We start from the raw sequence: 230,686 nt of genomic DNA, 5'->3' as shown, positions 1-230,686 counted from the left end.
CGACGGCATCGAAGCCGAACGTGCAAGCGGCGGCTCGATCACCGAATACGATGCCCGTGAGGCCTATTTGAATGACGTTGCCGCGAAAGTAAGGCTCGATACGATCGCCGACGCAGGCGGCTCGTACGCATACGACCCGCTATGGGGAACCGGACGCGGTTATCTCGATAAGGAACTGCGTGACCGCGGCCTTACCGTTGAGACAATTCACGATTGGCGCGATGTTACATTCGGCGGCCGTGCCCCCGAACCCGGCGGCGACCATTTGGATGAGCTTCGCGCGGAAGTCGCAAAGAATGGGGCAAAGCTCGGCCTCGCGACCGACGGTGACTCTGACCGGTTCGGCGTGATCGACAGTAACGGCGATTTTATTACGCCGAATCGGCTGATCGCATTATTGACGGATTATTTGGCCGAAAGCCGCGGTTGGACGAACGGTGTTGCCCGCAGCGTTGCAACGTCGCATCAGGTAGATCGCGTTGCGGCCGCACGAGGCTTGAAATTGTACCAAACGCCGGTCGGCTTCAAGTACATCGGCGAATTGATAAATAAGGATGAGATCATCCTTGGCGGCGAGGAATCCGCGGGCCTGTCGATACGCGGCCATTATCCTGAAAAGGACGGCATTCTGGCGTGCCTTTTAGCGGCTGAGGCTGTCGCGGCACGGCAAGCAAGCCTTACCGAGCAGTTGGAAGAGCTTTTCCGCCGCGACGGCAAACTCGAGTCCGGCAGGATCGGCGTCAAGCTGACCGATGACGTAGCAGCGGCACTCCACAAAAAACTTGCTCTCGAGCCGAGCGACATCGGCGGAAGACGGGTCGATCAGATCGACCGCACGGACGGCGTGAAGTTCTTGTTTGATAACAGTGCGTGGATACTTATGAGGCCTTCGGGTACGGAACCGCTGGTCAGGATCTACGCAGAAAGTGAAAGTAAAGATGATGTCGAGGCTTTGCTCGACGCCGGAAAGAAGTATTTGTTGGGCTAGCAGATGCGATCGAATCGAAGCAAAAGTAAGAGAACATCGAGCGTCAGACGCTCACCTGCGTGGGCGGCAATATTGATCGCAACAGCGATCACAGTGATGCTCAGCCTGACGATCAACTATAAAGCGTATTCCCGAATGAGGCGGGAATTGACCGAGAACGACCAATTATCGCAGCGTCTCGAAGCATTAAAGGACGAGAATTTGCAGCTTCAGGATGAGATACATGAATTGAGAACGAACCCGAAGGTGATAGAACGCCAAGCCGCAAAGCTCGGCATCGACCTTGGGATAAGAAAAGTTCCCGTACCGGCTAATTGATATAGCGGAGACGTCAGTAAGACGGTACACACCACGCCAATGAAATAACTGCCTTTTGCCTACTACTCCGCGTGGCCTACAGCAAATCCTATCTGTTGATCGCGGCTGTGAGTTTCCAGAACTCACAGCCGCACTTCCCTTTTTGGGGTAAAATCAAATATCTGCCGATCGCTGCAGCCTTCCGAACATTAGTCCGAATATGAGTTTATCGACCGCACAAAAATCCAACTGGCCGATCGTTGCTCTCGCAACCTTCTCACTGATCGTAAGCAACGGCCTCGCCATCGGCGGGCTTCCGCCCTTTTATAAGCCGATGCGCGATGAGCTGACAGCAGCCGGCGTGATCGCCGCGGCCGGTGCGGAAAGCTTTATAGCTAATTGTGCGAACATAACATTTATTACGTCGGGCGTGTTTTCACTGCTCGGCGGTTGGCTGTCGCTCCGATTTCGCCTGCGCCCGCTGATGGCCGCAGGCTGTGTGCTGTTGGGCGGCGGTATGCTGCTCCACGCTTGGGCCGCGGCGCCCTTTGCCATTTATTCGGCAAGGGCTTTGATGGGGGCATCGCTCGGCTTTATCGGTGTCGCTCCTTGTGTGGTGCTGATCTCGCGTTGGTTCGACAGCGGACGAGGCACGGCTCTCGGTGTGGCATTGATGGGTACGAGCATCGGCGGAACGGTGATACCGCCGCTCGCTTCACCGCTGATAGCAAATTTCGGCTGGCGTATTGCCCTCGCGGGCTTGAGTATCGTGATCTGGCTCGTATTGCTGCCGCTGATCTTACTTGTCGTACGAGAGCCGGAACGTGATCACACTGAACCAAAAACGCACGGCTCGCAGGATGGAATGACGTTGGCCGAAGCCTTGCGAAAGCCGACAGCGTGGGTCTTCGGCCTTTGCGCGGCGCTTGTTTTTTACCCTATTTTTGTTACGAGCCAGCAGTTCATTTTGTATCTTCAGACACCGCAGATCGGTGTGAGTGCGGCGGCCGCATCGTGGACACAATCGCTCCTGTTCGCCGTCAGCATCGGCGGCAAGGTGCTCGCGGGCCTGACAAGTGACCGTACGGCTCCTTCTAAAGTGATGGCCGTATGCGCGGCGATAATGTTTGCGGCATCGCTTGTGCTTCTGCAATTGAATTCTGCCAACTTCTTGTTCTTTTTGGTACCGTTCGCTCTCGGATACGGCGGGACCTTCGTGCTTCTTCAAAGGCTCGGCAGTGAGCTTTTCGGCAAGCGCGACATCGGCCGCATACTCGGAGCGGTAACTCTCGTTGAGGTGTTCGGGGCGGCTGTCGGCGGGCGTGTTACAGGCTACCTTGCTGACAAGAACGGCGGAGATTACACCTTTGCGTTTTACGGCGTAACGGTGGCGGCGGGCCTTGCATTTGTCTGTGCACTTATAATTGCAATGGCAGACCGACGCTCTGCCGCTGCTTAACGCTGCAAATATTCAGCTGGAAGCTATTTCTTCAGAAGCTCGAGAGTTTTTTTCGCCGTCTCGATATCCTTTATATCGGGGTATTTATCAACCACGATGGATAGATACGCGACGGCGTCGGAGCGCAGCTTCTCCGGTGCGTATTTTTTCTTTTCTCGCTCCGACCTCAGATCGACCTTTTGTTTGCCTTTATTCTCGGAGAGATAGTAGCTGCTCATACCCGCCATATAAATGAACTCGCCGATGCCTGAAAACTCAGGATAGGTAGCGTATGTTTCTTCAAAGCGCAGCAGCACCTGCTTGTAAGCCTGCTTGGCGGGAGTGAAAGCCTGACGCGCGACATCGAGATTATGTTTGGCATCTGCCTCCATCGCAGCGTCGAGGGTCGGCGTAATATTACGCTGAGCCGATGCGGACGCCGCAAAGACGCAGGCCATCAACACAAATTGTACGATCAAAAACCTCATCATTGCTTTTGATGCAGAACCGCAATGCATCGTTTTCCGCCGAACTTCAATGTCCTAACGGTACTTTCCGATTATCGCATCGAGCCGCGCCGCTGTTTCCGCAGGCCAGCTTTCCGGCGGCGTAAAGACAGCGTTTTTGATGGCATCGGCAAATTGGTTCGGTGTTTGTTTCTCTGCGACACGCTTTACGGCATCCTTGAGCACAAGTTGTGCATTGCGGACATTCTTGCCGAGCGTCTCTATGACCATTTCGGCAGTAACGTCGTCGTGGCCCTCGTACCAGCAATCGTAATCAGTAACGAGCGCAAGCGTCGCGTAGGCGATCTCAGCCTCTCGGGCAAGTTTGGCTTCCTGCAGGTTTGTCATCCCGATTATGTCCATTCCCCACAGGCGATAGACGTTCGACTCGGCCTTGGTCGAGAACGCAGGGCCTTCCATACAGAGATAAGTGCCGCCGCGGTGTGTTTTGACACCGGCCTGTTTGCAGGAAGCTTCGAGAATATCGCCAAGCTCACCGCATACGGGATGAGCGAAAGTAACATGGCCGACAATGCCATCGCCAAAGAATGTTGACTCGCGCCCGCGCGAACGGGTCCGGTCAAAGAATTGGTCAGGAATAACAAAATCCGTCGGAGCATATTGCTCCTGCAGGCTGCCTACCGCTGAGACCGATAAGATGTACTCAACGCCGAGCAGCTTCATCGCATAGATATTCGCCCGGAAGGGCAACTCGGAGGGCGTCAGTCGGTGGCCTCGTCCATGCCTTGGCAGAAACGCCACCGTGACGCCGTTGAGTTCACCGAATATGAAAGCATCAGACGGCGCGCCGAACGGCGTTTCGATGAACTGTTCGCGGACATTTTCGAGCTCCGGCATTTGGTAAAGCCCGCTGCCGCCGATGATGCCTATCTTTGCTGTTTCCATGTGTCTAAAGGTGTCTAAAGAGAAAAATAAAGGGCGGTTGCCCGCCCTTTCCAGATCTAAGAACTATTTTTTCTTCGGGGCTTCCGGCTTCTTTACCTCAGGCTTCGCATTCGCGGCTGGTTTGGCCGCGGGCTTGTCCTTCTGATCCGGGCCGCCGGGAGCGTTCTGCGGCATTTGCTGCGGCTGTTGCTGCTGCTTACGGATCTGATCGAGTTCTTCCTGCGTCAGTTCCGGCACCGTAAAGTCGTCCGGCACATGAACGCCGTTCGAGGCAACTATATCGTCGATAAGTTTCTCTTGCTTTTCGCCCTCAAGCTTGCCAAGTACATACTGTTTTACCGGCATCTCGCGGCCTGTCGGATCACTCGGATCCTTATAGCCGGTCGATATCAGTATATGCCGCACATCGTAGCTCTCATTCTTATCCTTTGACGAGGGATCGACGCTGAGCTTCCGTTCCAGCTTTACAATATGATAGCCGAAGTCGGTCTCAACGAGGTCCGGTGCGATCTGGCCTTCCTGAAGCGCGAGGGCCGCCGCTTCGAACGGAGCGACCATCCTTCCCTTCTGCACATCTTTATAAAGGCCGCCCTGTCCTTTGCCGTCGGGGCCTTTATTGCCGGGATCTTCGCTGAACTCATTTGCAAGCTCGGCGAAATCCTCGCCCGCTTTAGCCCGGTCAAGGATACTCTGGGCTTTCGCTTTTTTCTCGGAAGGATTCAGCTCAGGATGCGCATCGATATATGACTGAACCTCGTCATCGGAAACCTTGAGCTTGTCCTCAAGTGTCTCCGAATATTGCCGTGCAAGGAACTGAGCCTGCTGAAGCTTTACTTGCAGCGCCGTGGTCGCAACAAAGTTCTTATCGAGTTCGCCCGCAGCGGCCTTTGTTTCGAATTCGTTCCGATAGATGCGGATCTTTGCAAAAAGGTCTTTCGCCTGGCTCTTTTCATCATCCGAAATGACCCTGTCGGCCATGTCCGGATTGCCTTTCTTCAGCATATCGATCTTTGCGTTGAGAAAGTCGTTGAACTCGTCCTCGTGCGAACGTGTTTCGCGGTCAGGAGATCCGCCGCCTAGCTTTTCTTTCAGGGTCGCAAAAAATCCTTTGGGAGCATCGGCCGGAGCACCTTCCTCCCAATACTGGCGGATCTGATCTTCCGTGATAAAGCCGAACGGCGGCATCGGGCCTTTGTCCTTATTGATCTCACGATCATAGCTGACCGCTTCGATCTCGGCCTTAATGCTCAAAAGCTCCTGCCGATTCGTACCGGTATCCGCCATGCCTTCTTTCTTCGCCTGGCTCGCGAACGCGAACAACTGGCGGAAGCTGTCAAGCTGCTGCTTTTTCAGCTCAGGTTCCTGTGTGAAACGCTGCAATATCTGCGGATTGGTCTTTGCGGCATTCGCAAGCAGGAGTTCGATCTCTTCCTTGGAAATGCCATTGAACATCTCGGTCGAATGGCCTGCAATGGTCTTCTTCCAAACGGTGAGGCCGAGGCCGACCACGAGTATCGCGGCTACCAAAATGAGGCCTTTTGTTAAATTACTCAAAGCACTGAGTCCTCTCTACTAAAATATCTGCCTTTTCGACAAACGGTAATCATACCGTAAAACGATCGACAGTTCCTAATCAATTTGACCGATACCGGCTATTTATTCTTTGTCTGAACAAGCTCAAGCAGGACACCGTTCGCAGCCGACGGATGGACAAACGCCACGAGGCAGCCTTCCGCGCCGATCCGAGGCTCGTTATCGATAAGCCTCATGCCCTTGGCTCTGAGCTTTGCGAGAACTTCTTTGATATCTTCAACCGCAACCGCAATGTGATGAAGCCCACCGCCGCGTTTTTCAAGAAATTTGGATATCGGCGAATCGTCGCTCGTCGGTTCCAGCAACTCCACTCGGCTCTCGCCGATGGGCAGCATTGCAACGCGCACCTTTTGATCCTCAACGATCTCGGTATGAGTATTCTCAAGTCCGAGAGCTCCTTCCCAAAACCGTAGTGCGTCCTCGATACCTTTTGTTGCAATACCTAAATGATCGATCTTCATCTTTGTGAACCTAAATTAGCCGCTCCGCTTCGCCAAAAGTTCCTCGACCGCCGTATAAGGATCGGTCTCTCGGGCAGCAACGCTTTTCGACAGGAGGCCGAGGGCATCTTCGGCGCCATTCTGTGCCAGCAGATCCGTCAAAAGACGTTCACGCAGCAATTCGAGCAGGCGCCAACGGGCGACCGCCTCTTTACGGCCGGCGGAACCGTCGTTGTGTGCCGTCGCCGCGAATTCAACATACTTAGCAGCAGCAGCAGCAAGCTCTTCGATACCTTCGCCCTGAGTGGCAACTGTGCGGACTATCGGCGGTTTCCATTTGTCGGGACGGTGAGCGATGGCAAGTAATGCCTCAAGTTCCTTCTGCGTGCGGACGACGCCGTCACGATCCGCCTTGTTGATTACAAAAACGTCGCCGATCTCCATTATTCCGGCCTTTATAGCCTGTATGTCGTCACCCATACCCGGAACAAGCACGACCACCGAAACATCCGCAGTCTTTACGATCTCAACCTCGTCCTGGCCGACGCCGACCGTCTCGACAATGATCTTCTGGTAGCCGGCGGCATCAAGTATAGCGACGGCATCGACCGTTGAACGCGAAAGACCGCCGAGGTTGCCGCGCGTCGCCATCGAACGGATAAAAATATTCTTATCCAAGCCGAGAGCACTCATGCGTATGCGGTCGCCGAGTATCGCACCGCCCGAAAACGGACTCGACGGATCGATACAAACGATGCCGACCCTCTCACCGCGATCTTTATAAAAAAGTGCAAGTTTATCGACAAGCGACGACTTCCCGGCACCCGGCGAGCCGGTGATACCGATGATACGAGCCTTTCCGGTGTGCGGAAAGACCTGTTTCATCAACTCTCCGGCATCAGGACCTCCGTTCTCGACGACCGAGACAGCGCGCGCGGTCGTCAATACATCGCCTGCGAGGAGTTTTTTAATGTCGATCTCTCTGCTCATCGTCAAACGCCGATTTTCGCATTTATTCGCGGGAAAGCAAAAAGAGGCCGCCTTACGCGGGCAGCCTCCGATCTATCGATCAACGAATATGCCTATTTGCCGGGATCGTCTGCCGATGGGCCGTACATCGACGGCACAGGGATATCGTTAAGCCGCAAATACACCGACAATTGCCCGCGATGATGGATGATGTGATTCATCACGAGAGTCCTAACCACGGCGACCTTTGGCAGCGTGAGATAGACCTCTTCGCCATTTCGCATCGTCCAATTGGTCAGAAATGTCTCGTCGGAGGTTTCGGCAATAATTGATCTGGCATTTGCGATATGATCGTCAAAGAACGTAAGCAGTTCTTCGTTTGTTTTCGGCTCGAACGGTGTTAGATCCATAGTTGCAAAATCGAGAACATCGCTCTTGCACACTTCTTTGGTCCAGCCGAACATCTCGGCAACGTGAACCGCCAAACGCCCCATTGTCATCGACTTTTCATGCGGTTTCCAATCAAACTTCTCGGCAGGGACACGTTCCAGAACAGCTCTTGTTACTTTCGCCTCATTCTCTAATTCGCCTAAGAAGGCAGTCGCCAGACGCCCCCTACTCATTTCCGCTGAACTCATAAGATATTTCTCCTCAACCCAAAATTAGAATCGAAGCATAGCACGGCCGTTGCAACGATGCAACGCATTTCTCGGTTCAAATCGTACACATAAACGAAGTGCAAAATGGCTTGCATATCGGCACGAACTTTTGACCATCAACTTATAAAACGGCTTTTAGCAGATTCTTCGCGATCACGATTCGTTGGATCTCGGACGTGCCTTCGCCGATGGTGCATAGCTTTGCGTCGCGCCAATATTTTTCCGCCGGATAATCCTTTGTATAGCCGTAGCCGCCGTGTATCTGAACCGATTCCTCGGCGACCCGAACGGCAGTTTCCGAGGCGTAAAGTTTTGCCATCGCGGACCTTTGCGTAACAGGCTGCTTGGCATCCTTGGTCGCAGCGGCTTGCAGCGTTAACAGCCGTGCACACTCGATCTGCGTCGCCATGTCGGCGAGCTTGAATTGGATCGCCTGGAACTCCGCGATCGCCTTGCCGAACTGCTGCCGTTCCTTTGCATATCTGACAGCCGCTTCGTATGCACCCTGTGCGATGCCGACCGACAGAGCCGCTATCGAGATGCGGCCGCCGTCGAGCACCTGCATCGCCTGCTTAAAGCCTTCGCCCTCGTTACCCAACAAATTGTCCTCAGGGACAAGACAATCCTCGAAAACTACCGACGCAGTTTCCGAGGCACGCATCCCGAGCTTGTTCTCTTTCTTATCACCGCGAAAGCCCACCATCGAACGGTCAAATATGAACGCCGAAATACCGTGATTTCCCTTTTCCTTGTCAGTAACGGCGACCGCAACCAGCGTGCTGCACGAAAGGGCGTGCGTAATGAAATTCTTTGAGCCGTTGACCAGCCATCCGTTGTCAGTACGGAGTGCGGTCGTGCGTGTGCCGGCCGAGTCCGAGCCGGCCTGCGATTCGGTCAGGCCCCATGCGCCAAAGCTTTCACCGCGAGCGAGCGGTACGAGGTACTTCTGCTTCTGCTCCTCGCTGCCGAACATATAAATGTGATTCGTGCAAAGCGAGTTGTGGGCGGCGACCGATAAGCCGACCGAACCGCAGACGCGGCCGATCTCTTCGATGATCGTCGCGTACTCGACATAGCCCATGCCCGCACCGCCGTATTCTTCGGGTACAACGACGCCAAGCAGCCCGAGATCTGCAAGGCCGGGCCGCAGTTCCATCGGAAAATGCTGGGCCTCATCCCATTCCATCACATGCGGTTTGATCTCACTTTCCGCAAATTCACGTACGCTGTATTTTATCTGCCGTTGTTCGTCCGAAAGCTCAAAATTCATATCATTCTCAATAATGCGTAGTTATATTAGCATAACTAAGAGTTTTGAGCCTAGTTTTGTTGTACAATGTCGGTATGAACGCGAACTTCCTTACCACAGATGACCAGGTGAGAGACCTGCTTTCAAACTCAAAGACCATCGCTGTCCTCGGCATCAAGCCTGACTCGCACGAAGCACAGCCGGCAAACTATGTTCCGAAGTATATGATGGATCACGGTTACGAGATCGTGCCTGTGCCTGTTTACTACCCGGAAGTAAGCGAGATACTCGGCAAAAAGGTCTATCGCGACCTGAACGACATCCCCGGCGAGATCGATATACTGAACGTCTTCCGCCGCAGCGATGACATCACTAAACACACGCTCGATATCCTTTCGAAAAAGCCGAAAGCTGTTTGGTTCCAGTTGGGAATACGAAATGACGACGTGGCCGAGCGTCTGGCAGATGCCGGGATCAAGGTCGTACAGGACCTCTGCATCATGGTCGAACACAAGGCTTTGATTGGTCTTGTTTAGGCGTGGCTGACAGTTAACCTGATCTAGCCAATTAACGGTTCTCGGAAATACAACAGAAAGCAAAGAGTTGCTGATGCCAAGAGTGTCGGGAGTGTATCCTACGTGCCTTTTCCGGGATGACACTGCGGAAACCCACAGCAGCAAGCGTCCCAAATGCCGTGCCGGGTAGAGCCTATTATTTTCGAGAGCGGGAAGAGGGATTCGGCGCACCAGCAAAAACGGACGCGACCTCGATGTCTGAAAGTTGTCTCGAACCGCCTACGACAATGCCGTCAAGCGTCAAAGGGCCGATGGCGATCCGTTTGAGTTTGACGACAGAGTGCCCGACCGCATCGAACATCTTTCGTATCTGCTGGTTATGGCCCTCATAAAGCGTAACCTCGTACCAGCCGTTCTTTTCAGTGGAGTTAAGTTCGCGGATCTCGGCCGGTGCGGTCTTAAAGCCATCCTCGAGGAGGATGCCGCGACGCAATTTGTTTATCGCATTACTGTTCGGCAGGCCCTTTACCTTGACCTCGTAGATCTTCGGAATTGTCCGCGAAGATGCGACGCGGTCAGTGAATGCACCATCGTTCGTCAAAATGATCAGGCCTTCAGAATTGAAGTCGAGCCGCCCGACCGGATGGAGCTTTCCCTTCCCTTTTACCAGATCCGTGACCAACGTGCGGCCTTCGGGGTCGCGTACACTCGAAAGCACACCTTTCGGCTTATTCAAAAGAACGTAGATATTCCTTTTTGCCGCAAGCCTTGAGTTAATAAGACGCCCCCGAACCTTTATGTGATCGGCTGCCGGATCGGCCTTGGTACCGAGTTCAGTGATCGTGTTGCCGTTGACGGTCACGAGGCCTTCGAGAATAAGTTTCTCGGCCGCGCGCCGCGAAGCAACGCCGGCCTGCGAGATCAGTTTCTGCAAACGCTCTTTCATCGTACGCCTCGGCTCTATTCTTCGTCGTCGGTGGAGTTGTCTTCTATGATCGCCGCTTCAAGCTCATCGTAATCTGCCGTGCCGGCCTCCGGTTCTTCCGCCGGTGTTACCTCGACCGAGGCTCCCGCAAAGTCTTCGAAGTCCTCGATATTCGGCAGTTCGCTCAGATCCTTCAGACCGAACTGGATCAGAAAGTCTTTCGATGTTCCATACTGTATCGGCTTTCCGACCGTCTCCTTTCGCCCTTTTGCAACGATCAAGCGTTTGTCGAGCAAGGTCTTTATCGCCGATGCCGATTGCACACCGCGTATCTCAAGTATCTCGGGCACTGTTACCGGCTGTTTGTAGGCGATAACCGCAAGCGTTTCGAGCGATGCCATAGAGAGTTTGGCGCTTGGCCTTGTCTTTAAGAAAAGTCGGACATCCTCATGCAGTTCGGTTCTGGTTGCGATCTGATAGCCGCCGGCGATCTCGCGTATTTGAAGGCCGCTGCCGCGTTCCGCAAGGTCGGCTGCCAATTGTTCAACGGCAGCTCGGATCGCATCCCTTTCTTCGCCGAGGACCTCAGCCAGCAGCTTTGCCGTTACCGGCTCGTCCGCAACGAATATCAGCGCTTCGACAACGGCCACGAGATCGGAGGTCGAGCGTGAGGTTTTCTGTTCTGCGGCTTGTTCCATAGAAAATTGATCTGGCCCCGCTGGCACGCTATGCGGCGGGCGAGACTTTTTGCAGGATGATATCACCAAAGGTCGCCGTTTGCGTAAGCCTAACATCCTCAGTTCGCACTATCTCAAGCACAGCGACAAATGCGGTCACAAGCTCACGGTGAGTCGGCATCTCTTCAAAGAATGAGAGCAGGCTGATCTCACCAAGCTCGAATATTCGCCGCTTGAGGGTCTTGATCATTTCAGACAGCGAGATCTCTTCACGTTCGATCTCCATTTGCACAGCCTCAGCGTGCCGTGCAGCGATCTTTTGAAAGACGGTCAGGAGGTCGAAGACAGTCGCGCTGATCTCGGCATTATTCTCGTCCTCGTCGATCTGGCCGCGTGTGAACGTCGCCTGCTCAATGGTCGAGCGTTCATGCAGCATACCGGCGGCCGTCTTGAACTTTTCATACTCAAGCAGACGGTCAACGAGTTCCTTTCGCGGATCGTCGAACTCTTCATCATCCGGATCGGCCTTGGGGTCGCGCGGCAGAAGCATCTTCGACTTGATCTCGATGAGCGTGGCGGCCATCACGAGGAAGTCAGCCGCGACCGCAATATCGAAACGCTTCATGAGCTGTATGAACTCAAGATACTTCCGCGTTATCCGTGCGATCGGTATATCAAAGATATTCGCCTGCTCCTGTTTTATCAGATACAAAAGCAGATCGAGCGGCCCCGCAAAGCCGCCGATCTTCAGCTTAAGCTGGTCACTGCCGCTGCGGACGATCTCGGGCGATTCCTTAAAGAAATCAAAGCTGAATTGTGTAAGTTCTTCGCTCAAGTCGTCGTAATTTTCGCACCGTTCAGCGCTGAAACCAACCAATTTCCCGCACGGTTCACGGCCGTTCCGGTCATCATTTGATGATCTCGAGTGCCTTTTCCAATGGCCGAGCAACGACAGCCTTGTTGCCGACCTCGACGATCGGCCGCTGAATAAGATTCGGGTCGGCCGCCATTGCCTTGATCACATCACCATCCGGCGTCTCATTTGAAAGACCCGCCGCTGACGCTCCGCGCACCATTTCGATCGGGCGCATACCGGTCTTCTTTATAAGCGCCGCAAGCCCCGCTTCGGTAAATGGTTCATTAAAATAATTGACCTTCTCGTAATCAATGCCGTTTTCACGAAACAGCGTCGCAAGATTGCGGCAAGTCGTTCACGTAGGCTTTTCGTAAACCGTAATTCTCGTTTCCATATTCGAAATTTCCTTTGATCCGCTGAGCTGATGTGTCGCTGAACCGTTCACTTCATCGGTCTTAAGATCGGTATCGCTCGCACGAACGCCTTTGAGTGTATCAAATACCGCGCAAAGATAGTAAAATCATCTCAATTGATGTCGAAGGCCGCCCATCGAGCCGGTGTTCGACGTTATGCGCGGGTTATATGTTAAAGATCCATAACTCTTTGACAGAACAGATCGAAGAATTTCGCCCCATCGGCACGGGCGGCGAGGTCAAAATGTACACCTGCGGCCCGACCGTCTGGAACTACGCCCATATCGGGAACTTTCGAACATTCGTATTTGGTGACGTGCTGCGGCGCTATCTGAGGTATAAAGGCTTTCGTTTGACGCACGTCATGAACCTGACCGATGTGAACGACCGTATCGTATCCGAAGCGGAGGTTCGCGGAATACCTCTGAACGAGCTGACAGATCGTTTTATTGAGGTTTTTTGGGAAGATATGCACTCGCTCCATTGCGAGATCCCTGAGTTTGCACCGCGTGCTACTGACCACATTGATGACATTGTCGAGCTGATCGAACGCCTCATCGCCAATGGCCACGCATACGAATCACAAGGCTCGGTTTACTATCGCGTCTCGTCATTTGAAGGCTACGGGCGGCTGACGAGGGTTCGAGTTCACGATCCCGCGGACTGCGAACGCCTCGACAAGGACCGCTATCGAAAGGAGCATGCGTGCGATTTCGTCCTTTGGAAATCTGTTGATAAGGACGACCCTGTCGGCTGGGAATCGCGTTTTGGCAGAGGCCGTCCGGGCTGGCACATCGAATGCTCGGCGATGGCAATGAAGTATCTGGGAACAAGCTTCGACATTCACGTCGGCGGTGTTGACCTTAAATTTCCGCATCACGAGAATGAGATCGCACAGAGCGAAGGTGCTACAGGCCGGCCATTCGTAAAATACTGGCTGCACGGCGAGGTGTTGAACATCAATGACGAGCGGATGTCGAAAAGCTCGAACAATGTTTTTACGCTGCGTGACCTCACGCGGCTTAATTACGATCCGCTGGCGGTGCGTTATCTTCTGCTTTCGGTTCCTTTTGACAAGCCGCTTAATTTCACGCCGGACAACCTGAATGGTGCCCAGAGTACCGTTGCGCGCATACACGATTTCTTTCATCGGATGCGCGAGGGCGAGTTCGAGCCGGGCGGATGCCCGATTTTTCAAGAGAAGGTCCGCAAGTTCCTCGCTGCATTCGAAGATGCGATGGACGACAATCTGAACACTGCTGCCGCTCTTTCGGCCCTGCACGGATTGATCCGCGAAGTAAATATCTCATTGTCCGATTCGTCGCTTCTTTCTGACGATCGGGACGCAGTTCTGGCGGCTGTCGCAAAGTTCGACTCGGTTTTAGCGATCTTCTGCAGCGGCCGTAAAGAAATGCTCCCTGCCGAGATAGAGGAACTTATAGCACAGCGTAATATCGCGCGGCGCGATCGTGACTTTGCACGGGCAGACGAGATCCGCGACATGCTCCTCGCCCGCGAGATCGTCCTCGAAGACACGCCCTCCGGTGTGAATTGGAAGAGAAAGAAGGGGCCGGAAAAGTGCCTGTGTGAAGTCGCCTTCAACGGCTAAGCTTACGCCTTGTAAAGTGCTATTACGTACGCTTCTTTTAATATAATATTCGCTTATTTTTGCGTATAAAATGTAAAGATTTGTCAAGCATTCCCCAAACTCTTGACACTCGCTTGCAAAAAGGTATTTCTCTGTGTTCTATTATGCTTTAACCACTAAAATCACGTTTACGTAAAGTAGGTCGATTGGAGCTAAGGGAACAACACAAGCATTTCGCAAGGCAGCATCAACAGGGAACGTCGTGGACTGTTGCCGCGATGAATGTGTTATTTACCCGCCCGATCGAACGCGTCATACCGAGCGTGATCAGCTTACGCAATGCATTGATCGCATTCCGGCGGCAGGCTCCCTGAACAATTTGTTGGTGCGGAACTTGTACGCACCATTTTTAGGACGGTTTCGACCGGGCTGATAATTCTCGACACCATTGGTATGTGACAAGAAGATCTCAGCAATTTGCAGTTGAAAACAAATTGGCGATACGCCATTCAGCGGCCGGCACCGAGATATTCCATCGGCACAGCCGCGAATGCTCGTATCGATTTCAGGCAGGCTTTGCCGCTTCGGCGTGACCTTACAAGGGTCCAAGCTCGAAAGCACAAGCAATTTATTTTTATTAGCGTAGTTCAGCTCGCCTTTATTTGGGCTTAACTACTTTGACCCAAAAACCATAAGTAAAGGAAGTCTCATCAATATGAATCAAATACGAGCCGCGATGAAAATCGCTTTGTACACGCTGTTGATCTGTGCTTTCTCGTTAATGGTCGTCCAGAATGCTCCTGCTCAATCGCAGGCGCTGAACGGCCAGATCGAGGGTACGATCACTGACAATTCAGGCGGCGCAGTTCCTAATGCAACAGTTGTCATCAAGAACACGCAAACCGGCACAACACGAACCGTAACGACGGATAACAGTGGCGTCTATCGAGCACCGCTGCTTCCGCTCGGAACATATCAGGTCACGGTGGAGGCACCGAACTATAAGCGTCTGGTTCGCGAAGGCATCACTTTGACGACCGGCCAAACAGCATCGGTGAACGGTGTCCTTGAGGTCGGCGATGTTTCAGCGACGGTTACCGTGAACGCTGACGCTCCGATCGCGGATTCAGCAAAGATCGACGTTGGGCGTGTAATGAACGCAAGAGAGGTTGAGAATCTGCCGCTTGTTTCACGTAACCCTTATAACTTCGCACTGCTGCAGGCAAACGTTACGGGCCGGCCGAATATCGAGTTCGGCGTTCCGCGTATCAACGCGAACGGCTACACGCGTCGTACGAACTATCAGCTTGACGGAAACAACAACACGCAACAGGATCGCGGCGGCATTCGCCTCATGCCGATCTCTGACACCTTTATCAGTGAAGTTCAACTCGTAACGAACGGGTTTGCACCTGAGTTCGGCAACACGCCGGGACTGATCATGAACGCGATCACTCCGTCAGGCACGAACTCACTTCACGGTGAGGCAAGTTATCGTTTTCGCAGGACGCCGATGTCATCGCGACCCTTTAACACCTCGCCCACATCGCTAAAGCCGAAGACCAAGGTTGATGATATTACGGTTGGGCTTGGCGGACCGATCATCAAGGACCGCTGGCACTTTTACACCGGTTATGAATGGGTACAGCGCGACCTCGGCGGCGAGCCGCAGCGTGTTATTACGATCACACCTGCGAATCAACAGGCCTTGATAGCTGCGGGCGTCTCGGCATCTGCCTTCCCGACCGCGATCCCTGCGGCGCAAAAGGTGAATTTCTTCATTGTCAGAACTGACGCACAGTTGACCGAGAACCATCGCCTGACAGGTCGGTTCAATTATTTTAAGAACATTTCTCCGGATAACATTGGCGGCGGTTTGACAACACTCGAACGAAGTATCGACTTCCTCGACAAGTCCTATTCATTAGGCCTTCAACTCGTTTCGACCTTCGGGCCGCACTTCCTCAACGAGCTGCGATATCAGTATGCAAAACGCGATTCGCGAAACGTAGCGAACGGTCATTCCGGCACGGGCCCGAGCATCGTGATCACGGGCATTGCGAACTTCGGAGCTCCTGAGAATGCCGACACTATCGCGCCGCTTGAGATCACTAACCAGATGCAGGACAACCTCACCTGGACGAATGGCGATCATGTGGTAAAGGTCGGATTCGGCTTCAATCACATCGCGGACACACGCCGCTCGAACTCTTTTGTCCGCTACACATTCTCGAGCATTGCCAACTATGTCAGTGCAAAAAACGGCAGCAATCCTTTCTCCTATACGCGTTTCGATCAGATATTCGGCGACACGAATATCAAATTCAACAGCACGTTCTATAACTTCTTTGCTCAAGATGACTGGAAGATCACGCGGAAACTGAAACTTAATTACGGCGTTCGCTATGATCTTTATGACATTCCGAAGGCAGACGAATCGGCAGTATATGAGCCGTCTCGACATTTTAATGTTGATAAGAACAACTTTGCACCTAGACTGGGTTTGGTCTATGGAGTGAGGGACGGCAACCATCCGACAGTAATTCGTGCGAGCGCGGGTATTTACTTTGATACGGTCTATCTGGATATGTATCAGAGGGCTCTTCAGGGTAACGGCAGTCCGAAATCGTTTACGATCTCATTCACAAACCCGACACTGCCCGGAGCACCGGGATTTCCGGGCAATGTTTCGACCGGCACTCCGCCGCGACAGAACATCACCGGCATTGCATCTGACTTCGAAAACATGTATGCAATTCACGCGAACGTTCAGGTCGAGCAGGCATTGACGCAAGACCTCTCGTTCACCGTCGGCTATATTCATTCGAGCGGACGGCACATCCCGATCTATAGGAGCATCAACCGTATAAATCCTGTCGGCACCCTTGCTGACGGTCGCCCGATCTTTAGCGACACGATCAGCGCCGCGACAAGAATGGATACGCGCTTCAACGACATCCTTATTGCAGAAGCCTCAGGCAACTCGAATTACAACGCCTTTACGGCTCAGTTGAATAAGCGTTTCTCACGAGGATATCAGTTCAGCGCGAACTACACGCTCTCGAAGTCAATGGACGATGCACCCGAGCAGAACCTTGTGGCAACACAAGCGGGCGGGCTTGTTCAGCAGGATCCGACCAACCGTAGGCGTGACTACGGCCCGTCGCTTGCTGACCAGCGTCACACATTCGTACTGAGCTTCGTCGGCCGTCCGGACTTCCACTTTGAGAGTAAGGCATGGAACTATGTGCTGAACAATAATCAGTTCGGTATCATTGCGACAGCCAACAGCGGCGAGCGCTTTAACATCATTGCCGCTACGGACATCAATAAAGACGGATTCAGCGGCACCGACAACCCGGTCGGGATCATCCGCAATTCAGGCGTAACCCCGAAGCAGTTCAACATTGATCTACGCTATTCGCGGTTCATCCCGTTCACCGAGCGGTTCAAGCTTGAAGTTCTCGGAGAATTCCTCAACGTCTTTAACATCAACAGCATCTATCAGATCAACAGCCTCACGGTAACGACAGATGCACTCGGAAACCCGACCGGTCCTCTGCCCGACACGACCAATCGTCCGGTAACCTCACTTGATTCCCGTCAATTCCAGATCGGTTTCAAGTTCCACTTCTAACGAAGTGAACCACTCGCCGGAGCTTTGTCATGAACAGAGCTCCGGCGAATTTATTTGACCCTTTCCACACTGGTGACGATGCATACTACTAAGCCTGAAGAACCGCCGATCGAGAAGCCCGATGAATGGTGGTACAAAATATATTTTGCTGTCATGATCACGACGATCGTCGTCATCTCAGCTCTCTACGCCTTTACACATTACTTTTCGAGCTAGAAACAAATGCAATTCTTAGATTGGGCGGTTGTCGTCGGATATTTGGTGTATGTGATTTGGGACGGCATCCGAATGACCAAGCACAGCGGCAACGTCGAGGGTTATTTCCTTGCTAATCGCAGCCTGCCGTGGTGGGCCGTGGGGCTTTCTGTCATGGCGACGCAGCTTTCGGCCATCACGCTTGTCGGAACGACCGGTCAGGCGTATTCCGACGGCATGCGCTTCATTCAGTTCTACTATGGCCTGCCGCTGGCAATGGTGATCCTGTGCGTAACGGCAGTGCCGTTTTTCTATCGCGCAAAGATATTCACTGCCTACGAATACCTCGAGAAACGCTTTGATGCCAAAACGCGGAGCCTTACGAGCTTCTGCTTTTTGCTGTCACGCGGCCTGGGCGTAGGCGTGATCATCGCGGCACCATCCGTTATCCTTTCGATCGTGCTCGGCTGGCATGAGGTAACGACGATCTTCGTGATCGGACTCTCAACGACAATTTACACCATGATCGGCGGTGTGCAGGCGGTAACGTGGACGGACGTCAAGCAGATGTTCGTCATTTTTTTCGGCTTGTTCGTTTGTATTTATGTCATAGTTTCACAATTTCCGCAGAACATCTCACTTTCCGACGGACTTTTCCTTGCGGGTGCAACGGGTAAATTGACGACCGTTGTAACAGACTTTGACCTTAAGGAAAAGTACACGCTTTGGTCGGGATTGATCGGCGGATTGTTCTTGTTCCTCTCATATTTTGGCTGCGACCAGAGCCAAGTTCAGCGGTTTTTGACCGCCAAATCTGTATCGGAGGGCCGCACGTCATTATTGATGAGTGCGTTCCTTAAGATACCGATGCAGTTCATGATCCTTCTAGTCGGTATCCTTGTTTTTGTTTTCTATCAATTCACGGCGCCCCCGATGGTCTTCAACCAAGTTGAAACAGAAAAGGTGGCGAATACGGCACAGTACAAAGTGCTTGAAGAACAATTCGATGCGGCACACGCACGACGCGCGGAAGCAGCGACCAATTTTGTACAAAGCAAGTCCGATACAGCGCGGCAGCAATATATCGATGCCGACAAGGCTTTTAATGATTCGCGCAAGAATGTCGTCAACTATGTAAGAGATTCGACGGGAAATAAGAGCTTCAACGACGTCAACTATGTATTTCCCACGTTCGTCGTCCAAAACATGCCGATGGGCGTCATCGGCTTGATAATCGCCGCGATCTTTGCGGCAGCAATGTCGTCGATATCAGCGGAACTTAACGCTCTGGCGACGGCTACGACCATCGATTTTTATCGACGCCACTTCAACACTAGCGGCACTGACAAACAATATGTGCGTTTTGGCAGATTGGCGACCATGGCATGGGGCCTCTTCGCCTGCGTGGTGGCAACATATGCCACCAGCCTCGGTTCTTTGATCGAGGTGGTCAATAAATTCGGTTCCTTCTTCTACGGTTCGCTTCTCGGAGTATTCGTGCTTGCATTCATAGTTAAACGTGCACGTGCCCGCGGAGCATTTTTTGGCTTGATGCTCGGCATAGCTTCGGTCTGGATCGCCAGCCTGTTTACCGACATCGAGTTCTTGTGGTTCAACGTGATCGGCTGCCTTGTCACAGTGTTGACCGGGTATTTGATCAGCTTAACAGTTAAAGGAGAAAATAATGCGATCAATGCTTAATAAATTTACGGCTTTTTTTCTATTGCTCCTACTGATCTGTCTCAACATTTCCGGCCTTTTTGCACAGGTTCGCCCGGTCTATGACATGGGCGCGATCGGCCTCGGCCAGCAGTTAAAAAGGTTACAGACCACGGCAAGTGCGATGCATACCGGTGCGCACCCGGACGATGAGGACTCAAACCTGATCGCATATCTTGCCCGCGGTAAGAACGCACGCACAGTGTACCTTGCACTGAATCGCGGCGAAGGCGGCCAGAATGTTATCGGGCCGGAGCTTTTCGAACCGCTCGGCGTTATCCGCACCGAAGAACTTCTTCAGGCTCGTCGTCTCGACGGCGGCCAGCAGATGTTCACCAACGTCATGGACTACGGCTTTTCTAAGAAGCGCTCTGAAGCCGCCCGCATTTGGGGCGAGCAGCCGACGCTTGCTGAAATGGTCCGCGCGGTGCGTACATTCAGGCCGCTCGTCATCATTTCTCGATTTACCGGCACACCATCGGACGGACACGGACAACATCAACTCGCAGGTTATCTTACGCCGCTTGCATATAAAGCCGCAGCCGATCCGAATCAGTTCCCGGAACAGATCCGCGAGGGCCTTCTGCCGTGGCAGGCAAAGAAACTATACGTCGGACAGAGCTTTAACGCTCCCGATAGTGAGCCGACATCCGTGCGTCTGAGCACCGGCGAATATGACCCGCTTATCGGCCGCTCCTACGCCGAGATCGCTTCGGAAGGACGTAGCCAGCATAAGACACAGCAGATGGGCACGATAGAACGCCGCGGCGCACAGTTCTCCGGCGAAAAGCTGCTCGAATCAACAGTAACGGGCAATTCCAAGACCGACATTTTTGACGGTATCGACACATCGATCAAGGGAATTGCATCCATCACAAATGACAATGAGAGTGGGCTTGCCGATCGCCTCGCGGCACTTCAGGAAACAGCCGAAACGGCACTGCGCGACTATGACGCGTATGCTCCGTCAAAGCTCGTGCCCGTTCTTGCAAAGGGTGTAACGCAGGCACGCGCGGCAAAGGAAGCGACAAAGAATCCTTATGCCAAGGCATTGCTCGAAGAAAAGGAGCAGGAATTTTCACATGCTCTGCAGACCGCTGCCGGTATCGTCGTCGATGCATTGAGCGATACGGATACGATCGTGGCGGGAGATTCCACACAAGTAACGGTCAACGTTTTCGGTGCAAATGCAAAGGTCGGGAAGATCACTTTGAGCACCCCTGAAGGCTGGAGCGTTGCCGACTCTACGGCTCCGAAAACGGGGGGCAACAATTTCTTCTTTCGCCCCGAGACGGCCGATCACTCCACATATCTGAAACTGACAGCGGCGGCAAATGCCTCGCCGACACAGCCGTATTGGCTTGAAAAGCCGCGAACGAATTTTACGTTCGATTGGTCGGCCCCCGACGCAGTAAAGAACGCTCCGTTCCAGCATCAACTCGTTACAGCGAGTGTTCCGCTTAATATCGGCGGCGTCGATATCACGGTGGCTCAGCCGCTGCAATATCGCTATGCAGATGGTGTGCGCGGCGAGATCAGGCGTGACTTGAACGTGGTTCCGCTTGTAACACTTGAACCGGACACCAATCTCATGGTCGTTCCGACCGGTGCTCAAAAGCAGACGAAACGTGTGGTCGTCTCGCTTACAAATAATGCCCCGCGTCAAACCGCCGGCACGATCGATCTGAGTTTGCCGGCGGGATGGACCGCGGTACCGGCATCCGCAAACTTCGACCTCGCGACAAAGGGCTTGAAGACAGCGGTTGCATTTGACGTGACGATACCCGCAGGTACAAAGGCCGGCAAATATGACGTTACTGCGGAGGCGAAGGTCGGCGGAAGCACCTACGACCGTTCGATGCAAGAGATAGAATATCCGCATATTCAGACGCACAGGCGTTACCTGAAAGCAACGGTAACGACGCAGGTCCTCGATCTGAAGGTCGCACCCGTTAAGGTTGGTTATGTGATGGGCAGCGGTGATTCGGTACCGGCTGCGATAGCACGCATGGGAATACCGGTCACTATGCTTGAAGAGAAAGATCTTGCGAGCGGCGACCTTTCCAAATTTGACGTAATTGTTGTCGGAATTCGTGCGTCTGAAACACGGCCGGACTTTGTCGCTAACAACGGACGGCTGATCGACTTTATGCGCAATGGCGGGACGCTGATCGTACAGTATCAGCAGAGCGTCTATACGCAGAAGAATATGCTTCCGTTCGACGCAAAAACTGAATCTGCAATTAACGGTGTGCAGCGGATCTCGAACGTACGCGTTGTTGATGAGAACGCACCGGTAAAGATACTCGTTCCCGACAATCCGATCTTCAACTATCCGAACAAGATCGTTAACAGCGATTGGGATAATTGGGTTCAGGAGCGAAACCTATACACGCTCAGCCAGCTCGATGCCAACTACGTGGCGCTGACCGAAACGGCTGACGAAGGTGAAGCACCGGTTACCGGCGGCCTCGTCTATGCAAAGGTCGGAAAAGGATTGTACGTTTACAACGCATATTCGTTCTTCCGACAGCTTCCCGCGGGAGTTCCCGGTGCCTACCGGCTCTTCGCAAACATGCTAAGCCTGCCGAAAGCTCCTAGAAAGTAGCAGGCCGACTTAAAAATAACGGGCCGTAAGGGCGGGCGTTGATCGTCCTTACCCTTACGGCCTAAACACAAATGATCGGAGAATTACCAACAGTGTCATCTGAGAATATCGAGAAATTTCCTGCCGCCAGCTATACCGAGAACGTACTGGCGGATTGTTTTGAGGATGCGAAACGCTATTTCCTCGACGCCCTGATACAGGTCGATCGTGCCCACGGCGTAATGCTCGCACGGCAGGGCATCATCACCCGCGATGAGGCAAAGATGCTGATGGAAGCGGTCAAAAAGATCGACCTCGATGCTGTTCGCGCGGCAAAATACGACGGCACATACGAGGATCTCTTCTTTTTGCTTCAACGCGAATTAGCGGCGAACTGCGAAGATAAAGAGGTTGCCGGCAAGCTGCATACGGCACGAAGCCGCAACGATATAGACGTTACGATCTACCGCCTGCATTTGCGCAAGGCTGCGTTAAAACTGCTGAACGATACGATGGATCTTCGCCGCGTCATGCTCGACCTCGCCTCGCAGCATCATGAAACGCTGATACCGGCGTACACGCATACACAGCCGGCACAGCCTTCGACCCTCGCACATTTTCTGCTTGCTATCGCCGAGAACCTCGGGCGTGACATAAAGCGGCTGCAGCGTGCCTTCGAAAATATGAACAACGGCCCGCTCGGAGCATGTGCTATCACAACGACCGGTTTTCCGATAGATCGTGATATAACGTCCGATCTGCTCGGCTTTCAGCGGCCGACCGTCAATTCCTATGCATCGATCGCATCTATCGACTACTTCACCGAATTACTCGGTGCGGTCAGTGCTCTTCTTGTAAATGTCGGCAAGTTCGCGCAGGAATTCTTGCTGATGGCAATGCAGGAATTTGACGTTATCGTTCTCACCGACGGCTATGTGCAGGGTTCCTCGATAATGCCGCAGAAGCGAAATCCCGTGGCGCTCGAACATATCCGCGCAATAGCGAGCAAAGGCCTCGGACAGGCGCTCGGTGTACTGACGGCAGTTCACAACACACCTTTCGGAGATATTAACGATTCCGAGGACGACATACAGCCGCTGATCGCAAGCGCCGTCCGTGACGCCTCGCGGTCGGTGTCGCTGTTTGCGAACAGCCTCAGATCGGCAACATTCAACCTCGACACGCTGCGAAAACGCGCGGAGGCTAACTTTATCACCGTTACAGAACTGGCTGACACGATCGTGCGCGAGGAGAACCTGTCATTCAAGGTCGCTCACAAGATCGTCGGGAGCGCAGTAAGAGCGGCCATTGCGGCGGGCGGTGATGCGATCACGCCCGATATCTTGCAGACCTCGGCTCAAGAGGTTCTGGGCCGAAGGCTTACACTCAGCGATGAAGACATCGCACGCTCGCTGACCGCAGAGAATTTCGTCAATATCCGGACGATCTTCGGCGGAACTGCGCCGAAGGAAACGAAACGTGCGTTGGGCGTTGAGCGTGATGCAGAGGCTGCTGATGACAAATGGTTCGCCGAAACGACAACGCATCTGAAAGAGGCGGCCCGACGGCTTGACGATGCGGTCAATGAGCTTATCGGCTGAGGCGGCCTGCTCGCGTGGATCCGGCGGCGTGAGGCAATGCCTTTCGCCGCTTATCTGTAACTAAGCCCCGTAACCTCGTAAGCCCGCATCAGCGTCTCGTGAGCTGTTACGCGGGCTTTTTCTGCTCCGCTTTCGAGAATGGCTTTCAATTCTGCATCGGTGAAAGAGTGCATTCGTGCCTGGAAAGGCCGCAGAAACTCGATCGTCGCATCGGCAAGTTCAGACTTGAATTGGCCATAACCTTTGCCGTCGAAGTCCGTCTCGCACTCCTGAGCGGTCTTACCGGTAACAAGCTGATAGATGGTCAGAAGATTTGTGATAGCGGGCCGCGACTCGTCAAAGCGTATCTCGGTTCCGCTGTCAGTTACCGCACGCTTGAACTTCTTAACGATAGTATCCGCATCGTCCGTCAAAAAGATCGCTCCCGCTGCGTTGTCATCCGATTTCGACATCTTTTTTGCCGGGTCTTGCAGCGATTTGATACTCGCTCCGGCTTTGGGGATATATGGTTCGGGAACGGTAAAAACCTCGCCGAAGTCGCGGTTGAATCGTATCGCGAGGTCGCGGCTTAATTCTAAGTGCTGCTTTTGATCTTGCCCGACCGGCACAAGATCGGTCCTATACAGCAGAATATCTGAGGCCATCAAGATCGGATACGTAAAAAGCCCGACTCCTGAGCGTTCTCGTCCGCCTTTCTGCGACTTATCCTTGAACTGCGTCATTCGCTCAAGTTCGCCCATTCGCGCGACGCAAGAGAGCACCCATGTCATTTCAGCGTGCTCCGAGACGTCAGATTGGATGAATATCGTCGAACGCTGAGGGTCGATGCCGGCAGCTATGTAGATACGTGCAAGATCGAGCGTCTTTTGCCGCAATTTCGCCGGCTCCTGCGGCAGCGTTATCGCGTGAAGATTGACGATGCAAAAGAGCGAATCATAATCATCCTGCAGAACGGCCCAATTCTTCAATGCGCCCAAATAATTACCGATATGAAGCTCGCCCGTCGGCTGAGCACCGGAGAAGATACGTTTTCGTGCCATCAGAGTCCAAGCAGATAGAAGATCAGGCCGAACAGCGGCTGGACGATCCGGTTTATGACCCCTATCTGGAGAAGTATGAGAAGTATAAGGAACCCGTAGGTTTCCAATATATTGAAGATCGGCTCAAAACTTGAGGGCAACAGCGACTGCAGGGCCTTGCTGCCGTCAAGCGGCGGAAAGGGCAGCAGATTGAAGATCGCAAGGCCGATATTCAGAACGATCATTCCGTAAATGAACTGGACAAGGATCTGCATTCCGCTGTCCTGAAGATTTGCCCGCGTTATTACGCCTCCGTAGATCAAGCCCTTCAAAACAAGTGTCGCCGCGATGGCGATCAAAAGATTTACCGTTATGCCCGCAAGCGATACGCAGACGTTCGCCAGATCCTTTTTGCGCCATTTAAGCGGATTGACTGGCGTCGGCTTTCCCCACATTATCAGCGGAACGCCGACCGCGCCGCTGTAAAACCCTATCGCATAGCCGATTATCGGCAGCAGCAGCGTACCGATCGGGTCTATATGCGGTATCGGGTTGAGCGTTACACGCCCGAGCAGATATGCCGTATCGTCCTCGAACTTCCACGACGTCCACGCATGCGCTGCCTCATGGGCAGAAACTGAGAACAGCCAGATGACCATATAGATCACTAGGCCCGAAATAAATTGAACTGCTGTTGATTCCACTACTTAAAAACAGATTGTCTAAACTCATAAATTGTGCCATTCTTTTATTTCAAAATAAAATGCCTGTTATGAATAGTTTGCGGAACAACAGGCACTCCCTGGGGATCGGCCTATGGCAAAGCATATAGTGATCATCGCGAGTGATTTCAAGGGCGTTGAGTTCATCGAAGAGTGCCATTACGCCGGTTGGCACGTAACGCTGGTCACCCGCCGCAAATTGTTCGATTCGCCATGGCCATGGACGGCGATCAACGATACAAAGATGGTCGATGACGAGGCTTTGCCGGTCGATTATGTGCGGGCGGCAACGAATGTGTGCGGTGAACATGCGGTCGATAAGGTGGTCGGGCTGGACGAATTTGACGTGATCACGGCCGCGATGACACGCGAGCATCTGCAGATACCGGGACTGACAAGCTCTTATTTAAGGCGTTTTCGCGACAAACTCTCAATGCGGAACCTTGCGGCAAATAGCGGCATACCTTGCCCCGAGTATATCGGCGTATTCAATTCTTCCGAGATCGCAGACTTCCTTGAGAAAGTGCCGGCTCCTTGGATCGTCAAGCCGCGGCACGAGGTTTCGGCTTTCGGCATTCGAAAATGCACGACCTCGGGCGAGGTGTGGGATGTCCTGAACGAGCTTGACGCAAGAAACACATGGCGCGACCATCCGTCGCAATTTTTGATCGAACGATTTGTCGAAGGGCGTGTTTATCACGTCGATTCGGTCGTCGATAAAGGAAAGGTCGTGGCCGCGGGCGTCAGCCAGTACGGAACGACGCCGTTCAACGTATCGCACCACGGCGGCGTCTTTACGTCATTTATCGTCCCGTACCGCGCAAAGGAACGCAAAGAACTTGAAACACTGAACCGAGCCCTTCTGATGGCTTTTGAATACGAGCGGGGCGTTTCGCACGCCGAATTCCTGCAAAGCAGCGAGACGGGCGAGTTCTTTTTGCTCGAGGTTGCCTGCCGCGTCGGCGGTGCGTATATCGCGAACGTGCTTGAGATCGCCTGCAACTTCAACCTTTGGCGTGAGTGGGCAAAGCTTGAGATCGCTGATGCCGATCATCCTTACAAGCTGCCGAAACAGCGGCGGGATTTCGCGGGCGTCGCACTCGCGCTTGCAAATACCGAATGGCCCGACACCTCGCATTACACCGATGAAGAGATCGCCTACCGCATCACAAAGGAACGCCACGTCGGAATGATCTTTCACTCGACGAAAGCAAAACGCATCGAAGAACTGTTGGAGCAGTATTCGCAGCGCATCGGCGAAGACTTCCTCGAAATAGCCCCGGTAAAGGAACGCCACGACGATTGACCCCGTAATTTCCGCATGTATGCCGCCAACTGAATGTAACTTTGCGACCGGCCTTTCGGTCCTCGATCACGATCTAAAGGTACACTTTCCGGAGCTTCTGAAGTTCGATTCTACCGCCGAGATGGAGGCATCTGAACTTTGGCCGCAGATCCGTGAGGATACCGAGCGCGTGCTGAACGCCGTTGTTGTCGGAACCGAATATGCAAAACCGCGTGAATATGAGGCCGGAAGCGCGATCGCGGCCCTCGCATGGAATCTTGAACGCGGCAATGTGTTCGAAGGCATCGCGGATGCACTGGAGAACCACGACGATCTTAAGAACAAGGACGTGCTTTTGCTCAGCGAACTCGATCACGGCATGGCACGCAGCGGCAACCGATTTGTCGCCCGCGAATTGGCAGAGCGCCTCGGGCTGAACTACGCATTCGCGACCGTTTATCTCGCACTTCAAAAAGGCAGCGGCGTCGAGTCTGAGGTTGAGGGCGAGAATACGGTCTCGGTACACGGCCTGGCGATGATGTCGCCGTGGCCGCTTATGAATGTCCACGCGATCCCGCTCCCGAACGGCAAGGACAAGATGTGGGGCAAAGAGAAGCGCCTCGGGCGGCTTCAGGCGTTGATCGCAGATATTGATCATCCGGCCGGGATATTTCGTGCGGTGTCGATACACTTGGATGCACATTGTTCGCGTGCGCATCGCCGCTTACAAATGCAGATCATTCTGGATCACCTCGATACGCTGCCCGAAATGCCGACGCTGCTCGGCGGCGACTGGAACACGACCGGCTTTAACTCGCAAAGCTCGACGCGAGCGATCATGGGCTATTGGCGGCGTGTGATGATGGGCCCGAAGAATGTTGCCCTGAACCACCTGCCGCACCCGGAACGATTCTTCGAGCGGGCTCTTTTCGAGGGCCTGGAACAGCGCGGCTATCACTTTCGCGATCTGAATAATATCGGCGTAGGTACGCTGCACTATGACGTCGGCAGTATCGAAAAGAACACGAATCTGCGTGATTGGGTGCCGGAATGGTGCTTCCCATTTATCTTTTGGGCCGCCGGCCGTGTCGGCGGAAAGGTCTCGGCTCGCCTGGATTGGTTCGCAGGAAAACGCATTGCTCCCTCAAATGAAAATCCGCCGCGGACGATCGGCAGCCTTGCGAACAATGACGGAACACCGCTTTCCGACCACGATGCGATAACGCTCGACTTCGTACTCGAATGATCAACGCTTACAGCTTCGCTGCCGCGTGCGGTTCTTTCGACGCCGCGAACTGCGCGACGTCGAACAAAATGGTATAGTTATTTGTCATGGAAGTTACTTTTGTTCAGACGCTTTGTTTTAACACAGATACTTTTGATTACGAGGTGGTAACGTCAGCAAACGGCAATGCAACGGTGATCAAATTTCCGGTCGATGAGAAGAAGGTAAGTCCCGGCGATGTCATCGTTGTTGTCTCGGGCGATGATGTCAGTTTTCACGGGATGATCGGGAAGATCGAGGATGGGTACGCATTTGCCAGCGACTATAAAGGCTCGATCCTGCCGGCACACGTTCAGTAGGCTTGCGCTTTTTGAATTTTCCTTTTAATTTCTAAATACCATGGGGATGTAGCTCAGCTGGGAGAGCGCAGCGTTCGCAATGCTGAGGTCAGGGGTTCGATCCCCCTCATCTCCACCAGATCCTTAGGCTGTCTGTGAGGGCAGCCTCTTTCTTCTGTGATCAACAGGCCGCAGCGGCTTTGCAGCCGTTGCGTCGCCAACCTCGGGGCCTCTCGATCTTTCTTTTCCGAAACCAATAGAAACTGCAAAGCACACGAAGGATCGGACGCAAAGTACGCTAAGAAACCACAAACGACCGCAGCGGCTCGGCTCGCCTTCCGAAATGCCGCTTCCATTTTCCGTCAAAATGCTCGACCGGCACGGTTTCCATGCAGGCTTTTCAGGCGTTATCTACATCTTACGTTATAATATTAAATACTCATCTTTTCAATAGATATTTTTATGGCACGTAAATCGATCCTCGTCGTTGATGACGAGAAGAATCAGCGAGAAATATTAGAGACGATATTGTCGGGCGAAGGTTATGACGTAACGACGGCTTCGTCGGGCGAGGCGGCGATGAAGTTCGTCGCTGACAGGCACTTTGACCTCGTGTTGACCGACCTTAAGATGACGGGCATGAGCGGCCTCGATCTGCTGCGCTTGCTTACTGATTTTGACCGCTCGATAATCGTCATTTTGCTGACAGCGCACGGCTCGGTCGATTCTGCTGTTGACGCAATGCGGCTCGGTGCGTTCGAATACCTGCAAAAGCCGTATGACAGCGACAAGCTGCTCGAGACTGTCGCACGCGCGCTCAAAAAGCTTACCGTGCTTGATGCCGAGATCATCTCGGTCTCGCCAGAGATGGACAAGGTCAAAAAGCTCATCCTAAAGATCGCAAAGTCTAATTCGACCGTGCTGATCCGGGGCGAGAGCGGTACGGGCAAGGAGCTTATCGCACGCTCGATACATACGAACAGCCCGCGTGCGAACGGCATCTTCCAGGCCGTTAACTGTGCGGCGATCAATGAGAATTTGCTTGAAAGCGAACTTTTCGGCCACGAAAAAGGCTCATTCACGGGAGCGGTCGCCGAGAAAAAAGGGTTATTTGAGATCGCTCATAACGGCACGCTCTTCCTCGATGAGATCGGCGAACTCGACATTGCCCTGCAAGCGAAACTGCTGCGTGCATTGCAGGAAAAGCAGATCAGACGCGTCGGCGGCACAAAGGAGATCGATGTTGACGTGCGTGTAGTTGCCGCAACGAACCGCGACCTGCTCCACATGGTCGAGGAAAAGCGCTTTCGCGAAGACCTCTACTACCGGCTCAACGTGCTTTCGATCGAGCTTCCGGCACTTCGCGAGCGCCGCAGCGATATTCCGGTGCTCATAGATTACTTTGTCGCCAAACACACGCGCGGAACGAAACGCAGCATTACGATCGACGCGGCGGCACGCGAGACGATGGAGAATTATTCATATCCCGGCAATGTGCGGCAACTGGAATCCGCCATAGAAAGGGCGATATTGCTTTGCGAAGACGATACCGTTACCCGCGATGACCTTCCGCCCGAGATGACCGAGCGCAGCGGAAGCGCGGCGGCGGCGAGCGTTCAGGCACAATCCGCCGCGTCTTTCGTACTGCCTGAGGACGGAGTGAATTTCGAAGATGTCGAACGCAGCCTGATAATGCAGGCAATGGAACGTACGGACAGCAACATCACAAAGGCCGCGAAGCTCTTGGGGCTGACCTTTCGCACGCTCCAGTATCGACTCGAAAAATTTGGATACAAAAAAGACGGTGACGAGGGGCAAGCGGCGAGGGATGAGGGCTGATCGACCATGTCGGATGGCGGTTATAAAGACCTTATCGTTTGGCAGAAGAGCATTCTGCTCGTAAAGGATATCTACGCACTGACCGGTCAATTCCCTAATGATGAAAGATTCGGCCTGATCTCACAGATGCGTAGAGCCGCGGCCTCAATTCCCTCAAATATTGCTGAAGGGCAGGCGAGACGTACAACTCCTGACTATGTTCGATTCGTTTCGAATGCTCAAGGCTCACTTGCGGAGATGGAAACGCAGCTTATAATTTCGGCTGAGTTGGGTTATTGTAGATCGGGAACAGCGAAGGATATATTTTCGTTAATGGTAGAGGTGCGGAAGATGCTGAACGCACTACGACGCACTTTGTTAGAAAAGGTCGATCGCGACGGCAGGAGATAGTCGAGAGGAAGAAAGCCCTTGGCACTCGTCCCTCGCCTCTAAAAAGATGGATTGGTTCTCAACACTAAGTCTGGCTCTTGGTTCCGCTTGGACGAGCGGGATAAATCTGTACGCCACCGTTACGGTGCTTGGACTTCTGCAAAAATTCGGTGCGACGAAGCTGCCCGGCGGGCTCGATGTACTCGATAACTGGTGGATCATCGGCATTGCCGGCGGACTGTACCTTGTCGAATTCTTTGCCGACAAGATACCCTACGTCGATTCGGTATGGGATGTGGTTCACACCTTTATACGCGTGCCGGCCGGAGCGGTTGTGGCATATGCGGCAACCGATCAGCTTGATCCGAGCATTTACATTCCGGCGACGCTTCTCGGCGGCGGGCTTGCGGTTGCGTCTCACGGGACAAAGGCGTCGCTGCGCATCGGCGCCAACCTTTCGCCCGAACCTGTATCAAATTGGGTGCTGTCCATCGTCGAGGATGCAATAGCATTTATCGGCACGCTGCTCGCCGTTTTCGCGCCGATCATCATTGCTGCGATACTCGGCATCTTTATACTGCTCTTCCTTTGGTTCTTCCCGAAGATCTATCGTGCCATCCGACGGATGTTTTCTGCGATCGTCGGTTTTGTCAGGGGCGAACCGTTCAAAAAAGTTGCCAAGGAGGCAGGCTAAGCACGAAATTTACGGCGTCGAAGATGCCAATTTGTTAAGTGGAACTGTTATTCCGGATCATCGCGGTCGTCCTTTTCGCAGCGGCCTTTTACTTTTACCGGGCCGGCAATACCGACCTTGCATTCGCGTCTGCCGTGGTGGGCATCTGCGGTCTGTTCCTCGGATATCGCTTTCGGATCAAACGTGAGATCGACGAGGCGAAAGCCGACAGGCACCACACCTGAGCATCACCTGAGCATCATTGGTATTATGCCCGCCTCAAGGTAATATAAAGCAATGGAGAGCATAAGGCGCCTGCTCGGCAACAATCGGGAATGGTCGCGTTCGCTGGTCACCGATGACCCGAGTTTCTTTACCGAACTTGCACGTCAGCAAAGCCCTGAGTTCTTTTGGATAGGCTGCTCCGATAGCCGAGTTTCGGCAAATACTGTGGTCGGGCTGGCACCGGGCGAGGTCTTTGTTCACAGAAATGTAGCGAACTTGGTCAACCATTCCGACATGAATTGCCTCTCAGTGATACAGTTCGCCGTCGACGTGCTGCGCGTGAAGCACATCATCGTTTGCGGGCATTATGGCTGCGGAGGCGTAAAAGCCGCGATCGAAAACGAGCGGCATGGGCTGATCGACAATTGGCTGCGGCCCATCCGCAACATCTCCTTTCTTTACGCCCGCGAGCTTGACGCCATTGCTAACGCCGATGAGCAGCATGCCCGTCTGTGCGAGCTGAACGTTCTTCGGCAGGTGCTGAACGTATGCGAGACGACCATTGTCGAGGATGCGTGGAAACGCGGCCAGTCGGTTACCGTCCACGGCTGGATGTACGGACTCAAGGACGGGTTGATACGCGAACTTGGCGTCGCGATCAACGCGAGCGAAAGTGCGGCACGATTTCGCGAGAAATTCCTCGCCGCAGAGTGTACGAATTCAGCCATCGCATAAACCCGCAGTATGTTCCGACACTTTAGATCAGCCAACATTTTTCTTTTCGTTGTTGTATTGGGCCTTGCGTCCGCCGCGTTCCCGCAGATGTCGCGAAAACCGACGCCTACGCGCGAACCCAAAGGCGCAATGCCGTCAAAGCCGGCGTCGAATGTCAATTCCCTGCCGAAGATCTCTTCGCGTGCCGACTTTGATAAAGTAGCCCGCGTCTATCATCGCGGCACGCCGTACGCGCTCCCGCATGTGATGTTCGTCATCGACCGCCGTTCGAATAACAAGATCTATTTCATTAACAGCCAACGCTTCCGTTTTCACAAGGACTTCCTGCTGGCGACCTATCTGATACCGCGCGGCTCTGAGATATTCAAGCCGGTTTACGTGGACGAAGGCCGCCGCTTCATAGTCGGAACCGTTGCGTGGCAGCAGCCCGTCGAAAAGTTCACTTGGGAGCTTTGGGAAGGCGACCTCGCAACCGCTGAACTGATCAAGATCGCTGATGCGGCGATAAACAAGGCATTCTTCGAAAAAGTTTTCTACAAACCCAATTCCATCCGGCAGGAAGATGTTTCGTCCAATATCGGTATCGACCGCATACTTCAGGACGAACTCAACCGCAACCAAGCCTATCTGGCACTTAATACGGGCAAGGCCATCGGCCGGCTCCACATAATCGACAAACTCGATGACACGGTCGAGATCGGCGATAATGAGATACTCGTGCTCCGCGAACTGCCAGCGAGCCTTCCGCCGGTTCGCGGCATCATTGTCGCAAAGCCGTCATCGCCGCTCTCGCACATCAACATATTGGCAAAAGGCTGGGGCATACCGAACGTTTATATCAAAGATGCCGATAAGCTCTTCCGCTCGCTCGACACATATTGGGTCAAGCTGAACGCGAACCTGACCGATTACAGCTTTGATCGGGTCGCGGCGAATGAACCGCCGCCGACCTCGCCCGATGAAGTGATCCCGCCGGCCGACCTTAAGGCAACGGCCTTGATGCCCTTGGGACAAATGCGAAAAGCGGACAGCATCCGCTACGGTTCAAAATCAGCGAATCTCGGCGAGATGATGGCGAAACGCATTCGCGGCGTAACGATACCCGACGGCTTTACCGTACCGTACTATTGGTACGACAAGTTCATGAAGGATAACGGCTTCGATAAGGTGATGCTCGATCTGATGGACGACAATGATTTCGTGCACAATCCGCGCGTCCGCCGTCAAAAGCTCGACGAATTTCGTGCGGCGATGATAGCCGCGAAGTTCGACGACACGCTGCGGTCGCAAGTGATCGAAAGATGGAGGACGCAGCTTGGCGGTAAGCCGGTTTTCGTACGCAGTTCATCCAACAGCGAAGACCTGCCGAACTTCAGCGGCGCAGGGCTTTATTCGAGCGTTCCGAACGTCGTTGATGAAGAAAAACTCATTCAAGCCGTCAAAAAGGTGTGGGCATCAACGTGGAATTTTCAGGCGTATGAGGCCCGAGTCCGCAATTATGTCAGCCAATCGGATGTCTATATGTCGGCGCTTATCCAACTCGGCGTCAATATGGAAAAGGGCGGCGTCATGATCACAAAGGACCCGTTCGACGAACGCAATAAGGACGCCGTTTATATCAGTGCCGTATGCGGCCATAACTCAAAGGTCGTCGATAATGACGGCATCCCTGAGCAGGTTCTCTTTAATCCGCGATCGAATGCCGTCATAGTTATGACTCTGTCTCAGCAGGAGAACTCGCTTGAGTTCGACCCGAACGGCGACCTCAAGAAAACGAGCGATAAATGCGCCGACAGCCGCAAACGCGTCCTTACCGATGCTCAAGCACGCGCCCTTGCGGCGGCGGCGATAAGCATCCGGACCGCTTTCGGCGGCAAACAGCAGCAGGATATTGAATGGGGCATACTAAAAGGCCGCATCTACATCGTGCAGGCGCGGCCCTATATCGATAACAAATTACCTTTATGAAACACTTGACGATACTTGCATTTGCGGCATTTGCCGCTGCGTGCTCAAACTCGGCGGCTCCTATACGGCAGGACACCAACGCCGCTTCCGCTCCGCCGGCGAATACACGAACCGAGTCTGTCATCGCACACTCGAACGAAGGCCCGCCCGCGGGAACCGATGCACCGACGGCCAAGGGAAAATGGACGCAAAGCGGCACGCCGATCGACACAAAGGCCTTTGATTCGGCGATCGCGGCCGCAGACAAGGAGCTAAAAGCAAAGCCCGCGGACGAGGCATTGAAGAAGAAAGCGTCAAAGGCATATTTCGACCGTGCGATGGCATTGACCCAGGCACGGCAGTACGCATCGGCGCTCGGCGATTACCGCAGGGCGTATAAGATCGATGCGGCGAATGAAGAGGCAAAGACGTGGATCGACGAGATCATAAAGATCTACGGCACCATCAACAAAGAATATCCCAAGGAGGGCGAAGAGCCGCCGCCGCTGCCATTTAACGGCGAACAAAAGCAATGAGAACTATCAAGCATTTAATGATCGGCGCTGCAGCGATGTTCATCATCGCTGCAGGCACAGCAGCGGTGCCGGCACAAAAGCCAACCCGCATCACATTCACGCGCGGCAAATCGGCAAAGGTCATTACGGGCACGTTGTCGTCCTACAAGCAGAAGCGCGTTTTCGTGATAAGGGTCAAGGCAGGCCAAGAGATGCGGATCGAGAATGTCGGCAAGAACTACATTTCGATATGGGTCGAAGGCCCGCCTCACTCAGGCTACGAGCAGGATATGGCGGCTGACTGCCACGCGAATAACGAGATATCGCCGACGGCGGAAGGCGATTACACGTTGACCGTTCAGGAATGTCAAAAGGCTGATCCGTGGCGCGGCACTTTCCGGTTCAAGGTAACGGTCAGGTAAGGGAGCGTGCGGCCGCTCGCAAAGTGCGCGGCTATTGTTTGACTTAGCGGTTCCTCTGCCCTAGACTCGTAGATTGACTTAACGGGGCGTGGCTCAGCCTGGTAGAGCGCACGGTTCGGGACCGTGAGGTCGGAGGTTCAAATCCTCTCGCCCCGACCATTTACAGAAAAGCAGCGGGTGAACGCCCGCTGCCTTTTTTATTTCAACAATTTAGCGCAAAAGCTCATATCATTCGTCCACTTGATAAGTCGCTACGCTCGTCGGCGTCTCATAACATCGAACCTTGTAAACCGAGACGCGCTCATCTGATATCCGCGTATTCAGATACTCGAGAAAGTAGCGCGCGAGGTTCTCGGCCGAAGGATTCAACTCCTCATCGAACGGGGGAAGCTCATTTATGTTCCGATGGTCGAGGTATTTTACGATCTCGTCCGCGGCTGCCTTCAGGTCGCCGAAATCAATGAGCAGGCCGATGTTGTTCAGCTCCTCGCCCTTAGCAAATATCTCGACCTTGTAATTGTGCCCGTGCAGGTTCTCACACTTGCCCTTGTAGCCGCGCAGTTGGTGAGCGGATGAAAAGTTCCGCTCGATCATCACTTCAAAAAAAGCCGCCATAACCGCCATATTTTAACGTGAGTATCAACAAAACTCCGAGTAGGATACCTTTAATATTTCATTTTTTTCGCCCGGCACTCGGTGGAGGCTTGATGCCGGTCAGTGGTGTCGTTACGGATGTGAACGGCAGGGCGGTTTCAAAGGCATCGGTCGTGATGACCGATGCGGCAGGCAACAGCCTGCGTACGATCACAGGCCCGTTCGGGTATTTTCGTTTCGACGAGGTTGAGTCGGGCCAAACATACGTCATCACGGCCACTGCAAAGCGATACACGTTCCAACCGCAAACAGTCGCTGTTACCGATGAGGTTACCGACCTGAGGATCACCGCCGACCAGTAAGCGAAAGCCTGCGGTCGCTGTTTAGAGGCCGTCTGCAAAGACGGCCATTTTTCTCTTCACTTACCTTCGTCGAGCATCGCCGCTACGGCCGATAGGTCGTTCGTTATGCGCATACGCGGCAGGCTCGAGAGAAATATCTTACCGTAGGGCTTTGTACGCAGCCGCTGGTCAAGGATGACGATGACGCCGCGGTCAGCCTTGCTGCGGATAAGCCGGCCGACCCCTTGCTTTAGCGTGATGATCGCCTGCGGAATGCTGTAATCGGTAAAGGATCGGCCGCCGTTCTCGTCGATATATTTTGACCGTGCGGCAACGAGCGGATCGGTCGGCACGGCGAACGGCAGCTTATCGATTATCACGCACGACAGCTGCTCACCGCGTACGTCCACGCCCTGCCAAAAACTCTGCGTCGCGAACAGAACCGCTCCCTTTGTCTCGCGGAACTGCTCGATCAACCCGCTTTTTGACATCGTTCCCTGCAAAAGGCATGGGTGGCCGATACGGCCCGAAACAGCGTCGTGAAGCGATATCATCGAGGCGTTGCTAGTACACAGCACGAATGCTCGTCCGCGCGTTACTTGAAGTATCTTGACGATCTCGTCCGCCGCCGCGTGTATAAAATCCTGTGATCGCGGGTCGGGCATCGCTTTCGGCAAATAGACCAGCGCCTGCGATTCGTAGTCGAATGACGATCCGGCGATCAGCGTATCGGCCTTCGCCGCCGGAATGCCGAGCCGGTCGCGGATGAAGCGGAAATCAGTATTTGCGGACATCGTCGCCGATGTAAGAATACAGCTGCGAACCCTGTCAAACAGCTTCTCGCTCAAGAGGCCCGAAACATCGATCGGCGACGCTTGCAGGTAGATGCCGCGGTTGCGGCGCTCGATCCAATAGACAAAGTTGCCGTCGTCCTGTTTTATAACAAAGGCGAGGCTGAACCGCATTTGTCTGATCCGCCATACCAAGTTCTCGGCGTCGGGCAGTTTGCCGGCATGAAAGTCGATCTTCAACTCAAGCTCATTGAGTGCGGCGTCGAGAGCCGAATGTGCCTCGCTCACCTCCTCCTGACGGCCGTCAAGGGGAAATCGCCCTTCGGCAGCCGCGACGCGGCGGAACTTGTTCCAAAAGATATCCGCGATGCCAATGATCTTCGCTCCGATCCGCAAGATCGCGGCGGTAGCGTTTGCATCCGTGATCTCAAGCTTGTCGGCATCGCGGACCATCTCTTCGATCTGGTAATTCGAAGCTTGAAACCCGAAGTAATCCGCCGCGATGTCCTCGATCAGATGTGCCTCGTCAAATATCACCGCATCATAATCCGGCAGCACGCGTCCGAAATTATTGTTCCGCACGTTCAGGTCGGCAAAGAAAAGATGATGGTTCACCACAACGATCTCCGCCGCCTCCGCACGCGAACGCATCTTTGTGATAAAGCACGTTTCGAACTCAGGGCATTTCTGGCCGATACAAGTATCGCTCTTTGCATTGATCCTGTTCCAAAACGTCAGATTTTCGGGCAGATGGGTCAGCTCGGCACGATCGCCGAATACTGTTGTTCGCGCCCACTGATGCACTTCGCGGAAATGATCCACGTCGGCGATGCCGTCAAGCAAAGGCTGGTGCTCGGATCGTGCCATCCGATAAAGGCAAAGATAATTCGCCCTGCCTTTCATCAGGGCGTACGATCCCTTGTATCGCTCATCCATTACGCCTTGAAGGAACGGGATATCCTTTTCGATAAGCTGTTCCTGAAGATTCTTTGTGCCGGTCGATATGATTATCCGCTTGCCCGACTCGACGGCATGGCAGATCGCAGGCACCAGATACGCAAGCGTCTTGCCCGTACCTGTACCCGCTTCAATGATCGCATGGCGGCCGGCCTCCAGTGCATTCGCGACCGCATTTGCCATCTGGATCTGGCCCTCGCGATATTCAAAAGAATCGTGAAAGCGCGACACCAGGCCGCCCACGCCGAGTATCTCTTCAATCAGACTTTTACGCTGTTCAGCTTGACCGTCGTTCATCGCAACCCTTTGATTGCAGTGCCCATTCTGCTAAAATCGCCTTCAATAAAGTGCCAACGAACCACTGAATAGCGGGCATGAGCCTTTGTATATTCATTTTAACTTTCGGCACTGCTTCTTACTAACCAATGCGAATGAAGTATCGCCGCACCACACGCCGTCACGCCCTTTTACTAATCGCAGGGCTTTGTATCACAAATGCTCTGATGATCGGGGCCAACTGGAAGAGTTCCGCCTCCGCTGGCCGAACCGTTCTGCCGGTCTATTACGACATTCGCACCGACCCGGCCGCCGGCCCCGCATTGACAGGCTACCGTAACGCAGCACAGATCTCTGCCGCTGAGATCGCGGACATTCGCGACGGTTTTGTGCGGGGCGAGAAAGCCCTATCAAAACGAGTGAAAGAGCTGAAGGTCGAGTACAACGGCGACCTGCGTATTCCCGAGGTGATCGGTTCCGATGTGATAAAAGGACGAGCGTTCCTTACTCAGGCATCGCAACAGAAGCGTTCTGAGATACTTCGCGGTTTCCTCAGAGAAAATCACACCCTTATCGGCCTTGATCCGTTACAGATCGACGGACTGCGAATGTTTGCGGACTATACGAATCCGGACGGCAACCTGTCCTTTGCTGAATTTGAGCAAGAGATCAACGGCGTGCCGGTATTTCGAGGAACCGTAAAAGCAGGTTTTACGAAACGCGGCGAGATGATCCGCGTGATCAATAACCTCGCACCCGTTTCCGCAGCGGGCGTTCCGACTGATTTCGGCGATCCGCTTAAAGCGGTTGAGTACGCGGCGATCTCCCTCTCGATCGACCCGAAAGATCTCGGCTCGGGCGCTGAGATGCACACCGCCGGAACAATTTCCGCCTTCGGCACAGGCGACTTTGCACCAACAGTCGAAAAGATCTACTTCCCGACCGAACCCGGCGTTGTTGTCCCTGCATACAGGGTGCTTATCTGGCTGCCTAAGGGGGCGTATTACGTGATCGTTGATGCGAATTCGGGAACAAAATTGTGGATCAAAGACCTTGCTGACGAGCAGACCCAGCAGGCGACCTACGGCATTTATGCGAATTCGGCCGCAATAATGAACGTCGCTGAAAATCCATTTCCGTTCACACCCGGCCCGACATCTCCGAACGGGCTGCAAGGTTCGGGAATAAACCGAACGCAGATCACGCTCATCGGCAACGAACCGCCACACACATTCAACAATCTTGGCTGGATCACGGACGGCGGCAACGAGACTGACGGCAACAATCTCGAAGCAGGCCTCGACCGGGATACGATAAACGGTGTAGATACAACAAACGGACGTGCGGTGGGTACGAATCGGGTATTTTCGTTCAGCTATTTGCCAGGTGATCCGAATACGAATTCGGGCGACTCGCCGGTGCCCGCAGGCGAGCCCATTTCACCTTGTGATCAGATACCGCAGCCGCATGGATTCTCCGAGTATCAAAAAGGCGTCGTAACGCAGCTATTCTACACGATGAACCGCTATCACGACGAGCTTTACCGTCTTGGGTTTACCGAACAAGCGCGTAATTTTCAAAACGATAATTTCGGCCGCGGCGGCAGTGGCGGCGATCGGATATCGGCGGAAGCACAGGACTGCAACGGAACGGGCAACGCGAATTTTTCGACGCCGGCCGACGGCTCTCGCGGCCGGATGCAGATGTATATCTTTACAGGGCCTGACCCTGACTTCGACGGTGATCTTGACAGCCATGTTGTGGTCCACGAAGCAACGCACGGACTCTCGAATCGGCTGCACGGCAACGCTTCGGGGCTGACGCTGAATATGTCACGCGGAATGGGCGAAGGCTGGTCTGATTTTTATGCCCAAAGTCTCCTCAGCCAACCGACCGATCCGATAAACGGCGTTTATGCAACGGGCGGATACATCACATATCTTGCTACACCCTCCTACACGGCAAATTATTATTATGGAATACGGCGCTTCCCGATGGCGGTTCGCTCATTCACGGGCGGCCCCGGCAACTTGCCTCACAATCCGTTGACGTTCGCGGATGCCGATCAGACACAAATGAACCTAAGCGACGGCGCGTTCCAACGCGGGCCTTATGGTTCGGGCACAGCCGATGCCGTTCACAATCTGGGCGAGATCTGGAGTGCGGCTCTTTGGGAGATCCGCGCTCGAATGGTGCAGCGGCTTGGCTGGGAAGTGGGCAATCGACGCGCTTTGCAGCTTGTTACCGACGGTATGAAGCTCGCACCGCTGGCACCGACATTTCTCACTGAGCGCGATGCGATCGTCGCCGCGGCACAGACAGGCTCGTCAGACGCAGCCGCGGACGTGCAGGACGTTTGGGCAGGTTTCGCGATCCGCGGCATCGGCATCAGCGCAAAGATCATAAATAACGGCTCGGGAGCCGGCGACACCCGCGTTACAGAGGCATTCGACTCGCCGAATCTTTTCCAGCAGCCGGCCATTTCCATTAACGACTCAACGGGCAATAATAGCGGCTATCCGGACCCGGGCGAAGCGATCCTACTGAACATACCGCTCACAAATTCGACCGGCCACACTGCGCAGAATGTAACACTATCACTCGTCGGCGGCGGAACCGCGAGCTACGGAAACCTCGCTAATGGGGCGACGGTCAGCCGCGAGATCGCCTTTACCGTTCCGGCCGATACGGCATGCGGAGCGACGATCAGCATTACATTAAACGTCGAAAGCAGCCTTGGGCCGACATCGTTCTCAAGGCCGCTGACAACAGGACAGCCGATCGCCACCGCCGCGCAGAACTTTGATTCCGTTACTGCTCCGACCATACCGAACGGATGGTTCTCAACCTCGACTGGCGGGCCTTCGAGCTTTGTTACCGTGTCCGGTGATGCCCAGTCGCTTCCGAATTCAGCGTTCGCACCGGACCCGGCAAGCGTGGGCGGCGGCACCGATCTTACATCGGAGGTGTTCACGATCGACACGCCGTCAGGAATGGTGTCATTTAGGCACAAGTACAATACAGAGGCCGGATGGGACGGCGGCCTCCTCGAGATCAGCATCGACTCGGGTGATTGGCAAGACATCATTACCGCAGGCGGCACCTTCAGGCAAGGCGGTTATGACACGATATTGGGCAACGGAACGAATAATCCGATCGCGAACCGTCCTGCGTGGAGCGGCACATCGAATGGTTACATCACTACCGTAGCTGCACTGCCGCCAATCAATGCGGGACGGCCGTTCCGCTTGCGATGGCGTTTCGGGGCTGATAACAACACGGCGCCGACCGGCGGCGGCTGGAACATCGACGATATTCATATCATTGGCAGTTATGTTTGCTCAGTCTCAAACGGCAGAAGGGCGCGAGCGGATTTTGACGGCGACGGTAAGACGGATATCTCTGTTTTCAGGCCGAGCGAAGGAAATTGGTATCTGAACCGATCAAGTGCCGGGTTCTTTGCTTCGCATTTCGGAATTTTGACCGATGTTCCCGTACCGGGCGACTATGACGGCGACGGCAAGGCCGACATCGCGGTCTTTCGTCCTGACAGCGGCGATTGGTATGTGTTTGAGAGCGGAACGGGCGCAGTCTATATGATCCATTTTGGCATGTCCGGCGACATCGCCAAACCCGCAGACGTTGACGGCGACGGAAAGAGCGATCTGCTCGTATTTCGGCCTTTGACGGGTGATTGGTATTCAAGAAGGTCGTCGGATGGTGCCGTAAGGATCCAGCACTTTGGCCTCAGCGGCGACATGCCGGTTTCGGATGATTATGACGGTGACGGCAAAGCGGATATTGCCGTTTGGCGTCCTTCGACAGGCGTTTGGTATCGGATCGACAGTTCCTCGGAAACAGTGAACATCCAAACCTTCGGGATGAATGGTGATCTGCCTGTCGAAGCAGATCATGACGGCGACGGCAAAGCAGATATTGCGGTATTCAGGCCGTCAGACGGCCGTTGGTATAGGCTGAACAGTTCTGACGGAGCTTATGTTGTTACACACTTTGGGATGAGTGGCGATGTGCCGGTTCCGGGAGATTATGACGGCGACGGCAGATCGGATGAGGCTGTTTACCGCAACGGGATTTGGTATTTGAACCGTTCTACTGCCGGCTATCTCGCATATTCCTTCGGTTTGGCAGGCGACCTCGCAATCCCGCGGTCATATTTGCCCTAAACCAACACTCGAAAGGGCCGCCTGAAATTTTTATAGGCTCAGTTACTTTTCATTGACGATTTGACCGAAATCTGTTAAAACTGAGTTGTTTTCTAACCAAGAACTAGTTCGATTTGGAGATCTTGCTATTTTCCAGATTCGGCGATTGCGTTTTTTGCAGCGGACATCATGTTTGGTTCAACACCTTCGGCAATAACCCGAAAGGAAGGTAGCCGCAATAGAACAAAAGCTTTTAGGAGGGCTTTAAGATGCAGAGAAATTTCTCTAAAGAAAGGCGTAGCGGCCTCTTGCTGTGCCTGTTGATACTCGGTATTTTCGCGGCGTTGGCCGTGCTGCCGAGTTATTTTCGCTCATCCGCGGGATCACGCGTAGGCTTGTTCCATCGGACATCGAGTTTGGATGAGGGTATCCCGAAGATGTGGGATATCCGGCAGTCAAAGGAGGATCAGAATAAACTCGTTGAGCTTCGACAAAGAGCGGGTACGAGTGATGCACTGGTCTCCGATGTACGTGCTCGCTTTAAGGACGGTGAGAGTGCCCTGCGCCAGCGGATGCCCACTGTAAAGGTCGAGTACAACGAAGATATACGCATTCCAGAGGTGATATCGCCTGATGTGTATCGCGATCGTATCGAGTGGCTTTCTGCGCCGTCGAACGCAAAAGGCGCTGATATCCTTCGCAACTTCGTTAAAGAGAACAATAACCTGATCGGCGTTACATCTCAGCAGGTTGATGAGCTTGTAACGACGGCTGATTACACGAATCCTGACGGTAATCTTTCGTTCGCCAACCTTGAGCAGCGGATCAACAATATCCCGGTCTTCCGTGGTGAGGTCAAAGCGGGCTTTACCCGGGACGGACGGATTATCCGTGTTATCAACAATTTGGCACCGGGCATCAACTACGGTTCCGTTTCGACCGATTTCGGTGATCCGGCAGTAGCCGTTCAAAATGCGGCACAGCACATTCGGCACGAGCTTCGCCCCGATGAAAAGGTGATGAATGCCGACGCATCGAGCGCAAATAAGGTCGTCTTCGGCGAAGGCGATTGGGCGACGACAGCCGAAAAGATGTACTTCCCGACAGAGCCGGGCGTTGCCGTTCCTTCATGGCGTGTGCTTATTTGGCAGCCGGTCAACGCTTACTATGTGATCGTTGATGCGAATACCAATACCGTGCTCTGGCACAAGAATATCACCGATGACGATGGCACGGTCCCCGCAACGTATGAGGTTTACAATCAGCCGAATACGTGGGCTAAGATCGCCAGTTCCGCCGCACCGCTCAGCCCGGGCCCAAATGATCCGGCTCTCGGTACGCAAGGAACGATCACAGCACGAAATACGATCAGCGTTATCGGAAATGAGAACGGTCAGACGTTCAACCAGAAGGGCTGGATCAATGACGCCGACAATAAGACCGACGGCAACAACCTTGAAGCTGGTATCGACCGCGACGGCTCGAACGGCGTTGATGCCCCACAGATCGGAAGCCCGAACCGTGTATTTACATCAACATGGAACCCGCCGCCGGGAAATCCGGCACCGGGCGACGCCCCGCTTACGACGGAAGCGCAGCGCGGAGCGGTCATTCAGATGTTCTACGTTATGAACCGTTATCACGATGAGCTTTACAAGCTCGGCTTTAACGAGGCGGCGCGTAACTTCCAGAATGACAATTTCGGCAACGGCGGCCTCGGAAACGACCGTGTCTCGGCAGAAGGCCAGGATTCGTCAGGTACAAACAATGCGAACTTTTCGACTCCGGGAGACGGTAGTCGCGGCCGTATGCAGATGTATCTTTGGGATTATCCGACGCCAGATCGTGACGGCACGGGCGACGCTGATATCATCATCCACGAGGTAACACACGGCACGTCGAACCGTATTCACGGCAACGGCAGCGGCCTTGGAAACCAGGGCGGCATGATGGGTGAAGGATGGGGCGACTGGTACGCTCACGTTATGACCTCAACGCCGACCGACCCGATCAACGGCGTCTATACAGAAGGCGGCTATGCCACATATCAGCTTGGCGGCAGCTTTACTGCAAATTACTTCTACGGAATTCGCCGCTTCCCGACCGCCGTTATGGCATTCACGGGCGGCCCGAACAATAAGCCGTATAATCCGCTGACCTTTGGTCACATCAACTCGAACTGCGATACCACGCTCGGAACGCCGTCAAATGCGGTTTCCAGCGCATATCCCCGCAGCCCGGTCATCGCCACATCAGGCAGCTGTTCGCAGGTGCATAATGCGGGCGAGATCTGGAAGATAGCTCTTTGGGAAGTTCGTGCACGCTTTGTACAGCGTCGCGGCTTTGACGACGGCAACCGGGCGGTTCTTCAGGCCGTTACTGACGGTATGAAGCTTTCCCCGCTCAATCCTACATTCCTTCAGGAGCGTGACGCTATCATCGCCGCTGCAGCCGCTCTGCCGTACGCAAACCTTGCGTCAGCAGATGCATCCGATGTAAGAGAAGGATTCCGTATCCGCGGTATGGGCTGGTCGGCAAGTGTTCAGACAGCTTCGTCCGTTACAGAGGCATTCGACTCGCCGAACGCGGCTCTCGATACCTTCAGCGTTTCGGACTCCACAGGCAACGGCAACGGCTTCCCCGAACCGGGCGAGAATGTTGTCCTTGCGATCGGTGTCAAGAATCCGAATACCGGCGCCCCGATCACCAACGTTACAGTGACGATCGACGGCGGCTCGCCGATCAACTACGGAACGATCAATGACGGTCAGACCGTAACGCAGAACATTCCGTACACGGTCGATCCCAATGCGGCATGCGGCAGCACGGTAAGTCTCTCAATAGTTGTGTCAAGCACACTCGGAGCACAGCCCGCTGCTATTCGCAGCTTTGTGTTGGGTAACCCGAATGGCGTCCTCGAGAACTTTGACGGCGTTACTGCCCCTGCGCTTCCGGCAGGCTGGACGATGACGCAGGACAATGGAACGGGCATCACGTGGACGACCAGTGCAACCGGAGCGAATACGGCTCCGAACTCCGCATTTGCGAACGACCCGTCGGGTGTCAATATGGCATCGCTTGTGTCACCGAGCACCAACGTGACCTCCGCAAGCGCCAAACTGAAATTCAAGAACAAGTACGCCACTGAGAACACTTATGATGGTGCGGTTCTTGAGATCAAGATAGGTGCAGGCACATGGCAGGATATACTTGCTGCGGGCGGCACTTTCGTATCCGGCGGTTATAACGGAACGCTCAGCACTTCGTTCCAAAATCCGCTTGGCGGAAGGCAGGCTTGGACCGGCACCTCAGCGGGCTATCTAAGCACTGAGGTCAATCTGCCGGCAGCGGCAAATGGCCAGAGCGTACAGTTCCGCTGGAGGATGGCATCCGACTCGTCGGTCGGGGCGACCGGCATCAACATTGATGATGTTGAATTCATCAACGGCTATACCTGCGGCGCGGTCGCAACGCGTGCACGCGGCGACTTTGACGGAGACGGCAAGACCGATCTTGCAGTGTTCCGCCCGTCAGAAGGCAACTGGTATGTGCAGGGCTCGACTAACGGCTTCTCGGCAACGCATTGGGGCCTCGCAACGGACACGATCGCACCGGGCGACTATGACGGTGACGGCAAGACCGATTTTGCAGTGTTCCGTCCGGATGCTAACCCGGCGAACAACGATTACTTTGTTCTTATGAGCAACGGTAACGTGTTCAGGGCAACCTCGTGGGGCCTGCCTGACGACGTCCCTGTCTCAGGCGACTACGATGCCGACGGCAAGACCGACCTGGCGGTCTTCAGGCCATCGACCGGTGTTTGGTATGTGCTCAACAGCAGCAACAACTCGAACACTGTTGAACCGTTCGGACTTACGGGTGACAAGCCTCTTGCTATCGACCCTGAAGGCGACGGCAAGACCAATCTGGCCGTTTATCGTCCGTCTGAGAACCGGTGGTACATAGCTAAACCTACGGGATCGCCCGCAACCAACTTCTACGTCTATGACTTCGGTGCGACCGGCGACCAACCGGCACCGGCGGATTATGACGGCGACAGCAAGGAAGATGTTGCAGTGTTCCGCCCGTCGGACGGCACATGGTATATCCGCAAGAGCAGTGACGGATCGGTCATCTACACCGCGTTCGGCCAGAACGGCGATATCGCAGTTCCGGGCGACTACGATGGTGACGGCACGGCCGATGTCGCTGTCTATCGCGGAGGCACATGGTACGTCAACGGCTCGACAGCAGGTACCTTCCAGTCGAACTTCGGTGTGGCAACTGACATACCGGTTCCGTACAAGTTCCTGCCGGATATGAGCGGTGGCGGCGGCGGCGGCTCTGTGACCGTAAGCTACACCGGCCCGGATGTCCCTTTCCCGGATAACAACCCCGCCGGTGTGAACATCAACGTCCCCGTCTCGGGCGTCGGTACGATCTCCGATCTGAACTTCAGCATCGATCAGGTCTCCGGCGGTACATGTGACGGAACGTCCGGTAACGTCAACTGTGGGATCAGTCACACGTGGGTCGGCGATATCATCATCAAGGTGACGTCACTGGGCGGTACGACCGTGGCTGTTTACGATCGACCGGGCGTTCCCGTACCGACTTCGGTTGGCTGCAGCAACAACAACCTCGCCAACATCCTTCTGAATGATGAAGGCGGGCTACCTGCGGTCGAAACGGCGTGTAATACTGCAGGCGGTACGAGCGCTGTGTTCCCTTCGGGTAACTACTCACCGAACAATCCGATGTCTGCCTTTGACGGCGAAAACGCGGATGGAACGTGGGTCGTTAACATCTCGGACAACGCCGGTGGCGACACCGGCACTGCCCGAGCATTCTCGCTCATCTTTAACTCGGGTAACTAACCCGGCACGCTTTGCAGCGGCATCGTCGAAGCGACGGTGCCGTTGCGAACATCAAACCACAAAAGGGCAGAGCCGTTCGCGGCACTGTCCTTTTTTTGCCGAACGATCACATAAAAAGGCCCGTCCGATGCTCTATCGGACGGGCTTTTCGGAAGAAACACGCTTGCTGAGGCCTACGGTTTGCCGGGGCCTTGCACCGCGTCCGGACGCGCGACCACAGGCGTTTGAACGTTCGGCAGCGGCGTCTCAGGATTCCGTGTCGAGTTTGAAGGCGGATTGCCTAGCGGCACGGGCTGAAGGATTGGAGCCGGCTTTGTCTGCTTCGAGCTCTGATCGGCCGGTGACTGCGGATGCGTGATGCGCGGCGTAATGAAGAACAAAATTTCGTTCGTATTACGCTGGACACCCTTTCGCTTGAAAAGATTGCCGAGAATCGGTATCCGCGACAGGCCCGGTGTGCGGTCCTGGCTTTCACGCTCGTCGTCAAAAAGAACGCCGCCGACAACCGTCGTACCGCCATCGGGCACCGTTACCTGTGTGGTCATGCTCTGCGTATTGATCGCCGGAGCCGCCCCGCCGACAATGGTCGCTGTCGAGCTGTTCTCTGCGACAACATTGAGTATGACGGTGCCGAGGTCGGTGATCTGAGGTGTTATCGCTAGACGTAATGGGACATCCACATAAGTTGTAGTTTGGATAACCGGGCCACCATCTGCTCCCCCCGGCTGGACGGTTGTAATTGGAATTTTGGTACCGCTCTTGATCTCCGCGGGGCGGTTGTTAAGAGCCGTAACACGAGGTGTTGCGATGACCTTCGCCTCGCCTTTCTGCTCACCTGCCGTGATCAAGGCACTCAACTGTGCCGTGCCGAATACGCCGGTCGTCAAGCCGATCGCGGTATTGGCGATCTTTGACACGAGGTCGTTATTGATGTGCGGCACCGGATATCCTCCGGGAACCGGAATGGTGGTCGTAGCGTTCGGCAATGTACCGCCGCCGTAAGCACTGCCGCGCGGCCCGGCGACGAATGCACCGAGCTGAACGCCAATATCACGGCTGAAATTGCGGGTAGCGACAACTATGCGGGCCTCGATCTCGACCTGCGGCTCAGGCTGATCGAGATAGGCGACCAACTGGCGGATCGCATCAAGGTTTTGGCGAACGTCGGTTATGATAAGCGTGTTGCTGCGGCCGTCAACCTCTACGGTTCCGCGGCGCGACAAACGCTTCTGGACGATCCCAAGGATACCTTGGTCGGCCCCTCCGCCGCTCGTTGCGGCACCGGATCCCGAAGGGGCTGATGCCATTGCACCGCCGCCGCCCATCGACGACGTACCGGTGGTCATCTGGTTGCTCGCGCCCGCTGCACCGCTCAACGTGCCCGAGGCTCGGGCGTAGTTCAGCCGCAGGAATTCGGTGTAGAGCGGCGATCCGTCGATCGCGCCGTCACGAAGTTTTGCTTGAACGTCGATCTCGTCCGAGAGTGTCTTGGAATCGACGATACGAAGGATGTTCCCGTTGACCTGTGCACTCAGAGCTTGCGACTGAAGCACCGAATCGAGGGCCACGTTCCAGGGCACATCGTTAAGTTTGACAGTAACCGGCACTTCTTTCACTGACTTATCAATGACGAAGTTTATTCCGTACTGATCGGTAATGTAGCTGAGGATGTCGCGAATGTCGGCATTGACGACACTAAGATTGATAGGTTCGCCGCGAAATCCGGCGTCCCCGTAATGAAGCCCCTGCGATCGCGGGTCAACTGTTTGAGAAAATGCTGAGACGGCAACGACGAGTGCGATCATTATGACGGCAGCCGATCGTTTGACGATCTCGCGTAAATGGGTAAGAGAATTCATGTTTCCTCCGTTAAAGACTGTGCCGATATGTAGGTCGGCATCTTAAAATGCGACCGGCCGCGGCCGGCTGTCTGCATGCGGCAGTATCACCGCAAAACTATTTATTGCTCTTTGCGACCTTTGCCGGCTTTTTCGAGGCCTTCTTGTCAGCAGCCTTACCGGTATCTGCCGGTGCCCTGTTCATCTCATCAAGGAACGAAACGATCGGGCCTGAGTGTGCCGGAACGACTGCGGACGGCTGCCGATCGACTTGCTGTTCCGCATTAGCCCCCGCAGGAGCAGCGGCGGATGCTGTCTGCACATCCTTGTCGGAAGGTTGGTTCGCAGGTGCCGTGCCCTGTATCTGCGATCTCATATTGAACTGCTGGAGAGCCTTGTTCTCGACCGACGCGACGAACTTATTCGGCCCCGTCTTTGTGATCTTTCGGAAAACAAGCCTGTTCTCTTCAACCGCTACGAGTTGCCCGTCAAAGAACTTTTCGCCCGGATAGATCGTGTACGAGAGCTTGATCGGCGTTGCTTCGACGATCGCAGCATATCCGCGCGGCGTTTTGAAGATGCCGCTGACGGCAAGCTCGTTAAGTGTCAGCACACTCGTTACCTTGGGCAGGGGCTGGCCGTTCGCGGCGGCCTGTTCGCGAACCCGCTTGTAGTAGTCGATGCGTGCCTCTATCGCCGGTGCGCCGTAAAAAGCCGGACCGCTTTGGCCGGGCTTGGCCGACTTAGCCGTACCGGAATTTCCTGAAGGCTTGTCCGTCCTTTGCCTTTGATAGCTCGGCGTCAGGAACGGGTCGCGCTGTGCGTTCGCTTCAAAGTAGCTTCCGCTCAGGAGTATAACGCTGATCGCGAAGGCCCAAACTGCGGTTTTTCTGAGATTTAGGATGTTGTTCGTCATGGCTTTTTTTCCGAAACGATGGTCTATTGAGGTTATTTTGCGGCGGGCGGAGCGACCGGCGGTGCGGCAGGTGCAGGCGTTCCGTTCGCAGGTGCTCCTGCGGGTGCGGTTCCCGGAGCGGCAGTGCCCGTGGGTGCCCCGCCTTTCAGATCTGTCGGAGCCGCATAGTATGCTGTCAGCACGAATCGCGCGTGAAGGGTTTTCTCGGCAGTTTGCTTGGGAAGCTGACTCAACTGAAAATCCGTGATCGAAACGATACGCGGCAGCTTCGCCATTGCTTCAAAGAATCCGCGGACGTTGTTGAAGTTGCTGTCAACCTCGACCTCGACCGGCTTTGCCATGATCGAGTCTTGCTGCACGTCATCACGCGGGCTGAAACGCATCACACTCAGGCGGCTGCTGTTCGCCGTATCCTGAAGGCCCTGCAGTACGTTCGTGATCTCACGCTGCTCGGGAAGCAGCACTTTCAACTCGTCATACTCAGCCGACTTGGTCTCGAAAAGCGATCGAAACTCACTGATGCGGGCGGTGGCGAGACGTGCCGTCTCATTCTTCTGCTGAAGTTGGGCGACCTCGTCGGTCAGCTTGGCAACTTCTTCACGGGTTCCGCTGGTCACGAAGTACCAGACGCCACCGTACAGCAGGCAGGCAACACCAACCATTATCGCCAGTTGATAGTGCCATTTCAGGTTCTTTATCTTCTCCAACATGATCGTTTCCTCGTCTTTTCGCTAATTCTTTGCTATCTGCTGCTGCGTCTGCCCTTGGCCCTGGGCCGGAGCTGATGCCGTGGTCGGAACACTGTTATTCGCGCCTGCCGCCTTTGTGGGCGTATATGCACACTTGATCGTGAAGTTGACAACACCGATCTTCGGTGCTTCGCCCGTCGCATTCACTTTTTGCGGAGCTGCGTTGTTGACTACCTCGGCCCGGCTCGTTTCGATATTCAGATTTGAGAATAGACCGTTCGAGAACTCCAGGCTGCGGCCGAACTGCGTTACCTGTGACTCATCCGGAGAACTTCCGGTAAAGGTCATCTGGTCGCCTGTCTGTTCAACGGTTTGCAGATAAAGGCCCGGAACCATCGCAATACGCTCGCGCAACGCCTCAAGCACGGCGCTCGGGCCGGCCTGCGATGCTCTGAGCTTCTTGATGGCCTCGATACGCACGTCGATATTCTGGATCTTTTGTTCGAGGTCCTTTTGCTCGGCGATCACCGTTGCAAGCTCCTGTTCGATCTGCTTCTGCTCGGCTAGCTGGCGTTCGGCTTCTGATTTCGCCATTTGACTGCTTATCACATCCCAACCGATCACGGCCACGGTCAGGAAAGCCACGACCAGCGACAGCACCAAGAGTCTTGCTCCCGGGCTTGCGATCTTTCGATCGACGGCTGTAACGGTACCGCTTTGGCGTTCGGTAACGGAATTGAGTAGATTGATCTTGATCATTTCTTTACACTCCCCTGATCGCCAAGCCGACAGCTACCGCCATCTCGGGCATGATCTCATTCAAATATTCGGGATCGAATTTCTTTGTATCCACGTTGATCTTTCGGAATGGATCAAGCATTTCGACCTGCAGTTCGAGTCGCTGCGACAACTCACCGGCAAGGCCGGCCAACTTTGAGCCGCCGCCTGAGATCAGGATCTTTTGCACCTGGGTCTCGTTGTCGTCGGTTGTCGCCCGATAGAAATCGAAGGTCTTCTGTATCTCCATAGCGACGATCTCAGTCACATTGCTCATGAGCGGCTCGATCGACTTTTCTTCGACCGTATCAACGGCGTCGTTCACGCCGCGCTTCAGCGCTTCAGCCTGTTGAAAGTTCAACCCGAGGCTCCGCTGAAGCACATCTGTGAACTGGCTGCCGCCGACCGTGATATCACGCGAGAATAGTGAGCGTGTGCCCTTGACGATGTTGATATTCATCGTCGAGGCACCTATATTCAGTAGCGTTACGACATCGTCTTCCGTTGGGTCGTAGTTCGCTTCATAGCAGTTCTGCAGCGCAAATGTGTCAACGTCGATCACGACGGGCTGCTTGCCGGCAAGCTGTATCGCCTGTTTTATATTGTCGATGCGATCACGCTTACACGCTGCGATCAAAACGTGCGTCGAGTCCGCGGTCTCGGCCGTAACCTGATAATCGAGGCTTACGTCTGCCAGATCGTATGGGATATGTTCCTCCGCGTGCCAATCGATCGACTCTTCTAATTCCTCCGAGCTCATCGCCGGCAGGACGATATTCTTGATGATGACCGAGTGGCCGCTCACGCCTGTAACGACTTGATCCGCTTTGACCTGATTATTAACGCAAACGCTGCTGATAACGTCCGAAACGACGTTCATCTCCATTATTTGACCGTCAATGATCGTGTCGCCGGGCAGATTCTCGAACCCGAGGCTTACGAGGTTAAGGCTGTTTGGCTTGCCGTCAAGTTCGATCATCTTTATCGAACTCGACCCGATGTCCAAACCGGCAACGCTTTTTTTCTTACCGAACATTGTTTGCTCCTTTTAGGACTTTCACGTGATCTTCTTTCCGGCGAAAAGTTTTCTTGTTTTCCGACGGCCTCTGCAAATGACGATTCTGAGGTTATTTGGTGCCACCTTCTGAATTTACGCGGCGTCTGATCGACACTTATGAAAGGACGATTCTAAAGGACGGAGTCAAAGGCAGTCTGCCGGCCGGATGATCTGAGGCGTTTTTCAACTGCCCAAGATCGTTGTTATCAAGAAAACTTTGTCGCATACGGCGGCGAAGGGTGCTCGGCTTAACAGCCGATACAATAAAAAGTTACCGTATTGAACAAGATGTGTCAACAGTTTTTTACGCTGTTTAATCCATAATGAATAAATTCCTGTCAGAATGACAGAAACGAGATGCCAAAAAGACTTGATCGAATACTAAAGGACGAGCTGTCGGCAATCGATATCGATACGGCGGCCGAACTTCTGCGCGACGCCTTCGAGCCGTCCGGCATCGCGAAATCCGAAATGTTCATGCAGACGCGCGGCGGCATCGTTCGGCATAGCCACCAGTGCTATCAGCGTTTTGAAACCGCGAGACCTCATCCGCTCGATAAGCGATGTGTAAAGAGCGGTGCCGACACCTTGTTCGAGGAGGCCCGGCCGTACGCAGACCCTTATCTCGGCAGTCGGGTCAAACGCAGGGTCTCGAAGGAATGGTTGTGCGTAGGCAAATCCTGCGAGGTGCTCATTCTTTTGTGCCGCAAGGAAAGGCATCCCTTCTGCTCCCGCGAGGATGATGCGGCGTTGGATCTCATCTGAATCCACCGGTTCGGATTCGAAGACGGCATGCGACGTCGCGATATAGTGATTGTATATGTAAGCGATCTCGGCGGCATCGTCGAGTACCGCATCACGGACGTCCATTTTTATATTGAACACACGGGCAACGGCCCGCAGGCTACTTCTCCTTGGCAAGCGTTCACGAAGCTTCGGTCCTCTCGCGCCAACTTTGCGAAGAACTGCCGGCATCTCGTCGTTCCATCGTAATGGCGCCGGGCGAAGGACAGACGAGGTAGCAGAGATTACAGCCGACGCACTCTTCCTCGATCACGCGGGGATAGCGAAGTCCGTTCGATTCGACGAACTCAAAGCTCTGATGAGCACCGTCCTCACAGGCAACATAGCAAAGATTGCAGCGGATGCAGTGCTCTTCGTTAACGTGCGCCTTTACAACATAATTAAGATCGAGGTCGCCCCAATTAGTAACGCGCGGAACAGACTTGCCTATGATCTCACTGACCGAGGCAAAGCCTTTGGAATCGAGATAGGCGTTCAACCCGTCGATCATGTCCTCGACGATGCGATAGCCATAGTGCATCACAGCCGTGCAAACCTGAACGCTCCCGGCACCGAGCAGCATGAATTCGACCGCATCACGCCAGTTCGAAACGCCGCCGATCCCGCTTATTGGGATATTGAATTCGCCGTCGCGCGCAAGCTCGCTGACCATATTAAGGGCGATCGGTTTGACCGCAGGCCCGCAATAGCCGCCGTGGGCGGCCATGCCGTTCACATTCGGATGCGGGACCAGCGTATTGACATCAACGCCCATCATCGAATTGATCGTGTTGATCAGCGAAACGGCATCCGCACCGCCGTTCTGTGCCGCACGGCCTGGCGGCAGAATGCTCGTCACGTTTGGCGTGAGCTTTACGATCACCGGAAGTTCCGACACCTCTTTCACCCACTCCGTGACCATGCAGGTGTATTCGGGCACCTGGCCCATTGCCGCGCCCATTCCGCGTTCGCTCATACCGTGCGGGCAGCCGAAGTTCAGCTCGAAGCCGTCGGCTCCCGTATCCTGCGAACGCTTTACGATCTCGTGCCACGCTTCGCGTTTTGACTCGACCATCAGCGAGACGATCACGGCATTGTTCGGATACTTCTTCTTGCACTCGTAGATCTCTTTCAGATTAACCTCAAGCGGCCTGTCCGTGATCAATTCGATGTTGTTCAGCCCGACCAGCCGGTTCGTGCCAAAGTCGAGTCCGGCAAGACGTGACGAGACATTCGTGATCGGCTCGCCCAACGTCTTCCAAACCGCACCGCCCCATCCCGCGTCGAATGCCCGCTCGATCATCGAACCCATATTCGTCGGCGGCGCACTCGCCAGCCAAAACGGATTCGGGGACTTTATCCCTGCAAAATTGATATTAAGATTTGCCATAGAAATTGATACCTGAGGATTACAGGTTACTTTTTGTTTTCTCTCAAAGACTGTTTTATTAGACTTAAAATGTATTCCAAATTTTCGTCGGAGTGAATGTTTATTTCATAATCGCCGTTTCCCCAGTGGCCGGTGTGTGTTACATCGCGACAAATTCCCTTGGGATCATCAAGTTTGCCCTGCCGTACGTTCAACCAAATTTTCAAAGCGTTTCGCTGAATGCGAACATCAAGCACGTTTCGATTAGCCACAAAAGCTATGTACAGTTTTTTAGGTTTAACTTCCAAATTATCAAGGTTCAGAATCGCCAGTTTGAGTTTTTCGTATAGCTCCTTGATTTCATCAGACGCATTGTCAAGGTGTTCCTGCTCGGTAAACACTTTAATTTCTTTCGCAACCTTTGCAATTGCTTCGTTTTGCCTGCTAATTGTTTTGACGCTTTCTTGTGACCCAGAAGTCTTAACTTGGCTGTAACTAATAGTCTTGTTGTTATATCGATTTATTTCCCAAAGCTCAATTGGCAGATCCTTAAAGTTGATGGCTTCTTTTTGGTAGGCAGTAAAATTTGGCGAAATGAAAATTACTCTTGATTGCGACCAATCAATGTCGCCACGTTTCAACGTATCCTTACAATTTTCGTTATATTCGAGTATGAAATCGGCTTTGTTATTAAGCATCAGCGACAAATAGGCATAGCCTTGATCAATCACGCTAAAGTTCTTGTCCCGTTTGTACTCAATGATCACGAAGCTCGATGCGTCTTTGTCAAAAGCTAATGTATCAATACGAAAATTATTGAGTGCAAACTCGGAACGAACAAAATTAAGGCCAAAAATTGTCGTAAGGTTTTGCTCCGTCAATTCCTGAATTTCCTTCTCGAGCTTGAAAGGCAATTCTCTTATTTGCTCAAGTTTGTTGACAATGTCGATATTAAAGAGCGGCATACCAGATTTTGACGTTCCTAGTTTAATAAATAGAAAATTTCATACTTGCGCGGTTTATACAGCTTCGAGTTTTTTCTTCAGCGCCTTTAGAAACTTCTTGTTGTTCAAAATATCGCTCTCAACACTGTCCGCAGTGCCGTTTTCCATTACCTTCCGCAGTTCGTTATTGATCTGGGTTTGATACGGGGCGGCATTGGGCTGTTCGGCTCGGGCGCGAAAGTAACTGATAACATCACCGTCAAGATAGATCGTCACCTTTACCTTGCCGGCTTTTTTAATTTTTTCTGCCCAAGGCGAACGGCGAACCTTATATGTACCGGGTTTCATCACTTCGTCTTCGGATAGGCCGCTAGCGAGTTCCGCTTGATATTCTTCTTCTGTAACAGTGTACGCCGGCAATTTATCTTTTTTGGTCATTGTAATACCTCGCCTGTTTCGCATTAGCCTTTCGAGCTGTAATGATCCGAATGCTCTCGCCACGCACCGTGTAGCCGACAAAAAGAAGTCGGATACTTGAAATACCAACCAATTGAAATCTCACTTCGTCTTCGGAATGGCCGTCATCATAAAGCTCAACGGCGTTTTCGTCAAAGAAAGCTTCAGCCGCTTCATAAAAAGATACGCCATGCTTTCTAAAATTTTCTGTCGCCTTGCTCGGATCCCATTCAAACTCCATAACCATTATACCGACATATATGGATATATCAAGATATTTATCATTCTCGGAGCGTGGTAAACCTAACGCGGATTGGGATCGACAGGTGCTTTTGGCGGGTCGCGTAGGAACGCTCCGGCGAATTCTACTTTCTCGCCGGTAAGAGTCTCATGGATCCCGATCGCGGCGAGTTTTCCCATTTGCGCGGCCTCGACAGCCTCGCCGCCGCCATTGACGCAATCGCCGCCGGCGAAGATGCCGGGCTTTGACGTCTGCATTGAAGCGTTGACGACAGGACGGCCTATCTCATCTGTCTTAACGCCTGCGATCTCGGTAAAGAAGTTCACAAGTTTCGTCTGACCGATAGCCTTGATGACCATATCGCACTCGATATCGCGTTCGCTGCCCGCAGCGTCGAGCACGCGGATCCCGCGTACGCTTTCGTCACCAAGTATCGCCAGCGGAGTTGTTTGCCAAACGAACTCGACCTCATCCTTGTGTGCGAGTTCCATCTCGTAATCATACGCCGGAGCTTCCATTTCGGTACGGCGATAGACAAGCCGAACACGCTTTGCACCGAGCCGCTTCGACTGGGTCGCCGCATCGATCGCAGTGTTGCCGGCGCCAAGCACGATCACACTATCGCCGATCGTAATGCCTTTCCAATCTCGGGTTTTTATCTGATCGATGAGGTCAAGTGCATCGATCACGCCATCCAGAGCCTCACCCGGAATATTCAGCTTGTTGGTTGCACCGAGACCGACCGCAAGGAACAAAGCGTCGTGAGCCGTTTCGAGTTCGCCGAATTGAATGTCGCGGCCGATCTCGACGTTCTGGCGAAATTCGACGCCAAGATCGGCGACCGGCTCGATCTCGGCCAGCGACACTGCCTGTGTCATCTTGTATTCGGCCATACCGTAGGTGTCGAGCCCGCCCGGCTTTTCACGGCGGTCGTAGATCGTTACGCTGTAGCCGAGCCGTGCGAGATACGTTGCGCACGAAAGCCCCGCCGGCCCCGAGCCGATAATTCCTATCGTGCGTCCGTTCGATTCGCCTTTCTTGAAGATGCGAATGCCGTTCGACAGAGCATGGTCGGTAGCGTAACGCTGGAGTCGCCCTATCTCGATCGGTTTATTTACCAAGGTCTTTTCAACGCAGGCTCCTTCGCAAAGCACCTCGACCGGACAGACGCGTGCACAGGTCGCCCCAACAGGGTTCGCGTCGAATATCACACGCGCCGAACCGGTCAGGTTCTCGTTCGCGATCTTTTTGATAAAGCCCGGTATGTCAATATGCGTCGGGCACGCGTGCATGCACGGAGCGTCGAAGCAAAAGAGGCAGCGGTTCGCCTCGATCGCCGCTTCGCTGTCGGTCATCGCAGGATAAAGATCGGCAAAGTTTTCTTCTATCTGTTCAATGGGAAGATTTGACATAGGCTACCCTCACTTACTATTTCGACGCCGACAAAGGGAGGATATCGACCTTGAGTAATATTCTGATGCCGCAGAATTTCTATGCACGGCACTTACGCCGTTCAGTCTGCAACGATCGCGCCGTAGGTGTCAGGCCGCCTGTCGCGGAAGAATTGCCAAGTGTTTCGCACCTCGCGGATCTTTTCCATATCAAGATCGGCGACGACGAGTTCGTCCTGATCGCGTGTTCCGACCGCAAGCATTTGCCCTCGCGGGTCGCAGAAATAGCTCTGGCCGTAGAACTCGCCAATATTCCACGGTGCTTCAGTTCCGACGCGATTGATCGCGCCGACAAAATAGCCGTTCGCAACGGCGTGTGCCGGCTGTTCCAACTTCCAAAGGTACTCGCTCAGGCCCGCGACCGTCGCCGATGGATTGAAAATGATCTCGGCTCCGTTCAACCCGAGGCATCTGGCGCCTTCGGGAAAGTGCCGGTCGTAACAGATGTACACGCCGATGCGGCCGACCGCCGTATCAAAGCACGGGTAGCCCAAATTGCCCGGACGAAAATAGAATTTCTCCCAAAAGCCCGGTGCAACATGCGGAATATGATTCTTGCGATACTTGCCGAGGTATTTGCCGTCAGCATCGATAACGGCCGCGGTGTTGTAGTAAATGCCGGTCTGCTCTTCCTCATAGATCGGCACGACGAGAACCATACCGAACTGTTTGGCAACATCCTGCATCTGCCTCACAGTAGGGCCGTCCGGCACGCGTTCGACCGCTTCGTACCAACGCGTCTGCTGTTCGGCGCAAAAATACGGCGTCGTAAAGATCTCTTGGAAACAAAGTATCTGCACTCCTTGCTTTGCGGCATCTTCGACAAATTTGAGTTGATGGCTGATATTCCCTTTCTTGATCTCGTCGATCGGTGCGTTCGGATCCCCAACGTTATGAGCCTGAATCAGCCCTGCTTTGATAACTCGTGACATCTCATCTCCTCCTCGCTCAAGACTTCGGCATCGCAAAAACATCATCTGCGACCGGCACATTCACCTTTACCGCAGTAACTTTCCGCGTCCAACTAATATTTGGCATCGCGTATTTCACGACCGTCGGGATCTGCACACCCCCAAACGTTTTGTAGTCGCTGTAATCGACCTGATAGACGAAACCGCCGAGAACTGTCTGCGTAACCGCGACACGCCGAACGAGCAGGCCGGTCTGTTCATCAAAACTTAGGCGTTCGCGCAGGCCGTCGGCCGTTGTTGCATTCAGCACCAGAACTTTACGTCCGTCGATCTCATCCGTGAATCGATATTCGAACTTCGAGTATGCCGAGCCGATCGCCGCCGGAAACAAAAGCTGCGACTCGCGTTTGATCTGCTCAGCCTCATCGGCATGAAGCCGGTGCGGCCCCTCGGCACTGAACTTTGCGGCCGCCTCGCCATTCCAAATATCCGTGACCCATTCTTTATCGTAAACGGTCTTTGAACTATACTTGCCGGCCTTGTAATTGATGGTCTCGGGCTCGGTAGTCTTTCCGTCCGGCTCAACTCGTGTTGCGGTGATGATCGCGCTGTCGATCTTCTTATCGCCGCCGACCGCCGCGACGAATTTTGCGATCACGTCGGCGGCATCAGGTTTTACTTTGGGCGGTTCGGGACGCGGCGTGTGCCCTGCGGAATGCTCCGTCGGCACGAGGCTCGGCCCGCTCCGCGGATGCATTCGTCCATTGTGGCAGGTGTTGCAGGACACTTCGGCCTCGCCGCCGAAATTATCTCTATTGATCGCGAATGTCATCGCGATCATCTTACGGGCGGTGTCTTTTTCCTCTTTGCCGTCCTTCGAAAAATCGTCGGTGTAATGACAAAAACTGCAATTCACATTTAGCGATGCCGAAAAGATATTCATCACCTTGCCAAGCTGATCGGCGGGCATATCGCCAAGTACTTTTAAGTTCTTGAATTTATTCTTCGCGAGTACGACCTGCTCACCTTTCTTCTGGGCGTGGCCGTAGGACGTCGTCATCCCCAAAACAGCGGTTGCGATGGCCAACAGCAGCACTGCAAATTTAGTTTTTCTTATCATCGCACCTTCTCCTGTTGTGGGGTTCGAAAACTGAATGCCAAATGCGAAAGGAATGCGATGGCGAATCCGACGAACCATGCGTAGTCATAGAGCACGCTGAGAGTTGGAATTATCAACCCTATCCACGCAAAAAAGCAACCTAACAGCGTGGCAGCGACGGCCCGCCAGTTCCAGCCGCGATATTCGCCGTCCTTGCGATAAAGGTCGGCGAGCCGCAAATTCTTTCTCCGCACGATCCAATAATCCGCGATAAGGACCCCTGCGATCGAGCCAAGCCCGCCGGAGTAACCGACAAGCCAACCGAAGATGTAGCCGCTCGGATCGGCAAGCAGCTTCCACGGCTGCATCAATATACCGATAATGCCGGTGATCAGGCCGCCGGTTCTAAAAGAAATGAGCTTCGGAAAAGCGTTGGCGAAATCATTCGCGGGCGACACGACATTCGCAGCGATGTTCACGGAAAGCGTCGCAACAACGACCGTGAACATCGAGATCGCGACCACCATAGGCTGAGAGAATTGTCCGACCAGCTTCACCGGATCCCAAGCATCCGCTTGGTTCATATGCGGAAATACAACGACCGCTGCGGACGTTATCAAAACGCCCATTGCGGCAAAAAGTGTCATCGTCGTCGGCAATGCCGCGACCTGGCCGACAGCTTGTTCACGCTGACTTTTACCGAAGCGCGTAAAATCCGGCATATTGAGCGAGAGAGTTGCCCAAAAGCCGATCATTGCCGTGAGGCTCGGTACAAAGATCGGCCAGAATTCACCGAACGTCCGGAACTTCCCCGGCTCGTGCAGCAAGAAGCCCATACCGCCCGCTTGATAAAGTATCCAGGCGAGCAGGATCGCGGTCATCACCAGAACGTAAGGTGCGGCCCAGTTCTCAACGATCCGCAGCAGATCCATTCCCTTGTAAATGATAGCGATATTCATCGCCCAAAATATAAGGAACGAGAGCCACACCGTTGGTGTATGGCCGCCGATCGGGCCGCCGAGCAGCGTCTCCCAGTCCGGGATGAACGCCTTAAAGAACGTGTGCAGAGCCTCACCGCCGATCCACGCCTGTATGCCGAACCATCCGCACGCAACCAACGCACGCATCAACGCGGGCAAGTTCGACCCTGCCGTTCCATACGCGGCGCGCGCAAACACCGGGAACGGAATTCCATATTTTGTTCCCGGATGTGAATTGAGCAATATTGGTGCCAGCACTATGATGTTGCCGAGCAGAATGGTCAGCAACGCCTGCCACCAATTCATCCCCGCAGAGATCAAGCCTGACGCCATCATATACGTCGGTATGCAGTGCGCCATCGAGATCCAAAGAGCTGCGTAGTTATAGGTCGTCCATGTACGCTTCGCGACCGGCACAGGTGCAAGGTCGTCGTTATAAAGCGACGACGAGCGAATGCTCTCTTCGGCATCGGCATTTAACTCAACGCGTCCGTCGATGTGCAAGATGGTTTCAGTCATATAAGTTTTCAGACAGATTCAGGGCCGATCTTTCGGCGGTGTTCTCAACCGCCAAACATTGCAGCGGGTTGTCGCCAGTATGACCCGATCAAAATACCGGACGTCGCTTCACACCGGATCACTCGATAAAACCGGCTCTTCGCAGCAGCTCTTTGAATCGCGGATCGGAGCGCATCCCGCTGAACTTATGATCGACCTTAATAAAAGGTATCCAGATCGCTCGTTCTTCGAGTGCCTTTTCCAGCGAAGCAAAGACCTCGTCCCGATCGCCAAGCCCCGCATAGATCTGCGCATGATTGAGCGCCGGTACATATTCATGACTCGATCGATCGGCAAAATCCTTCAGGATCTTTCGCGCCATTTCACGATTGCCTGCTCTTGCATAAATATACCCCATAGTTGACAGCGCCTGCGGGTCCATCGTTTCCGGAGGCGTCCTTTCAATGGTCGCAACGGCGGCAGCAATATCACCCTTTTGGTCGTAAGCCTCAGCAAGAAAGGTGTTTGAGATCGGATAATCGGGGATCAATTCAAGCACGTCGTGAAACTGTTCGATCGCTTCGTCCGTTCTTCCTGACCAAAGCAACACCACACCGATCGCGTTGTTATTCGGAGCGGACAATGGATCCAGCTCGTGAGCATGACGCAGCTCGAATAGGCTTTCGTCAAAGCGCGCCATAAGGCCCAAGTACCATCCATACCACATACGCACAATGGAACTGCGCGGATTCAGAGAGATCGCTCTTTTGAACTCATCCTCTGCCGACGCATACTCCCAGTCGAAGTATAATTTTATGAGTGCAAGCGAATTGTGAGCTTCGGCGAGGCTGTCGTCAAGATGCAATGCCGTTTTGGCGGCATCGGTCGCCTTTTGTCTCGCGTCGATCGGCGAGAACGAGAAGAACGACAGCTCCGTGTAAGCATCGGCAAGTCCGGCGTAAGCGGACGCGTAGCCGGGATCGGCCGCGATCGCACGTTCAAAATTCTCAATAGCTTTCCGGAAGTCTAAGGGTGTCCACCGATAAAAATGCGATTGTCCACGAAGATAATATTCATAAGCTTCCGGATCTCCGGTATGCCGCTTAAGCAATGCGGCTTTTTCCTCGCCGAGAAGCTTGATCTTCAACGCATCGACCACAGCCACCGCGATCTCATCCTGCACATCGAATATATCCTTTAACTCGCGGTCATATCGCTCGGACCACAAATGATAGCCGTCCGCCGTATTTATCAGCTGCGCCGTGATCCGCAGGCGGCCGTTCGACTTCCGTACACTGCCCTCAAGAACCGTGTCCACATTCAATGCCGTCGCAATCTCGCTGACGTTGGTGTTTCGCCCTTTGAACGAGAATGCAGATGTCCTCGCCGCGACCTTAAGCTTATCTATATGGGCTAGCGCGTTCAGTATCTCTTCGGCCAAACCGTCGCAAAAGTATTCGTTATCCTCATCCGCACTCATGTTGGCGAACGGCAGCACAGCGATCGACCTCACGCTTTCTGACGGTTCAGACTTCGGCAACTGATCGTTGTCGTGCGCCTTTGCTAAGCCGTTACTGAGTGCGAGTGTCGGCGACTCGTCAAAGTAGGAAGGCACCGCCTTCTCGTGAAAGATCGCGGTCTGCGGATCGACGTCGCCGGATCTAAGCCCGGAGTCTCGTTCTGGCCTGGTTGCCGGCCCCTCAAGCAGCCCATTCCCGTCATCAAGACAAAACATCAGAGTGTCGTCATAATAATCTCGTCTGCATACAGGACAGCGTTTCATAAGCAAGCTCAAGGACGCAGGTATTATACAAACACTTTGGACTCCATAGAAGAAGAAAATCCAGTATGTCTGTGTTAGACTTTCAGCGTCTTTTTGATCTAATTAACGACGGAGGAAATATACAATGAGTGACGAGATCGTTCTTATAGCTCGACTAAAGGTAAAGGAAGATGCGGTCGAGGCCGCCAAAGTGGCCGCTATGGCGATCGCGGCTGATTCGCGTGCCGAGGAGGGCAACATCAATTACGACATCCATCAGGCCATTGACGACCCGACGGTTTTCGTCTGGCATGAAACTTGGAAGTCCAAGGCTGCGATCGATGAACACTTTGCGACGCCGTTCTTTCAGAACTTCTTCACTGAGGTCCAGACGCTCGCTGCCGAACCGCCTCAAATAACGCTTACTAAAATGATCACGCCTCGATAGCGCGATCCTGCACAATGCCGACCCGCAAGGGCGTGTCGGCCTCGGCTCATTCACCGAATATCCGGCATCGGCGATCCGAGCGCAACAACCAAACGATCCAAATTTCCGAACTTGATCTACAGATCACCGGAAAAAGTGTCGGCGTCCTGATCTATGTATCGCTTCGGCGTTGCTCTTCGCGTTCCGGCGCGGGCGTTTCGACCATCGTCTTTATTTCACGATCAAATTCGGCACGCTCTTCCGGCTCACGAATCTTCGAACGCTCACGGTCATCCCGATAACGCACGCTCTTGATAGCAGAATTTTCCAGCGACTCGATCCAGCCGTTCATTTGTCTCGATATGCTCTCTTCGCACAATATCAAATTTGAAATTTCAGATCTTCACCGGCAGCAGGATCGCAAATCGGAAGTTCCACGCGCGAAAGCATCGCCGCTCCTACACCCTGACACACTCGCCGCGTTTGAGGAATTGGCCGTCGCCCTGTTTGCCGGTGTGTTCGCCGTTCTCGATGACGATCATTCCGGCAAGGCTAATCGTTTTAATCTGTCGATCAAATGTTTAAGATAATCTCTTAATTCCGAAACGGTTACTTCACCTTGCGGTTGCAGATCATCGCCAAGTTGTATCTGGCTCAAAACCCAGGCAAGCATGGCAGGAGTCAGCCCTGAATCTTTTTTTTCGGCAACTTTGAGAGCTTTGTCCAAACTAAATCCGGCTTTTTCAAGTTCACGTACATCGATCAGATCGCGAATTTCCGAGCGTGAGAGCAACGCACAAAATTTATTTGCCAATATCTCTTCAGGCGGATCTACACGAATTCCGTTAATAAGGCTCTTTTCGGGTGAGACTTGAAAAACGTATTCACGAACCAGATCAATAATTATCGATTCATCTCCTCGCTTGAGTAAAATGCGGCGAAAATCGGGCGATGTTTGAATTGATTCGACTATCGCGTTCAAATCATTAGCAGCCTCAGTAACTAACCGAAAACCGTTTTCTATCTCATTTTCCGTCGTGAATAGATCGAGATCGTGCGTCTCTCTATGTCCAAAATAAAATCCGGCCAAGGCTGCGCCGCCGGAAAGAAAAAAACGATTCTCACGGGCAAAAAATGCCTGTAGAAAATCGTTTTGTAATTCGCTTAGAGTTGACTTAACCAATCAAACCTTCCTTTTCCCAATAGTCCAGCAAAAATCTCCAAAACTTGCGCCGACGGCCAAGGTGAGGCGATAGTTTATCCCAATCTTGCAAAACCTCTTTAGGCGAAGTGAACTTCCATACGTCGGTATCCCGTGCTTCACGCAAGATTTTCCCTAAAAGCCGATTGCGTTCCTCGACCGAAGCCGAGATCAATTTTTGCCGCAATTCCGCATTCGTCATCGGTTCGTCCCATAAAAAATAAGGGACGGCAGAAAGATCATCGCTTGTCGAAAGATTGACGCTCACAAAATTAAATCTTCACGCACTCGCCGCGTTTGATGAATTGCCCGTCGCCCTGTTTGCCGGTGTGTTCGCCGTTCTCGATAACGACGCGGCCGCGCGAAAGGACCGTTTCAACGCGGCCTTTCACCGTCCAGCCTTCGTACGAAGAATAATCGACGTTCATGTGTTCGTGTTCGACGCCGAATTTCGTTTCGCCTTCGGGGTCAAAGATAACGATGTCAGCGTCGGAGCCAACGGCGATCGTTCCCTTTTTCGGGAACAGGCCGAACATCTTTGCGGCAGCGGTAGAGGTCAGTTCGACAAAGCGATTGAGCGAAATGCGGTTCTCGACCACGCCGCCGTTGTAAATAAGCGACATTCGGTTCTCGACGCCCGGCGCGCCGTTCGGTATCTTTGAGAAATCATCTTGGCCAAGTTCCTTTTGCTCCTTCATACAGAACGGGCAGTGATCGGTCGAGATCACCTGCAGATCGTCCATCTTCAGGCCTTTCCAAAGCTCGGCGTGATTGTGCTTCTCACGCAGCGGCGGCGTCATCACGTATTTCGCACCATCCCAGCCGTCTCCGTAATCTTCTATCGAATGGAACAGATATTGCGGACACGTTTCGGCGAACGCGGGAATACCGCGGTCTCTCGCCTGCCGCACTTGGTTGAGCGCGTCCGTGCACGAGAGGTGCACGATATAGACGGGCGACTCTGCCATCTCGGCGATCGCGATCGCACGATGCACGCCTTCGGCCTCGGCGATGGTCGGACGCGTCAGGGCGTGAAACTTCGGCGCGGTGCGGCCTTCGGCAAGAAAGCGTTTGATTATCTCGTTGATGACGATGCCGTTCTCGGCATGCATACAGACGAGGCCGCCGCGTTGTCCCGCCGCACTCATCGCACGAAAGATCGTAGCGTCATCCGCCAGAAAGACTCCCGGATAGGCCATAAACAGCTTGAACGACGAGATGCCTTCATCGATCAGCCGCCACATCTCCTTTTCGCTGCCGTCCTCAAAATCGGTCGTGATGAGATGAAAGCCGTAGTCGATGCACGTCTTCCCTTCCGCCTTTTTGTGCCACGCATCGACGCCCGCCGTCATCGATTCGCCTTTCGTCTGCACCGCAAAATCAATGATCGTCGTCGTCCCGCCGTGCGCTGCCGCACGCGTACCCGTAAAGAAATCATCGCTCGACGAAGTCCCGCCAAACGGGAGTTCCATATGCGTATGCGGATCGATCCCGCCGGGAATGACCAGCTTCCCTGCCGCGTCGATCACCGTTTCCGCCTCAATATCCAGCGTCTTCCCGATGGTCGTTACCGTCTCGCCATCGATAAAGATATCCGCAACATAGTCGTCCACCGCCGCCACGACCCTTCCGTTTTTTATAAGTGTTCTCATATATCTATGTTAATATAAGATCGCAATATTATGGCACATTTAACCTATGAAAAGGCTATAGAACGAAACCCCGCAAAGCTCAGCGGCAAGTGGGTGTTTCGAAATACTCGAGTGCCGATCTCTGCTCTGTTCGAAAATTTGAAAGACGGCGTTTCTATTGACGAATTCCTTGAATGGTTTCCAGGCGTAAAACGCGAGCAGATCATCGCCGTACTGGATCATGAGATCGATGAGTTCAAAAAGGCAGCATGAAAATTCTGTTCGATCAGGGAACACCGGTTCCGCTCAGAAACTTCCTGCCTAAACACTCCATCATTACCGCTTACGAACTAGGCTGGCAAAAACTTGAGAACGGCAACCTTATCGCAGCCGCTGAAGACGAAGGCTTTGAAGCCATTATCACGACCGATCAAAACTTGAAATATCAGCAAAATCTGGCCTGCCGGACAATTTCCATTCTTGTTCTAACCTCAACCTCATGGCCGAGAATCCATGAAAATGCCGCCGTAATAATAGATGCTCTCGACAACATAAAACCAACCTCATTTATCGAGGTTAAGATCAAATGATTTAACGGCACAGTCAGAACCAACCGCCGCGGCCCGCGTGCCGGTAATGAAATCGTCACTCGAATACGTACCGCCGAACGGCAATTCCATATGCGTATGCGGATCGATCCCGCCGGGAATGACCAGCTTCCCTGCCGCGTCGATCACCGTTTCCGCCTCAATATCCAGCGTCTTCCCGATGGTCGTTACCGTCTCGCCATCGATAAAAATATCAGCAACATAGTCGTCAACCGCGGTAATAACTCATCCGTTTTTGATCAATGTTCTCATAGCATTTTATTCAAGTTAGTCGCCTTCGTCGGCAGTCGCCTCTTTTATCGCCTCCAAGTACTTTAGTCCGGGAATGTCCTTTTCACGGCCGGCCGCCGTTTTTGCGGCGATCAGCCCATCAATTGAAAGAACATTTACGTCGAAACCCCAAAGTTCAAACTTTTCAGAGGCAGCAAACACATCGGCGAAATCGCCGAGGCCTTTTACCTCAGATAACAGATCGATATCGCCAATTGACGTATCCAGAGTGAAAACCGAGCCGTTCGAAAGTGTCGCTGCGTCCCATATGAACGGCAGCTGTTTTGGAAAGCCCCGCGGCCTTGGCTCATACGGAGCGAGAGCTTTGACGATCCTTACCAAATTTTCATTCGATCTCGAATATGCAAAATCGATATCGAAAGTTATGTACGCCGTCGCATGTATCGAGAGGGCGATACCGCCGATGACCACGAAATCCACATTGTTCGAAGCCATCGCGACTATTGCCTTTTCGATATCGATCATTTTTTACCCATCCGCTGCTTAGCCTTCGCCGCCGCCACGGCCAGACGCAGCTTCTCAGAACTGTCCATGGCTCCCTGAAGTCGTTCTAAACGCTGCTGAGGCGTTCGTCTTAGATTTTCAACAACAAGCGTCAGATCGAGACCGTATCTGACGGCCTCGGCGATCTTGCTTCCGGGACGCGGGTTGAGCAGTTTTTCTTCGGGCGTTCTCACACCAATATTCTAACTCAAGATCGCATCAATGAGACCGGGAACTGCGCCGATCATGTCGCTGAGACAGCAGAACATCGTGTAGTCGTAATAATCCCGCCTGCACTCAGGATAGCGTTTCATAGCGATCTATGCCGAAACCGACCGTTTTTTGCGGTTATCGCTGATCCAGAAAGCCGAGTACGACGTCCTGGAATTTTCTATAATTTTTCTCGAGCAGGATCGCATGCCCGCCGTCGGGCAGTGCCGCGTAGCTTTTGTATTTTGTGCCAAGCCTTGAGAAGAACTCGAGCGTGGCGGCTTCGGTTGCGACAAAATCCTTTTCGGGGTGGATAATGAGCGTCGGTACTTTGATCTCCTCGGGTGTGAGTATCGTGAGCTTGGTCATGCCATCAACTCGCACGCCGTTCGGCGACTTGGGAGCCTCGGCCAGTGCCTCTTTTACGTAAAGTGCAACGACGTCTTCTTCGTATTGACCCGCAATAAAATCCGACCGAGCAGCCTTCTCGTCGTTTATGCGATATTGTTCCTTTGGCAACTGCGGCGAAGACGGCAGAGACTTTCGCCCCCACGGCATCGCGAACAAGATCAGCTTCTCGACCTTTTCGGGATGCTTCATCGTGAACAGGCCGGTGGTCTGCGTTCCCCACGACCAGCCGAGTATCGATATTTTGTCAACACCGCGGAGTTTTGAAACGTAATCGACGGCCGCGTTGATGTCGCCCGACGCCGATTCAGTATCGGACCAATCCTTGTCCGTCTTTTCCGAACGGCCGTAGCCGTGAATGTCGATCGCCCAAACGTCGTAACCGTTCTTCGCAAGAAAATCCATCAGCGAATAGTCGCGTATCTGCAGGTCAAAATCCGGCCGTCCCGTCCACGTCGCACCGTGTACTAGCAGAACGATCTTCTTATTCTTTGCGAACGTCTTTTCAAAGCCACGAGGATATTTCTCCCATAGATAGATCTTCAGCCCATTACTGACGGTCCAATGATCTTTTCCGACAATCTTCTTCGCCGCAGGCGCACCCTGAGCGTATGAAACGCCGGCAACAAGAAGTGAGAAAACTACGCAGGCAACAATCCTTTTCATAAACTCTCCTGTTACAAAACCAGAGATCAAATAAACAGATCATCTATCCACGCCGGCCTGTTTTACTTCCCGATCGGTTAGCTTAATAAGTTTTGCAACCGGGCTACATCGTTCCGTCAGAATCACTGTCTCGCCGTGTTTCACCTTCGCAAGATAAAAACTGATCCGCCTCCTGAATTCAGTTATGCTAACGACGAGCTTCATCTCGACTTTACTTGCACAATGCAAAGCCCGCGTCGAGGGCCGATATGAGCTGGTCGACGGAGTCTTTTGTCGTATTGAGCATCATGCCGGTGCGTATGACGTTGCCGTAGAGGCCGCCTTTGCCGATCAAGACGCCGTGCCGCTTTGTTTCTTCGAAGACCTTAAGGACGGCCTCGGGGTTAGGCTCTTTTGTCGTGCGGTCTTTTACAAGCTCGATACCCTGCATAAGGCCCATGCCGCGCACGTCGCCGACGATAGGATACTTTTCTTTCAACTCTTCGAGCCGATCGTGGAAATATTCGCCGACGACGCGTGCGTTCGTGCGCAGGTCGTTCTCTTCGATGTACTTGATCACGGCCAGCCCGACAGCCATCGAGACGGGATTGCCGCCGAATGTAGCAAATGTCAGCCCGGGGAATTTGTCGGCGACCTCGGCCGTGGCTATCGTCCAGCCGATCGGCACGCCGTTGCCCATGCCCTTAGCCGACGTGATGATATCGGGCTTTACATTATGATGCTCGATGCCGAACCACTTATCGCCCGTGCGGCCCCACGCTGTTTGCACTTCGTCGGCGATAAACAGGCCGCCGTGCTTGCGCGTGATCTCCTCGACACGCTCAAAGTAGCCTTTCGGCGGCACGATAAAGCCGCCGACGCCCATTATCGGCTCTGCCATGAAGGCAGCGATCTCGCCTGTGGTCGTCGTCTCGATAACATCCCGGACATCCTCGGCACAAGCGGCGCCGCAGTTATCGGGCGTCATCCCCCAAGGACAACGGTAGCAGTACGGCGCGCGCGCGTGCACGATGCCCGCAACCTGCGAAGGCAGCGGCCGCCACGACGAGTGCCCGACGCTCGAAAGCGCCGTTGCCGAACGTCCGGAATAGCTGTGCCGCAGCACGACGATCTCGCCTCGGCCGGTGGCGAGCTTGGCCGTCATTATCGCCGTGTCGTCGGCCTCAGTGCCGCTCGACGTAAAGAATGATTTTTTAAGATCGCCCGGCGTTATCTCGGCGAGCTTTTCTGCAAGGTCGCTTTGCGGCTGATTCGCATAGAGCGTAGATGTGTGAGCGACCGCATTGACCTGATCGATCCACGCCTTGTTCACGTCGGGATTAGCGTGGCCTACGCTCACGGTCAATACGCCTCCGAATGCGTCCAGATACTCGTTGCCTTGATCGTCCCAGACCTTTTCGCCCTCGCCCTTGACTATGGCGATCGGTTCTTTGTAATACATTGTCGCAGCCGGAAACAGGAATTCACGATGTTTTTCGATGGCTGAAGAGAGTTTTGAAGGTTTTTCTGTTGACATAAGTTGACCTGCCGTTAGCAATAGTTTCGACCGTTAGGATACTCCATTTTTTTGTTATCTACCACGCTCTTCGCGGCTCTTTTTGCTTTTGAAATACGCAGCTACCTACGGCATAAAGCGGCCGGCTTTGACAAGCGAGGTTCCTGTTCTGCAAAAATCCGGGAACGGTTACCGGCGCAAACGCGGCGGAATCCGAACTCTTCTGAAAGAAAGGCGAACATTCTAATTAATAATATTTCAATATTTCATTCCTCAGTGATTGACCTCGGTATCATCCTCGGCTACTATTCTGCTTGAAAAATAATTTTTGTAATCATTAAAAGTGATCAAGACTGTCAACGCTCCCTTTGTTTTTATAAAGGTCGAATTCGGCTCAAGGGCTGAATAGTTGCGACCGCGAAACTTGAAGACGGCCGGTTAGAGATCGAACTGGGACTGCGCTTTAACATTCCGGCCACCAGCGGAACGGCGATGTGTGCAGCCCGTCGAAGTGCATTCGAAAACATCGCAACCGGCCTTTGACAGCCGGATCGGGCGGGCACTAAGAAGCTACGCGACGAGGGAAAAGCGCGATTTTACGAGGTCTTTGATGCAGGACTTGAAATACAACACAATCATCCCGGATATTGAGTTTTGGAAGCAGATGATCCCGTGTCAGGTGGCTTGCCCTGTCAAGACCGACGCAGGCCGCTACGTTCAGTTGGTCGCGAAAGGCGACTACAAAGAGGCTTTTTTAGTTGCCCGTTCGCCTAACACGCTGGCATCGGTATGCGGCCGCGTGTGTGCAGCACCATGCGAGGACGCCTGCCGCCGCGGACGGATCGACAAACCTGTCAGTATTCGTGCGCTCAAGCGTTTTGTTACCGAAAAGTACGGCGTCGAATCGCGCGAGCCTGAGACGCTGAATGAACTCTTCGAGGGCGGCACAGAAGCCGGAAACAAATGGCGCTGGCACCTTCCGATCCTTGAGAACAGCAAGCGAATATCAAAGCGCGATGAGAAGGTCGCGGTGATCGGTGCGGGGCCTGCGGGACTGGGCTGTGCCCATGACCTCGCATTGATGGGCTATCAAGTTACCGTCTTTGAAGCATCGGATATTCCGGGCGGAATGATGTTCCACGGCATTCCGGAGTTTCGCCTGCCGCGCGACATCATCGATAGAGAAGTTCAGACGATCCGTGAGCTTGGCGCCGAATTCAGATTCAATACGCCGCTCAACGAGAATTTCGGGCTTAAACATCTTCGCGAGCAGGGCTATAAGTCGGTGTTTCTGAGCGTCGGCGTTCAAAAGGGACGCGACCTTGTCATTGAAGGCTCGGAGCTCGACGGCGTCGTCAAAGCGGTTGATTACCTGCTCAACGTCAACAATGGCTACAAGGTCGAGCTTGGCGACAAGGTCGTCGTCATCGGCGGCGGATTCGTCGCATTTGATGCCGCCCGTATGGCGCTTCGCACCGGCGTTACCGGGACGGTCGAGGTCGATAGTGCGGAGTTGAGCGGAGGCGAGGTAAAGACCGCGTTCGACGCCGCGCGCACCGCTCTTCGCTCGGGCGCGCACGACGTCCGCATCGTGAGCCTCGAGGCCATCGACCAACTGCCTGTCGTGCGGACCACGCAAGGTAAAGAAGAATTTGAAGAAGCTCAAAAGGAAGGGGTCGTCTTTCATCCTTCGCGTTCGGCTCGTCGATTCATCGGCGAGAACGGGCGTCTCAAGGCGGTCGAACTCCGCGGCGTTACCAGCGTATTCGATGATGACGGCAAGTTCGCGCCGCAGTTCGATGATTCGGTCACCGAAACATTCGAGGCAGACACGGTTATCCTTGCCATCGGACAGCAGGCCGATCTTTCATTCATAACGCCGGAAGATAATGTCGAGCTTACACCGAGCGGGACGATCAAGGTCGATCCGCAAACGCTTGCAACCTCATCGCCGGGCCTCTTTGCAGGCGGCGACGTTGCATTCGGCCCGCGGCTGCTGATCGATGCTATCGCAAACGGCAAGCAGGCAGCTCTTTCCATCGACGATCATCTGCGCGGCACCGCAAATCAGTCGCACGTCGACCTTCGCGTCGAAAAGATACCGACGTACACATATCGAATGCCTGACGACTACGAAAAGTGCGATCGTGAGGCACCTCCGACGGTTTCACTCGACAGGCGCACCGGTATTTCGGAGGTCGAGTCAGGCTATGACGAAGAAGAGGCACAGCACCAAGCAGAACGCTGTCTGGCGTGCCACATACAAACGGTCTATGACCCGCAGAAGTGCGTGCTCTGCAACCGCTGCGTCGATGTTTGTCCCGAATCGTGCCTTAAACTTGTCCCGGTTGATGACCTTGACCTGCCCGAAGAGGTGAAGGCCCAAGCTATTGCAGCAGGCGGTTTTACAAATGAGACCGTCCTGTCGGCGATGTTAAAAGATGACGAAAAATGTATCCGCTGCGGGCTTTGCGCGATCCGCTGCCCGACCGACGCCATGACAATGGAGGTCTTTTATTATGAAGAATCAGAAAGGGTTTAAGGATGCGGTCGCCCGGATAATGGACGACCAGGACGAAGAGGAAAAGAAGGAAAAAGCGGCGGCTGAGATACAAGCGGTCAATGAACGCACCGGTAACGTCGAATTGATCGACCCGCGATCGTCGAGACGCGGCTTTTTGAAGTCATTCGGCATCGGTGCGGTGCTGGTTGCGCTCGGCGGGCAGGCCTATGCGATGCTGCGTTCGCTTTTCCCGAATGTGCTGTACGAACCGCCGCAAAAGTTCTCTGTCGGCAATCTCGACAAGTACAACGAAGGCGGCAGCTTTCTTGAAGACAAGCAGTTATTCATATTTCGTGAAAACAACACGTTTCACGCAATCTCGGCAGCGTGTACACATCTTGGCTGTACGGTAAAGATGGTCAAGCTGAATCAAGCTAAAAAGGTAACCGTTCACGGGCAGGAGATGGATGAGCAGTATGAATTCCATTGCCCGTGCCATGGCTCAAAATATTATGGCGACGGAACGAATTATGCAGGCCCGGCGCCGCGTCCGCTTGATTATTTCAAGCTCGAACTGTCGCCCGACGGCGGGCAACTGATCGTTGATAAAGCAGATAAGGTCGGACAGGACTTCAGACTGACCGTTTAGCAGGATCCGGAGAAAAAATCTTATGGCGACAGAGCAATTACCGACAGCTTCAACTCGATCCGGCCGATCCAAATGGAGCAAGTCGTGGGAAAAGCTGACATGGACGTGGCGGCCTGAATCAAAACGTGAAGCCGGCGATGCGATCGTCAAGAATTTCCTGCTTCACTGGTTCCCTGCAAAGGTATCCTTGGAGAGCCTATCGTGGGGCTATTCGTTCTGGCTTGGCACGGTCTCGGCCATTCTCTTCGTGATCCTCGCGGTGACCGGAGCGGTGCTGATGTTCCTTTATGTGCCGTCAACCGAGCGGGCTTACCAGTCAGTTAAAGACCTTGAATTCTCGGTCAGCTTCGGCTGGTTCCTGCGGGGCCTGCACCGCATTTCGGCACATTTGATGGTCGCCGTGGTTTTCCTCCACATGGTCAGGGTATTTTTGACCGGAGCATTCAAGAACGGCAGAAAGACCGTCGGCCAAAATCGCCCGTTGAACTGGATAATCGGCATCGTCTTGCTCATTATCACGCTGCTGCTGTCATTCACCGGCTATTTGCTGCCGTGGGATCAGCTTGCCTATTGGGCGATCACGGTCGGCACGAATATCGCGAGTTCTGCACCGGTCGTCGGCGAGACAACGCGTTTCATACTGCTGGGCGGCACAACGATCGAACAGGCAACGCTTATCAGATTCTATGTTCTTCACTGTTTCTTCCTGCCGCTGCTGATGCTGCTGCTTGTGAGTTATCACATGTGGCGTGTACGTAAGGACGGCGGACTTGCGTGTTCGGATAAGCGACACGACGAAGGCCGTAAGGAGGAATTGGCGCCGGTCAAGAGCAAGACATATTCCCTGCTCGGCATCACAGGCGGCACAAGTGTCGATGTTCAGAACGTTATGGTCGATGACGAGAAGGGCATGGTGCCTTCGTCACCGAATCTCACGGTTAGGCTGACGGTCGTGACCTTGGTTACGATGGCGGTATCTATACTAATGACGATCCTCGTGCGTGCACCACTTGAGGAAGCCGCAAATCCCGCAGTAACGCCTAATCCCGCAAAGGCTCCGTGGTATTTCCTTTGGCTTCAAGAACTCGTAACCATCACGACATTCACCATCGGCGGCATCACGATCAACGGTGCATTGATCGGCGGGATCATCCTGCCCGGTGTGCTCGTTCTCGCAGCGATATTGTTCCCGTATTACGACAAATCGCCTACACGAACGGTCGGCCAATGGCTGCCGAAGGAGCGCAAGTGGCAGAACATCATCTTTCTGGCGATCGTCGCATTCATCTTGGTTTTGACTTTTGTAGGAACGTTCATGAGAGGCCCGTTCTGGGAGTTGTATATGCCGTGGCAGGAGTGGGAGCAAATGCCGCGAAGATTCTAGGGATCGCATACGGCTCGGCCTTGCTTCGAAATGCCGCAGCGGGGCCGCAGCTCAGATATCGGAGAGCTTAAATGTTCAAAAAAGACGCAATAAAACTTTACGTCATCGGGATCTTCCTGCTGATACTGACCGGCTCTATTTTCTTTCACGAATATACGCGTGACTGGAATGACTACCAGATCGAATTTCGTGAATATGTAGCCGAAAAGTTTGGCGAAGAGCGGGCTTCACAGGTGCCGTCGGGCATTCAGCAGATATGGGTCAAGGACCTCGACCGCACTGATCGATGTATAACCTGCCATCAGGCGGTTGAATGGAAGGGCCTTGAAACAGCCCCCGAACCGTATCGGACGCACCCGACAGAAGTGCTTGAGAAACATCCGATCGCCGCATACGGCTGTACAAGCTGCCACGGCGGACAGGGCTATGCAACAACGCTGCCGGAAGCGCACGGCAATGTCGAGCATTGGGAGCAGCCGCTGCTGGGCAATGAGATCACAGATGCATATCTTGTCAAAAGCCCGAAAGCCCTGATGGAAATGAACTGCAACGCCTGTCACAGGTATGACCGCGAGACAAAGGGCATGGACTACATAAACCTCGCTAAGAACCTCGTACAGGAAAAAAGCTGCCGAGCTTGTCATACCATCAACGGACGCGGCGGCACCGTCGGGCCTGATCTGACATCCGAAGGCGATAAGCCGACCGAGCAGTACGACTATTCACGCATCGGCGGCATCCCATCGGTCTTTGCATGGCACATGGCACACTTTCAAAACCCCAAAATGGTCTCGCCGGACAGCGTGATGCCGAACTTCGGCTTCTCAACACAGCAGGCGCAAGCATTATCACTGCTTATGATGAGTTGGCGGCGTGAGGCTATTCCGGCTCAGTACATCTCAGGCGTTACGCTCAAGGATGTGCCGACACAGGCTGAGATCGACAACGAAAAGCATATGCTCGAGGGCGACGGGGCCTTCTTTGTAAAGAACAACTGCTTCATCTGCCACTCAGTGAGCAGCTTCGGGATCAAGTCGGCATCGGAGATCGGCCCGGACCTGTCAATAGCGGTCGAGGATGTTCCGAGCCGCTTCGGCCGTACGCTCGGAGAATTCCTGCAGGATCCGACCGGCACGATGGCCGTGGTTCTCTCAACACAGATCCCCCTGACCAAGGAACAAAGGAACGAAGCGACCGAACTGCTGAAGGTCGCATATCAGAGAAGATTGGAACAGCAAATTAAACACGCTACGCCGAGCCCGACACCGGCGGGCAAATAACAACCGCTACGGAGGCTTTAGATGAAAAAATTTTTAGGATCGAAAAAATTCTGGTGGCTGCTGATCGGCGCCATCCTTATTGGCTCATTATTGGGAATTGGCAGCTGCCGTCGCAAGTCTGCACTCAAGAAGGAGCAGGGCAGTTCCGCAGAAGCGGCGACCGTCACCTATGTTCCGCCGGGCGACCTTGATGAATATTATTTATTCTATTCCGGCGGCCATTCAGGCAACGTCTATGTCGCAGGCGTTCCGTCGATGCGGCATATTGCCACGATACCAGTATTCGCCAAATATCCTGCAACCGGTTACGGTTTCGACAAGGAAACAAAGGAGATGCTCGGCGGCTACGAGTGGGGCGATGTGCACCATCCGGCCATCAGCGAAACAAAAGGCGACTATGACGGACGCTGGCTCTTTGTCAACGATAACGGCAATAACCGCGTTGCTCGGATCGATCTGAAGGACTTCAAGACAAAACAGATCCTTGGCCCCGTGCCTAACATCTCGGGCTTTCACGGCGGTTCTTTCGTAACGCCGAATTCCGAGTATGTGCTCGCCGCATCACGCTTTTCGATCCCGATCCCCAAGGGCAGTGCGGCTCCGATCGAGGATTATGCAGGCCAATATAAGGGCGTAGTTTCAGGTATTGCCGTCGATCCGAACAGCGGAGAGATGAGTGTCGGCTGGCAGGTAATGATGCCGCCTTTCAACTACGACCTTGGCGACGCGGGCAAAGGCCCGAGCGACGGTTGGGCGTTCTGGACAAGCTACAATACCGAAAAGGCGACAGGAAAGCTAGAGGTTACCTCGACACAGAAGGACCGCGACTACATTGTCGCGGTGAACTGGAAAGAAGCAGAGAAAGCCGTACAGGCCGGAAAGGTAAAGGTAATTGACGGCGTTAAGGTAATTGACCCGAAGGATGCTCCGGGCTTTGTCTTTCTGATCCCGTGCAGCAAAAGCCCGCACGGCGTTGACGTCAGTCCCGACGGTAAATGGATAATTGGCAGCGGCAAGCTTCAGTCGATCACGACCGTCTTTAACATCGATAAGATCAACGCCGCCATACAGGCTAAGAACTTCACAGGCGATGAGGACGGGATCCCTGTCCTGAACTACGATGCTGTGAAAGAAGCTGAGGTTGATGTAGGCCTCGGCCCGCTTCACACTCAGTTCGACAACGAGGGTAACGCGTACACGTCGCTGTTCGTTGAGAGCGCAGTAGCCAAATGGCGGCTCGGCACATGGGATGTCGTTGATAAGATCCCGGTGAGCTACAACATCGGCCACCTTGCAACGGCTGAAGGCGACACTGTCGATCCTGACGGTAAATTCCTGGTTGCTCTGAATAAACTGTCGCACGGCACTCACCTGACGGTCGGGCCGTCGCAGCCGGAAAGCTCGCAGCTCATCAGCATCGCCGGTGATAAGATGAAGCTGCTCTACAACGCGTTCACAGAGCCGGAGCCGCACTATGCCCAGATCATCAAGGCCGATAAGATCAAGGCGATCGAGGTGTATCCGAAAGAGGAGAACAAGAACCCGAACGCAGTTTGGGATATCAACGAGGCCAAGGTCGAACGCAGCGGCGATCATGTGACCGTTAAAACGGTGCTTGTTCGCAGCACGATCACCCCGACGGCAGTAACGGTAAAACAGGGTGATAAGGTCACATTTCATTTGACCAATATCGAGCAGACCACCGATGAACTTCACGGTTTCGGCCTTCTCGAATACAACCTGAACGTCGTTGTCGATCCGGGCGAGACAAAGACCATCGAGTTCGTGGCTGACAAGCCGGGAGTTTTTGCTTATTACTGCACGAACTTCTGCTCGGCCTTGCACCAGGAAATGCAGGGCTACTTGATAGTCGAACCTAAGTAACCATCACAGCCGCGAAGCGACGCTGAAGGTCCCGCTACTCGGACAATTCACGTCGCTTCGCGTTTTCTATCTGCTTTTACGGAGGGGAGTATGCCGACTGAAGATCCGATCACAAATAAACAGACACCGAACGGCGAAGGCCCGCTGGACTCGTTCCTTTCAGATAAATTCGCCCTGCTCGAACAGCCTCTGCCCGCACTCAGCCGGCTTCTGACCATTGCCGCCGGCCTGCTGCTGATATTCGTATTCGTTTTTCCGCTATGGAACATGACATTCTACTCAAATCAGTACACTGACGGCCTGGCGCTTGATATCTATGCCTATCGGCTCGAGGGTGCAAAGACAGAGAATCGTGACGACCTTCGCGAGATCAACGCACTTAACCACTATATCGGTATGCGGCCTTTGCTCGAGAGTGACTTTGGAGAATTTGTTTGGCTTCCGTTCGCGGTCGGCGGTTTGATACTGTTCGCGTTCCGAGCAGCCGTACTCGGCAAGATGTCAAAGCTTGTTGATGTATTCGTCGCCTTTGTTTACTTCAGCCTTTATTCTTTCTGGAGTTTCTATTATCGACTTTACACTTACGGGCACAATCTCGACCCCACTGCGGCGATAAAGGTGCCGCCATTCACTCCGCCGCTCTTCGGTACGGAGCAGGTCGGTAATTTTACGGTTTACAGTTATCCGGATGTAGCATCTTTTCTATTTGTCGCATACGGCATTCTGTTGTTGGCCGCAGTCTTATGGGCTTGGAGGGCAGCCCGCCGATCAAGGCGTTCCGCCGCATAGATCGGACCGAAAAGCAATAGCAGACACGTTACCGCGATGAAGGCTCTGTGGTTAAACGTCTTTCTCATCGTATCGGCCGTTTGCGTTTCGGCGCAGGGCGAAGTGCTTACTGTCGGGCCGGGCGGCGGCTATGCTTCGATCAATTCGGCAGTTGCCGCGGCAAAGAATGGCGACCACATCCGCGTTGAGAGCGGCACCTATCGTGAGAACATTGTCCTTGACCGCTCGGTTACGCTCGAAGGGGTCGATTCGCCGATCATCGACGGCGGTGATGCAGGCAGCATTATCACGGTGATCGCCGACGGGTGTAAGATCACAGGGTTTGATGTCCGCAACAGCGGCAACGACCTCCGGGCTGAGGATGCCGGAATCCTTCTAAAGTCGAACGGCAACATTGTAGAGGACAATGTGCTCAGCAAGGTGCTTTTCGGCATATATCTGCTGCAGTCGGGCAGCAACGCCGTCCGCCGCAATACGATAGTCGGCCGCAAAGAGCTAGAGCCGGGTGAGCGCGGCGCGGGCCTGCACCTTTGGAATTCGCCGAAAAATATTCTTGAAGACAACGTTGTAACCTTTGCCCGCGACGGTATGTATATTCAGAACAGTTCGAATAATCAGATCCGACGCAACCGCGTCTCCGACCTGCGTTACGGACTGCATTTTATGAACTCGGACGATGACATCTTTGAGGACAATGTCTTCTTCGATAATGTTGCCGGAGCCGCAATTATGTATTCCAAGAATATCGAACTGCGGCGAAACGCTTTCGTCCACAACCGCGGATTCAGCTCATTCGGTATTCTTTTTCAGGATTGCAGACAGTGTGTGACCGAAGAGAATCTCATCCTGAATAACGCGACCGGCATATTTCTCGAAGGCCTCAAGAACTCAGTTTTCCGGCGCAATACCGTTGCCGAAAATGACCTTGCCGCCGAGATCTTTGCAAGCTCTGTCGGCAATGTTTTCTCCGAGAATAATTTCATCAACAACTTAAGCCCTTTGCAGCTCGTAGGCAAAGGCGGCAATACTGAGTGGAAGTCGAACTTTTGGAGTGATTACCAAGGTTATGACCTCGACGGTGATGCGTATGGCGATGTGCCGCATAAGATCCAGAATATATTTGAGTACTTGGAAGGTAATTTCCCTCGAGTGCGCATATACCTCAACAGTCCGGCGGCCGGCTCGATCGTAGCCGCCGAGAGGTCGTTCCCGATCGTCAAAGGATCGAACGAGTTCGACAGTGCACCGCTGATGCGGCCTGTCGATATCGGCGTTTCATTCCGACCCGAAAAGAGCGGCGGCGCGGCAAAGTGGTCGGCCCTTGCCTTTTCCATTGTTCTGTTGGGCATTTCTATTTTTACATTCAAGCGAGGGTTTGCCGGATGATCGAAGTTAGAGGCATGGTCAAGAAATTCGGCTCATTCACTGCGGTTGACGGCGTTTCGTTCAGCGTACCCGAAGGGGAATGTTTTGCTCTTTTAGGGCCGAACGGATCGGGAAAATCGACCATCCTGAAGTGCATTGCGGGCCTGGCTTTGCCGACCTCGGGCGAGATCGTTATCAACAGCGTCAATGCAGTGCAAAATTCGCAAGCCGCGCGGCAGCTTTTGAGCTACCTCCCGCAGCGTGTCGGATTTCATAAATGTCTGACCGCCCGCGAGGTTCTCGAGTTCTATTGCCGGCTGAGAAAGCTGCCCGCCTCGCGCATTGATGAGACGCTGCATAACTCGGATTTCAGCTTTAACGGTTTCTCGGAAAAGCGGGTCGATGAACTCTCGGGCGGGATGACGCAAAAGCTTGGGCTTGCCGTGGCTTGTTTGCCTGACACTCCGGTACTTTTGTTCGACGAGCCGACCGTAAGTCTCGATCCGGCGGGTGCGATCGCATTCCGGAAATTTGTAAAGGGCCTGAAATCAACGGGTAAGACCATTATCTTCACATCGCATGTGCTTGCAGATGTCGAGGCATTGGCCGATCGCGTGGCAATTCTGATCGACGGCAAACTCGCCGCAGTCGAGACCGCGCAAGCACTCCGCGAACGCACGGAGCAGAGCCATCAAACACTGGAGGAGATCTATCTTGAATACGCTCAGAACAGTTAGCTTATTGCTGCCGGCACTGATCTTCTCGGCCTGCGGCACGGCCGAGATCGTTCCGGTTGCGATCGAGGATCATGATATGTGTTCCTTTTGCAGGATGGCGATCAGCGAGAAAGAGTTCGCCGCTGAGATCATCGCGACGGATGAAAAGGTCTATAAGTTCGATGATGTCGGCTGTATGCTGAAATTCGCAAAAAATGAAGGAGACGCTCTCAAACCTGCGGCGATATTTGTTACCGACTTCGATTCGCGGCAGTGGATAAAAGCCCATGATGCATTCTTTGTAAAGACCGGCTCGATCAAGACGCCGATGAGCGGCGGACTTATTCCGTTCGCGGACAAAGCAAAAGCTGACGCATTCGCAGCGAGTTCCGGCTCAACAGTTATGCGTTTCAATGGACTTTCGGTGCCTGAACATTAGCAGCCTATGGATATCAGCTCCGTCATAACCATCGCCAGACAAGAGCTTATCGTTGCGATCCGCAACAAGTGGACGGTCATTTTTGCGTTCGTCTTCGGCTCGCTGGTACTCGTTATCTCTTATTTCGGCACAATGACAGCGGGCGAGATCGGTTTTCAGGGCTTCAACCGTACAACGGCGAGCCTGTTGAGCCTCGTTCTTTATCTGATACCGCTTGTCGCCCTGATGATGGGTGCGCAGAGCTTTCTCGCCGCTCCGGGCGATGATGAGATGCTCTTCTCGCAGCCCGTTTCACGCGGCGAGGTGCTTGTCGGAAAACTTCTCGGCCTCTTTGCCGCATTAGTGAGCGCGATGTTTGTCGGCTTTGGCATCGGCGGTATCGTGATCGCGACCCAGACCGATGCGGAAGGCTTCTTCGGTTATCCGATCTTTGTCGGCCTGTCACTCTTCCTGTCCTTTATCTTTCTGTCGCTGTCGATGCTCGCGGCGATAATCTCACGGCGCCAGACGAAAGCATTCGGCGTTGCTCTTCTGCTCTGGTTCTTTTTTGTTATCTTGTACGACCTGCTTGTACTTGGAGGCTCGCTGTTATTTCGAGAACGGACGGCAAATTACTTTATCTTCGCCTCCCTGTTCGGAAATCCGGTTGATATGGTTCGCGTCGCGGGCCTCATTTCGCTCAACGGCGAAGAGATCTTCGGAGCGGCAGGCGCCGCATTGCTCAAGTTTCTCGGCGGCGCAATTTGGGGCATTACGGTGCTGCTGATCGGCTTGCTCGTTTGGGCCGCGGTTCCGATCCTGATCTCGCTCCGCCTGCTGCGAAAGCAGGACATTGCCTAGCGTAGTATGCGGAAAACATTACGTTCGCGTAAGAGCTATTTCCACCGTCGCATTTACCTTTTAACTTACATTATCTGCAAAAGAGCGTGATCGCATTTCAAGAATAATCGTTTTGCACGTTCCGGGAGCTAATTCGATACCGGCGGGCAAGATCGAAAACGAAAAAAAAATACTCGCCGGCCGGCAGCAGATCGCCTTCTCACGACGGTTCATTTATTTGAGGGCGGCTTTTTCGCTCCCAACTCCTTTATTTTATTTTGAGCATACCCGCGATATTTCGGATCCGCCTCGGACACAGCCGCATACGCCTTCTTTGCTTCCTCATCTTTCCCCTGCTTGGCAAAAGCTTCACCGATGTAGTATTGTGCGGCCGCTTTTTCTTTGTCTGAGCCTTGTTTTACATCCAGAGCCTTGTTGTATTGTTGAAGCGCAGCGTCGAACAAGTTTAGGCTGAAAAACACTTCGCCGTTCTCTGTGTATCGCTTAACCTTGTCGTCGCCTTTCAATCGGGCCACGGTCTTTTCAGTTTCACGCGAGGCGAATTTTCTGATGTTCGCCTCCGCTTCTTTCCTACCGGCTTGCGGGAGGAAATCTAGTTTGATCAACTCGCTTGCGGCCAAATAGCAGAGGAATTTGGCACGGTCGTCGTCATTTAACCCGGCGACCGCAGCAGCACTTGCGGCATATTTCTGAGCAGCATCAGCTTTCTTATTCCTGATCAGCAAAGGAACGAGGGCGTTATATGCCTTGACCTTTTGTTCGACTGTCGATCGCGGAAGGGCGGTAACCCTTTCATTTGCCCCGGCGTAGGTGTTCACGTCGTTCGCACGCAAGGCGAGGTCAGAGATCAGAAGAAGTGCGTCAGCTTTTATCTCATCAGAAGCTCCCTGAAGCTCGGCTGCTTTCTTTAGAAGCTCGAATTGGGCTTGCTTATCGGCAAACAGTCCACCCTTCTCCCTTATTAGCTCCGCCTTGGCGATATAGGTTTTTGCCTTGGTATCAGGCGAGATGTTCGGAGCGTTGAGGAGTTTGCTGAATTCGCTTTCAGCCCAGGCATCTTTTCTCTTGCGGAGGACTTCTTCCTGGGACTGGTAGAGCGTCGAGGCGATCTTTTCGTCATCCTTCAATATCTTCAGCTTCTTGTACGCGCCCTCCCAACTGCTGGATGGCCTCGCTTTGCTAACGACAGCGAGCATCCGAAGCCAGATCTCATCGCGTTTATCAGAAGGTTGCGCGGTATTGGGGTCAAAATAGAAGCCCGAATAAAGTTCGAAGGCCTCGTAAAGACGATCGAGTAAAGTCGTTGTCGGCGCATGATTTTTGGGTCGGCTGGTTACGACCTTTTTATTGTTCTCAAGAAAGACGCCGAGCCCAAGGACCGCGTCGGCTTTTTCGTCGGCAGTTTTTGCAAGGGCAAGGGCCTTACGCCAGGCGTCTTCCTTTTCGTAGGAGTTGACCGTTGCTTTCGCTGCCGCGACCGCTTGCTTGAAAGTTTTGTAGTCAGGATAACGGACGGGAGTAGCGGTCGTTTTCGGGGCGACGCCCGCAGTCGGCGTGGTCTGCGACAACGCCGCAACGACAAACACGGCGAGCAATACTACATTTACAAAAAATTTGGTCATCAGCTTCATACAATTCCGATCTTTTCCGTTTCTATCAAAGATGAGAAGCTCTTTCGAGCAAAAAAAGCATTAGCCTACTGCTTGAACTTTATCGACCCGAGCACACGTTTGAGAGCGTCTCGGACGCCATCCCAACGGTTGAAATGCCAAACTCGGACCTGCCATCTTTCCGCTCCGCGAGCGACGAAGATGATATTGGTTCCGTCGTACGCCTGTGAGGCGGAGATCTTGACGGCCTCGCCGACATTTATCGGATACGGCTCGTTCTTGAATTCCTTCCAGCTCGTATCGTTCGCCATTATCTCCTTCATCTCTGCCAAATAATCAGCCGCGAATTTCTTGATCTCCGGCGCCAGAAGGTTCCCGTAGTTTCGATAGCTAACGTCGATGCTGAGGTTCTCCTTCCCCGGATCGCCCCATTTGCCGCATACTGTTTGCCCTTGCGAGCTGAGCTGTTGAACACACGAACCTTCGCCGATCTGTGCCGGAAAGTCGAACAACAGGCCCCCGAAATTAAAGGTCTTCCAGTTTGCAGGAGGAAGTTTCGAGACGCCGGCAACAACCGCACCTTCTTTTTGGAATGAGGCAACGATCTGATCGACCTTTGCGGCCGCGGCCTTGTCGCCCGCCGGATGCACGAAATTAAGCTGAGTGTAATCGGCCGGCTTGCCGAATACGATCATCTTTTGCCGCACTTGCTTCTTTTCGTACGGATCAAAGCGCTCCTGGTCGATCACCGCCGCGGGTTCGCCGAGGAATGTCGTGTCCTTGACGAACTTCGCACCTGCGTTTGGGTCATCAAAGACTATATTTACCGTCTCCTCCAAAACCTGCCGGATCGCCGTGAACTTTTGATCCCATTTCTGATACCTTACGGTCGCCCAGAGACCGCCGGCCTCCATTTCCCATGAGACGTTTGCGGTCATCGTCTCAAGCAGCGGATCGGGCTTGTCGCTCTTGAGAACGAACGGCAAGGGAGACTCGACACTCAGCCCCGTGCCCGTCAACGTCGTTCGTTTCCATTTGGAAGCGGCTGCCGGTACGGTCTTGACCGGCGCTGAAGGAGTTGGTTTTGCTGCGGCTATCGGTGAAGGTGACGGTTTGACAGATGGGCCATCGGCCGGTGTCTTGACTCCGGGAATGATGTCATTCGCCGCTTCGGTCAGGGTCTTGTCGCCGAACGGATATTTGATCTTCGCCTTTGCCTGAGCGTGGTTCGGGTTTATCTTTACGGCTGCCCAATAGTCGGCTTGGGCCTCGTCCGGTTTTCCGAGTTTGTCGTAAAGAAGACCGCGTTCGTAATATGAACGGGCCGCAAAAAGCCCTTTCGGGTCTTTTTTTATCGATGCCGTCAGATCGGCAATTGCCTCGTTGTCTTTGCCGGTTCGTTTGTAAATATCGGCGCGGTAGAAATACGCCATCGCCATTCCGCCAGTAACGCGAATGAGTTCGGTGTAATCGGCGATCGCCGCCGGATAATTCCGCAGGATCTTGTACGTACCGGCGCGCGTTATCAAGGCCTCCTCAAATCCCGGTTTTGCGTCGAGTGCCTTCGTGCATTCCTTTATAGCGTCGGAATACTTTCCGCCCTCAAAGCTCGCATCGCATTTCGCAAGAAAAGCCTCCGCCGTCTGTGCGTTCGCAGCTATGACACAAAAAGCAAAAACCAAAAGCCCGCTAAAAGTAATCTGCAGAATCCTCATCATTAGTATCTTCCTTGTTCGATCTGCGCCGCACGCAATTCATCCGCAGCCGCAAGAGCCGCGTTGCCTTTGAGCTTGTACGCGTATGCCCTCAGGCGATACAGAGCAGCTACACGCGGCGTTAGGCGTATCGCGATCTCGAGGTCCGCGAGCGCATCGTCCGCCTTTTGCATATTCAGAAGCGCGAACGCACGGTTCTGATAAGCAACCGCCCAATCAGGCTTCAGTTCGATCGATTTATCAAGATCCTTCTTCGCCTTCTTCCATTCTTTGAGATACACGTAAGCGGTTCCGCGATTGTAATAACCGGCAGGCTCGTTCGGATTCGACTTGATCAATGCTTCCGAAACATCGACCGCCTTCTTGTAGTCTTTGAGGTAATCGAGATAGATCGCACCGCGCTTCACGTGATAGTCGGCGGCGTTTTCAGGATCGGCCGAGGCAAGCTTCTCGTAGTAATCAGCAGCGAGCTGATATTTCCGCGCCTTTATCGCGTCCGCCGCGGCCTGCTTCATCTCGCCGGTCGTAACCGCGGTCGTGTCGTTGTTCTTCTTGGCTTGTTCATTCACCTGTGCGAGCGTGGTCCGATCGACGGGCTTTTCGGCCGGTTTGTCCGCAGGCTTCGCACCGCCGCGAAGAACCCGGAATTTTTCGGCCAGCATATCCGCGTAAAGGTCAAGCACCTTTCCGGCCGCCATCATATACATTTCCCGTTTTGCAGGAATGACGAGCGGTGTGAACGAATGCCGTTCGCTGCCGAATGCCTTCCCTGCGCGGTAGCTCGCACGTGCGGGATCCTCGCGGGGTTTTTCAGCGAATCCGATCCGTTCGGCGATCGGTTGCTCCGACGAATACTGGTCGAATCCGTTATCCTCGTTGACCATATACACATAGCTCCTCGTTACGTTCATCAGCCCGCCGATCGAGTAATCGCTGTAAAAATATGGGTCGCCATAGAACCATCCCTGCCGGTCCTGCTTCACCTCTGCGGAGAGCATTATCGAGGCAAAATCGAGAACAACATCGACGGTCATCAGATCGCCGCCCGTCGCTTTGGCGGTCTTTGCAAGATTCTTCTGCTGGCCGTAGCCGATGATCTCGACCGTCCCTTCGGGCTTCCAACGCACGAAGACCGGGCCGTCGTATGCGTTCATTGAGACCCAGGCCTGGCCGTTCTTGCCGTCAAAGTCTGCCCCCTTCTCCTCGGCTTGCTTCGATAGCTTCTCGGCATAATATTCCGTTTGCTTGATCGCATCGAAAGGCACGGTTTCGATACCGAGGGCGTTGAGCTTGCTCGCAAGCCGCGAATAGAAATTGTTCGTGAGCGTTTGAAGGTCGCCGGTGGTAAGGTCGCTGTCAAGATATACGGTCACGTCGGCAGAATTCCGATTCGCCTCTCTGGAGGCAGAGGTGACTGTCTTGAAATGCACACGAACTTGGCCAAGCGAGACCTTCTTCGTGTTCTTTGCGACCTTCGGCTTGCCGAACGTGCTGGCCTTGACGTACTTGAATGTCTCATCGGCGATGGATGAGATATTCTGCGCGTAGGCTATGTTCATGACAGCGAACACAAAAATAGCGGCGGAAATGATCTTTTTCATAGGTTCTTTAATGATATCCGTTAATTTTACACGGAAATGAATAGCGGTCAATATAAATTGCCCTCCCGTTTTCTGCCGGTCGCATCGACGTAAACCACCTTCAGCTCCGAATAGAAATCGAGCGAGGTCGAACCTTGCTCGCGTGCACCGATGCCCGTTGCTTTGATGCCGCCGAACGGTATATGGGCCTCGCCGCCGGTGGTCGGCGAATTGACGTGGGTCATTCCGCTTTCGATCTCGTTGACGAACCGTGTGATGTCGTTGTAGTCATTCGAAAAGACGGCTGACGAAAGGCCGTACTCGCAGTCGTTCGCGACCTCCATTGCCTGATCGAGGTCTTTGACGCGCAGGACCGAAAGAACCGGCCCGAATATCTCTTCGCGAGCGATCCGCATATCGGGCGTTACGTGGTCAAAAACGGTCGGTTCGACAAAGTAGCCGTTCTCAAGCCCTTCGCCCTCGGCACGCTTGCCGCCGCAAAGCAGCGTTGCTCCGTCCTCTTTGCCGATATCCATATATCGAAGCACCGTATTGAACTGGGCTTTGTCAACTGACGGCCCGATGTCCGTTGCGGGATCCATTCCTGAGCCAAGTTTGTATGCCTTGGCACGTTCGACGATCTTGCTGACGAAAGCGTCGGCGATCTTATCAACAACGACAGCTCGTGATGTTGCCGTACAGCGCTGACCGGTCGAGCCGAATGCCCCCGACGCGGTATGTTCAACAGCAAGGTCGATATCGCAATCCTCGAGCACAACGACAGGGTTCTTTCCGCCCATCTCGGCTTGGAAGGGAATGCCGCGTTTTGCGACCTGCTGATACAATTTGAAGCCGATCTCGCTCGAACCCGTGAACGAAACGGCCCGTACCGCAGGATGATTTACGATCTCATCGCCCGCAACGCTTCCCGAACCGATGACAAGGTTGAGTACGCCTTCCGGCACACCGGCTTCGATGAACATCTCGACAAGCCGCACTGCGGTTGACGGAGTATTTGACGCAGGCTTGAAGACGACCGTATTGCCCGCGGCAAGTGCCGGTGCGATCTTCCACACAGGTATCGCGATCGGGAAATTCCACGGCGTGATCAGCCCGACGACACCGTGCGGCTCCTTGATCGTATATGCCCAGTTGTTGGGCAGCTCGCTCGGCAGTGTCTCGCCCGTAAAGCGGCGCGCCTCGCCGGCGCAGAATTCGACAACATTGGTTGCACGCTGCACCTCGCCTCGTGCCTCGGCAATGGTCTTGCCTTCTTCGTGCGTCAACAATTGAGCAAGCTCTTCCTTTCGCTCCTCCATCGCACGTGCCATGAGGGTAAGCATACGGCCGCGTGTCGGGGCCGGAACCTTCCTCCACGACTTGAACGCGTCGTAAGCCGCCTCGATGGCCGCGCGGGCTTCCTCGCGCGTGCACATCTGGGCATGCCCGATAATGTCGTTGGTGTCTGCCGGATTGATATTTGGCAAGGTCTTACCGGATGTTGAGTCGATCCATCTTCCTGCAATGTAGCTGCGATACGTCGTCATAATTTTATGTTACTTTATTATTTGCCTTATGTCAGAGCCTTTTACAAGCGTCCGCGAACTGCTCGAAAGCCGCTCGTCCGAGTACGACGAGAAGGTCTTTCTCATCTCTGAGGCCGACAGCCGCGAGTGGTCATACGCCGCATTTAACAAAGCCGTCAACCGTACTGCGAATTTACTCCTTTCGCACGGCATCTGCAAAGGTGATGTCGTCAGCCTGCTGATGCCGAATTCTGCCGAATACATCATTGCGTATTTTGCATGCTGGAAGATCGGCGCATTGGCCGGCCCCGTCAATTCCCTGCTAAAAAGCGAAGAGATCGAATGGGTCATCGGAAACTCCGAGGCAAGGCTGCTGCTTCTAAATTCCGAGTACAGCGACACAGTCGCGCAGATAGAAAAACCGCCCGTTGTTGTTTTCGACAGTGTCGAGGCCGCGGCCGGAGGCTTCTCATCCGAACTTGCCGAAACCGAGCTGGATAACGATGACGAGGCGATCATCATTTACACATCGGGCACCACGGGCAAGCCGAAAGGCTGCCTTTTGACGCACGGCAATCTATTGGCAAATGCTCGTCAGATAACCGACTGGATGGGTTTCGGCCCCGAAGACCGCCTGCTTACGCTGATGCCGCTCTTTCATATGAACGCTGTTTCGGTAACGACGATGACCGCACTTTATGCGGGCGGGATGACCATCGTAAGCCCGAAGTTCTCGGCGTCCCGCTTCTGGGAGATAATTGAAAGGTACAAAGTTACAAGCTTCGGCAGCGTCGCCACAATGCTGTCGATGCTGCTGAATCGTGCCGATGACACCGCGCAACGCAGGTTCGAGCATCTCAGATTTGCGATGTGCGGATCAGCTCCGGTGCCTGCGGAAGTGCTGCGCCGCTTTGAGGAAGCCTTCGGCTGCCTTGTGATCGAAGGCTACGGCCTTTCAGAATCGACCTGCCGCTCGACCTTTAATCCGCCAAGCGAAAAGCGCCGGCCCGGCTCATGCGGACAGCCGATAGGCAATGAAATGGCGGTCTTTGATGCGAACGATAACGCATTGCCTGACAATGAGTTAGGCGAGATCGTGCTTCGCGGCCCGAATATCTGTAAAGCGTACTTCAAGAATCCGGAAGCGACCGCAAAGGCGTTTGCGAACGGCTGGTTCCATACGGGCGATATCGGCTACCGCGACAGCGACGGCTTCTATCACATCGCCGACCGCAAGTCCGATATGATAATCCGCGGCGGTGAGAACATATATCCGCGCGAGATCGACGATCTGCTTTATACGCACCCAGCGGTAGCCGCGGCGGCAGTGATCGGCGTCCCCGATGAGCTTTACGGCGAGGAAGTGGCCGCATTCGTCGTATTAAGGCCCGGAACAGAAGCTGATGAGGACGAACTGATCGCTTTTTGCAAAGAGCATCTTGCCGACTACAAGTGCCCGAAAACGGTACGCTTCCTCACTGAGATCCCGAAAGGGCCGACCGGCAAGCTTCTAAAACGCGAACTCGCACAACTATTTTCAAAGATGTAAAATTTAAGTTTCTGGTATGGGTAAGAAGCTTGGCATTGCGATCGTCGGGGTCGGTGGAGCGGTCGGGACGACCATGGCCGCCGGGGTTGAATTACTTCGCCAAGGTGCGATCGACCGCACGGGCCTGCCGCTCGCGGATATCGAAGCCGACGATATGGCAGCGTACGATGACATAGTCATTGCAGGCTGGGATCTATTTGCCGCCGATCTTGCCGCGGCAGCTGCAGATCACGAAGTTCTCTCGCACAAACAGTTCGTAAATGCAGAAGCCGCACTCAAGGCGATCACGCCTTGGCCGGCTGTCGGTGATGTACGGTTCTTGGCGAATATCGAAGGCTCGCACCGGCTTACAGACCATACGCATCGCTTGGTGATCGAGCGACTGCGTACAAACATCAGCGAATTTCGCTCGCGATGTGATTCGGTCGTTGTCATCAATCTTGCTTCGACCGAAAAGCTTGCGAGCGGCTACACCGAAGCGTTCTCATCGCTCAAGGCGTTCGACGCCGCTCTCGACTCGAACTCCGAAAACATCTCTCCTGCGATGCTCTACGCGTACGCTTCGATCGCCGAAGGTGTTCCTTACGGCAACTTCACACCATCGGCCGCCGCTGACATTCCTGCGCTTATCGAGTTTGCCGAGTTACGCGGTGTGCCGATCGCGGGAAAGGACGGCAAGACGGGCCAGACCTTTATTAAGACGGTTCTCGCTCCGGCTCTCCGAAGCCGCGCACTTCGCGTTGACGGCTGGTATTCGACCAATATCCTCGGCAACCGCGACGGGCTTGCGCTCTCGAACGAGGGATCTCTCGCCTCAAAGCTGATGACAAAGAGCAGCGTCCTTGACGAAATACTTGGCTATGACGTCGAGGATCATATTGTTGATATTCGCTATTACAGGCCGCGCGGTGATAACAAAGAAGCTTGGGATAATATCGACATCAGCGGCTTTCTCGGTCAGCAGATGCAAATAAAGGTAAATTTTTTGTGTAAGGATTCGATTCTTGCCGCCCCGCTCGCCATCGAGATCGCACGGTGTCTCGACCTTGCTCACACACAGGGCCGAAAGGGCATACAGGAGCAACTCTCAGTGTTTTTCAAACTGCCGATGACCGTATCAGGCAGTCCCGAACACGCTTTTCACACTCAAGAGCAAATGCTGCTTGACTGGCTTAGGAAATGATCATGTCTGTTAATTCACTTCAATATTCGCTACCTTCATCCATCCAGAGAATTTTTGACGAAAATGCCGCCGCTTGGCAGCAGAACAACGGCACCTCGCGGATCTGGGCAAAGGACGCAACGCTGTGGACCGGCAGCGATGAGGCCAAATGGCTCGGTTGGCTCGATATCGCCGAAAGGATCGCCGCAGACGCCGCACGCTACGCCGCATTAAGGGCTGATGTCGAAAGCTCGGGGTTCACCGACGTGCTCTTGATGGGAATGGGCGGCTCATCACTTTGCCCCGAAGTTCTTGGCGTTACCTTTGGTAAAACGCGCTTTCACATACTCGATTCGACCTCGCCCGCACAGATAAAGGCGGTGGAAGACCGGCTCGACCCGGCAAAAACGCTCTTCATTGTTGCCAGCAAATCAGGCTCAACGCTAGAGCCGAATTGCTTTAAGCAATATTTCTTTGACCGCGTATCGACGATCGTCGGTAAGGAGAATGCGGGCCGGCAGTTCGTTGCGGTGACAGACCCGGGATCATCTATGGAAAAAGCGGCTAAGGCCGACGGCTTCCGGCATATCTTTTACGGCGACCCCGAGATCGGCGGACGTTTCTCTGCACTTTCGGCATTCGGTATGACGGCCGCGGCTGCGATGGGCATTGACGTTGCCAAGTTCCTTTCAAACACCGCACCGATGACCGCTGCATGCCGCGCTGAAAGCCTCGCAGAAAATCCCGGAGCCTTGCTCGGCGTCATTCTTGGCACATGCCATATATTGGGCCGCGACAAACTGACGTTCTTTCCCTCGCCTGAGATCTACGATCTAGGCGCATGGCTCGAACAACTCATCGCAGAATCGACCGGCAAACGCGGCGTTGCGATCATTCCCGTGGACCGCGAACCCGGGCAGAAGGAATACGGAAGCGATCGAGTATTCGCATTTATTAGTGTCAATAATGACGATGCAATAAAGGCTCAGTTCACGGCCGTAACAGCTGCAGGGCATCCGGCCGTGCTTATCGATATGGACGACATTTCGACGCTCGGACAAGAGTTCTTCCGATGGGAATTCGCGACGGCAACCGCAGGTTCGCTTATGAAGATCAACACCTTTGATCAGCCCGATGTCGAAGCTGCTAAGGTCGAGGCGCGGAAATTAACGGATGAGTACGAAAAGGAAGGTAAATTGCCGGATGAGACACCGTTCTTTGAAAGTGAGGGCGTGAAGATGTTCGCGAGCAAGGAATACGGCGGCGAACTCGCTGCTGCGGTCACTGAACCTACGCTTGCCTCGCTGGTCGCCGCGCATATAGATAAGATCGGAGCGAATGATTACTTTGCGCTGCTCGCATTTATCGAGATGAACGCGTCTCATGAGGCCATTCTGCAAGCGATCCGGCAGAAGGTCTTGCGCGAGACGCGTGCTGCGACATGCCTGGGCTTTGGCCCGCGTTTCCTTCATTCGACAGGGCAGGCGTACAAGGGCGGCCCGAATACAGGCGTCTTTCTTCAGATCACTGCTGACGACCCGATCGACCTTACCGTTCCCGGTCAGAAATATACGTTCGGCGTGGTGCGTGCGGCACAGGCCCGCGGCGACCTGCAAGTGCTGATCGACCGCGGAAGGCGTGCATTGCGGATACATCTCGGCAAGGATGTTTCGGGCGGCCTTAGAAAGATCGAATCCATTATTTAGCTGACGTTTCGGGCGGCCTGTTCAACTGTGCCGCAAATTTCAAGAGATGTGTCTGAATCTGCTGCTGCTGTGCGGTTGCCGATAGTTGTCCATATTCAACATCGGCGGGGCCGATCGTTGTCTCGATATGCGTAAGCCGTTCAGCCGATGCGATAGATCGGTCAAGCTCGATCGTGTACCATCGCGGCATGGCCGCCTGATTCCAAACCCGCGCAACAACGCCCCGTCCGATGCCGTCCTCCGCAGGCTTCAAGGCCCAAAGGATCACGTTCGGATCCGAAATGGTAACGAATGAGAAACTTTCCGCCGGATACGGCCGTGTGCGCGTATCAAGGCCGTCTATCATCACCGGAACAAGCGGGTTCTGATGTTCGAGCGAGAACTGCATCGCCGACAACTGATCGAATGAACCGTGTGTCCGAAGTGCGAATCGCTGCATAAAATAGCGGTCGCCATTCTGATTCGGGATGCCGAGTCCGGGGCCGTCAACACGACCGCCGGCAAGCACGTTGATCTGCGGCGTCGAGGTGTCGAGTGATGATGCCGTGCTGGAGCCTAGCTTCATGAACGAGTCGTCCCAATTCGAGACAGTGATGCCGACATTCGACTGACCGCTCGTCATATCCGCGAAATGGTTCATCGTCAGCCAATCATACCTTGCATTCTTCGGGCTGTAATGGCCGCCGGCACTCATCAACTTTGCACGAATAACGGCTCCGACCTCTTCGTGCCATACGTCGGGCGAGTTAAGATCGAATGAAAAGCCCCAAGTCTTTGTATCACTGAAATTTGCCGTTATCTCGTTCTTGATATCGATACGGTCTAAATCGCGATAGAGCGTTACACGGGTCGTGTGCGCAACAGGGCTGGCCGAAATCGCGCGCAGCGTGATACTCACAGGGCCGGAGTTTTCGATAACGACGTTCCCTGAGCGGTCGCCGCCAAGGTCATTGATGACGCGCCCGCCGATATTGCGGGCGAATTCGCGATCGCTGCGTGTCTTGTCGATAAGGCTTGTGATCGAGCCGTCACCCGCAAGGGTCAGTTTGTAGCGCTCATTCTCGATCGTCGTACCCGATCCCGCAGGGCCGCCTGCAAATTGACCGGCGGCGCCCTCGCGTATCTCGTAAACCTTATATCCGACCGGCGGAATATTCGATGCGAGAAGCCTGATGGTTTGGCTGTTGCCCGTCCTCACCGGCTGCGACGGCACTTCGGCACCGGTCGAGACATCGACGATGCGGACCTTGTAATTGCCGCGATGCGGTATTTCTACGACATCGCTGCGCTGCCAGCTCAGCGGATTGAAGACAGCAAATCGCCGGTATTGGCCGGAGCGCGAGATCTGCTCGCCCAATCGCCGGGCGGCATCCATTGAAAGGCCTTCGACATAATCCGTCACCTCAGCCTCGACGCGTTTGCTCCATGCGGCTCGAGCAGAAGCCGACACGGGGCCGTCAGCCGTCCAATCGTGCTCAAAATACAGGCCCATATCGAGCATGGCCTTATCACGCTGAGCGGCACGCGCGGTCATAAAACTCGGGTCGTTCATCGAAACGAGCGTCGCCATTGCTTCGGCTGTTCGCAGCTTTTCGACTGCGCGCCGCAAGCGGCTCGTTACCTCGGCCATCGAGGCCGTAAGCACGTCCCACTCATTGCCGTACGCAGCCGCATACGTTTCGAGCTGCGGGCCGTACGCCGCCTCAAAATCACGGAAGAAATCCACCTGATCCGAAACGATGATCCTTCGATCCGGCGTGGTGTTCTGCTGCGCGACATCTACGAATTCATCACTCAAATACTGAAGGTCGTCGTGTCCGCGCCCGAATGCGCCGATCACCGGAAATGGATATTTTGATCGGAACGTTGGATTCGAATCCGCAAATTGGATCGAGGCCAGCGGGTCGAATGCCTCGGCGTAGCCGCCTATGTTCGTGTTGCCGCTAAAGAGTGAGTTCCATTTCATCAGCACGCGGCTGCCGTCGCGCCCGCCGGCGTAATAGATCTCTCGGTCACGGTCGTTCAAGTCCGCTACGGCTGTTGCACAGCCGCAAACTCCTTTCCATGAATACTTTGCACCGGAACCGGCCCAAAGCGACGGCAGGCCGTAGGGCAGCGTCTGATTCTCCATAGCGATCGCGAGCGGGAATTTTACGTTATGACGGCGCTCGATCAGGCCCGGATAGTACATACCGCGAAGCACCGCTTCGGTCGGCGAGCCGCCCTGCACCAAGGCGAGTGCATTCAGGTTGACGCTCATGTGCCCGTCACGCAGCCGCGACATCATCCGCTCAAATTGGGCCGCTGAACGATTCTTCTCGTACTCCCACATCCAAAGGCTGCCGTCGCAATTCCAACGCATCTGCCGATCGGAAGGGTTAGACTGCGTCGCGTCCATCTTATCGAGGTAATAATCGATCATCGTCAGAAATGCCTGGCGATAGGTGATGTCATCGGCGAGCCAAAAATAATCGGTGTGATCGTCGGGACCGATATAGAAGCGTTTCTGCGCGGGAACTGCCGTCGAGAAGATACAGAATATGAACGAGAGTGCTAGACACCGCCGGATCGCTTTCCTCATATTTGTCTGTATAGGTCAAAAAGGCCCGAAATTCCAATCAATTACTCATAATTTAGTGCCTCGACAGGGTCGAGTTTGGCGGCGCGCATTCCGGGATAAAGAGCGCCGATGATGCCGCTGATGATGCCGACGACGAGAATGCCGCCCACAAGCCGCGGCTCGATCTGCACTGTAAGCGTTGTCCAGCGCTCAAGAGCGGCAGTTAAAAGGAACGTGCCGACAAGCCCGAAAATGACGCCGCCGATGCTGATAAGCATCGCCTCCTTTATGATCGTCCACGCCACGCTGAGGTTCGACATCCCGAGAGATTTCAGTACGCCGATCTGCCGCGTGCGTTCCGTGACCGTAGTGTACATTGTAAGCAGTATGATAAGCGCACTGATGGCCCCGGCAACGCCGATGACAACGTTGAGGAAGACATTCAAAGCCGGAACGCTCTGCATATAAAGCTCTTCGATCTGACTTGTAAGAATGATCTGATCGTCGGGGAACTTCCCTTGCAGCCTTTCGGCCACAATATTCTCGTCAGCACCGGGCGTGATCTTGACCAAGATCGCGCTTGCTTTGCCTTCGCCGCCGAGCTGCTTTTGCATCGTCTCAAGTGGTATCTTTATCCTCGCTCCGGCGGCCGGCTCATAAATGCCGACAAGCGTGAACGAGCGGTCGTAGAGCGGGATCTGATCGCCGACGTTCAGCTTCTTTTGCGCCATCCACGCGCTGTCGCAGATCATCTCATCGCCTGACGGTCCGAGCCCGCGGCCTTTTATAACATCGAGGCCGGCAACCTCTGCATATTCATCAAAGTTCACACCGTCAACAAGTCTTGACCCCGTCGTTGAGTCGGTTACGGAAACGGTGTTTTGAGCGATCGCAATGGCCTTTTTTACGCCTTCGACCTTTTCGACGTCAGCCGTTAGCGATTGCGGAAGCCGCAGCGATTCCGAACCGGAAAGCCCAATCGAACCCGATGCCCGCATCATTATTTCGGCGCCGACATTCGCCTCACGCTGAGCACGCTCACGGAGGCTTCCGTTCGCCAGCCCTACCGTAAATACGATCAATAATATCCCGACGCCGATGCCGATGATCGAGACGACCGTCCGCATCGGGCGGTGAAGCATATTTGAAAAGACAAGGCTATTCATTACGAGCCGCTCGAAAGCAAATGCCAAGTGTACCAAACAGCCGCTTCCATATCTATTTCGCGGCAGCGGGCGTCGCAGAGCCGGAGGGCGCAGGCGGTTCAAGCATCTTTTTCAGTTCTTGATATACATTCTCGGTCATTATCTTTTCACCCTCTGCGTTGGGGTGGATGCCGTCGGCTTGGTTCAGGTCTTTATTCATTGCAACACCTTGCAGCAGGAACGGCAGATAATTGATCCGATTCTCGGTCGCAAGGTCCGGAAAGGCCTTCATGAACGAGCGCTGATACTCGATGCCCATCGTTGGCGGCGCGAACATCCCGCAAAGCAGAATACGCACATTCTTCGCCTTTGCCTTTTTTATGATCGCATCGAGATTTGCCTTCATATCATCGACAGGAACGCCGCGGAGCAGATCGTTCGCCCCAAGTTCAAGCACGAGTATCTCGACACGGTCCATCTCAAGTACCCAATCGATGCGCTCCGTTCCGCCAAGCGAAGTGTCGCCTGAAACTCCCGCATTGACGACCTCGTAATTGTATCCGGCAGCTTTGAGCTTCTCCTGCAGGAGATACGGATACGATTCCTTCTCAAGCAGCCCGAAACCTGCGGTAAGACTGTCGCCGAAAAGGACGATCTTTGGCCTGTCGGATACTAACTCAGGCGTTGCAAGAGGTTTCTTTTCAATTGCGTTAGGGTCAGCCGGCGGGCTTTGCCGCCCGCAGCCGATCAAAAGAAGTGCGAGAAAAAAGAAACAAAGCGGTATTGAGATGCGGCAAACAAAAGGCATACTTAATATTTGATATTACGCGAAGTCGCCCCGTTTTGATGCACGGATCGCGAGCTGCAAGATGATCGAACTAAAAAATGTTACAAAAGCCGTACGATCCGGTTCAGAAGAATTGACCATCCTCGATAATGTATCCTTGACGGTTCCGGATGGCCAATTCGTCGCAATAACAGGCGCGTCAGGCAGCGGCAAATCGACGCTCCTCGGCCTTATTGCGGGTCTGGATGCTCCGTCAAACGGAACGATCATCGTTGACGGCAGCGAAATAACATCGCTTGGCGAGGACGGCCTCGCCGACATCCGCAGCCGTACGATCGGCTTTATCTTTCAGTCATTTCATCTTATCCCGAGCCTCACCGCTTATGAGAATGTGCTCATTCCGATGGAGATCGCCGGAAATGTTAACGCAGCCGAGCGCGGGCGCATGTTGCTGGCGAGCGTCGGGCTTGACGATCGCGGCCATCATTATCCGCACCAGCTTTCGGGCGGCGAGCAGCAGCGCGTCGCGATCGCGCGTGCGTTCGCGAACAGTCCGAAGATACTGCTGGCCGATGAACCCACCGGCAACCTCGACTCGAAGAACGGCCGCCATATTTTCGACCTGATGCAGCGGCTGCATGCCGAGAACAGGGTAACTCTTGTCCTTGTAACACACGACGCCGCTCTTGCCGGCCAAGCCCAGAGACAGGTCGTGCTGGATGCAGGCAAAGTACTGTCTGACGAGAACGTGGCGAAAGATACGCATTCCGAACGATGAGGTTTGTCCTAAATCTGACCCGACGCGAGATCCGCTCGTCATGGCGGCGGCTATTGTTCTTTTTCCTCTGCATCGCCCTTGGCGTCGGTTCGGTGGTTGCTCTTCGCTCGCTGATCCGGAATCTGACAATGGCCGTCGGCACTGACGCCCGTGCTCTGATGACCGCCGATATCGAGCTATCGACAACGAACGACTTCACGCCCGACGAAATGGCAAAGATCGAACGTGCCGACGCCGCTTCGGGTATCGTCCTCCGCACGAATGAGGCGATCACCGCTGCCGTGATGGCTCGTCCGGTCGATGCCGGGAATTCTCGGATCAAGTTTGTCGAGGTCAAAGGTATCGAACCGCCGTTCCCGCTGGTCGGCGAGTTCAAATTGTCAGACGGTACACCATTTGACCGGAATCTTCTCGGGTCGGGCGGAGCCGTTGCAGCTCGTGTCCTTCTGGATGATCTTGGCGTCAAGGTCGGCGACAAGATACGGATCGGCGAGGCGGATTTCGAGATACGCGCGACCATCGACGAGGAGCCCGGCGGAACAAGCGGTTTTAGACTCGGGCCGCGTGTCTTTATCGAAAAAAAGGCGTTCGATCAGGCCGGTATCCGACGCAATAACGGTCGTGTGCGCCGTCGCCTGCTTATCGAAACATCACAGAATCCGACACCGCTTGTGAGCGAACTGCGCTCTGTACTGAAAGGCACGACCATTCAGGTCAATTCATACCGCGAACAGCAGGAGAACCTGAGCGATCAATTCGTGCGTACTGAGAATTATCTGGCCCTCACAGGCCTTTTGATCCTTGTGCTTGGCGGTATCGGCGTATTCAATGTGGCCCGCGCCTTTATCGAGCAGCGCCGCAGATCGATCGCGGTGCTTAAGTGCCTCGGTGCCTCGGGTTCACGCATCCTCACTGTTTATCTGCTGCAAACGGCCGCACTCGGAATAATCGGCAGCCTGATCGGAGTTGTATTCGCACAGGCTGCGCTGTGGTTCGTTCAGTGGGAATTTGCAGATGCCTTGCCGGCAAAAATGACCTACGGTGTCGGCTTGCGGACAGTGCTTTCAGGCATCGCCCTCGGCACATTCGTCTCGCTTCTTTTTAGCGCATTGCCGCTATTGCAGATCAGGGGAATAAAGCCTAGGCTTCTTCTTCGCGACGATAACAACGCCGAGCTGTCGCGGCTCGATCCGTTGAAGTGGCTCATCGGGCTTGTTTCGACAGCCCTTCTGCTGGCCGTTGCGGTGTGGCAAGCCGGGTCGTTAAGGGTCGGGGTGGTCTTTCTCTCAGGGCTTGCGGTTGCGGTCATCATGCTCGTCGGCCTATCGGCAATTTTGACCGCGAGCTTGCGGCAAATTCGATCGATCGGCCCATTCTTTCTACGGCAGGGCTTCAATTCGCTATATCGGCCGGGTAATCAGACCCGTGTTATTCTCCTTGCCATAGGTCTTGGAGCCTTCGTCGTCTTGGGAGTCCGTTCGATCGAGACCAACATGATCCGCGAGTTCGATTTTACGAATAATCAACACTTGCCGAGTCTGTTCGTCGCTGACATCCAAAAAAGCCAGATCGCGGGGCTTACTGCGATACTCGCGGAACGTACAGCAGAGCAGCCCGAGATCGTGCCGACCGTCAGAGCCCGCATCGCCTTTGTGAACGGCCGTCCGTTCGACTTTCAAGAAAGGACGGTAAGACAGCAGCAAGGCCAGATCGGTCGTGAATTTGCAGTGACCTATCGAACCGACCTTGATGAGAATGAGCGCATTTTATCGGGTACCTGGTGGACCGATGACGACGAGCCGCAGGTCTCGGTCGAGGCCGAAATGGCAAAAAGGCTTAACGTCGAGCCAGGCGATTCGATCACTTTTGAGATATCAGGCCGGACGATAACAGCCCGAGTGGCCAACATCCGTGACATCGACCTTCGAAAGACACGCACGGCATTCATTTTCGTTTTCAAACCGGGCACACTCGATAAGGCGCCGCAAAGCTTTGCGGCAACCCTTCTGCATCACATGCCGGCGACCGACCGTCAGCGGCTCCAACGAGAATTGCTCACAAAATTTCCGAATGTTCAGATCTTCGATGTCGATGACATCCTCACAGCAGTAAAACGGCTCATCACGAACTTCGTCATTGCGGTCTCATTTGTCGGCAGCTTTGTGATGCTCTCGGGCATTCTGATCCTTATCGGCTCAGTTGCGCTCACAAGATCGCAGCGAATCTATGAGAGCGCCGTTCTGAAAACGCTGGGCGCTCGTGTCGGCACGCTCGCACTGATCCAAGCGGCAGAATACGGCATTCTCGGATTGCTTTCGGGAGTTCTCGGCGCGGCATTCGCGGCAATCCTGTCTTTTGCGGCATGCCGCTTCCTTATGGATATTAAATGGGAATTCGATTGGCTCGGAACATCGCTCGGTATTGCGATAACCACACTTCTCGTCGTGGCGGTTGGAGTGGCCTCAAGCTTCGATGTAATGCTGAAAAAGCCTCTTGCTACGCTGCGTTCGCAATGACCAAATAGGTCAGACTCGTTCTTCGAGTACCGCGCGCATCGAGACCTGGCCGAATAGTGTTTCGAGATACGCGCCAAAACGATGTACCAGCGGAACAAGATCGGTGCGCTCGCCCACGATTGAAACTTCCTCGACAAACCGCTCGAACGTCTCGATATCCTTATAAAAAAGGAAACGTACAGTATTTGCCATGAATGCAGAAAGGGCCGTATTCATACGCTCGATATTGCGCGGTTCCGGCTCAGTCTCAACGGCACGGACCAGTTTGGAGATCATTTGAAGCTCTTCGCGAAGAAGTATTGATTGATTTAGTTTAAGCTCAAAATTCGGGAACAGAGCGAACGGATCTGTCGCGGGATCGACGATCTTTGCGAACTGCATAAGTATCTGCTGCAGACTCTCGCTCAACAAGGCATATGATGTTTCGGTACGGGCGTAGATCCGTGTAGCGGGGCGTATAGCCGTGTATCCCGCAAGTTCGTGCTGGATCACCTTTTTCAGCTCGAGCGAGGCCATATATGACGCGCTGTCGAGCACTGAAGCAAAGTCGTCCTCGCCCTTAGTTTGTGCGTGCTGCCTGTCGAGTTCGGCGATCAGCCGCCTCATCTGCTCGGACACCGCCAAAAAGATAACTATCGCGACTTTCATCGGCTCATCGCGCTCGAGCAGTTCGCCGATGATGTCGAGCGTCCTAAGGAGCCTGCCGAAGCGCGGAAGCAGCACATCAAGCCGTACATGCGGCACAGTATTCGTGTTCAAAAGTTCCCGCAGCTTTTCAGGCAGGAATTCGCTGCCGACCAAATCTGCGTACGCACGAAGATCCTGAGCGCCGCGGCTGGCATACAGGATGGTCAAAGCATTTTGCGCCCAACCGTTCCATTCGCTGACGCTTATCGGCCCGGAGCCGATCAGAGCATCCGCAGAGATGATCAGCGGCCGCAATTCCACGGTCAGCTTTCGTATGCTGTTGACAGAAGGAAAACGGAGTTCTGAAACTCCTCGGGCGGCACAGGCGAACTCGAAACATAAATAAGAGCAACGCCTAAGTGCCGAGCGCGCAACGCGAAGCTCGCGATCGAACGATGCTCGTTCCGACTCATTCTCCATGCGGGAAGGCTCAACGGACTGTTCGAGGAACACAACAGTGCCGGACAGCCAAGCCGCGAGATCGAAAGCACGCTTCGCCGGTGAGACACCCGGCTCCTTCGGCGCCTGCGGCTCCGCTTCGACAACTCCCGTCTGCTGCAATGGCAATGTGCCCGCGCTCGTCTCGCTCTTTTCCGCAATAATGGTCAAAATAGAATTCCCTCGTTCTCGTGATCTGGGGAGGCAAAAGGAAGGTAGGCGGCACATCATGCGCCATATCATTTATACCGTTTTCGGCATACATTTGGCAATAGGTTTCTGCGATCATGTTCAAGAGATTACTGTTGGCGACCGGCAATAAAGGAAAACTTACCGAGCTTCGGCAATTCTTCGGCACGGAGATCGAGATCATCGGCCTCGATACATTCCCGACCATCATTGAAGTTGAAGAGACATCGGACACATTCCAAGGGAACGCACGGCTAAAGGCCGTGGGCTATGCCCGCCAAACCGGAGAACTAACGCTTGCAGATGATTCCGGACTTTCTGTGAAGGCTCTCGGCGGCCGCCCCGGTGTTATGAGTGCGCGCTACGGCGGCGATATCACATTTGCCGAACGTATGAGCCTGCTTCTTGACGAGCTTGGTACCGACGCGGCAGACCGATCCGCACAGTTCGAATGTGCGATGTGCGTTGCCGCTCCTGACGGTTCGATCATGGCCGAAGAAACCGGAATTTGCTCAGGAACGATCGCACCGAAACCGGTCGGAATTTACGGATTCGGTTACGATCCTGTCTTCATACCGACAGGCTTCAAGGACACGTTCGGCGTGCTGGACGAGGATGTGAAGCAGAAGATAAGCCATCGTGCGGATGCTTTTTTGAAAATACTCCCTAAAATACGCAGTTTTTGTTCATAATTGACTTGACGTGCGTCGATTTGAATCTTAAAATTCGACACTTGGAATCGTTATTTGTTGAAAATTTCGGGGCGTAGCACAGCCTGGTAGTGCGCACGGTTTGGGACCGTGAGGCCGCAAGTTCGAATCTTGCCGCCCCGACCACCGTGCTGTGTGAACTTCTCGTCTTTGAAAACTGAATGCAAGTTTTGCATACAGCCGATTCACTATTTTATTCAGATCACCCAATCGGAGGTTAGTTAACTAATATGGCTCGTATGACTCAGACCGAGATCATCAGTAATTTGGCAGACTCGTGCGGCTGCAAGAAGACGGACGTTAAGGCAATGTTCGAAGCTCTCGCGGCACTCGCGGCTCGTGAGGTCAAGAAGAACGGCGAATTCACCATTCCCGGCTTTGGAAAGCTCAAGAAGACCCATCGCAAGGCCCGTGAGGGACGCAACCCGGCGACAGGCGAAACCATCAAGATCGCGGCTAAGACGACCGTCAAGTTCACGGTCGGTAAGGCAATGAAAGACGCGGTAAGCTAATACTACATATTGTAGGTTAGATCAGGTCAGACCGGCAGGGCTTGTTGACGGCCCTCCGGTCTTTCGTTTTCCCGTGCCGAAAAAAATCTCACCTTTTTCGAAAAAAAGTATTGTAAATCGAACTTCGCTTTGTTATCATCAAGGCATAGGTTGAACGTGTCGGTTGACCGGTGTTTTTTGCGTCCTTGCGCATAGAACGGTTCAACTTATTTAATGTCGAGGCTGTTATTTTTTCTTTGGCCTTGACCGTGATCGGAGGCAGTTCGCCGATCACAAAAGGCCTGCCGATAATTGCGGCCGGCTTATATCAATCAATCAGGAGAATACGAAGTGGCAGCAGCTAGACCGATGACATTGCAAGACAGGATCTTGCAGATCGACCACATTCAAGCACGCCGTTTTTCGAAGTTGACGGGCGATACATTACAGATCGCGACAGAGGGCATCATTCGGCATTTACGGGCATGCGTCCGTATGGACGTGAATCCGGATGCGTCAGCAGTCCGCGAGATCATAGACGACGCCATCAACGGCCGCAGGGTTTTTGCGGAGACTTCCAACGATCTCTTGGCAGCTTAGTCTTAGTTTTTTTTATAGAAGTACTTGCTTGGGCGGTTTTTTAATCCGCCCTTTTTTTTATCTGAGGTCGAGCTTGTAGAGCGTGTATCGCCCAAAGGTCTCACCTGCATCACGGTCATACCACTTGTCGATATTTTCCAGATCCTGCATCGAATTCACTTCGGTGATCGCGTATGTCAGCGGCAACGCGTTGTGCGGGTCGAAGCTGGCGATATATTTCGCATAAAGTCCTGCCTCGGCATCGATCTCGCCGTAGGTCAGCGGTTTATACTCAGAATTCAGGCGGTCTGTATGCCTGCCCCAGCCGAAGAGAGCGATCACCGATACGAGATCGGTGCCATTCTTCATTCCGTGCGCAAGGCTCTCAGGGCGAACGCCAAGATAATACAAGTACTGATAGTAGCGCTCTTTATTCTCCTGCCATGTAACGCCGGCGAATACGTGCTGATGCCTTGCCCAAAGGACTGGCTGCGGTGCCAGTGTCGGCAGATCGTCAGCCTCAGCCATCCCGAAGTGCATAACGACATCGCGATGCCAGTCCGCACCTTTTGACAATTCATTGAGTCTTGCGGCGACCGGAAAGGCTTCGTCCCGGTCGACATTAACATCGTCCAGGATCTTTACCGTGTAATGGCATTCTACAAAACCCCACGCGATGGCCGCCAACGCTGCGGCCGCCGCCAAGGCCCTTCGCACGGCGACGATTCGCGACGCTGCGGTATTCCAAATTAGCCCGACCATCATTACCAGCGACAAGCCCGCGACGTAGTTGCCGATAAAGACCTGATAATGGATCGGCTGAAGCTGAAGCCCCGTAAGTATTTGCTGATTGAAGACGATAAGCGGCGTGAGTGCAAGCGAAAGCGTAAACAACGTCAGCCTTTCGCGCAGCGGAACGATACGGAGCACACCGGCCGAAAGCGTGACGATAACCACGAAGATCCCGATAAACTCCGGCACTCGCATAAGGTCGGGCGAGTGTGTTCGCACCAGCATCTGCACATCGTCCATCGTGTGCGAGCGTTTTGATAAAAGATATGCGTACGGAACGAGTACCATTATGCAGCCGGCACCGAGGATCAAGAGCCGCTTTAACGCCGAAACCCAACCTTCAGGCCTTAGACCAAGCCACAGAAGCCCGGCAATGCCGAGCCAAGCAACCGCCGCTGTCCACACATAGAAGTACGAAAACGCAAAGTATGCAAAACAGGCGAGAGCAACAACGATCCGCGGAAGGTGTTTATTCTGATCTCTGAGCATCTGCCAAATGACAGCGACGAACATAAAGAACGCCGGAAATGCCATCGCGGGAATGTATCTTCGAAAGCCCGGAAAATATGGATATGCGTAACTCGTCCGGAGTATCTCACCGATAGCTCCTTCGCCGGCAAATATCGCCCCGCCCGCGAGCACCACCAAAGTGCCGGCCATCGCGAACAGGTCATCCTCGGCCGTCATTCTCAGCAGCCAAAATATTGCGAGTGCGGTCAGAAATGCAGCCACCGCTCCGCTGATCGTCATCGCCCACGGTGCACCGATGCCAAGCAGCCTTGCGGGCAATGCAATGCTGTAAGGAGCGGCAAATTGGATCGAAAAGAGGCTTTCGGGCTGCGGCGACTCGGGTGAATCATCCTTTCCGGTGTACGGGTCATTCTTACGCGGCCGGCCGTCGATCAACGCCCTTACATACGATGCGTAGGCAACTTCATCAATGTCGTTGTAGGCATAGTTGCCATTCCACTCGCTGCCCCGGAGATAGAACATCTTCATCTGCGGATATAACGAAAACACAGCCAGAAAAAGAGCGGCGATCAGGCCGTAACGCCAACGTATCTTCATAAGGAACAAAGACCAATATTTTCGCATCGTTCACTGATGCGGACAAATGAGGGATAGGAACACATAATGCGAAACGCAGCGTACCGTCTCACGACGAAGTTCCACGCCTGTTTCGTTTTGAAAGGTCCGCGCTCAGCTCTTCTTCACAAATGACGGCACCTTCATCGACCACCATCACTTTGACCGCACCGAGCCGCCTGTGCGGAATTAACGTCCATACCCTTCGAAGGCCCTGTATCTGCTTTTCCGCAGAGATCGTCGCCAAGCGCCCAAGGATGATCTCGTTCACCTGCCGATCTGCCGCGGTCCGCGCAACGCCGTGAAAAATATCGAGTGCCGGGACGATCAAAAGATCGGCGTGTTCGCCAAATCTTTCCGCGTGCGCGACGACCTTTGTAAAAAGCTTCTGCTCGGTGTTGGTGAACAGATGAGCGTTTTGCACATCGGCATAGCCTGAGAACGGGCCGCGAAAGTGCTTTATATTCAATATGATCAGCGCGTTTCGGCTTTCTTGGGCTCGCTCAAGGGCTATGTCCAGATTCGATAACAGCTTCGACGTGCGTACCGGACACAGGATGCCGCCGGTCGCTATCTGCACCGCATCATTTGATATTTTCTCCAGATTTTCGACCCCAAATTGGTCCACTTCGGTCGCGAGGCCGCCGCTCGCCAGAACGATATGAATGACAGCATAACGGCCGTAACCGCGACAACCTTGACCGTCTGCTTGCCTTTGCTGCTGCTTTTCATAATGCGGCATCCTGCAAAAAGCGATCAGCCGAAGATCCATGCCCAGAACATTGCAAGTGCCGCAAACCCCATAACGCCCGCGGCAAGTACGCCGAAGATATTCAGGAATTTTCCGTTGACCTCACCGCCCATGATCTTTTTATTATTGCAAATGAACAAGATTATGATGATGAGCGGCGGAGCCAGGACACCGTTTAGAACCGCCGACCAGAAGAGCATCTTTATCGCATCGAGTCCCGCATAATTCAGGCACATACCTATCGTCATCGAAAGTGTGATGACAAAATAGAACTTCTTGGCATTGTGCGGCTTTTCATCCATACCGCCGCGCCACGCTCCCGATTCGGCTATGGCGTATGCCGCAGAGCCGGCAAGTACCGGAACACCCAACAGGCCTGTACCGATCAGCCCGAGAGCGAACAGCCAATACGCGCCGTCACCCGCGAGAGGCCGTAACGCTTCCGCCGCCTGCCGAGCCGTCTGGATATCATGCTGGCCGTTGAGGAAGAGCGTTGCTCCCGTGGTCAGGATTATAAAATACGCGACAAAACTCGATATACTCATGCCGATCACAGTATCGTCACGCGCATCATCAAGTTCTTCTTTTGTCGCCCCGACGCGATGGCCGACAGCGATACGGCCTTCTTTCTTTTTCTCTTCTATCTCTTCGGAGGCCTGCCAGAAGAAAAGATACGGCGATATAGTCGTCCCGAAAACCCCGACAAAGGTCATAAGATAATCGCCCGTAAAAGATAAACGCGGCACTACGGTCGCTCTGAGAACATCGCTCCAATCGGGACGGGCGAGAAAGGCGGCGATAACGTATGCAAAAAGCACGAGCGTCAGCCATTTGAAGGTCTTTGCGATCGCAGCGTATGAGAATTTGAACAGCATCACCAAGATAAGCAAGGTGAAGAGCGGGATGAACCAGAATGCGCCGATGCCGGTTACTAACTCGGCAACTCCGGCCATTCCGCCCAGATCAGCGGCAATGTTGATAGTATTGGCGACGAGGACGATCGAACACGCGAACAGAAGAAGTTTACGCGAATAATATCTGCGAAGTATGCCGCCAAGCCCGCGGCCCGTAACGAGGCCTATTCGCGCGCACATTAACTGGACAGCGACCATCAGCGGCACACTGATGACCATTGTCCAAAGAAATCCGAAGCCGTAAGCCGCCCCTGCGGTTGAATATGTGGAAATTCCCGACGGATCGTCGTCAGCGGCGCCAGTGATCAAGCCGGGGCCGAGCTTTTCGATCCGGTGCTTGCGGCCATCGTCCTTCTTGTCATTCGCATCATTCATATCTGCCAACGTCCGGAACCTGCATAGCTAGATACTAATACTTTGAGCACGAAAATACCGCGCTGAAGCTCGGCTTCGACGCACTCGGCACACACGGCCGCTGCTAAGGAAACTTACAAGACGGTCTATAATCGAAGTTAAGCTATGAAGGAACTATCAGACAAAGAACGGCAGAACGAGCTGGCGAAACGGTTTCATGCTCTGCATCACACGGGCGAAATGCTGATCCTCGCGAATGCATGGGACTGTCTTTCCGCAAAAATGATCGAGCATTGCGGCTTTCCCGCTGTTGCAACGACAAGCTCAGGAATGTCGTGGACGCTGGGCTACAAAGACGGTGAGCACATTCCGCCGCAATTGATGGTCGAAGCGGTCGGGCGTATCGCACAAAGCGTGAGTGTGCCTGTTACCGCCGACATCGAGGGCGGATATTATCGGGACGACTTGGATAAATTCTCACAGTTCATCAGCAGTGTGATCGACGCCGGTGTCATCGGCATCAATATCGAGGATGGCCATGCTCACAGTGAAAGGCTTGATGACATCGAGAGCCAAGCCAAAGAGATCGCGGCCGCAAAGGAGGTCGGCGAGCGAAAAGGCATCGATCTCTTCGTCAACGCCAGAACTGACGCGATGCTTCTGCCGCTCGAACCGAACGCAAAGATCGAAGCGTGTATCGAGCGGGCAAAGGCATTCCAAAAGGCCGGCGCCGACTGTATTTTCATTCCCTTTATCAGAGATATGGATACGATCGCGGGGCTGAAATCAGGTATTGAGCTGCCGCTCAATATCCTTATGACAAATACACTCGATGTTGAGGCCCTCAGAAGCCTGAAGGTCGAACGCGTCAGCGTCGGAGCAAGGCCGGCGATGGCCGCAATGCACCTGCTCAAGGAGATAGCTGCCGATCTTCGCTCAACGAGCGATTGGCATAAACTATTCATAAACGACCCAAGCTACGAAGAGCTTAATGAATGGTTCATTTGAGGGCTGCCGTCAGCTCAGATCGCAGGTCAGCCTGCTGAATATCTCTGCTTTCTCGGCGTCAGTGGTAATGCGGTCGAGTTCGGGGTAAAGGAAGTTCGTTTCGCGGATGTCGTGATGGTCGTTCAGCTTCTTGAAGAACGCCTCGCGGCCGAACAGCCAGATGATCCTGCTGTCGGGATCGTCTTCATCCTTGAGCTTTGCGACCTCTTGTTTGAATAGCGTCAGGTGTTCCCGAAGCTTATCGTGATCGTCAAGGAAGGACTTTACCGAGCCGCTCCGTTGTATCTCTCCGCGCTCAGAGTATATGGGCAGCATCAATGTTTCCTCGTCGGCCATGTGAGCGAGGATCTGCTGCTCGTATTCGCACAAGGCGTCAAGTGCCGCATCAAATTCAAAATGCAGCAACAGTTTCTGATGCTTTAGCAGGGCCTCTTCCAACCGCTTATGGATCTCTAACAGATCAGAGAACATCCTCATACAAGAATTTTAATCGATAGCAGCGGCGGTTTTGAAATTCGCATCTTTCAAATTAACCTGTTTGATATGACCTTGAGCGAACAGATCATTGCAGACCTGACCGAGGCAATGAAGGCAAAGGATGCCGACCGCGTTGGAACGCTTCGGCTGGTGAAAGCAGCGCTGACCAATCGAAAGATCGACAAAGGTGCTGACCTTGATGAAGGTGAGATCATCAAGACGTTGCAGACGCTCGTAAAACAACGGCGCGATTCGATCGATCAGTATCGTAATGCCGGGCGGGACGAGCTTGCGGCAAAGGAGCAAAATGAGATCGACATCATCTCGGTCTATCTTCCGCAAGCGGCGACTGACGAAGAGATCGCGGCCGCGGTCGATGCTGCGATCCGAGAGACCGGAGCCTCCACGATGAAGGATATGGGACTCGTGATGAAGGCTGTTCTTGCACGACTCGCCGACAAGAGTCCTGACGGAAAAGCAGTGAGCGAGGCCGTAAAAGGAAAACTTTCGTAGCGCTTAATCTTCATCGGCAAGCCGATGATAATCGCCTTTGAAGTAAACGAGCGGTGCTTCGTCGTGAACGACGGCATCCTCGACCAGACCGACCATTATTGAATGGTCGCCGCCTTCATAGGTCGAATGAAGCACACACTCGAGTGAAACGAGCGAGCCGACGACGACCGGAAGCCCCTTCTCCGTGTCCGCCGTTTCCAGCCCGACGAATTTGTCACCAGACGGCAGAGCGAGTTGTTCCGAAACATTGCGCTGGCCATGGCCGAGAATATTCACCACGAACGCACCGCGTTCAACAAACACGTTGTGGCTCGGTGCAAGCTTATTGATACACACCAAGATCAGCGGCGGTTCGACCGATAACGAGCAGAATGCACTGACCGTCATCCCGAAGCGTTCGCCTGCGACACTTCGTGTCGTAACGACCGTAACGCCGCTTGCAAAGCGGCTTAACGCCGCTCGAAAATGCTCATTCGATATCATTTATTCGCTGCCCGCGCAGAGAAACCTGATGCCGGCATTTTCATTTTGCCGTTATGAGAGCATCTTCTCAAGGCCGCCGCTTAAAAGTTCTGGTTCGGTTCGAAGGTATAAAGTATCGCCGCAAGGTCGCCGCGAACGCCGACATCGTCAACGCCGCGCACTTCTTCATCATTCGAGGTGGCGAGAAGGGTCAATTCAAATCCGTTGCGGACGCCGATGCGAGCCGCCGGGATGAAGATACGCCTTCCCCACAGCAGCAGACGTTCACCGGACGGCGAAGTGCCGCTGCTTTGGAATTTCATTTCGTACGCCTGCCAGTCGCCGTTCACTTTGATCTCGCCCGCAGAAAGCATCTGGTAACCCGGCAGAAGCTCTTTCAGAGTGTCATTTGCCTCTTTTACGAGTTGCGGAAACTTCTCCGCGTCAAGCGTATATGTACCCTTTGACGGATAGTAGCTGACCAGCATCTGCTCAAGCAGCTTGCCGTCAGGCGTTGACTTTGAAATATCGAGGAATTGGCCGCGTCCTGTCGAGGTGGCACTCGGCATCGGCCCGTTCGATGTCCAATCGTTCGGATAATAGAGCTTGAAGCCGACAAAATTGCGTATCAGATCACCCTTGAGGTCCTGCTTCCGATTCTCGAAAAAGATCGTATTCGGCGGCTGCGGTATCTTTCGCTCAAGCGGCGGCGCGACCGTCTCTGCGGTCTTGATCGTAGCTACTGCGTTGTTAACGTCGGACGTTTGCTCTGCTACCGGTGCAGGCTCATGCGGGGTCCGATTCAGGAGAACATACCAAGCCCCGGCGATCAAGATAACCAACACTGCGGCGATGATGCCCGCGACCTTCAGCCAGCGTGAATCAGGCTCTGCGGGGAGTTCCGGTGAGCGGCGTGTCCACGCCGGACTATCGTCAACCTCACACGGTTCCTGTGCCTTTCGCACCTCAGGTTCTGAAACAACTGCCTCGACCGCAGGTACCGAACTGCTGGAACGTACTACCGTACGCGGAGCCGCTCTCTGCAGCATCGCTTTTGAGAATGCGTCGCCAAATTCCCTTGCCGACAAATAACGCTCCTTCGGCTCGGCTGCAAATGCTTTTGCAAAGACGTCGTCAACGGCCGGGGCAGAGTCGCCGCGAACCTTTGAGATCGGTAAGAACGTTCCGCTCTTTTGAGCCGATCGCACATCGTCTATCGTCGCTCCCGCAAACGGCAGGCTTCCCGTAAGCATCTCGTATGCCGTAACCGCAAGCGAATACGCATCGCTCGAGACGCTCGGGATCTTGCCCGCGAGGACCTCGGGCGAAAGATATCGAAAGTTCGCGCTGTTCGGCTGTGTTCCCGCTACACCGAAATTGGTTACTTTCACCGTCTCGCCTTCATCTTCATTTGGGATAATGACAATGTTGGCGCCGCGAATATCGCGGTGAAGCACGCCTTCACGCTGTACGTCACTGATCGCGTAGGCGGCGGTCTTGATGACACGCGCCGCGCGCACCGCAGCAAAGCGGCCGTGTATTTGCAAAAGGTCATCAACACTCAGTCCGTCGATGCACTCACTGATCACATACTCGATACCGTTCGGGTACGACCCCGAATCAAATATTCGGGCCACATTCGGATGATCGAGATGCGACATCGTTACGCGTTCCTCTGCGTACACACTTCGCGTAACCTCGTCTTCGTCATCAAAGCCGGCCAAGATCCGCACGATCACCCGCTGATGCCCGCCCGAGTGATCTTCGGCAAGATATGCGAAACCCGAATCGTCCTCACCGAGCATCTCCGTTATCTGATAACGGCCCTTTACGGTCTTGCCAATAAAGCCATCGGGATCATCCGGATCGAATTCATTGACGCTCACGGCCTCGTCGCTCTGCGTGCGAATATCGATGCAGCCGGCCGAGATATCACTCGCCTGCACACAGTGATCGGTCGGTTGCGACGTCGTTTCGGGAGCAAAGAATCCTTTGCCCAGATCAGGTTCGACATGATCGCCGAAGAACATCTCTTCCATTTTGCGATCACGCTCAGCTTCATTCAACACAGCTTCCATATCGTGTTTTCGAGCAGTGACCTGAGGCAGGACGCCGGAAAAGACACCTGAAGAGAGGCGCGCCGACAGAGCATCCGGCACGAGCCGCGTTCCATCGGTATCACAGAATCGCTGGCCTCCGTCAGGATATTTTTGGCCGCATTTTGGGCAAAGCATTAGATCGTCCACAACTTACGAGACGCGTGAAGGTACACGCATTTTGCTTACAGATAGGTTCAATCAGACCCGAATTTCAATAAATGGGAATGACTATTTTAAACGGGCCAGCTTCGCGGCAATGGTCTCACGCTGCGGGTCAAGTTCAGCCGCACGTTTATAGGCGGTTCGTGCGCCATCCGTATTGTTGTTCTTTGCAAAGGCGTCGCCGAGCGACTCGAATTGTGACGCCAGATATCTCTTGTCGAATTGGCCGCCGGGCACTTTTACCTGCATCAGCGTACTCTTGGCGGATGCAAGCCTTCCCTGCCGTATGTACAGGTTCGAGAGCAGGCCGTACGGCAATACCGCATCAGGCGTGATGCCGATCGCAGCTAAGAGATTCCGCTGAGCCGACGCATCATCGCCGAGGACTGTCTGCACACGCCCCAACATGGCAAGCGCCGTCGGGTTTCGCGGATCTGTCTGAACTGCCGAAAGGAGCAGCGGCAATGCTTCTTTGAATCGCGATTCCGACTGCAGCGTTTCAGCGACATGAAACTTTGCACCGATCGCCGTTGCCTTTTCGATGGCCGAGGCATACGCCCGGGCCGACGCTTCACGCTTGCCTTGCTTAGAAAGGAGGCGGCCCAGATGCGCATAGCCTTGTGCAAGATCATTATCCGCTGCTATGGCTTTGCGATATGCCGCTTCGGTCTCGGGGCCTATGTCTCCTCGAAGTTCAAGAACGGTGCCCAAGAGGTCATTCGCGATCGCATTATTCGGCGCGATCGTCAGAGCGCGCCTTGCCAGCACTTCCGCCTCGTCGTAACGTTCTGAGATATTCGCCGCCATCACGGGCCGCGTTAAAATAAAACTGAGGCCGAGAATAAGATCCAAGCGGTTCTTATCGATCGCAAGAGCCGACCGATATGCCTTTTCCGCGTCTTCCCAACGCTGCTGTTCGGCGAAAACGGTACCAAGGTCCGTATAAGCCTCGGTTTTGCGCGGTGCAAGCTTTACCGCCCGCGAAAATGCCGCCTCGGCTGCCGGATAGTTTCGCAATGCCTGTGCGTCACGGCCTTCGTCGATCAGCCGTTCATATTCCTCCGAATTTACGGTCGAGGCAGGTGCGGTAACGACCGGCGGCGTCTTGCCGCTGTTTCGAGTATCCGACGCAGTAACGACTTGCGTCTTTACAGCGGGCGTTCGCGGTCGCGGCATAGCCGCAGCTTTTTTTGCGGCCGGAGCATTTCGCGGAGCCGCCTTTTTTGCTGCAGATGGGCGTTTTGTCGTCTTAGCAGCGGGCTTCGTTGTCTTTTCACTTGAAGTTTTATTGCCGCCGAAAAGCTTATTGCTGCTGCCTAGCCCTTGCCCCGAGGCCGAGCCGGCGAGAAGCAGACCGCATAAGATCAAAACGAATTGTGGAAGGAGATTTCTATTCATAACAGAGGCTACTTAGCGTCAGCGGACGGCCTTACCAGCCGGAAGCCAAGATTCTTTTCCATTCTGTCAGCGGCAACATCAAGGCGGAACGCTGACGTGATCTTGAGCTTTACAGGGTCTTCATTTGCAGAACCGCCGCGGATCATCATTCTTTTTTCGGCAGTCTTCTTTATATCAAGTTCGCTTCCGGGATATGCGGCAGGCTCGGAACTCGTCCATTCCCAGACGTTGCCGATAAGATCGACGACGCCCCAATCATTCTTACCTGACGGCTTTGAGTCAACAGCAGAAGGCTCTGCATTTTTGACATTCATCACCGCCTTATTCGGGTCGAACGTATTGCCCCACGGGAAAAGGTCGTCTTTCGCGCCGTTTCGCGCGGCATATTCCCACTCTTCCTCGGTCGGCAGGCGGTATGTAACGCCGTCTCGATCCGAACGCCACGCAGCGAATGCGACCGCGTCATTGTAAGAAACGTATGCGACCGGCATATTTTCGGTGCCGGCAACGGGTCGATTATTTGACCAGTTCTTCGGGGCGATATGCTGCGTCTCCTCGACAAAGTCCAAATATTCCGCGTTGGTCACTTCCGTCTTGTCCATAAAGAACGTTGGCACGGTTACAGCATGTTCGGGCCTTTGGTTCACTTCACCTTCGTTATTGCCCATTCTGAACGTTCCGCCCGGGATCTCGATCATCTCGGCCTTTATCACCGGAGCGGCCGAAGGGGTCGGTTCCGGACTCGGCGAAGCCGTATTTGCGACGTTTGCCGTTTGCCGCCCGCCGAAAAGGCCGAGCATATAGGCAGCCCCAACACCGGCGATCCCAACGACAAAAAGGATGAATATGCCTGCGATTCCCAAAATGACAGGCGACAGCGCAGATCTCTTTTTTTGCGGTTCAGTCTGCGGGCCTTGCTCCGGTTGTGTAACCGGCGGTATCGATGTCGTAGGTGCATATCCCGGCATCGAAGCGGCCGCGCTGTCCTGTACGATCGTCTGTGCCTGAAATACAGAAGGCGGAACGGATTGGATAAGGGTCTCCATATCCGGCCGCGGTACGGCTCCCGGCACAGCCTCGGAGCCGGTGTCTAGTTCCGCTACAACATTTATCGGAGAGCCGTCGCAAACGACGTCCGCAAGCCAGTCTCTATAACCCTTGTGGCTTACACGCAGATGATGATTGCCGCTCTGTATGCCTTCAAGGAGCAATTTGCCGTCATCCGCCGACGATCCGAACGGCACATTATCAACAAAGACATCTGAACGGGGCGGCCGCGTGGTAATGTTTACGCTCGAAACGGGCAATGCGTATCCGCCAACTGACTGCGGCAGGATCGCCGCCCGAAGCTCGGCTATCATCGCCTCGACCGTCGGGGTGCGCTTTTCTGGATCTTTTTCGAGAGTATGCCGCAGTGCCGCTTCGATCTCAGGTGCGACGCTAATGCCGTATTCTGCAAGCCTGGGCGGCGGATCCGACACATGCTTTTTCATTATCGCCGGAATTGACGATCCCTTGAATGGCACATCACCCGCAAGCATCTGATACAACATCACACCCAAGCTGTAGATATCAGCACGCGTGTCCGGATCTTCGTCCGCCCACTGTTCGGGAGCCATATAGTACGGCGAACCCATCAGTCCGGTGGTCTTTGCCTGAATGAACGAGCCGAGCAGCTCACCGGACTTGATCTTTGCAAGGCCGAAGTCAAGTATCTTGACACTCTGCGAAAGGTCAGAACGCCCCGTAATTATCATTACGTTGAGCGGTTTGAGATCGCGATGGACGATCCCTTGATGGTGCGCGGCCGCAACACCCGCACCTATCGCCGAGATCAGCTCAAGTGCTCGGACCGGAGCCAGGCGGCCTTCGCGTGTCAGCAGGTCGTGAAGCGATTCGCCCTCGACATATTCCATCACAAGGAACGGCACTGTTCCGTTGATGACGCCGTAATCGGACACGCCGACGACGTTCTGATGTTTGATCGCCGCGGCCGCGAGGGCCTCTTGCCGAAAGCGTGTTACAAGCTGCGGATCATTGCCGACGAGGTCGGGCAGAATGATCTTGATCGCGTGAAGCGTCTTTAGATAGGCGTGCCGGGCCTTATAAACGACGCCCATTCCGCCTTGGCCCAGCCGCAGTTCGAGGTGGTATTTACCTTCTAGGACAGGTTCGCCGTCGATAGTGTGCGAGGTGGCCGTACCGTCATTCGGGCAAGAAAGAACGGTATCGGAAAAGCAGCTTCTACAGACCTGACACTCTCTCATCTTTTGCCAAAAACCTTCAAGAGCAGCAGTTTTCCCACAGTGTGCCGGCTACTGCCTGAAAAGTATCAGCATAACACGATACGCGCTTATTCGTAAGCGTTTTCGTCGGGGTAAATGCGGATACGCCTGCGCCGTGTTCGGGTACCCTTTACCGCTGCTCATAACGGCGCCAGCAATGGAAATGATCTGAAGGCCCGCGGCAGCTCTGCTGACCACATACCGCAGCGATGGAACAGCTACTCGAGTTCACTTTCGTCTATATCGAAGTTCGCCCATACCTTCTGGACGTCATCGTTATCGTCGAGCGCGTCGTAGAGTTTCATCATGGTCTTGGCATCTTGGCCCTCGAGTTTGATGTAGTTTTGCGGTATTTGTGAGATCTCGGCGGCTTGCGGTTCGATGCCCGCTCCTTTCAACGCGTCGTGAACCGCATCAAAATTCTCAATAGCGGTAAATATCTCGAACACCTCGCCGTCATCCTGCATATCGTCGGCACCGGCTCCGACGGCGATCTCGAACAACTCTTCCTCGCTCTTTGCCGCCTTATCGACAACAATGTAGCCCTTGCGGTCGAACATCCATCCGACCGAACCGCTCTCGCCCATATTACCGCCGTTCTTTGAGAAAATATGCCGGATCTCGGCCACGGTGCGATTGCGGTTGTCCGTCATTGCCTCGACCATGACGGCAACGCCGCCCGGGCCGTAACCCTCATAGACAACCTCATCGTACTGTGCTCCTTCGAGTTCGCCTGTACCGCGTTTTATGGCGCGATCGATAGTGTCGTTCGGCATATTCTGGCCCTTAGCGTCAGAAACGGCCTTGCGAAGCCTCGCATTCGAATCGACATCGCCGCTTCCGCCCGTGCGTGCCGCGACGGTGATCTCTTTGATCAGCTTTGTGAAGATCTTCCCGCGTTTTGCATCGAGAGCTCCTTTCTTATGCTTGATAGTGTGCCACTTACTGTGTCCTGACATAGAGTAAAAACCTTAAGCGAAAATTTTGAATTGACAAATATATCACGCCGCACTTTCTGCCTGCAAAATCGCCGCGATCTTGGCAGCGGCAGCACCATTTATCTGAACCCGCTTGAGCTTTGACGTTTGCCCGCCGATGATCTCAACAGCCGATCGCGGCACACCGAAAGCCTTTGCGAGAGCTGAGGTTACTTCGCGGTTCGCCGCACCGTCAACCGGCGGAGCCGCGATCCGCAGCTTGAGCGTTCCGTTATGTTCGCCGACGATCTTTGTAACGGAAGCACGCGGAACAACGGTAACGCTGAAGGTGACCGAGCGGTCGTTTTCACTGTATTCGATCAATTGCGTACAAAAACATTAAGCACCAGCGACTGCAGAAAGCTGATAACGATCAGCACGATCATCGCCGATATGTCGAACATCCCGATCGGCGGTATGAGCCGCTGCACGGGCAATAGTATCGGGTCGGTAACGCGGCGGACAAAGCCCATAAAGGTATTTCGCGTAAAGACGAACCACGACGCGATAAAGCGTATGAAGATAAAGAGTATCAGCAGGCTGAGCACTGCGTAGAGCACAAATCCGATGACGATGCTGACGCTTCCGCGTGCTATGCCGGCAGTCAGGCCGTCGATCACAAACAGCGTATTTCCGACGATCTGGGTAACAAAATAGGTCAGGACAAGCCCGATAAGCGAAGTCAGAAGCGGCGCGAGCCGCGTATCGATGCGATAAACCGCGAAAAGTCGAGCAGCCGGATAAACCCACTTCTCCGTGAGTTTTCGGATCCTGAAACTGAACCTGCCGACCTTGCCGAACGGGTTCGGATCAGCATACGAAAATATAAGCCGCAAAACTAGAAGTGCCGCAAATATGCCGAAGACGGACCACGCGACAAGAAAAATGATCGGATAGACTGTAAGCGAAAGCATTTATGATTCAACGCCAATCAGGCGGTTCATTGGGCGGCACATAGTCGGGGCGTCTTGCGTCAAAATGATTTACCTGGTCGGCAGCACGAGGCGGCTGAAGATACCCTGCCTCGCGGTTAGGCACTTTCCATATCTGAAAATACCAGTAGATCGGCTCCGCCACCATCCCGAAAAAAAAGAACATAAGGATCCATACGATCCGCATATTGCTCTCCAGTTTCTCATTCTTGACCGCATGAATTATGTAAAAAACGGTGAGTGCAAGGGTCAGGACAACCGTGACCAGATGTACGATAATAAAGCTGAAAAAGCCGAAAAAGAACCAACCCGACGGCTCTGAACCTGGTCCATCTATCCCGAAAATTATGCCGAAGAAGAAAAACAGGAACGCAAATATCCAAATGATCGGCCAACCCGTCGCAATGCCGATCAATATCTTCAGCCGTCTGCTCAATTCCATTCCGTCACCTCCGGCCGAAAATTGACGTGCCAACACGCACCATCGTCGCCCCTTCCTCTATTGCGACTTCCAGATCGTGGCTCATACCCATCGAAAGCTCACCTCCGGGCAGCATCTCGTCCCTGATCTCGCGCAGACGCCGGAAATAGGGCCGAGTATCTTCCGCGTCTTCAAAAAATGGAGGCATCAACATAAAACCCTTTAGTAACAAACACTTGCACGTTGCAAGATACTTGGTCAATAGTGAGAGATCAGCCTCTGTTACGCCCGATTTCGCCGCCTCGCCCGCGAGATCGACTTGAACGAGCACGTCGAGCCTGTTGCGGCCCTCTTCAAGACAGATACGCTCAAGCCGCTCGGCCAGTTCGACGGAATCGAGTGAATGGATCACATCGATGAGCTGTACCGCCTTGCGCGCCTTGTTCGACTGCAAATGGCCGATCAGATGCCAACACACGTCACGTCCGATCTCGCCGATCTTCGCCTCTGCCTCCTGAACTCGATTTTCGCCGAAAACATTCAGCCCGGCGGCCATTGCCTCGCGGATCGTCTCGGCCGGGTACGTTTTGCTCACTGCCACGAGTGTGATCTCCCGCGGATCGCGGCCCGACCTTTGTGCCGCCGCCTCGATCCTGCCGCGAACTTCGGCTATTGCCGCTGCAATGTCGAATGTCATCTGTGGAATTCTATCACTTCAACAGGCTTTACGGCTGCCGTTCCGATGGAAATACCGGCCGTGCCGCGTCGGGCTTATCGGGCGAAGTATGCCGATGGACGATCTTCCAATCCTTTCCGATGAGCTTGTAAACAAGTGTCATTCTGCCCGCAGCATTTTCCAGCTTGCCGTTATTCTCCTGCGTCTGCACCCATTTGCAGGTTACGAACGCGCTCGTCTTGCTCAGCATCTGAATATTCAGGCCCGTGATATCGAGTGTAACGTTCGACAGCTTTGCATAGACCTCGCGCGTAACAGTGTTGATATCGTCCCAGCCTTTCGTCGCAGTTCCGTTATTGTTGAAAATAAGAAGGTTCGGGCTTTTCTCATAGGAGCTCATCACCTTCTCAGCGTCGGCCTGCTTGATGCCCTCGACAAGGCGGTCAAAGGCGTTGCGAACTCCTTTCGTCGGGTCTGCCTTTGATGCTGCGGCACCCTTTTGAGCTAATGAAGCCGTCGAAGCGAAAACGATACAAAAGACGATCGTAATTATCTTTTTCATAGCGAGTTCAGTTTAGTATCGCTTTGATAGAATGTGCAAGAAGTTTTGCATCACCGGCTGAAAATACACGATTTCGGCGTTAAAATGTCGTAGATTGCACCAAATGCGCCCAAACAGTACGCCGCACCGGTACAAAACAGTGTATCGGCGGCCATTCTGCCGGCGGCATAATTATTGCGTACTTTATGGGATAAAAGGCCCGGACGTAAACATTTAGCGGTCGGGCTTGCGGAAGATCGATCGAACCGGAGGAAGACCATGGACACGAAGCGAGCATTGCCAATTTTGAGTTTGGTGCTCTCGATGATGTGCGGCGGCGCAGTTGCCGCTGCTTCCGCGCAGACAGATATGCCGAACGCATCATCGGGAACGGTATTGGACGCTCAGTATAAACCGGAGGTGACGGCGCGCGTCGCACGGATCAGTTTTATTTCAGGAGATGCACAAGTTCGGCGTTCGGACGGCAGCGATTGGGAGACGGCAACGCTTAACCTTCCGCTGGTCGAGGGAGATGAGCTTACGACGTCGCCGGGCACACGCGTCGAGATACAATTCGACAAGAACACCTTCGCGCGGCTTGCCGAGAACGCCTACATCAAGCTCACAACGCTCAAGGACGAAGGCATTGTCGTAAGCCTGCCGTCGGGGACGATGCTTGTAACTGTCGATAAATTCGACAAGGACCGATCTTTCTTTGAGATCGATGCACCGACGACCACGGTTGCGTTGCAAAGGTCCGGTATGTACCGCGTTGACGCAGGCCAGCAAGGCGACGATCAGATCAGCGTTTCGGTATTCGACAAGGGCGAGGCACGAATCTATTCGGATACAGGCGGCTTCACACTGAAGGACGGCCGCATGGCGATGGTCTATATCGCAGGGCCGAACGCGGGCGAATGGGCGACCGGCAACGCATCAAAGAATGCAGATGACCTCGATACATGGGCATCGAGCCGCGATGATGCCAATTCACGTCAACTCAAGGCTGCGTATTACAACAGATATTACGACGATCATATTTACGGTGCTGATGATCTCGACGCATACGGCCAATGGATAGACACTGCTCAGTACGGATATGTGTGGCAGCCTTACAGCTCGTCGCTCAGCACTTATGCGAATTGGACGCCGTACCGCTACGGAACTTGGCGTTGGCTGCCGCCTTACGGCTGGACGTGGGTCAATGATGAGCCGTGGGGCTGGGCAACCTATCACTACGGCCGCTGGTTCTACTGGAACGGTTCATGGAACTGGTCGCCGTACGGCTCGTACCGATACAGCCGAAGCTGGTGGTCGCCGGCTCTCGTGGTCTTTACGACATACGCCGGCAACTACTGCTGGTATCCGCTGCCGTATAACTACGCGTACTACAACTTCAATTACTACTATTTCAACACTTATCACAGCGGCGGCCATCATGGCACCCAACCGACGCCGGCGGCGACGCCCGATCCTTTCGGTACAAAAGGGCCGCGCCAGCCGCCGATAGCGCAAGTGCCGCCGATCGCCGTGATCACCGTTCCGCCGGATAAGTTCGGTGCAAAGCAGAACAGTGCGGCAACGGCGAACAATACCATCGCGCAGGCTGTGCTCAAGCGTATGCCGCGAGCGAGTGAATCCGCGCCGGTCTTGCCTGATGTTACACGCGACAGAGCGGTCTTGAACCGGAGCGTTCGTGTAAAGAACCCGCCGCTTGCCGTAAAGGCTGACGAGATAAGGACCGGTGCGACATCCCGCACGCCGGGAGCATCGCTTGATGAGCAGTTGAGAACGACACGTATGATGGGCGGGCGGGCGCCGGCGGCAACAGGAGGCACTCTACCGTCCGCGACGACGCGAAATACGGGTGCGGTCGTGCGTGAGCCGGTGCGTACGACGCCGATACGACAGCCGCAAATGACGCAGCGTGAGCCGGTTAGAACGACGCCGACATACACGCCGCCGAGCAATACACAGCGCGAGCCTGTAAGAACGAAGACGCCGTACATACCGCCGCCGAACACCCAGCGCGAGCCGGTGCGAACGACGCCGACATATACGCCGCCGCGCAATACGCAGCGTGAACCTGTCAGGCAAACCCCAACCTATTCGCCGCCGGCTCAACGTGAGCCTGTGAGGCAAGCGCCGATACGGGCGGCTCCGAAAGAGGAGTCAAGGCCGGCTCCTTTGAACAGCGAGCGAACGCGGAAAAAGGGCGACTAAATGTTGCCGATCAAAAGTGATGAAGAGGCTGTCTGCAAAGGCGGCCTCTTTTAGTTCTGCAAGAAGACCGTGCGGTCGATCGCCGCAGGGTCGCCTACCACGACAAAGCGCAAGTTCTTCATATACTTGAGGGCCGCCGCCTTTACTTCCTGCGGAGTTACCGCCCTGATCTTTCTCAGGAACACTTCCGAGCGGCGCCAGCCGCCGCCGATAAGTTCGTATTGGGCGAGTTCGCCCGCTATCGAGGCATTTGTCTCGTGATCGATGTAATAGCGTGTGAGAAAGTACGATGAAATGCCGCCGAAGTCATCTTCGTTCACGTTCTCCGTCTTCAGCCGCTGGATCTCATCCAGCATTACCGAGACAGCTTGGTTCGCATCAACTGCGGTCACGTAAATATTCGCGGAATTCGCGGCCAGCGTGTACATATCGGCGTTCGGTGCGTATGAGAGGTTCCGCTCGACGCGCACCGCTTGATAAACGCGGCTTTGAAGGATCGTAACGGCGACGCGCATCGCGTAATAATCAGGGTCGGCGAGTGACGGTGCTGCGAACGAGCCTCGGATGTAGTTGGTCGAGATCGCTCTGCGTTCGATATCGAGCGATGGTTTTGCAAAGCTGAGCGGCGGAACCGCAGGTTTGCGGTAATCGCCGCGTGGCAGGCTGCCGAAAGCAGTCTCGACAAGCTTTCGGACCTGTGCCTCGTCAACATCGCCTACGACAACAAGCAGTAAGTGTGATGTCTGCATCAGCGAATTATGAAATGCCTTGAGGTCGGCGGCCGTGATCGCGTTTATTGATTCGATAGTGCCTGACGGCCGCACAGAATACGGATGGCCTACGAACAAACCCTTCGCCTCAAGTTCCGAAAGAGCACCATCGGGGCTTGCACCGCGGTCGCGAAGCCCTGCGATCGTTGCGGCCTTTATGCGTGCGAGGTCGGCATCATTGAACGACGGATTTCGTGCTACGTCTGCAAAGAGATCCCACGACGGCACAAAGTTCTCCGACGTACTTATCATCGCCAAGGTGCCGTAATCGTAGCCTGCGGAGCCGTCGATCGAAGTGCCGGTGCGTGCAAGTTCGCGTTGAAGCACCTCACGCGGGAACGACCTGCTTGCCTCGGCTGCCGTGTTCCACATAAGGCCTTCGATGCCCGCGTTCTTTGCGGTCTCGTCCGTAACGCCGCCGCGCGTGAAAAGCCCTACGGCGACCGTCGCTGCGGTTGTCCGACGTTTGAAGATGACCTTCAATCCGTTGACGTCGAATTCGGTCGTATCGGAGCTTCCGGTTTGGGCAAAGGACGGGCCGCTTACGGCCAGCAGCGTCAAAAAGAGCAGTGTCGAGATGAGTAGCTTCATAGTTTTGCCTATTTACCGATCAGATCCGTTTGGGTCAATGCGGCGGTCTTTTGTGATGCGTCCGACATCATTGCGAGGCCGACGTGCGGTTTCCCTTTGATATAAGTGTTGATATAGCGGTTGATATCGGCACGCGTGATCTTACGCATATTGCCGTAGTAACCGCGGTAGTACTGCGTGCCGGTCGATGACCACCAGAATGAGAGCGTATGTGCATAGCTGCTGAGCTTTTCGCGTTCAAATAGGTCGCGGGCCTCGGTCAGCGTGATAGCGTTGACAAGTTCCTGATCGGTAAAATAGTCAGCATCGGTAAAGTGTGCGATCTCGTCGTAAAGTGCTGCGAGTGCGGCCTTTGCCTTTTCGGGCTGCGTGATCAGCGTGATGCGTATCGGCCCGACGTTGCGCTGCGTGTAATAGTGAACATCGACGCCGAGAGCAAGGCCGGAATCGACAAGCTTGCGTTGAAGCCGCGAGTTCGCTTGGCCGACGATGAATGAAAAAACATCGGCGGCATATGTCGAGGTGTTATCTTTGCCGATCGACGGCCCTTGCCAACCGATCTGAAGGTATGCGGTGTCGATATCCTGCGTAACAAAGACGCCTTCGCTCCGCGGCAGCGGCGGGTGCTCGACAAGCGGGAACTTTACAAAGGGATCCTCGCCGCGTTTCCATTCGCCAAAGTACTGCTGAGCAAGTGCAAAGACCTTTTCCGGCTCGACATCGCCCGTAATGACGAGTGCAGCGTTGTTCGGCACATAATAACGCGACTGTATCAGCCGCATTTGTGCGGTAGTCGCGGCAGCGACGGTTTCGCGTGTGCCGCCGGGGCTTTTTCGTGACGGATATTTATAAAAAAGCTTGTCCATCATCGTTTTATTGAGGTAATAGCCCGGTTCCGAGAGGTTCCGGTCTAGCTCGCCGAGCACGACCTGCTTCTCCTGCTCGAACTCCTTCTCGTCGAACGACGGGAAGAGCATCGCATCTCGCATACCGTGCATTATGACGTCGAGAAATGGTGCGGTCGCCGTGTAGTAATAATTGACGAACTCCTCCTGCGTCGAGCCGTTTCGGATAAAGCCGCTTTCATCCAGCCGCGAAAGATAGCTCACGTCGCCGTATTGCGCTCGAAGCTTCAGCGTACGGTCGCAGCCCGCGTCGCGCAGGTAATTGTTGTTGTTAAAGACTGTTGCGAGGTCGCAGCGGTACAGTGCAACGGGGCCGTTCGTCTTAAAGAACATATGCTCGTAAAGATGCGAAAGGCCGTTAAGCTCGGGCGGCTCGGTGAAAGAGCCGTTACGGACGGCGATCTCGACGGTGGCGAGCGGTACGCCGCTGTCGGGATAAACGATAACTTCAAGACCGTTCGCGAGGGTTCGTGTAACGTACGGTATCTTCGGCGCGGCCGCTGAACGTGCCGGTGCGGAGGCCGAACTGCCTTGCGCGGCGGCAAAGCCGCACAATACGGCCAAGAGAATAACTATCGAGGTGAGTCTTTTCACAAATTTCTCCGTCTCATTGCAGGATATCGGCAGCATTTCGTTCCGGCTGAACTGCCGCAAAGGCTCTAAAAGCATAGCACGAACGGCTGCCCCGCCGAATGAGCTGTTTTCAGCCCTAAGAACGTGCCGCAGCTCGGCATATTCGTCTTCACGTTCCGAATGCGGTGCCGTGTTTTACTCGGCTTTCCTTATGCGGAGGCTCGGCTTCGGATCGTATTTCGTAAATTTCTTCAGGTACTTGATCATTGCCTGCGAGATAACGACGCCGGTATTGTCGTACGACGTTGCCCGCTTGAAGCCAAAGAAGCCGTCGCCGCCGTCAGCGATAAAGTTCGATGCGAGGACGCGGTAACTTCGGTTGTCATCGAGCGGCTGTCCTTTTACGTTGAATTTCACGAGGCGGCTGCCGACAGGTTTGCTTTCGTCATAAACGATCTCGACGCCGTCCGACACCTGAAGAATGCCGTTCGTGAGGCCTGCGGCGTGTTCAAAGATCTCGCGCAGGCCGCTTCCCTTGATCTCAAGCCGGACTATCGTATTCGGGAACGGGAACGCGGATATTATTTGTCCGACCGTCACGGCGCCCGCGTCGATCTCTTCCCTTAAACTTCCGCTGTTGAGAATGGCGAACTCGTAATTCGGATACATATCGAGCATCGCGTCGGCTGCCAAATTGCCCATAACGGAGCTTTCGCTGTATGAGCGGGTCAGCGGCGCGCTGATGTTCGTTACCTTCTCTTCGGTGATGGAACGCAGGCGGTCATTCCATTTGTTTATGATGCCGACCATTTCGGGGTCGTCCTCGACCTCGTCATCAAAAAGGTAGTCGAGATGGTTCTTGTAGCTAGTGATCTTGCGTTTCTTCTTGTCGTAGGTCAGCTCAAGTTTGCCGAGTTCGATCGTGTATGCATCGGTTGATACGATGATGGTGCCGTTCGCGACTATCGGGTTCGGGATGCCGCTGTGCGGGTGGCCGGTGATCATAAGATCGACGCCCGGGACGCTTTTTGCGAGGTCGATGTCGTGTTGGTGATTTCGTTCGACATCTCTTTCACCGCCCGAAGATTGCGTTCCGGGAATGCCGATGTGGACCAGCAGGACGATGAGATCCACCTTTGGCCGCAGCTCAAGGATGTATTTACGCAGGTATTCTTTTTCGTCCCTTGCCTCGACGCCTTTGACCATTTCAGGTGCGGTCGTGTCATAAAAGGCAAAAACCTCGTGCAGCCCGATGACTCCGAGGCGGATGCCGTTCACTTTCTTGATGATGTAGGGTTTGTTCCAGTGAAGCTCATCGGTTCCTTTGATAAAGATGTTGCCGTTCAGCAGCGGGAACTTTGTCTTTTTGAACTGTTCGCGTGCATTTTCCCAGCCGTAATCGAATTCGTGGTTACCGACGCATGCGGCATCGAGGCCCAGGTAATTCGCGGCGTCGATGATCGCCTCGCCTTTGGTCAGCATGCTCACATTCGGTCCTGCGAAGAAGTCGCCCGCGTCAAAGTAAACGGTATTAGGATTCGCGGCCTTTTCGCGTTTGACGAGCGTTGCGATATTCGCGAAGCCGCCGACCTTTCGCGTTTCACTGACCCAAGGCACGATGAACGGCTCCAAATGGGCGTGAAGGTCGTTCGTGTAAAGCACGGTCAGCTTTTTCTCCTGCGGAAAAGCCGTCTGCACAAGAAGAAGGCAGACGATGATGAGAAGTATCTTTTTCATAACGTGATCTGCGTAGCTCCCGGTTCGAGATCATCGGATCGAATTATCCGTTTCTGCGCGTTTTACGCGGTATTTTATTTCAACTAATCTATCATATGAAGTATATGGAACGAGATAATTTGATGCACGGAGCCCGTGCTGCGTTGAATCGAGACCCCGAAAAACGTGCGTGGGCCGAACAATATATCAAAGAATTGATACGTCCCGAACATAAAGAGCTTTCAGATGAAGAATTCGAGACATATTGGAAATATCACAAGCCCGAGATAATGCACGAACGCGCATCGGAGGCCCTTGCCGCGTTCAAAAGCAGGAAGATCTAGATAACAGCTTCCGACAAAGTGGGATCTCGCGTCATTCATCGGGGAATTCGTCTCCGCAATGTGGGAATTCGCGATATTTATTTGAGAATTTGCCTCCGCAATGTGGGAATTCGCGATATTCATTTGAGAATTCGCCTCCGCACAATGGTAATTCGCGATATTTATTTGAGAATTCGCCTCCGCAATGTGGTAATTAGCGTCATTCATCGGGGAATTCGTCTCCGCAATGCGGAAATTCGCGACATTCATCGGGGAATTCGTCTCCGCAGGGCGGGAATTCGCGATATTCATCCGGGAATTCGTCTCCGCAATGTTGAATTTCCCTTTCACCGCGACATATCGCCTCAATTTGTCGTGTGATCTTGCTTATCGATCTCGTGATCGATCCATTTCGCAAAGGTAAGGATCACGAACACGACCGTTCCGGCGATAAGCGCAATGCCAAGCTCGCCAAGCCCTACGACAACGCCGATCGCGCATGTTGCCCAAAGCCCCGCCGACGTTGTAAGCCCGCGAACATGCAGCCCGTCTTTTAAGATCGTTCCGGCACCGATAAAACCGATACCGGTAACTATGCCCTGTATTATTCGAGATAGGTCCGCATGTTCGAGGCCCGCACCAAGCCCTGCAATAACAAAGATCGTCGCACCGAGAGAGACCAGAATGTGCGTGCGAAAACCGGCCGATTTGCCCGCAGCCTGCCGTTGATAACCGATAAGCCCCGCGATCAGCGCGGATGCTACCAGCCGTATGATGATACGTGTGAGCTGTGCACTGTCCGGAAGCCCGAAGGTAAGTTCGCTCCAGAATACGTCCATATCTCAGGCCTCCGTACAGTGTTGAATTTGAGGATCAGATCTCGACCTCGTCGATCTGCGCCTTCTGCAGCTTGCCCGAATGGTCGATATACAGGGCCTTCCACTCGCTGAAGATGTCGAGCACCTGCGTGCCCGCTTCGCGATGGCCGTTGCCCGTGCCTTTTGTGCCGCCGAACGGCAGATGCACCTCGGCACCGATCGTCGCCGAATTGACATAGCAAATGCCCGTGTATAGCTCCTGCATCGCATGGAACGCACGGTTGACATCCTGTGTGTATATCGCCGACGAAAGCCCGTACTGAACGCCGTTCACAATGTCGATCGCTTCATCAAGCGTCGAGAACGGAATGACGCACGTTACCGGCCCGAAGATCTCTTCCTGCGCGATGCGCATCTTCGGCTTTACGTCGGTAAAGACCGTCGGTTCGATGAAAAAGCCGCGGCCGAAGTCGCCCTTCGTCAGGCGGTTGCCGCCACACGCAAGCGTTGCCTTGTCGATCTTGCGGCCGATCTCGATGTAGCCGAGCACCTTGTCCATCTGCCGCTCGTTTATCACGGGGCCGACCTCCGTCTTCGGGTCGAGGCCGCTGCCGACACGCAGCTTCTTTGTACGCTCGACAAGCTTCTCACAGAACTTTTTATAGACCTTTTTGTGTACGACAAGCCGTGAGGACGCCGTGCAGCGTTGGCCGCTGGTACCGAAAGCACCCCAAAGCGAACCCTCGACCGCATTGTCGATATCCGCGTCATCCATCACGATTATCGCGTTTTTGCCGCCCATTTCGAGCGAGACGATCTTGTTCTCGCGGGCCGCATGCTCGGCGATCTTCTTGCCCGTAGCGGTCGAGCCGGTGAATGAAATGAGCCGCACGTCCGGATGTTCGACAAGGGCGGCACCCGCGTCGCGCTCACCGTTCACAAGATTGACCACGCCCTTCGGAATGCCCGCTTCTTCGCAAGCCTTTACCAGATTCAACGCTGAAAGCGGCACATCCTCGCCCGATTTCAGCACGACCGTGTTGCCGCACACGAGCGCCGGTATAAGCTTCCACGACGGTATCGCCATCGGGAAGTTGAACGGCGTAATAAGCCCGCAAATACCGACAGGCTGGCGTACGCACATCGCAAACTTGTTCGGCATCTCGGCCGGCGTCGTAAAACCGTGCAGGCGCCTGCCTTCGCCCGCGGTGTAGTATGTACAATCGATCGCCTCTTGAACGTCGCCGCCCGCCTCCTTGAGCACCTTGCCCATCTCACGCGTCATCTGCTGCGTGTACGCTTCCTTATTCTTGCGAAGTATCTCGCCCAGCGTGAACAATATCTCTGCACGCTTCGGCGCAGGCGTCCGGCGCCAGCGTGTCGCCGCTTCCTTTGCCGCCGCAACCGCGCGATCGACGTCCTCTCGTCCGGAATTCGGAAATCGCCCGACAATATCTGACGTATCCGCAGGATTTACATTGTCAAACCATTGACCTGACGAAGGCGCTACCCATTCGCCGCCGATGTAGTTCTTGTACTTCTTAACAGCCGTCTTGACAGCCTTTGCTTGTTTTGGAGTTGCCATATACGAACAGTTTAATTGCTTTGCGCAAAAGTCCAAAGTGAGCGTCGTCGCCGCGTTCAGCGGACCGTGAACTGCACTATTTTGAGCTGCGCCGCGCCGATCTGCTGGTTGTACGACAAAAGGCTCAAAACAACAGGGTCGCCCGGCTTCAGCTTGCTGACGATATCGCTGAACTCCTTGACGCTGCTCACTGTTCGGCGATTGATCCGCTGTATGAGGTCGCCTTCGGCAAGGGCGATATTGCCGAGTTGGTCGCGAACGTCGGCCGCATAGCTCTCAGGGTCGATATCATCGATCAGAAGCCCCGTCTGGCCCGGATAACGCGACTTTGCTGATGCCGCTGCTGTAAGTTCTTTCAGCGTAAGCCCGAACGGCTTTACCGTCTCGACCATTGTCTTGCCCGGCAAACGCGACGGCACATCAGCCGCCGCAGGCTCGTCATTCGACGGCCGCTCGCCAAGCTTGACCGACGCTGTTTTGCGTTCCATCGTCGCACCGGCCTCGCGTAAATAAACGAACGTCGCGACCTTGTCCGGGTCGGCCGCCGCCACTTTTGCGATCATGTCATTTGCATTCTCGATCGGCGAACCGTTCATTTCGACAACGACATCACCGGCCTTTAATCCTGCAAGAGCGGCCGGCGAACGTTTGTCGCGGATATCGGTAATGATCGCACCGCGTGCGGGCTTAATGCCGTAAACCTTTGCGTATTCCTCTTTTACCGAATCAAGGTATGCCCCGAGATAGCCGCGTCGCACACGCCCGTTCTTCAATATCTGTTCATAAACGACTTTTGCCTGATCGGCCGGAAAGGCGAACGCCACGCCGTTAAAATCACCCGTTGACGTGGCGATCTGTGAAACGACGCCAATAACATCGCCTTTCAGATCAACGAGCGGGCCGCCCGAATTTCCCGGATTTATGGCAGCATCCGTCTGAATGAATCGCTGAAAAGCCGACGTACGCGGCGTCTCGCGCTGTTTTTGCGATATGATCCCTGCCGTAACTGACTTCGAAAGTCCGAATGGCGAGCCGACCGCGAGCACCCAATCACCGACATTTGCCCCAGACGGATCGCCGAACTTTAGGAAGGGCAGGCTACGGCCCGCGTCGATCTTTACGACAGCGAGGTCTGTCTCAAGGTCGGTGCCGATGACCTTGCCCGCAAATTCCTCGCCGCTCTCAAGCCGCACCGTTATGCTGTCCGAGCCGATCACGACGTGGCGGTTCGTCATTATGTAACCCGCGGGATCGACGATAAAGCCGCTTCCGACACCGAAAGACGGCCGCTGGCGGCCTTGACGGCGGAAAAATTCCAGAATGCTGTCCGAGTCGCCCGGCTGCGGGTCACCCTTGGCAACAGGCTCGATGACCTTGCTCTTTGTATCGATGCTGACAACGGCAGGCTCGACCTGTTTTGCAAGCTCGGCAAATGTGTTCGGGATCAGCTTTGTCTGTGCGAGCACTGCCCCAGCATTTATTGAAAGGATAAGAAGCGACGCTTGGATCGATGTCAACGACAAACGACAGATGGTAGATCTACGCATTATTACGCTAAAACCTCAAAAAACCAATAGCACACACTTCGACTACGATCGTGACAAATTCGATGCCCGTGAACTTCGCGCCTCATGGCCGAAGAAGGATCTTAAGGACACCGCGTTCGGCGGCACGCTCCATCGCAGCCACGCCGTCAGAAAGCGGCATCTCCGCCGTTATCATCGGCGTCGGGTCTATCTTTCCGGCCGCAAGCACATCGAGCGCGGATTGCAATCGCCCGCATCGTGATCCGATCACCGTGATCTCATCAACTACGATACGCGATGCCGGCCACGTCGGAGTTCCGTGAAATGTTGATTTAAGCACGATCTTGCCGCGCGGGCGCACAAGCTCGACCGCCGTTGCAAAGCCGCTTTCGGAGCCGCTCGCCTCGACCGCAACGTCGAAAATCCGCGTATGAACCGAACTCACGTCGGAGAGCGGGAGCATCTTGACGCCGTGTGCTTCGGCGATCTTCATTTTTTCGCGGTGTTTACCGATCAGTGCAACATCATTTGACTCAAGCGCCATTGCCATCGCACAAAAAAGCCCGAGTTTGCCGTCGCCGATCACCGCCACTTTCGTATCGGGTGCTATCTTAACTTGTTCCGTAATGCCAAGTGCCGCGGCAAGCGGTTCGGCAAAAACGGCGGCCTCGTCAGAAACATTAGAAGGCACGTCTAACAGGTTGCTCTCAGGCAAGGAAAGATGTTCAGCGTGGGCTCCGTCGCGGCCTACAATGCCGAGCACTGTGCGCGACGGGCAATGCCGCGCGTCTCCGGCCGCACATTCGCTGCATATTCCGCAGCCCGCATTTATTTCGCCGACGACGCGGCGGCCCGTTCCTTCGATAATGCCGACGAACTCATGCCCGATAGTCCCCGAAAATCCTGCGTATCCTCGAACTATTTCGAGGTCAGTGTTGCAAATTCCCGACAGAATGACGCGCACGGGCGTCTCATCCAGTGCCTGCGGCATCTGCACTTCATCAACTGATAACTTCCCGCTCGTGAAACGTAGGGCCTTCATTCGTAAAATGCGCGGCCGCCTCGCCTGCAATGCTGCCGTGCATGAACCTCACTTTGTAACCTTAGCACAGATGCGGGCGTTCGGGTTTTCGTGCTTGTACAATTCGGCCGCCAATCTCTATACTTGCCTCTGTCAGACAAATTCTTATCGCGTGAGGAACGCCCGTTATGTATAGGATCGCATTATTGATATTGACACTTTTTGTCCTTGGATTGGTGTTAGCTTGTGGTAATTCGCCGGCTGCGCCGGGATCGAGCAGCGATTCGCCGACAGAGGCTTACAAGCGCCTTTATAACGCAGTAAAAAGTAAAGATACTGAAGCAATTAAAGCAACAATGACACAAAAGTCGCTTGAATTTGCGCAGATGGCCGCGCAGCGAAACAATACGCCGGTCGAAAAGGTTCTCGAGAACGGCTTTACCGCGACCACGTTCGCCGAGAAAATGCCTGAGATACGCGACGAACGGATCAAGGACGAATTCGGTGCGGTCGAGGTCTGGAATTCAAAGGACAGCCGTTGGGAAGATCTGCCTTTCATAAAGGTTGACGGCACTTGGAAATTCGCAATGGGCGAACTTTTCGCGGGAACATTCAAGTCGCCGGGCAAGGGCCGCGATATGATCGAGAAAGAAGCGGCGAACGCTCTTAACGGCCCCGCGCAAATACCGGCGAATGTCCCGATGAACGCTAACGTGATCGTGCCGAAGCAAGGCCCGCCGCCTGCCCCTGCGAATACCGCGCCTAAAGCACCGGCAGGACAAAAACCGAAACCATGATCGATCCGGCGGCAATTGTCGAGATCATCGCAACTTACAAGAAATACGGTTGGACACTTCGACGCGTCCTTTTGTCGCCGGCGATGAAGGACGGCCTGCCGAGGACGGCACGCGAGGCATTCGGCAATGCCGCGATACTGGATTCCGATATCGATGCGATGTGGTTCTCACGCGGGCGTTCTGACGGTGATACGACCTGGGAACTTCGGCATATCAGTAATGCTCCGTTCGCCATGGTCGCGGTATTGAAAGCAGCAGATGGATCGTCAGAGCCGCATCTTGCTGCCACCGAAGATGAATTTCGTTCGGCGATCGCCGCCCGGACAAACGGGCATTGAACTCTTGCGGATTTCTTGACAACGCTCGCGGCTAATAGGACACTTGAACTGTTGAAATGATCATCGAGAACCTAGGAACAAGGGTAGCAGATGTCTGGAAGGGCTTGCGGCCCGAGACCAAAAAGATGATCGTCGGTGCTTTGCAGACAAGCTCCGCCGCCTCATCCTCCCCTTCAAAACAGTTTTATGACGCCCATGCCGATTGGGAATTAAGCTCGCTGCTGTCGGCACTTGACGAGCAGTCGTCAGTGAAAGAGGTGCGTGCAGATGCGGCCAAATTTAACGATATTAAGCTGCTTGCCGCGACCTGTGCCCGAATGCTCGAGATGCGTTCGGCATCGGCCGAGGTATTTATACAGCTTGCGACCCGTGCGTTGCGCGACAATGATTACGACAAGCTCGACAAGCTGGCAGACCGCCTCGAAGAATACTATTCTCCCGGCGAGATCGCCGAAATAGCCCGCCAGACCGAACTTGCTCAGATACGGGCGATCGCCTTCGAAACGCTCACGCAGCTTCCTGTTCAAGCGATCGCTCCGCTGCTCGATGACGCCCTTTACGCCGAAATAGCCGTCGCGGCCCTGGAACAAAAGGCGTATGAGTTCAATTCGGAAGAAGCACGAGACCTGCTGGAATACACGGAAATGCGGCCGGACAAGCCGTAACATGCTTTCGCGGGTTCGCGATGCATTGTGTAGGCCGAGCCGCCTTTAGAATTTGAATTCAGCTATTCCCATGCGGCGTACATTGGGAATTTTTCGGTCAGATCGAGTACTTCGCGGCGCACACGCGCCTTGACCTCTTCGGATTCGGGATCGTGTATCACTGCGGCGATCATATTCCCTATCAAGCGCATCTCGTCCTCTTTCATTCCGCGTGTGGTCAACGCAGGCGTTCCCAGCCTGATGCCCGATGCCGTGAAAGGCTTCTGCGTATCGAACGGAATGGTGTTCTTGTTAACGGTGATGTGTACTTCATCGAGGGCTTTTTCGGCGGCCTTGCCCGTGATCCCCTTGCCGTCCATATAAACATCCACCAGCAGCAAGTGATTATCGGTGCCGCCCGAAACAATGCGAAGCCCTGCGTCTTTCAGCGTCGCCGCTAGTGCCTGCGCATTATCGAGTATCTGCTGCTGATATGTCTTGAAATCGTCGCGAAGCGCTTCGCCGAATGCGACGGCTTTTGCCGCGATTATGTGGACAAGCGGTCCACCCTGCACGCCGGGGAAAACGGTCCGATTGATATCCGCGGCAAACTCTTCGCGGCAAAGTATCAGCCCGCCGCGCGGCCCGCGAAGCGTCTTATGCGTGGTGGTCGTAACGAATTCGCAATGCGGCACCGGCGACGGGTGCAGTCCGGCAGCGACCATTCCGGCGATGTGCGCGATATCAGCCATCACTTTTGCCCCGACCGAGCGTGCGATCTCGCCGATGCGTTCAAAATCAATGATGCGCGGATACGCCGACGCACCGCAGATGAGCAGCTTCGGCTTGCAGTCTTCGGCGATACGCTGCAGCTCATCGTAATCTATACGCTCGGTTTCGCGTTCAACTCCGTAGTCGGCGACCTTGTAATTTATCCCCGAAAAATTCAGCGGATGCCCGTGCGTCAGATGGCCGCCGTGCGACAGATTCATGCCGAGGATCTGATCGCCATGCTCGAGAGCCGTGAGCAGCACCGAAATATTCGCCTGTGCGCCGCTGTGCGGCTGGACATTGGCATGATCGGCACCAAAGAGCTGTTTTGCGCGTTCAATGGCGGCGCTTTCGACCACATCGGCGAATTCACAGCCGCCGTAGTACCGCTTGCCCGGATACCCTTCGGCATATTTGTTCGTAAACACCGTGCCCATCGCGTCAAGCACCGCTTGCGAAACAAAGTTCTCTGAGGCGATCAGCTCAAGCCCCGAAGCCTGCCGCCGAGCCTCATTATTGATCGCATCGCTGATCAACGGATCAACCTCAGAAATGTTTGTCGTGAAAAACCCTGTCATTTTAGTTGAAGTTATTTTTTAGAAACTAGTAGTGATCTCGATACGCGATCAGCTCTTTTTGCTCAAAAGAACCACGATCAAACTCGCACAAAACATCGAAGCGTTATCATACCATACCATCTTGGAAACAGGGCTCTTACAACTGTAAACCTCCCCTGATTGTTACCAATCTAAACTGGAGTTTTCGGGTTAGGGAGAACTGGTTCGTTTGATTCGCTTGGAGGCATGCCTCCGAGCGAATCATGCGGACGGCGATGGTTGTAGAAGTCGATCCATCGGGACGTCAGTTCTCGTACTTCGTCCAAACTGTCAAAGATGTACATATCGAGAATTGCCTGTCGATATGTACGGTTAAATCGTTCGATAAAGCCGTTTTGCATCGGGCGACCGGGCTTGATGAATTCGAGTTCGACGCCGTTTTGCTCGGCCCGATCGCCGCAGGACATCGAGGCATGCCCGCATCAAACGCTTGATCTGTCTGCGTTCGCCGCGACGTTTATACGCATAGTAGGCCGTCAGGCATCCGGCAGAAATAAAGTTCCAAAAGCCCAGTGCGTTCGTACAGAGGCACTACTGTCTAAGACTGCAATAATTAGTCTTTTACGCTCTTTTTAGATATGTCTCTTGCCGTTATCGCGATCTAGTCGCTAAGTACGAGGCGCGTTCACTATATCTTAACGCCGAGCTTAGAACGCAAAATTCACCAACCGTCTCAATACCAATGGTCAGGAATGGTCTTTACCAGATCCTCCGGAAATTCGCCGTGAATGCGTTTGAAGATGTAACGTTCCTGTTCGAGCTGTGAAAGACTCGCAGGCATTCCGATCCTGGCGAACTCCTTTGCATCCTCGTACATTTGGGCGCACATAAGAAAGCGTTCTTCGACCGTCTTTGACATTATGATGTCACGGACTAATTTTCTGTTTTCGAGTGAAGTGTCTTCCATTCGCCAACCTTGGCCCAAATTTCTTCGAGGCCAAGTTTTTCTATCCAATCCATCACGTAATCAGAGTTGTATTCAGACATCGTCAGATTAGCAATATCGCGTATCTGCATTTCGGAGTGAGAACCTCTCGCCCAGTTTAATTTGGAAATCATCAGATCTTCTTTCGTTGTTATCCAATATCTAATATTGCCTATAGTTAACTGATATCTTCTTTCAAAACTCTGTTTTGCATGGTCAGTTCCTTTCTTTATTATACAGTCAATCTTGCCGCCGTATTTGTTACTGATAATATTGAACATTGAGTCATTGATGAGAGCCCTTTGGATCGATTCCTTGCTGATGTAGTATTCGTCCGAAAATTCCTTGAAAAAACGATCGGCATCCCTTGCCCGTAATTCTATTACAACATCGATATCGCGGGTCATTCTGATTTCGCCATACGCACTCATCGCATAAGATCCCGTGACCATATATTCGATTCCAAGATCGTTCATTTTGATGACGAAATCGCGAAGTGTGTCGACCATTGAGATGCCTTTGTTCATCCCATCATCTCCTTAAATTCGGTTTCGTTCAGGATGGTTATGCCGAGTGTTTCTGCCTTCGCGAGTTTTGAGCCTGCGTCCTCGCCGACGAGGACGAAATCGGTCTTCTTGCTTACTGAAGAAGAGACGCGGCCGCCGCGTTGTTCGATCAGCCTTGACGCCTCGTCGCGTGTGAATTTTTCAAGTTTGCCCGTCAGCACGAATGTTTTTCCGGCAAAACGCTCGTCAAGCTCTGCGTTATTGCCTGCGTCTTCGGTCATTACAACACCGGCGGCTCGGAGCCGCTCGATCACCGTGCGGTTGGCTTCGTCGCGAAACCAAGCCGTCACGCTTTCAGCCACGGCGAGGCCGATCTCAGGAATTTCGTCAAGCTCTTCGACGGTCGCTGCAGCAACCTTTTCGATATCGCGAAAATGTCTTGCAAGTATCTTCGCGTAACGCTCGCCGACATGCCGGATATCGAGGCCGTACAGCAGCCTCTGCAAACCCCGCGACTTACTCGCATCGATCTGTTCGATAAGGTTCGTGCCGGACTTTTCCGCCATGCGGTCAAGCGATGCTATCTGTTCGACGGTCAGCCTGTATAGATCTGCCACGTCTTTTATCGTCCCGTCATCGACGAGCGTGTTTATCAGAACATCTCCGAGGCCCTCGATATCCATTGCCTTTCGGGATGCAAAATAGCCGATGCGGCCCTTTATCTTTGCCGGACAAACGGGATTGGTGCAGCGGCGGACCGCTTCGCCCTCGGGCCTTACAGCGTCGAAACCGCACACCGGACACTTCTCCGGAAACTCGAATTCCCTTTCACTGCCGTCGCGTCGTGAAACGACCGCCTGAAGCACCTGCGGTATGATCTCGCCGCTCTTTTCGATCAGCACGTGGTCGCCGATCTTGATGCCGAGCCGCTTTATCTCATCCTCATTATGAAGCGATGCACGAGAAACGGTCGTCCCCGCGAGAAGCACCGGTTCAAGGTGCGCGACCGGCGTCAGCGCACCCGTGCGCCCGACCTGAACGGCAATATCCAAAAGGCGTGTTGTGGCCTGACGTGCCGGATATTTGTAAGCTATCGCCCAACGCGGTGCCTTTGATGTCGTGCCGAATTCATCCTGCAGCGCCGTCGAGTTGACCTTTACGACAACTCCGTCAATATCGTAGTCGAGACTGTCGCGAAGCTCTTCCATCTCCGCAATGAACGCGGAAAGCTCAGCGAAATCTTTGCACAGCCGATGATGCGGATTTACGTTAAAACCGTTTGCGGAGCACCATTCGAATATCTCGATGTGTGTCGGGAACATCTTCCGGCTGCCCGTAAAGGCATCATACGGGAACATATCAAGCCGGCGTGACGCGACGATCTGCGAGTCAAGCATACGCAGTGTTCCCGAAGCACAGTTGCGCGGATTGGCAAATGTCTTTTCGCCCTGCATCTCAAGCTCTTCGTTGATCTTTTTGAACTGCGAACGCGAAAGGAACACCTCGCCGCGGACCTCTGCGTGGGCCGGTGCGTCCTTCTTCAAACGCAGCGGTATCGTATGTATCGTCTTTACGTTCTGCGTAACCTCGTCTCCGACAACACCGTCGCCACGTGTCGCTCCGGTAACTAAGATACCGTCGGTATAATGAAGCGACACCGAAAGCCCGTCGATCTTCAGCTCGGCAACGTAGTCGAGTTTGCGGCCCTCGGCAAGCTTCTCACACCGCTCGGTAAATGCCTTCAGGTCGTCGAGGCTGTAGCTGTTCTCAAGCGACATCAGCGGCACCGTATGCGTAAACGGCTTGAGCGACGCCGCCTTGCCGCCGACACGCTGTGTCGGGCTGTCGGGCGTTATGAGTTCGGGATGCTCGGCCTCGATTGCCTTCAATTTTTCGAGCAGCTGATCGAACTCGTAGTCGGATATCTCGGGCGAGTCCTGCAGATAATAGAGGTCGCTGTGCCGCTCGATCTCCGCACGGAGTTTTTCGATCTCGACCGCAATTTGCCTATCACTTGGACTCATAGTTTCGGTTCAGCTTATTGTCTAATGAAAGGACTCTCAGCAGACCTTTATCGATATCATTCAACTCCGCTTTTGTAACGGTCCCTATCAGTTCCACAAGTTCGGTCTTATCGACCGTATAAAGTTGCGTCACATTTACGACCGAATATTTTTGAACGCCATTTCGTCGCGGTGTAAGCAGAACGTTTCCGTCCATTGCGGCAAGCCGCAAATTGGTCGTTACCACAGCGATAATGACTGTGTGTATTCGCGCGTCGTTCAGATCATTGTCTTGTATAACAACGACGGGACGAGCCAAACCCGGCCCGGAACCACGCGGCTCGCCCAAGTCGGCCGAATAGACCTGTCCGCGCCTTATTCCCATTCAATATTTCGGAGCTTCCTTCGTGTATATTCCTTCAAAACCGGATCGACGGACGTATCGACTTCATCACAGACCCTATTTATACGGGCGATGCGGGCATTGCGATCCATATCGTCTTTTAATTTTTCAATGCCCATGGCAAATACAGCACTGCGCGAAACTTTCAATTTCTTCGCAAGCTTTTCACTTAGCTCGAATACTTCGTCGGGAACTGATATCGCTGTTTTCATACTCAAAGTATAACCACGGTTATACCGTCGGTCAATATTTTTAACCCTTGAAAAGCAGATACCGCGGTGCGTCTGCATCACGCACAAATCCGCCCGCGACGAGGCCTTTTCCGAATGCCGTTTCGAATTCTTTCTTCAGGCGCGCCTGTTCGGCGGCCGCTTGCCGCCGGTCGCGCTCGACAATGCCCGGCCAGTCATTCAGCGTAACGATCTCGGCCGCGGGCGTTCGCGTTTCGACGTATCTTTCGCCCGCGGCAAGCGCGCGAACCTTTTCGCTTTCCAAATACCATTCGGCGAACAGGCGGTCGCTGGCAAGCGGAACTGATCCGCCCGCCGAGCCATAGTCGGTACCGTAAAAATTGACCATAAATTCCGTTACTACGGCACCGAGTTTTTCAAGATTGAAGTAAGCATTACGCGCTTTTACCGGTTCGAACGTCCACTTTATGTATTTTACTCCCAGAGCGAGGGCGCGTTCACGCTGCGCCCATTTCAGCTTTGCACCGACACCATGACTTTGGTATTCGGACCGAACACCCGTCATGTGCGAATAGAATGCGCGCTCACCTCTCAAAAAAGCCGGTACGCTAAGAACAAAGCCCGCCAATAGGCCATTATCATAAGCACCGAGCGTAAAGCCGCCTGCATTTTTTGTAACGACAAAATGCCGCACCGGCGAGATCTCCGTCTCCGGCAAGGCAAATACTTCACGCTGAAGCTCGACACACTCGGCAAGCTGCTCCAAGGCTGTGCACTCGCGGATCTCAAGTCCCGTATCGCTCATCAGTCTCAAATCGTATCAGAAACAAGGGTCGCGGGCTAAAAAATATCCTTAACTTTTACCTATACAGTTTGTTATCATTTCAAAAGGCCGGCCTGCCTCGGCCGAACTCCCTATTTTCCGATGTCAAACACCTCGAGCCTTGAGATAACAGGAAATTTCCTGTCGCACTCGTTCGCAGAGTTGATCGCCGAGATCGCGCTCTCCTCGCTGAACGGCAGCTTAAGGTGCGCCGCAAAAGGGAAAAAGTGCATCGCCTATTTTCGAAATGGCCGTCTCGTCTTTGCTGTGTCGAACGCCCGATCGTCGCGGCTTTTCGATATGATGCTGAAACGCGGCCGTATCAATGAAGATGACCTGCAGCGAATACCGAATTTCCAAAATGACCTGGAATTCTCAGCGTTTTTGCAAGCCGCGAATTTCTTATCGCCTGATGACGTAAAGGCTCTTTTTGTTGAGCAGATCGGTGCGATCGTGATCGACCTGATGAGCTGGATCGAGGGCGAATGGACATTTTCCTCGCTGGCACGCGTGCGTGACGGCCTTGAATTCAAGATCGCCGTAACACAATTGCTGGCTGATTTTGCACGTGTTATGCCGGCATCCGTTATAATGTCGCGCTTCAGAGGGCCCGATGAGACATTCAGGCGAATAGGCGGCCCGCGGGAACATATCGAGCTGTCGCCCAATGAGCTTCGTACATTTATGTCTATCGGCGATGAGCCTATGATGGCGCGCGATCTCATACCGAAGGTCGGCATCGACGAGAGCACAGCGATCCGTGCGGTCTATATGCTTTGGCTGATCGGATGTCTAAAACGCGAGGATTGGCACCCGGCATTTACCGATATTTCCATCGCCTCGATCAAGAACGCACGATTGGAACTGAAACAAGAAGCTAAGATGATCGCCGTGAAGGCCGCAGATACGGCAAAAGGCGACGGCTCTGCTGATACGACGAACGATGTCGAGGTGATCTCTCTCGACGAATACCTTGCACGCGTCGAAACGGCGCAAACGTTCTACGACGCCCTCGGAGTTGATGTAAAGGCCGAAGTTTCAGAGATCAAGCGGTCATATTTCGCACTCGCAAAGCAGTTTCACCCGGATCATTTCCACAAAGCGGAAGCCGAATTGCAGCAGCGTGTGCAGAGTGCCTTTACACAGATATCGCAGGCACATGAAACGCTCAAGACCGAGCAATCGCGTGAGCTTTACGATTTCAAGGTCAGGAAAGAACTTTCAGAAAAGCAAACGTCTGCAGGATCTAACGCCGCGGATGCGACATCGGACGGCGCCTCCTATCAGCAGCTTCAGCAAGCCCATCAGAGTTTCGAGCATGGATTCGATCTTCTGCACGACGGCGATACCGAGCGGGCGGCTGTCTTTCTCGCACGTGCCGTTCATTTTGCGCCTGAGAATGCACGCTACCATGCGTTCTACGGCAAGTGCCTTGCTGTTGATGCCAAAAAGCGCCATCAGGCGGAGGCCGAACTGCAAGCAGCTATCCGTTTAGACGAGCGCGAACCCGAATACCGCAGAATGCTTGCCGAGTTCTTTATAAGCCAAAAGCTCTTTAAGCGTGCCGAGGGCGAATTGAAGCGTCTTTTGGCGATCTTTCCCAACGACAACGAAGCGCGTGAGCTGCTTCAGAGCATCAAATAGCGCGTTCTGTCCGCTCGCGCTTGAAAGTTACCGGCAAAAGCGTTCAAATTACAATTCGTGTACAGCGTTACTGCACCGACATCCAAATTCGAAGAACAGCTCATCAGCACGGCCTCTGACTGTGACCTGTTCGAGGGCTACCCTGCCGGCCACTCTGCCAGAGTTGCAGAAGCCGCGGACAGGCTCGCCGAGGTCTTTGGGATGAACGAGAACGACAGGCTCCTACTTCAGCAAGCCGCTCTCATTCGAAACATCGGTGAGGTCCTTATGGCCCGCGAATATATCTCGGAACCGAGGCAGTTAACCGCCCTCGAACGTACAGATCTGCAAAGGCATCCTGTGATCGGCGAACAATCTGCGGCGAAGCTCGAACTTCCGCGAAGTGTTCAGCTTATCGTGCGTTGGCATCACGAATGGTGGAACGGCATGGGCTACCCGGATGCTCTTTCGGGCGATGCCATTCCGCTTGCGGCGCGGCTGTTACGCGTCGTCGATTCATACTTTGCGCTGATCAACGAACGCCCGTTCCGAAATGCGATGACCGAACAGATGGCACGTCGGCATTTGGTCGATTGGGCAGCCATTGAATTCGATCCGTCGGTCGTAAAGGCATTTCTCGAAATGCCTCTCGCCGGGTATGATCTTTCCTCGGACAGCGAGCTGATATGAACACGGCATCAAAAACCTTTCCGAAAGGCCTCCTTGCCTTTGAAATGAGCGTGCTTCGGCGGCAGAAGTTCAGCTCGGTATCGATCCCGTTATCGCCTGATACAGCATTGCCCGCGTACCTGAAACGCTGCGGAGTAAAGGTTGCTGCCAATGACCGCCTGCGTTCATCGGCCGCCGCCGGATATGCCCGGATCGTCAATAACTCGCACCTGCTCAGCGATGATGAGGTCGGTGTTGTCCTCGACGATGCGTACGTTCCGGGCTACAAGCTCGAAAATCCTTCGCTGCTGAATTGGTTCAGAGAGCCGGACGCCTGGTGGTTCGACAATGTGCGGCGCAATATCGACAACCTGGCATCGCCCGTTTCAAGGGCAATTGCCGCGAACCTTGCTATCGGTGCCGGGCGGTATGCATTGAGCTTTTCCGAAGAAACGCGGCAGTTCCGGCGGCCGCTCTCGGTCGCGTTCCGCCGCCTGTGGTCGATCGAGCCGGAACCGTTCGATAACGGCAGCACAAATATCTTTCGCAGCGACACAGCAGAAGACTTCCTGGCTGATACCGCCGTGATCGAGAATTTTAATGAGCTTTTGTTCCTGCGGCTGCCTGAGCCGCACACGCATTCGATCCGCGAATCGCTGGCCGCGTCCGCATGGGAAGAGGAGTGGATGCAGGGCCGTGACGATCTTTGGAACGATCTGGAGCTGCGATATCAAGGGACGTTCGGCGGAGCGACCGCTACGAAATCCCATTATCTTTCAATGCTCGGCCGCCTGCTCGAGGTCGCATCCAATATCCGAACATGGGCGATCGCCCATATGGAAACCGGCTTTATTAGCGCCGATGATATCGTCGAGGCCGTCGGCAAACACCGCCGCGTTGACACGCTTTATACAAAAGACCTCACCGAACTTACAGGCACGAAGGCCGTCATCGTTACTGCCTAGCCGGACGCTCCCTTACAAACCACACAACACCCGCCATCGCCGATAATATTCCTGAGATCACCGTCAGCGTTTGCGGCGTCATGTAATACATCAGTTCACTTGCGCCGTAACTCATGATGCCGAACACAGTTAGCTCCGCACCGCGGTCAAGTGTCGAAATGCGTCCGCGAATATGATCCGGCAGGCTCCGTTGGAACATCGTCTCCTGCACGGCATATTCGACGCCGATGATCGTTCGCGAGATAAAGACAGCGACCGAGAAAAGCATCAGCGTCGGCATAAAGACCGCTAAAGCAAAAATGACCCCGTGAATTATCAGCGTCCAACCGACGAACGCGCGGTTCGTCCCCTTTCGGTCGAGCCATATCGAGGTGCGGTGCGCGATCAGCATTCCGACCGTCAGTCCGAGTCCGGTTGCCGTCCAAAGTATCGCCACTGCCATGTCGGCGTTCCAGCCCTCGGCCTGAACAAAATACACACCGCCGAGCCGTTCGAAGATAATGTTCACCGCACCGCCGCCGGTCGCCCAGATCATATTCAGAAGCAAGATCGTCAAAGCGAAATGCTCTGTGAACGCGTAATGAACTCCTTCTTTCAATTCCGTGACAAAGGACGAACGCTCGGTCTTTCCACGCATCCGAGCAGCGGTCGCATCATCGCGCGTCGCCTCTTCAGGTATCATCCAAACCGTCCACGCCGAGACGAAGAATGAAGCGGCATTTATGATAAATGCCACCTCGTACCCGAAAGCCGCCGATGCCCAGCCGCCGAGTGCCGAGCCGACGGCCATCAGCAGAAATCGAGTCGAGAACATCAATGCGGTTCCTGCCAAAAGCCCTTCTTGCCCGGTCAAATTTGGCGTTGCAGCATTCTTCGCACCATCGAAAAAGGCTCCTGAAGTATGCATTATTACGGTTGCAACGTACGCGATCCAAAGGCCGCTGTCATCGCGGACGAGTAAAAATGAGAGCGCAACGCCGCCGCGCAGAAGGTCGGTAACGATCATTACCGTCCGCCGCGAGAATCTATCCACGAACGTACCCGCGATCGGCGACATCAACGCGAAGGGGATAAGCCTTGCGACAAAGAACAGTCCGGCTGCGATAGGAGACGCATCAGATACAAGGCGCACCAAGCCGAGGCCGGCAATGAAGTTGAACCAGTTGCCCAACTCCGAAATAAATTGCCCGGCGAGCAAATTGCGGAAATTGCGGTTCCCGCGGATCAGCTCTGCATAACTCAGCGACCGCATCTGAGTACAGAATACCGAGTGCGAAGGGAATTTTTAATCCGACGAGATCATAAGTGGGCAAGGCAGGCATCATTCTTCAAAGAAAGGACGCCTGCCTTGGAAGTATGGTCAAAGTTTCCGACTATTACTTTCGGGCGTTACATTCCGCCTTCCGCAAGCGGGACTTGCCCGGTTCGGATCGTACGCGGACGCCTCAGCCATCGTGCGGCTCGGCGCAGAACCAGTGCGAAACCCGTATAGACAAGAAGGGCTCCGCCAAGACACGCTATAAAGCCGACGGCCTGGCCGATCAGCCCGAAGGATTCGCCCGTGTGTGTAAAACGCATCCAGAGGCGAAGCTGCTGCCCGGTATTCCTTTCTCCGTAAGGCTCCCATTTCGCTGCCTCGCCCGTTGCCGACAACAGCGTTAGTGTCGAGCGGCCGAAGATATTCAGATACTTGCCCTCATCGACCGTAAAAACAGCCTCTTCGACTACCGGCAGCCGCAGCGAAACGGTCTTCCAGCCATCGTTTCGCATCATCGCAGCGGCCCACAGTGCATCGATCCTATCGGGCGACGCCGGAACTTGCGGCATAGCCGGAGCACCGGGATCCTTTGCCGCCTGCTGAACGGGCGGATCGTTCCCGGTTACCTTATACACAAGGTCGCTCGCCCATTTATACGATATGACCATTCCGGTCGCAGTCAGCACGATCAGCACCAACGAACACCAGAAACCTGCCACGTTATGCCAGTTAAAATCTCTCGCTCTGCCCGTATGTGTCTTACGGAACCAAACAACGGGCCGAATGTGCCGCAGATTCAGCCGCCGCGGCATCCAAATATACATGCCCGTAATAGCGAGGACCAAGAACAACGCATTGCAAAAACCTGTAACGGCTTTACCCCACGCACGTCCGTCGCCTTCGAGTGCAAGCCACCGATGGAGAGATGTCGTCGCCGCAAAAAAACTTCGAACCGCCGCATTCCCTTCGCCCAGCACTTTGCCCGAATACGGATCGATAAAAAGCCTTCCGTCACGCCCGAGCGACACGACGGCTGCTGCATTCGGATCACTTGAAAGCGTTATCGAGGCAGCCTTTGCATCGGGCCGAGCATTCGAAGCCGACGCCAGCAGGGCGCTGACCGGCAGTCCTTCGCCCTGCACACCCGCCACCCGCTGCTGATCGCCTTCAACGTAATTGACAATATTCTTTTCGAACGACAGCACCGCACCTGTAACACACATTACGAATATAACAATGCCGCCGATCACACCTGTTATGAGGTGCAGCCAAAAGATGACCTTTCTAAATACCTTCATTATTTGTTCTTCGAGAACCGATCGCTGATGCGATCTATTGAAAACGACTTTCAATTTCAGAACATAAATTACGACGGATCACTTCTCGCTGTCAAACGGCACTTTCGGATTTAGGAATACAGCGGATCAGTCCTTGGCTGGGCGCCGTTCGAACTGCGGCACACGTTTGTCGAAGAATGCCGAGACGCCCTCTTTGAAGTCCGCAGATCTGCCGGACTCGATCTGACATTCATGCTCGAGGGCAAGCTGAGTCGAGAGGTCGTTTGAGAACGAGGCGTTGAGCATTCGTTTTATGCGGGCGATCGAACCCGTCGGACCGGATGCGAGGCGGGCAGCAAAGGCCCGAGCCTCAGACAGAAGCTCGGCCGCGGGCACGACCTTGTTGATCATACCGATCTCGGAGGCGCGCTGCGCTGATATCGCGTCGCCTGTCATCAAAAGTTCGGCCGCAAGCTTTTCGCCGACAGCTCTCGGAAGAAAGAATGTACCGCCGCAGTCCGGCGACAAGCCGATCCGTACAAAGGCTTCTCTGAACGCAGCATCTTCGGCAGCTATCACGATATCGCACGCGAGGGCAAAATTGACACCGGCTCCGGCACAAACGCCGTTCACGGCGGCGATGAACGGGATCGGCGCTTCGCGTATGAACCGGACAACGCTGTGAAGCTCGCCGAGCGGCTCTTCGAGAAAGGCCTCGATCCGGCCTTCCTTCTCCCACATTGTCCTCATTTCCCGCAGGTCGCCACCCGAGCAGAAAGCACGGCCGCCGCCCGTCAGGACGACCGCGCATGAGCCGTCATCGACGGCTTTGCGAAACGCACTGCCGAGGTCGATCGTCAACTGCATCGACAGGGCGTTAAGGGCATCAGGACGGTTCATGGTGACAGTCGCCACTAAGCCGTCAAATTCGTAGTGAACGGTCTGGAACTCCATTTTTCAGGCGTACCTCGCACGCGAACGGCTCGACTCGTAGCAATCTTTACACATTATCGAGCGGCCTGTGCGCGGCTGGAACGGCACAGTGTCATGCTTACCGCAATTGTCGCAGACTATCTCATACCGGGCCGGCGCATCGGGCCTCGAAGCCGCGCGTTTCGAACGGCACTTAGGGCACCGCTGCGGCTGCATCATATTGCGTTGATAAAAAAGCTCTTGTTCCTTTTCGCTGAAAATGAATATCTCTTTGCACTGCAAACACGAGATCTCGACATCGGGCATAACGTCACCTCTAAAGACAGTTCAATAATGTCTGTAAACGGAAGTGTAGCACAACCTGCGCTACTGCGATAAGGCTTCAACGTGGCGCTTGACCGTCGTGCCGAGTGTCGCAAGATCATAGCCGCCTTCGAGACAAGATACGATGCGGCCCGCGGCTGACCCTTCGGCGAATTCACGCAGGACGCGCGTCATCGCACAGAAGTCGTCGTCCTCGAGCCGCAGTTGCCCGAGCGGATCGTTGAGGTGTGCATCAAAGCCGGCAGAGATCATCACAAGATCGGACGTGAACCTTTTTGCGATATCCTCGATCGCCGCCTCGAACATACGCCGCTGCTCGGCAGCGCTCGTCCCCGCCTTGATCGGAACGTTCATCGTCGCCCCGAGGCCTCGCCCGTGGCCTGTTTCACCGCGGCTGCCGGTGCCGGGGTACCACGGATATTGATGCATTGAAAAGAAGAAAATGTTCGGGTCGTTATAAAAGATGCCTTGCGTTCCGTTGCCGTGGTGAACGTCCCAATCGACTATCACAATGCGGTCTATCTCATTGTAATTATTCTGTGCGTGCCTCGCGGCAACGGCGATATTGTTAAAGAGGCAAAAGCCCATCGCTCTTTCCGCGGTCGCGTGATGACCCGGCGGGCGTACGGCGACGAAAGCATTGTCAGCCTCGCCCTGCATCACCGCATCGACCGCGGCAATAGCTCCGCCGGCGGCATATAAAGCGGCGTCGAACGACCTCATCGAGATCGTTGTGTCGGCGTCGAGCGCGGTAAGCCCGTCAGAGAATGCGTTCTCGACCTCTTTGAAATGCCTTGCCGTGTGCACAGCTTGAATACTTCCCTTCGAAGCAGCGTCGGGTGTGATCACTTTCAGCGAACACCAAAACTCTTCATCGCCGCGAAGAGCCTCCATAACAGCCTTGTAGCGCAAAGGCGTCTCCGGATGCCCCGGCCCCGTGTCGTGTTCGGCATAGATCGGATGTTGGATCAAGGCAGTGGTCGGCATAAATCCTCGGTCGATATCACTCCGGCTTCCGGCGATAACGTCCCGAAGATTCTAACAGATAACATCGCCGGACAGAGAGATCACAGGCGAAGCCGCACGCCGCAAAGCGCCGATGCGTCACGCGTATGCCCGAAAACTGCTAAAATGAAAGCCGCGCTACCGCGTTATGCGGCGAAAATAAATTGAATCAATGGCGCACGAGCAAAATGAGATACACCTTGTCGCTAACCTTCTTTATCCTTTTTTCTGTATGCATGTGCGCGGCACAGACCGGAACCGTTCGCGTTTACGGGCCGGGCGGGCCGTACCCTGCTATAAAAGAGATCGCAGGAAATTTTGAAAAAGAGTTCAACATACACGTCAGCGTTACAAAAGGGCCGCTGAAAAACTGGCAGGAAAAGGCGAAAAAGGACGGCGATATCTTTTACAGCGGCTCGGAAAATATGATGGCCAACTTCCTGAGCGTTTTTGGCGATGCGATCGTGCCCGAGACCGTTTATCCTCTTTTTTACCGCGGTTCGGGGCTTATCGTAAGAAAAGGCAATCCGAAAAAGATAAAAAGCCTCGCAGACCTCCAAAGAAGCGACATCAAGATCTTGGTCGTGAACGGTGCGGGGCTGACCGGCGTTTGGGAAGACATCCTCGGCAATATGAAAGACATGGCCGCGTTTCGAAAGATCAGAGCAAACATCGTCCATCACGCTGAGAACAGCGGCCTCGCCGAGGCGTATTGGAAGCAGAACCCCGAAATCGACGTTTGGATCAGTTGGAATATCTGGCAAATTGCGAACGCCGACACCGCGGATTTTGTCCGGCTCAAAGAAAAGTACACCATTTACAGGGATTGCGGTATTGCACTCAGTAAGGCAGGCTTCGACAACGCCAACGCAAGGAAATGAGGGTGTAAATAATTTTGTGTAAATGGTCATTAACGGTCGAATGGGATAAGGTTCGGCGAGGGAGGAAAGATGACCATAGACAACGAGCTGATTGACAATTTATTGAAGGACTATAAGAAGCCGGAGGATCTGATCGGGGAGGACGGATTGCTGAAGCAGTTGACGAAGCGGCTGCTGGAGCGAGCGATGGCGGCAGAGCTGACCGAGCACGTGGGATACGAAAAGCATGAGGCGTCGGGCAGAGGCAGCGGCAATTCGCGCAACGGGACATCGAGAAAGACGCTGAAAGGCAACTTTGGCACAGTACCGATCGAGGTGCCGCGTGACCGGGCGGGGACGTTCGAGCCGCAGATCGTCGGCAAGCATCAGACGCGATTCACGGGTTTTGACGAGAAGATCATATCGCTTTACGCACGTGGGATGTCGACCCGCGAGATACAGCAGCACATCGAAGAGATCTACCAGGTGGAAGTCTCGCCGACGCTTGTTTCGACAGTCACCGATGCGGTCATTGATGAAGTAAAAGCGTGGCAGAACCGGCAGCTTGACGAGGTCTACCCGATCCTTTACCTGGACGCTCTTCAGTTCAAGGTTCGAGACCAGGGCCACGTTCGAAACAAGGCCGTTTATCTGGCGATCGGTGTCAACATGGACGGATTGAAGGAAGTGCTGGGCATGTGGATAGCTCAGAGTGAGGGGGCAAAGTTCTGGCTTTCGGTCGTCACCGAACTCAAGAACCGCGGCGTTAATGACATCATTATCGCCTGTGTTGACGGGCTCAAAGGCTTTCCCGAAGCGATCGAGACCGTGTTTCCGAAAGCTGAGGTACAGTTGTGCATCGTCCACATGGTACGCCATTCGCTCAATTACGTCGGCTGGAAGGAGCGTAAAGAAGTGGCCCGGGACCTTAAAACGATCTATAGCTCGGCGACTGACGCAGAGGCCGAACAGCGGCTCGACGAATTTGCCGACAAGTGGGATGCCCGCTTTCCGACGATCTCTCGAAGCTGGCGCTCGAACTGGACCCGCATAATCCCATTTTTTGCCTATCCGCCGGAGATCAGACGCGTGATCTATACGACCAACGCCATCGAGTCGCTCAATATGACGCTTCGCAAAGTGACAAAGGCCCGCGGATCATTTCCAAATGACGAGGCCGTGCAAAAACTGCTCTATCTCGCTCTGCGAAATATCACAAAAAAATGGACCATGCCGATCCGCGATTGGAAGGCCGCCCTCAGCCGGTTCGCTATCGTCTACGAAGACCGGCTGCCACAGAGTTGACAAGATCGGGCTATGGAAACCGTGGAAAAATAAAAGACATTTTTCCACCGTTCCCACAGCCCCTGCTACTACTACTGAAAATGAAGGGAGATCATTTACACAAAGAACTTGACACTACCAAGGAATTCTACGATTATATAAAGTCGCCTCAAGCCGCATCAGTATTCAGAAAACACGGCTGGAATTAGGACACTAGCACGTTGGCTGACTCAACCAAACTCTTCAAGCAGTTTAACCGGATGCAGCGACAATGCCGACGGTCACGGCGCCGCCGCCGTCATCCCATATCGCTTCCGCCACGCGTAATACGTCGTCTCGTGTACCCCTTTTTCGCGACAGTATTCCTTCACGCCCTTTCCGCTCGCCTCAGCCCCTCGCAATATCCCGACGATCTGCTCCTCCGTATACTTCTTCCTCATCTGCCGGTTTCTCCTTCCTTATTTTAATTGAAACTAGCCATCCGCCTCGTGTAATTTTGCCAGAGCAGGTCACAATTAGGGGAGGGTTACATTTCCACACAAATCTAGACAAGATTAGTGAAGTGAATGTCAGATTCATTTCCTTTTATGGCGTTTTCTTTCGCTTTTAATGAAAAGAGATATTACTGAATCGACACTTACTCCCAGAAAATCAGCGATTTCTTTAGGAGTCTTACCGGCATTTTTCGCTAAATGTGCCATTTGCTTCTGCTCACCAGTCAAACTTCGGGAACGTGGCTTTATTTCTTCAGCATCTTCTGCTTCAGGTTTAATAGAAACATCCTTCACTCCCCATTCAGAACGCTTTACAGAAATTTCCCTCTCATAACGCTTGGCATCCTGGTTACGCGATCTTGCGTATGCTATTTGGCGTGATTTTGTATCAAACCACTCGGACCTCAATAATTCCAAGGTTTCCGCCGACAACTCCCTAACGTTTAGAAGCTTTTCTATGAGCCCAAGAGACTTGACAAATTGGTTGGTACCTTTGAGTACGTCTCCAATTTTTCTTATATCGTAGTCATTCGGCGAAGAAACATGTTCTATCCTCGATAATATCTTGAAAAGGGATTCTATATCCTTTGCTTGGGCGCCCGAAAGACCATCAGGTTCAATCACATCCAGAATATTTGAGATGAGGGGCTTAACTTCACGGAGGGCCAAGTCCTTTCTTTCCAGTAGTTCATTTATCTTTTCGAACCTATTCGATGAAGCATACAGCTTAACCAATTCGCTAATTGTGCCAGACAGAATTATGGAATGTTCGTCCGAGAAAGGAACTCTTTTGAGCAATTCAGTCCAGAGATCTTCAAAATTGTACTTGTTTGCTATCTCATAAGCTCGTTGATAGAGACCAACGGTCAAGTAGGCATTATGCAGCCTCCTCACAGCGTCTGGATCCAGGTCCGCCTGGGAAGTCTCATATTTCGAAATTATGTATTGCGGGCTATTTTGATCCTCTTCACCTCGATCTTTATAAAGTGTGAAGACGTCAGCATACTCCTCAGCCCTAAATGCAACATCAGCTAATTCCCTAGTCTTTGGTAGATTTGGCCAATTGTCATAGATATTCTTTAAACTCCAATACACAGCTTTTGGGTCCTCTCGCCGTCCATTATCAGTAACAGCCCTTTCAATCAATCGTCGCATGCAGTCGCTCCAACCTTGGGAATTTACAATTCTCGCCTTATTTGCACTACGAAGCTCGTCACCGACGAATCGAAGAATTGAAACTAACGTTTCATCGTTTGACTCAAGGGAAAGGAATTTAGCTACTCGGTATTCACTAAACCTCGTAAATCGTTCCTCTCTAGCAATTTGCCGATAACACCCTCCATTCCAAGAGCATTCCAACGCCTCTTGAATCATATCGATTGCAAGGTACGCCTGAGCGGCATTCTCAAATTGCTCATCGATCTTAAACCTTTCGGCATCACATAACGTCGCCTCACGGTTGTCGCCTACATTACGATAATTATATGAAGCCAACTGTAGTAAGTACGAGTTCTTTGTCGAAAGACCGTTGTTCCGAAATTGTTCAGCCAAGGATCGTAGATCATCCGTTAGCCCTTCGGATATTGACTGTTCATTTCCTGGAACCGGTAAAGTCACGTCATCACTGGTCCAGCGAATTGTTGGGGATCGCCTATTTCTTTGTTCGATTACGGTATCTGTCCTAGTAAAGACATTGCTTTTCCAAAATGATTCAATGCCTTCGTCTGAATCTAATATATATAACTCTCTTTTGGGGCGGCTAACGGCCACATATAAACGATTGAAGAAGTACTCCCATGATAACTTCCTTTCAGAATTAATCTCATCCTCGTGAGATTCAAGGCTTAGCTTCCGACCAAGGTCTGGAAATTCTTGGAGGCAGGTATCACCAAATTTGTAGATCACAACACGCGCAAATTCTAGGCCTTTGGCGCCCATTGCGCTTAGCATATTGATATTTTTACCTTGCACTTTCAAATTCTTGAGAATTGGGTCATCAGCGATATATGTTTCTTCCTCGCCATCTTGGCAAGGAAGTATAATAACCAAGTCCTTTTGTTCAGAAAGTTTACCTACCGCCATTTGATTAGAGGTGCTAAAATATGTTGGAACCTTAGTATCTGAGACGTCCCTTTGCCAGCTTTGTTGCGGTTCGATTCTGGGCGTGTTAAAAATCAATCCACGCACTAATTGAATAAGATTGCACACGCCGGCAATATCTTTGCTGCTTCGATAATTGAACCGCAGTTCTTGATAATTAAACTCGAGTCCAGATTTATCCGTTCTATCCAACTCTTGAACTATCTTCTCGTGAAATGTGGATTTCATCTTTTCCCAATCAAAACCGGTTGGGTTAAGTGTTTGAAATGGATCTCCTGCAAATGCAAATGGCACTTGCTTCAATTGAAAAGGCTGGAGTTTTCGGTTGGAAAATAGAGAAAGCCGAAGAATAAGCTCAAGCTCATTTGGCGTAAAATCCTGAGCTTCGTCGCAAAATACAACGGGATATTTTGATATTTCCTGACCTGAGTCAAGTATAGCTCTTGTTAAATCCTGATTATCCCAATATCTCCCCTCACGGCAAAATTCCTTGTACCAGCCTTCCCAAACGTGTTCAAACACCAGATCAAAAGTCTCCTGGGTCACCGTTTTCCGTTTAGAGTCAAATTGTTTGTAGTCAACTGGATCAAAATATCCCCCTCCTGAATCACTCATTCCTTTTATATAACCCCTGATGACATGCCACGCGGTTTCAGGATCTAATCTAGTTAACTCTCTTTTCCTCCATCTTATTTCTAGATACTCCCTTCTAAACCTTGGGAAATCCATTCTATTGTCCGGAACAAAATTTGAAGCCTGTTCTTCCGATATAAGTTTCCTTAGGAAAACATGAAATTCACCAAAACAGATATCCCTAATTTCGTCAAATCCTTTTTCAGCGTGGTCGTTCCATGACAACCTCTGTAAGCGACTTGAGTTGAGTCTTAAGATGCTCTTAATATTAGTCTTGGACACGTCCAACAACTTTTGACTGTACGTCAAATAAAGTGGCGGATTTACTTGTCTATCGGATTGGGAAAGATAGAATGCAAGATAATTCGCAAACAAATAGTGAAGTATAGTTGATTTCCCACTGCCAGGCCTTCCGTTAATAAAAAGTGGATAGATCTTCTCTTCTCCGCCTTTTGAAACAGACTCCAGAATATGCGTTTCCTCTGACGACAACGCAAGATTTGCTGTTTCGTCCTTTTGAATCAATTTCCAAATTTCTAGATCTGCAGTAATTATTCTTGGGTACGCTTTTTTACTAAATTGCCGCAATAAGTCCTCAGTTAATATTGTCTCTGACGTGAGCAAAGAATATTTATCTGCTATTTCTGAATTAGTTGGTTGATCTTGTGAAAGCCCCAACAGAAAAACAGATCGCGGAGCATCAAACCGCTTGAAAAAAATGTGTATTCTTGAATTGTCCAATTCGAGATCAACATCGTCATCCCAACACGCCCTTTCAACTAATTTATGTATTGAGTCAAAACTTTCTCTAGGCCAGCCGTCCTTCTCCTTCATGGCGTCCACCCACTCTTGACTTTCATACACCATTAGATCAAGAGGATCGTCCTTCCCATGAATTGGATTTAAATACGCGCTTTCATATTCATCAGGCGTCTCTGGTTCGGCCGGCAATTCACCTCCAGCCAGTTTGTCATTTATAAAACCTTCGAGTTCTTCAGTATCAGGAATAACAACTGTTTCAACATCAAAATTGTCCAGCTCAAAGTCGCCTTTTGAGAAAAAACTAGCAAAACAAATTACCGTAACATCATGCTCCTTAAACGGAATCTGCTTTGCGATCAGACGATAATCTCGGCCTATCTTCTTTCGTATAAAGAATGGAGCCTTATAATAATGCCAACTAAATTCTTGTTCCCGCTCAATTTTATCAGCAAGATTTGTGACAGTTTCCTCATATCCGTGGTGACCGGCAGCGCTCCTACATTCGTCTGTGATATAAATTATGTATCTCATTGATTTGCTTTTGTATTATACGCAATATGACTCGCTCCCGTAAATTAATACTGGGTGGGGCGGTCCGGAGTGGTCGAGCAAACCTAGACAAAAAAGTCTCTTTTTAAGCGGGTCAAGTTTTTCTACACCGAAAAGTCTCTTTGCATCACCTTTTTTCAGTTTGTATTTATCTTGCAGTCGCCGAGGTTGTGAGAGAGGCGGAAAAGCGGTTTTGGGCTTTTCCATATCTCTTGAGGATATTGAAGGCGGTCGAGACCGGGCGGAAGGAGGCTGAGGTATGCCGGAAGAATGATATCTCGGAATCGCCGTATTTCAACTGAAAGGCGAAATACTGCGGGGTGCAGGCGGGTGAGGTGAGGGAGCATCGGAAAGCGGCGTCCTTGGTTGTTATGCTTCCTGAAAACTTATCCATATAATTCCTCGTAAGAACTATTTCGATCTCTCATGCGAAGCGGTATGTCCGAGAATGTCGAGGCCTTTATTGATGCGTTTGCCGAAAGCCTGAGGCAGAACACCTTCGTCAAGGCGACGTTGGGCAATTACAAGGGCGCCGACCGCAGCCTCCAAAAGGTCAATATCCGCAGGATCGAGACAAAACGCGGCGAGCGGCTTTTCTTTCTGTACAAGCAGGACACTCGAGATACGGCAAAGAACTATTCGCTGGATGAAGGTCTGAACATCATCGGCGATGCGCTGAGCGGCGATTTCTTTAGCGGACACCTTTTTACGACCGAACAAGACCTTCAGCTCGACATCGGCAAGAAAGGCCGTTCGCGGCTAAATAAAGGGCGGCCGACATTCAAGAACGCTGCAAAAACACCGCACGACCGCACAAAGCGTCAGCTGATCGACAGCAATTCGTTCTATCTGAACGCTCTCGGCATCACGACCGCCGAAGGTGCGGTACGCGACAAGCAGCAGAACAAATGGCGGCAGATAAATAAGTTCGTTGAGATCGTAGCGGCGGCGATAGAGACGTCTTCACTGAAAGGCGCCGAGGCTCTTCATATCGTCGATATGGGCTCAGGCAAGGGCTATCTGACATTCGCACTTTACGAATATCTGACAAATGCGGGCGTGAAAGCCGCCGTTACCGGCGTTGAGGCGAGAGCGAACCTCGCCGAGATATGCAGCGGTATTGCGGACGCAAGCGGCTTTGACGGCCTGAAATTCCTTGACGGTGCGATCGATTCGATCGAGCTGGACGCGGCCGACATACTCATCGTGCTCCACGCCTGCAATACCGCGACCGACGACGCTCTTTATAAAGGCATCAGAGCGAGGGCCGAACTCATCATTGCCGCGCCTTGCTGCCATCAGGAACTCAGGCCGCAGATCGAGCCGCCGCTGATGCTCCGCGATGTGCTCAAATACGGCGTTCTCCTCGAGCGCACCGCCGAGACACTGACCGACGGCATCCGTGCGATGCTGCTCGAACGCGAGGGCTACGCCGTAAAAATGCTTGAGTTCGTCCCCGTCGAACACACGCCGAAGAACAATATGCTCATCGGCACTCACCACAAAGATACGCCGCGCAAGCAGGAACTCGATCGTGAGATACGCGAATTGATGGCGGCCTTCGGGATCAAGCATCAGCGTTTGCTCAGCCTGCTCGACACCGCCGAAGGGCCGGCTCCCGACGCGGCCGTAAAATGAACTTGACCTTGCACGGCAACAACACTATCCTTAAGGTTTGCGTCTGTTGACGTACCGCTCATTTACGGCGGAGGAAGAAAGCGAAATGAAACAGGATATTCATCCGAATTACAACGAGATATCGGTGGTCTGTGCGTGCGGCAGCACGTTCAAAACACGCTCAACACTGGGCGAAGACCTTCACATTGAAATTTGCTCGGCATGCCACCCTTTCTTTACCGGAAAGCAGAAGCTTGTTGACACTGCCGGACGCGTCGATCGCTTTAACAAGCGCTATCAACGCGGCAAAGCAACGGCATAAATGCTGAGAACGCCGTCAAGCGTGGGAACGATAGAAAGACTTTATTAGCTTAACAAGTTGATGACGCCGAGACTCTTGGCGCCGTTCGATAGAGGTGCATCCGCACTCACGAAAGGTGAAAAGAACTCGGCGTTAAGTGTTTTTATTATCCGAGAGACGCACGACCGCCTTGCTTGCAGCCTTTCAAGGCAAAAGAATGGCAACAAGAACGATGCGGCAAGCGTCAATTGAATGTATGAGAAATAAGGCCCGAATACTGAGATTTTTGCACACAGTGTTTGCTATGGAACGCGACCTGATCGTCGGCGGCCAAGCCGTTATGGAAGGCGTGATGATGCGTACGCCCTCCGCCTACGCGATAGCGTGCCGGCGTGCCGACGGCTCGATCGTCTCGACGGCCGAACGCCTGCCGAAGTGGAGCGATTCATATAAGTGGCTCGCATGGCCGGTACTTCGCGGCGGAGCAACGCTGGTCCAGTCGCTTGCGCTCGGTGTAAAAGCACTCAATTTTTCGGCACGAATCTGGGAAGAAGATCACGAAACTCAGACCGAAAAGGCCGCCGAAACCGCCTCGGCCGCAGAACCCGTATTTGTCGAGGGCACCGGCGACGCGCAGTTCACAAAAGCACCGGTCAAAGTAACAATGCCGGCAGAGGCGAAGAAACGCTCGGCCGGGCAATCGGTTAGTGCCGTCTTCTCGATCGTGTTTGCCCTGCTTTTCAACATTCTGCTTTTTATAGCGGCGCCTCTTCTCCTTACGAACGTCGCATTTATTGCCCTCGGTTGGGCCGATCCGCCCGTACTCGTCGAAAACGCAGCGTGGTGGGCGACCGTCAAGTCGTATATATGGGAGATCAAGCCGCATTCATGGCTTGCGTTCAACCTCGTGGACGGCCTTGTGAGAATGTTCTTCTTTATCGTGATGATCTTTTCGATGTCGCGGCTTAGAGACATCAGGCGTGTATTCGAATATCACGGTGCCGAGCATAAGACGGTCTTTACGTGGGAAAAAGGGCTTGATCTGACGCCGAATAACGCCGCCGTGCAGGAACGCCGTCACCCGCGTTGCGGCACGTCATTCCTGATGGTCGTGATGCTTGTCGCGATCGTGCTCTTTTCGGTTATCAAGTTCGATGCGATGTGGCTCAACCTTGTCGTCAGGATCGCGTTGATGCCGCTCGTCGCTGGCCTTTCTTACGAGGTGATCCGCTACGCGGCAAAGAAGGAATCAGGCTCGTTCTTCAAATTCATGACGCGGCCCGGCATTTGGCTGCAGAGCATCACTACGCAAGAGCCCGATACCGAACAGCTTGAGGTCGCTATCCGCGCGCTCGACGAATCATTGAAGTTAGAGCCTGAGGCAGCATAAGGCCTGCGGAGATCGCCGGCGGCGGCACATAAATTATGTTCGAAAAGCTTGAACAGATAGAAAGAACGTACGAAGAACTGACCGAGCAGATCTCGCAGCCCGAGTTCATGTCGGATATGAAAGCGTACACCAAGGCGATGAAGCAGCACCGCACGCTCGGCGAGATCGTTGAGAAATACCGTGAGGTCAAGAAGATGCGCTCCGATCTCGAAGGCGCGCGCGACCTGCTTTCAATGGCAGACGATGACGATATGCGCGATATGGCCAACCTCGAGATCGCAGGCCTCGAAGAGCGCCTGCCCGCTGCCGAAGAAGCCCTGAAGGTGCTTCTGCTGCCAAAGGATCCGAATGATGAAAAGAACGTGATCCTCGAGATACGTGCGGGTACGGGCGGCGACGAAGCCACGCTCTTTGCTGCCGAGATACTGCGAATGTATGCACGCTATGCCGAGCGGCAAGGCTGGAAAATGGAGATCATGGAAGCCTCTGACACCGGCGTCGGCGGCATCAAGGAAGCCGTCGCAATGATAGAGGGCGACAGTGTTTATTCGAAGATGCGTTTTGAGTCGGGTGTTCATCGTGTTCAGCGGGTTCCGCAAACCGAGACGCAGGGGCGCATTCACACATCAGCGATCACCGTCGCAGTTCTGCCCGAGGCCGAAGAGGTCGATGTGCAGATCAACCAGAACGACCTGCGTATCGATACGTTCTGTTCATCGGGGCCGGGCGGCCAGTCTGTCAACACCACTTATTCCGCGGTACGCATAACCCATTTGCCGACCGGCGTCGTCGTTTCGATGCAGGACGAGAAATCGCAGATAAAGAACCGCGAAAAGGCCATGCGTGTTCTGCGTGCAAGGCTACAGGAGATCGAGGAGCAAAAGCAGCACGACGCCCTTTCGGCCGAGCGAAAGTCAATGGTCGGGTCGGGCGACCGCTCGGAAAAGATACGCACATACAACTTCAAGGAAAATCGTGTGACCGATCACCGGATCGGTATGACGGTTCACCAACTCGACCTTGTAATGGAAGGCCATTTGGATGAATTCATCGAGGCGCTTCGTACGCATTACCAGACCGAAAAATTAAAAGCGGAGGCCGTCGCAGCCTAACACGCGCAAGGAACATCGATCGAATGCCGCCACCGACACGCTTATTCCTGATACGACACGGCCAATCTGCCGGCAACGCCGAGGGGCGCTTCGGCGGCCACGGCCCGACGCCGTTATCTGACCTGGGGCTGCGGCAAGCCGAACGTACTGCAAAGCTGCTTGATCGAGAAGGCATTGCGGCGATATATTCGAGCGACCTGCTTCGGGCCGTTCAGACCGCTGACGCGCTGGCAAAGCTCTCAGATCTGCCGATAAACGCAACGCCTGCATTCCGCGAGCGCCATGTAGGAGTGCTCGAAGGCCTTACATTCGAAGAATCAAAGGAGCAGTACCCAAAAGATTATTACGCGCTCGTCAACAGAGATGTGAATTTTGTGATCTCCGGCGGCGAAAGCTACCGACACCTGCTGAAACGCGCGACCGCGAAACTCGCCGAGATACTGCGAAACCATCAAGGTGAGCGGATCGCGATCTTTACCCATACGGGTGCCATCTGCTTTTTAACGCTTCACCTGATGGGAGCGATCCGTCGTGACACGAAACAAACGCCGTGGCTGATCACCTCAAATTGCGGCATTAACCGTTTTGAGATACGCGGCAGGACGAATATACGCATTCTCGCCCTGAACGATACCCGACACCTGACAGCAATAACGGGCAACGATGCGTTCGCTGCCCGCTAATTTCACTCTATTGTTTCCCGAACTAGAAGTCGTATCGGACCGCGAACTGCATTACGCGCGGCTGATTCGCCATTGACGTGAACGCTCCGAAATTCGGCGGAGCCGATGAACCCGTATAGCCGAGCAATACGACCGACTGATCGCTGAAGAACGGAGTATTTGTCAGGTTGAACGCCTCGACCTTGACCGTCAGTTTGTGGCCTTCACGATACGGCATATTGAATGACTTGGCTATGCCCAGATCGATATTCCACGTTCCCGGCATACGGATCGCGTTCCGCGAGCCTGTCTCGCCGGGATGCGGCGTACGCCATGCAGTAACGGCTTGAGCCGGATCGGCAAATAGGTTGACACCGTTCGCCGTCTTATACGTACCGGTCTTGACCTTACGGAGCATCGTCATATAGCTCCGCACGTTCCAGTTGGTCTGCCAGCCTGTGCCGTCATAGAATCCGTCGAAAGGATAACCTGAATCCCAACGGAATACGTTGCTCAGCGTCCAGCCCCCGACCAGAACGTCAAGAAACTTATTCATATTCTTGCCGAACTTGCGGCCGCGTCCCAACGGCACATCCCAAACACCGTTGAAGTTGATGACATGCCGAAGGTCAAAGTCCGAGTAGGAACGCTGATCGCGCAGATGGAACGCATTAAGCACAAAGGTCGAGCCGAACGAATCGCCCGTCTGAAGGCCCGAGGATTCATCAAGCGACTTCGAGAACGTGTAGTTGAAATCCCACGTCATACCGCCAAGCCGCTGCCTGATCGAAAGGTATGCACCGTGATAATCCGATTCGCCCACAGTGCTGTAAACGGCAAGCGAATCGTACTGCCCTTGGAAGAAGTAGCGTGTACCGGTCTCATCATCCAACATCGAGGCCATGTACGCCCAATCGCCCGCCCACGGCTGAGCATAAAAAACCGATTGCGTGTTGGTGCAATTAGGAATGCCGCTCGGGCAGCCGAAAATCGGCCCCAATGAACCGGGTGCCCACATATTTTCAAAGAACCCGATAGGAGTAACGCTTGACGCCGACGCCCCGGCCTGAAGTTGAATATCCAGGAGCGTTGCTGCCTGGAAATATGTAAGCCCCGAAACCGGATCCTTGATATCGCCGCGGAGCATCATCGCATCACGGCCTGTTAAGAGGTGACGGGCGAGACGGCCCTGATATCCCGCTTCGAGCCAGATCTTCGCGGGCAATTCGCGCCCGTATGAGAAGCTCCACGTATAATTGACCGGCGATTGAAGGTTCTGATCGAGGCCGCGTTGGATCGGCCCGTAGCCGGGATCCGATTCGGGAGCCGTTAGCGGGAACGTCAGGTTCGCCGGTATGATCAGATTCGGGAACGAGCGGATATTCATTGACGGACCTGTATAAGGCACGCCCGGATTCGTCGTTATGTTGTATTGGTTCGCATTTATCTGCGAAGTGGTCGAGAAACCAAGCTCATTATTAGTATCCCAACGCACGGCCAACTGCTGTCCGAAGTAGTCGTTCGTCATGGCAAAACCGCCTCGGAAGACCGACTTATCTTTGCCGCCGAAAAGTTTGGCGAGCCACCCCTTCTCGAAATTCGGCGACCACGCTGCAGAGAGACGCGGCTGCCAGTTATTCGTATCAAGCGGATAGATAGAGTCCTTGCCGTTCGCCTTGCCTGCCATTCTGATCGAGATCGGCTCACGGTAGTTCTGGCCGTTCGCCATCGCGGTAATGGTTCGATCCAAATATTCGCCAAGCGGTATGCTCGGTACGACCTCGTAGCCTTGCGCTTCGTGTACCGGCATCGACAATCCGTAACGAAGACCCAAGTTGACTGTCAGATTTTGCCGCAGCTTCCACGAATCTTGGACGTAAAAGTCATATTCTTCGGTCTTGAATATTCGCTTGATGCCCTGGTTTGCCGCGAGTAGCGATCCGTCCTTTTTGAAGTTGAAGTTCGCACCATAGTCGTTCAGACGGCCGAACAATGCAAAAAGCGCATGCTGTATCGGCGCCCCCCAACCCGAACTCACAGCCCGTGTCGATCCTGCCTGTGCGGTAATGTATTGATTTACGGCGTTCCGGCTGAGGTTGGCTGACGACCAGCTGTAATTGGTCAACGCCTGATCGAACGAGTTCGCGTAATTGACGCGCGTATTCGAGATAAGGCGAATATTCGTACCGAATTGGAAGGTATGATCGCCTTTGATCCATGTCATGTCATCCGTAAAGTTGTGTGTAGGATTTGTACGATGAACCGCGCGATCAAAACCTACCGGCTGAAATACGCTTCGGAACCATATCGCAGGGTCGTTCGAATCACCTTGCGTACTGTAAGCCAGACGCGTCATTCCATAGCTGAAACGATTGGTAAGATTGGCATTGACCAGCCATGTATAAGTTGCGGCGAAGCCAAAGGGATGGCTCCAGAAATTCGTCGGCGGTGTGTCCGGCAGATACGGCGCGGCACCTGTGATGTCCTGCTGGTAGTTTCCGCGGAACGAAACGGTATGTTTTTGATCTCGCGTAACATTCCAATCAAAGCGTGCCGTATGCATATTCTGCTTGACGGGAACCGGTGCGTTGAATCGGAAACCGCCTGTATTTCGGCCGTCGCCCACGGTCGTATCATTCACCGGATAGCGAGAAGCCGCCGAGGCGAACAATGCGACCACTGTCGGATTAACATCGATAACAGGGACTCCGTTAAGCAGGAATGAATTGATCTGAGGCGTCGTCAGCGTCCAAGACTGCCCGGTATTATCATCAAAGCGGATCGAACCGGCCGCCAGGCTTGCAGTAGGCACCATGCGGGTAACTGCCGCATCTTTCGCCTCGCGCATTCCTTCATAATTATAGAAGAAAAAGAATCGGTCTTTGACGATCGGCCCGCCAATGCGGCCGCCGAACAGATTTCGGATAAGTTTCGGCCGTGCTATTCCGGCAGCGTTATTGAACCAGTCGTTCGCGGTTGTAACCGTGTTGCGGTGATATTCATAAAGGGCGCCGCTAAACTCATTTGTTCCGCTCTTTGTAATAAGCGAAATTTGGGCACCCGATGACCGTCCCTTTGAGGCATCAGAATTGAGCGTTGTAACGCGGAATTCATCGACAGAATCGGGATTGACTCGAAGCACCGACTCAAATGCCTCGGCATTCTGCTGGTTGTTTACATCAATGCCGTCAAGCGTGAGGTTGGCCTGATCAGACCGGCCGCCGGTCACCGAACCGTCAGGCGTAACACCCGGCTGAAGGCTCAGGAGATTTGCAACGTTACGGCCTTCCAACGGAAGGCTTAGGATCTGCCGCGCGACAAAATTATTGCCTACGCTGGCATCCTGAGTATTGACGATGCTTTCAAGCCCTGCCGCACTGACATTGACCGTCTCAGAAATATCGCCGACCTGTATCGTTACGTTGACCGTTGCCGTATTATCGACAAGCGCTTTGAATGTAGAAACATTCGCCTTTTTGAAACCCGTCATCTCCACTTCCAGCGTATAGTTGCCGGGAGTTACGGTAGTGAAGCTATAGCTGCCCGAGTCGTTGGTAACTGCAGTTCGCGTTGTTCCGAGTTCACTGATCAACCGGACAGTGGCACCGGCCACAATATTCCCTTGTGGGTCGGTAACAAGGCCCTTTACAGCGGAACTTCCAACCTGAGCCATACTCGAGATGGCCGCAAACAACATTACGAACGATGCGATCAGCACCTTTCCGATCAAGTCATTCCTTCTCATAAATTCTCCTCCTGATGTCCGTCGGTTTCGTCAGAGATACCGCAACCGGCACACTTTCCGCTTCAGTTTGAGTGATCAATTTTCCCGGTCGATCTAACCGATCCGAGATCTGTACAAAACGATTATTGCCTTAATGATACAAATTTCCCCGTTAAAGTAAAGTCTTTTACCCCAAAGTTTACAAAATATTAAAGTTACCGGACGCGCGGTTTGATGATGGCATTGGAGCGCACGCTGTGAAACCCGCAAAAAGTGAGTTCGACCGGCCGTTCAACTACGGACAAGCATGCGCACTGCCTTTGCCGCAGTGGCACCATTACCGGCGGCAGAAACGATCGTCGGGGCGACGCGGCCGGTAATATCACCGACGGCAAATACAGCTTCAACTTTAGTACGGCACAAATGATCGACCAAAAGATAACCGTCGCTGTCACGACTGACCTCAGCGGGGACGAATTCCGTATTCGGTGCTACTCCGATGCGAATGAGTACGGCATCTGCCGGCAGCGTCGTCATTTCACCGGTCAAAACATCCCGTATCGAAACCGAACGAACCGCATCGTCGCCCGCGATCTCGGCAAGCGCAGCATTGCGTATCAGCTTCACGTTGGGTCTCGAAAGAACCGCGTCGAGAAATTCTTTCCGAGCGGTGAACCTATCTCGCCGATGCACGACCGCAACACTGCGCGCGGCACCACTCAAGATCATCGCGTTCTCGAATGCCGCATCGCCTCCGCCAACGATCACAACGTCCTTGCCGCCCATCTCGCCTTTTGAACCGGCTCCTGAGTGAAGCACACCGCGGCCGAAGAATTCCTTTTCGCCCGGAATCTTGAGCGTCCTTCGACTGACACCGGTCGCGATAACGACCGCTTCGGCGGCAAAGGTGCCGTCAGTCGTCGCAACGGTTCGGGAAACAGTGTCGATCGAGGTAACACGGATTTCGCAGCGAATCAGCTCCTCGATATTTTCGGGCATGAACAACTCGCGGAACTCTCGGCCATTTGCAGCCTTTATTCCCGGATAGTTGGCTATCGGCCCGTTTATCCACAGCAGTTGGCCGCCGCTTTCGGCAGCCGCCTCGAGTACGAGAACTGATAGACCAAGTTCACGGCACCACGCGGCGCAGCATAGCCCTGCCGGCCCGGCACCGATGACGATCACGTCCTTTTTTACTGTTCCTTGCATTTAAGCCGAGATTAGCTGATTACATCTTTTTGTCAATAAAAGCTGACGAATTTTGTCACAAATGCAGTGATTTTCGAGCCTAGCGGAACCATAAGCCGCTCGCAACCTATTGAATCTGCGAAACTTAGATGATCAGCCAGGTTTTTTACCCGTGGCACTTGGCTTGCTTATTGCTTACGTGAGGCATTGCGTCTCTTCTCCGGCCGGCGTTTAGGCCACCCACAAAGACCGGTTTTTTTCTGCAGAAAATCATCAAAAAATATGAGACTAGAACTCGACCAAGTCGTATCCTCGTCCGACGCCGCAACAACAGCAACTGACAGCCAAGCTGATATTCAAGATCTTCTTTCACGCGGTATATCCGCTGCCCGTTCAGGCGACAGGCGAAATGCGCGGCTTCTTCTGAACCGCGTTACTGAGACGGACGGTCAAAACGTCGATGCATGGCTTTGGCTGGCCTCGATCAGCGAATACCCCGAAGAATTGCTGACCTTTCTCGATCGCGTACTCGAAATTGACGAATCGAATGACCGGGCGATCGCATGGCGTATGGCTACTTGTACGCTGCTGGCAAGAACCCATATTCAACGCGCTGAGGTAGCGGCCGGCGAAAACGATCTCACCCTCGCCCATCAATGCCTCGAACAAGCTCTTGCACACGATAGCTCGTCGATCGACGCTTGGACGTTGAAGGCAAAGCTCAGCGGCGATACGGATGCGAAGCACCGTTGCTATGAGAAGGTCCTTACGCTCGACCCGGAGAATGAAACAGCACAGGAATGGATGCTCGAGCAGAAAGCGGCGAAGTTCGAGGCCGCTCTTGCGGAGGTCAAAGATGCCGCTGCCGCAGGTGATTCGGAACGCGGAAACCCGATCCTTGCAGAGCTTCTCGAAGCCAAGCCTGACAGCGTCGAACTGTGGCTGCTGAAGGCTCAGTTGGCAGACCATGGCGATGCCAAAGCTGCCGCTTACAAACAAATTCTTGATCTCGACCCTGAAAACGAGTCCGCTCATCAATGGATGCGCGAGCAGGAAGCGGCGAAGTTCGAGGCTGCACTTCTCGATGTCAAAAAGGCCGCCGTCAGCGGTGATGCACCACAGGCGAATGCACTGCTCAGCAGCTTGATCGAGGCGAAGCCCGACAGCGTTGATCTGTGGCTGCTTAAATCGCAATTGGCGGTTTCAATTGAAGATAAATTCGACGCCTACACGCGTGTCCTTGAGCTTGATCCGGGCAACGCACTCGCATCTATGGGGCGCGATATGTTGAGTGAACTTGCTACCGCAGCAGCGCCCGCACCAACCGTCGAGGTCGCCGCGGAAACGGCAGAAACTCAAACACAGGTTGAGCCCGAGCGGCCGACGCATGAGGCCGACGCTGATTACGAGTTCTTACCCAATGGTCCCGTTGCCGTTGAAGGCCAGGATGCAGAAGCATCGGAAATAAGCGCAGATGCGGCGCAGCCCGAGACGGAGAGCGAGACTGCACATTTTCCGCAAAGCTTTGCGGCTGAAGAAGCCGCCCGCTATGAGGAGACGTACGCTTCGCCCTTTGCCGAAACGTGTGAATATACGGCCGAGGACGTGATCGATCACGGCTATGTGCCGCCCGTTCCCGGAGATCAGCCGCTGATCCACGAGACGGATGCAGATCAAACGTACATGAGCTGCGACAACGCAGCGGAGACAGTGACCGAGACTTGCCCGTTCTGCAATGCCGAGACAGTTCGTCAGGTATTTGAATGCCCCGGCTGTAAGGCCGTCCTCTCACTCTCGAACATCGAAGCTCTACTGGCGGCATCGCCGGCCGATCGTGCGGCCGTTCAGACGGCTGTTGCAAAGCTCACGGCAGAATGGAATGTTCGAAAATTCACACCCGATGAGATGCAGATGCTGGCTTTAGGCCACTTCAATCTCAAAAATACGGACCTAGCCTTTTCATACCTGCAGGAAGCGGCGCAGGCCGACCCGAATAACGTCATCCTCGCGGGTCAGGTGAATGCCGTCGCGATCAGGCTCGGCGAACTTAAACATCAGAACGAGCGAGTGGGAGACGGTGCACATGGCCATTCGATCCTTGTCGTTGACGACAGCGCAACTGTACGCAAACTCATCTCGAACAAACTCGAAAAGAGCGGCCACACCGTCACATGCGCCGAAGACGGCATCGAGGCGATGCACTGGCTCGATTCGAACACGCCCGACCTCATACTTCTGGACATCACAATGCCGCGAATGGACGGCTATCAGGTTTGTAAACAAATACGTGCAAGGGCCGAAACAAAAGATGTTCCCGTAGTGATGATATCGGGCAAGGACGGCTTCTTTGACAAAGTTCGCGGGCGTCTTGCCGGCACAACGGGTTACATAACTAAGCCTTTCGGCCCCGAGACTCTGATGAAGGCTCTCGAAACTTATCTGACCCAAGCTGCTGAGTAAGAGGCTCGAACGATGTCGCAAACCGCAACCTTACAATCCTTTTTAGCCGAAGCCGGCGAGCGGGTCTCACAGGCCCGCTCGGGCCTTCTGGTTATGAGCCAGTCAGAGGGGCCTCTTCCGGATCTGTCGAGATACGTTACCGATTTTGCGGCGTTTGCCGAAGCGGCCCGGGGCTTTGATCAGCACGCCGTAGCTGACGAGCTTGCCCGCTTTGCCGCGTCGGTCAAAATGGTTGACACAGGCACGGCGGAGGTTTACACCGCTCTCGACAGGCTTTCGGCCGCCGAGGCCGCGTTGCTTAGCATCTCTTTCAACGGTAATGAGCTGATCGAAGATGTATCGACCTTCGTCGATACTTCCTTTGACGTCCTGGACGCCCGCATTGCAGAAGAACCCGATCCGGACATCGATGCCGAGATGCTCGAGATCTTCCGATCCGAGGCTGACGAGCTCCTTGCCGCGATAACCCACAATCTGGGGATGCTGTCCTGCGCTCCGGATAATGCGGCCGCCCTTTGGGAGATCCGCCGCAACGCACACACGTTCAAAGGAGCAGCCGGAATAGTCGGCCTTACGAGGGCATCGACACTCGCACACCGCCTCGAAGATCTTCTCGACAAGATGGTCGAGGCCGGTGCAGGCGCCAATAATGAAACTATCGACCTGATCAGCCGCTCGAATTCGGCATTGATCTCGATGCTCGGCGGTACTGACGCGGTAAACGAACCGGACGAGACCGAATTCGTGCGGCTTGTTAAGCAGGCTGCCGCCGGCACACAGCCGGAACCTGTCAAAGCCGCTCCGGCAGCGGCCCAACCATCGGCAGAAACACACAATCGGCCTCAACCGGTCGTCCGCATCGCACTCGATCGCCTCGATGAGCTGATCGATGTTTCGCGGCGGCTTATCGATAATCGCGGTGCACTCATGGAGTGCTTCATGACCGCTCAGTTCACCGAAAGCGAGGCGGATTTCAACAACCTGGAAGAACTTCTCCGCACGCAGTTCGAGCTGACCGATGAACTCCAGACCAAGCTTCGCCGTGTGCGAAATGTTCGTTTCGGCACACTTGAGACGCGGCTGCGCCGCACAGTGAACCTGACCTGTCAGGATGAGAATAAGAAAGCCGATCTCGAGCTTATTACGCCCGATGTGGAACTCGACACGCAGGTCATTGACGCTCTGATCGAGCCTCTCCTGCATTTGCTCAAGAACGCTGTCGTCCACGGCATCGAACCGGCCGACACACGCCGGCTTATCGGTAAACCCGAGCGCGGCACGATCGCCGTCTCCGTGCAAACGGACGAAAAGGACGTGATCCTGATCATCGAAGATGACGGTTCCGGCATTTCAGCGCGTGCGCTTAAAGAAAAGGCTGTTGCCAACGGTACCCTTTCTGCGGACGAGGCCGCCCAGATGACCGAGTTCGAAGCATGGGAACTGATATTCAATAAGGGCATAACCACCGCCGAAAAGGTAAATCTGAACGCCGGACGAGGCATAGGAATGAATATCGTCCGCGAATCGATCGAATCACGCGGCGGAAAGATCAGCCTAAGTACCGAACCTCAACGCGGCACGACATTTACGGTACGCGTTCCGCTGAGTTCGGCATACTCGAAGCCGGCAGAGCCGATACCCGCTCCGCCGAAGCGTTCGACGCCTCTGCGTGTCCTTGTCATCGACGACAGTGCGACCGTTCGCCGGCATAACACTGCATTGTGCGAGGCAGCAGGCTGCATCGTCGTTACGGCGAATAACGGTGCCGAGGCTCTCGAGTTGCTGCTCAACGGGAACGAATTCGACCTTATTCTTTCGGATGTCGAAATGCCCCACGTCGATGGTTGGGAATTTTTGGAGTACGTAAAATCGGATGCGAATTTCGGCCACGTTCCGGTCGTAATGATCACATCGCTAAGTACCGAAGATCACCGCGAACTTGCTCTCTCGCTCCGTGCCGAAGCGTTGCTTGTAAAACCGCTGAAAGAAGAGGATGTCGCCGGCCTACTCAAAAATGTCCTCGCGAAGGCAGCCTAGCCGCGCGGCGGCTTGCTCGGCCTAAGCTCGACTTTACTGGGCAGCGCGCGTTCCTCCATTGCCAAAAGGCTCAGCACGGCCTGCGCAATGTCTTCGGGCCGGAGCTGCCATGCTTTTTCTTCGCTCGGCCGATCGCCGCCAAATTCCGTATTAACACTGCCCGGGCAAACATAGCTCACCTTTATATTATCTTGGCGGACCTCCTGCATCATCGCTTCGGTAAATCCGTTAAGGCCGAATTTTGATGCATTGTATGCCGCCATCCGCGGATGCGCGTTCTGTCCTGCAAGGCTCGAAATATTGATGATGTACCCGCCGCCTCGCTTCCTCATCATCGGAATAACGTAGTGGCAAGAATAGAAGACGCCCAGCAGGTTCGTCTCGATCGTCGCGCGGACCTCATCGCCGGTTAATTCCTCGATCGTTTTACCCATTATACCGATGCCTGCGTTATTGATGAGGATGTCGATGCCGCCAAAGAGGCGTTCGGCCTCGGCCAACATTTGCCTGACCTGATCTTCGGAGCGGATATCGCAGGCCTCGCCGTCAACCGTGCCGAATTCCGACAGCGCCGCAACGGCGTCGCGGAGTGCGGCCCGAGTGCGGCCGCAAATAAATACATTTGCACCGGAGCCAAGCAGTGCCTTTGCTATTGCGAAACCGATGCCCTTCGTGCCGCCTGTGACGACCGCCGTCTTTCCTGTAAGGCTCATAGCTTCTGTTTCAGCAACTCGTTGACAACGGCAGGATTCGCCTTGCCCTGCGAAGCCTTCATCACTTGTCCGACAAAGAAGCCGAAAAGTGCCGTTTTGCCGCCTCTGTATGCATCAGCTTGAGCAGCATTCGCGGCGATGACATCCTCAATGATCTTCTCGATCGCCGCCGTGTCCGATATCTGCTCGAAGCCTTTTTCGGCGATCACCTCGTCAGCGCTTCTCCCTGTGGCGAACATATCGGCAAGCACTTCTTTCGCCTGATTGTTCGAGATCTTGCCCGACTCGATGATCGTGATCAGATCGGCAAGGTTCTCGGCGGTCACCGGCGGATCGCTTATCACCTTGCCCGAGTTATTGAGCTCGCGTGTGAGTTCACCGAGGATCCAGTTGGCCGCGAGTTTCGGATTCGAGCTTATCCGCGCCGTTGTCTCAAAGTATTCTGCTGTGTCGCGATCCGCGGTCAACTGTGCGGCATCGGCCATCGACACTTTATAGGTTGCGGTAAAACGCTCGCGCATCGCGTCGGGCATCTCGGGCATACTCGAGCTGACGGATGCGATGAACTCCTCGCTGACCTCTAAGGGCTGCAGATCCGGCTCGGGAAAATAGCGGTAATCATGAGCATCTTCCTTTGAGCGCATCACACGCGTAACATTGTTCTTCTCATCCCAAAGCCGCGTCTCTTGTCGAACGCCCTCGCCCGATTCGTGTGCCGCGACCTGGCGTTCGATCTCGTATTCGATCGCCTTTTGCATGAACCGCACTGAGTTGAGATTCTTTAGCTCGACCTTATTGTTAAATGCCGTGCCGCCAACTTTACGAACGGAGACATTCGCTTCGCAGCGAAGGTTCCCTTTCTCCATATCCGCGTCGCTCGCGCCGACCCAGCGCAGAGCCCGGCGAACATGATTCACATAATCGAACGCCTGCCAGGATGAGCGAAAATCCGGAGCGGTTACGATCTCGCCGAGCGGCGTACCCGCGCGATTTAGGTCGATATAAGAATACTTGTCGGTTTCGGGCAAACCTTCGTGGACGTTCTTGCCGGCATCTTCCTCTAGGTGCATCCGCTGAATATTTATCGTCATCGGCTGCCAATCGGCCGGCCGGCCGTGCTCGTCACGCTCCGAGGTCATTATCGTCAACTTTCCGTTCGCCGAGAACGGCTTGTCATACTGCGATATCTGATAACCTTTAGGCAGATCAGGGTAGAAATAATTCTTTCGTGAGAAGATCGATACCGGCTGTATCTCAAGCCCGAGCGCAAGCGCTGCACGAGCGGCAAATTCGATCACTCTCTCATTAAGCACGGGTAACGCACCGGGAAGACCGAGGCACACCGGGCATGTATTCGAATTCGGCTCGCCGCCTGTCTCAACCTTGCAGCCGCAGAATATTTTCGTCGCGGTCGCAAGCTGCGTGTGTATCTCCATGCCGATGACGGCTTCCCAACCTTCTTTGATCATTTGTGTTGCGGTGTTGCGAACATCGGCATCGGCCTTGTTCGCGGTCCGGTAGGCCAAAATTGTCCGCCGGCAAAGTATCCGTCCTGCACGCGGCCTGTTCGCTGCCCGTAGAACTGATAGTAGCCGTTCGGATAATAGTAGTAATAATAAGGCTCGCCGCCGAAGTAGATCACTTCAGTACGGCTCGGCGCCGATCGTGTCGCCGCGGCCCGCAGTTCCTCGATCGCAAGGCGTTCGCGTGCCGCGCGTTCGGCTCGCAGCCTCGCGGCCGTTTCGCTCAGCTCCTTTGCCGCCCGCTCATTGCGGCGTGCAAGTTCGTCGGGCGACGGAAAGCCAAGTTTAGCGTAGTTCTCGCGAAGGTCACGCTCGGCAGCCAAACGCTTCTCGCGATATTGTGCAAGGTCATCGTTGGTAACGGTGCGCGCTTGTGCTAATGCCGCACCGATGCCTGCAACGATAATAAAGAAAAGAACGAACAACGGTTTCCGCATCATCGCCGTACACCTCTTGTGTAAATGATATCAGATACGGAAACCGTCGGCACGACAGTATTAGAACGCAAAAGCCATCCCGAGTCTGCCCGTTGCTTTCGGTGTACGGAAGCCGTTCTCGTAATACGTCGTGTTGAAGACGTTCTCAACAGTGCCGTAAACCCGCAGGCTGAGATCCTCACGCCCAAGGCGGAAGGTGTAGCCCGCTGTCAGGTCGCCTTTGCGGTTGCCCTTAAAGCGATAAACATAGGTCGAGAATGTCGAGTTGCTGAATATCGGCGTAAGATAATCCGACGTGGCAAGCAGATCGAAGTTCACCCAAAAACGTCTGAAACGCTGTGTCGCAACAAGCGTGAATTGATGATCCGGCACACCGAGTGTGCTTAGGATACCGCTGCCGGTAACTTGCGGCACAAGCTGAACGCTGTCCGTAAATGTATATGACGCAAAGAGGTCGGTCGTCAGCGTCGGCTTGGCCTTTATGCTGAACTCACCGCCCTGCGAACGCCCGCCCTTTTGGTTCAAATAGCCGCCAAACGGCCGAACCGTAGTGCCGATATTCGGAACGACATTACCGTAGCCGATAATGTCTCGAAGCCGCGTCCAAAAATACGTTGCCGACAAGCGCACGCGGCCCCGCGAAATGTCTTGGTCGATGCCTGCGTCAACCGCGATGGTCTTTTCCGGCTTGAGAAAAGGATCGCCGAGTGCGATAAAGCTGTTGCCGGGATATGTGTTGAAGAACGCGCCAAAGCGCTCATAAAGCGAAGGCACACGGTAACCGTTTCCGATGTGGGCACGCAGTTTTGTTCCGCTTGCCGATATGTAATACGAAGCGGCTCCGTCCAGCGTAACGGCGCTCGGCGGATCGCTCAACGTAATACCGCTGTACGGTGCATTGCTAAGGCTGAAACGCGGCTGCATAAGGCTAAAGCTCTGGAATCGCACGCCGCCCGCAAGCTGCAGATTTCCGCCGAGCATGCCCGCAAGATGCTGAACATATACCGTGTTGCTCCGCTGTCCGGCATTTGTGGAGAAATCTTGCGTTCCGGCGGTCGTTCTGCCTTCATTGCCGAACGCCTCACGCTCGAATTCATAGCCCGCGGTCAGGGTATTCATTCTTGCAGGCGTCCATGTCAGGTGAACGTTCGCAGTATGCACACTGCCGTCGAACAGGCTAGTTTCGGTAACGCCGAACGGCTGGTATCCGGCACCGAGCGGGCCGTTGACGTTCTTCCGCTTTGTCGAAAGGCCTTGATAGTAACCGTGCAGCGTAAGCTTGTCGGTGATCACCTGATCGACGGCAAGTTGGCCGGCAAATGCTCGTGACGTTTGCCATTTGTCAGGATCGTCAACGTCAGGCGTAAAGTTGCCGCCCGCAGCGGCGTTTATTATCACGCTGTTCGCAGAGGGCATTACGCCAAGCGTATCAGGCTCGGAATTAAGCCGCACATTCGCATCTGAGAAGAATATACGTCCCGAAATAGCGGTCCTCGATGCGGGCGAAATATCTACGCGGGCTTGTGTGTTAACATTTGCCGCCCGGTCGTCGCCGTCAACGCCTTTTGCATAGACGGTGCGCGAGACGCCGGACGTAAATCCAAAACGCCCGTCGCGTGTGCCGTGCGAGAGATTGCCGCGAAAGCGCCCAAGGCCCATTCCGCCCGCCGCTCCGCTTATTTGGCCGTGCGTTCCCTGCCGTGCCTGCGGTGTCTGCAGATCGATAGTGCCGCCGATAGCATTCGTACCGTAAAGCGATGAACCGGAGCCGCGGAGTACCTCGATCCGAGAAACGCTCGTAAGCGTCAGATCGCTCAAAAATGGTGTAGCGTCGCCGTTTATGCCGGTAACATCGCGAAAGCGTATGCCGTCAAGAAGGACCGCCGTGTCGCCGTTCCGCAGGCCGCGCGTTTTTATGGCGGCGAGCCGGCCGAAGCCGCCCGATTGCGTAACGCGAAATCCCGGAATGCTTCGAAGCGAATCGATCAGCGTGAAGTCAGCACGTTCACGCATTTCGGAACCTGATATCACATCGACCGTCTTTGCCACACGCTCGACGGTCTGATTTTCGCCGACCGCGATGGTTACTGTTTCGTTTATAGGATCGATCCGGGCTAATGTGAGGTCAAGTTCACTGTTTTGACCGCCGGTCAGTATGATATTTTCTGCGGCTGCGGCAAGCTCGCGGCCGCTCTCCTTTGCTCTCGCCGTCAAGTTATATGCGCCTGCCTTCAGGCCGGTGAATTGATAATTTCCTGCCGGATCGCTTTCGGTTTCGGCAACGAATCGGCCATCTGATGCCTTTAACGTCAGCGTCGCCGCAACGCCCGTGCCTTTGTCAAGAACCCGTCCTCTCAATACCGCCGTCTGCTGAGCGGCCGCAGAGAGCGAAGCCAAAATGATCACAAATATGATCGCTAAGTTTTTCATTTTTCATCCTTTTCTGCCCACACGCAGAACGGTTCATAACCACGAAGAATGGGTCGAGTTCCCGACTGTTACGGTTGCGTGGGCAGTGCCGGATTTTCACGCGGCTTCCTCGAACACCATTTTTCAAATATCGGCAGCGGCTCATTGCCGCATGCCGCTTCAAAAAACGCTCGTAATACGAACGCTGTCATTTGCCGGATGTCGATCCAGCAGAACCTTTACGCCAAAGACGCTTTCGATATTTGCTTCGGTCAGCACCTCTTTCGGCTCTCCGTAGGCCGCAACGCGGCCTTCCTTTAACATCAGGGCCGTGTCTGAAAAGGCCGCCGCAAGATTAAGGTCGTGCGTTATCACGATCGCAGAGGAGCCTTGAGTGCTGCATCGCCTTCGAACAAGCCGGAACATCATCCCTTGATGTGCCATATCGAGATTTGCCGTCGGCTCATCAAGCAGCAGAATGCGGGCATCCGTTGCGAGAGCCCGTGCGAGGACGACGCGCTGCCGCTCGCCGCCCGAAAGCTCATTCATCAGCCTGACCGCGTACTCCGACAAGCCGCAGTCCTCTAGGGCTTTCCATGCTGCCGAGATGTCAGTGTCAGTTTCCCAGCCGAAGGCACTCCCGTTCACAAAGCGGCCTGCGAGCACGAACTCGAGAACCGTTACAGGAAATCTCGTCTCCGCCTCCTGTGCCACGACCGCCATTTGCAAAGCGATCTCTCGCCGCGAGAGATCGGCCACCGGCCTGCCGCCGATCTCGATCGAGCCGCCTGCAAGCGGGATCGTGCCGTTCAAGGCCTTTATGAGCGTGGTCTTGCCCGCACCGTTCGGGCCTAAGAGCGCCATTGCGGTACCCTCGGCAAGTTCGAATGAGACGTCTGTCAGGACGCTGCGTTCAGCGTAGCTCACTTTCAAATGGTCAGCTTTCAGCATCTTCCTTCGTTCAACGCGTTATCGCTTTCTCAGCAAATAAATAAACAGCGGAGCTCCCGCAAGTGCGGTTATCGCTCCGACCGGCAGTTCCCTCGGAGCGATAGCGGTCCGCGCGATCGTATCAGCCGCCACCACAAAGATCGCTCCGCCGATGGCCGAGAACGGCACTACCATACGGTTATCGCTACCCACGCTCATTCTGATCAGATGCGGCACGATAAGGCCTACATAACCGACGCTGCCGCTTGCCGCGACCGCCGCGCCGACAACGAGGCTTGCCGCCGAGAATACGAGCAGACGGACGCGGCCCGTTTCGACACCGAAGTCGGCCGCGTCCCGCTCGCCGATCATCATCAGGTTCAACGCCCGCGCCTGCGAAAAGATGACCAGAGTGCCGATCGCGACCGCCCCAAAACTGAGATAAAAGCCCGTAAGCGTTGCCTGCGACAGGTCGCCGAGCAGCCAGAATGTAAAGCTTCTCAGTTTGGCAGCATCGAGAAGGGTCGTCAGCATAACGATCACCGACGACAGGAACGTCGTTACGATAACGCCCGAAAGCACCAAGCGTTCGACATTCATGCCGGCGCGTGTCCTCGCCATTTGATAAACAGCGATCGTCGCGATGCCGGCGCCGGCGAACGCGAGAAGAGGCCGAGCAAGATCAAAATTGCTGAAAAAGACGAATGCCGCCATAGTACCCAACGCGGCACCGTTCGACACGCCGAGCAGATACGGTTCGGCAAGCGGGTTCCTTAGCAGCGACTGAAGCCCCGCACCGGCAACGGCAAGGCTGGCACCAACGCTTGCCCCAAGCAGGATCCGCGGCAGGCGTATGTCAAAGAAGATCGATCTTTGCAGCGGTGTCAGGTCAAAGAGCGGCAGGCGTTCGGCGCCGAACATCGCAGCCGCTGCTAATACAACAGCGAGCATCAACAGCATCAAAGAGCCGATCATAAATGCGCGCTGCCTTGCGACACGCGGCCTTGCGGTGTTGTTCTGAACGGCGGCCTTATCCACTACAAATTGATCCCGTAGAGACGCCTTGCGATCTCCTCCAACGCTTCGGCGACACGCGGCCCCGGCCGGGCCAGTATGTCCGCATCGATCTTATAAACACGTCCGTTCTTTACCGCTGCAGAGTTTTTGAAGGCCTCATTCGGTTCGGTATTATCATCAGAATCCGAAAGGATGATCGCGTCAGGGTCGAGCGTGGCGGCGGCCTCTTTACTTATCTTCGGATATGCGGTATCGACATCCTCTGTTACCGATTCCGCATTCGCGTAAGGCAGCACGCTCGTCAGGAATGACGTACGTCCGATGGTGAACAGCGGCTCTTTTGAGATCTGCACAAAGACACGCGTCTTCGTATGCTCAAGCGTCATTTTTCGGACACGAAACAATCTGTCTTTGAGATTTTTTACGGAGATCGCAGCGGCTTCTTCAGTGCCGAAGATGGCGCCGAGCTGCTCCATATCGCGCAGTATCCCGACAATATCACTCGGGTCGGTCACATAAACGGCAATGCCGTTGTCACCCAGCGTTCTTGTAAATCCTTCGAGCTGCGACGCGGTAGAGACGAGCACGACATCCGGCTTTAAGGCGATGATGCGCTCGAGGTTCGGGTTTACGGTATCGCCGACCTTTTCAACGTATTTTGCTTGTTCGGGATAGTTGCAGTATGTCGTATCACCGACGAGGCGGTCGCCCGCACCTACGGCATAGACCATCTCGGTAGCACTCGGCGCGAGCGAAACAACGCGAGCGACCGGCATCGGCAGGCTCACTTCACGCTTCAGATCATCAACGACCTTCTGCACAGGCCTCTCATTCCGCTTAGGCGCGGAACCGCACGCGGCGACGAACAGCGCCGCAGCGACAGTGAACCAAAAGAGCCTGGTACGGAAGATCATATTGCCCTCAAATGCAAAAAATGCCTTGCTTTTTCCTGCGTCTCATCGACAAGGAAAAACAAGGCATTTATTCAACCAATGACCTGTTCGCCCTGCGATGTCTTAACGCGAAACATCGAACAGCGGCATTCGGCAAAGTGCGAATAACGGGCAACCTGACTTTGCGGCATATCAGCCGCATTCACAGTGACGCGATCGTGCGGGATTCTCACCCGCTTCCCCCTTTTTGACCCGACGCCGAGAATGGACGCCGGCCGCAAGTGCCAATTTCAAAAGACCAAACTACGGATTATTGCTTTAATACTCCGCTAAGTCAATTCGGCCGTTTCAGGCAACTTTTACCTTGCTCCCGGAACCGAAACGAATATAATCACTCTATCTGTCGAGGCACCGCAGAAGATCGCCCATGAAGAATACCATTCGCGCATCCGCATTTTGCATCGCACTGCTAACGTGCCTTTCGGCATTCCTCTGGCACACATCAGCCGCGAAAGAAGACCCGATCGAGAAACTGCTGATGCTGCCGGCACCGCCGCGTCCGAATCCGCTTGTGAAGCCGTACCGATCGCGTGATAAAGACTTTTACAACCCGAACAAGCCGCCGAGAGATGATGCTCCCGCTGATGAGCTGATTGACTATTGGATACAGCAGGCTTCCCTTGCAGGCCCCTTGCGATACACGCCGGAGCCGTCGGCTAAAACGCTTGCTCGTCTAAAGAAAGAGATAGAGGACGACCCTTCCAAACTTGCCAACCTTGTAAAGTTGTTCGGCAGTGAAAAGGACGGCTACGAATTCGTAAAGTCCGTTTACGACAACCAAGGCGAGAACGGCTCGATAGGCGAGGACGATCGCAGCCGGATACGCGAATGGCTTACCAACAACAGTCCGTACTATTCCGATGAACTGCGTGCTGCGGCAGAACAGGTATCCGACGTCAATGAATACGTCTCGAATCAAGAAGAACTGCTTGCACTAACACGCTTCGACTTCAACAAGGCTCGGCCGATAATCGACCGCTTGATGTCCGGCGGCGGCACTTCGACAAGGGCCCTTGCACTGTGGGCTCTCTATCGGCACGCCCTCGACACCGATTCGCTCGGCGATATTGAACGCTATCGCGACGAACTCAAAGCCATGGTCGAGAACAAAGATCTGCCCGACGGTATGCGCGATCTTGCAATGGACGCGCTCGTGCATGAGAAGGATTTTCCGGGCCGCGACGACTGGTATTACGGTTTAATGTCAGACGAGACGCTTGTAAAGATGCAGCGCTTTACGGGCCTTACGACGCTTATCCGCATCTCACCTGATGAGAAGTATGCCGATAAGATGATCGATCTGCTAAAAAGCAGCGACCGAAACGTCCGCGGAGCGGCGGTCAGAAACCTTACCGAAAAGCTAGATTCGAATAACCCCGACATCCTTAGGGCACTGCTGCCGTGGCTCGAAGACAAGAATTGGGCGGTCGATAACGGCAATGTCCGACGCACGATCGTACAGAAACTTAGCGAGATCGAGATGCCGGAAGCCGTTCCGAGCCTCATTGCCCTGCTTGACGAACGCAGTCCCGATGTGCCGAAACGTCCGGGTATGAATACTGCGGCCAATTCGGTGGTACCCGCAGCAAAACTGCCGGCCAACATGGCCGCAAATGCGGTTTCTGCTGCTAATGCTGCGGTTGCTGACGCTCTTGCCGCTGTTAATGCAGCAGTAGCGGATTTTGCGGCATCCGATGAACCATATCCTCTTCGCAACTCGGCACTCGACGCCCTGATCAAACAAAAGGATCCGCGTGCCGCAGGGCCTCTCAGACGGCTGCTTGGACAGACGGAAGAGCCTTACGCTCAACGAAAACTTGTACAAGCACTATTCGCCAGCGGCGGCTTTACGACACTTGAGCAGATGGACGCTATTGAGGCTGCCGTTACGGCCGAGCTTGCCGGCAGTAACGTTATGGCTCTCTCCTACACCTCCGGGTATTCGGATAATACTAATACCGCCACAGCCAGGATTCCGAAGGGCGAATTCATACGGGCAAATCTGTTCGTCGCACTAACAGGTGAGGATAGGGTCACTGATGAACTCGCGTCGGCTCTTGTCAGCCGGATCGCCGCCCTTGATAAACGTGATCCCGCGCGGGCGCAGATCTATCGTCGAATGATACTTCGCTGGCAAAATGCTCCGATAGACTCACTTTTGCTGCTTGATATCCGCACCGGACGCGCCGATGCGGCAGGTATTCTTCGATCGCTCGCGCGGGCAAAGGCACTGCGTGAGACCCATGGCCCCGAGGTCGCGGCACTATCTGAAGGAGTTCCTTCTGCTCAAGGGCTGGCCGCGTGTCTTGTGGACGACCAATACGGCTATGCAGCGGCTGTCGAAAATACGGAACCGCGTGCCCGCGAGGCTCTTTATGCCTGTGCGCGGCTCATACGAGCGGAACTTCCGATCGCAAAGGCCGCGATTGATCTGAACTCACCCGACAAACGGCTTTCGATCGCTGCCGAGCGGTATCTGATCAGCGAAGACTCGCCCGAAGCACAACGGCTTGTCCGCGCAAAGCACCCGAATGAGGCGTTCATCACAGGCTCTTGGAATTGGTTTTTTGTTGACGGATACGTCGGCGCCGACAACGAGCTCCTCGCAAACCTCTTTTTTGTCGGCATTAACGAGGGTAGTGTGTACTTGGAATCCCCGGAGCCAGACACCTATATCCGCACGCGCGAAAAGCAGCTTCGGGAAGAAGTGCTGAAGACACCCGACCTTAACGGTGTTTACTGGTTTGACGACGCTTATATTCGGCTTTACAAGGATCGGGTCGTTTTCAGTTGGGATGAAGATGAAAGCCGTTACCGCGAGCGCGTGCTGGAACGGCACGAATTTGACGAATTTGCCGCCTTCCTCGCTGACAACGACGTTGATTCGATGCCGCCGTATATCGACTGCGACGGGCCGTATTGCCTTAAGGCCGAATTGTTGATGCTCGGCAAGAACGGCGGCCGCCGTATATGGGGCGGCGGATATATGAACTCACAGTTCTTTAAGGGGCTGATCGAACGAATTAAGCGAATGAAAGCCGCACCGGCCGATGTAAAATATGCCCTCGCACGCGAGGTGCCGGGCCTTGAGGTCATTTCGGCAAGCGACCAGTTTTATGTTGATACCGTATGGAAGAGCGACAGCGGCATAATTGCTTCCGCGATCGACCGCTCTGTCCGCACGAGAGTTGCCGATGAGATCCGCAAACAAGTTACCGGAAGCGGCGAAGACCGCCCTGCGGATGATGCGGATGTCCGTCTTGCAAAACGCGACAAGCTGAAGAGCGAGCGTCGATACGAGGGCCGGTCATGGAAAACGGTGACGGACAAAGGCCTCGGCGCCGACGTGGCCCAACCGGCGGGTTTTGACCAGATGCCAGTCAGCGGCGGCTTCAGCGTTGCCGGTGGGGAGAGCAGTTGGAAGGCGCGGCTCGGCGGCGTTGAATATCGAGGCTCAAATGTCGGTATCGTTAAATGGTCGAACGGCAGATCGTCAAAATTGACCGGCGGCAGCTACACAAATCTCGTTTTGTCAGGAAACGGACGCTGGCTTCTTGCCGGCCGGCTCGAAGACAGTTACATCAGCTCGATCTCGCGTATCGACACTGCCACCGGCAAGGTGTATCCGGTCGCCATGGACATCACGTACGGATACCTTCAGCCGGATGCTTACATACCGAGTTTAGGCAAGATCCTCGTTTCGACACGTGTCGGTTCTTATGAATGGGAGATCGGCGAGCCGGACGAGGATGATGCGGCCTTCGGACGAGAGGAGTTCGACCCCGATGCAATGAGACTCGTCGATCCCGCGACGGGCGCGGTATTCCCGGCCAAAGGTGAGTTCAGGCCGCTTGTACAACAGACCTTCCGCCCGCTGCAGGCCGCAGGCCGCCCGAATGAATTTTGGGCGGCGATCACCGATCCGGAAAGCGGCGCGACAGACGTCGGCATATACGAAACCAAGTTCTTCACCTTCAGGAGCGTAAAACGCCTGCCGAAGATAGTCTTCAGCAGCATGGCGATGTACGTTGACGAACCGGCGAACAAGATCTATTTTGCGTACCGCGGACATCTGCTCGCAGTGCCTCTGAAATAGCCTTGCGCGGTTTGCGCGGTTTGCGCGCCGCATACGCTTTGTAGTTTAATGATTGTTTGCCCGTTTTGGGTGGATTTTCGGCCGAAAGGAGGTGAGAAAGTAAATGGCATATATATCAGTTAACGCAAACGAATCGATCGAGTCGGCACTGCGCCGCTTTAAGCGTAAGGTGATCAGTGAGGAGATCATTAAGGATCTTAAGAAACATTCTCATTACATCCCGCCCGGCCAGAAGGCAAAACTCAAGTCGGCGAACGCACGCAAGCGTAACCGGCGGCGCTTCCGTCAGCAGCGTCCCGCAAATGCGGCACCGCGCACGACCGCACCGGCGGCACAATGAACATTACGTTTCAATTTTGAGTACAATGAAAAGGTGAACAACGGCAACGTCGCTCACCTTTTTTTCACTTTTTAGATGTCCAGGCCAAGGATCCTTATAACAAATGACGACGGCATCCACTCGGAAGGTATCGCCGCCCTTGAAAGCGCACTGTCGCTCGTCGGCGACGTCTATGTCGTTGCTCCGGAATCCGAGATGAGCGGAGCCTCGCACAGCCTTACGCTCGCCCGCCCGCTGCGAATCCGTAAGATAGACGATCATCATTGGACGGTTGACGGGACGCCGACGGACTGTGTAACGATCGCACTCAACCACATCTTCGGCGACGGTTTTCGGCCGCACATCTGCTGCTCGGGCATCAATCACGGGGCGAATCTCGGCGACGATGCGACATATTCCGGCACCGTGGCAGGTGCGATGGAGGCGACGATCCTCGGCGTGCCGGGCCTCGCATTCAGCCTTGTCGAGCATCGCGACCCGGACTTTGGCGAATCAGCCCGCGTCGCCGCCGAATTGACGCGCAAGGTGCTTATTGAGGGACTTCCGACAGCGACACTGCTCAACATAAACGTGCCGAAAGGCGTCCCGACCGGCATTCGTGTTACGACGCAGGGTTTTAAGACCGCACGGCCTGTCATCACCGAACACGTAGATCCGCGCGGCAAGTTCTATTATTGGATCGGCGAGGTCCGCGAGGGTTTCCGCGCCGAGGGCGGCACCGACTTTGAAGCCATCGCCGATGGCTACGTCTCGGTAACGCCGATGCGCAGCGACCTGACGAACCACCGCGCTCTCGACGCACTTTCCGACTGGAACACATGACCGCAGTAACGCCGCAAAAGAATGCCTCCGACGGCTATGAAATGCTTCGCCACGCAATGATCGATACGCTGCGAAGCAAATACGGCATCGCGGATGAGAAAGTGCTCGGCGTAATGGGCGATCTCGGCCGGCATCTTTTTGTTCCCGAAGCGCTCCGTTCACAGGCATACAGAGATAATGCACTTCCGATCGCCGGCGGCCAGACGATCTCGCAGCCTTTCATCGTTGCCAAAATGACCTCGCTGCTCGAGCTGACCGGCAGCGAAAAGGTGCTTGAGATCGGAGCGGGCACGGGCTATCAAACGGCGATCTTGGCGACGCTTGCCCGCCGCGTATTCGCTGTCGAACGCATCGCATCGCTCGCCGCAGACGCCGAACAGCGGCTCAGATCGCTGGGATTCACGAACGTTACGATCAAAGCCGCTGACGGCACGAACGGTTGGGATGCATATCAGCCGTATGATGCGATACTTGTGGCGGCAGGCGGCCCATCGGTTCCCGCCCCGCTGGTCGCACAGTTGAAGGTCGGCGGCCGGCTTGTCGTGCCGGTCGGACGCGAGCAAAGGTCGCAATTCTTGATACGCGTTACGCGCACCGCCAACGGCAGCGTCGAAGAGAATTTCGGCCCGTGTTCATTTGTTCCGCTCATCGGCGAGCACGGCTGGTAGCGTTTTTTTATTATGGATCTTCTGCATCAGATCAGGGAGTTTTTGAACCCGGCACATTTGATCAATTACCTCCTTGATCTCATGGGCATCTACGTCTATTTCGGCCTTTTCTTCATCGTCTTTGCCGAAACCGGGCTTGCCGTCGGCTTTTTCCTTCCGGGCGACAGCCTGCTCGTCGTCGCCGGACTGATGGCACGAACACTGCCCGACAAACTGAATGTGATACTTATCCTGCTGGCGTTCTTTGCCGGATCAGTGATCGGGGACAACACGGGTTATTGGACAGGCCGCTGGATGGGCAAACGACTGTTCAGCCGTGAAGATTCGTTCATATTCAAGCCGAGCAGAGTGCAGAAGGCGCATTCGTTCTTTGAAAAATACGGCGTCAAGACCGTCGTCCTGGCGCGCTTTGTGCCGATCGTGCGGACATTTGCACCGCTCGTCGTGGGTGCATCCGAAATGCCGTATTCGCGTTTTCTGCCGTTCAGCATTTTGGGCGGTGCTATCTGGATATCAAGCATGGTGCTTGCAGGCTACTTCCTCGGCGGCGTGGTCGAACGAGCACTCGGCATCAAGCTCGATGAGCATATCGAAAAGGTCGTTATCGTCGTGATCTTCCTGTCGCTGCTGCCGCCGATCGTCGAGTTTCTCAAGCACAAGTTCGGGCGTTCGGGCAAGGATGTCAGCAGTGCAGCAAAGGTCGCTGAGGATGAACACGGTGCATCATAATCCGCATACCTTTGCCGCTGCATACTGATACTAGACAAATCAAAGGAACGAAATTACACTTTTTTGTTTGTGAACCGCGCCGATGCGCGGTGATTACAGTTAATATTTATGGCTATTTCAGCAAATGACATCAGAAAAGGAATGGTGATCCTCCACGAAGGAGCACCGGTCAAGGTGATGGAGTTTCACCATCACACGCCCGGCAACCTGCGGGCGATGGTACAGGCCCGCCTTCGTAATCTGCTCACGGGCAACTCGTTCGAATACCGCTTCCGTTCAAATGACACACTCGAAAAGATCACACTCGAACAACATAAGATGGATTACCTCTACTCGGACGGTTCACATCATCATTTTATGAACAACGAGACGTACGAGCAGGTGGCGTTGACGGAGGATGAACTTGGCGACTCGGCACAGTGGCTGATGCCCGGCCTGACCATCGAGGTCGAATTCTATAATGGTTCGCCCATTGGCGTAACGCTGCCTGCATCTATGGAACTAACGGTGGTTACGACCGAACCGGTACTCAAAGGTGCGACCGCGTCGAACTCGAATAAACCGGCAACGCTTGAGAACGGTGTTACGCTGCAAGTGCCGCCGTTCATCGTTGAGGGCGAAAAAATACGCGTAAATCCTGCGGAATCCCGCTACATGGAACGCGTGAAGTAACCCTGCCGGACAGACTTCGCCTCAAAGACGACTTGCCGAGACACCTATCGGAATTTTTGGCTTTCTGCGACTATATGTAACTGTCCGATATGTTCGTTCTCTACAGCCTAATTTACACGCTGGCATTCATGCTGATGTCGCCGCGTTTCTTCTACGACGTGATCGTCGGCGGTAAATATGCGGCGGGCTTTAGGCAGAGGCTCGGTTTTCTTCCGGAATTCAAGCACGATCAGCGGCCTGTCGTTTGGATCCACTGCGTATCGGTCGGCGAGGCGAACGCCGCAAGGCCGCTCATTGACGCATTCAAACGCGAATTTCCGCTCCACAGGCTGATCATCTCGACGATAACGAGAACCGGACAAAAACACGTTCGCGAGATATTCAGGCATCAGGCAGATACTTTCTTCTACTTTCCTTTCGATTGGCGCTTCAGCGTTCGGCGTTCCCTCGAACACTTCGAGCCGAAGGCCGTTATCCTTCTTGAAACCGAACTTTGGCCGAACTTTATCCGCGAAGCAAATCATAAGAAAGCGTGTATCTGCCTCGCGAACGGTCGAATGTCCGCACGTTCGTACAAGCGATACGGATATTTCAAGAAGTCCATAAAACGCATTCTCGGATACTTTGACCTTGCCGCCATGCAGTCAAATGCCGATGCAAAACGGGTAATGGCACTCGGCCTGCGTGCAAGCAAGGTGCGTGTGAGCGGCAACCTCAAATTCGACCATGGAGTTACGGCCGATGAGAACGCGCTGACCGAGGAATTCCGCACACGCTTCGGCATATCGGCAGATGCGCCGCTCATTCTCGCCGCCAGCACACACGAACCGGAGGAAAAGTGGATCCTCGACGCATTCAAGGCCGTGTGGAAGTCGCAGCATGTAAAGCTGCCGCGGCTGATGCTCGTGCCGCGCCATCCCGAACGCTTTGAGGCGGTAACTGAGCTTCTGAGAACGACCGGCTTTTCATTTGTCCGCCGCAGTGAGGCCGCTTCTGCACGCGATAAGACCGCTGAGATCATTCTGCTGGACAGCATCGGCGAACTTCGTGCCGCATATCCGCTCGCTGAGATCGTCTTCGTCGGCGGAAGCCTGATCAAGCACGGCGGCCAAAGCATCTTCGAGCCCGCCGCGTACGGCAAGGCGATCGTTACCGGCCCTTACACCTCCAATTTCGCCGCCGCCGTCGAAGAGTTTTTGTCGAAGGACGCACTTGTTCAGCTTCCGAGGGTAAAAGGCGAGCCTGTCGATGAGCTCGCTGATGTGTTCGCAGCGCTCCTAAGCGATCAAGGCCGTCGTATGATGCTCGGTTCCAACGCCCTCACTACAATGAACACGAACCGCGGCGCTTCAGAACGCACACTCGAGTACCTTGCACCTTTCCTCGGCAAGCCTCCGGCGCAATGATCTATATCTTCGGCGTATTCGCTGCTATTCAAATTTGGTTCAGCTTCGTATCGCTGAAAAGCGGCCTCGCGTTTTACGGCTTTGTGCAAAAGGAGTTAGCATCCACGCTGTCGGATCTCACTTGCAAAGTATCGCTTTTCATACCGTGCAAGGGTGTCGATCAGGGCCTGCGTGAAAACCTGCAAGCCATTTTCGATCAGCAATATGCGGACTACGAGATCATTTTTGCCGTTGATGATGAGGCCGATCCGGCCGTTGCTGCCATTCGCTCGCTTATCGAGCAGAACGCAACACCCGCGAAGCTCGTGATCGCCGAGAAAGCATTGATTTCGGGACAGAAGGTTGAGAACTTGCGTAAAGCCGTCCTGTACGCCGACCCTCTTTCAAAGGTGTTCGTCTTTACAGACTCGGACACACGGCCGGAGCGTGAATGGCTTGCCCGCATAGTCGCACCGCTCGAACGCGAAGGCATCGGCGGGGCCTCGGGCTACCGCTGGTTTATCGCACCAAAACCAACCTTTGCTTCAGAACTGCAAAGCGTCTGGAATGCGTCCATTGCGACCACACAAGGTGCCGATCCAAGAAAGAATTTCTGCTGGGGCGGCTCAATGGCTGTCAGCCGTGATACTTTCGAGCGGCTTGCCATACGAGATAAATGGCAAGGCACTGTCTCGGACGACCTTGTGATCACACGTTCGCTTCTTGCGGAAGGGCTTGGTATCGCCTTTGTTCCGCAGGCACTTGTCGTATCGTTCGAGAACCGTACGTTGAGTGAAATGCTCGAATTCACGACACGGCAGATCAAAGTTACGCGGGCATATACACCGCACTATTGGCTGATCTCGTTGCTCGGGAGCGGGCTTTTCCTTGCGGTTATGGCAGCGTCGATATATTGGCTGTTCGCCAGAAGCCGTACCGCAGCGGTCGCCGGTGCCGCAACCCTCGCGCTCGTATCTGCCCTGAGCGCGGCAAAATCGTATATTCGTTTGAAGGCGATCCGGCTCGCTCTGCCCGAATGGGATGAACGGCTGAGGCGACAGATCGGGACGCATATAACCCTTTTCCTTGTTACGCCCTTGCTCTTTTTCTATAACGGCTTGGCAGCGCTGTTCTCCCGGCGGATAACGTGGCGCGGCATAACGTATGTATTGAAATCGCCGACCGAAACTGTCATTATACGTCCGGATGTCGGAGATCGAACCTGAACAATCTCAACCCGCCGAAGAGCAGATCGAGCAGCCGCCGTATCATTGGCCTGCTCCGCCGCCGCAGGCTCATACACTCGAACCCTTGAATTTATACGAGCCTCGCCCCGAACCGCAGCATACAACGTATGCGCCATTCGAACCGGAGCCTGTTGAAGAGACCGTCAGGCGGGCAGGGCTTGCGTATTCGATCGGCATCGCCTTTGTCGTTTCGGTCGCATTCTGCCTGTTTTTGGGCTGGATAGCCGACCTGCTGCTCGGTACAAAACCGTGGGGCCTCGTGGGCGGCATCGTCCTTGGGTCGATCATCGGCTTTATCCAAGTTTTCCGCATCTCGGCTCAGATCTTCGGCCCCTCGCCAAAGCGCCCGGAAATAAGGCCCTTGCTGGGTGGCGACGAAACTGACACGAACGGCTCTACGCTTTGAGTTTTTGGACAAATACGGGTAAACTTTAGGTTTCGCAATGGGCGAGACGAGCGAACCTTTGACAACCGGAATGGGCAGCGTCCGTGAGATGTCTCACAAAAGGATATTGCTGCTTATGACAGGTATTTCCGCAGCCGTAATGATCGCCGGATTTGCGGCCGCGGGGCCGAAGTTCGGCGCCGGCGTGATCATCGGGGCGATACTTGCCTTTGTGAACTACTTCTGGCAGCGGAATACCACGCGGGCGATCATCGAACTGGCGGTAAGCGGCGGCGAGAAGCCTGTCGTACCTGCAGCCCGTTATATTATCCGCTACCTGCTGCTTGGTGCGGTGCTTTGGTTCCTTTACGCCACTTCGGCAGTTTCGGTAGCGGCGGTCATATTGGGGTTGGCGACGTTCGCTTTTGCGATAGTTTTAGAAGGTTTGATCGGAATATTTTCAAGGCCTGAAAGGCACGAGTCTTAAGAAATGCTTCTTTTTTCAGAAGGCGGTGAGCATCAGCCGCTCATCGTCGAATTTCTAAATACCTATTTTGGCAAGCCGGTACACGATTTTCAGGTAGCGTACACGGAGCCGCTCTGGAACAAATACCTTTTCTCGCATTTTGATACGACGGCGGCAAAGGCATTCGGCCCGTACACGGTCGAGAATGCGATCCCTTGGTACACGGTAATGTTCGTGATCGCGTGCCTGCTCACGGTTGCCATCGTTTGGCTGCTCAAGGGCAAGCTGAGCCAGGACGACCCTGGAAAAGGACAGTTGACGCTTGAGGCGACCATTCTGGCGATACGCGACCTGATAGGTTCGGTCATCGGCGATCATGGCGCACGTCATTTTCCGGTTGTTGCGACATTTGCGATCTTGATCCTCGTTGCTAACCTGATGGGCCAGTTCCCGCTCTTTATGTCGCCTACGGCGTCCGTGAACGTTACTTACGCGCTGGGCGTCTCATCATTCGTTTACTACAACTACATAGGCATTTCGGAGAACGGCCTTTTCGGCCATCTTAAGCACTTTGCGGGTCCGCGTTTGCCGCTGTTGATGGTTCCGGTAACGATACTCATCTTTATGATCGAGATCATTTCGAACTCGATCCGCCCGTTCACGCTCGGCGTTCGGCTGTTCGCGAATATGTTCTCGGATGAGCAAGTTTTCGTACAGATCACCAATCTCGCGCCGCCGTTCACGCACTTCGTAGTGCCGCTTGCATTGACGGTGCTTGGCGTTTTCGTGGCATTTGTACAGGCGTTCGTATTTACGCTTCTTTCAATGATCTACATCGGCGAGGTCTCGCACGGCCCGCACGATGAGCATGGCCATGCGGAGCCGATCGGAGATTCGGCCGCATCTCATGCGTAAAACAAGTTTCAGGCGCGGGCCTTTGGGCCTTGCAGGTTTGAAAATCAGGGAATAACAGGGCGCGTGTCTCGGAATATGCGTTTTATAGCACATATGCCCGCACGCAACAGGCGACGTGGACTCTATGACGAGTATAAAATCCACGGAATACCGGAAGCGAGGCGAACTCATACCCGCAAGCATACTCGAGTATTTCGCCCTTATGTTCTCGAAATTAGATTAGACAGGAGATAAGAAATGAAAAATATCAAGTATGTTTTGTTTGTAACGCTTGCCCTCGCTTTGATGGGCGTCAGTGCAATGGCACAGGGCGGAGCAGCGGCCTATAACGAGTCGTATGTCGCCGGTTACAAGGCACTCGGCGCAGGCATCGGTTTCGGAATGGCTGCCGGCATGGCTGCACTCGCACAGGGCCTCGTCGGTTCGCGAGCTGCTGAAGGTGCCGCACGCAACCCCGGAGCTGCCGGCTCTGTGCAGACGCTTATGATCATCGCGCTCGCACTTATCGAGTCGCTGGTGCTCTTCGCACTGCTCATCGTGTTCGTCAAACTCTAATTGACGCAACATCTTACGGCCCGCACGCCGGCCCGATAGATCTGTTCTGACCGAGCTTTTCTTTCAGGCTTACGTGCGGGCTCATGTATTTGATATTCTTTGTTTGCAACTTGAACGCCGAAAATGCGTTCTAATTTTGAGATGAGCGGTGAATTCACAGGCAGGCTGATCGCGGATAAATATCGTGTCGATAAGCTCTTACGCGAGAGTGATACGGGCGATATCTACCTCGGCAAACACGATGTTACGGGTTCCGATATCCTTATCCGCATACTCCCGACAGCTCTTTCGATAGACCAGCGGTGGGCGAAGCGCTTTCTTGACGAAGCGCGAACTGCCGCGTCGCTCGACCATCCGAATATTCTTAAAACTATCGATTTCGGAACGGATTCACGGGGTGCCGTGTACGCCATTCACGAACCTGTCTCCGGCACCACACTCGCTGACATTCTGCGCGATATGCCGCAGATCAGTGAGGAGCGAGCTTTGAACATTGCTCTTCAAACAGCAGCGGCTCTCTTCGCTGCGAGCGAAAAACGTCTGATCCACGGGTCGCTTTCACCCGGCAACATCTTTATCGACGGCGAAAGTGCGGCAAACTCCGTTAAGGTTTTGGGCTTTGGCAGCAATGCACAAGAACCGCCCCGCGATGCCGATCCGCGTTACCTCGCACCGGAGCAGAACGCAGAGTTTTCGGTAACAGATGCACGAAGCGATGTATATGCCGTGGGAGCGGTCATTTACGCGATGCTGACAGGCAAGCCGCCTTTTGACGGCAACTCGCGTCCGGACGTTCTCGCACAACAGGCTGTGCCGCCTATACCGCTTGAAACGATCCGGCCCGACCTGCACAGGGCGCTCAGCCCGATCGTAATGACCGCTCTCGCAAAAGAGCCGGACGAGCGCTATCGATCGATCGAGGCACTTGCCGAGGACCTCGGCCGAGTGCGCAGCGAGGCAATTATCGCGGATGGAGCCGTGAAACCCGCCGCCGCCGCAGGACACAGCGTGTGGGTAACCGCGGCACTTGTACTAGCGGGGATCGGCCTTATCGGTGGGGCATTGATCTATTTCACCTCGGGCAAGAAGACCGATCCGACGACGATGGCAATGGCGACCGACCCGAACAGTATGCCGGTGCAGCCGATCGGCCCCGCCACCGGAGCGCAGGAAGAAAGCCTTACGAAGATGGTCGGCGATTCGGACGCGTCGATCATGGACCCGGCGATGGGCACGCCTCCGGGCACGATCCCGGGCGGTGACGGTTATAATCCTTGGGCAAACGGAGGCGCTCCTCCGGTCGGAGCACCGCCGCAAGGTTCGGTATTGCCTCCGCAAGCAATCGCTCCGCCGGGACAGACCGTTACTATCGACCCGAACGGCGGCAGTGTCTTTATGCCGAATGAAGGCGGCATAATTTTAGTGCCGATACCCGCAGGCGAGCCGAAACCGACGCCAACGCCAAAAACACCGAATGCGAATACGGCCGTCCAGCCGACGCCTGCTGCGGCAGCAACACCCAAGCCGCTTGCAACACCGCCGCCAAAGGCTCCAAGGGCCGCAAAGAAGCAGGCGCCTGACGAAGCTGTGACAACCAACGGGCCGCAGGAACCGTGACCTCGTTCGTGCTCACGCGAATAGGTCGTAGAGTGTCTTTAGAGCAAGCAGAAAAACGGTTGAGAGAAAGATGCGCCGCAGCCAAAGTTCACCCATCTTTGTCGCCGCATGCGCACCGATATATCCGCCGACGAACATCGTAACGCCAAGTATAAGTCCCAATTTCAGATCGATCAGGCCTTCCCACCAGAAAACCGCCGATGCCATCGCTGATGAGACCACATTGATCAATTTTGTAGAGGCGATCGCTTCGGAGAATGTCATCCCGAAGAACGCTACAAGGACAGCGGTGAGGATCGTTACATAGCCGCCGCTGAAAAGGCCACCGTAAACGCCGAGCAGAAAGGTCAGGACGTACGTTACGGCCGCCATCCCGGCGCTCACCGCGCTTTTTTCTTCAAGCCCCGAATTTCTGTGTAAGAGAATGAACAGAGCGACCGCGATCATCGCGACCGAGACGATCAGCTTCATGCTCTGATCGGTAATGAGGCCGACAAGAGCAGCACCGATCGCAGAACTGACGAGCGTGATCACGAGCAGCGGAGATGTACGCCGGATATCGAGGCCGCCGCTGCGCAGGAACGGAATTGTGCCGCCGGCCGCCATAAAGACCAAGGCGAACATATTCGTTGCGACAGCCTCACGGGCAGGCACACCGAACTGGAACATCGCCGGAACCGCAATGAGCGAATTGCTGCCCGTAACGACGCCGATGATGCTCGTAAGCAGAAAGATGATGATGAGTGCGACAAGTGCGCCGTAAGACATTTATCGCTTCTCCGTTCGCAGCGTAGTGCCGGCCGCTATTGATTGCGGATCGGGATGTTGTGCGTCTTGATCTTTGAGTTCAGCGTGGTCGCGTTCAGCCCGAGCAAACGCGCCGCACGCGATTGATGGCCGCCGGTTTGGTCGAGTGCGCGGCGTATCAGATCGACCTCGAACCGCTTTACCTCGTCATAAAAGTTAATGCCGCGCGAGATATCGAGATGTGTCGATGTTCCCTCGGTACTTCTCAGCATCTCAAAGGCAAGTTCGGGGTCGCGCACCTCAGGCCGCAGGCAATCGACCGTGATCTCATCATTAGGGGCGATGACAACGGCGCGTTCGATGATATTTTCAAGCTCGCGAACGTTGCCCGGATAGCTGTACGCCTCGAGAAGTGAAAGCACCTCAGCCGAGACATTCTCCGATATCTGCCGACCGTTCTCCTCGTTATACTTTCTGATAAAATGCTGCATCAGCGGCAATATATCCTCGCGGCGGTCACGAAGGCTCGGCAGCTCGATCGGCACCACGGACAGCCGGAAATAAAGGTCTTCGCGGAACTGCCCGTTCCGCACAGCCTCTTTCAGATCGACGTTGGTCGCCGCGATTATCCTGACATCGACCTTTGTCGGGCTTGTCTCGCCGAGCGGCGTGAATTCGCGCTCTTGGATCACGCGAAGCAGGCGAACCTGAAGCTCCGGTCTGAGGTCGCCTATTTCATCAAGAAATATCGAACCGCTGTCGGCAACCTCGAATAGGCCTTTCTTTGCGGCGACCGCTCCCGTAAATGCTCCTTTTGCGTGGCCGAAGAGTTCGCTTTCGAGCAGTTCCGACGGTATATTCGAGCAGTTAACGACGACGAACGGATCTTCCGAGCGCGGGCTTGCCTCGTGGATCGCCTTTGCGACAAGTTCCTTTCCCGTGCCGCTTTCGCCTGAAATGAGAACGGTCGATCGCGCAGGGGCAACGCGCTCTACTAGGCGAAACACGTCCTCCATAACATTCGATCTGCCGATAAAATCATCGCGCTTGACAGACTTTGCCATCGCTTGACGGAGTACGCGGCGCTCTTCGTCCTTTTTGCGGTTCTTAATGCCGCGGGCAACGAGCGAAAGTATCTGTTCATTCTGAAAAGGCTTGCGGATAACACCCGCCGCACCCTTTTCCCAGGCCGAGATCGCCGTATCGAACGTCGCATAGGCCGTTATCATCAGGACGACGGCCTCTTCGTCTAGCTTTATAAGCTCATCAAGCGCGGTCAAGCCGCCCATTCCCGGCATTGACACATCCATCAACACCAGATCGTAGGGCCGCTGCGAATACATTTCGACAGCTTCTTCGCCGGTCTTTGCGAGATCGACACGATAACCCGCGCCCGAGAGAATGGTCTCGAGCACATCGCGCATTATCTCTTCGTCGTCGCAAACAAGTATCGGGCCACGCTTTGCCATAATAAATACTAGATGATATCGCAATCGCAAAAACCCTCAAAGAGGGCTTGTGTTGTTCACTGTTTGATGCGGGGGATTGGCTTTGCGGCTCCCGTTAGCTAGAATTTACGGCAGTTCGAACAGAGCGCTTCACAAACCTTTTGTCCGCTCGTATCGTATTCAAAATATCGACCGAAACTTCACCGCGGAAACGAAGATAAAATGTCCAAGACCATAAAAGTATTGCTGATCGTCGGCGGCCTCGTCCTAATTATCGGGCTGGCAGCCATCATTGGGCTCGTGCTGATCGCCGAGTCGATCAATCGTCCTAGCGTTGAAAAGAACACCGTACTGGTGCTCAATGTGACCGGCGACCTGCCTGATAATGCAGCCGACGACCCGTTCGCCAAGGCTTTCGGCATCGGCGCAAAGCAATCATTCACTGGGCTGCTGACGCAGCTTCGGAAGGCAAAGGTCGATGGGCGCATCGGCGCCGTTCTGCTCGATATAAATATGCCGGGCATCGGATGGGGCAAAGCTGACGAACTTCGCGATGCGATCGCCGATGTTCGCAGCACCGGCAAACCCGTGTATGCCTATATGGAGCTCGGGATGAACAAGGAATATTACATCGCGACCGCCGCCGAAAAGATCTATATGCCGCCACCCGGCGATCTTTATGTGAATGGGCTTGCAGCCGAAGCGATGTTCTACAAAGGCTCGCTCGACAAGCTCGGCGTCGAGGCTGATGTCATACAGATCGGCCCGAAATACAAGAACGCACCCGATCAATACACGAAAAAAGAAATGGGCGAAGGCCAGCGTGAGGTCATCAACGCTCTGCTCGACGAATATTACGGCCGCTTGGTAAAGGCGATCGCTGAATCACGCGGCAAGACCGAGGATGAGGCAAAAGCGTTGATCGATTCGGCGCCGTACCACGCAATGCAGGCAAAAGAAAGCGGCCTCATAGACGATGCAATTTATCGTGTACAGGTTGACGATCAGCTGAAGGCCCGCCTCGGCTACGGCTCTGATGATGAGCTGCGAACCATTAGCGACACACGCTATCGCGAGATACCTTCGGATTCGCTCGGCCTCAACAACGGCGAGCGCGTCGCAGTTATCTATGCATCCGGTGCTATCAACAGCGGCAAATCATCAAGCGGTGCCCTGAACGGCGAGGTCGTAGGCTCCGACACTATCGTCCAAGCGGTGAACGATGCCGCAAAGGACGACCGAATAAAGGCCATCGTACTGCGCGTCGATTCGCCGGGCGGTTCTGCATTGGCGTCCGATGTGATGTGGTTCGCGATCGAAAATGCAAAGGCAAAGAAGCCTGTCGTCGTCTCGATGGCTGATGTCGCGGCATCCGGCGGCTATTACATTAGCTGCAACGCGAATAAGATCGTCGCCGAACCATCGACCGTAACCGGTTCGATAGGCGTCTTTATGGGCAAGCCTGTCGTCAAGGGTCTCTACGATTGGCTCGGCGTCTCGAACCAATATGTAATGCGGGGCAAGAACGCCGGCATCTTTCGCGAGACCGAACATTGGACGCCTGAAGAAAAGCAAAAGATGACGGAGCAGGCCAACAGCATTTACTTCGACAGCTTTGTTCCCAAGGTCGCAAAGGGCCGCAACATAACCGATGAAAAAGTGAATACTCTCGGCCAAGGCCGCGTTTGGACAGGTACGCAGGCAAAGGAAAACGGTCTGATAGATGAGTTCGGCGGCCTCGAAAAGGCGATCGATATCGCAAAACAGTTAGCTAACCTTGCACCGGATAAGGACGTCAAGCGTGTCGTAATGCCGGCGCCGAAGTCGTTCTTCGAATCACTTCTCGATCTTGAGAATGCTTCCGTTTCGCAAACAAAGGAGGACATTGCAAAAACTGCAGTTTTGGAGGCCCTGCCTGCTGACGTCCGCCGATCATTCCGCTACGCAGCACTGCTCGATCAAATGCAGCAAGGCAACGCTATGCTGCTAATGCCGTTCGAGTTGACCGTGAGGTAGCGGATAGCTGGCATCATCACGCGATGCAGGTTCATCAAAGCTTCGCGCCGAACTCTTTTGGGGCGGCGGCGTTGCACGATGAGTGCATTGCAAAAATGTGATGCAAAAGATGCTCGCCAATGTGATATCATCATTCGTAGGCTGTCGTTCCCGCCGAACCGGGGAGTACTTGCCCGCCGACAGCAAGAAAAGCGAAAGAATGCGAGTGTCCATCACAACGAAAGCCATCGGGTTATGCCTCAGCGTCTTTGCCTTTGCAGCAGCAGGCTTTGCTCAGCCTGCACCGTTCCTCCAAGACATAAAGGTAGTATCGCCAACGCCGACACCGGCGGTTCGCCCTGTCGATCCGCTCGTTAAAAAGACAGGTTCAGCGTCAACAACTGCGGCGTCCGCAGTCCCTGCGGCGAGCAGTGTCAGGACGAACTTTCCTGCTCTTGCCGAGGTCTCTATACCGGGCTATACGGGCATTCTGATCGAAACGCTCGACGGCAAGACCGTGCTTGAAAGCAATTCCGGCCTTTTGTTCAATCCCGCTTCGAACGTCAAAGTTGCGACAGCCTATGCTGTTTTGAAAACCTTCGGGCCGGAGTTCCGCTTTGCCACGAACATCTATACCGACGGAGCGATCGACCGCAGCACGGCGACACTCATCGGCAATCTCTATATCTCGGGCAGGGACCCGATGTTCGGTTATGAACACGCAGTAACGCTTGCAAGCGAATTGAACCGCCTCGGCATCCGTTCGATCACGGGCGATCTTGTAGTTACAGACAACTTTGCAATGAACTATAACGGTTCGGCAATGCGTTCTGCTGAGATGCTGCACGATGCGCTGAATTCCGCCACACGCTCGGCAGCCGCAACAAAGGTCTGGCTGATGTTCCTGCAGAATTCGGGTCGTATGTCGTCGGTTGCGAGCAATCCGAGCGTAAGCTTTACGGGCGGCTCGTATGTTCAGCCGATACCGAGCAGCCTGACGCATCTTTTCACACACGAATCGGCTCCGATGCGTGAGATCATAAAGGCGACCCTTTGCTACTCGAACAATTTCCTAGCCGAGCGTCTAGGCGATATGCTTGGCGGCCCATACGCCGTCGCACGGCTCGTCCAGCAGAATGCAGCGGTACCGGCGAACGAATTCTCTATCCAGACCGCGAGCGGCCTCGGCTACAACCGTGTTACGCCCAATGCGATGATGTCGATCCTGCGGGCACTCCGCAGCGACCTCGCAAGATATCGGATGACGTTCAGCGACATTATGCCCGTCGCCGGCGTCGATAAAGGTACGCTCGAGTCGAGATTCGCCTCTGATTTCGCTGCGGGCAGCGTAGTGGGCAAGACCGGAACGCTCGGCGTTACAGATTCCGGCGTCAGCGCACTTGCCGGCGAGATGAATACCCGCAACGGCAGGCTGCTTTTTGTGATCTTCAATCAGCGCGGCAATGTCCCGCGATTCCGCTCATTTCAGAACAATTTCGTCTCGCTCGTACAGAGCCAATTCGGCGGCCCGGCGACGCTCGAATATCAGGCGACCTCGCTTGATGCACGCCTTGCGCGCACCCGCATCATAAACGCCGTCGGTCAAGTGATCTACTGAGGCCTCTGCTCGAACATCCGTTATCGAGGCGGCTTTGCGGCCGCCTCCTTTTCTTTTGCCGGCAATGACGTGAGATAATCCGCATCAGCGCTACACTCATGAACGAGCTTGAAAAGACAGATTCGGCGATAATGCCGGAGATTGAAGCCGAACCGGAAGTACCCGAAAAGCTTTCGCCTACAAAACAACAAAGCGTCGCCAGATCGGCGGGCATCGTATCGATCGCGGTGATGTTCTCGCGCCTCTTCGGGCTTGCCCGCGAGATGCTTTTCGCCCGATTCTTCGGTGCGGGATTCCTTATCGATGCTTATGTCGTGGCATTTCGGATCCCGAACGTGCTGCGCGACCTTTTTGCGGAAGGAGCACTTTCGGTCGCATTCGTAAAGGTATTTACGGATATTCAGGTCACCAAAGGTGAAAATGCCGCATGGCGGCTCGCGAGCCTTATCTTCAGCCTGCTTGCCGTAACGCTCAGCATCATCTGCATCGTCGGCATCATATTTTCAAAACAATTCGTCGATCTTGTGGCGGACGGCTTTTCACTGGAAAAGGCGGCTCTCGCGACCACCTTGACGCAGATAATGTTCCCATTCATCCTGCTCGTCGCACTTGCGGCAGTGGCGATGGGCGTACTCAATACAAAGAACATTTTCGGCATTCCGGCTTCGGCATCGACAGTTTTCAACGTCGTCTCGATCGCGGTAGGCCTCGGACTTGCATTTTGGCTCAGCGGAGGCGGCTGGACAATGTCGCCTGATAAGAATGCCGTGCCGAGCGCGGCTGCGCAGTGGGCGATCATCGGTATGTCGATCGGTACGCTGATAGGCGGCGGCGCGCAGTTGGCGATACAAATACCATCGCTCTACAAGGTCGGATTTCGCTTCTCGCCTTTAATTTCGCTTGCAGACGAAGGTGTCCGCAAGGTCATCGCTCTAATAACGCCCGCGATCCTCGGCACATCGGCAGTTCAGATAAATGTTCTGATAAACACGTATTTCGTCTCGCAGATCGACGGTGCCCAAGGCTGGCTGAACTACGCTTTTCGCCTTATGCAGTTCCCGATCGGCCTTTTTGGCGTGGCGGTCGGCACGGCGGCTATCCCTGTTATGTCGCGGCTCGCCAGTGAAGGCAAGATGTCGGAGTTCCGCAACACCATTTCGTCTTCAATGAATCTCGTGTTTCTGATGACGCTGCCTTCGGCCTGCGGCCTTATCGTGCTTGGCGAACCGATAATCCGTCTGATCTACGAACGCGGCAAGTTCGATCCCGGTGCGACGACGATGACCGCGGCCGCACTCCTCGGTTATTCGATCGGCCTGACCGGCTATGCGGCCATAAAGATACTCTCGCCGGCGTTCTACGCTCTCGATGATGCAAAGACGCCCATGCTTATTGCGGTTGCGTCAATAGCGGTCAACTTCGTAGGCGGCTACACCTTGCGGGAAGTATTTTCGCACTATGGCGTAACACCTGAAACGCCTTACGGTTACGGCCACGTAGGCGTCGCTCTGGCAACATCACTCGTGGCACTCGTAAATTTCTTCGCACTCGGCATATTGCTGCGCGGCCGCATCAAGCGTTTGAACGGCCGTGCGATCCTTTCATCATTCATCAAGATTGCAGTGGCTTCGGCCATACTGTCGGCTGTCTGTTATGCTGTCTATAAGGCAATGCTTACGCAGTTCGGTATGAACGGATTTTGGCTGCGATTTGCCGAGGCGTTCGTCCCGATCGCCTTCGGCGGGCTTTCATTCATCATTGTCGCCAAACTGCTCAAGGTGCACGAGTTAGAGGAACTTTTCGGAATGCTGAAGCGAAAATTCGCTCGCTGAGATAAAGCTTTTTGTAAGATGGCCACGATACTTGATTTCAAAGACACCAAGCCGGTAATTCACCCGAGCGTTTATCTTGCCGACGATGTTTTCGTCATCGGCGATGTTGAGATCGGCGAGGATGCGAATGTCTGGTTCGGCTCGGTCATTCGCGGCGATGTCAGCTACATACGCATCGGAGCACGCACAAATCTGCAGGATATGACGATGATCCATGTCAGCCAGAACTTCGGCCCGACGATCATCGGTGAAGAAGTAACTGTCGGCCATCGCGTAACGCTGCACGGTTGCCGCGTCGAGCGTCAATGCCTTATCGGAATGGGTGCGACCGTTATGGACGAAGCACATATCGGCGAACAAGCCATCATCGGCGCCGGCTCGCTCGTCTCGCCAAAAACGGTGATCCCGCCGCGTGTGCTCGCACTTGGTGTACCGGCGCGCGTAAAACGCGACCTTACCGATGATGAGATCGCATATCTCGACAAGTCTTGGAAGAACTATGTCGAGTTGAAGAATATCTATTCCGCCGCGCGTTAAGTGTTCGGGGCGGCTGTTTGAAGAGACCTTTCTAAGCTATGGCAAGCACGAAACCCGCACGAGGCACACGCGACTTCCTCCCCGCCGACATTCGTAAGAGAGAATACGTTGTCGGCATCATAAAAGAAGTGTACGAGCGCTATGGTTTTGAGCCGCTTGAGACGCCCGCATTCGAAAATCTTGAAACACTCACCGGCAAATACGGCGAAGAAGGCAACCAGCTCATATTCAAGATATTGAAACGCGGCGAAAAGTTCACGGCCGCACTTTCTGCAGATGCAAAAGAGTCGGACCTTGCCGATCTCGCACTCCGCTATGATCTGACCGTGCCGCTTGCACGCGTCGTTGCAAATGAACGCGAACGCCTGCCAAAGTTCTTCAAACGCTATCAGATTCAGCCCGTTTGGCGCGCCGACCGTCCTGCCCGCGGACGCTTTCGCGAATTCTATCAATGCGACGTTGACTGCATCGGATCGAATTCACCTGTGATCGAAGCCGAGTTGATCTCGGCGGTGAAACAGGTGCTTTCAAGGCTCGGGTTTGCGGACTTCATCATCAGACTAAATCATCGTGAAGTGCTGCGCGGCATGCTCGACGCCGTCGGTATCGCGGATGACCGACACGGCGATGCCCTCATCGCTCTCGATAAACTCGATAAGATCGGGAGCGAAGGTGTGCTTAAAGAATTTGCCGAGCGCGGCCTCATCGGCGGTGAACGCCTTATTGCTCTTTTTGAACGGCTTACGGACGCCGGCAATATGTTGATCCTTGAGATCCTCGGCGATTTCATAGGGGATCATGCTGCCGGTAAACAAGGCCTGGCCGATCTCGACCGCATACTTTCGCTCGCGGCGACGCCTTCGGTAAAGATCGATGCAAGCCTCGCTCGCGGGCTTTCGTACTATACGGGTTCGATCATGGAAATAAATGTCCCGGACCTTTCGGGCAGCCTCGGCGGCGGCGGTAGATATGACGGGCTGATCGGAATGTTCGAAAAGGAGCAGATACCGGCTTGCGGCTTTTCTTTAGGACTTGAACGCATCCTCGTCGTAATGGAAGAACGCGGAATGTTCCCGCCCAAGATCGTCGAATCGACACCTGCGGATGTGTTCGTGACGATATTTAGCGAAGAAACGATCGCGGATTCGCTAAAGCTGGCGAATGAACTGCGGGGCCACGGCATCCGCGTGACCGTTTATCCACAAGCCGATAAAGAAGATAAGCAATGGAAATACGCCAATTCTATAAAAGTTCCGTGGATCTTCACCGTTAACTCAACAGACGTTGCGGAAGGCATGGTTTCGTTTCAAAATCTGGCAACACGCGAACGTTTTCGCGAGCCTGTCGATAAAGCGGCTGTGATAGTTAAGGAACAGCTTTCAGCTGTCAGCCGTTAGCTTTCAGCAAAGGCTGACGGCTACTAGCTGACGGCTGAAAGCTGTGATCAATATGCAGGATTTTCGCAACCTAAAAGTTTGGCAAAAGGCACACGAGTTGGCCTTAGGAACTTATCGAGTTACTGCCGAATTTCCGCGCGAAGAGGTGTTCGGACTCAGGCATTCACTGCGAAAAACTGCGGTTGACATCCCGGCATACATTGCCGAGGGTGCCGGCAAACAGCGGGACGAAGACTTTGCCGGCTCCTTGAATTATGCCCTTTCTTTGGCAGTGCGGTTGGAATATTACGCATTGATGGCCCACGACCTTGGGTTTATCGAGGCCTCTGTTTTTACTGATCTGTCTGAGGCTATCATTGAAGTCAAGAAAATGCTCGCCGGCTTTAAGAAGACCCTTAATTAATGGCTAACCAGATCATCCGAAATTTCGCGCATCATCACGATACGTGGCGATCAACCTCCAATTGATGTGTTACAGCTATTACAGACAGTAAGGTGTGATAATCTAGCTAGGCGTTTATGAAGGTGATTTCCATCCTCGGCTCGACCGGTTCGATCGGCTGCAACACGCTAAAAGTAGTGCAACACCTGGGCAACATTCGCGTCGCTGCAATGGCTGCCGGGCGTAATATGGCTGTTTTTGCCCGCCAGATAGCCCAATTTGAGCCAGAGTTGGTCGCGGTCGCAGATGAACAAACGGCTGCGGAGTTAGAGAGCTTATTGGAGGGCAATAGACCTCGGATCGAATACGGCAACGCCGGCCTCGTTGCCGTTGCTGCCCACGAAAAGTCCTGCACACTTGTTTCCGCTACGGTTGGTGCCGTCGGGTTTGTCCCGACCTTAAGGGCAATCGAGGCCGGCAAACGCATCGCTCTTGCGAACAAAGAGACGCTTGTTATTGCCGGTGAACTGATGACCCGCGCCGCGGAACGCAGCGGTGCCGAAATTCTGCCGGTTGACAGCGAGCATAATGCCATTCACCAGTGCCTGCGCGGCGAAAAGATGTCCGAGGTCAAACGCCTGATATTGACCGCATCGGGCGGCCCTTTTCGGACGCGGCCGGCGCACGAGATCGAGAACGCCTCACGGGAAGAGGCTCTCGCACATCCTAATTGGAAGATGGGCGAAAAGATCACTATAGATTCCGCAACCCTTATGAATAAAGGGCTTGAGGTGATGGAAGCACGCTGGCTCTTCGGGCTGGACGCCGACCGCATATCGGTGATCATTCATCCGCAATCGGTGGTTCATTCGATGATCGAGATGGTGGACGGCTCGATCATCGCTCAAATGGGCGTTACTGATATGAAACACGCCATCCAGTACGCTTTGACGTATCCGGAGCGATGCGAGAACTGCCTTTCCCCGCTGGACCTGACCGCGATCGGGCATCTTGATTTCGAAGATCCTGACACGGCACGCTTCCCTTGTCTGGACCTTGCCTATCGAGCGCTGCGCACCGGCGGTACGATGCCGGCCGCATTGAACGCCGCGAACGAGGTTGCCGTTCAGGCGTTTCTCGACGGTAAGATCGCCTTCGGACGCATCGCCGAGGTTGTCCGGCAGACAATGGATGAGCATAAAACCTCCGCCGCGGATACGCTCGAAGCGGTGCTGGCGGCTGACAGCAAAGCCCGCGAAAGCGCTATAATCAAGATCAATGAAACCGCAGCGGCGGTATAAGCATCAAAACACCAATGATCGATTTCCTGATAGCAGTCTTGGCAATAGTCTTTGTCCTCGGAGTGGCCATAAACATCCACGAATTCGGGCATTTTGCCATCGCAAAACTGTTCGGCATGCGTGTCGATGCGTACTCGTTGTTCGGCCTGGGGCCGCGTCTGTTCGGTATTAAGATCGGGCACACGGATTATCGCATCTCAGCGATACCGCTTGGTGCCTACGTTAAGCTGTATGGCGACGAATCAAATACCGGACTTGAGGCCGCCGATGACCAAAGCGACACTGTTCCCGAAAGCGAACTCTACGAACTGCGGCCGCGTTGGCAGAAATTTCTCGTTATGCTCGGTGGGCCTTTTATGAATATCGTCCTCGCATTGGCGATACCGTTCACAATGGCTCTCAGCTATGGCGTGCCTGCAAATCCCGCACCGATCGTCGGTGCCGTAAAGGCAGGCGGAGCGGCGGCAAAAGCAGGATTGCAGCCCGGCGACCGCATTGTGAGCTTTGACGGCGTGGACAATCCTTCGTGGGAGCGTATGAGCGACGATGCCCTGCTTATACCTGACATCGAAACGCCGATCGTCGTTGAACGCGACGGAAAGCGCGTAGCCCTTACGATCACGCCGACAAAGGTAACCGAACAGGGCCAGTCGGGCGGCTTTCTTGATATGGCCCCTGACGCGGGTGTCGAACCGGTGGTCGTCGGGATGATCGACAGCACGATGCCTGCGGCGACCTCGGGACTGCAAAAAGGCGATTGGATCTTATCGGTCAACGACAAAGCCATTCGCAATACGCAGGAGATGAAACAACTCATCAGCGAGAATAAGGAGCAGCCGATAAAGCTGACCGTCGATCGTGCAGGCCAGAGGCTCGAACTCACGACGAACGCCGTGCAAAAGGATAACGAGTGGCGCATCGGCATCGCTTTTGATCAGAACCTGCTTCACAATCTCGAACCTGTCGGCGCCGCGGGAGCTGCGAGCTACGCAGTTGACCAGAATCTGCGGATACTTCGCCTTACGGGCAAGGCGTTGGGGCAGGTCGGCACCGGCGAGCGTTCCGCCAAGGACACGGTCTCAGGCCCGATAGGCATCGGCCAAGTTATTGTAAACACAGCATTTTCGAGCGGCCTTATAGGCCTCATTTCGATACTGATGTTCATCAGCCTGAGTCTGGGCGTAATGAATTTGCTGCCGATACCGATGCTGGACGGCGGGCAGATCATGGTGCTTGGCATCGAAAAAGTGATGTCGTGGTTCGGCAAGACACTGTCGATGGCCGCGCGTGAACGCATCCAGCTTACGGGGCTTGCGATCGTCCTGTTCCTCGTCGTAACCGTTACGTTCTTTGATGTTTCAAAGATGTTCGGTCAATGATCGCCGCTTTGCAGCAATTGGTAATGGAAGTTTTATGGCTCGTGTAACAAGGGCAGTTAAGGTTAGGGATATTCAGATCGGCGGCGGCGCTCCGATAGCGATCCAGTCGATGACAAAGACCAATACGACCGATGTTGAGGGTACGCTCCGGCAGATCGAAGAAATGGTCAACGCCGGATGCGAGATCGTCCGTATCGCCGTCCCGAACGATGCGTCGGCCGCGGCGATGTATGAGATCCGTAAACGTACCGATGTACCGATCGTTGCGGACATTCATTTTCACTACAAACTTGCCTTAAAAGCACTTGACGCGGGCATTGATAAACTTCGGATAAATCCGGGCAATATCGGCTCGATCGACCGTGTTCGCGAGGTCGTCCGAGCGGCCGAAGCACGAAAGGTGCCGATCCGCATCGGCGTGAACGGCGGCTCGCTCGAAAAAGATCTTCTCCGCAAATACGGATCGGCAACTCCGGAAGCCATGGTCGAAAGCGGAATGCGGCATATACGCATCCTCGAAGACCTTGGCTTCAGCGATACGGTGATCTCGCTCAAGGCATCGGACGTGAACCGTATGGTCGAGGCATACCGCCTTATGGCCGAGAAGGTCGATTATCCGCTGCACCTCGGCGTTACCGAGGCCGGAACGCCATTTGGCGGCACTATTAAATCGGCGATAGGCCTAGGCATCTTGCTCCACGAGGGCATCGGCGATACTATCCGCGTCTCGCTCGCCGCCGAACCTCACGAAGAGGTACGTGTCGGTTGGGAGATCCTCAAATCGATGGAACTGAGAAAACGCGGCGTTACCATCGTCGCGTGTCCGACGTGCGGGCGTCTCGACATCCCGAATTTCGTCGAGATCGTAACCGAGGTCGAACGCCGTCTCGCCCATGTGGAAGAACCGCTGCATCTTTCGATCATGGGATGCGCCGTCAACGGCCCGGGCGAAGCCCATGACTCGCAACTCGGAATAACATTCGGACGTAATGTCGGCATGATCTTTAAGGACGGCGTGCCGATGAGGCGTGTCTCAGGCAATGATATCGTCGAGGACTTTGTACGCGAGGTCGAACTCCTGCGTGAAGAGCTAAAAAAGAACGAGGCGGAAAAAGAAAAGCCGCTTGCACAGAGTACATAGCGGCGGCTACTTAGTTCATCCTATCGGACGGCTGCTTACGGGAACAGAAATGTGAACGGCCAAGCAGGAATGTTGCGAACGACGCCGAAAACTACCAGTAAACACATAAAGCCGTAGAGGAACCGAGGGTTTGTCGGCCACATCTTCAAGCCGCGTCCGCGTATCGCAAGCAAACTCAGCGATATAAAGGTCCAGGCTATGATCACCGCCCAAACAGGCACGAACGCATTGAACCCGAGTGCCCCGACAAGATCACCGTGGAAAAGCGAATGAAATCCGCGTGTAAGCCCGCAGCCCGGACATGCAAATCCCGTTACAGAATATAAAAGGCACACGGGAAAGAAATGCACCTGCGTCGGATCAAAATACGCTACAAAAGCCGATCCGCCCAACAACGCAGCCGCGCCCGCACCGGCAGACAGGCGCGCGGCCGACGATGAGGTCGTCGGCTCCGCATGCTGAACTGGTGCTTGTGCAAATGTTTCGGTAACGCTCATCCGTTCGCCATTGTAACAAAGAGTGCGTCGGTCGCAACCTTCTTGTTGATATTAACGTCGAGGCTCAGCCGAAGCTCTTCGATCGCGTCGATCCAGCCGGCAAACGTGCTGCTCGGCCGCATTTTAGCGACCTGTACCAACTCCGCCGCGTATTCTGAATGAACGACACGCTCGGCACCTGCGCCGACGCTAAGCGTCCACACATCGTGAATCAACGATTCAAGTATATCGAGGTTTTCTTCAAAATGCTCTTTTTCTTTGGCTTCGGTAAGCTCTTTTGATATGTTCATCAGCGCCGCGGCATCACCGATGCGTACAATGCTTCTGATCACGGCGATCATCAGTTCGGTACGCTCACGATATTCCGCAGGCTTTATGGACAAGGCACGTCCGATGCTGCCGTACGAGACGGCAGCCGCGAGCCTTGCTTCATCGGCTGAGTAACCATTTTCGCGGATCAAAAATTCTTCTATCGCATTCGTCTGAATTGGCGAGAAGCGGATCATCTGGCACCGTGAGCGTATGGTCGCGAGCATCGAGTCGGGTCGCGAGGTCAGCAGAAATATGTACGATGCCGCAGGCGGCTCTTCGAGCGTCTTTAATATCGCGTTCGCCGCCGCATCATTCATACGGTCGGCATCATCAACGATAAAAACCCGTGCAGCGGCCTCGAACGGCCTGAAGTTCGCTTCCTTTTCGAGATCACGTATCGCATCCACAAGGATGTGGCGATTATACGGTACCACCATTCCGACATCGCGGTGCGCGCTCCACTGTATCAGTTTGTGCCCGTCCTTATCGTCCTCTTTCGCCTGCTGGAAAACCTCGCAGCGGCGGCACGCACTGCACTCGCCGCAAGCCTCGCCGTTCACCGAATTCGTACAAACGACCGCTTTAGCGACCTCGACGGCGAACTGCCGCTTACCGACACCTTCAGGCCCGGCAAAGAGGAAAGACGGCGGCAAACGCCCTTCGGCAAGCAGCCGCATGAGCAGCCGTTTATTTCCTTCATTACCAATGAGTTGCGTAAACATTTAAGAGATCAACCGGCCGACCGCCAACATTACTTTCCTGTGTACTTCTTCGACCGTATGCGAGGCATCAATAACGACAAAGCGATCGCTCTCGCGTGCCGCAATATCCAAATACGCTCTGCGTACCCTGTCATAGAATTCCGCCGTCTCAGCGTCCATTCGGTTCGCTTTTGCCTCCGAATCGGGCCTCACCTGCATCCGTTGTACGGCCGACTCGACCGGAATATCAAAGAAGAGGGTCATATCGGGGCTGAGGCCTGCGGTTGCGAGGCGTATGACCTCTGCGATGGTATCCAACGGAAACCCGCGGCCGGCACCCTGATACGCAGCGGTCGCGTCAGCGTAACGATCCGATATGACGATCTTGCCCTCGGCAAGCGATGGTTTTATCAAATGCTCGACATGCTGGGCGCGGTCGGCAGCAAAGAGCAGCAGCTCGGCGATGGGTGAAACAGCCTCGTGCGTTTCCAGGAACGCCTCGCGCAAGCGACGACCTAAAGGCGTGCCGCCGGGCTCGCGTGTCGTTACCGCTTCGATGCCCTGTCTGCGCAAAGCGTCAGCGAGCATCTTCAACTGTGTCGATTTGCCGCTGCCGTCGATGCCTTCGAGCGTTATGAATTTCCCTTCCAAGATCACTATTCCGCGGCGGGCCGCCGTTCTATCGAGATGGTGGAAACGCCGTGCTTGAATATCAGAACATCCGTTCCGGAGACGTCAAGCAGGACCGAGAATTTATCAAAACTCTTGATGCGGCCCGACAATGTCGAGCCGTGAAGCAAATGGACAGTGACAGAGGCTCGTTCGCGACGGGCGGAGTTCAAAAAGGCGTCTTGGATGTTTTGAGCGGCCTGCTTTTCCATAATCTCCTCTTTAGTTTTGGCAAATTTTTATGATTATAACAGATTTTCATTATGCGACAATACTTTCGCTTCGCTCATTACTAACCTGTTCAAGCAAGGCGGCGAGTTGTCCGTCGTCTGTTCCGAAACCCTTTAGCCATATCGCGTCAGGTTCGCTGCGAAACCATGTCAATTGCCGCTTCGCATAATGCCGCACGTCCTGCTTTGATCTTTCGATCGCGGACGCGAGATCACGCTCACCGCGAAGAAATTCACAGACACGGCGATACGCATGCGCTCGGAGTGCGTTCGTGTCATCGCGAACGCCTTCGGCACGGAGGCGTTCGACCTCTTCGACGAGGCCCGCGGCGAAATGGGCCTCGGTCCGTCGGTTTATTTTTTCGTAGAGAACATCGCGCGGCGGGTCGAGGACAAATAACCGAATGCGCGACGCAAACTCAGGCGGCTCCTGTCGCTCCGGCTGCACCTCAGACAATCTGCGGCCCGTTTGATAGAAATATTCGAGGCCGCGTATGACACGCACATAATCGTTCAATTCCAGCGTGTCGGCAAGCTCCGGATCAAGTTCTGCAAGCATTTCATGCAGGTAATGTGCACCGTGGCTTCGATGCAGTGAGCGGAAATGCTCGCGAAGCCGCGGGTCGGTCGCCGGCGCTTCAAAAAGCGGGCGACGCAGCGTGCGAAGGTAAAAGCCCGTGCCGCCGACGAGGATGACGCGATTGCCGCGTTCCTCTATTTCGGCTATCTTTTTCACTGCATCGCCCGCCCAATCCGCCGCCGTATATGTGATGTTCGGATCGACATAGTCGATCAGATGATGTGGCACGCCGCACATTTCGTCAGCGGTCGGCTTCGCGGTTGCGACCTCGATGTCTTTGTAGATCTGTACCGAATCAAAATTGATCACCTCGCCGCCGATCTGCAATGCCAGGTCAACGGCCAGCTTCGTTTTTCCCGAACAGGTCGGCCCTGCGATCGCGTAGATCTCGGCTCGGTTTTCGTCCACAATTCGAGATTATCACGCGGCCGCGGCAAGTGGAACGCAGCCCGGGCAAAATGAGTCAAAGCATCCCGATATGGTATTCTTGAAGTAAAGATGTTTTATCTTTTTTGGAGGAATTATGATACGAAAAGCTTCTGCCGAATGGAACGGCAGCATAAAAGAAGGCAAGGGCGTCGTCTCGACCGAAAGCGGCGTTATCGAGAACGCATTTTATTCATTCGGCACTCGATTTGAGGACGGCAAAGGTACGAATCCCGAAGAATTACTCGCTGCGGCCCACGCAGGCTGCTTCTCAATGGCGATGTCGCTGATGCTCGCCAATGCCGGCCTGACGGCTGACTACATCAAGACGACCTCGTCGGTAACGATCGACAAGGACGATTCGGGATTTACGATCACAAAGGCTCATCTGGACGTACATGCAAAGATTCCCGGAGCCGATCAAGCCGCATTCATGACCGCAGCAAATAACGCAAAGAACGGCTGTCCCGTTTCGAAGCTCTTTAACGCCGAGATCACGATGGACGCAAAATTCGACAACTAATTCATAACTAGCCTGATCAAGGTTACGAAACAGATCACCGCGAGTATCACGAACGCTCCGGTGATCTGTTGTTTTGAAAACCGCATCCTTTGATTCTAAACCATCGATGTCGGTAAACCACTCATTTTCTCTTGTATTACCAGAAAAACTATCATAGAATTGCGGCGCTTAACGTTTTCTATTGCCGACCTCCGACAAACCGGATAAAGGCGCTCTCTTCGGTAACGAAATTAGAGCGTGTTTCGGGTACATCCTGTCTCAGGAGGCGATTATGAAAAGACTATTCTTTATTTTAGCTGGGACGTACTTGCTTGTAGGACTTTCTTCGCTGCCGGTCGCTGCCCAAAAGGAGTTTACCTTGCGAATCGACGTAAGCGCTTCCGACGGCGGCACGGTTGCCGGAACCAAGATCAGGATAGCATCGCAGGTCCCGGGCAGTGTTATCTATGACGTTCGGGCGGCCAAGGTTATTTATAACCAGTCAACCGATGCCTTCTTTGCCATCGATGACATGGGATTTGCGCTTATCTTCGTCTCGCCCGGCACGTACAAGGTTTACGTCGAGAATAAATTCTATAAAAAGAAAGAAGTTTATATTTCGGTTCCGACCCCAGATCAGCCGGGTCAGTTGACAAAAAACGTCGGTATTACGCTCGAAAAAGATATCTTATTCACCTCCCGAAAACTAACCGTCAAAGTCCTCGGAGAAAAAACCGATAGTTCGGGTGGACTAACGACTATTCCGCTGAAAAACGCAAATGTTGACGCATGGAGCCCGGAAACCGAATCCGACTTTAAAGCGATTTTGACCGACGCAAGTGGAATAGCGGTTTTTAACGAGCCGTTCGTCATTGGAACTGAGGTACAGGTTAAGGTCAAGGCTAATGGTTGGGAAACTGCCACGGGTGTAGCCCTCATCGGTTCTCTGCAGGACATTGACCCAAATGACCGCAGAACTGCTACTTCGGATCAGATCGTGATCAAACTTCGGGAAAAGAAAAAAGTTGAGGATTTCAGGTTGGTAGTTGAGGCCGTCAACTCGAAAACCGGAAAAGCGATACCCGGAGCGAGCGTTGAACTAAACTTAACCGGCACAGCCGGCCTTGGCGACCTGGCATACGCGAGGGGAACCACCAACGCGCAGGGCAGAACACAGCCTATGAACGTAACGATGCCCGAAAGGGCAGGGATTCACACCGAAGTGCGCATACGAGTTAAGGCCAGGGGATTTACTGATAAATGGAGTGATGTTCCGTCCGATCTTGTTCGCGACGGCGGAGGATCAAGGCTCTATGTTGTCCATCTTGAACCGCTTCCGATCGCCGTAGATAGCAATACGTCAGGTCAAGTGTGGAATCCGTACGACCTTCCGGCACAGTTCAAGACAAAAAAGATCGAGCGCATACAAAAGCTTGAATCATATGAGTGTTGGGCGCCGCCAAACAATCCATGCATGGAGCCGAATATCGAACTCTCGATCACAGTTTATTCATTCGTGGGCGGCGGATCGTTCTGGGACCGTCGCGAATACGATCGGAAGCGAAAGGCTCAGGCAGATGCCGGGCTTGTGTTTTCGTGGGCTTGTTACAAGGCACTATGGCGCAATGGACGCTGCGGATAGACTATTGTGCGGGAAATAGCTGTACCGGATTTATCTTGAACTGAAGCATCTTAGCGGTTTCGCGGCCGCCGTCGCCGCCCTTGCGCTGCATTGTGATGCGGCCGATCTTCAAATTGCCCGTTCGCGTCAGCTCAACATCACCTTCGCTGAAATACTTGATCGCGTCCGACGCTGAGCGTATGACCCAGCGTGTATCATCAGTTGCCTTATACGCGACCATTACCCATCGCGCGGCGTGAACGCCGCTGCCCGCGATCAGATCGGCAGCGATCTTGTCCTTATTCGCGGTAAAGAAGTCGAGAACGGCTTGACGTTCGTCATCACTCAGCTCGTTCAGATACATCCGCTTGGGGTCACGGCTTTTTGCCGCGGGCGGGACCTCGCCGACAAAGAATTTCAGCGAATTATGAACATCATCCGGCATTTTCCACATACGGGCGTAGGTCGCAAGCCAGCGTTTATCTACTTGATTAAAGCCGTTCGCGCTCGACACGAGCTTTATTGAAATGCCCTCCTTACGAACGCCGTCCGCCGTTGTTACCGTGATCTCAACATCTGCCTTTTCACCATGCGGCTTGGCGGCAACGACGCTCTCGATCTTCGACGGATCAAAATTCATCGCGATCAGCCACTCGCGGGCATCGTGGTCATTACGCCAATCATTGAACTTATCGCGGATCTCATCCTCATTCTTAAAACCGTTCTTGGCCGTTTCAGAGCCAAGCTTTATCTTTGCGGGGGCGGTGCCTTGAGCGTGCAGCGGTGCGAACAGCGCGAGGACGATGCCGACAAGTAATGCGGCACATCTAACCTGCGGTCTTGCACTGCGCATGGAATACTTCATTTCCGATGAATGTTAATACGCCTGCGTCAGATCGACGCCTGTGTAATAGTGTTTGATGATGTCCTGATATTTCACGCCCATTTTTGCCATTCCGAACGCTCCGTATTGGCACATACCGACGCCGTGCCCCCAGCCGCGTCCCGTAAAAGTGTAGCTTGTTACCGATGAGCCGCCGTACCGCTTGTTCATCACAAAAAGCTGTTCGGGAAGGCGCAGTGCCGAGCGTATCTTGCCGCCTTTCAGCGTCTTTATCCCGTTCGAACCTACGATCTCAAGCTCGATCGGGCGTCGTGAATAGCCGACCTTCTTCACGTTGATGTCGTACAGCGTGCCGATGCCGCGAACGTAACGCGAAAGCCGCGACTGAACCGATGATGCCGATGCGGTCTTCGTCCAATTGACCCACGGCGACATATTCTCCGCTGTCGCAGGCTGATCGGTCGGCTGCACCTCGAGATACTTGACCGCACCGAGGGCATCGACCTGATAGCTTACCTGTTCGCCGCCGACAAGGGCCGCCTCTCGAACCGCGTAGAAAGATGTGCCGAACTGACGAAAAAGAAAAACGTCGGGCCTCACGGCAAGCGTCTTTTCGGAGCGTCCGTTCTTTATCACAAGCTTGCCGTCAACACTTGCCTTTGCCTCACCCGTAAGCACTTCGGGCATCCACTTTTTCTTCTGATATATCTGCCTGATGAGCCGCAGCATCTTTGCCCTCGTGAACGCTCGATTCGGCTGCAATGTTAGGTCAGGATTGATCGCAAAATAGCCGTCGCGAAGAAGCAACGCCATTTCGGCTCGGCGGTCACGCGGCACTTCGGCGGCATCATCGAACATCAGGTTGTAATTTATGTCCGACTCGGTGAGCATCGTGTCCGCATACCCCGGTGAATAGATGAAACCCGCGAGCACATGAGCGAGTTCCGCCGGCTTTGCGGTGTCGCGTGCAACGGCCGGCGCGGGCTTACCGAAGCGCGAAGCGAGATTATTGAGCCAATTCGACATCTCATTTTGGCTCGGCTCCGAATCGAACCAATCATCTGACAACTGCTGCGTCGAAAGATAAAAGCCGTTCGCGGCCATCAGCGACACGAAACGAACCAACTCAAGGTTCGCTTCATCACGCAGGTGAACCGCCGCGCGGGTCGTCTTTATGATGAACGGATCGAAATGGCGGCGGCCTTCGAGCGAACATTCGACGCCCCGAAGATACGGCTCGGCGAACTCGAAAATATTCTCGCTGTCTTCGGTACGGCCGCCGCAAGTCGATGTGTAAAGGGCATTTATCGGCTTGCCCTGATATGTGGCGATGATGCCGCGCGTCTGCCTGACGGCTTCGGTCCCCATCCGCGTCTCTATAGAAACGCCTTTATAGACCTGCGACCAAACGGTCGGCACCATATCAAAGCCTTGGTTGCCGTAGCCGCCTATGTTAGCGATCGCGTATGTGCGTGCGGCTACCGCCTGTGCCTTTTGGGCTTCAAGCTGCGGCAGGCCAAGCTCACTCGGGACGACGCCGAGCAGATAATCCTCAAGCGGCACAACGTTCACGACGGTCAATGTGCCTCGGGAATTCACGAATACCTCGAGTCTGCCGCGGTAAGCCTTTCCGTTCAGCCTGACAGGATTCATCCGATCGTTGAGCGAGCCGAACGCGACCGCCTTGAGCGAACGGAAGCTGGATTCGAGCGATGCAGCGTTCACTATCACTTCACGCAGATTCGGGTCGATCGGGCCGTCAGCGGTCGGATTTGCCGAGCCTGTCGGCTTTACAAGGCTCCGCACCTCGCTTGCACCAGCACTTTTGACCTGCCGCGAAAGTGCGACTGCCTCGGGAGAAATGACCGTTACCTTCTCCGCCACCGTAACGGCATCTTCAAAGCCTTTGTCGGCCAATGCCGCCCGAAATTCCTCGGCCTCATCGATGGTAGGCCTGTCCTTGCCCGCTCGCACCTTCCAGGTATTTGCGCCTGCGTCCGGGCCGACGCTCGCAGGTTCGCCGGTCGCTTCGCGGATGTCCTTTGCAAGTGCTTCGGCATCTGCCTGCATCGGAATGCCCTGAAACTCGATATGATAATTCTCGACAACAGGCGGCCGGTATGCCCGCGCCGACACCGTAACGCGAGCGGTTGTCAGCGTTCGCAACGCCTCATCGGGGCTTGCGGCCGTAAGTGCCGAGTCGCCCGAGGTTATCGTTACAGAGCTTGCGTTGGTCGCAAGGCCGATGCGTATCAGCGGTTCGTACGCGAGCTTGTATTCACCGGCACCGCCGAAAACGTTCACCGCCGACATCAGTGCGAAGAGAACGAACAAAAGAACTACGCGCAGCATCATTCTCTTATGATACAACAATCACCTATAACGCCTGCCTACTACGGCTTTTCGAGCGTGTTGAATAACAGCGGAAAGGTCGCCCAGCTTTGACCGCGATGCTGCGGACGAAAAGCAAAAAGCACGACCGAACCTTTACCATACGGAACCTCTACAAGGGCAGCTTTACCGTTCAAATACCTCTCGCCGAGCATCCAGCCTGACAACAGCGCATTATTTTCAGCATAGCGTGCCACAACACTCGCACGCCCGTCGGCTGCGACCTCGAAAGCCGAGCTGTTGGTAAAATATGCCGGCAGCGTACCGGCGATACCCTTTGCAAGATGTTGCCGCTGATCGATGTCGATCTGAACTATCGATCCCGGATCGTAGAATTCGCTTCGTTTCAGTGTCGCCAAGACATTCCTGACCGGCAGGATAAAACGCTCGATCACAAGCTTGCATGATGCGTCAAAGCAGACAAGCCGGCCGCCGCGGCTGACGAATCTTTTCAGATCCTCGACGCCCGCTTCGCCGATGCCGCCTGCGAACTCCGCCGGATAACGCTCGGCACTTAGGCCGCTGATGATGGTCCGCTCGCTGTCGGACGGAAGTATGATGACGTCGGCATCGAGCCTGCCTTCGCGCATATCCGCATCTGACAGTGAGCGGTACGGTATTTGAAATGTATCAAGCACGAAGCGTGTCCAGCCCTCATCCATGGATGCCGCGTAGCCCTTGTAAAGCCCGATCCGCGGATTTGTCTTTAACGGGTTCGGCTTCTTTGCGAAAGGCCCGCTGACGCGCTTTAGGTCGAGAGCCTTGCGAGCGTCATTGATCTCATCTACGCGTTTGACTCGCTTGCGGACGTTCGCAATATCCGCGATCTCAGTTACCGCAGCGTACCGAACGCCCATTTGCAGCGGCAGGGTCCAGCCTGCGACATCATAAGGCACTTCCGCTTCGCCATTGGGCAAAATGCGGTGCGGATAGGCCTGCCGCTCGAACAGGCTCAGGATGTTGTTTCGCTGCGGCTGATCGGTAAAGATCATAAAACTTCCTGCCGGTAATATAGGCGACGCAACCGATCCCGGAACCTCGAATATCTCGATACCCTGCGTCATCAATATCTCGATCAGGCGTGAAACGGTCTCGGCATTCGAGCGGTCCGGCATTATGACGAAAGCCTGCGGCACACCGTCCTTGGGCTGCAAATTCTCACGTCCGCGGTCGTAGAACTGCCGCAGATAGCGCGAGCGGAACTTCGCCGCCATTTGCAGGATGCTTCTTGAAGCGATCATCTCGATCTTCGCAATATCAGCGGGCCGCCAGACGCCGCCCTTCCACGGATCAGGATAGTTGGTCGAGCTTTCAAGCAAATTCGGAAGCCCGCGTACCGGCCTCGCGTGTTTCAGGTCGTCAGCCGTAACCGTAACAGGCGACATCAGATCTGCACTGGCTGCCTCGGACAGGATGCCGATCGAGTTGTGATAATACGGCGCCGAGCGAAAGCCGCCGTGCCACCATGTGTCGTAGGTAGAATTCGTCGCAACACCTGCAATGCCCTGTGCCTGAAGGTCGGCAGCCACCTTGTAGCCGATCGATCCGACCTCGCGCAGGATCGACGGCGAGACCCGCGGATTCACCGGATCGAAGAACGGCGGAATAATAAAGCGCGATGCATTGCGTCCCTGCTGATGGACGTCATAAACGATCTGCGGGAACCATTCCTGCCAGAAAAACCGTGTTACCGCCTGCGTTTCGGGCAGATCGAGCATAAACCAATCGCGGTTGTCATCGTGGCCCGCATAATGATGATAAAGCTCGGGAGGCGCAGTTCCTTCACTCTTTGTCCCGAGCGTTTTCCGGTACCAATCCGCGACAATGTCAATGCCGTCGGGGTTTGGCGAAGGAATAAGCAGCAGTACCGTGTTGTCGAGTATCTCTTTCGTTGCTGCGTCAGTCGCAGTGGCGAGTTCGTACGCAAGCGTCATCGACATCTGCGACGCTACGATCTCGGTCGAATGTATCGAGCATGATATCGCGACGATCGTCTTGCCGTCGCGAATCAGCCGCTCAAGTTCCTCGTCGGACCTTACGGTACGCGGGTCGGCAAGGCGTGCAGAAACGGCTCGGATCCGGTCGAGTTCCTTGATGTTCTTCTCGGACGAAATGAATGCAGCGATCAGCGGCTTGCCGTTCACGGAGCGGCCGATCTCCTTAACAAGCACGTTCCTGCTTGCACTATCGAGCTTGGCAAAATAATCTGTTATCTGCTTCCAATCGGCGATAGTTCGGTCATCGGCCGGCTCGAACCCAAGCACCGACCGCGGGCTTGGCACTTGTGCGGCGATCGCGGCAGAAAAAAGTGCAATAAATAAAAGAGACCATATATTAAGGCCGGCGCGCACCACTGCCGTACGTCGGACCGGATCTGAATGAATACTGCCGACCAACGACCGGATCGCACGGCTGATGCTCCTGGGCCGCAGGAGACGCTGCACCTTTTTGATAACAAGCTTCTTCATTTTCCTGTTCAAGAGTCTAACAAAAGCCGCCTTATAGGAAAACTTCGTTATTGGTGGTGCTGGTTCGTCGCCGGCGTGCTGCTTGTCGTACTCGGCATTCCGGTGCTCTTGTTCCTCTGGGCGATAAACCGTCGTCTGTGGCTGTACCCGATCGCGCTCTGGGGAGCAAAAACGTGGCTGCGGCTGTGCGGAGTTCGCGTCAAAGTTACCGGAACAGAAAATCTTGAGCCGGGCGTTTCGTACGTCTTCGCCGCGAATCATCGTTCATATCTCGACACCGCAGCACTTTTTCGTTACGCAGGCCGCCGTATCGGGCTTGTCGCAAAAAAAGAACTGCTGAAAGCCCCGATCCTCGGCCAGGGCATGGGCTTTGTGAATATCATCGCAATCGACCGCTCGAATCCCGAACGTGCCCGCCGCTCGATGGAAAAGGCACGCGAAGTTATGGATGCAGGCTACTCGTTCGGCGTCTTTGTAGAGGGCACGCGTGCATTGCCGGGCGAGCTGCTGCCATTCAAAAAAGGAGCGTTTCATCTGGCATTTCAAACAGGTGCGCCGATCGCGCCGGTGGCGATCAAGAATACCGATCATCTGGCCGGCAAACATACGGGCATTGCCTTTCCCGGCTGTATTGAAATGGTGATACTCCCGCCGATCCCTACGACAGGCCTCAACGCCGACACTGACCTTATGCCTGTGCTTCTAAAGACCCGCGAAGCGATCGCCGATGCTCTTGCCGAAGCCGGCGAACCGGAATAACCAACAACTCACCGGTCTTTCTTCGGCGTAGGCGAAGGCTGCTCGACCGGCTCGTCGTCATCGAGGATCTTGACGTCGGTCTCACCCATTCGATAGTCGCTGAATGTTACACGCATCTTGATCTTTGTAACACTGCCGTTCTTATAAACAAGCTCATCGTCCGAGCGGGAGTCTATCGGGAACCAATACTTGCCGTCGATCTGGTCACGCGTGGTCTCAACTACAGGAAACTTATTGTCGTCCGTCTCCGGCACGGCCTTTCCTTTTGTTTTGAGGATCATGAACGAATCCGTATCGACCCAAACACGGCCTGTGAAGAGCCGCAGCTTCGACTTTTTCGGGTTCGGGATGAACTTCGGCGTAACATCAAAGACATACAGGTCAAAATCATCGATATGCTCAACACCGACGTATGAGAAATTGTAGTTCGGTATCGCCTCAGGTTCGAGGGCGAACGGATTGACGCCGCCGAGGTCTTCGAGGTCTTCGGGCGTAACAAAGCCCGGCGGTGTCGTGGGCATCGGCGAATAAAGCACCTTCTCGAAACGCTCGCCGTCAGGCTTGAGCATCATAAATGAATTACGAACGAAAGTACCGGCGACCTGACCGCCAAGCCCTATAATGTCAACACGAGCATTGCGGTTGAACACGTAGCCGCTTAGTGCGTTGCGGAACGCCCGTTCATTGTCGGTGAATTTCTTAATGATGCCGTCGATCTCCGTCGGCGTGAGGTTGCGTTTTACAGTTTTGGTGGCTTGAGCCGCCGCGACAGCCGACAGCACGGCAAGCAACAGGAATGAAATGAACGCTTTTATCATCATCTCTCTACTAGATGCCGTAAGTCGGGATTTCGTTGACCCGCCTCGCAGGCCCGCGGCCCGAATACCTACGGTTTTACCGCGTACATTTCGAGGTTGGGGCTTACAATATCGTCCGGGACATAGACCGCAATGACCTTCGATCCCTTGATACCTTCCCAATAGGGGCCGTTCGGATCGAGATGGAAATACTTGAAGCCGATCCTAGCCGGTATCGGTGCGGGCGGAGGGCTTTGGTGCGTGAGTACAACGCCCGGCAGTGCCGAACCGATCACCGTATCAACTACATCACGCGAGGCGATCTTGATGACACGCGGCACACCTTCGATAAGCTTTGCCTCGGGCATTTGTGAGCGGACAGCAAGATAGAACGCGGCATCTTTCAGCAATCGTTCGTCCTCGACACGGCCGACATAAAGCGTATCGCGTGTCTTTTCGAGCGGTATCGGGACACAGCGGCTCGGGATGACGGTCTCGAGCAATTCGCGAAGCTGTGCGTTCAGGCTGCTGAATGTCAGGTAAAGGTCGTCGTGATCGTATTTCACGATATCCTTTGGCGACATATCGGTCGAGAACGTCATCAATCGACCCGCAAGCCCCGCCATTTCCAGGTAAAGCCGCTCAGGATGCAGAAGCGGCGAACGGAAGAAATGCGACATCGCAGGGATAGACGAGTTGATCGTATGGAGCAGCCAAAAGATCCCGGCGTCCGATGTCGTAAAATCCGCCAGGCCTGCCCTGCGCTGGCGCCGCTGCTCACCGAGGCTGCCGCTCTTTGTTATCAATATCTCGACGAATTGCTGCAGCATATTGGCAAGCCACGACGATGCAGGCGCATGCAGCACCGGCGGAATATGATCTTCGGCTATCTTCAGCTGGCCCGTCGGAGTGCGTATAAGCTCGGCTATCTTTATCGCGGTAAATCCGTCGCGGAGTTCATCATCAAAGATGATACGCAAATTGCTCTTTGCGTATGCGAGCGGCTGTTCGTTCGTTCCGCTCGTCTCATCCTTTACCATTGCGCCTTCCTGCAAGTAGCGGATATTCTGTCCGGCCTTCGCACCGCTTGCCTGGTAATTCGCCTCGCCGGTTTTCATGGCCGGTATCGCCAAATGGACGCCGAGCCTTTCGGCTTCGGCCCTAAAATGATCGCCGACGGGTCGCATATCGGGCACGGCTTCTGCATCGGGAACATTTACAAAAAGTCCGTCCGGCATCACCGCTCGGCAGTTAACGATCTGAAAATTCGCATTGGCGATCGCTTCGTGGTTTATCTGCAGGTCAAGGACACCATAAGCGAAAGGTGCGACAGAGCGAATACGCGACTGAAGCAGCTGCTCGTGGTAGTTATCCCACTGCTGAAAGTGATGGGGCGTGAGAAGCATCCCCTCGTTCCATACGATCTTGCGATATCTGCTCATAGGATAAACTCGGTGTAAATAGTAAACCGTGAGCGGTAAATAGTAAATATGGCCCGGTCACGGCCGCGATCATTTATGACGCTTTTTGCGGCGCAATGTACGTTTCGGCTGTGTATTAGCCGGCTTTTGCGCGGAGCCGGTCAGCCTATTCATAAAGTCTGACGCCCACTCGCGTCCCGTCCGCTCCGGTGCGCTTACCGGATGTTTTTCTACGAATTCCAACGCCTCGATCAGCATCATCGTAACGCCGTTTCCCATATTTGCCGTCCGGCCGACGTGCGGCATGGCCTTTGACGGCTGCAGAAATATCGGCACGCGATCGATATTCGTAGGCTTGGGATCGCGGCAATTCTCAGCCGGCGAGGTAACGAGATATTCGCGGCAAACCAGCGGCCGGTCGATGTGGATCGAGCACGATTCGTTCTCGAGGAACGGGCAGGCGATGCCGTCGCGGAAATAGTCGAGAACAACACGTTCGAATTCCTTTGCCGACAGGTCGGGCTCGCTTATACTCGCCGTCCGTTTTAGTTCCTCGTACTGATCGAACCATTTGACCTCGCGAAAATGAGCCAAGGCATCGGCAAATCTCTGCCGCACCTCGGTACGTCGCGGCTCGGACATAGCCTCAACGAGATCTGCGACATGATAAGCCTCGACCTCCGAGATCGGCACAGCTTGCCGGCAGCAGGCGCCGCAGCCCGCCTTACAGGAGATCGTCTTTCCCGATTCGACCGCGAAATTCGCACTCACATCGACCACTGCCGACGACATCTTCTGAAAGATAGGCAGCATCCGCTGTGCTTTGACGGGGAATGCCGGCACGGTCAATTGCATCTCGACAGGCTGGCCGTTAATGCGAAGCTTTACCTCGCCCGTTACCCATTCTTCATCTTTCATTGCCTTATAGTGCCAGCGGCTCGGCCGTTAAGCCAAATGACCGCGGGTCTTGTACAACGGTCCCGACCGCGAGGAAGTTCAACGCAGTATTATACTCGGCATCGGTTATTTTCCCGTTCTTTTGCAAGAACCAGATCGTGCGTATCGTCCGAGATGATTCGTTCGACTTTGTTGCGAGGTCCTGCAGCATATTCCGCATCTTTACAGGATCGCCCTGATCCAGCGCGGCTATCATCAGAAGGCAATCGTCGCCCCGCTCATTGCCGATCTGTATCGAGAACTGATCAAGGGCCGGTGCCATCGCGCGTGCCGTGGCGAGCACGTCACCTCGATCATTGCCCAGCTTTGCGATCGCTGCCACGGCGAGGAACTGCGGCTTAAGATTTTTCTCCTGAGCCAATGCCTTCAGCGCCGCCGCGTTCTTCTTTGCAGAAGCGATGTTGTCGACTGTTGCCGATGCCGATGCGACCGATCTCACCTTTGGTGCAAGGATCTGGGCCTGGGCACCCGTAATGAATGCACGCGGATCGTTGGCCGCCGCACTGCGCAGAAATGCCGATGCCGCCTGTTCGATCTTCGAATTCTCGTCCGACGCCTTTGGCGTAGGCCCGGAATTCACATCGCTGCCGGAATTGACGGGCGTTTGTCCGATGTCCGGCGTCGGTGCGGCGTCATTTTTTACCGCCGTATTGCGAGTCGTCGGCGTATCAAAAGGCTCGGTTCCCGCTGCAACATCGTTGTTCGTGCTCGTCCGGCCGCCGGTTGATGTCAGAAGCATCACACCGAGTAATACCAATACGGCGAGAGCCATCAGCGGCGCAATAATGAAGAACGTCTTTGAAATACCGGCGGGTGCCGGCGGCGTTGCTGCAAGTGCGGCTTTTGGCGGAAGGTTCGCGCTTTCGGGCGACGCAGCCGCAGCCGAGGCCTCATCCTTTTGCGTAGTGCTGATCTCAACTTGCATCTCCAGCCCGCCGAGGTCGAGTTCATCACCGTTGCTTAGTTTTACTTGGTCAAAGATCTCATCACCGTTCAATCGTGTACCGTTGCTCGAACCTCGATCAACGGCAAAGTATTCATCGCCCTCGCGGTCGATCACCAAGTGCTCCCGTGAAAGGCGGCTGTCGGTGATCGTCAGGTCGCACGACGAATGACGGCCGATCAGGAACGGCGTCCTTTCCACCTCCGCGGTCACTTTTTCGCCGGAAGTATCGGTAAATCTAAGCGTAAGTGTCGGCATCACTTCGTATAGGTCGATATCGGCTGGAGGTTGAGGCCGAAGTCCTGCGGATTCTCGCCGATGATCGCCGCGGCAAAGAATTTCGGCACATACTTGAAATTCTCGGCCTGAAACTGTTTCGAGAGCTTATCGCCGTTGGCGATCAGCGTCCAAAAATCGCGCGGCAGGCCCGCGTTCGACTCCAGAGCCTTTTGAAGATTCGCGCTAAGTCCGCCCTCACCACTATTATAACTGCCGATGGCAAGCGGAACGCTCGCAGGGCCGGTGCCGTAACGTCCAGTTAGCGCTTTCATATACGATGCAGCGGCGGCGGCGGCCGGTGCGGGTTCACAGCGTTCGTCGGGATTTGACGGCGAAGCACCAGCAAACACCTTCAAGCCGTGCAGAGCAGCGGTCGCCTTTGTAAATTGGAACATACCCAGAGGCCCGGTCGGGCTTTGGAGACACACGCAATGCTCCGATTCGATCATTGCAAGGTACAAGCCGATCCGCGGATCGATGCCTTTTTCGTTGAAAGCACGCACAATGAACGGTGCATTCTTGCTCGCGCGTTCGTATGTTGCCTGCAGATTGTCGCCGAATCGGCAGCCGCTGAGCGGCTTGACCTTTGTTCGCGAAACATAAGCATCAACAAAGGCCTTTATCTTATCGACGGCAGCGGCCGGTATCGCTTCGCTCGAGTTATTTCCGATCACTTGTGCGATGAACATCGCCTTTGTTTCAATGTATTTACGCCGCTCGGCGTCACTCATATCCTGGTATTTCTTTGTCGGAGCGCCCGGCACGGCTGCCCCGCTCGAGTCTGCGTTGGAGTTCGTCAACGAAGCATCCGTATTATCGTTCGATGCGGACGGCGTTGCTGTCTGTGTCGGCGTTGATGTCATTTTTGGTTTAGAAGGGACGTCCTGCCCGTCAATGTCGTCATCGTGCCTCGGAATATTTGCTACATCCTGCGTCTTACTGCCGAACACGGCAAATATCCCGAACACGACCGATGCACTTATCACCATCAGAGCAGTTGCCAACAGAATAACCGGCACCATCGAAGGCTTTTTTGCAGGTGCCGCCGATGATCCCGCCGCCGGCTCTGCCTCCACGGGCGAGGCTTCGCTTTTTGCCTCTTCGCGAAGCCTTACTGTCAGCTTTGTCGCCGTTCCGATCCGAATTACATCGCCGTCATTAAGAGGTGTGCCGACAGCAGCGGCCGGCTCGCCGTTGACATATGTACCGTTCGTGGACGATCCGTCAACTATCCAGATACGCTTTCCGTCCCTGTAAATAGTTGAATTCAGGCGGGATAAGCCTTCGTCGTTGATCCGTATCGAGGCATCGGAGCCGCGGCCGATACTGATGACATCGCCCACGGCGGTAATGTCGTAGGTCTCATCTGCGGTCGCACATTCGAGTATCAGATCTTTCATTAGTTAATGCGGGTAGAGCGAAGGTAGCGGCGTATCTTTTGATAAACCAAAACGCTGAGGATTCTCGGCAACGATGCCCGCAGCAAAGAATCTGATCACCTGCTCGCGTTCTGTCTGCGTTTTTACCACGCTTCCGATATCACTGCGGTTCGCCGGAAGCGCGGCGCTCCACGCCGCGGCATCCTGTGCGGTCTTACCGAACGCCGCGACGCTATAGACCACATCGCCCTTGAAAACGTCAAACACCAGCGTCTTCATATACATTGCAGCCGCACGGGCCGCGCAGTTCTGAGACTTATCGGAAAGTGTTTCGGTGCCGCACTGGCCGTTGTATTTGTTGTCAGTAACGAATGTGTTCGACATCTGCCACAAACCTTCCAAATCGCCCTGCTTTGCCGGCACGAACTTGCTGCGGCTCATCGCAAGCACGAAGCCCAATGCCGGATCGAGGTTCTGCCCGCTGACGAAAGCCAGATTTATCGTGTCGCGATAAACTGCCGCACGCTGCGAATAGCCCTCGACCGCGTAATCCGCCGTCCGTTTCTGCACGTCCTGCAGAAACTGCTTGTTCGATATATTGTACGAAAATCCGCCTGAAAATTGCTTAACAAAAGCCTGGCACATCTGCTGTATCTGCACGAGCGAAAGCTGGGTGGCGGCAATTGGCTTTGAAGCAGGCTCGGTATTCGAGTTGGCGACTGCCGGCGTTGCAGGCGGTGCGACCTTGCGCGTTTCGAACGCCAACATCGTGCCGGGCGTTGTGAAAACCACATTTCCGGAAGCATCGGTCAGCGTAACGGTCAAGCTGTGATCCGCACCGTCAGCCAGATCAGGATGATCGGCCGGATCGACGGATGCGCTGAATTCGGGCGGCGCGGCCGTCGCGACCGCTTCACCGTCGATGGAGATCACAGCTTTAGCGACACACTCTCCGTTCGAGACGTTCAACGTCAGCGCCGTTGCCTGGCTGATCGTGTCGCCTGATTCCGGGCTTACCAGCGATGCCTTCGCATTGCACGAAGATCCGCGTGTCAGATAGAACACGCCGACGCCGACGGCGACAAGCAGAGCGATACCGCAAGCGACAGCGGCAATTATCTTTATCGAGTCCGAGCCTGAAACCGCTGCCGATGCCCCCGAAGATGATGCTGCAGTTGATGCCGCGGCACTTGCAGCTCCGCCGCCTGACGGCGCGACAGACATTCTCAAGCCTTGAAGAGCCGCATATTCCGCATCAAAAACGGCACGTTCTGCCTGATCGCCTGACCCTGACGATGCGTGCGGCGGAGTACCCGTCCCGGGCGTGCCGGCGGACGGATCTCGCTCGGCGCCTTCTGCCGGTTCAGGTTCGCGGTAGAGGAACGTCGCTTCGGCAGAACCGCCGAAAAGTATCGTGTCGCCGTCATTCAGAACGATCTCATCAGTAAGAGCATTCTCATTGACCGCAGTACCGTTGCTGCTGTTCAGGTCGATGAGAATATAGTCTTCACCGCGGCGCTCGATCTCAGCGTGGACACGGGAAACATTGCTGTCATCAATGGCGATGTCGTTATCGGACGTGCGGCCGATGGTTGTTACACTCTTGGCCAGCTCGGTTTCTTGGGACCCGAGTTTTAAGCGTGCGACAAACATTTCTTTCGGAAAGACGGCGCTCTGCGTCGCATTTTGCGGCTAGAACAAATTATCGGACACCGGCCGGAAGAAGATCAGATACGCCGCGATACATAAAAGAGCTATAAGGAGCAGAGTTATCACGAGCCCGATCAGAAGGCCGAGCCTGCCGCTCCTTTTACGCTTCGCCTCCGGCGGAGCAGCCTTGATCGCCTCGACCGTAAATTCCTCCGAAATATACGGCTGCGGCATAACGGCCTCCGCGGAAGGCTGCGCGTCAGCGACAGCCTCGGTAGCGGCCTCAGCAGCCTCGACCGGCGGAGCATACAACGAACTCAATATCTGATCGGCCTCCGCCGACGCCTCCGGCTTCGATGCAGCGGCAGCACTTGAACGCACCGATGCGGGAAAATCCGGCGGTAGCGAGCCGCTGGTCGTGCGAAAAACAGGTTTTGGAAGCTCCCACTTATCGCTGCTCATAGTGCCTCATTTCCGCCGACTACTTCGGCAGATCAAGCAGGTCGCTGCGCGTGATGATGGCAGTGATCCGCTTGAAATCTTCGATCAAAACCGCGCGGCGTTTCTGCAGTTTCGCCTTTATTTCATTATAGTTAGCATCCGGCCCGAGAATAGGGAAACTCGGATCCATGATCTGAGAAACGTTTGCCGAAAGCAGTTCCCTGTCACCCAAAAGCTTTCCGAGAATGCCGCTTTCGTGCAGCGACCCGACCGGCGTGCCGTTCTCAAGCACAGGCATTTGCGTAACGCCCGCATCATTCATCTTGGTCAGAGCGTCGGCGACCGTATCGGTCGGCGAAACAAAGATCAACTCTGCTGGCGCGACACGATTTTTTGTATCCGCGATCAAGCTCGCTGTAATTCGCACCGGTTCGAGAAGGAGCTTTTCCTTCATCCATTCGTCGGAGTGAAACTTTGTCAAATAGTGCTCGCCCGTATCGCAAACGATGAATACGACGAGCGAATTCTCATCCAGCTCTTTCGCGACCCTTAGAGCGCCGGCGAATATCGTACCGGTAGAACCGCCGCAGAAAATACCTTCCTTCCGTGAAAGCTGCCGCGACAGATCAAATGACTCGCGGTCGGTGATGTTGATGATCTCGTCGATTATGTTGAGATCGGCGTTGCCGGTCGGCAATGCCTGCCCGATGCCTTCGACAAGATAGGGTGTCGCCTCCGGCACATGCCCTGATTCCTTATAGGTCTTGAAGATCGAGCCGTACGGGTCAGCACCGATCACCTTGATGTCCGGGTTCTTTTCCTTGAGGTAGCGAGCGGTGCCGCTGATGGTTCCGCCGGTGCCGATGCTTGCCACGAAATGAGTGATCTTGCCTTCGGTATCCTCCCAAATCTCAGGCCCGGTGGTTCGGTAATGAGCCTCCGGATTTGCTGGATGATTGTATTGATCGGGATAAAATGAGTTCGGCGTCTCACTCGCAATTCGTTTTGCGGTCTCGACATAATGATCCGGCGAGCCGGATTTTGCGGCCGACGGGCAGACGACTACATCGGCGCCGAGAGCTTTCAGATATCGGTTCTTCTCGATCGAGACCTTATCTGTGAGCACAAATATGCACTTATAGCCGCGTACCGCTGCGGTCAACGCGAGCCCTATTCCTGTATTGCCGCTTGTCGCCTCGATGATCGTGCCGCCCTTCTTCAGCACGCCTTCGCGTTCGGCCCAATCCACCATAGACACGCCGATCCGGTCTTTTACCGAATAGCCGGGATTGAGACTCTCCATCTTTGCATAAATAGGAGCCTTGATCTTGTGTTCTTTTGTTATGTGATTGATCTTGACCAATGGTGTCCGGCCGATCAATTCGAGTACGTTGTTGTAATATCTCATTTTCTAACGCAAAAAAGGTATTTTCAGTAACGAGTGTATGCCCAAACCTGATTTTGGGCAAGATTGCCGCGGCTATGCAGCCTTGAACCTCCGCGGATCGTTCGTTATCAATGTCCCGATGCCGCGCTTTCGGCAGCGCTCAAGCCACTTGGCATCATCGACCGTCCAAACAGCTACGCTTAGCTCGGCAGCGGCGGCAAGCCGGCAGAACTTTTTTGTCGCGAGCGAATAATGAACGGAGACCTCATCTGCACCGGCACTCTTCGCGTCCTCGATCATCTGCTTGGCTCCGCGAATGTAAACGCCGAGCGACGGCTCGAACAGTGCCGCCGTTCGAATGTATGGGAGAATGGCCTTCACCTCTCGAATTGCTGCGAGGGAAAAGCTCTTTACAATGACGCGCGGCGGCAGCTCAAGATCGCTCAGCACGCGGCAGACGGCAGCCGCCAGGGGCCTATACCCCGTATCGGCGCATTTCAGTTCGATATAGACAGGGCCTTGCATTCCGGATAAAAGCCGGAGCACCTCGCTAAGCATCGGTACGCACTCGAATTCCGCCGTCTCACGATCGTGTTGCCGGGCTTTTGGCATGAACCGCGACCCGACGTCGATCGAACGAAGCTGTTCGGCCGTCAGATCGGCGACAAGTACATTTTGCGAAGCGACACGCCGCAGGTCGGCATCGTGGATCACTACAGGAACGCCGTCCGCCGCAAGCCGTACATCGAATTCGACACCGTCAGCGCCGTCAGCTATCGCCCGGCGGAACGCCGCGATCGTATTCTCGGGCGCTCGGGCGCTCGCTCCACGATGGGCGACGATGAGCGGATGTGTCATTTCTTTTCAAGAAGAAATAGAGTTTTTGACCATCCGATCGGCTCAGTGATCGGGAATTTGAAGTTGCCGACGATATTGAAGTGAGGCTGGGCCGCGCGTCGAACCTCCGATAGCGAGTGTATCTTGAAGTTGTAAAAAAGCTTCAAAACCGAACCGACGACCGACGGTTTGATCGGTATCAGCACCAGCGGTGCCCCTTTCTTCAGCACCCTTGCCGCCTCGGCAAGGCCGACATCGAGCGGCGTGTACTCGAGCACACCGCACGTCAGCAGCAGGTCAAATGTTCCGTCGGCAAACGGCAGCCTCAGCACGTTGCCCTGTACGACCGAGGTTCGCTTCTCATAACGCCGCCGCTCGGAAAACTCGGCACGGGCCACTTTCAGCGACTTGAACGACAGATCGAGGTCGAACACGCGCCGCGGCCGAAAGCCCGCATCGTGAAAGGCCAGCGTAACGATGCCAGTCCCCGAACCCGCGTCAAGCACGAGCGAATCCGGCCCGATCTTAAGATCCAACAAACGAAGATAACGCGCCACCGCACGGCGATAGCCGTTGATCTTCATCGTGAGATTTTGAACGTCGGCGATCCGATCGTAAAATCCCTGAGCTTTTGTTTTACCCGTAGCCGTGCCTCGTGGCATCTATTTTTCCGCGATAAGTTTTTGGATCATTTGCCCGATCTCATCGAGCCGGGACGAACTTGTACCGGTCGCCACATATCGAACGACACCTTTGCGATCGATAAGAACGGCGGTCGGCAATGCGGTAGCTCCATATTCAAGCTGAACGGCTTGGCCCTTTGCAACCGCAAATTCGTAAGGAAGCGCGTATTCGGCCTTGAACTCCTTCAAATAGTTGAGTTCGCTCGCCGGGTCGGCCGGCACGCCCTTGACGAAGCCATAATAGCGCGTAACACCTATTATCGTCAGCCCGCCGTCCTTATGATCTTGGTACCACTCCTTGAGGTGAGGAAAGGCATCGAAGCAAGGGCCGCACCACGTTGCCCAGAAATCGAGCAGCACGACGCGTCCTTTCAGCGACGCGATCGTTCGGGCATCCGAACCGATCCACTGATCGACGGAGGCGAGTTCTGCCGCAGGTTCGCCGAGGATCTGATATTGCCGCTCCCGAGCCTTAAGACGCCGCACGGCATCATCCTGCAGCGGGCGTGTGCGGAGGCCCTGTTTTGCCTCTTCGAGCGATGCCCGATAGAGTGCAAGAGCCTGCGGTTTGCGGCCCGTATCGATCATATAGCGGATCTTTGCGTCAGCGGCGTAATAGTAAAAGCTGGACGTCTGCGTCTCAAGTGCTGATGCACGCATATCGTCGAGGATACGGTCGGCGTTTTGCTGCTCGCCAAGGTCGCGATACGCCTCGAATGCAAGCAGCCCTGCGTCAAGTATCTCGTCGAGGCCTCGCGCACGTGATGACGCCGTTTTCAGCAGAACCTTTGCCGCCTGGTAGGCCGCCGACGCATGCGGCGCCATCTTGTCAAACTGCTTTGCCTTTTGGTAAGCCTTGGCGAGTTCTCCCTGCATCCGGGCTATTTCGGTCGGTTTTTTCCGTTCGTTTTTCAAATACTCGCCCAGAACCGCTTCAGCGTTCGGGAGGCGCCCGAGCTGTGCAAGTGAGACCACAACGAGTGACCGAGCCGTTTGTGCCCGGTCGGGGGCCGCGTCGGGCATTGCAGCATAAAACTGCATCTGCTCGGCGACCTTTTCTATGTTGCCGGCTATCCAATGCAGCATCCCGATATAGTACTGATCCTCTTGCGTTATCTCCTTTTTCGTCTCGGCCTGTGCCGCGTACTTTGCCGCGAGCTGCCGTTGTTCGAGCTTTATCTGATCGAGCTTTTCCTCACTGAAGGCGATCTTTTTCTGCTCGAATTCAGCCGCCTTTGCCCTGACATAGCCCTGCACCTCATCATAGAGCCTCTTGACAGGGATAGGCTCTTGCGGCTTCGCCTCCGCCGGATCTGAGGGCGCGTTGGGTTGCACACGATGCGATTGTGCAAGAAATGCCGCCGCGCAAAAGGAGATCACAAGCAATGTTCGAAAAAACTTCATCTTTCTTAATAGAATACGGGCTTACGGCGCTGCTACGGCTGCCCTTTCAGGCCCGAACTCCGAAAAATATTCTGATCGCCCGCCGTAAATGACCGCGTCGGCAATGATCTCCGCCGTGATCGGTGCCAGGAGGATGCCATTGAGGTAATGCGCGGTTGCAGCAAAAAGGCCTTCGATGCCGCCGAACGGCCCCAGTATCGGCATCTCATCAGGAGCGAACGGCCGCAAACCCGACCAACTGCCGGATAACGCTTGATCGGCGAGCTGAGGCAGTATCTTTTCGCCAACGTCGCGCAGGCCGGCCATCGCCTTTTCGGTGGTCGTCTTTTCAAACCCGGCGTGTTCCAGCGTAGAACCGACAAGGATCCGCCCGCCGCGCCGAGGAACCAAATAGCCTCCGCTGCAATAGATAACATGCCGGACAGCCCTTTCTCGCGTCGTATATTCAACGATCTGTCCGCGCACGGGCGACACCGCAAAGGGCAACGGTGCGTTACCGACACCGATCGCCGAGGACCAAGCCCCGCCCGCAATAATGACATGATCGCACCCGACAGTGTCGCCGTTCGCCGAAACGCCTGCAACACGGCCGTTCTCGATGATGACGCGCTCGACCTCGCTATGCTCTCTTAATTCGATGCCGTTCAACGCCGCATATCGGCGAAGTGCCTCGACAAGCCGGCGATTCTCGACCTGCCAGTCATTCTCAAAGCGAAGTGCCGCCGCAACAACGGGCGAAATGCCCGGCTCGGCCGCCAACACGTCCGGCCTGTCGAGGATCTCGGCGTGAAGGCCGGCCGCGGACTGCTTTGCAAGCCTGTCAGCGAGATCATCTGCTTCATCATCGGTGAAGGCGAGCATCAGCGTTCCCGTACGGTCAAGCTCGATGTCAATACCCGTTTCCGAGAGCAGCTCTTCAGCAAGAGCCGGATAAAGATCGCGTGACGACGCAGACAGCCTGTAAAACGTATCTTGCTGATACGTATGGGCTTGAGCCGTCAACATTCCGCCGGCTGCCCATGACGCCTCTCGGCCGCAGACGCCTTTTTCAAATACTGCGACATGCTGCTCGCCGCGGCGTCGAAGAGCGCGTGCGATGCTGAGGCCGATGACGCCGCCGCCTATTATTATCGTGTTCGCACTCATCTTTTCGCCGAAGTTTGTTAAAGCTCCGCAACGCAGTTAAAGTTCTATTATTATAGGATATTGCTTATGAAACACACCATTACGCTCATTCCCGGCGACGGCATCGGGCCCGAGATCGTAGCAGCAACGGTTCGCGTGATCGAGGCCGCCGGTGCCGATATCGAATGGGAAACGCAGATACTCGGTGCACAGGCTCAAGAGAAGTTCGGCACAACGCTGCCGGAACGAACCATTGAGTCGATCCGGCGCAACAAAGTTGCCCTCAAAGGCCCGCAAATGACGCCCGTCGGCAAGGGTTTTACGTCTGTAAATGTCGGGCTGCGCAAGGCGCTCGACCTTTACGCAAATGTTCGCCCTGTCAAGGCATTGCCGAATGTGCCGTGCCGATACCCCGAACTCGATCTCGTCATTGTCCGCGAGAATACTGAGGATCTATATGCGGGCCTCGAACATATCGTCGTGCCCGGCGTGGTCGAAAGCCTTAAGATCATCACTGAAAAGGCTTCGACACGCATCGCTCGCTATGCCTTTGAATACTCACGCGCAAACGGCCGTAAGAAGGTAACGGCGGTTCATAAGGCGAATATAATGAAGTTGTCCGACGGGCTGTTCCTCGAGTGTTTCTATAATGTCGCTAAGGATTTTCCGGACATTGAGGCCGATGATAAGATCATCGACAACTGCTGTATGCAGCTCGTGATGCGGCCTGAGCAGTTCGACGTA

Annotated in this window: 204 protein-coding genes, 3 tRNA genes, 2 pseudogenes and 2 riboswitches (2 of these 211 only partly in view); of the genes and pseudogenes, 93 read left to right on the top strand and 116 right to left on the bottom strand. The window is 54.2% G+C overall.

Features of this window, described 5'->3' with window-relative positions:
- The 3 genes from HS105_03395 to HS105_03385 form a co-directional block, all read left to right on the top strand.
- Positions 1 to 988, top strand: partial view of a phosphoglucomutase/phosphomannomutase family protein gene (locus HS105_03395; GenBank protein MBE7515644.1) — the 3' portion only. It extends 401 nt beyond the left edge of the window; only the last 988 of its 1,389 coding nucleotides appear in the window; its start codon lies beyond the left edge, outside the window; the stop codon is at positions 986 to 988.
- A 3-nt stretch (positions 989 to 991) separates the two neighbouring features.
- Entirely contained in the window at positions 992 to 1,306 is a 315-nt protein-coding gene (locus HS105_03390) for a hypothetical protein (protein MBE7515643.1), read from the top strand.
- A 199-nt stretch (positions 1,307 to 1,505) separates the two neighbouring features.
- Positions 1,506 to 2,744, top strand: a complete 1,239-nt coding sequence (locus HS105_03385; protein ID MBE7515642.1) for an MFS transporter — start codon at positions 1,506 to 1,508, stop codon at positions 2,742 to 2,744.
- Positions 2,745 to 2,767: 23 nt separating this feature from the next.
- Here HS105_03385 and HS105_03380 read toward each other — a convergent pair whose 3' ends face one another.
- From HS105_03380 to HS105_03350, 7 genes are all read right to left on the bottom strand, one after another.
- Positions 2,768 to 3,214 carry a hypothetical protein gene (locus tag HS105_03380; protein ID MBE7515641.1) on the bottom strand — a complete coding sequence of 149 codons (447 nt, stop codon included), beginning with the start codon at positions 3,212 to 3,214 and terminating at the stop codon, positions 2,768 to 2,770.
- A 51-nt stretch (positions 3,215 to 3,265) separates the two neighbouring features.
- A complete protein-coding gene (gene mtnP, locus HS105_03375; protein MBE7515640.1) occupies positions 3,266 to 4,135 on the bottom strand; it encodes an S-methyl-5'-thioadenosine phosphorylase in 870 nt (289 codons plus the stop codon).
- Between the two features lie 63 nt (positions 4,136 to 4,198).
- The gene (locus HS105_03370) at positions 4,199 to 5,689 is read right to left on the bottom strand and encodes a peptidylprolyl isomerase (protein ID MBE7515639.1); all 1,491 of its coding nucleotides are present in this window, start codon (positions 5,687 to 5,689) and stop codon (positions 4,199 to 4,201) included.
- A gap of 98 nt (positions 5,690 to 5,787) precedes the next feature.
- The gene (gene mce / locus HS105_03365) at positions 5,788 to 6,189 is read right to left on the bottom strand and encodes a methylmalonyl-CoA epimerase (GenBank protein ID MBE7515638.1); all 402 of its coding nucleotides are present in this window, start codon (positions 6,187 to 6,189) and stop codon (positions 5,788 to 5,790) included.
- A gap of 15 nt (positions 6,190 to 6,204) precedes the next feature.
- Positions 6,205 to 7,158, bottom strand: coding sequence for a methylmalonyl Co-A mutase-associated GTPase MeaB (gene meaB / locus HS105_03360; GenBank protein ID MBE7515637.1), 954 nt, complete (start codon positions 7,156 to 7,158; stop codon positions 6,205 to 6,207).
- Positions 7,159 to 7,250: 92 nt separating this feature from the next.
- A complete protein-coding gene (locus HS105_03355) occupies positions 7,251 to 7,760 on the bottom strand; it encodes a damage-inducible protein DinB (GenBank protein MBE7515636.1) in 510 nt (169 codons plus the stop codon).
- Between the two features lie 157 nt (positions 7,761 to 7,917).
- The gene (locus HS105_03350; GenBank protein ID MBE7515635.1) at positions 7,918 to 9,066 is read right to left on the bottom strand and encodes an acyl-CoA dehydrogenase family protein; all 1,149 of its coding nucleotides are present in this window, start codon (positions 9,064 to 9,066) and stop codon (positions 7,918 to 7,920) included.
- Between the two features lie 74 nt (positions 9,067 to 9,140).
- Between HS105_03350 and HS105_03345 the strand changes: the two genes are divergently transcribed.
- Positions 9,141 to 9,581, top strand: coding sequence for a CoA-binding protein (locus tag HS105_03345; GenBank protein ID MBE7515634.1), 441 nt, complete (start codon positions 9,141 to 9,143; stop codon positions 9,579 to 9,581).
- 175 nt (positions 9,582 to 9,756) lie between these two features.
- On the opposite strand, the gene HS105_03340 is transcribed toward HS105_03345, so the two are convergent.
- The 4 genes from HS105_03340 to HS105_03325 form a co-directional block, all read right to left on the bottom strand.
- Complete coding sequence (locus tag HS105_03340; GenBank protein ID MBE7515633.1) at positions 9,757 to 10,506, bottom strand: rRNA pseudouridine synthase; 750 nt, start codon at positions 10,504 to 10,506, stop codon at positions 9,757 to 9,759.
- Between the two features lie 14 nt (positions 10,507 to 10,520).
- Positions 10,521 to 11,183: an SMC-Scp complex subunit ScpB gene (scpB, locus tag HS105_03335; protein MBE7515632.1), complete on the bottom strand. Its 663-nt coding sequence runs from the start codon at positions 11,181 to 11,183 to the stop codon at positions 10,521 to 10,523.
- Positions 11,184 to 11,211: 28 nt separating this feature from the next.
- On the bottom strand, positions 11,212 to 11,997 hold the full coding sequence (locus HS105_03330) for a segregation/condensation protein A (GenBank protein ID MBE7515631.1): 786 nt from the start codon (positions 11,995 to 11,997) through the stop codon (positions 11,212 to 11,214).
- A gap of 73 nt (positions 11,998 to 12,070) precedes the next feature.
- Positions 12,071 to 12,253 carry a hypothetical protein gene (locus HS105_03325; protein ID MBE7515630.1) on the bottom strand — a complete coding sequence of 61 codons (183 nt, stop codon included), beginning with the start codon at positions 12,251 to 12,253 and terminating at the stop codon, positions 12,071 to 12,073.
- Between the two features lie 347 nt (positions 12,254 to 12,600).
- On the opposite strand from HS105_03325, the gene HS105_03320 reads away from it, so the two are divergent.
- The 6 genes from HS105_03320 (at position 12,601) to argH (ending at position 23,758) form a co-directional block, all read left to right on the top strand.
- Positions 12,601 to 14,040: a cysteine--tRNA ligase gene (locus tag HS105_03320; GenBank protein ID MBE7515629.1), complete on the top strand. Its 1,440-nt coding sequence runs from the start codon at positions 12,601 to 12,603 to the stop codon at positions 14,038 to 14,040.
- 715 nt (positions 14,041 to 14,755) lie between these two features.
- Positions 14,756 to 17,656 carry a TonB-dependent receptor gene (locus HS105_03315; protein ID MBE7515628.1) on the top strand — a complete coding sequence of 967 codons (2,901 nt, stop codon included), beginning with the start codon at positions 14,756 to 14,758 and terminating at the stop codon, positions 17,654 to 17,656.
- 78 nt (positions 17,657 to 17,734) lie between these two features.
- On the top strand, positions 17,735 to 17,872 hold the full coding sequence (locus HS105_03310; GenBank protein ID MBE7515627.1) for a hypothetical protein: 138 nt from the start codon (positions 17,735 to 17,737) through the stop codon (positions 17,870 to 17,872).
- A 6-nt stretch (positions 17,873 to 17,878) separates the two neighbouring features.
- Positions 17,879 to 19,552: a sodium:solute symporter gene (locus HS105_03305; GenBank protein ID MBE7515626.1), complete on the top strand. Its 1,674-nt coding sequence runs from the start codon at positions 17,879 to 17,881 to the stop codon at positions 19,550 to 19,552.
- On the top strand, positions 19,545 to 22,178 hold the full coding sequence (locus HS105_03300; protein MBE7515625.1) for a PIG-L family deacetylase: 2,634 nt from the start codon (positions 19,545 to 19,547) through the stop codon (positions 22,176 to 22,178). The genes HS105_03305 and HS105_03300 overlap by 8 nt, the downstream gene beginning before the upstream one ends.
- A 92-nt stretch (positions 22,179 to 22,270) precedes the next feature.
- A complete protein-coding gene (gene argH / locus HS105_03295) occupies positions 22,271 to 23,758 on the top strand; it encodes an argininosuccinate lyase (protein MBE7515624.1) in 1,488 nt (495 codons plus the stop codon).
- 50 nt (positions 23,759 to 23,808) lie between these two features.
- Here argH and trpS read toward each other — a convergent pair whose 3' ends face one another.
- Positions 23,809 to 24,798, bottom strand: coding sequence for a tryptophan--tRNA ligase (trpS, locus tag HS105_03290; GenBank protein MBE7515623.1), 990 nt, complete (start codon positions 24,796 to 24,798; stop codon positions 23,809 to 23,811).
- A complete protein-coding gene (locus HS105_03285) occupies positions 24,798 to 25,481 on the bottom strand; it encodes a site-2 protease family protein (protein MBE7515622.1) in 684 nt (227 codons plus the stop codon). Before HS105_03285 ends, trpS begins: the two co-directional genes overlap by 1 nt.
- A gap of 112 nt (positions 25,482 to 25,593) precedes the next feature.
- On the opposite strand from HS105_03285, the gene HS105_03280 reads away from it, so the two are divergent.
- From HS105_03280 to HS105_03220, 13 genes are all read left to right on the top strand, one after another.
- Positions 25,594 to 26,805, top strand: coding sequence for an ATP-grasp domain-containing protein (locus tag HS105_03280; GenBank protein ID MBE7515621.1), 1,212 nt, complete (start codon positions 25,594 to 25,596; stop codon positions 26,803 to 26,805).
- 19 nt (positions 26,806 to 26,824) lie between these two features.
- A complete protein-coding gene (locus tag HS105_03275) occupies positions 26,825 to 28,030 on the top strand; it encodes a hypothetical protein (GenBank protein ID MBE7515620.1) in 1,206 nt (401 codons plus the stop codon).
- A gap of 86 nt (positions 28,031 to 28,116) precedes the next feature.
- The gene (locus HS105_03270; protein MBE7515619.1) at positions 28,117 to 28,368 is read left to right on the top strand and encodes a hypothetical protein; all 252 of its coding nucleotides are present in this window, start codon (positions 28,117 to 28,119) and stop codon (positions 28,366 to 28,368) included.
- A gap of 42 nt (positions 28,369 to 28,410) precedes the next feature.
- Positions 28,411 to 28,486, top strand: a tRNA-Ala gene (locus tag HS105_03265).
- A gap of 323 nt (positions 28,487 to 28,809) precedes the next feature.
- Positions 28,810 to 30,186 carry a sigma-54-dependent Fis family transcriptional regulator gene (locus HS105_03260; GenBank protein ID MBE7515618.1) on the top strand — a complete coding sequence of 459 codons (1,377 nt, stop codon included), beginning with the start codon at positions 28,810 to 28,812 and terminating at the stop codon, positions 30,184 to 30,186.
- A gap of 6 nt (positions 30,187 to 30,192) precedes the next feature.
- A complete protein-coding gene (locus HS105_03255) occupies positions 30,193 to 30,576 on the top strand; it encodes a four helix bundle protein (protein ID MBE7515617.1) in 384 nt (127 codons plus the stop codon).
- Positions 30,577 to 30,622: 46 nt separating this feature from the next.
- Entirely contained in the window at positions 30,623 to 31,249 is a 627-nt protein-coding gene (locus tag HS105_03250; protein ID MBE7515616.1) for a DUF4126 domain-containing protein, read from the top strand.
- A 38-nt stretch (positions 31,250 to 31,287) separates the two neighbouring features.
- On the top strand, positions 31,288 to 31,473 hold the full coding sequence (locus HS105_03245; protein ID MBE7515615.1) for a hypothetical protein: 186 nt from the start codon (positions 31,288 to 31,290) through the stop codon (positions 31,471 to 31,473).
- A 52-nt stretch (positions 31,474 to 31,525) separates the two neighbouring features.
- Entirely contained in the window at positions 31,526 to 32,188 is a 663-nt protein-coding gene (gene can, locus HS105_03240) for a carbonate dehydratase (GenBank protein ID MBE7515614.1), read from the top strand.
- Between the two features lie 9 nt (positions 32,189 to 32,197).
- Positions 32,198 to 34,156, top strand: a complete 1,959-nt coding sequence (locus HS105_03235; protein ID MBE7515613.1) for a hypothetical protein — start codon at positions 32,198 to 32,200, stop codon at positions 34,154 to 34,156.
- Positions 34,153 to 34,671 (top strand): hypothetical protein, encoded by a 519-nt coding sequence (locus HS105_03230; protein ID MBE7515612.1) that lies wholly within the window; start codon positions 34,153 to 34,155, stop codon positions 34,669 to 34,671. Before HS105_03235 ends, HS105_03230 begins: the two co-directional genes overlap by 4 nt.
- Complete coding sequence (locus HS105_03225) at positions 34,668 to 35,072, top strand: hypothetical protein (GenBank protein ID MBE7515611.1); 405 nt, start codon at positions 34,668 to 34,670, stop codon at positions 35,070 to 35,072. The genes HS105_03230 and HS105_03225 overlap by 4 nt, the downstream gene beginning before the upstream one ends.
- Before the next feature lie 82 nt (positions 35,073 to 35,154).
- Positions 35,155 to 35,231 (top strand) — tRNA-Pro (locus HS105_03220).
- A 69-nt stretch (positions 35,232 to 35,300) separates the two neighbouring features.
- Here the strand turns inward: HS105_03220 and queD are convergent.
- Entirely contained in the window at positions 35,301 to 35,687 is a 387-nt protein-coding gene (gene queD, locus HS105_03215; protein ID MBE7515610.1) for a 6-carboxytetrahydropterin synthase QueD, read from the bottom strand.
- Between the two features lie 92 nt (positions 35,688 to 35,779).
- On the opposite strand from queD, the gene HS105_03210 reads away from it, so the two are divergent.
- Positions 35,780 to 36,028: a carboxypeptidase regulatory-like domain-containing protein gene (locus HS105_03210; protein ID MBE7515609.1), complete on the top strand. Its 249-nt coding sequence runs from the start codon at positions 35,780 to 35,782 to the stop codon at positions 36,026 to 36,028.
- A gap of 56 nt (positions 36,029 to 36,084) precedes the next feature.
- On the opposite strand, the gene HS105_03205 is transcribed toward HS105_03210, so the two are convergent.
- The gene (locus HS105_03205; GenBank protein MBE7515608.1) at positions 36,085 to 38,052 is read right to left on the bottom strand and encodes an ATP-dependent DNA helicase; all 1,968 of its coding nucleotides are present in this window, start codon (positions 38,050 to 38,052) and stop codon (positions 36,085 to 36,087) included.
- Between the two features lie 134 nt (positions 38,053 to 38,186).
- Between HS105_03205 and HS105_03200 the strand changes: the two genes are divergently transcribed.
- Together HS105_03200 and HS105_03195 are read left to right on the top strand one after the other, a co-directional pair.
- Positions 38,187 to 42,215 (top strand): VCBS repeat-containing protein, encoded by a 4,029-nt coding sequence (locus tag HS105_03200; protein MBE7515607.1) that lies wholly within the window; start codon positions 38,187 to 38,189, stop codon positions 42,213 to 42,215.
- A gap of 248 nt (positions 42,216 to 42,463) precedes the next feature.
- Positions 42,464 to 47,071: a VCBS repeat-containing protein gene (locus HS105_03195; GenBank protein ID MBE7515606.1), complete on the top strand. Its 4,608-nt coding sequence runs from the start codon at positions 42,464 to 42,466 to the stop codon at positions 47,069 to 47,071.
- Here the strand turns inward: HS105_03195 and HS105_03190 are convergent.
- The 16 genes from HS105_03190 to HS105_03115 form a co-directional block, all read right to left on the bottom strand.
- Entirely contained in the window at positions 47,068 to 47,232 is a 165-nt protein-coding gene (locus HS105_03190; protein MBE7515605.1) for a hypothetical protein, read from the bottom strand. The genes HS105_03195 and HS105_03190 overlap by 4 nt on opposite strands.
- Before the next feature lie 12 nt (positions 47,233 to 47,244).
- Positions 47,245 to 48,930: a type IV pilus secretin PilQ gene (gene pilQ, locus HS105_03185; protein MBE7515604.1), complete on the bottom strand. Its 1,686-nt coding sequence runs from the start codon at positions 48,928 to 48,930 to the stop codon at positions 47,245 to 47,247.
- Positions 48,931 to 49,027: 97 nt separating this feature from the next.
- Positions 49,028 to 49,825, bottom strand: a complete 798-nt coding sequence (locus tag HS105_03180) for a hypothetical protein (protein MBE7515603.1) — start codon at positions 49,823 to 49,825, stop codon at positions 49,028 to 49,030.
- Positions 49,826 to 49,857: 32 nt separating this feature from the next.
- On the bottom strand, positions 49,858 to 50,535 hold the full coding sequence (gene pilO, locus HS105_03175) for a type 4a pilus biogenesis protein PilO (protein MBE7515602.1): 678 nt from the start codon (positions 50,533 to 50,535) through the stop codon (positions 49,858 to 49,860).
- 21 nt (positions 50,536 to 50,556) lie between these two features.
- Entirely contained in the window at positions 50,557 to 51,273 is a 717-nt protein-coding gene (locus HS105_03170) for a PilN domain-containing protein (GenBank protein ID MBE7515601.1), read from the bottom strand.
- 4 nt (positions 51,274 to 51,277) lie between these two features.
- Positions 51,278 to 52,327, bottom strand: coding sequence for a type IV pilus assembly protein PilM (gene pilM, locus HS105_03165; GenBank protein ID MBE7515600.1), 1,050 nt, complete (start codon positions 52,325 to 52,327; stop codon positions 51,278 to 51,280).
- Between the two features lie 402 nt (positions 52,328 to 52,729).
- A complete protein-coding gene (locus HS105_03160; GenBank protein ID MBE7515599.1) occupies positions 52,730 to 53,233 on the bottom strand; it encodes an N-acetyltransferase family protein in 504 nt (167 codons plus the stop codon).
- A 40-nt stretch (positions 53,234 to 53,273) separates the two neighbouring features.
- Positions 53,274 to 54,521, bottom strand: a complete 1,248-nt coding sequence (gene preA / locus HS105_03155; protein ID MBE7515598.1) for an NAD-dependent dihydropyrimidine dehydrogenase subunit PreA — start codon at positions 54,519 to 54,521, stop codon at positions 53,274 to 53,276.
- A 26-nt stretch (positions 54,522 to 54,547) separates the two neighbouring features.
- Positions 54,548 to 55,465 (bottom strand): hypothetical protein, encoded by a 918-nt coding sequence (locus HS105_03150; protein ID MBE7515597.1) that lies wholly within the window; start codon positions 55,463 to 55,465, stop codon positions 54,548 to 54,550.
- A gap of 54 nt (positions 55,466 to 55,519) precedes the next feature.
- Positions 55,520 to 55,792, bottom strand: coding sequence for a BrnA antitoxin family protein (locus HS105_03145; GenBank protein MBE7515596.1), 273 nt, complete (start codon positions 55,790 to 55,792; stop codon positions 55,520 to 55,522).
- Positions 55,793 to 55,865: 73 nt separating this feature from the next.
- The gene (locus tag HS105_03140) at positions 55,866 to 56,141 is read right to left on the bottom strand and encodes a BrnT family toxin (GenBank protein MBE7515595.1); all 276 of its coding nucleotides are present in this window, start codon (positions 56,139 to 56,141) and stop codon (positions 55,866 to 55,868) included.
- Positions 56,142 to 56,203: 62 nt separating this feature from the next.
- The gene (locus tag HS105_03135) at positions 56,204 to 57,553 is read right to left on the bottom strand and encodes an NAD(P)-dependent oxidoreductase (protein ID MBE7515594.1); all 1,350 of its coding nucleotides are present in this window, start codon (positions 57,551 to 57,553) and stop codon (positions 56,204 to 56,206) included.
- Positions 57,554 to 57,654: 101 nt separating this feature from the next.
- Complete coding sequence (locus tag HS105_03130) at positions 57,655 to 58,524, bottom strand: acyltransferase (protein MBE7515593.1); 870 nt, start codon at positions 58,522 to 58,524, stop codon at positions 57,655 to 57,657.
- A 16-nt stretch (positions 58,525 to 58,540) separates the two neighbouring features.
- Entirely contained in the window at positions 58,541 to 59,623 is a 1,083-nt protein-coding gene (locus tag HS105_03125; GenBank protein MBE7515592.1) for a c-type cytochrome, read from the bottom strand.
- On the bottom strand, positions 59,620 to 61,101 hold the full coding sequence (locus HS105_03120) for an NCS1 family nucleobase:cation symporter-1 (GenBank protein MBE7515591.1): 1,482 nt from the start codon (positions 61,099 to 61,101) through the stop codon (positions 59,620 to 59,622). The genes HS105_03125 and HS105_03120 overlap by 4 nt, the downstream gene beginning before the upstream one ends.
- Positions 61,102 to 61,219: 118 nt before the next feature.
- On the bottom strand, positions 61,220 to 62,863 hold the full coding sequence (locus HS105_03115; protein ID MBE7515590.1) for a tetratricopeptide repeat protein: 1,644 nt from the start codon (positions 62,861 to 62,863) through the stop codon (positions 61,220 to 61,222).
- 124 nt (positions 62,864 to 62,987) lie between these two features.
- Here HS105_03115 and HS105_03110 point away from each other — a divergent pair, with 124 nt between their 5' ends.
- Complete coding sequence (locus HS105_03110; GenBank protein MBE7515589.1) at positions 62,988 to 63,290, top strand: antibiotic biosynthesis monooxygenase; 303 nt, start codon at positions 62,988 to 62,990, stop codon at positions 63,288 to 63,290.
- Between the two features lie 151 nt (positions 63,291 to 63,441).
- Here HS105_03110 and HS105_03105 read toward each other — a convergent pair whose 3' ends face one another.
- The 4 genes from HS105_03105 to hydA all read right to left on the bottom strand — a co-directional run bounded on the left by HS105_03105 (position 63,442) and on the right by hydA (position 66,122).
- The gene (locus tag HS105_03105) at positions 63,442 to 63,621 is read right to left on the bottom strand and encodes a hypothetical protein (GenBank protein ID MBE7515588.1); all 180 of its coding nucleotides are present in this window, start codon (positions 63,619 to 63,621) and stop codon (positions 63,442 to 63,444) included.
- A 186-nt stretch (positions 63,622 to 63,807) separates the two neighbouring features.
- Complete coding sequence (locus HS105_03100) at positions 63,808 to 64,452, bottom strand: nucleotidyl transferase AbiEii/AbiGii toxin family protein (GenBank protein ID MBE7515587.1); 645 nt, start codon at positions 64,450 to 64,452, stop codon at positions 63,808 to 63,810.
- Complete coding sequence (locus HS105_03095; GenBank protein MBE7515586.1) at positions 64,445 to 64,738, bottom strand: hypothetical protein; 294 nt, start codon at positions 64,736 to 64,738, stop codon at positions 64,445 to 64,447. Before HS105_03095 ends, HS105_03100 begins: the two co-directional genes overlap by 8 nt.
- A gap of 4 nt (positions 64,739 to 64,742) precedes the next feature.
- On the bottom strand, positions 64,743 to 66,122 hold the full coding sequence (hydA, locus tag HS105_03090; protein MBE7515585.1) for a dihydropyrimidinase: 1,380 nt from the start codon (positions 66,120 to 66,122) through the stop codon (positions 64,743 to 64,745).
- A 30-nt stretch (positions 66,123 to 66,152) separates the two neighbouring features.
- Between hydA and HS105_03085 the strand changes: the two genes are divergently transcribed.
- Both HS105_03085 and HS105_03080 read left to right on the top strand, forming a co-directional pair.
- Positions 66,153 to 66,374: a DUF433 domain-containing protein gene (locus HS105_03085; GenBank protein MBE7515584.1), complete on the top strand. Its 222-nt coding sequence runs from the start codon at positions 66,153 to 66,155 to the stop codon at positions 66,372 to 66,374.
- Positions 66,371 to 66,691: a hypothetical protein gene (locus HS105_03080; GenBank protein ID MBE7515583.1), complete on the top strand. Its 321-nt coding sequence runs from the start codon at positions 66,371 to 66,373 to the stop codon at positions 66,689 to 66,691. Before HS105_03085 ends, HS105_03080 begins: the two co-directional genes overlap by 4 nt.
- Here the strand turns inward: HS105_03080 and HS105_03075 are convergent.
- The 6 genes and pseudogenes from HS105_03075 to HS105_03050 form a co-directional block, all read right to left on the bottom strand.
- Positions 66,665 to 66,961 (bottom strand): annotated as a pseudogene (locus tag HS105_03075) (amidohydrolase family protein). The gene HS105_03080 and the pseudogene HS105_03075 sit on opposite strands and share 27 nt — an antisense overlap.
- Positions 66,962 to 66,976: 15 nt before the next feature.
- Entirely contained in the window at positions 66,977 to 67,465 is a 489-nt protein-coding gene (locus HS105_03070) for a hypothetical protein (GenBank protein MBE7515582.1), read from the bottom strand.
- Complete coding sequence (locus HS105_03065) at positions 67,462 to 67,677, bottom strand: hypothetical protein (GenBank protein ID MBE7515581.1); 216 nt, start codon at positions 67,675 to 67,677, stop codon at positions 67,462 to 67,464. Before HS105_03065 ends, HS105_03070 begins: the two co-directional genes overlap by 4 nt.
- 154 nt (positions 67,678 to 67,831) lie before the next feature.
- On the bottom strand, positions 67,832 to 68,767 hold the full coding sequence (locus tag HS105_03060) for an alpha/beta fold hydrolase (protein MBE7515580.1): 936 nt from the start codon (positions 68,765 to 68,767) through the stop codon (positions 67,832 to 67,834).
- 39 nt (positions 68,768 to 68,806) lie between these two features.
- Positions 68,807 to 68,971: a type II toxin-antitoxin system prevent-host-death family antitoxin gene (locus HS105_03055; GenBank protein ID MBE7515579.1), complete on the bottom strand. Its 165-nt coding sequence runs from the start codon at positions 68,969 to 68,971 to the stop codon at positions 68,807 to 68,809.
- A 7-nt stretch (positions 68,972 to 68,978) separates the two neighbouring features.
- Positions 68,979 to 70,283: an aspartate aminotransferase family protein gene (locus HS105_03050; protein MBE7515578.1), complete on the bottom strand. Its 1,305-nt coding sequence runs from the start codon at positions 70,281 to 70,283 to the stop codon at positions 68,979 to 68,981.
- Between the two features lie 589 nt (positions 70,284 to 70,872).
- Here HS105_03050 and HS105_03045 point away from each other — a divergent pair.
- The 10 genes from HS105_03045 (at position 70,873) to HS105_03000 (ending at position 82,111) form a co-directional block, all read left to right on the top strand.
- Positions 70,873 to 72,804 (top strand): FAD-dependent oxidoreductase, encoded by a 1,932-nt coding sequence (locus tag HS105_03045; protein MBE7515577.1) that lies wholly within the window; start codon positions 70,873 to 70,875, stop codon positions 72,802 to 72,804.
- Positions 72,805 to 72,823: 19 nt separating this feature from the next.
- Positions 72,824 to 73,414: a ubiquinol-cytochrome c reductase iron-sulfur subunit gene (locus HS105_03040; protein MBE7515576.1), complete on the top strand. Its 591-nt coding sequence runs from the start codon at positions 72,824 to 72,826 to the stop codon at positions 73,412 to 73,414.
- A 22-nt stretch (positions 73,415 to 73,436) separates the two neighbouring features.
- Entirely contained in the window at positions 73,437 to 74,798 is a 1,362-nt protein-coding gene (locus HS105_03035) for a cytochrome bc complex cytochrome b subunit (GenBank protein MBE7515575.1), read from the top strand.
- A 71-nt stretch (positions 74,799 to 74,869) separates the two neighbouring features.
- Positions 74,870 to 76,078: a c-type cytochrome gene (locus tag HS105_03030; protein MBE7515574.1), complete on the top strand. Its 1,209-nt coding sequence runs from the start codon at positions 74,870 to 74,872 to the stop codon at positions 76,076 to 76,078.
- A gap of 21 nt (positions 76,079 to 76,099) precedes the next feature.
- Positions 76,100 to 77,962, top strand: coding sequence for a Sec-dependent nitrous-oxide reductase (gene nosZ / locus HS105_03025; GenBank protein ID MBE7515573.1), 1,863 nt, complete (start codon positions 76,100 to 76,102; stop codon positions 77,960 to 77,962).
- Between the two features lie 144 nt (positions 77,963 to 78,106).
- Positions 78,107 to 78,751, top strand: coding sequence for a hypothetical protein (locus HS105_03020; protein ID MBE7515572.1), 645 nt, complete (start codon positions 78,107 to 78,109; stop codon positions 78,749 to 78,751).
- 36 nt (positions 78,752 to 78,787) lie between these two features.
- Complete coding sequence (gene nosD / locus HS105_03015; protein MBE7515571.1) at positions 78,788 to 80,137, top strand: nitrous oxide reductase family maturation protein NosD; 1,350 nt, start codon at positions 78,788 to 78,790, stop codon at positions 80,135 to 80,137.
- Positions 80,134 to 80,853 (top strand): ABC transporter ATP-binding protein, encoded by a 720-nt coding sequence (locus HS105_03010; protein MBE7515570.1) that lies wholly within the window; start codon positions 80,134 to 80,136, stop codon positions 80,851 to 80,853. Before nosD ends, HS105_03010 begins: the two co-directional genes overlap by 4 nt.
- On the top strand, positions 80,831 to 81,271 hold the full coding sequence (locus HS105_03005) for a nitrous oxide reductase accessory protein NosL (protein MBE7515569.1): 441 nt from the start codon (positions 80,831 to 80,833) through the stop codon (positions 81,269 to 81,271). The genes HS105_03010 and HS105_03005 overlap by 23 nt, the downstream gene beginning before the upstream one ends.
- Before the next feature lie 6 nt (positions 81,272 to 81,277).
- Complete coding sequence (locus HS105_03000) at positions 81,278 to 82,111, top strand: ABC transporter permease subunit (GenBank protein MBE7515568.1); 834 nt, start codon at positions 81,278 to 81,280, stop codon at positions 82,109 to 82,111.
- 209 nt (positions 82,112 to 82,320) lie between these two features.
- Here HS105_03000 and HS105_02995 read toward each other — a convergent pair whose 3' ends face one another.
- The 4 genes from HS105_02995 to HS105_02980 form a co-directional block, all read right to left on the bottom strand.
- Positions 82,321 to 83,733 carry a hypothetical protein gene (locus HS105_02995; GenBank protein ID MBE7515567.1) on the bottom strand — a complete coding sequence of 471 codons (1,413 nt, stop codon included), beginning with the start codon at positions 83,731 to 83,733 and terminating at the stop codon, positions 82,321 to 82,323.
- A gap of 74 nt (positions 83,734 to 83,807) precedes the next feature.
- A complete protein-coding gene (locus HS105_02990) occupies positions 83,808 to 85,436 on the bottom strand; it encodes a tetratricopeptide repeat protein (GenBank protein MBE7515566.1) in 1,629 nt (542 codons plus the stop codon).
- Between the two features lie 2 nt (positions 85,437 to 85,438).
- Complete coding sequence (locus HS105_02985) at positions 85,439 to 87,037, bottom strand: tetratricopeptide repeat protein (GenBank protein ID MBE7515565.1); 1,599 nt, start codon at positions 87,035 to 87,037, stop codon at positions 85,439 to 85,441.
- 47 nt (positions 87,038 to 87,084) lie between these two features.
- Positions 87,085 to 88,563, bottom strand: coding sequence for an aldehyde dehydrogenase family protein (locus HS105_02980; GenBank protein ID MBE7515564.1), 1,479 nt, complete (start codon positions 88,561 to 88,563; stop codon positions 87,085 to 87,087).
- Between the two features lie 28 nt (positions 88,564 to 88,591).
- Between HS105_02980 and HS105_02975 the strand changes: the two genes are divergently transcribed.
- The 3 genes from HS105_02975 to HS105_02965 are packed head-to-tail and all read left to right on the top strand — an operon-like array spanning position 88,592 to position 92,959.
- Positions 88,592 to 90,091 carry a long-chain-fatty-acid--CoA ligase gene (locus HS105_02975; GenBank protein ID MBE7515563.1) on the top strand — a complete coding sequence of 500 codons (1,500 nt, stop codon included), beginning with the start codon at positions 88,592 to 88,594 and terminating at the stop codon, positions 90,089 to 90,091.
- A gap of 16 nt (positions 90,092 to 90,107) precedes the next feature.
- The gene (locus tag HS105_02970; GenBank protein ID MBE7515562.1) at positions 90,108 to 91,274 is read left to right on the top strand and encodes an inositol-3-phosphate synthase; all 1,167 of its coding nucleotides are present in this window, start codon (positions 90,108 to 90,110) and stop codon (positions 91,272 to 91,274) included.
- A 2-nt stretch (positions 91,275 to 91,276) separates the two neighbouring features.
- On the top strand, positions 91,277 to 92,959 hold the full coding sequence (locus HS105_02965) for a bifunctional transaldolase/phosoglucose isomerase (protein ID MBE7515561.1): 1,683 nt from the start codon (positions 91,277 to 91,279) through the stop codon (positions 92,957 to 92,959).
- Here the strand turns inward: HS105_02965 and HS105_02960 are convergent.
- From HS105_02960 to HS105_02950, 3 genes are read right to left on the bottom strand one after another with little or no spacing between them, the layout of a single operon-like run.
- Positions 92,952 to 95,540, bottom strand: coding sequence for a glycoside hydrolase (locus HS105_02960; GenBank protein ID MBE7515560.1), 2,589 nt, complete (start codon positions 95,538 to 95,540; stop codon positions 92,952 to 92,954). The genes HS105_02965 and HS105_02960 overlap by 8 nt on opposite strands.
- 41 nt (positions 95,541 to 95,581) lie before the next feature.
- The gene (locus HS105_02955; GenBank protein ID MBE7515559.1) at positions 95,582 to 96,685 is read right to left on the bottom strand and encodes an ABC transporter permease; all 1,104 of its coding nucleotides are present in this window, start codon (positions 96,683 to 96,685) and stop codon (positions 95,582 to 95,584) included.
- A gap of 52 nt (positions 96,686 to 96,737) precedes the next feature.
- A complete protein-coding gene (locus HS105_02950) occupies positions 96,738 to 97,472 on the bottom strand; it encodes an arylesterase (GenBank protein ID MBE7515558.1) in 735 nt (244 codons plus the stop codon).
- Positions 97,473 to 97,533: 61 nt separating this feature from the next.
- Between HS105_02950 and HS105_02945 the strand changes: the two genes are divergently transcribed.
- The gene (locus HS105_02945) at positions 97,534 to 98,229 is read left to right on the top strand and encodes an ABC transporter ATP-binding protein (protein MBE7515557.1); all 696 of its coding nucleotides are present in this window, start codon (positions 97,534 to 97,536) and stop codon (positions 98,227 to 98,229) included.
- On the top strand, positions 98,226 to 100,745 hold the full coding sequence (locus HS105_02940; protein ID MBE7515556.1) for an ABC transporter permease: 2,520 nt from the start codon (positions 98,226 to 98,228) through the stop codon (positions 100,743 to 100,745). The genes HS105_02945 and HS105_02940 overlap by 4 nt, the downstream gene beginning before the upstream one ends.
- A 9-nt stretch (positions 100,746 to 100,754) precedes the next feature.
- On the opposite strand, the gene HS105_02935 is transcribed toward HS105_02940, so the two are convergent.
- On the bottom strand, positions 100,755 to 102,041 hold the full coding sequence (locus HS105_02935) for a hypothetical protein (GenBank protein MBE7515555.1): 1,287 nt from the start codon (positions 102,039 to 102,041) through the stop codon (positions 100,755 to 100,757).
- A gap of 116 nt (positions 102,042 to 102,157) precedes the next feature.
- Between HS105_02935 and HS105_02930 the strand changes: the two genes are divergently transcribed.
- The 4 genes from HS105_02930 (at position 102,158) to HS105_02915 (ending at position 103,860) form a co-directional block, all read left to right on the top strand.
- Complete coding sequence (locus HS105_02930; GenBank protein MBE7515554.1) at positions 102,158 to 102,751, top strand: non-canonical purine NTP pyrophosphatase; 594 nt, start codon at positions 102,158 to 102,160, stop codon at positions 102,749 to 102,751.
- Positions 102,752 to 102,818: 67 nt separating this feature from the next.
- Positions 102,819 to 102,895 (top strand) — tRNA-Pro (locus HS105_02925).
- Between the two features lie 104 nt (positions 102,896 to 102,999).
- On the top strand, positions 103,000 to 103,281 hold the full coding sequence (locus HS105_02920) for an HU family DNA-binding protein (protein MBE7515553.1): 282 nt from the start codon (positions 103,000 to 103,002) through the stop codon (positions 103,279 to 103,281).
- 348 nt (positions 103,282 to 103,629) lie between these two features.
- Entirely contained in the window at positions 103,630 to 103,860 is a 231-nt protein-coding gene (locus HS105_02915) for a hypothetical protein (GenBank protein ID MBE7515552.1), read from the top strand.
- Positions 103,861 to 103,917: 57 nt separating this feature from the next.
- On the opposite strand, the gene HS105_02910 is transcribed toward HS105_02915, so the two are convergent.
- The 3 genes from HS105_02910 to HS105_02900 form a co-directional block, all read right to left on the bottom strand.
- Positions 103,918 to 105,699: a hypothetical protein gene (locus HS105_02910; protein ID MBE7515551.1), complete on the bottom strand. Its 1,782-nt coding sequence runs from the start codon at positions 105,697 to 105,699 to the stop codon at positions 103,918 to 103,920.
- Positions 105,700 to 105,787: 88 nt separating this feature from the next.
- Entirely contained in the window at positions 105,788 to 106,489 is a 702-nt protein-coding gene (locus tag HS105_02905) for a hypothetical protein (protein ID MBE7515550.1), read from the bottom strand.
- A complete protein-coding gene (locus tag HS105_02900) occupies positions 106,474 to 107,757 on the bottom strand; it encodes an Nramp family divalent metal transporter (protein MBE7515549.1) in 1,284 nt (427 codons plus the stop codon). Before HS105_02900 ends, HS105_02905 begins: the two co-directional genes overlap by 16 nt.
- A 144-nt stretch (positions 107,758 to 107,901) precedes the next feature.
- Here HS105_02900 and HS105_02895 point away from each other — a divergent pair, with 144 nt between their 5' ends.
- The gene (locus HS105_02895; GenBank protein ID MBE7515548.1) at positions 107,902 to 108,744 is read left to right on the top strand and encodes an isocitrate lyase/phosphoenolpyruvate mutase family protein; all 843 of its coding nucleotides are present in this window, start codon (positions 107,902 to 107,904) and stop codon (positions 108,742 to 108,744) included.
- A gap of 9 nt (positions 108,745 to 108,753) precedes the next feature.
- On the opposite strand, the gene HS105_02890 is transcribed toward HS105_02895, so the two are convergent.
- On the bottom strand, positions 108,754 to 109,221 hold the full coding sequence (locus tag HS105_02890) for a hemerythrin domain-containing protein (protein MBE7515547.1): 468 nt from the start codon (positions 109,219 to 109,221) through the stop codon (positions 108,754 to 108,756).
- Between the two features lie 66 nt (positions 109,222 to 109,287).
- Between HS105_02890 and HS105_02885 the strand changes: the two genes are divergently transcribed.
- Positions 109,288 to 109,734: a GatB/YqeY domain-containing protein gene (locus HS105_02885; protein ID MBE7515546.1), complete on the top strand. Its 447-nt coding sequence runs from the start codon at positions 109,288 to 109,290 to the stop codon at positions 109,732 to 109,734.
- Positions 109,735 to 109,737: 3 nt separating this feature from the next.
- On the opposite strand, the gene HS105_02880 is transcribed toward HS105_02885, so the two are convergent.
- From HS105_02880 to HS105_02835, 10 genes are all read right to left on the bottom strand, one after another.
- Entirely contained in the window at positions 109,738 to 110,217 is a 480-nt protein-coding gene (locus HS105_02880; protein MBE7515545.1) for a flavin reductase family protein, read from the bottom strand.
- 80 nt (positions 110,218 to 110,297) lie between these two features.
- Positions 110,298 to 112,430: a protein kinase gene (locus HS105_02875; protein MBE7515544.1), complete on the bottom strand. Its 2,133-nt coding sequence runs from the start codon at positions 112,428 to 112,430 to the stop codon at positions 110,298 to 110,300.
- 93 nt (positions 112,431 to 112,523) lie between these two features.
- Positions 112,524 to 113,855, bottom strand: coding sequence for a tetratricopeptide repeat protein (locus HS105_02870; GenBank protein ID MBE7515543.1), 1,332 nt, complete (start codon positions 113,853 to 113,855; stop codon positions 112,524 to 112,526).
- Between the two features lie 8 nt (positions 113,856 to 113,863).
- On the bottom strand, positions 113,864 to 116,122 hold the full coding sequence (locus tag HS105_02865) for an SUMF1/EgtB/PvdO family nonheme iron enzyme (protein ID MBE7515542.1): 2,259 nt from the start codon (positions 116,120 to 116,122) through the stop codon (positions 113,864 to 113,866).
- A gap of 236 nt (positions 116,123 to 116,358) precedes the next feature.
- Complete coding sequence (locus HS105_02860; protein MBE7515541.1) at positions 116,359 to 117,099, bottom strand: YebC/PmpR family DNA-binding transcriptional regulator; 741 nt, start codon at positions 117,097 to 117,099, stop codon at positions 116,359 to 116,361.
- 42 nt (positions 117,100 to 117,141) lie between these two features.
- Positions 117,142 to 117,441: a DUF167 domain-containing protein gene (locus HS105_02855; GenBank protein MBE7515540.1), complete on the bottom strand. Its 300-nt coding sequence runs from the start codon at positions 117,439 to 117,441 to the stop codon at positions 117,142 to 117,144.
- Complete coding sequence (locus HS105_02850) at positions 117,438 to 118,031, bottom strand: YggT family protein (protein ID MBE7515539.1); 594 nt, start codon at positions 118,029 to 118,031, stop codon at positions 117,438 to 117,440. Before HS105_02850 ends, HS105_02855 begins: the two co-directional genes overlap by 4 nt.
- 7 nt (positions 118,032 to 118,038) lie before the next feature.
- The gene (locus HS105_02845; protein ID MBE7515538.1) at positions 118,039 to 118,491 is read right to left on the bottom strand and encodes a hypothetical protein; all 453 of its coding nucleotides are present in this window, start codon (positions 118,489 to 118,491) and stop codon (positions 118,039 to 118,041) included.
- A 4-nt stretch (positions 118,492 to 118,495) separates the two neighbouring features.
- Complete coding sequence (locus HS105_02840; protein ID MBE7515537.1) at positions 118,496 to 119,167, bottom strand: YggS family pyridoxal phosphate-dependent enzyme; 672 nt, start codon at positions 119,165 to 119,167, stop codon at positions 118,496 to 118,498.
- Positions 119,168 to 119,195: 28 nt separating this feature from the next.
- A complete protein-coding gene (locus tag HS105_02835) occupies positions 119,196 to 119,708 on the bottom strand; it encodes a nuclear transport factor 2 family protein (protein ID MBE7515536.1) in 513 nt (170 codons plus the stop codon).
- 258 nt (positions 119,709 to 119,966) lie between these two features.
- Between HS105_02835 and HS105_02830 the strand changes: the two genes are divergently transcribed.
- Positions 119,967 to 121,910: a FecR domain-containing protein gene (locus HS105_02830; protein MBE7515535.1), complete on the top strand. Its 1,944-nt coding sequence runs from the start codon at positions 119,967 to 119,969 to the stop codon at positions 121,908 to 121,910.
- Between the two features lie 50 nt (positions 121,911 to 121,960).
- Here the strand turns inward: HS105_02830 and HS105_02825 are convergent, their stop codons facing one another.
- The 3 genes from HS105_02825 to HS105_02815 form a co-directional block, all read right to left on the bottom strand.
- The gene (locus HS105_02825) at positions 121,961 to 123,271 is read right to left on the bottom strand and encodes an insulinase family protein (GenBank protein ID MBE7515534.1); all 1,311 of its coding nucleotides are present in this window, start codon (positions 123,269 to 123,271) and stop codon (positions 121,961 to 121,963) included.
- Between the two features lie 8 nt (positions 123,272 to 123,279).
- Positions 123,280 to 124,845 carry an insulinase family protein gene (locus HS105_02820; GenBank protein ID MBE7515533.1) on the bottom strand — a complete coding sequence of 522 codons (1,566 nt, stop codon included), beginning with the start codon at positions 124,843 to 124,845 and terminating at the stop codon, positions 123,280 to 123,282.
- 99 nt (positions 124,846 to 124,944) lie between these two features.
- Positions 124,945 to 126,486: a bifunctional metallophosphatase/5'-nucleotidase gene (locus HS105_02815; protein ID MBE7515532.1), complete on the bottom strand. Its 1,542-nt coding sequence runs from the start codon at positions 126,484 to 126,486 to the stop codon at positions 124,945 to 124,947.
- A gap of 104 nt (positions 126,487 to 126,590) precedes the next feature.
- Between HS105_02815 and HS105_02810 the strand changes: the two genes are divergently transcribed.
- Positions 126,591 to 126,809, top strand: coding sequence for a hypothetical protein (locus HS105_02810; GenBank protein MBE7515531.1), 219 nt, complete (start codon positions 126,591 to 126,593; stop codon positions 126,807 to 126,809).
- 344 nt (positions 126,810 to 127,153) lie between these two features.
- Here HS105_02810 and HS105_02805 read toward each other — a convergent pair whose 3' ends face one another.
- The 4 genes from HS105_02805 to HS105_02790 all read right to left on the bottom strand — a co-directional run bounded on the left by HS105_02805 (position 127,154) and on the right by HS105_02790 (position 131,759).
- Positions 127,154 to 127,627, bottom strand: coding sequence for an MgtC/SapB family protein (locus tag HS105_02805; protein ID MBE7515530.1), 474 nt, complete (start codon positions 127,625 to 127,627; stop codon positions 127,154 to 127,156).
- Between the two features lie 34 nt (positions 127,628 to 127,661).
- Complete coding sequence (locus HS105_02800) at positions 127,662 to 129,191, bottom strand: aldehyde dehydrogenase family protein (GenBank protein ID MBE7515529.1); 1,530 nt, start codon at positions 129,189 to 129,191, stop codon at positions 127,662 to 127,664.
- A gap of 56 nt (positions 129,192 to 129,247) precedes the next feature.
- Positions 129,248 to 130,738 carry a trypsin-like peptidase domain-containing protein gene (locus tag HS105_02795; GenBank protein MBE7515528.1) on the bottom strand — a complete coding sequence of 497 codons (1,491 nt, stop codon included), beginning with the start codon at positions 130,736 to 130,738 and terminating at the stop codon, positions 129,248 to 129,250.
- An 82-nt stretch (positions 130,739 to 130,820) separates the two neighbouring features.
- A complete protein-coding gene (locus HS105_02790) occupies positions 130,821 to 131,759 on the bottom strand; it encodes an alcohol dehydrogenase catalytic domain-containing protein (protein ID MBE7515527.1) in 939 nt (312 codons plus the stop codon).
- Positions 131,760 to 131,926: 167 nt separating this feature from the next.
- Between HS105_02790 and HS105_02785 the strand changes: the two genes are divergently transcribed.
- From HS105_02785 to HS105_02775, 3 genes are read left to right on the top strand one after another with little or no spacing between them, the layout of a single operon-like run.
- Positions 131,927 to 132,535 carry a hypothetical protein gene (locus HS105_02785; GenBank protein ID MBE7515526.1) on the top strand — a complete coding sequence of 203 codons (609 nt, stop codon included), beginning with the start codon at positions 131,927 to 131,929 and terminating at the stop codon, positions 132,533 to 132,535.
- Positions 132,532 to 132,873: a hypothetical protein gene (locus tag HS105_02780; GenBank protein ID MBE7515525.1), complete on the top strand. Its 342-nt coding sequence runs from the start codon at positions 132,532 to 132,534 to the stop codon at positions 132,871 to 132,873. Before HS105_02785 ends, HS105_02780 begins: the two co-directional genes overlap by 4 nt.
- Before the next feature lie 56 nt (positions 132,874 to 132,929).
- Positions 132,930 to 133,538 (top strand): hypothetical protein, encoded by a 609-nt coding sequence (locus tag HS105_02775; GenBank protein MBE7515524.1) that lies wholly within the window; start codon positions 132,930 to 132,932, stop codon positions 133,536 to 133,538.
- Between the two features lie 62 nt (positions 133,539 to 133,600).
- Here the strand turns inward: HS105_02775 and HS105_02770 are convergent, their stop codons facing one another.
- The 8 genes and pseudogenes from HS105_02770 to HS105_02735 all read right to left on the bottom strand — a co-directional run bounded on the left by HS105_02770 (position 133,601) and on the right by HS105_02735 (position 139,738).
- A complete protein-coding gene (locus HS105_02770) occupies positions 133,601 to 134,866 on the bottom strand; it encodes a serine hydroxymethyltransferase (GenBank protein MBE7515523.1) in 1,266 nt (421 codons plus the stop codon).
- 233 nt (positions 134,867 to 135,099) lie between these two features.
- Positions 135,100 to 135,300: pseudogene (locus HS105_02765) on the bottom strand (transposase).
- Positions 135,301 to 135,578: 278 nt separating this feature from the next.
- The gene (locus HS105_02760; protein ID MBE7515522.1) at positions 135,579 to 135,764 is read right to left on the bottom strand and encodes a hypothetical protein; all 186 of its coding nucleotides are present in this window, start codon (positions 135,762 to 135,764) and stop codon (positions 135,579 to 135,581) included.
- A gap of 14 nt (positions 135,765 to 135,778) precedes the next feature.
- A complete protein-coding gene (locus tag HS105_02755) occupies positions 135,779 to 136,357 on the bottom strand; it encodes a hypothetical protein (protein ID MBE7515521.1) in 579 nt (192 codons plus the stop codon).
- A complete protein-coding gene (gene ligA, locus HS105_02750; protein MBE7515520.1) occupies positions 136,354 to 138,360 on the bottom strand; it encodes an NAD-dependent DNA ligase LigA in 2,007 nt (668 codons plus the stop codon). Before ligA ends, HS105_02755 begins: the two co-directional genes overlap by 4 nt.
- Positions 138,347 to 138,724 (bottom strand): type II toxin-antitoxin system PemK/MazF family toxin, encoded by a 378-nt coding sequence (locus HS105_02745; protein MBE7515519.1) that lies wholly within the window; start codon positions 138,722 to 138,724, stop codon positions 138,347 to 138,349. The genes ligA and HS105_02745 overlap by 14 nt, the downstream gene beginning before the upstream one ends.
- Entirely contained in the window at positions 138,715 to 138,954 is a 240-nt protein-coding gene (locus HS105_02740) for a hypothetical protein (GenBank protein MBE7515518.1), read from the bottom strand. Before HS105_02740 ends, HS105_02745 begins: the two co-directional genes overlap by 10 nt.
- Before the next feature lie 40 nt (positions 138,955 to 138,994).
- Complete coding sequence (locus HS105_02735) at positions 138,995 to 139,738, bottom strand: GNAT family N-acetyltransferase (protein MBE7515517.1); 744 nt, start codon at positions 139,736 to 139,738, stop codon at positions 138,995 to 138,997.
- 120 nt (positions 139,739 to 139,858) lie between these two features.
- Here HS105_02735 and HS105_02730 point away from each other — a divergent pair, with 120 nt between their 5' ends.
- The 3 genes from HS105_02730 to HS105_02720 are packed head-to-tail and all read left to right on the top strand — an operon-like array spanning position 139,859 to position 143,013.
- Complete coding sequence (locus tag HS105_02730; protein MBE7515516.1) at positions 139,859 to 141,400, top strand: DnaJ domain-containing protein; 1,542 nt, start codon at positions 139,859 to 139,861, stop codon at positions 141,398 to 141,400.
- A gap of 57 nt (positions 141,401 to 141,457) precedes the next feature.
- Positions 141,458 to 142,069, top strand: coding sequence for an HD domain-containing protein (locus tag HS105_02725; protein ID MBE7515515.1), 612 nt, complete (start codon positions 141,458 to 141,460; stop codon positions 142,067 to 142,069).
- Positions 142,066 to 143,013 carry a hypothetical protein gene (locus HS105_02720; protein ID MBE7515514.1) on the top strand — a complete coding sequence of 316 codons (948 nt, stop codon included), beginning with the start codon at positions 142,066 to 142,068 and terminating at the stop codon, positions 143,011 to 143,013. The genes HS105_02725 and HS105_02720 overlap by 4 nt, the downstream gene beginning before the upstream one ends.
- On the opposite strand, the gene HS105_02715 is transcribed toward HS105_02720, so the two are convergent.
- From HS105_02715 to HS105_02695, 5 genes are all read right to left on the bottom strand, one after another.
- Positions 143,003 to 144,265, bottom strand: a complete 1,263-nt coding sequence (locus tag HS105_02715; protein ID MBE7515513.1) for an MFS transporter — start codon at positions 144,263 to 144,265, stop codon at positions 143,003 to 143,005. The two genes, HS105_02720 and HS105_02715, sit on opposite strands and share 11 nt — an antisense overlap.
- Positions 144,266 to 144,402: 137 nt before the next feature.
- Positions 144,403 to 145,569, bottom strand: coding sequence for a PepSY domain-containing protein (locus HS105_02710; protein MBE7515512.1), 1,167 nt, complete (start codon positions 145,567 to 145,569; stop codon positions 144,403 to 144,405).
- 126 nt (positions 145,570 to 145,695) lie between these two features.
- Complete coding sequence (locus HS105_02705; protein ID MBE7515511.1) at positions 145,696 to 146,502, bottom strand: enoyl-CoA hydratase/isomerase family protein; 807 nt, start codon at positions 146,500 to 146,502, stop codon at positions 145,696 to 145,698.
- 3 nt (positions 146,503 to 146,505) lie between these two features.
- A complete protein-coding gene (locus tag HS105_02700; protein ID MBE7515510.1) occupies positions 146,506 to 146,787 on the bottom strand; it encodes a zinc-ribbon domain containing protein in 282 nt (93 codons plus the stop codon).
- 60 nt (positions 146,788 to 146,847) lie between these two features.
- Complete coding sequence (locus HS105_02695) at positions 146,848 to 147,792, bottom strand: histone deacetylase (GenBank protein ID MBE7515509.1); 945 nt, start codon at positions 147,790 to 147,792, stop codon at positions 146,848 to 146,850.
- Between the two features lie 206 nt (positions 147,793 to 147,998).
- Here HS105_02695 and HS105_02690 point away from each other — a divergent pair, with 206 nt between their 5' ends.
- Both HS105_02690 and HS105_02685 read left to right on the top strand, forming a co-directional pair.
- Positions 147,999 to 148,691, top strand: coding sequence for a substrate-binding domain-containing protein (locus HS105_02690; GenBank protein MBE7515508.1), 693 nt, complete (start codon positions 147,999 to 148,001; stop codon positions 148,689 to 148,691).
- Positions 148,692 to 148,760: 69 nt separating this feature from the next.
- On the top strand, positions 148,761 to 149,975 hold the full coding sequence (locus tag HS105_02685; GenBank protein MBE7515507.1) for an IS256 family transposase: 1,215 nt from the start codon (positions 148,761 to 148,763) through the stop codon (positions 149,973 to 149,975).
- A 260-nt stretch (positions 149,976 to 150,235) separates the two neighbouring features.
- On the opposite strand, the gene HS105_02680 is transcribed toward HS105_02685, so the two are convergent.
- Together HS105_02680 and HS105_02675 are read right to left on the bottom strand one after the other, a co-directional pair.
- On the bottom strand, positions 150,236 to 150,394 hold the full coding sequence (locus HS105_02680; protein ID MBE7515506.1) for a transposase: 159 nt from the start codon (positions 150,392 to 150,394) through the stop codon (positions 150,236 to 150,238).
- A 135-nt stretch (positions 150,395 to 150,529) separates the two neighbouring features.
- The gene (locus tag HS105_02675; GenBank protein ID MBE7515505.1) at positions 150,530 to 154,474 is read right to left on the bottom strand and encodes a hypothetical protein; all 3,945 of its coding nucleotides are present in this window, start codon (positions 154,472 to 154,474) and stop codon (positions 150,530 to 150,532) included.
- Between the two features lie 456 nt (positions 154,475 to 154,930).
- On the opposite strand from HS105_02675, the gene HS105_02670 reads away from it, so the two are divergent.
- The 5 genes from HS105_02670 to HS105_02650 all read left to right on the top strand — a co-directional run bounded on the left by HS105_02670 (position 154,931) and on the right by HS105_02650 (position 159,595).
- Positions 154,931 to 156,130, top strand: coding sequence for an SAM-dependent methyltransferase (locus tag HS105_02670; protein ID MBE7515504.1), 1,200 nt, complete (start codon positions 154,931 to 154,933; stop codon positions 156,128 to 156,130).
- An 85-nt stretch (positions 156,131 to 156,215) separates the two neighbouring features.
- The gene (gene rpmE, locus HS105_02665; GenBank protein MBE7515503.1) at positions 156,216 to 156,431 is read left to right on the top strand and encodes a 50S ribosomal protein L31; all 216 of its coding nucleotides are present in this window, start codon (positions 156,216 to 156,218) and stop codon (positions 156,429 to 156,431) included.
- A gap of 265 nt (positions 156,432 to 156,696) precedes the next feature.
- Positions 156,697 to 157,800 (top strand): DUF1385 domain-containing protein, encoded by a 1,104-nt coding sequence (locus tag HS105_02660; GenBank protein ID MBE7515502.1) that lies wholly within the window; start codon positions 156,697 to 156,699, stop codon positions 157,798 to 157,800.
- A 35-nt stretch (positions 157,801 to 157,835) separates the two neighbouring features.
- Positions 157,836 to 158,912: a peptide chain release factor 1 gene (gene prfA / locus HS105_02655; protein ID MBE7515501.1), complete on the top strand. Its 1,077-nt coding sequence runs from the start codon at positions 157,836 to 157,838 to the stop codon at positions 158,910 to 158,912.
- A 23-nt stretch (positions 158,913 to 158,935) separates the two neighbouring features.
- Entirely contained in the window at positions 158,936 to 159,595 is a 660-nt protein-coding gene (locus HS105_02650; GenBank protein ID MBE7515500.1) for a histidine phosphatase family protein, read from the top strand.
- A gap of 22 nt (positions 159,596 to 159,617) precedes the next feature.
- Here the strand turns inward: HS105_02650 and HS105_02645 are convergent, their stop codons facing one another.
- Together HS105_02645 and HS105_02640 are read right to left on the bottom strand one after the other, a co-directional pair.
- Positions 159,618 to 163,319, bottom strand: coding sequence for a TonB-dependent receptor (locus tag HS105_02645; GenBank protein ID MBE7515499.1), 3,702 nt, complete (start codon positions 163,317 to 163,319; stop codon positions 159,618 to 159,620).
- 270 nt (positions 163,320 to 163,589) lie between these two features.
- Positions 163,590 to 164,507: an FAD-dependent oxidoreductase gene (locus tag HS105_02640; GenBank protein ID MBE7515498.1), complete on the bottom strand. Its 918-nt coding sequence runs from the start codon at positions 164,505 to 164,507 to the stop codon at positions 163,590 to 163,592.
- Positions 164,508 to 166,397: 1,890 nt separating this feature from the next.
- Here HS105_02640 and HS105_02635 point away from each other — a divergent pair.
- Positions 166,398 to 166,946, top strand: a complete 549-nt coding sequence (locus HS105_02635) for a response regulator (GenBank protein ID MBE7515497.1) — start codon at positions 166,398 to 166,400, stop codon at positions 166,944 to 166,946.
- A gap of 93 nt (positions 166,947 to 167,039) precedes the next feature.
- On the top strand, positions 167,040 to 168,983 hold the full coding sequence (locus HS105_02630; protein MBE7515496.1) for a response regulator: 1,944 nt from the start codon (positions 167,040 to 167,042) through the stop codon (positions 168,981 to 168,983).
- Here HS105_02630 and HS105_02625 read toward each other — a convergent pair.
- From HS105_02625 to HS105_02595, 7 genes are all read right to left on the bottom strand, one after another.
- Entirely contained in the window at positions 168,980 to 169,696 is a 717-nt protein-coding gene (locus HS105_02625) for an SDR family oxidoreductase (GenBank protein MBE7515495.1), read from the bottom strand. The two genes, HS105_02630 and HS105_02625, sit on opposite strands and share 4 nt — an antisense overlap.
- Complete coding sequence (gene gatB / locus HS105_02620) at positions 169,693 to 171,165, bottom strand: Asp-tRNA(Asn)/Glu-tRNA(Gln) amidotransferase subunit GatB (protein ID MBE7515494.1); 1,473 nt, start codon at positions 171,163 to 171,165, stop codon at positions 169,693 to 169,695. Before gatB ends, HS105_02625 begins: the two co-directional genes overlap by 4 nt.
- Positions 171,162 to 171,659, bottom strand: coding sequence for a hypothetical protein (locus HS105_02615; GenBank protein MBE7515493.1), 498 nt, complete (start codon positions 171,657 to 171,659; stop codon positions 171,162 to 171,164). The genes gatB and HS105_02615 overlap by 4 nt, the downstream gene beginning before the upstream one ends.
- 57 nt (positions 171,660 to 171,716) lie before the next feature.
- Positions 171,717 to 174,086, bottom strand: coding sequence for a TonB-dependent receptor (locus HS105_02610; GenBank protein ID MBE7515492.1), 2,370 nt, complete (start codon positions 174,084 to 174,086; stop codon positions 171,717 to 171,719).
- A gap of 34 nt (positions 174,087 to 174,120) precedes the next feature.
- Positions 174,121 to 174,242, bottom strand: a riboswitch (cobalamin riboswitch).
- A gap of 3 nt (positions 174,243 to 174,245) precedes the next feature.
- Positions 174,246 to 175,016 (bottom strand): ABC transporter ATP-binding protein, encoded by a 771-nt coding sequence (locus tag HS105_02605; protein MBE7515491.1) that lies wholly within the window; start codon positions 175,014 to 175,016, stop codon positions 174,246 to 174,248.
- A gap of 18 nt (positions 175,017 to 175,034) precedes the next feature.
- Positions 175,035 to 176,033 carry an iron ABC transporter permease gene (locus HS105_02600; protein ID MBE7515490.1) on the bottom strand — a complete coding sequence of 333 codons (999 nt, stop codon included), beginning with the start codon at positions 176,031 to 176,033 and terminating at the stop codon, positions 175,035 to 175,037.
- Positions 176,033 to 176,926 carry a cobalamin-binding protein gene (locus HS105_02595; protein MBE7515489.1) on the bottom strand — a complete coding sequence of 298 codons (894 nt, stop codon included), beginning with the start codon at positions 176,924 to 176,926 and terminating at the stop codon, positions 176,033 to 176,035. Before HS105_02595 ends, HS105_02600 begins: the two co-directional genes overlap by 1 nt.
- A 127-nt stretch (positions 176,927 to 177,053) precedes the next feature.
- A riboswitch (cobalamin riboswitch) is annotated at positions 177,054 to 177,196 on the bottom strand.
- A 136-nt stretch (positions 177,197 to 177,332) separates the two neighbouring features.
- Between HS105_02595 and HS105_02590 the strand changes: the two genes are divergently transcribed.
- The 13 genes from HS105_02590 to HS105_02530 all read left to right on the top strand — a co-directional run bounded on the left by HS105_02590 (position 177,333) and on the right by HS105_02530 (position 190,862).
- The gene (locus tag HS105_02590; protein ID MBE7515488.1) at positions 177,333 to 181,061 is read left to right on the top strand and encodes a HEAT repeat domain-containing protein; all 3,729 of its coding nucleotides are present in this window, start codon (positions 177,333 to 177,335) and stop codon (positions 181,059 to 181,061) included.
- 103 nt (positions 181,062 to 181,164) lie between these two features.
- Positions 181,165 to 181,401, top strand: coding sequence for a 30S ribosomal protein S21 (locus tag HS105_02585; GenBank protein ID MBE7515487.1), 237 nt, complete (start codon positions 181,165 to 181,167; stop codon positions 181,399 to 181,401).
- Positions 181,402 to 181,476: 75 nt separating this feature from the next.
- Positions 181,477 to 182,223 carry a 5'/3'-nucleotidase SurE gene (gene surE, locus HS105_02580; GenBank protein MBE7515486.1) on the top strand — a complete coding sequence of 249 codons (747 nt, stop codon included), beginning with the start codon at positions 181,477 to 181,479 and terminating at the stop codon, positions 182,221 to 182,223.
- Positions 182,220 to 182,891, top strand: a complete 672-nt coding sequence (locus tag HS105_02575; GenBank protein MBE7515485.1) for a protein-L-isoaspartate(D-aspartate) O-methyltransferase — start codon at positions 182,220 to 182,222, stop codon at positions 182,889 to 182,891. Before surE ends, HS105_02575 begins: the two co-directional genes overlap by 4 nt.
- A gap of 12 nt (positions 182,892 to 182,903) precedes the next feature.
- Positions 182,904 to 183,620: a VTT domain-containing protein gene (locus tag HS105_02570; GenBank protein ID MBE7515484.1), complete on the top strand. Its 717-nt coding sequence runs from the start codon at positions 182,904 to 182,906 to the stop codon at positions 183,618 to 183,620.
- Positions 183,621 to 183,728: 108 nt separating this feature from the next.
- Positions 183,729 to 184,292: an elongation factor P gene (gene efp / locus HS105_02565; protein ID MBE7515483.1), complete on the top strand. Its 564-nt coding sequence runs from the start codon at positions 183,729 to 183,731 to the stop codon at positions 184,290 to 184,292.
- An 89-nt stretch (positions 184,293 to 184,381) separates the two neighbouring features.
- The gene (locus HS105_02560) at positions 184,382 to 185,698 is read left to right on the top strand and encodes a 3-deoxy-D-manno-octulosonic acid transferase (GenBank protein ID MBE7515482.1); all 1,317 of its coding nucleotides are present in this window, start codon (positions 184,382 to 184,384) and stop codon (positions 185,696 to 185,698) included.
- Complete coding sequence (locus HS105_02555; GenBank protein ID MBE7515481.1) at positions 185,695 to 186,903, top strand: glycosyltransferase; 1,209 nt, start codon at positions 185,695 to 185,697, stop codon at positions 186,901 to 186,903. The genes HS105_02560 and HS105_02555 overlap by 4 nt, the downstream gene beginning before the upstream one ends.
- Complete coding sequence (locus HS105_02550) at positions 186,884 to 187,330, top strand: AtpZ/AtpI family protein (GenBank protein MBE7515480.1); 447 nt, start codon at positions 186,884 to 186,886, stop codon at positions 187,328 to 187,330. The genes HS105_02555 and HS105_02550 overlap by 20 nt, the downstream gene beginning before the upstream one ends.
- 37 nt (positions 187,331 to 187,367) lie before the next feature.
- Positions 187,368 to 187,796 (top strand): ATP synthase subunit I, encoded by a 429-nt coding sequence (locus HS105_02545; protein MBE7515479.1) that lies wholly within the window; start codon positions 187,368 to 187,370, stop codon positions 187,794 to 187,796.
- 3 nt (positions 187,797 to 187,799) lie between these two features.
- Positions 187,800 to 188,690: a F0F1 ATP synthase subunit A gene (gene atpB, locus HS105_02540; GenBank protein ID MBE7515478.1), complete on the top strand. Its 891-nt coding sequence runs from the start codon at positions 187,800 to 187,802 to the stop codon at positions 188,688 to 188,690.
- A gap of 237 nt (positions 188,691 to 188,927) precedes the next feature.
- On the top strand, positions 188,928 to 189,245 hold the full coding sequence (locus HS105_02535; GenBank protein ID MBE7515477.1) for an ATP synthase F0 subunit C: 318 nt from the start codon (positions 188,928 to 188,930) through the stop codon (positions 189,243 to 189,245).
- Between the two features lie 141 nt (positions 189,246 to 189,386).
- The gene (locus tag HS105_02530) at positions 189,387 to 190,862 is read left to right on the top strand and encodes a protein kinase (GenBank protein MBE7515476.1); all 1,476 of its coding nucleotides are present in this window, start codon (positions 189,387 to 189,389) and stop codon (positions 190,860 to 190,862) included.
- 12 nt (positions 190,863 to 190,874) lie between these two features.
- Here HS105_02530 and HS105_02525 read toward each other — a convergent pair whose 3' ends face one another.
- Entirely contained in the window at positions 190,875 to 191,630 is a 756-nt protein-coding gene (locus HS105_02525) for a sulfite exporter TauE/SafE family protein (protein ID MBE7515475.1), read from the bottom strand.
- Positions 191,631 to 191,665: 35 nt separating this feature from the next.
- On the bottom strand, positions 191,666 to 193,078 hold the full coding sequence (locus HS105_02520) for a sigma-54-dependent Fis family transcriptional regulator (protein ID MBE7515474.1): 1,413 nt from the start codon (positions 193,076 to 193,078) through the stop codon (positions 191,666 to 191,668).
- Between the two features lie 201 nt (positions 193,079 to 193,279).
- Here HS105_02520 and sppA point away from each other — a divergent pair, with 201 nt between their 5' ends.
- The 9 genes from sppA to ispG all read left to right on the top strand — a co-directional run bounded on the left by sppA (position 193,280) and on the right by ispG (position 204,639).
- Positions 193,280 to 195,073 (top strand): signal peptide peptidase SppA, encoded by a 1,794-nt coding sequence (gene sppA, locus HS105_02515; GenBank protein MBE7515473.1) that lies wholly within the window; start codon positions 193,280 to 193,282, stop codon positions 195,071 to 195,073.
- A gap of 205 nt (positions 195,074 to 195,278) precedes the next feature.
- Positions 195,279 to 196,670, top strand: a complete 1,392-nt coding sequence (locus tag HS105_02510; GenBank protein ID MBE7515472.1) for a D-alanyl-D-alanine carboxypeptidase — start codon at positions 195,279 to 195,281, stop codon at positions 196,668 to 196,670.
- A gap of 131 nt (positions 196,671 to 196,801) precedes the next feature.
- The gene (murJ, locus tag HS105_02505) at positions 196,802 to 198,502 is read left to right on the top strand and encodes a murein biosynthesis integral membrane protein MurJ (GenBank protein MBE7515471.1); all 1,701 of its coding nucleotides are present in this window, start codon (positions 196,802 to 196,804) and stop codon (positions 198,500 to 198,502) included.
- A gap of 18 nt (positions 198,503 to 198,520) precedes the next feature.
- Positions 198,521 to 199,039, top strand: a complete 519-nt coding sequence (locus tag HS105_02500; GenBank protein ID MBE7515470.1) for a gamma carbonic anhydrase family protein — start codon at positions 198,521 to 198,523, stop codon at positions 199,037 to 199,039.
- Between the two features lie 38 nt (positions 199,040 to 199,077).
- Positions 199,078 to 200,436 (top strand): histidine--tRNA ligase, encoded by a 1,359-nt coding sequence (gene hisS / locus HS105_02495; protein ID MBE7515469.1) that lies wholly within the window; start codon positions 199,078 to 199,080, stop codon positions 200,434 to 200,436.
- 52 nt (positions 200,437 to 200,488) lie between these two features.
- Positions 200,489 to 200,839: a four helix bundle protein gene (locus HS105_02490; protein MBE7515468.1), complete on the top strand. Its 351-nt coding sequence runs from the start codon at positions 200,489 to 200,491 to the stop codon at positions 200,837 to 200,839.
- Between the two features lie 116 nt (positions 200,840 to 200,955).
- The gene (locus tag HS105_02485; GenBank protein MBE7515467.1) at positions 200,956 to 202,119 is read left to right on the top strand and encodes a 1-deoxy-D-xylulose-5-phosphate reductoisomerase; all 1,164 of its coding nucleotides are present in this window, start codon (positions 200,956 to 200,958) and stop codon (positions 202,117 to 202,119) included.
- A gap of 14 nt (positions 202,120 to 202,133) precedes the next feature.
- The gene (rseP, locus tag HS105_02480) at positions 202,134 to 203,498 is read left to right on the top strand and encodes an RIP metalloprotease RseP (GenBank protein MBE7515466.1); all 1,365 of its coding nucleotides are present in this window, start codon (positions 202,134 to 202,136) and stop codon (positions 203,496 to 203,498) included.
- A 34-nt stretch (positions 203,499 to 203,532) separates the two neighbouring features.
- Positions 203,533 to 204,639 (top strand): flavodoxin-dependent (E)-4-hydroxy-3-methylbut-2-enyl-diphosphate synthase, encoded by a 1,107-nt coding sequence (gene ispG / locus HS105_02475; protein MBE7515465.1) that lies wholly within the window; start codon positions 203,533 to 203,535, stop codon positions 204,637 to 204,639.
- 35 nt (positions 204,640 to 204,674) lie between these two features.
- On the opposite strand, the gene HS105_02470 is transcribed toward ispG, so the two are convergent.
- The 5 genes from HS105_02470 to miaA are packed head-to-tail and all read right to left on the bottom strand — an operon-like array spanning position 204,675 to position 208,036.
- A complete protein-coding gene (locus tag HS105_02470) occupies positions 204,675 to 205,136 on the bottom strand; it encodes a DUF2752 domain-containing protein (protein ID MBE7515464.1) in 462 nt (153 codons plus the stop codon).
- Entirely contained in the window at positions 205,133 to 206,170 is a 1,038-nt protein-coding gene (locus HS105_02465; GenBank protein ID MBE7515463.1) for a DNA polymerase III subunit delta', read from the bottom strand. The genes HS105_02470 and HS105_02465 overlap by 4 nt, the downstream gene beginning before the upstream one ends.
- Positions 206,171 to 206,800 carry a dTMP kinase gene (locus HS105_02460; protein ID MBE7515462.1) on the bottom strand — a complete coding sequence of 210 codons (630 nt, stop codon included), beginning with the start codon at positions 206,798 to 206,800 and terminating at the stop codon, positions 206,171 to 206,173.
- Positions 206,801 to 206,805: 5 nt separating this feature from the next.
- Positions 206,806 to 207,030 carry an RNA chaperone Hfq gene (gene hfq, locus HS105_02455; GenBank protein ID MBE7515461.1) on the bottom strand — a complete coding sequence of 75 codons (225 nt, stop codon included), beginning with the start codon at positions 207,028 to 207,030 and terminating at the stop codon, positions 206,806 to 206,808.
- 49 nt (positions 207,031 to 207,079) lie between these two features.
- Positions 207,080 to 208,036 carry a tRNA (adenosine(37)-N6)-dimethylallyltransferase MiaA gene (miaA, locus tag HS105_02450; GenBank protein MBE7515460.1) on the bottom strand — a complete coding sequence of 319 codons (957 nt, stop codon included), beginning with the start codon at positions 208,034 to 208,036 and terminating at the stop codon, positions 207,080 to 207,082.
- A gap of 115 nt (positions 208,037 to 208,151) precedes the next feature.
- Between miaA and HS105_02445 the strand changes: the two genes are divergently transcribed.
- The gene (locus HS105_02445) at positions 208,152 to 208,577 is read left to right on the top strand and encodes an OsmC family protein (GenBank protein MBE7515459.1); all 426 of its coding nucleotides are present in this window, start codon (positions 208,152 to 208,154) and stop codon (positions 208,575 to 208,577) included.
- A 271-nt stretch (positions 208,578 to 208,848) separates the two neighbouring features.
- A complete protein-coding gene (locus tag HS105_02440) occupies positions 208,849 to 210,198 on the top strand; it encodes a hypothetical protein (GenBank protein ID MBE7515458.1) in 1,350 nt (449 codons plus the stop codon).
- 1 nt (position 210,199) lies between these two features.
- Here the strand turns inward: HS105_02440 and HS105_02435 are convergent, their stop codons facing one another.
- Genes HS105_02435 through HS105_02425 form a run of 3 tightly spaced genes read right to left on the bottom strand, consistent with a single transcriptional unit; the run spans position 210,200 to position 215,694 of the window.
- Positions 210,200 to 211,042 carry a type II restriction endonuclease gene (locus HS105_02435; protein MBE7515457.1) on the bottom strand — a complete coding sequence of 281 codons (843 nt, stop codon included), beginning with the start codon at positions 211,040 to 211,042 and terminating at the stop codon, positions 210,200 to 210,202.
- Positions 211,043 to 211,054: 12 nt separating this feature from the next.
- Positions 211,055 to 213,376, bottom strand: coding sequence for a SpoIID/LytB domain-containing protein (locus HS105_02430; protein MBE7515456.1), 2,322 nt, complete (start codon positions 213,374 to 213,376; stop codon positions 211,055 to 211,057).
- A gap of 38 nt (positions 213,377 to 213,414) precedes the next feature.
- Complete coding sequence (locus HS105_02425; GenBank protein MBE7515455.1) at positions 213,415 to 215,694, bottom strand: hypothetical protein; 2,280 nt, start codon at positions 215,692 to 215,694, stop codon at positions 213,415 to 213,417.
- A gap of 96 nt (positions 215,695 to 215,790) precedes the next feature.
- Between HS105_02425 and HS105_02420 the strand changes: the two genes are divergently transcribed.
- Complete coding sequence (locus HS105_02420) at positions 215,791 to 216,639, top strand: 1-acyl-sn-glycerol-3-phosphate acyltransferase (GenBank protein ID MBE7515454.1); 849 nt, start codon at positions 215,791 to 215,793, stop codon at positions 216,637 to 216,639.
- Between the two features lie 8 nt (positions 216,640 to 216,647).
- On the opposite strand, the gene HS105_02415 is transcribed toward HS105_02420, so the two are convergent.
- From HS105_02415 to thiO, 12 genes are all read right to left on the bottom strand, one after another.
- Complete coding sequence (locus tag HS105_02415) at positions 216,648 to 217,460, bottom strand: hypothetical protein (GenBank protein ID MBE7515453.1); 813 nt, start codon at positions 217,458 to 217,460, stop codon at positions 216,648 to 216,650.
- Positions 217,461 to 217,525: 65 nt separating this feature from the next.
- Positions 217,526 to 218,878: a type VI secretion system baseplate subunit TssK gene (gene tssK / locus HS105_02410; protein ID MBE7515452.1), complete on the bottom strand. Its 1,353-nt coding sequence runs from the start codon at positions 218,876 to 218,878 to the stop codon at positions 217,526 to 217,528.
- Between the two features lie 69 nt (positions 218,879 to 218,947).
- Positions 218,948 to 219,775, bottom strand: coding sequence for a YkgJ family cysteine cluster protein (locus tag HS105_02405; GenBank protein MBE7515451.1), 828 nt, complete (start codon positions 219,773 to 219,775; stop codon positions 218,948 to 218,950).
- 4 nt (positions 219,776 to 219,779) lie between these two features.
- Positions 219,780 to 221,015, bottom strand: a complete 1,236-nt coding sequence (locus HS105_02400) for an FHA domain-containing protein (protein ID MBE7515450.1) — start codon at positions 221,013 to 221,015, stop codon at positions 219,780 to 219,782.
- Positions 221,015 to 222,436, bottom strand: coding sequence for a transglycosylase SLT domain-containing protein (locus tag HS105_02395; GenBank protein ID MBE7515449.1), 1,422 nt, complete (start codon positions 222,434 to 222,436; stop codon positions 221,015 to 221,017). The genes HS105_02400 and HS105_02395 overlap by 1 nt, the downstream gene beginning before the upstream one ends.
- A gap of 3 nt (positions 222,437 to 222,439) precedes the next feature.
- Positions 222,440 to 224,068, bottom strand: a complete 1,629-nt coding sequence (locus HS105_02390; protein ID MBE7515448.1) for an FHA domain-containing protein — start codon at positions 224,066 to 224,068, stop codon at positions 222,440 to 222,442.
- A 39-nt stretch (positions 224,069 to 224,107) separates the two neighbouring features.
- Positions 224,108 to 224,527: a hypothetical protein gene (locus HS105_02385; protein MBE7515447.1), complete on the bottom strand. Its 420-nt coding sequence runs from the start codon at positions 224,525 to 224,527 to the stop codon at positions 224,108 to 224,110.
- A gap of 19 nt (positions 224,528 to 224,546) precedes the next feature.
- Positions 224,547 to 225,914: a pyridoxal-phosphate dependent enzyme gene (locus HS105_02380; protein ID MBE7515446.1), complete on the bottom strand. Its 1,368-nt coding sequence runs from the start codon at positions 225,912 to 225,914 to the stop codon at positions 224,547 to 224,549.
- 72 nt (positions 225,915 to 225,986) lie between these two features.
- A complete protein-coding gene (locus tag HS105_02375) occupies positions 225,987 to 226,751 on the bottom strand; it encodes a hypothetical protein (protein ID MBE7515445.1) in 765 nt (254 codons plus the stop codon).
- Entirely contained in the window at positions 226,748 to 227,392 is a 645-nt protein-coding gene (locus HS105_02370; GenBank protein MBE7515444.1) for a class I SAM-dependent methyltransferase, read from the bottom strand. Before HS105_02370 ends, HS105_02375 begins: the two co-directional genes overlap by 4 nt.
- Entirely contained in the window at positions 227,393 to 228,817 is a 1,425-nt protein-coding gene (locus tag HS105_02365) for a redoxin family protein (GenBank protein ID MBE7515443.1), read from the bottom strand.
- A 21-nt stretch (positions 228,818 to 228,838) separates the two neighbouring features.
- Entirely contained in the window at positions 228,839 to 229,963 is a 1,125-nt protein-coding gene (gene thiO / locus HS105_02360; GenBank protein ID MBE7515442.1) for a glycine oxidase ThiO, read from the bottom strand.
- A gap of 66 nt (positions 229,964 to 230,029) precedes the next feature.
- Between thiO and HS105_02355 the strand changes: the two genes are divergently transcribed.
- Positions 230,030 to 230,686, top strand: partial view of an isocitrate dehydrogenase (NAD(+)) gene (locus HS105_02355; protein ID MBE7515441.1) — the 5' portion only. 366 nt of this gene lie beyond the right edge of the window; 657 of the gene's 1,023 nt are visible here — the first part of the coding sequence; the start codon lies at positions 230,030 to 230,032; the stop codon falls past the right edge of the window.

The sequence above is a fragment of the Chloracidobacterium sp. genome (assembly GCA_015075585.1).
GTDB lineage: Bacteria > Acidobacteriota > Blastocatellia > Pyrinomonadales > Pyrinomonadaceae > OLB17.
Note: the sequence above shows the minus strand (reverse complement) of the source record. Positions and strands in the feature narration are given on the sequence as shown.

Bases quoted from the DNA above. Each gene is read 5' to 3' on its own strand.
- HS105_03390 (MBE7515643.1), top strand. From the start codon at position 992: ATGCGATCGAATCGAAGCAAAAGTAAGAGAACATCGAGCGTCAGACGC.
- HS105_03385 (MBE7515642.1), top strand. From the start codon at position 1,506: ATGAGTTTATCGACCGCACAAAAATCCAACTGGCCGATCGTTGCTCTC.
- HS105_03380 (MBE7515641.1), bottom strand. From the start codon at position 3,214: ATGATGAGGTTTTTGATCGTACAATTTGTGTTGATGGCCTGCGTCTTT.
- mtnP (MBE7515640.1), bottom strand. From the start codon at position 4,135: ATGGAAACAGCAAAGATAGGCATCATCGGCGGCAGCGGGCTTTACCAA.
- mce (MBE7515638.1), bottom strand. From the start codon at position 6,189: ATGAAGATCGATCATTTAGGTATTGCAACAAAAGGTATCGAGGACGCA.
- meaB (MBE7515637.1), bottom strand. From the start codon at position 7,158: ATGAGCAGAGAGATCGACATTAAAAAACTCCTCGCAGGCGATGTATTG.
- HS105_03355 (MBE7515636.1), bottom strand. From the start codon at position 7,760: ATGAGTAGGGGGCGTCTGGCGACTGCCTTCTTAGGCGAATTAGAGAAT.
- HS105_03350 (MBE7515635.1), bottom strand. From the start codon at position 9,066: ATGAATTTTGAGCTTTCGGACGAACAACGGCAGATAAAATACAGCGTA.
- HS105_03345 (MBE7515634.1), top strand. From the start codon at position 9,141: ATGAACGCGAACTTCCTTACCACAGATGACCAGGTGAGAGACCTGCTT.
- HS105_03340 (MBE7515633.1), bottom strand. From the start codon at position 10,506: ATGAAAGAGCGTTTGCAGAAACTGATCTCGCAGGCCGGCGTTGCTTCG.
- scpB (MBE7515632.1), bottom strand. From the start codon at position 11,183: ATGGAACAAGCCGCAGAACAGAAAACCTCACGCTCGACCTCCGATCTC.
- HS105_03325 (MBE7515630.1), bottom strand. From the start codon at position 12,253: ATGCGCCCGATCGAAATGGTGCGCGGAGCGTCAGCGGCGGGTCTTTCA.
- HS105_03320 (MBE7515629.1), top strand. From the start codon at position 12,601: ATGTTAAAGATCCATAACTCTTTGACAGAACAGATCGAAGAATTTCGC.
- HS105_03315 (MBE7515628.1), top strand. From the start codon at position 14,756: ATGAAAATCGCTTTGTACACGCTGTTGATCTGTGCTTTCTCGTTAATG.
- HS105_03310 (MBE7515627.1), top strand. From the start codon at position 17,735: ATGCATACTACTAAGCCTGAAGAACCGCCGATCGAGAAGCCCGATGAA.
- HS105_03305 (MBE7515626.1), top strand. From the start codon at position 17,879: ATGCAATTCTTAGATTGGGCGGTTGTCGTCGGATATTTGGTGTATGTG.
- HS105_03300 (MBE7515625.1), top strand. From the start codon at position 19,545: ATGCTTAATAAATTTACGGCTTTTTTTCTATTGCTCCTACTGATCTGT.
- trpS (MBE7515623.1), bottom strand. From the start codon at position 24,798: ATGGCACGAAAACGTATCTTCTCCGGTGCTCAGCCGACGGGCGAGCTT.
- HS105_03280 (MBE7515621.1), top strand. From the start codon at position 25,594: ATGGCAAAGCATATAGTGATCATCGCGAGTGATTTCAAGGGCGTTGAG.
- HS105_03275 (MBE7515620.1), top strand. From the start codon at position 26,825: ATGCCGCCAACTGAATGTAACTTTGCGACCGGCCTTTCGGTCCTCGAT.
- HS105_03270 (MBE7515619.1), top strand. From the start codon at position 28,117: ATGGAAGTTACTTTTGTTCAGACGCTTTGTTTTAACACAGATACTTTT.
- HS105_03260 (MBE7515618.1), top strand. From the start codon at position 28,810: ATGGCACGTAAATCGATCCTCGTCGTTGATGACGAGAAGAATCAGCGA.
- HS105_03255 (MBE7515617.1), top strand. From the start codon at position 30,193: ATGTCGGATGGCGGTTATAAAGACCTTATCGTTTGGCAGAAGAGCATT.
- HS105_03250 (MBE7515616.1), top strand. From the start codon at position 30,623: ATGGATTGGTTCTCAACACTAAGTCTGGCTCTTGGTTCCGCTTGGACG.
- can (MBE7515614.1), top strand. From the start codon at position 31,526: ATGGAGAGCATAAGGCGCCTGCTCGGCAACAATCGGGAATGGTCGCGT.
- HS105_03235 (MBE7515613.1), top strand. From the start codon at position 32,198: ATGTTCCGACACTTTAGATCAGCCAACATTTTTCTTTTCGTTGTTGTA.
- HS105_03230 (MBE7515612.1), top strand. From the start codon at position 34,153: ATGAAACACTTGACGATACTTGCATTTGCGGCATTTGCCGCTGCGTGC.
- HS105_03225 (MBE7515611.1), top strand. From the start codon at position 34,668: ATGAGAACTATCAAGCATTTAATGATCGGCGCTGCAGCGATGTTCATC.
- queD (MBE7515610.1), bottom strand. From the start codon at position 35,687: ATGGCGGCTTTTTTTGAAGTGATGATCGAGCGGAACTTTTCATCCGCT.
- HS105_03210 (MBE7515609.1), top strand. From the start codon at position 35,780: ATGCCGGTCAGTGGTGTCGTTACGGATGTGAACGGCAGGGCGGTTTCA.
- HS105_03205 (MBE7515608.1), bottom strand. From the start codon at position 38,052: ATGAACGACGGTCAAGCTGAACAGCGTAAAAGTCTGATTGAAGAGATA.
- HS105_03200 (MBE7515607.1), top strand. From the start codon at position 38,187: ATGAAGTATCGCCGCACCACACGCCGTCACGCCCTTTTACTAATCGCA.
- HS105_03195 (MBE7515606.1), top strand. From the start codon at position 42,464: ATGCAGAGAAATTTCTCTAAAGAAAGGCGTAGCGGCCTCTTGCTGTGC.
- pilQ (MBE7515604.1), bottom strand. From the start codon at position 48,930: ATGAATTCTCTTACCCATTTACGCGAGATCGTCAAACGATCGGCTGCC.
- HS105_03180 (MBE7515603.1), bottom strand. From the start codon at position 49,825: ATGACGAACAACATCCTAAATCTCAGAAAAACCGCAGTTTGGGCCTTC.
- pilO (MBE7515602.1), bottom strand. From the start codon at position 50,535: ATGTTGGAGAAGATAAAGAACCTGAAATGGCACTATCAACTGGCGATA.
- HS105_03170 (MBE7515601.1), bottom strand. From the start codon at position 51,273: ATGATCAAGATCAATCTACTCAATTCCGTTACCGAACGCCAAAGCGGT.
- pilM (MBE7515600.1), bottom strand. From the start codon at position 52,327: ATGTTCGGTAAGAAAAAAAGCGTTGCCGGTTTGGACATCGGGTCGAGT.
- preA (MBE7515598.1), bottom strand. From the start codon at position 54,521: ATGGCAAATCTTAATATCAATTTTGCAGGGATAAAGTCCCCGAATCCG.
- HS105_03150 (MBE7515597.1), bottom strand. From the start codon at position 55,465: ATGCCGCTCTTTAATATCGACATTGTCAACAAACTTGAGCAAATAAGA.
- HS105_03145 (MBE7515596.1), bottom strand. From the start codon at position 55,792: ATGAAACCCGGTACATATAAGGTTCGCCGTTCGCCTTGGGCAGAAAAA.
- HS105_03140 (MBE7515595.1), bottom strand. From the start codon at position 56,141: ATGGAGTTTGAATGGGATCCGAGCAAGGCGACAGAAAATTTTAGAAAG.
- HS105_03135 (MBE7515594.1), bottom strand. From the start codon at position 57,553: ATGTCAAATCTTCCCATTGAACAGATAGAAGAAAACTTTGCCGATCTT.
- HS105_03130 (MBE7515593.1), bottom strand. From the start codon at position 58,524: ATGTCACGAGTTATCAAAGCAGGGCTGATTCAGGCTCATAACGTTGGG.
- HS105_03125 (MBE7515592.1), bottom strand. From the start codon at position 59,623: ATGATAAGAAAAACTAAATTTGCAGTGCTGCTGTTGGCCATCGCAACC.
- HS105_03120 (MBE7515591.1), bottom strand. From the start codon at position 61,101: ATGACTGAAACCATCTTGCACATCGACGGACGCGTTGAGTTAAATGCC.
- HS105_03115 (MBE7515590.1), bottom strand. From the start codon at position 62,863: ATGAAACGCTGTCCTGTATGCAGACGAGATTATTATGACGACACTCTG.
- HS105_03110 (MBE7515589.1), top strand. From the start codon at position 62,988: ATGAGTGACGAGATCGTTCTTATAGCTCGACTAAAGGTAAAGGAAGAT.
- HS105_03105 (MBE7515588.1), bottom strand. From the start codon at position 63,621: ATGAACGGCTGGATCGAGTCGCTGGAAAATTCTGCTATCAAGAGCGTG.
- hydA (MBE7515585.1), bottom strand. From the start codon at position 66,122: ATGAGAACACTTATAAAAAACGGAAGGGTCGTGGCGGCGGTGGACGAC.
- HS105_03085 (MBE7515584.1), top strand. From the start codon at position 66,153: ATGGCACATTTAACCTATGAAAAGGCTATAGAACGAAACCCCGCAAAG.
- HS105_03080 (MBE7515583.1), top strand. From the start codon at position 66,371: ATGAAAATTCTGTTCGATCAGGGAACACCGGTTCCGCTCAGAAACTTC.
- HS105_03070 (MBE7515582.1), bottom strand. From the start codon at position 67,465: ATGATCGATATCGAAAAGGCAATAGTCGCGATGGCTTCGAACAATGTG.
- HS105_03060 (MBE7515580.1), bottom strand. From the start codon at position 68,767: ATGAAAAGGATTGTTGCCTGCGTAGTTTTCTCACTTCTTGTTGCCGGC.
- HS105_03055 (MBE7515579.1), bottom strand. From the start codon at position 68,971: ATGAAGCTCGTCGTTAGCATAACTGAATTCAGGAGGCGGATCAGTTTT.
- HS105_03050 (MBE7515578.1), bottom strand. From the start codon at position 70,283: ATGTCAACAGAAAAACCTTCAAAACTCTCTTCAGCCATCGAAAAACAT.
- HS105_03045 (MBE7515577.1), top strand. From the start codon at position 70,873: ATGCAGGACTTGAAATACAACACAATCATCCCGGATATTGAGTTTTGG.
- HS105_03040 (MBE7515576.1), top strand. From the start codon at position 72,824: ATGGACGACCAGGACGAAGAGGAAAAGAAGGAAAAAGCGGCGGCTGAG.
- HS105_03035 (MBE7515575.1), top strand. From the start codon at position 73,437: ATGGCGACAGAGCAATTACCGACAGCTTCAACTCGATCCGGCCGATCC.
- HS105_03030 (MBE7515574.1), top strand. From the start codon at position 74,870: ATGTTCAAAAAAGACGCAATAAAACTTTACGTCATCGGGATCTTCCTG.
- nosZ (MBE7515573.1), top strand. From the start codon at position 76,100: ATGAAAAAATTTTTAGGATCGAAAAAATTCTGGTGGCTGCTGATCGGC.
- nosD (MBE7515571.1), top strand. From the start codon at position 78,788: ATGAAGGCTCTGTGGTTAAACGTCTTTCTCATCGTATCGGCCGTTTGC.
- HS105_03010 (MBE7515570.1), top strand. From the start codon at position 80,134: ATGATCGAAGTTAGAGGCATGGTCAAGAAATTCGGCTCATTCACTGCG.
- HS105_03000 (MBE7515568.1), top strand. From the start codon at position 81,278: ATGGATATCAGCTCCGTCATAACCATCGCCAGACAAGAGCTTATCGTT.
- HS105_02995 (MBE7515567.1), bottom strand. From the start codon at position 83,733: ATGACCAAATTTTTTGTAAATGTAGTATTGCTCGCCGTGTTTGTCGTT.
- HS105_02990 (MBE7515566.1), bottom strand. From the start codon at position 85,436: ATGAGGATTCTGCAGATTACTTTTAGCGGGCTTTTGGTTTTTGCTTTT.
- HS105_02985 (MBE7515565.1), bottom strand. From the start codon at position 87,037: ATGAAAAAGATCATTTCCGCCGCTATTTTTGTGTTCGCTGTCATGAAC.
- HS105_02980 (MBE7515564.1), bottom strand. From the start codon at position 88,563: ATGACGACGTATCGCAGCTACATTGCAGGAAGATGGATCGACTCAACA.
- HS105_02975 (MBE7515563.1), top strand. From the start codon at position 88,592: ATGTCAGAGCCTTTTACAAGCGTCCGCGAACTGCTCGAAAGCCGCTCG.
- HS105_02970 (MBE7515562.1), top strand. From the start codon at position 90,108: ATGGGTAAGAAGCTTGGCATTGCGATCGTCGGGGTCGGTGGAGCGGTC.
- HS105_02965 (MBE7515561.1), top strand. From the start codon at position 91,277: ATGTCTGTTAATTCACTTCAATATTCGCTACCTTCATCCATCCAGAGA.
- HS105_02960 (MBE7515560.1), bottom strand. From the start codon at position 95,540: ATGAGGAAAGCGATCCGGCGGTGTCTAGCACTCTCGTTCATATTCTGT.
- HS105_02955 (MBE7515559.1), bottom strand. From the start codon at position 96,685: ATGAATAGCCTTGTCTTTTCAAATATGCTTCACCGCCCGATGCGGACG.
- HS105_02950 (MBE7515558.1), bottom strand. From the start codon at position 97,472: ATGCCTTTTGTTTGCCGCATCTCAATACCGCTTTGTTTCTTTTTTCTC.
- HS105_02945 (MBE7515557.1), top strand. From the start codon at position 97,534: ATGATCGAACTAAAAAATGTTACAAAAGCCGTACGATCCGGTTCAGAA.
- HS105_02940 (MBE7515556.1), top strand. From the start codon at position 98,226: ATGAGGTTTGTCCTAAATCTGACCCGACGCGAGATCCGCTCGTCATGG.
- HS105_02930 (MBE7515554.1), top strand. From the start codon at position 102,158: ATGTTCAAGAGATTACTGTTGGCGACCGGCAATAAAGGAAAACTTACC.
- HS105_02920 (MBE7515553.1), top strand. From the start codon at position 103,000: ATGGCTCGTATGACTCAGACCGAGATCATCAGTAATTTGGCAGACTCG.
- HS105_02915 (MBE7515552.1), top strand. From the start codon at position 103,630: ATGACATTGCAAGACAGGATCTTGCAGATCGACCACATTCAAGCACGC.
- HS105_02910 (MBE7515551.1), bottom strand. From the start codon at position 105,699: ATGAAGATACGTTGGCGTTACGGCCTGATCGCCGCTCTTTTTCTGGCT.
- HS105_02905 (MBE7515550.1), bottom strand. From the start codon at position 106,489: ATGGATCTTCGGCTGATCGCTTTTTGCAGGATGCCGCATTATGAAAAG.
- HS105_02900 (MBE7515549.1), bottom strand. From the start codon at position 107,757: ATGAATGATGCGAATGACAAGAAGGACGATGGCCGCAAGCACCGGATC.
- HS105_02895 (MBE7515548.1), top strand. From the start codon at position 107,902: ATGAAGGAACTATCAGACAAAGAACGGCAGAACGAGCTGGCGAAACGG.
- HS105_02890 (MBE7515547.1), bottom strand. From the start codon at position 109,221: ATGAGGATGTTCTCTGATCTGTTAGAGATCCATAAGCGGTTGGAAGAG.
- HS105_02885 (MBE7515546.1), top strand. From the start codon at position 109,288: ATGACCTTGAGCGAACAGATCATTGCAGACCTGACCGAGGCAATGAAG.
- HS105_02880 (MBE7515545.1), bottom strand. From the start codon at position 110,217: ATGATATCGAATGAGCATTTTCGAGCGGCGTTAAGCCGCTTTGCAAGC.
- HS105_02875 (MBE7515544.1), bottom strand. From the start codon at position 112,430: ATGCTTTGCCCAAAATGCGGCCAAAAATATCCTGACGGAGGCCAGCGA.
- HS105_02870 (MBE7515543.1), bottom strand. From the start codon at position 113,855: ATGAATAGAAATCTCCTTCCACAATTCGTTTTGATCTTATGCGGTCTG.
- HS105_02865 (MBE7515542.1), bottom strand. From the start codon at position 116,122: ATGAGAGAGTGTCAGGTCTGTAGAAGCTGCTTTTCCGATACCGTTCTT.
- HS105_02860 (MBE7515541.1), bottom strand. From the start codon at position 117,099: ATGTCAGGACACAGTAAGTGGCACACTATCAAGCATAAGAAAGGAGCT.
- HS105_02850 (MBE7515539.1), bottom strand. From the start codon at position 118,031: ATGCTTTCGCTTACAGTCTATCCGATCATTTTTCTTGTCGCGTGGTCC.
- HS105_02845 (MBE7515538.1), bottom strand. From the start codon at position 118,491: ATGGAATTGAGCAGACGGCTGAAGATATTGATCGGCATTGCGACGGGT.
- HS105_02840 (MBE7515537.1), bottom strand. From the start codon at position 119,167: ATGACATTCGACATTGCAGCGGCAATAGCCGAAGTTCGCGGCAGGATC.
- HS105_02835 (MBE7515536.1), bottom strand. From the start codon at position 119,708: ATGAAAAAGATAATTACGATCGTCTTTTGTATCGTTTTCGCTTCGACG.
- HS105_02830 (MBE7515535.1), top strand. From the start codon at position 119,967: ATGGACACGAAGCGAGCATTGCCAATTTTGAGTTTGGTGCTCTCGATG.
- HS105_02825 (MBE7515534.1), bottom strand. From the start codon at position 123,271: ATGAAGCTACTCATCTCGACACTGCTCTTTTTGACGCTGCTGGCCGTA.
- HS105_02820 (MBE7515533.1), bottom strand. From the start codon at position 124,845: ATGCTTTTAGAGCCTTTGCGGCAGTTCAGCCGGAACGAAATGCTGCCG.
- HS105_02815 (MBE7515532.1), bottom strand. From the start codon at position 126,486: ATGAAAAAGATACTTCTCATCATCGTCTGCCTTCTTCTTGTGCAGACG.
- HS105_02810 (MBE7515531.1), top strand. From the start codon at position 126,591: ATGGAACGAGATAATTTGATGCACGGAGCCCGTGCTGCGTTGAATCGA.
- HS105_02805 (MBE7515530.1), bottom strand. From the start codon at position 127,627: ATGGACGTATTCTGGAGCGAACTTACCTTCGGGCTTCCGGACAGTGCA.
- HS105_02800 (MBE7515529.1), bottom strand. From the start codon at position 129,191: ATGGCAACTCCAAAACAAGCAAAGGCTGTCAAGACGGCTGTTAAGAAG.
- HS105_02795 (MBE7515528.1), bottom strand. From the start codon at position 130,738: ATGCGTAGATCTACCATCTGTCGTTTGTCGTTGACATCGATCCAAGCG.
- HS105_02790 (MBE7515527.1), bottom strand. From the start codon at position 131,759: ATGAAGGCCCTACGTTTCACGAGCGGGAAGTTATCAGTTGATGAAGTG.
- HS105_02785 (MBE7515526.1), top strand. From the start codon at position 131,927: ATGTATAGGATCGCATTATTGATATTGACACTTTTTGTCCTTGGATTG.
- HS105_02780 (MBE7515525.1), top strand. From the start codon at position 132,532: ATGATCGATCCGGCGGCAATTGTCGAGATCATCGCAACTTACAAGAAA.
- HS105_02775 (MBE7515524.1), top strand. From the start codon at position 132,930: ATGATCATCGAGAACCTAGGAACAAGGGTAGCAGATGTCTGGAAGGGC.
- HS105_02770 (MBE7515523.1), bottom strand. From the start codon at position 134,866: ATGACAGGGTTTTTCACGACAAACATTTCTGAGGTTGATCCGTTGATC.
- HS105_02760 (MBE7515522.1), bottom strand. From the start codon at position 135,764: ATGTCAAAGACGGTCGAAGAACGCTTTCTTATGTGCGCCCAAATGTAC.
- HS105_02755 (MBE7515521.1), bottom strand. From the start codon at position 136,357: ATGAACAAAGGCATCTCAATGGTCGACACACTTCGCGATTTCGTCATC.
- ligA (MBE7515520.1), bottom strand. From the start codon at position 138,360: ATGAGTCCAAGTGATAGGCAAATTGCGGTCGAGATCGAAAAACTCCGT.
- HS105_02745 (MBE7515519.1), bottom strand. From the start codon at position 138,724: ATGGGAATAAGGCGCGGACAGGTCTATTCGGCCGACTTGGGCGAGCCG.
- HS105_02740 (MBE7515518.1), bottom strand. From the start codon at position 138,954: ATGAAAACAGCGATATCAGTTCCCGACGAAGTATTCGAGCTAAGTGAA.
- HS105_02735 (MBE7515517.1), bottom strand. From the start codon at position 139,738: ATGAGCGATACGGGACTTGAGATCCGCGAGTGCACAGCCTTGGAGCAG.
- HS105_02730 (MBE7515516.1), top strand. From the start codon at position 139,859: ATGTCAAACACCTCGAGCCTTGAGATAACAGGAAATTTCCTGTCGCAC.
- HS105_02720 (MBE7515514.1), top strand. From the start codon at position 142,066: ATGAACACGGCATCAAAAACCTTTCCGAAAGGCCTCCTTGCCTTTGAA.
- HS105_02715 (MBE7515513.1), bottom strand. From the start codon at position 144,265: ATGCGGTCGCTGAGTTATGCAGAGCTGATCCGCGGGAACCGCAATTTC.
- HS105_02710 (MBE7515512.1), bottom strand. From the start codon at position 145,569: ATGAAGGTATTTAGAAAGGTCATCTTTTGGCTGCACCTCATAACAGGT.
- HS105_02705 (MBE7515511.1), bottom strand. From the start codon at position 146,502: ATGGAGTTCCAGACCGTTCACTACGAATTTGACGGCTTAGTGGCGACT.
- HS105_02700 (MBE7515510.1), bottom strand. From the start codon at position 146,787: ATGCCCGATGTCGAGATCTCGTGTTTGCAGTGCAAAGAGATATTCATT.
- HS105_02695 (MBE7515509.1), bottom strand. From the start codon at position 147,792: ATGCCGACCACTGCCTTGATCCAACATCCGATCTATGCCGAACACGAC.
- HS105_02690 (MBE7515508.1), top strand. From the start codon at position 147,999: ATGAGATACACCTTGTCGCTAACCTTCTTTATCCTTTTTTCTGTATGC.
- HS105_02685 (MBE7515507.1), top strand. From the start codon at position 148,761: ATGACCATAGACAACGAGCTGATTGACAATTTATTGAAGGACTATAAG.
- HS105_02680 (MBE7515506.1), bottom strand. From the start codon at position 150,394: ATGAGGAAGAAGTATACGGAGGAGCAGATCGTCGGGATATTGCGAGGG.
- HS105_02675 (MBE7515505.1), bottom strand. From the start codon at position 154,474: ATGAGATACATAATTTATATCACAGACGAATGTAGGAGCGCTGCCGGT.
- HS105_02670 (MBE7515504.1), top strand. From the start codon at position 154,931: ATGTCCGAGAATGTCGAGGCCTTTATTGATGCGTTTGCCGAAAGCCTG.
- rpmE (MBE7515503.1), top strand. From the start codon at position 156,216: ATGAAACAGGATATTCATCCGAATTACAACGAGATATCGGTGGTCTGT.
- prfA (MBE7515501.1), top strand. From the start codon at position 157,836: ATGTTCGAAAAGCTTGAACAGATAGAAAGAACGTACGAAGAACTGACC.
- HS105_02650 (MBE7515500.1), top strand. From the start codon at position 158,936: ATGCCGCCACCGACACGCTTATTCCTGATACGACACGGCCAATCTGCC.
- HS105_02645 (MBE7515499.1), bottom strand. From the start codon at position 163,319: ATGAGAAGGAATGACTTGATCGGAAAGGTGCTGATCGCATCGTTCGTA.
- HS105_02640 (MBE7515498.1), bottom strand. From the start codon at position 164,507: ATGCAAGGAACAGTAAAAAAGGACGTGATCGTCATCGGTGCCGGGCCG.
- HS105_02635 (MBE7515497.1), top strand. From the start codon at position 166,398: ATGCTGGCTTTAGGCCACTTCAATCTCAAAAATACGGACCTAGCCTTT.
- HS105_02630 (MBE7515496.1), top strand. From the start codon at position 167,040: ATGAGCCAGTCAGAGGGGCCTCTTCCGGATCTGTCGAGATACGTTACC.
- HS105_02625 (MBE7515495.1), bottom strand. From the start codon at position 169,696: ATGAGCCTTACAGGAAAGACGGCGGTCGTCACAGGCGGCACGAAGGGC.
- gatB (MBE7515494.1), bottom strand. From the start codon at position 171,165: ATGATCAAAGAAGGTTGGGAAGCCGTCATCGGCATGGAGATACACACG.
- HS105_02615 (MBE7515493.1), bottom strand. From the start codon at position 171,659: ATGATGCGGAAACCGTTGTTCGTTCTTTTCTTTATTATCGTTGCAGGC.
- HS105_02610 (MBE7515492.1), bottom strand. From the start codon at position 174,086: ATGAAAAACTTAGCGATCATATTTGTGATCATTTTGGCTTCGCTCTCT.
- HS105_02605 (MBE7515491.1), bottom strand. From the start codon at position 175,016: ATGCTGAAAGCTGACCATTTGAAAGTGAGCTACGCTGAACGCAGCGTC.
- HS105_02595 (MBE7515489.1), bottom strand. From the start codon at position 176,926: ATGATCTTCCGTACCAGGCTCTTTTGGTTCACTGTCGCTGCGGCGCTG.
- HS105_02590 (MBE7515488.1), top strand. From the start codon at position 177,333: ATGAAGAATACCATTCGCGCATCCGCATTTTGCATCGCACTGCTAACG.
- HS105_02585 (MBE7515487.1), top strand. From the start codon at position 181,165: ATGGCATATATATCAGTTAACGCAAACGAATCGATCGAGTCGGCACTG.
- surE (MBE7515486.1), top strand. From the start codon at position 181,477: ATGTCCAGGCCAAGGATCCTTATAACAAATGACGACGGCATCCACTCG.
- HS105_02575 (MBE7515485.1), top strand. From the start codon at position 182,220: ATGACCGCAGTAACGCCGCAAAAGAATGCCTCCGACGGCTATGAAATG.
- HS105_02570 (MBE7515484.1), top strand. From the start codon at position 182,904: ATGGATCTTCTGCATCAGATCAGGGAGTTTTTGAACCCGGCACATTTG.
- efp (MBE7515483.1), top strand. From the start codon at position 183,729: ATGGCTATTTCAGCAAATGACATCAGAAAAGGAATGGTGATCCTCCAC.
- HS105_02560 (MBE7515482.1), top strand. From the start codon at position 184,382: ATGTTCGTTCTCTACAGCCTAATTTACACGCTGGCATTCATGCTGATG.
- HS105_02555 (MBE7515481.1), top strand. From the start codon at position 185,695: ATGATCTATATCTTCGGCGTATTCGCTGCTATTCAAATTTGGTTCAGC.
- HS105_02550 (MBE7515480.1), top strand. From the start codon at position 186,884: ATGTCGGAGATCGAACCTGAACAATCTCAACCCGCCGAAGAGCAGATC.
- HS105_02545 (MBE7515479.1), top strand. From the start codon at position 187,368: ATGGGCGAGACGAGCGAACCTTTGACAACCGGAATGGGCAGCGTCCGT.
- atpB (MBE7515478.1), top strand. From the start codon at position 187,800: ATGCTTCTTTTTTCAGAAGGCGGTGAGCATCAGCCGCTCATCGTCGAA.
- HS105_02535 (MBE7515477.1), top strand. From the start codon at position 188,928: ATGAAAAATATCAAGTATGTTTTGTTTGTAACGCTTGCCCTCGCTTTG.
- HS105_02530 (MBE7515476.1), top strand. From the start codon at position 189,387: ATGAGCGGTGAATTCACAGGCAGGCTGATCGCGGATAAATATCGTGTC.
- HS105_02525 (MBE7515475.1), bottom strand. From the start codon at position 191,630: ATGTCTTACGGCGCACTTGTCGCACTCATCATCATCTTTCTGCTTACG.
- HS105_02520 (MBE7515474.1), bottom strand. From the start codon at position 193,078: ATGGCAAAGCGTGGCCCGATACTTGTTTGCGACGACGAAGAGATAATG.
- sppA (MBE7515473.1), top strand. From the start codon at position 193,280: ATGTCCAAGACCATAAAAGTATTGCTGATCGTCGGCGGCCTCGTCCTA.
- murJ (MBE7515471.1), top strand. From the start codon at position 196,802: ATGCCGGAGATTGAAGCCGAACCGGAAGTACCCGAAAAGCTTTCGCCT.
- HS105_02500 (MBE7515470.1), top strand. From the start codon at position 198,521: ATGGCCACGATACTTGATTTCAAAGACACCAAGCCGGTAATTCACCCG.
- hisS (MBE7515469.1), top strand. From the start codon at position 199,078: ATGGCAAGCACGAAACCCGCACGAGGCACACGCGACTTCCTCCCCGCC.
- HS105_02490 (MBE7515468.1), top strand. From the start codon at position 200,489: ATGCAGGATTTTCGCAACCTAAAAGTTTGGCAAAAGGCACACGAGTTG.
- HS105_02485 (MBE7515467.1), top strand. From the start codon at position 200,956: ATGAAGGTGATTTCCATCCTCGGCTCGACCGGTTCGATCGGCTGCAAC.
- rseP (MBE7515466.1), top strand. From the start codon at position 202,134: ATGATCGATTTCCTGATAGCAGTCTTGGCAATAGTCTTTGTCCTCGGA.
- ispG (MBE7515465.1), top strand. From the start codon at position 203,533: ATGGCTCGTGTAACAAGGGCAGTTAAGGTTAGGGATATTCAGATCGGC.
- HS105_02470 (MBE7515464.1), bottom strand. From the start codon at position 205,136: ATGAGCGTTACCGAAACATTTGCACAAGCACCAGTTCAGCATGCGGAG.
- HS105_02465 (MBE7515463.1), bottom strand. From the start codon at position 206,170: ATGTTTACGCAACTCATTGGTAATGAAGGAAATAAACGGCTGCTCATG.
- hfq (MBE7515461.1), bottom strand. From the start codon at position 207,030: ATGGAAAAGCAGGCCGCTCAAAACATCCAAGACGCCTTTTTGAACTCC.
- HS105_02445 (MBE7515459.1), top strand. From the start codon at position 208,152: ATGATACGAAAAGCTTCTGCCGAATGGAACGGCAGCATAAAAGAAGGC.
- HS105_02440 (MBE7515458.1), top strand. From the start codon at position 208,849: ATGAAAAGACTATTCTTTATTTTAGCTGGGACGTACTTGCTTGTAGGA.
- HS105_02435 (MBE7515457.1), bottom strand. From the start codon at position 211,042: ATGAAGTATTCCATGCGCAGTGCAAGACCGCAGGTTAGATGTGCCGCA.
- HS105_02430 (MBE7515456.1), bottom strand. From the start codon at position 213,376: ATGATGCTGCGCGTAGTTCTTTTGTTCGTTCTCTTCGCACTGATGTCG.
- HS105_02420 (MBE7515454.1), top strand. From the start codon at position 215,791: ATGAATACTGCCGACCAACGACCGGATCGCACGGCTGATGCTCCTGGG.
- HS105_02415 (MBE7515453.1), bottom strand. From the start codon at position 217,460: ATGATGATAAAAGCGTTCATTTCATTCCTGTTGCTTGCCGTGCTGTCG.
- tssK (MBE7515452.1), bottom strand. From the start codon at position 218,878: ATGAGCAGATATCGCAAGATCGTATGGAACGAGGGGATGCTTCTCACG.
- HS105_02405 (MBE7515451.1), bottom strand. From the start codon at position 219,775: ATGAAAGATGAAGAATGGGTAACGGGCGAGGTAAAGCTTCGCATTAAC.
- HS105_02400 (MBE7515450.1), bottom strand. From the start codon at position 221,015: ATGCCGACACTTACGCTTAGATTTACCGATACTTCCGGCGAAAAAGTG.
- HS105_02395 (MBE7515449.1), bottom strand. From the start codon at position 222,436: ATGAAAGATCTGATACTCGAATGTGCGACCGCAGATGAGACCTACGAC.
- HS105_02390 (MBE7515448.1), bottom strand. From the start codon at position 224,068: ATGTTTGTCGCACGCTTAAAACTCGGGTCCCAAGAAACCGAGCTGGCC.
- HS105_02385 (MBE7515447.1), bottom strand. From the start codon at position 224,527: ATGAGCAGCGATAAGTGGGAGCTTCCAAAACCTGTTTTTCGCACGACC.
- HS105_02380 (MBE7515446.1), bottom strand. From the start codon at position 225,914: ATGAGATATTACAACAACGTACTCGAATTGATCGGCCGGACACCATTG.
- HS105_02375 (MBE7515445.1), bottom strand. From the start codon at position 226,751: ATGACACATCCGCTCATCGTCGCCCATCGTGGAGCGAGCGCCCGAGCG.
- HS105_02370 (MBE7515444.1), bottom strand. From the start codon at position 227,392: ATGCCACGAGGCACGGCTACGGGTAAAACAAAAGCTCAGGGATTTTAC.
- HS105_02365 (MBE7515443.1), bottom strand. From the start codon at position 228,817: ATGAAGTTTTTTCGAACATTGCTTGTGATCTCCTTTTGCGCGGCGGCA.
- thiO (MBE7515442.1), bottom strand. From the start codon at position 229,963: ATGAGTGCGAACACGATAATAATAGGCGGCGGCGTCATCGGCCTCAGC.